General features: G+C 56.7%; 210 protein-coding genes, 11 tRNA genes and 1 pseudogene (1 of these 222 running past the window's edge). 111 read left to right on the forward strand and 111 right to left on the reverse strand.

Features of this window, described 5'->3' with window-relative positions; translation table 11 throughout:
* Positions 1-10: 10 nt before the first annotated feature.
* From ACOTYH_RS03805 to mngA, 15 genes are all read right to left on the reverse strand, one after another.
* Positions 11-86, reverse strand: a tRNA-Val gene (locus ACOTYH_RS03805).
* Positions 87-113: 27 nt separating this feature from the next.
* Positions 114-189: transfer RNA gene (locus ACOTYH_RS03810), tRNA-Lys, on the reverse strand.
* 161 nt (positions 190-350) lie between these two features.
* Positions 351-1,139 (reverse strand): cell division protein CpoB, encoded by a 789-nt coding sequence (gene cpoB / locus ACOTYH_RS03815; RefSeq protein WP_003858574.1) that lies wholly within the window; start codon positions 1,137-1,139, stop codon positions 351-353.
* 9 nt (positions 1,140-1,148) lie between these two features.
* On the reverse strand, positions 1,149-1,670 hold the full coding sequence (gene pal / locus ACOTYH_RS03820; RefSeq protein ID WP_003858578.1) for a peptidoglycan-associated lipoprotein Pal: 522 nt from the start codon (positions 1,668-1,670) through the stop codon (positions 1,149-1,151).
* Positions 1,671-1,704: 34 nt separating this feature from the next.
* Positions 1,705-2,997 (reverse strand): Tol-Pal system beta propeller repeat protein TolB, encoded by a 1,293-nt coding sequence (tolB, locus tag ACOTYH_RS03825; protein WP_017384962.1) that lies wholly within the window; start codon positions 2,995-2,997, stop codon positions 1,705-1,707.
* A 100-nt stretch (positions 2,998-3,097) separates the two neighbouring features.
* A complete protein-coding gene (gene tolA / locus ACOTYH_RS03830) occupies positions 3,098-4,381 on the reverse strand; it encodes a cell envelope integrity protein TolA (protein ID WP_126765402.1) in 1,284 nt (427 codons plus the stop codon).
* 28 nt (positions 4,382-4,409) lie between these two features.
* Positions 4,410-4,838 (reverse strand): colicin uptake protein TolR, encoded by a 429-nt coding sequence (tolR, locus tag ACOTYH_RS03835; RefSeq protein ID WP_003858589.1) that lies wholly within the window; start codon positions 4,836-4,838, stop codon positions 4,410-4,412.
* A gap of 3 nt (positions 4,839-4,841) precedes the next feature.
* The gene (gene tolQ / locus ACOTYH_RS03840) at positions 4,842-5,534 is read right to left on the reverse strand and encodes a Tol-Pal system protein TolQ (RefSeq protein WP_003858590.1); all 693 of its coding nucleotides are present in this window, start codon (positions 5,532-5,534) and stop codon (positions 4,842-4,844) included.
* On the reverse strand, positions 5,531-5,935 hold the full coding sequence (gene ybgC / locus ACOTYH_RS03845) for a tol-pal system-associated acyl-CoA thioesterase (protein WP_003858593.1): 405 nt from the start codon (positions 5,933-5,935) through the stop codon (positions 5,531-5,533). The genes tolQ and ybgC overlap by 4 nt, the downstream gene beginning before the upstream one ends.
* 148 nt (positions 5,936-6,083) lie before the next feature.
* Positions 6,084-6,374 carry a cyd operon protein YbgE gene (ybgE, locus tag ACOTYH_RS03850; RefSeq protein ID WP_003858596.1) on the reverse strand — a complete coding sequence of 97 codons (291 nt, stop codon included), beginning with the start codon at positions 6,372-6,374 and terminating at the stop codon, positions 6,084-6,086.
* Complete coding sequence (gene cydX / locus ACOTYH_RS03855) at positions 6,374-6,487, reverse strand: cytochrome bd-I oxidase subunit CydX (RefSeq protein ID WP_003858598.1); 114 nt, start codon at positions 6,485-6,487, stop codon at positions 6,374-6,376. The genes ybgE and cydX overlap by 1 nt, the downstream gene beginning before the upstream one ends.
* Before the next feature lie 14 nt (positions 6,488-6,501).
* The gene (gene cydB / locus ACOTYH_RS03860; protein WP_023303309.1) at positions 6,502-7,641 is read right to left on the reverse strand and encodes a cytochrome d ubiquinol oxidase subunit II; all 1,140 of its coding nucleotides are present in this window, start codon (positions 7,639-7,641) and stop codon (positions 6,502-6,504) included.
* A 15-nt stretch (positions 7,642-7,656) separates the two neighbouring features.
* Complete coding sequence (cydA, locus tag ACOTYH_RS03865) at positions 7,657-9,225, reverse strand: cytochrome ubiquinol oxidase subunit I (protein ID WP_003858601.1); 1,569 nt, start codon at positions 9,223-9,225, stop codon at positions 7,657-7,659.
* Positions 9,226-9,904: 679 nt separating this feature from the next.
* Positions 9,905-12,541 carry a mannosylglycerate hydrolase gene (mngB, locus tag ACOTYH_RS03870; protein ID WP_421637561.1) on the reverse strand — a complete coding sequence of 879 codons (2,637 nt, stop codon included), beginning with the start codon at positions 12,539-12,541 and terminating at the stop codon, positions 9,905-9,907.
* 23 nt (positions 12,542-12,564) lie between these two features.
* Entirely contained in the window at positions 12,565-14,481 is a 1,917-nt protein-coding gene (mngA, locus tag ACOTYH_RS03875; protein WP_032670328.1) for a PTS 2-O-a-mannosyl-D-glycerate transporter subunit IIABC, read from the reverse strand.
* 170 nt (positions 14,482-14,651) lie between these two features.
* On the opposite strand from mngA, the gene ACOTYH_RS03880 reads away from it, so the two are divergent.
* The gene (locus ACOTYH_RS03880) at positions 14,652-15,368 is read left to right on the forward strand and encodes a GntR family transcriptional regulator (protein WP_032670329.1); all 717 of its coding nucleotides are present in this window, start codon (positions 14,652-14,654) and stop codon (positions 15,366-15,368) included.
* Between the two features lie 86 nt (positions 15,369-15,454).
* Here ACOTYH_RS03880 and sucD read toward each other — a convergent pair whose 3' ends face one another.
* The 8 genes from sucD to sdhC all read right to left on the reverse strand — a co-directional run bounded on the left by sucD (position 15,455) and on the right by sdhC (position 25,106).
* Positions 15,455-16,324, reverse strand: a complete 870-nt coding sequence (gene sucD / locus ACOTYH_RS03885; RefSeq protein ID WP_003858609.1) for a succinate--CoA ligase subunit alpha — start codon at positions 16,322-16,324, stop codon at positions 15,455-15,457.
* Positions 16,324-17,490 carry an ADP-forming succinate--CoA ligase subunit beta gene (sucC, locus tag ACOTYH_RS03890; protein ID WP_017384968.1) on the reverse strand — a complete coding sequence of 389 codons (1,167 nt, stop codon included), beginning with the start codon at positions 17,488-17,490 and terminating at the stop codon, positions 16,324-16,326. The genes sucD and sucC overlap by 1 nt, the downstream gene beginning before the upstream one ends.
* 85 nt (positions 17,491-17,575) lie before the next feature.
* Positions 17,576-18,802, reverse strand: a complete 1,227-nt coding sequence (gene odhB, locus ACOTYH_RS03895; protein WP_003858613.1) for a 2-oxoglutarate dehydrogenase complex dihydrolipoyllysine-residue succinyltransferase — start codon at positions 18,800-18,802, stop codon at positions 17,576-17,578.
* A gap of 14 nt (positions 18,803-18,816) precedes the next feature.
* The gene (gene sucA / locus ACOTYH_RS03900) at positions 18,817-21,624 is read right to left on the reverse strand and encodes a 2-oxoglutarate dehydrogenase E1 component (RefSeq protein ID WP_006809581.1); all 2,808 of its coding nucleotides are present in this window, start codon (positions 21,622-21,624) and stop codon (positions 18,817-18,819) included.
* Positions 21,625-21,862: 238 nt separating this feature from the next.
* A complete protein-coding gene (locus ACOTYH_RS03905; protein WP_023303307.1) occupies positions 21,863-22,579 on the reverse strand; it encodes a succinate dehydrogenase iron-sulfur subunit in 717 nt (238 codons plus the stop codon).
* A 15-nt stretch (positions 22,580-22,594) separates the two neighbouring features.
* Positions 22,595-24,361 carry a succinate dehydrogenase flavoprotein subunit gene (gene sdhA / locus ACOTYH_RS03910; protein ID WP_003858619.1) on the reverse strand — a complete coding sequence of 589 codons (1,767 nt, stop codon included), beginning with the start codon at positions 24,359-24,361 and terminating at the stop codon, positions 22,595-22,597.
* Positions 24,361-24,708, reverse strand: coding sequence for a succinate dehydrogenase membrane anchor subunit (gene sdhD, locus ACOTYH_RS03915; protein ID WP_003858621.1), 348 nt, complete (start codon positions 24,706-24,708; stop codon positions 24,361-24,363). Before sdhD ends, sdhA begins: the two co-directional genes overlap by 1 nt.
* Positions 24,702-25,106, reverse strand: coding sequence for a succinate dehydrogenase cytochrome b556 subunit (sdhC, locus tag ACOTYH_RS03920; protein WP_026080740.1), 405 nt, complete (start codon positions 25,104-25,106; stop codon positions 24,702-24,704). Before sdhC ends, sdhD begins: the two co-directional genes overlap by 7 nt.
* Before the next feature lie 639 nt (positions 25,107-25,745).
* On the opposite strand from sdhC, the gene ACOTYH_RS03925 reads away from it, so the two are divergent.
* Complete coding sequence (locus tag ACOTYH_RS03925) at positions 25,746-27,029, forward strand: citrate synthase (RefSeq protein WP_421637562.1); 1,284 nt, start codon at positions 25,746-25,748, stop codon at positions 27,027-27,029.
* 84 nt (positions 27,030-27,113) lie between these two features.
* Here the strand turns inward: ACOTYH_RS03925 and nei are convergent, their stop codons facing one another.
* From nei to ACOTYH_RS03960, 7 genes are all read right to left on the reverse strand, one after another.
* A complete protein-coding gene (nei, locus tag ACOTYH_RS03930) occupies positions 27,114-27,905 on the reverse strand; it encodes an endonuclease VIII (RefSeq protein ID WP_045328916.1) in 792 nt (263 codons plus the stop codon).
* 18 nt (positions 27,906-27,923) lie between these two features.
* Positions 27,924-28,664, reverse strand: a complete 741-nt coding sequence (pxpA, locus tag ACOTYH_RS03935; RefSeq protein ID WP_421637563.1) for a 5-oxoprolinase subunit PxpA — start codon at positions 28,662-28,664, stop codon at positions 27,924-27,926.
* Positions 28,651-29,583, reverse strand: coding sequence for a 5-oxoprolinase subunit PxpC (gene pxpC / locus ACOTYH_RS03940; RefSeq protein WP_368766525.1), 933 nt, complete (start codon positions 29,581-29,583; stop codon positions 28,651-28,653). The genes pxpA and pxpC overlap by 14 nt, the downstream gene beginning before the upstream one ends.
* Positions 29,577-30,233: a 5-oxoprolinase subunit PxpB gene (pxpB, locus tag ACOTYH_RS03945; protein WP_421637564.1), complete on the reverse strand. Its 657-nt coding sequence runs from the start codon at positions 30,231-30,233 to the stop codon at positions 29,577-29,579. Before pxpB ends, pxpC begins: the two co-directional genes overlap by 7 nt.
* Positions 30,234-30,247: 14 nt before the next feature.
* Positions 30,248-30,991, reverse strand: coding sequence for a type 2 GTP cyclohydrolase I (locus ACOTYH_RS03950; RefSeq protein WP_026094364.1), 744 nt, complete (start codon positions 30,989-30,991; stop codon positions 30,248-30,250).
* Positions 30,992-31,001: 10 nt separating this feature from the next.
* Positions 31,002-32,414, reverse strand: coding sequence for a deoxyribodipyrimidine photo-lyase (gene phrB / locus ACOTYH_RS03955; RefSeq protein ID WP_058688878.1), 1,413 nt, complete (start codon positions 32,412-32,414; stop codon positions 31,002-31,004).
* 601 nt (positions 32,415-33,015) lie between these two features.
* Entirely contained in the window at positions 33,016-33,222 is a 207-nt protein-coding gene (locus ACOTYH_RS03960) for a YbfA family protein (RefSeq protein WP_058688877.1), read from the reverse strand.
* Positions 33,223-33,531: 309 nt separating this feature from the next.
* Here ACOTYH_RS03960 and kdpF point away from each other — a divergent pair, with 309 nt between their 5' ends.
* The 9 genes from kdpF (at position 33,532) to potE (ending at position 45,464) form a co-directional block, all read left to right on the forward strand.
* Positions 33,532-33,621 (forward strand): K(+)-transporting ATPase subunit F, encoded by a 90-nt coding sequence (gene kdpF / locus ACOTYH_RS03965; RefSeq protein WP_003858638.1) that lies wholly within the window; start codon positions 33,532-33,534, stop codon positions 33,619-33,621.
* Positions 33,621-35,300, forward strand: a complete 1,680-nt coding sequence (gene kdpA, locus ACOTYH_RS03970) for a potassium-transporting ATPase subunit KdpA (RefSeq protein WP_032652985.1) — start codon at positions 33,621-33,623, stop codon at positions 35,298-35,300. Before kdpF ends, kdpA begins: the two co-directional genes overlap by 1 nt.
* Before the next feature lie 18 nt (positions 35,301-35,318).
* On the forward strand, positions 35,319-37,367 hold the full coding sequence (gene kdpB, locus ACOTYH_RS03975; RefSeq protein WP_032652983.1) for a potassium-transporting ATPase subunit KdpB: 2,049 nt from the start codon (positions 35,319-35,321) through the stop codon (positions 37,365-37,367).
* Positions 37,368-37,379: 12 nt separating this feature from the next.
* Entirely contained in the window at positions 37,380-37,955 is a 576-nt protein-coding gene (gene kdpC, locus ACOTYH_RS03980; protein WP_048973818.1) for a potassium-transporting ATPase subunit KdpC, read from the forward strand.
* The gene (kdpD, locus tag ACOTYH_RS03985; RefSeq protein WP_015571120.1) at positions 37,956-40,643 is read left to right on the forward strand and encodes a two-component system sensor histidine kinase KdpD; all 2,688 of its coding nucleotides are present in this window, start codon (positions 37,956-37,958) and stop codon (positions 40,641-40,643) included. It abuts the gene before it with no gap.
* Positions 40,640-41,317 (forward strand): two-component system response regulator KdpE, encoded by a 678-nt coding sequence (gene kdpE, locus ACOTYH_RS03990; protein WP_003858643.1) that lies wholly within the window; start codon positions 40,640-40,642, stop codon positions 41,315-41,317. The genes kdpD and kdpE overlap by 4 nt, the downstream gene beginning before the upstream one ends.
* Positions 41,318-41,595: 278 nt before the next feature.
* Positions 41,596-41,700 (forward strand): leader peptide SpeFL, encoded by a 105-nt coding sequence (gene speFL / locus ACOTYH_RS03995; RefSeq protein ID WP_421637565.1) that lies wholly within the window; start codon positions 41,596-41,598, stop codon positions 41,698-41,700.
* Between the two features lie 255 nt (positions 41,701-41,955).
* Positions 41,956-44,154: an ornithine decarboxylase SpeF gene (gene speF / locus ACOTYH_RS04000; RefSeq protein WP_058688875.1), complete on the forward strand. Its 2,199-nt coding sequence runs from the start codon at positions 41,956-41,958 to the stop codon at positions 44,152-44,154.
* A complete protein-coding gene (potE, locus tag ACOTYH_RS04005) occupies positions 44,151-45,464 on the forward strand; it encodes a putrescine-ornithine antiporter (RefSeq protein WP_003858648.1) in 1,314 nt (437 codons plus the stop codon). Before speF ends, potE begins: the two co-directional genes overlap by 4 nt.
* A 145-nt stretch (positions 45,465-45,609) precedes the next feature.
* Here potE and pgm read toward each other — a convergent pair whose 3' ends face one another.
* Both pgm and seqA read right to left on the reverse strand, forming a co-directional pair.
* Complete coding sequence (gene pgm / locus ACOTYH_RS04010; RefSeq protein ID WP_015571122.1) at positions 45,610-47,250, reverse strand: phosphoglucomutase (alpha-D-glucose-1,6-bisphosphate-dependent); 1,641 nt, start codon at positions 47,248-47,250, stop codon at positions 45,610-45,612.
* A 24-nt stretch (positions 47,251-47,274) separates the two neighbouring features.
* The gene (gene seqA / locus ACOTYH_RS04015; protein WP_003858650.1) at positions 47,275-47,820 is read right to left on the reverse strand and encodes a replication initiation negative regulator SeqA; all 546 of its coding nucleotides are present in this window, start codon (positions 47,818-47,820) and stop codon (positions 47,275-47,277) included.
* A gap of 183 nt (positions 47,821-48,003) precedes the next feature.
* Here seqA and ybfF point away from each other — a divergent pair, with 183 nt between their 5' ends.
* The 4 genes from ybfF to fur all read left to right on the forward strand — a co-directional run bounded on the left by ybfF (position 48,004) and on the right by fur (position 50,617).
* On the forward strand, positions 48,004-48,777 hold the full coding sequence (gene ybfF, locus ACOTYH_RS04020) for an esterase (protein ID WP_047727387.1): 774 nt from the start codon (positions 48,004-48,006) through the stop codon (positions 48,775-48,777).
* A gap of 128 nt (positions 48,778-48,905) precedes the next feature.
* Entirely contained in the window at positions 48,906-49,193 is a 288-nt protein-coding gene (ybfE, locus tag ACOTYH_RS04025) for a LexA regulated protein (RefSeq protein ID WP_003858652.1), read from the forward strand.
* 155 nt (positions 49,194-49,348) lie between these two features.
* A complete protein-coding gene (fldA, locus tag ACOTYH_RS04030; protein ID WP_003858653.1) occupies positions 49,349-49,879 on the forward strand; it encodes a flavodoxin FldA in 531 nt (176 codons plus the stop codon).
* 291 nt (positions 49,880-50,170) lie between these two features.
* On the forward strand, positions 50,171-50,617 hold the full coding sequence (gene fur / locus ACOTYH_RS04035) for a ferric iron uptake transcriptional regulator (protein ID WP_010428651.1): 447 nt from the start codon (positions 50,171-50,173) through the stop codon (positions 50,615-50,617).
* A 142-nt stretch (positions 50,618-50,759) separates the two neighbouring features.
* Here the strand turns inward: fur and chiQ are convergent, their stop codons facing one another.
* From chiQ to nagE, 4 genes are all read right to left on the reverse strand, one after another.
* On the reverse strand, positions 50,760-51,086 hold the full coding sequence (chiQ, locus tag ACOTYH_RS04040; RefSeq protein ID WP_032102682.1) for a ChiQ/YbfN family lipoprotein: 327 nt from the start codon (positions 51,084-51,086) through the stop codon (positions 50,760-50,762).
* A 47-nt stretch (positions 51,087-51,133) separates the two neighbouring features.
* Positions 51,134-52,531, reverse strand: coding sequence for a chitoporin ChiP (gene chiP / locus ACOTYH_RS04045; protein WP_017694280.1), 1,398 nt, complete (start codon positions 52,529-52,531; stop codon positions 51,134-51,136).
* Between the two features lie 446 nt (positions 52,532-52,977).
* A complete protein-coding gene (gene glnS, locus ACOTYH_RS04050) occupies positions 52,978-54,645 on the reverse strand; it encodes a glutamine--tRNA ligase (protein WP_047734239.1) in 1,668 nt (555 codons plus the stop codon).
* A 169-nt stretch (positions 54,646-54,814) separates the two neighbouring features.
* Positions 54,815-56,764 (reverse strand): PTS N-acetyl glucosamine transporter subunit IIABC, encoded by a 1,950-nt coding sequence (gene nagE / locus ACOTYH_RS04055; protein ID WP_017382457.1) that lies wholly within the window; start codon positions 56,762-56,764, stop codon positions 54,815-54,817.
* 325 nt (positions 56,765-57,089) lie between these two features.
* Here nagE and nagB point away from each other — a divergent pair, with 325 nt between their 5' ends.
* From nagB to ACOTYH_RS04120, 13 genes are all read left to right on the forward strand, one after another.
* Positions 57,090-57,890 carry a glucosamine-6-phosphate deaminase gene (gene nagB / locus ACOTYH_RS04060; RefSeq protein WP_003858663.1) on the forward strand — a complete coding sequence of 267 codons (801 nt, stop codon included), beginning with the start codon at positions 57,090-57,092 and terminating at the stop codon, positions 57,888-57,890.
* Positions 57,891-57,946: 56 nt separating this feature from the next.
* Complete coding sequence (nagA, locus tag ACOTYH_RS04065; RefSeq protein WP_310865263.1) at positions 57,947-59,095, forward strand: N-acetylglucosamine-6-phosphate deacetylase; 1,149 nt, start codon at positions 57,947-57,949, stop codon at positions 59,093-59,095.
* A gap of 8 nt (positions 59,096-59,103) precedes the next feature.
* Positions 59,104-60,324 (forward strand): DNA-binding transcriptional regulator NagC, encoded by a 1,221-nt coding sequence (gene nagC / locus ACOTYH_RS04070; RefSeq protein ID WP_006809613.1) that lies wholly within the window; start codon positions 59,104-59,106, stop codon positions 60,322-60,324.
* A 45-nt stretch (positions 60,325-60,369) separates the two neighbouring features.
* On the forward strand, positions 60,370-61,122 hold the full coding sequence (nagD, locus tag ACOTYH_RS04075; RefSeq protein ID WP_003858667.1) for a ribonucleotide monophosphatase NagD: 753 nt from the start codon (positions 60,370-60,372) through the stop codon (positions 61,120-61,122).
* Between the two features lie 250 nt (positions 61,123-61,372).
* Positions 61,373-63,037, forward strand: coding sequence for an asparagine synthase B (gene asnB, locus ACOTYH_RS04080; protein ID WP_015571128.1), 1,665 nt, complete (start codon positions 61,373-61,375; stop codon positions 63,035-63,037).
* Between the two features lie 225 nt (positions 63,038-63,262).
* A tRNA-Met gene (locus ACOTYH_RS04085) sits at positions 63,263-63,339 on the forward strand.
* Between the two features lie 8 nt (positions 63,340-63,347).
* Positions 63,348-63,432, forward strand: a tRNA-Leu gene (locus ACOTYH_RS04090).
* A gap of 23 nt (positions 63,433-63,455) precedes the next feature.
* Positions 63,456-63,530: transfer RNA gene (locus ACOTYH_RS04095), tRNA-Gln, on the forward strand.
* Positions 63,531-63,562: 32 nt separating this feature from the next.
* Positions 63,563-63,637, forward strand: a tRNA-Gln gene (locus tag ACOTYH_RS04100).
* A gap of 32 nt (positions 63,638-63,669) precedes the next feature.
* A tRNA-Gln gene (locus ACOTYH_RS04105) sits at positions 63,670-63,744 on the forward strand.
* Between the two features lie 17 nt (positions 63,745-63,761).
* Positions 63,762-63,838 (forward strand) — tRNA-Met (locus tag ACOTYH_RS04110).
* A gap of 41 nt (positions 63,839-63,879) precedes the next feature.
* Positions 63,880-63,954 (forward strand) — tRNA-Gln (locus ACOTYH_RS04115).
* A 34-nt stretch (positions 63,955-63,988) separates the two neighbouring features.
* Positions 63,989-64,063 (forward strand) — tRNA-Gln (locus ACOTYH_RS04120).
* A 96-nt stretch (positions 64,064-64,159) separates the two neighbouring features.
* Here ACOTYH_RS04120 and ubiF read toward each other — a convergent pair.
* Positions 64,160-65,335, reverse strand: coding sequence for a 3-demethoxyubiquinol 3-hydroxylase (gene ubiF, locus ACOTYH_RS04125; protein WP_003858670.1), 1,176 nt, complete (start codon positions 65,333-65,335; stop codon positions 64,160-64,162).
* Between the two features lie 135 nt (positions 65,336-65,470).
* Here ubiF and miaB point away from each other — a divergent pair, with 135 nt between their 5' ends.
* The 10 genes from miaB to rihA all read left to right on the forward strand — a co-directional run bounded on the left by miaB (position 65,471) and on the right by rihA (position 75,719).
* Positions 65,471-66,895, forward strand: a complete 1,425-nt coding sequence (gene miaB / locus ACOTYH_RS04130; protein ID WP_015571130.1) for a tRNA (N6-isopentenyl adenosine(37)-C2)-methylthiotransferase MiaB — start codon at positions 65,471-65,473, stop codon at positions 66,893-66,895.
* A gap of 163 nt (positions 66,896-67,058) precedes the next feature.
* Entirely contained in the window at positions 67,059-68,105 is a 1,047-nt protein-coding gene (locus ACOTYH_RS04135) for a PhoH family protein (RefSeq protein WP_003858674.1), read from the forward strand.
* On the forward strand, positions 68,102-68,569 hold the full coding sequence (gene ybeY, locus ACOTYH_RS04140) for an rRNA maturation RNase YbeY (protein WP_017694310.1): 468 nt from the start codon (positions 68,102-68,104) through the stop codon (positions 68,567-68,569). Before ACOTYH_RS04135 ends, ybeY begins: the two co-directional genes overlap by 4 nt.
* A gap of 84 nt (positions 68,570-68,653) precedes the next feature.
* Entirely contained in the window at positions 68,654-69,532 is an 879-nt protein-coding gene (corC, locus tag ACOTYH_RS04145) for a CNNM family magnesium/cobalt transport protein CorC (protein WP_003858679.1), read from the forward strand.
* Positions 69,533-69,537: 5 nt separating this feature from the next.
* Positions 69,538-71,076: an apolipoprotein N-acyltransferase gene (gene lnt, locus ACOTYH_RS04150; protein WP_421637566.1), complete on the forward strand. Its 1,539-nt coding sequence runs from the start codon at positions 69,538-69,540 to the stop codon at positions 71,074-71,076.
* Positions 71,077-71,456: 380 nt separating this feature from the next.
* The gene (locus tag ACOTYH_RS04155) at positions 71,457-72,362 is read left to right on the forward strand and encodes an amino acid ABC transporter substrate-binding protein (protein ID WP_003858681.1); all 906 of its coding nucleotides are present in this window, start codon (positions 71,457-71,459) and stop codon (positions 72,360-72,362) included.
* A gap of 155 nt (positions 72,363-72,517) precedes the next feature.
* Positions 72,518-73,258 (forward strand): glutamate/aspartate ABC transporter permease GltJ, encoded by a 741-nt coding sequence (gene gltJ, locus ACOTYH_RS04160; RefSeq protein ID WP_015571133.1) that lies wholly within the window; start codon positions 72,518-72,520, stop codon positions 73,256-73,258.
* Positions 73,259-73,933, forward strand: a complete 675-nt coding sequence (gltK, locus tag ACOTYH_RS04165; RefSeq protein ID WP_003858686.1) for a glutamate/aspartate ABC transporter permease GltK — start codon at positions 73,259-73,261, stop codon at positions 73,931-73,933.
* Complete coding sequence (locus ACOTYH_RS04170) at positions 73,933-74,658, forward strand: amino acid ABC transporter ATP-binding protein (RefSeq protein ID WP_017382465.1); 726 nt, start codon at positions 73,933-73,935, stop codon at positions 74,656-74,658. The genes gltK and ACOTYH_RS04170 overlap by 1 nt, the downstream gene beginning before the upstream one ends.
* A gap of 119 nt (positions 74,659-74,777) precedes the next feature.
* Positions 74,778-75,719, forward strand: a complete 942-nt coding sequence (gene rihA / locus ACOTYH_RS04175; RefSeq protein ID WP_045349826.1) for a pyrimidine-specific ribonucleoside hydrolase RihA — start codon at positions 74,778-74,780, stop codon at positions 75,717-75,719.
* Positions 75,720-75,775: 56 nt separating this feature from the next.
* Here rihA and ACOTYH_RS04180 read toward each other — a convergent pair whose 3' ends face one another.
* Complete coding sequence (locus ACOTYH_RS04180) at positions 75,776-76,258, reverse strand: zinc ribbon-containing protein (protein WP_003858689.1); 483 nt, start codon at positions 76,256-76,258, stop codon at positions 75,776-75,778.
* A gap of 214 nt (positions 76,259-76,472) precedes the next feature.
* Here ACOTYH_RS04180 and leuS point away from each other — a divergent pair, with 214 nt between their 5' ends.
* From leuS to lipA, 14 genes are all read left to right on the forward strand, one after another.
* Complete coding sequence (leuS, locus tag ACOTYH_RS04185; RefSeq protein WP_421637567.1) at positions 76,473-79,055, forward strand: leucine--tRNA ligase; 2,583 nt, start codon at positions 76,473-76,475, stop codon at positions 79,053-79,055.
* Positions 79,056-79,069: 14 nt separating this feature from the next.
* A complete protein-coding gene (gene lptE / locus ACOTYH_RS04190) occupies positions 79,070-79,639 on the forward strand; it encodes an LPS assembly lipoprotein LptE (protein WP_006809628.1) in 570 nt (189 codons plus the stop codon).
* The gene (gene holA / locus ACOTYH_RS04195; RefSeq protein WP_349402237.1) at positions 79,639-80,670 is read left to right on the forward strand and encodes a DNA polymerase III subunit delta; all 1,032 of its coding nucleotides are present in this window, start codon (positions 79,639-79,641) and stop codon (positions 80,668-80,670) included. Before lptE ends, holA begins: the two co-directional genes overlap by 1 nt.
* Positions 80,663-81,328 carry a nicotinate-nucleotide adenylyltransferase gene (nadD, locus tag ACOTYH_RS04200; RefSeq protein ID WP_033486409.1) on the forward strand — a complete coding sequence of 222 codons (666 nt, stop codon included), beginning with the start codon at positions 80,663-80,665 and terminating at the stop codon, positions 81,326-81,328. Before holA ends, nadD begins: the two co-directional genes overlap by 8 nt.
* 268 nt (positions 81,329-81,596) lie before the next feature.
* A complete protein-coding gene (rsfS, locus tag ACOTYH_RS04205; RefSeq protein ID WP_003858696.1) occupies positions 81,597-81,914 on the forward strand; it encodes a ribosome silencing factor in 318 nt (105 codons plus the stop codon).
* Between the two features lie 3 nt (positions 81,915-81,917).
* On the forward strand, positions 81,918-82,385 hold the full coding sequence (gene rlmH / locus ACOTYH_RS04210) for a 23S rRNA (pseudouridine(1915)-N(3))-methyltransferase RlmH (RefSeq protein WP_003858701.1): 468 nt from the start codon (positions 81,918-81,920) through the stop codon (positions 82,383-82,385).
* A gap of 28 nt (positions 82,386-82,413) precedes the next feature.
* Positions 82,414-84,315: a peptidoglycan DD-transpeptidase MrdA gene (mrdA, locus tag ACOTYH_RS04215; RefSeq protein ID WP_015571138.1), complete on the forward strand. Its 1,902-nt coding sequence runs from the start codon at positions 82,414-82,416 to the stop codon at positions 84,313-84,315.
* A 2-nt stretch (positions 84,316-84,317) separates the two neighbouring features.
* A complete protein-coding gene (mrdB, locus tag ACOTYH_RS04220; RefSeq protein WP_015571139.1) occupies positions 84,318-85,430 on the forward strand; it encodes a peptidoglycan glycosyltransferase MrdB in 1,113 nt (370 codons plus the stop codon).
* Between the two features lie 16 nt (positions 85,431-85,446).
* Positions 85,447-86,553, forward strand: coding sequence for an endolytic peptidoglycan transglycosylase RlpA (rlpA, locus tag ACOTYH_RS04225; protein ID WP_032652961.1), 1,107 nt, complete (start codon positions 85,447-85,449; stop codon positions 86,551-86,553).
* 139 nt (positions 86,554-86,692) lie between these two features.
* Positions 86,693-87,904: a D-alanyl-D-alanine carboxypeptidase DacA gene (gene dacA, locus ACOTYH_RS04230; RefSeq protein ID WP_003858714.1), complete on the forward strand. Its 1,212-nt coding sequence runs from the start codon at positions 86,693-86,695 to the stop codon at positions 87,902-87,904.
* 107 nt (positions 87,905-88,011) lie between these two features.
* Complete coding sequence (gene ybeD / locus ACOTYH_RS04235; protein ID WP_003858718.1) at positions 88,012-88,275, forward strand: DUF493 family protein YbeD; 264 nt, start codon at positions 88,012-88,014, stop codon at positions 88,273-88,275.
* A 94-nt stretch (positions 88,276-88,369) separates the two neighbouring features.
* A complete protein-coding gene (gene lipB, locus ACOTYH_RS04240) occupies positions 88,370-89,011 on the forward strand; it encodes a lipoyl(octanoyl) transferase LipB (RefSeq protein WP_017382471.1) in 642 nt (213 codons plus the stop codon).
* Between the two features lie 291 nt (positions 89,012-89,302).
* On the forward strand, positions 89,303-90,256 hold the full coding sequence (locus tag ACOTYH_RS04245; RefSeq protein ID WP_032647690.1) for a YbeF family transcriptional regulator: 954 nt from the start codon (positions 89,303-89,305) through the stop codon (positions 90,254-90,256).
* Positions 90,257-90,463: 207 nt separating this feature from the next.
* Entirely contained in the window at positions 90,464-91,429 is a 966-nt protein-coding gene (gene lipA, locus ACOTYH_RS04250; protein WP_006809637.1) for a lipoyl synthase, read from the forward strand.
* 80 nt (positions 91,430-91,509) lie between these two features.
* On the opposite strand, the gene tatE is transcribed toward lipA, so the two are convergent.
* Entirely contained in the window at positions 91,510-91,713 is a 204-nt protein-coding gene (tatE, locus tag ACOTYH_RS04255) for a twin-arginine translocase subunit TatE (RefSeq protein ID WP_421637568.1), read from the reverse strand.
* 125 nt (positions 91,714-91,838) lie between these two features.
* On the reverse strand, positions 91,839-92,627 hold the full coding sequence (locus ACOTYH_RS04260) for a deaminated glutathione amidase (protein ID WP_421637569.1): 789 nt from the start codon (positions 92,625-92,627) through the stop codon (positions 91,839-91,841).
* Between the two features lie 67 nt (positions 92,628-92,694).
* On the opposite strand from ACOTYH_RS04260, the gene crcB reads away from it, so the two are divergent.
* Positions 92,695-93,078, forward strand: coding sequence for a fluoride efflux transporter CrcB (gene crcB, locus ACOTYH_RS04265; RefSeq protein ID WP_017382474.1), 384 nt, complete (start codon positions 92,695-92,697; stop codon positions 93,076-93,078).
* A gap of 219 nt (positions 93,079-93,297) precedes the next feature.
* Here crcB and cspE read toward each other — a convergent pair whose 3' ends face one another.
* From cspE to ACOTYH_RS04300, 7 genes are all read right to left on the reverse strand, one after another.
* Positions 93,298-93,507, reverse strand: coding sequence for a transcription antiterminator/RNA stability regulator CspE (cspE, locus tag ACOTYH_RS04270; RefSeq protein ID WP_002439184.1), 210 nt, complete (start codon positions 93,505-93,507; stop codon positions 93,298-93,300).
* 190 nt (positions 93,508-93,697) lie between these two features.
* Positions 93,698-94,273 (reverse strand): lipid IV(A) palmitoyltransferase PagP, encoded by a 576-nt coding sequence (gene pagP, locus ACOTYH_RS04275; RefSeq protein ID WP_017382475.1) that lies wholly within the window; start codon positions 94,271-94,273, stop codon positions 93,698-93,700.
* Positions 94,274-94,434: 161 nt separating this feature from the next.
* Positions 94,435-97,551: an efflux RND transporter permease subunit gene (locus tag ACOTYH_RS04280; protein ID WP_421637570.1), complete on the reverse strand. Its 3,117-nt coding sequence runs from the start codon at positions 97,549-97,551 to the stop codon at positions 94,435-94,437.
* Positions 97,548-98,747, reverse strand: a complete 1,200-nt coding sequence (locus ACOTYH_RS04285) for an efflux RND transporter periplasmic adaptor subunit (protein WP_032668737.1) — start codon at positions 98,745-98,747, stop codon at positions 97,548-97,550. The genes ACOTYH_RS04280 and ACOTYH_RS04285 overlap by 4 nt, the downstream gene beginning before the upstream one ends.
* Complete coding sequence (locus ACOTYH_RS04290) at positions 98,744-100,000, reverse strand: TolC family protein (RefSeq protein ID WP_023303289.1); 1,257 nt, start codon at positions 99,998-100,000, stop codon at positions 98,744-98,746. Before ACOTYH_RS04290 ends, ACOTYH_RS04285 begins: the two co-directional genes overlap by 4 nt.
* A gap of 11 nt (positions 100,001-100,011) precedes the next feature.
* Positions 100,012-100,305 carry a copper-binding protein gene (locus ACOTYH_RS04295; RefSeq protein ID WP_017694319.1) on the reverse strand — a complete coding sequence of 98 codons (294 nt, stop codon included), beginning with the start codon at positions 100,303-100,305 and terminating at the stop codon, positions 100,012-100,014.
* 54 nt (positions 100,306-100,359) lie between these two features.
* Positions 100,360-100,761: a hypothetical protein gene (locus ACOTYH_RS04300; protein WP_032620077.1), complete on the reverse strand. Its 402-nt coding sequence runs from the start codon at positions 100,759-100,761 to the stop codon at positions 100,360-100,362.
* Between the two features lie 340 nt (positions 100,762-101,101).
* On the opposite strand from ACOTYH_RS04300, the gene dcuC reads away from it, so the two are divergent.
* The 7 genes from dcuC (at position 101,102) to ptsP (ending at position 109,803) form a co-directional block, all read left to right on the forward strand.
* Positions 101,102-102,469: an anaerobic C4-dicarboxylate transporter DcuC gene (dcuC, locus tag ACOTYH_RS04305; RefSeq protein WP_017382481.1), complete on the forward strand. Its 1,368-nt coding sequence runs from the start codon at positions 101,102-101,104 to the stop codon at positions 102,467-102,469.
* A 94-nt stretch (positions 102,470-102,563) separates the two neighbouring features.
* On the forward strand, positions 102,564-103,373 hold the full coding sequence (gene rna, locus ACOTYH_RS04310; protein WP_421637571.1) for a ribonuclease I: 810 nt from the start codon (positions 102,564-102,566) through the stop codon (positions 103,371-103,373).
* Between the two features lie 173 nt (positions 103,374-103,546).
* A complete protein-coding gene (locus ACOTYH_RS04315) occupies positions 103,547-103,870 on the forward strand; it encodes a PTS fructose transporter subunit IIB (RefSeq protein ID WP_421637572.1) in 324 nt (107 codons plus the stop codon).
* A 27-nt stretch (positions 103,871-103,897) separates the two neighbouring features.
* On the forward strand, positions 103,898-105,148 hold the full coding sequence (locus ACOTYH_RS04320) for a PTS fructose transporter subunit IIC (protein ID WP_017694322.1): 1,251 nt from the start codon (positions 103,898-103,900) through the stop codon (positions 105,146-105,148).
* Positions 105,149-105,159: 11 nt separating this feature from the next.
* Entirely contained in the window at positions 105,160-106,272 is a 1,113-nt protein-coding gene (gene ypdF, locus ACOTYH_RS04325; protein WP_180262996.1) for an aminopeptidase, read from the forward strand.
* Positions 106,245-107,285: an aminopeptidase gene (ypdE, locus tag ACOTYH_RS04330; protein WP_421637573.1), complete on the forward strand. Its 1,041-nt coding sequence runs from the start codon at positions 106,245-106,247 to the stop codon at positions 107,283-107,285. The genes ypdF and ypdE overlap by 28 nt, the downstream gene beginning before the upstream one ends.
* A gap of 22 nt (positions 107,286-107,307) precedes the next feature.
* Positions 107,308-109,803, forward strand: coding sequence for a phosphoenolpyruvate--protein phosphotransferase (gene ptsP / locus ACOTYH_RS04335; RefSeq protein ID WP_421637574.1), 2,496 nt, complete (start codon positions 107,308-107,310; stop codon positions 109,801-109,803).
* Positions 109,804-109,806: 3 nt separating this feature from the next.
* On the opposite strand, the gene ACOTYH_RS04340 is transcribed toward ptsP, so the two are convergent.
* Both ACOTYH_RS04340 and ACOTYH_RS04345 read right to left on the reverse strand, forming a co-directional pair.
* On the reverse strand, positions 109,807-110,661 hold the full coding sequence (locus ACOTYH_RS04340; RefSeq protein WP_032670372.1) for a helix-turn-helix domain-containing protein: 855 nt from the start codon (positions 110,659-110,661) through the stop codon (positions 109,807-109,809).
* Between the two features lies 1 nt (position 110,662).
* The gene (locus tag ACOTYH_RS04345) at positions 110,663-111,283 is read right to left on the reverse strand and encodes a flavin reductase family protein (protein ID WP_003858756.1); all 621 of its coding nucleotides are present in this window, start codon (positions 111,281-111,283) and stop codon (positions 110,663-110,665) included.
* Positions 111,284-111,545: 262 nt separating this feature from the next.
* Between ACOTYH_RS04345 and rnk the strand changes: the two genes are divergently transcribed.
* Positions 111,546-111,956: a nucleoside diphosphate kinase regulator gene (gene rnk / locus ACOTYH_RS04350; RefSeq protein WP_006809650.1), complete on the forward strand. Its 411-nt coding sequence runs from the start codon at positions 111,546-111,548 to the stop codon at positions 111,954-111,956.
* A gap of 137 nt (positions 111,957-112,093) precedes the next feature.
* On the forward strand, positions 112,094-112,183 hold the full coding sequence (yldA, locus tag ACOTYH_RS04355) for a small membrane protein YldA (RefSeq protein ID WP_015571155.1): 90 nt from the start codon (positions 112,094-112,096) through the stop codon (positions 112,181-112,183).
* 10 nt (positions 112,184-112,193) lie between these two features.
* Here the strand turns inward: yldA and ACOTYH_RS04360 are convergent, their stop codons facing one another.
* On the reverse strand, positions 112,194-113,432 hold the full coding sequence (locus ACOTYH_RS04360) for a zinc-dependent alcohol dehydrogenase (protein ID WP_015571156.1): 1,239 nt from the start codon (positions 113,430-113,432) through the stop codon (positions 112,194-112,196).
* Between the two features lie 181 nt (positions 113,433-113,613).
* On the opposite strand from ACOTYH_RS04360, the gene uspG reads away from it, so the two are divergent.
* On the forward strand, positions 113,614-114,042 hold the full coding sequence (uspG, locus tag ACOTYH_RS04365; RefSeq protein WP_006809652.1) for a universal stress protein UspG: 429 nt from the start codon (positions 113,614-113,616) through the stop codon (positions 114,040-114,042).
* Between the two features lie 59 nt (positions 114,043-114,101).
* On the opposite strand, the gene ahpF is transcribed toward uspG, so the two are convergent.
* Together ahpF and ahpC are read right to left on the reverse strand one after the other, a co-directional pair.
* Positions 114,102-115,667, reverse strand: a complete 1,566-nt coding sequence (gene ahpF / locus ACOTYH_RS04370; protein ID WP_045142408.1) for an alkyl hydroperoxide reductase subunit F — start codon at positions 115,665-115,667, stop codon at positions 114,102-114,104.
* Positions 115,668-115,855: 188 nt separating this feature from the next.
* Positions 115,856-116,419 (reverse strand): alkyl hydroperoxide reductase subunit C, encoded by a 564-nt coding sequence (gene ahpC, locus ACOTYH_RS04375; RefSeq protein WP_014882974.1) that lies wholly within the window; start codon positions 116,417-116,419, stop codon positions 115,856-115,858.
* 621 nt (positions 116,420-117,040) lie between these two features.
* Here ahpC and citR point away from each other — a divergent pair.
* The 3 genes from citR (at position 117,041) to ACOTYH_RS04390 (ending at position 119,923) form a co-directional block, all read left to right on the forward strand.
* Positions 117,041-117,961 (forward strand): DNA-binding transcriptional repressor CitR, encoded by a 921-nt coding sequence (gene citR / locus ACOTYH_RS04380; RefSeq protein WP_032671321.1) that lies wholly within the window; start codon positions 117,041-117,043, stop codon positions 117,959-117,961.
* A 127-nt stretch (positions 117,962-118,088) separates the two neighbouring features.
* Positions 118,089-119,312: a phosphoadenosine phosphosulfate reductase gene (locus ACOTYH_RS04385; protein WP_086524328.1), complete on the forward strand. Its 1,224-nt coding sequence runs from the start codon at positions 118,089-118,091 to the stop codon at positions 119,310-119,312.
* A complete protein-coding gene (locus ACOTYH_RS04390; protein WP_420291030.1) occupies positions 119,297-119,923 on the forward strand; it encodes an IbrB-like domain-containing protein in 627 nt (208 codons plus the stop codon). The genes ACOTYH_RS04385 and ACOTYH_RS04390 overlap by 16 nt, the downstream gene beginning before the upstream one ends.
* On the opposite strand, the gene ACOTYH_RS04395 is transcribed toward ACOTYH_RS04390, so the two are convergent.
* Positions 119,924-121,084, reverse strand: coding sequence for a pyridoxal phosphate-dependent aminotransferase (locus ACOTYH_RS04395; protein WP_421637575.1), 1,161 nt, complete (start codon positions 121,082-121,084; stop codon positions 119,924-119,926).
* 122 nt (positions 121,085-121,206) lie between these two features.
* Here ACOTYH_RS04395 and ACOTYH_RS04400 point away from each other — a divergent pair, with 122 nt between their 5' ends.
* From ACOTYH_RS04400 to ACOTYH_RS04410, 3 genes are read left to right on the forward strand one after another with little or no spacing between them, the layout of a single operon-like run.
* Complete coding sequence (locus tag ACOTYH_RS04400; RefSeq protein ID WP_033486419.1) at positions 121,207-121,821, forward strand: methylthioribulose 1-phosphate dehydratase; 615 nt, start codon at positions 121,207-121,209, stop codon at positions 121,819-121,821.
* On the forward strand, positions 121,818-122,507 hold the full coding sequence (mtnC, locus tag ACOTYH_RS04405; RefSeq protein ID WP_032647663.1) for an acireductone synthase: 690 nt from the start codon (positions 121,818-121,820) through the stop codon (positions 122,505-122,507). The genes ACOTYH_RS04400 and mtnC overlap by 4 nt, the downstream gene beginning before the upstream one ends.
* On the forward strand, positions 122,504-123,046 hold the full coding sequence (locus ACOTYH_RS04410) for a 1,2-dihydroxy-3-keto-5-methylthiopentene dioxygenase (RefSeq protein ID WP_421637576.1): 543 nt from the start codon (positions 122,504-122,506) through the stop codon (positions 123,044-123,046). Before mtnC ends, ACOTYH_RS04410 begins: the two co-directional genes overlap by 4 nt.
* Before the next feature lie 66 nt (positions 123,047-123,112).
* On the opposite strand, the gene ACOTYH_RS04415 is transcribed toward ACOTYH_RS04410, so the two are convergent.
* Together ACOTYH_RS04415 and mtnA are read right to left on the reverse strand one after the other, a co-directional pair.
* The gene (locus ACOTYH_RS04415) at positions 123,113-123,250 is read right to left on the reverse strand and encodes a hypothetical protein (protein WP_017694329.1); all 138 of its coding nucleotides are present in this window, start codon (positions 123,248-123,250) and stop codon (positions 123,113-123,115) included.
* Between the two features lie 88 nt (positions 123,251-123,338).
* Entirely contained in the window at positions 123,339-124,355 is a 1,017-nt protein-coding gene (mtnA, locus tag ACOTYH_RS04420) for an S-methyl-5-thioribose-1-phosphate isomerase (RefSeq protein WP_333072677.1), read from the reverse strand.
* 102 nt (positions 124,356-124,457) lie between these two features.
* Between mtnA and mtnK the strand changes: the two genes are divergently transcribed.
* On the forward strand, positions 124,458-125,657 hold the full coding sequence (mtnK, locus tag ACOTYH_RS04425) for an S-methyl-5-thioribose kinase (RefSeq protein ID WP_047637520.1): 1,200 nt from the start codon (positions 124,458-124,460) through the stop codon (positions 125,655-125,657).
* Between the two features lie 52 nt (positions 125,658-125,709).
* Here the strand turns inward: mtnK and ACOTYH_RS04430 are convergent, their stop codons facing one another.
* From ACOTYH_RS04430 to ACOTYH_RS04445, 4 genes are all read right to left on the reverse strand, one after another.
* Positions 125,710-126,951, reverse strand: a complete 1,242-nt coding sequence (locus ACOTYH_RS04430) for an LVIVD repeat-containing protein (RefSeq protein ID WP_074162657.1) — start codon at positions 126,949-126,951, stop codon at positions 125,710-125,712.
* Positions 126,952-127,043: 92 nt separating this feature from the next.
* Positions 127,044-128,108: a sugar ABC transporter substrate-binding protein gene (locus ACOTYH_RS04435; RefSeq protein ID WP_015571167.1), complete on the reverse strand. Its 1,065-nt coding sequence runs from the start codon at positions 128,106-128,108 to the stop codon at positions 127,044-127,046.
* Positions 128,109-128,127: 19 nt separating this feature from the next.
* Complete coding sequence (locus ACOTYH_RS04440) at positions 128,128-129,123, reverse strand: ABC transporter permease (protein WP_252010900.1); 996 nt, start codon at positions 129,121-129,123, stop codon at positions 128,128-128,130.
* Positions 129,120-130,622: a sugar ABC transporter ATP-binding protein gene (locus tag ACOTYH_RS04445; RefSeq protein ID WP_421637577.1), complete on the reverse strand. Its 1,503-nt coding sequence runs from the start codon at positions 130,620-130,622 to the stop codon at positions 129,120-129,122. Before ACOTYH_RS04445 ends, ACOTYH_RS04440 begins: the two co-directional genes overlap by 4 nt.
* Positions 130,623-130,781: 159 nt before the next feature.
* Between ACOTYH_RS04445 and ACOTYH_RS04450 the strand changes: the two genes are divergently transcribed.
* The 3 genes from ACOTYH_RS04450 to ACOTYH_RS04460 all read left to right on the forward strand — a co-directional run bounded on the left by ACOTYH_RS04450 (position 130,782) and on the right by ACOTYH_RS04460 (position 132,909).
* Complete coding sequence (locus ACOTYH_RS04450) at positions 130,782-131,870, forward strand: oxidoreductase (RefSeq protein ID WP_310865264.1); 1,089 nt, start codon at positions 130,782-130,784, stop codon at positions 131,868-131,870.
* A gap of 357 nt (positions 131,871-132,227) precedes the next feature.
* The gene (locus ACOTYH_RS04455) at positions 132,228-132,530 is read left to right on the forward strand and encodes a type II toxin-antitoxin system RelE family toxin (protein ID WP_015571170.1); all 303 of its coding nucleotides are present in this window, start codon (positions 132,228-132,230) and stop codon (positions 132,528-132,530) included.
* A complete protein-coding gene (locus tag ACOTYH_RS04460; protein ID WP_214601259.1) occupies positions 132,505-132,909 on the forward strand; it encodes a helix-turn-helix domain-containing protein in 405 nt (134 codons plus the stop codon). The genes ACOTYH_RS04455 and ACOTYH_RS04460 overlap by 26 nt, the downstream gene beginning before the upstream one ends.
* Here ACOTYH_RS04460 and ACOTYH_RS04465 read toward each other — a convergent pair.
* From ACOTYH_RS04465 to entC, 7 genes are all read right to left on the reverse strand, one after another.
* Positions 132,906-133,103, reverse strand: a complete 198-nt coding sequence (locus tag ACOTYH_RS04465) for a YbdD/YjiX family protein (RefSeq protein WP_006809671.1) — start codon at positions 133,101-133,103, stop codon at positions 132,906-132,908. The genes ACOTYH_RS04460 and ACOTYH_RS04465 overlap by 4 nt on opposite strands.
* Before the next feature lie 60 nt (positions 133,104-133,163).
* Positions 133,164-135,269, reverse strand: coding sequence for a pyruvate/proton symporter CstA (cstA, locus tag ACOTYH_RS04470; protein WP_047737918.1), 2,106 nt, complete (start codon positions 135,267-135,269; stop codon positions 133,164-133,166).
* 149 nt (positions 135,270-135,418) lie between these two features.
* The gene (gene entH / locus ACOTYH_RS04475; RefSeq protein WP_015571173.1) at positions 135,419-135,832 is read right to left on the reverse strand and encodes a proofreading thioesterase EntH; all 414 of its coding nucleotides are present in this window, start codon (positions 135,830-135,832) and stop codon (positions 135,419-135,421) included.
* The gene (gene entA / locus ACOTYH_RS04480; protein ID WP_015571174.1) at positions 135,832-136,584 is read right to left on the reverse strand and encodes a 2,3-dihydro-2,3-dihydroxybenzoate dehydrogenase EntA; all 753 of its coding nucleotides are present in this window, start codon (positions 136,582-136,584) and stop codon (positions 135,832-135,834) included. The genes entH and entA overlap by 1 nt, the downstream gene beginning before the upstream one ends.
* The gene (locus tag ACOTYH_RS04485) at positions 136,584-137,438 is read right to left on the reverse strand and encodes an isochorismatase (RefSeq protein ID WP_017382510.1); all 855 of its coding nucleotides are present in this window, start codon (positions 137,436-137,438) and stop codon (positions 136,584-136,586) included. Before ACOTYH_RS04485 ends, entA begins: the two co-directional genes overlap by 1 nt.
* Before the next feature lie 10 nt (positions 137,439-137,448).
* The gene (gene entE / locus ACOTYH_RS04490) at positions 137,449-139,059 is read right to left on the reverse strand and encodes a (2,3-dihydroxybenzoyl)adenylate synthase EntE (protein ID WP_017382511.1); all 1,611 of its coding nucleotides are present in this window, start codon (positions 139,057-139,059) and stop codon (positions 137,449-137,451) included.
* Positions 139,060-139,068: 9 nt separating this feature from the next.
* On the reverse strand, positions 139,069-140,244 hold the full coding sequence (gene entC, locus ACOTYH_RS04495; RefSeq protein WP_421637578.1) for an isochorismate synthase EntC: 1,176 nt from the start codon (positions 140,242-140,244) through the stop codon (positions 139,069-139,071).
* Positions 140,245-140,431: 187 nt separating this feature from the next.
* Here entC and fepB point away from each other — a divergent pair, with 187 nt between their 5' ends.
* Entirely contained in the window at positions 140,432-141,391 is a 960-nt protein-coding gene (gene fepB / locus ACOTYH_RS04500) for a Fe2+-enterobactin ABC transporter substrate-binding protein (RefSeq protein ID WP_421637579.1), read from the forward strand.
* A 77-nt stretch (positions 141,392-141,468) separates the two neighbouring features.
* On the opposite strand, the gene entS is transcribed toward fepB, so the two are convergent.
* Positions 141,469-142,695 carry an enterobactin transporter EntS gene (gene entS / locus ACOTYH_RS04505; RefSeq protein WP_023296096.1) on the reverse strand — a complete coding sequence of 409 codons (1,227 nt, stop codon included), beginning with the start codon at positions 142,693-142,695 and terminating at the stop codon, positions 141,469-141,471.
* A gap of 109 nt (positions 142,696-142,804) precedes the next feature.
* Between entS and fepD the strand changes: the two genes are divergently transcribed.
* The 3 genes from fepD to fepC are packed head-to-tail and all read left to right on the forward strand — an operon-like array spanning position 142,805 to position 145,595.
* Positions 142,805-143,809, forward strand: a complete 1,005-nt coding sequence (gene fepD / locus ACOTYH_RS04510; protein ID WP_017382515.1) for a Fe(3+)-siderophore ABC transporter permease — start codon at positions 142,805-142,807, stop codon at positions 143,807-143,809.
* Positions 143,809-144,798 (forward strand): iron-enterobactin ABC transporter permease, encoded by a 990-nt coding sequence (fepG, locus tag ACOTYH_RS04515; RefSeq protein WP_072203935.1) that lies wholly within the window; start codon positions 143,809-143,811, stop codon positions 144,796-144,798. Before fepD ends, fepG begins: the two co-directional genes overlap by 1 nt.
* Positions 144,795-145,595: an iron-enterobactin ABC transporter ATP-binding protein gene (gene fepC / locus ACOTYH_RS04520; RefSeq protein ID WP_333072686.1), complete on the forward strand. Its 801-nt coding sequence runs from the start codon at positions 144,795-144,797 to the stop codon at positions 145,593-145,595. Before fepG ends, fepC begins: the two co-directional genes overlap by 4 nt.
* Before the next feature lie 89 nt (positions 145,596-145,684).
* On the opposite strand, the gene entF is transcribed toward fepC, so the two are convergent.
* From entF to fes, 3 genes are read right to left on the reverse strand one after another with little or no spacing between them, the layout of a single operon-like run.
* Positions 145,685-149,542: an enterobactin non-ribosomal peptide synthetase EntF gene (entF, locus tag ACOTYH_RS04525; protein ID WP_421637580.1), complete on the reverse strand. Its 3,858-nt coding sequence runs from the start codon at positions 149,540-149,542 to the stop codon at positions 145,685-145,687.
* A complete protein-coding gene (locus ACOTYH_RS04530) occupies positions 149,539-149,751 on the reverse strand; it encodes an MbtH family protein (protein ID WP_015571182.1) in 213 nt (70 codons plus the stop codon). The genes entF and ACOTYH_RS04530 overlap by 4 nt, the downstream gene beginning before the upstream one ends.
* A 10-nt stretch (positions 149,752-149,761) precedes the next feature.
* Positions 149,762-150,961: an enterochelin esterase gene (fes, locus tag ACOTYH_RS04535; protein WP_058689222.1), complete on the reverse strand. Its 1,200-nt coding sequence runs from the start codon at positions 150,959-150,961 to the stop codon at positions 149,762-149,764.
* Positions 150,962-151,107: 146 nt separating this feature from the next.
* Here fes and ACOTYH_RS04540 point away from each other — a divergent pair, with 146 nt between their 5' ends.
* A complete protein-coding gene (locus ACOTYH_RS04540; protein ID WP_017382520.1) occupies positions 151,108-153,357 on the forward strand; it encodes a TonB-dependent siderophore receptor in 2,250 nt (749 codons plus the stop codon).
* An 81-nt stretch (positions 153,358-153,438) separates the two neighbouring features.
* Positions 153,439-154,128 carry an enterobactin synthase subunit EntD gene (gene entD, locus ACOTYH_RS04545; RefSeq protein WP_039271382.1) on the forward strand — a complete coding sequence of 230 codons (690 nt, stop codon included), beginning with the start codon at positions 153,439-153,441 and terminating at the stop codon, positions 154,126-154,128.
* On the opposite strand, the gene ACOTYH_RS04550 is transcribed toward entD, so the two are convergent.
* The 7 genes and pseudogenes from ACOTYH_RS04550 to betT all read right to left on the reverse strand — a co-directional run bounded on the left by ACOTYH_RS04550 (position 154,064) and on the right by betT (position 160,515).
* On the reverse strand, positions 154,064-154,903 hold the full coding sequence (locus ACOTYH_RS04550) for a metal ABC transporter permease (RefSeq protein WP_023303259.1): 840 nt from the start codon (positions 154,901-154,903) through the stop codon (positions 154,064-154,066). The two genes, entD and ACOTYH_RS04550, sit on opposite strands and share 65 nt — an antisense overlap.
* A complete protein-coding gene (gene sitC / locus ACOTYH_RS04555; RefSeq protein ID WP_023296090.1) occupies positions 154,897-155,748 on the reverse strand; it encodes an iron/manganese ABC transporter permease subunit SitC in 852 nt (283 codons plus the stop codon). The genes ACOTYH_RS04550 and sitC overlap by 7 nt, the downstream gene beginning before the upstream one ends.
* Complete coding sequence (gene sitB, locus ACOTYH_RS04560) at positions 155,745-156,551, reverse strand: iron/manganese ABC transporter ATP-binding protein SitB (protein ID WP_421637581.1); 807 nt, start codon at positions 156,549-156,551, stop codon at positions 155,745-155,747. The genes sitC and sitB overlap by 4 nt, the downstream gene beginning before the upstream one ends.
* A gap of 2 nt (positions 156,552-156,553) precedes the next feature.
* On the reverse strand, positions 156,554-157,465 hold the full coding sequence (locus ACOTYH_RS04565; RefSeq protein WP_062938168.1) for a metal ABC transporter substrate-binding protein: 912 nt from the start codon (positions 157,463-157,465) through the stop codon (positions 156,554-156,556).
* Positions 157,466-157,668: 203 nt separating this feature from the next.
* Positions 157,669-157,953, reverse strand: coding sequence for a NadS family protein (nadS, locus tag ACOTYH_RS04570; RefSeq protein ID WP_421637582.1), 285 nt, complete (start codon positions 157,951-157,953; stop codon positions 157,669-157,671).
* A 65-nt stretch (positions 157,954-158,018) separates the two neighbouring features.
* A pseudogene (locus ACOTYH_RS04575) lies at positions 158,019-158,342 on the reverse strand (type II toxin-antitoxin system RelE/ParE family toxin); the annotation flags it as partial.
* Positions 158,343-158,481: 139 nt separating this feature from the next.
* Positions 158,482-160,515, reverse strand: coding sequence for a choline BCCT transporter BetT (gene betT, locus ACOTYH_RS04580; protein WP_023303253.1), 2,034 nt, complete (start codon positions 160,513-160,515; stop codon positions 158,482-158,484).
* 128 nt (positions 160,516-160,643) lie between these two features.
* Here betT and betI point away from each other — a divergent pair, with 128 nt between their 5' ends.
* The 3 genes from betI to betA are packed head-to-tail and all read left to right on the forward strand — an operon-like array spanning position 160,644 to position 164,395.
* On the forward strand, positions 160,644-161,231 hold the full coding sequence (gene betI / locus ACOTYH_RS04585) for a transcriptional regulator BetI (RefSeq protein ID WP_017382531.1): 588 nt from the start codon (positions 160,644-160,646) through the stop codon (positions 161,229-161,231).
* A gap of 13 nt (positions 161,232-161,244) precedes the next feature.
* Positions 161,245-162,717, forward strand: a complete 1,473-nt coding sequence (gene betB, locus ACOTYH_RS04590; protein ID WP_017694352.1) for a betaine-aldehyde dehydrogenase — start codon at positions 161,245-161,247, stop codon at positions 162,715-162,717.
* Positions 162,718-162,730: 13 nt separating this feature from the next.
* Positions 162,731-164,395 carry a choline dehydrogenase gene (betA, locus tag ACOTYH_RS04595; RefSeq protein WP_023296081.1) on the forward strand — a complete coding sequence of 555 codons (1,665 nt, stop codon included), beginning with the start codon at positions 162,731-162,733 and terminating at the stop codon, positions 164,393-164,395.
* Positions 164,396-164,457: 62 nt separating this feature from the next.
* Here betA and ACOTYH_RS04600 read toward each other — a convergent pair whose 3' ends face one another.
* Complete coding sequence (locus tag ACOTYH_RS04600; protein ID WP_045142671.1) at positions 164,458-165,156, reverse strand: GNAT family N-acetyltransferase; 699 nt, start codon at positions 165,154-165,156, stop codon at positions 164,458-164,460.
* Between the two features lie 200 nt (positions 165,157-165,356).
* On the opposite strand from ACOTYH_RS04600, the gene ACOTYH_RS04605 reads away from it, so the two are divergent.
* The 5 genes from ACOTYH_RS04605 to ACOTYH_RS04625 all read left to right on the forward strand — a co-directional run bounded on the left by ACOTYH_RS04605 (position 165,357) and on the right by ACOTYH_RS04625 (position 170,436).
* On the forward strand, positions 165,357-166,925 hold the full coding sequence (locus tag ACOTYH_RS04605) for an ABC transporter substrate-binding protein (RefSeq protein ID WP_058689227.1): 1,569 nt from the start codon (positions 165,357-165,359) through the stop codon (positions 166,923-166,925).
* A gap of 144 nt (positions 166,926-167,069) precedes the next feature.
* Positions 167,070-168,083 (forward strand): ABC transporter permease, encoded by a 1,014-nt coding sequence (locus tag ACOTYH_RS04610; protein WP_045349878.1) that lies wholly within the window; start codon positions 167,070-167,072, stop codon positions 168,081-168,083.
* Positions 168,083-168,916 (forward strand): ABC transporter permease, encoded by an 834-nt coding sequence (locus tag ACOTYH_RS04615; protein WP_023296077.1) that lies wholly within the window; start codon positions 168,083-168,085, stop codon positions 168,914-168,916. Before ACOTYH_RS04610 ends, ACOTYH_RS04615 begins: the two co-directional genes overlap by 1 nt.
* Entirely contained in the window at positions 168,909-169,745 is an 837-nt protein-coding gene (locus ACOTYH_RS04620) for an ABC transporter ATP-binding protein (protein WP_086626428.1), read from the forward strand. Before ACOTYH_RS04615 ends, ACOTYH_RS04620 begins: the two co-directional genes overlap by 8 nt.
* Positions 169,732-170,436, forward strand: a complete 705-nt coding sequence (locus tag ACOTYH_RS04625; protein WP_058689229.1) for an ABC transporter ATP-binding protein — start codon at positions 169,732-169,734, stop codon at positions 170,434-170,436. Before ACOTYH_RS04620 ends, ACOTYH_RS04625 begins: the two co-directional genes overlap by 14 nt.
* 69 nt (positions 170,437-170,505) lie before the next feature.
* Here ACOTYH_RS04625 and ACOTYH_RS04630 read toward each other — a convergent pair whose 3' ends face one another.
* From ACOTYH_RS04630 to budA, 4 genes are all read right to left on the reverse strand, one after another.
* Entirely contained in the window at positions 170,506-170,979 is a 474-nt protein-coding gene (locus ACOTYH_RS04630; protein ID WP_017382537.1) for a cold-shock protein, read from the reverse strand.
* 137 nt (positions 170,980-171,116) lie between these two features.
* On the reverse strand, positions 171,117-171,887 hold the full coding sequence (locus ACOTYH_RS04635) for a (S)-acetoin forming diacetyl reductase (RefSeq protein WP_003858846.1): 771 nt from the start codon (positions 171,885-171,887) through the stop codon (positions 171,117-171,119).
* Positions 171,888-171,907: 20 nt separating this feature from the next.
* Positions 171,908-173,587: an acetolactate synthase AlsS gene (gene alsS, locus ACOTYH_RS04640; protein ID WP_421637583.1), complete on the reverse strand. Its 1,680-nt coding sequence runs from the start codon at positions 173,585-173,587 to the stop codon at positions 171,908-171,910.
* A gap of 13 nt (positions 173,588-173,600) precedes the next feature.
* Positions 173,601-174,380 carry an acetolactate decarboxylase gene (budA, locus tag ACOTYH_RS04645; RefSeq protein ID WP_026080550.1) on the reverse strand — a complete coding sequence of 260 codons (780 nt, stop codon included), beginning with the start codon at positions 174,378-174,380 and terminating at the stop codon, positions 173,601-173,603.
* A 105-nt stretch (positions 174,381-174,485) separates the two neighbouring features.
* Here budA and ACOTYH_RS04650 point away from each other — a divergent pair, with 105 nt between their 5' ends.
* Both ACOTYH_RS04650 and ACOTYH_RS04655 read left to right on the forward strand, forming a co-directional pair.
* Entirely contained in the window at positions 174,486-175,367 is an 882-nt protein-coding gene (locus ACOTYH_RS04650; RefSeq protein ID WP_003858850.1) for a LysR family transcriptional regulator, read from the forward strand.
* A gap of 289 nt (positions 175,368-175,656) precedes the next feature.
* The gene (locus ACOTYH_RS04655; RefSeq protein WP_023315576.1) at positions 175,657-175,851 is read left to right on the forward strand and encodes a hypothetical protein; all 195 of its coding nucleotides are present in this window, start codon (positions 175,657-175,659) and stop codon (positions 175,849-175,851) included.
* 135 nt (positions 175,852-175,986) lie between these two features.
* Here ACOTYH_RS04655 and ACOTYH_RS04660 read toward each other — a convergent pair whose 3' ends face one another.
* From ACOTYH_RS04660 to ACOTYH_RS04670, 3 genes are all read right to left on the reverse strand, one after another.
* Positions 175,987-176,655: an epoxyqueuosine reductase QueH gene (locus ACOTYH_RS04660; protein ID WP_023296073.1), complete on the reverse strand. Its 669-nt coding sequence runs from the start codon at positions 176,653-176,655 to the stop codon at positions 175,987-175,989.
* Positions 176,656-176,791: 136 nt separating this feature from the next.
* On the reverse strand, positions 176,792-177,394 hold the full coding sequence (locus ACOTYH_RS04665; protein ID WP_058689231.1) for a tyrosine-type recombinase/integrase: 603 nt from the start codon (positions 177,392-177,394) through the stop codon (positions 176,792-176,794).
* A 252-nt stretch (positions 177,395-177,646) separates the two neighbouring features.
* The gene (locus ACOTYH_RS04670; RefSeq protein WP_127348468.1) at positions 177,647-178,600 is read right to left on the reverse strand and encodes a PIN domain-containing protein; all 954 of its coding nucleotides are present in this window, start codon (positions 178,598-178,600) and stop codon (positions 177,647-177,649) included.
* A 405-nt stretch (positions 178,601-179,005) separates the two neighbouring features.
* On the opposite strand from ACOTYH_RS04670, the gene ACOTYH_RS04675 reads away from it, so the two are divergent.
* Positions 179,006-179,317: a type II toxin-antitoxin system HigB family toxin gene (locus ACOTYH_RS04675; protein ID WP_033486526.1), complete on the forward strand. Its 312-nt coding sequence runs from the start codon at positions 179,006-179,008 to the stop codon at positions 179,315-179,317.
* A complete protein-coding gene (locus tag ACOTYH_RS04680) occupies positions 179,314-179,733 on the forward strand; it encodes a helix-turn-helix domain-containing protein (protein WP_421637584.1) in 420 nt (139 codons plus the stop codon). The genes ACOTYH_RS04675 and ACOTYH_RS04680 overlap by 4 nt, the downstream gene beginning before the upstream one ends.
* Positions 179,734-179,785: 52 nt before the next feature.
* Here ACOTYH_RS04680 and ACOTYH_RS04685 read toward each other — a convergent pair whose 3' ends face one another.
* Positions 179,786-180,676, reverse strand: a complete 891-nt coding sequence (locus tag ACOTYH_RS04685; protein WP_045349895.1) for an oxidoreductase — start codon at positions 180,674-180,676, stop codon at positions 179,786-179,788.
* A 105-nt stretch (positions 180,677-180,781) separates the two neighbouring features.
* On the opposite strand from ACOTYH_RS04685, the gene ACOTYH_RS04690 reads away from it, so the two are divergent.
* Positions 180,782-181,903: a YbdK family carboxylate-amine ligase gene (locus ACOTYH_RS04690; RefSeq protein WP_015571201.1), complete on the forward strand. Its 1,122-nt coding sequence runs from the start codon at positions 180,782-180,784 to the stop codon at positions 181,901-181,903.
* On the opposite strand, the gene ACOTYH_RS04695 is transcribed toward ACOTYH_RS04690, so the two are convergent.
* The 3 genes from ACOTYH_RS04695 to ACOTYH_RS04705 all read right to left on the reverse strand — a co-directional run bounded on the left by ACOTYH_RS04695 (position 181,833) and on the right by ACOTYH_RS04705 (position 188,877).
* A complete protein-coding gene (locus ACOTYH_RS04695) occupies positions 181,833-184,988 on the reverse strand; it encodes an efflux RND transporter permease subunit (RefSeq protein WP_421637585.1) in 3,156 nt (1,051 codons plus the stop codon). The two genes, ACOTYH_RS04690 and ACOTYH_RS04695, sit on opposite strands and share 71 nt — an antisense overlap.
* A 9-nt stretch (positions 184,989-184,997) precedes the next feature.
* Positions 184,998-186,062: an efflux RND transporter periplasmic adaptor subunit gene (locus ACOTYH_RS04700; protein WP_421002161.1), complete on the reverse strand. Its 1,065-nt coding sequence runs from the start codon at positions 186,060-186,062 to the stop codon at positions 184,998-185,000.
* 106 nt (positions 186,063-186,168) lie between these two features.
* Positions 186,169-188,877, reverse strand: coding sequence for a cation-transporting P-type ATPase (locus ACOTYH_RS04705; RefSeq protein ID WP_015571204.1), 2,709 nt, complete (start codon positions 188,875-188,877; stop codon positions 186,169-186,171).
* A gap of 488 nt (positions 188,878-189,365) precedes the next feature.
* Between ACOTYH_RS04705 and ACOTYH_RS04710 the strand changes: the two genes are divergently transcribed.
* Positions 189,366-189,614: a DUF1158 domain-containing protein gene (locus ACOTYH_RS04710; protein WP_003858875.1), complete on the forward strand. Its 249-nt coding sequence runs from the start codon at positions 189,366-189,368 to the stop codon at positions 189,612-189,614.
* Here ACOTYH_RS04710 and ACOTYH_RS04715 read toward each other — a convergent pair.
* A complete protein-coding gene (locus ACOTYH_RS04715) occupies positions 189,600-191,168 on the reverse strand; it encodes an alpha/beta hydrolase-fold protein (RefSeq protein WP_421637586.1) in 1,569 nt (522 codons plus the stop codon). The two genes, ACOTYH_RS04710 and ACOTYH_RS04715, sit on opposite strands and share 15 nt — an antisense overlap.
* A 123-nt stretch (positions 191,169-191,291) precedes the next feature.
* Here ACOTYH_RS04715 and ACOTYH_RS04720 point away from each other — a divergent pair, with 123 nt between their 5' ends.
* Positions 191,292-193,436, forward strand: coding sequence for a TonB-dependent siderophore receptor (locus ACOTYH_RS04720; RefSeq protein WP_141414131.1), 2,145 nt, complete (start codon positions 191,292-191,294; stop codon positions 193,434-193,436).
* Between the two features lie 162 nt (positions 193,437-193,598).
* Here ACOTYH_RS04720 and ACOTYH_RS04725 read toward each other — a convergent pair whose 3' ends face one another.
* Both ACOTYH_RS04725 and ACOTYH_RS04730 read right to left on the reverse strand, forming a co-directional pair.
* Complete coding sequence (locus ACOTYH_RS04725) at positions 193,599-193,940, reverse strand: RamA family antibiotic efflux transcriptional regulator (protein WP_032670430.1); 342 nt, start codon at positions 193,938-193,940, stop codon at positions 193,599-193,601.
* Positions 193,941-193,972: 32 nt separating this feature from the next.
* Positions 193,973-195,076, reverse strand: coding sequence for a RomA family MBL fold metallo-hydrolase (locus ACOTYH_RS04730; protein WP_017382551.1), 1,104 nt, complete (start codon positions 195,074-195,076; stop codon positions 193,973-193,975).
* Positions 195,077-195,267: 191 nt separating this feature from the next.
* Between ACOTYH_RS04730 and ACOTYH_RS04735 the strand changes: the two genes are divergently transcribed.
* From ACOTYH_RS04735 to nfsB, 3 genes are all read left to right on the forward strand, one after another.
* Entirely contained in the window at positions 195,268-195,858 is a 591-nt protein-coding gene (locus ACOTYH_RS04735; RefSeq protein WP_421637587.1) for a TetR/AcrR family transcriptional regulator, read from the forward strand.
* A complete protein-coding gene (locus ACOTYH_RS04740) occupies positions 195,848-196,216 on the forward strand; it encodes an MmcQ/YjbR family DNA-binding protein (RefSeq protein WP_003858883.1) in 369 nt (122 codons plus the stop codon). Before ACOTYH_RS04735 ends, ACOTYH_RS04740 begins: the two co-directional genes overlap by 11 nt.
* A 120-nt stretch (positions 196,217-196,336) precedes the next feature.
* Positions 196,337-196,990: an oxygen-insensitive NAD(P)H nitroreductase gene (nfsB, locus tag ACOTYH_RS04745; RefSeq protein ID WP_003858884.1), complete on the forward strand. Its 654-nt coding sequence runs from the start codon at positions 196,337-196,339 to the stop codon at positions 196,988-196,990.
* Between the two features lie 36 nt (positions 196,991-197,026).
* On the opposite strand, the gene ACOTYH_RS04750 is transcribed toward nfsB, so the two are convergent.
* From ACOTYH_RS04750 to ACOTYH_RS04760, 3 genes are all read right to left on the reverse strand, one after another.
* Positions 197,027-197,314 carry a helix-turn-helix domain-containing protein gene (locus ACOTYH_RS04750; protein WP_015571209.1) on the reverse strand — a complete coding sequence of 96 codons (288 nt, stop codon included), beginning with the start codon at positions 197,312-197,314 and terminating at the stop codon, positions 197,027-197,029.
* Positions 197,295-197,624, reverse strand: coding sequence for a type II toxin-antitoxin system RelE/ParE family toxin (locus ACOTYH_RS04755; RefSeq protein WP_421637588.1), 330 nt, complete (start codon positions 197,622-197,624; stop codon positions 197,295-197,297). The genes ACOTYH_RS04750 and ACOTYH_RS04755 overlap by 20 nt, the downstream gene beginning before the upstream one ends.
* A 139-nt stretch (positions 197,625-197,763) precedes the next feature.
* Positions 197,764-198,633 (reverse strand): helix-turn-helix transcriptional regulator, encoded by an 870-nt coding sequence (locus tag ACOTYH_RS04760; RefSeq protein ID WP_017382554.1) that lies wholly within the window; start codon positions 198,631-198,633, stop codon positions 197,764-197,766.
* Positions 198,634-198,740: 107 nt separating this feature from the next.
* Here ACOTYH_RS04760 and ACOTYH_RS04765 point away from each other — a divergent pair, with 107 nt between their 5' ends.
* Together ACOTYH_RS04765 and ACOTYH_RS04770 are read left to right on the forward strand one after the other, a co-directional pair.
* Positions 198,741-200,177 carry an MFS transporter gene (locus ACOTYH_RS04765; protein ID WP_047365372.1) on the forward strand — a complete coding sequence of 479 codons (1,437 nt, stop codon included), beginning with the start codon at positions 198,741-198,743 and terminating at the stop codon, positions 200,175-200,177.
* A 67-nt stretch (positions 200,178-200,244) separates the two neighbouring features.
* Positions 200,245-201,489, forward strand: coding sequence for a mechanosensitive ion channel family protein (locus tag ACOTYH_RS04770; RefSeq protein ID WP_421637589.1), 1,245 nt, complete (start codon positions 200,245-200,247; stop codon positions 201,487-201,489).
* On the opposite strand, the gene ACOTYH_RS04775 is transcribed toward ACOTYH_RS04770, so the two are convergent.
* From ACOTYH_RS04775 to ACOTYH_RS04815, 9 genes are all read right to left on the reverse strand, one after another.
* A complete protein-coding gene (locus ACOTYH_RS04775; protein ID WP_015571213.1) occupies positions 201,490-202,461 on the reverse strand; it encodes a LacI family DNA-binding transcriptional regulator in 972 nt (323 codons plus the stop codon).
* Positions 202,462-202,536: 75 nt separating this feature from the next.
* Positions 202,537-203,679, reverse strand: coding sequence for a Gfo/Idh/MocA family protein (locus ACOTYH_RS04780; protein WP_032620131.1), 1,143 nt, complete (start codon positions 203,677-203,679; stop codon positions 202,537-202,539).
* Entirely contained in the window at positions 203,672-204,697 is a 1,026-nt protein-coding gene (locus ACOTYH_RS04785; protein ID WP_040117337.1) for a sugar phosphate isomerase/epimerase family protein, read from the reverse strand. Before ACOTYH_RS04785 ends, ACOTYH_RS04780 begins: the two co-directional genes overlap by 8 nt.
* A 15-nt stretch (positions 204,698-204,712) precedes the next feature.
* Positions 204,713-205,948, reverse strand: coding sequence for an MFS transporter (locus ACOTYH_RS04790; protein ID WP_421637590.1), 1,236 nt, complete (start codon positions 205,946-205,948; stop codon positions 204,713-204,715).
* A gap of 316 nt (positions 205,949-206,264) precedes the next feature.
* A complete protein-coding gene (gene pheP, locus ACOTYH_RS04795) occupies positions 206,265-207,650 on the reverse strand; it encodes a phenylalanine transporter (RefSeq protein ID WP_047734324.1) in 1,386 nt (461 codons plus the stop codon).
* Between the two features lie 102 nt (positions 207,651-207,752).
* Positions 207,753-209,726: a PhoX family protein gene (locus ACOTYH_RS04800; protein ID WP_048973946.1), complete on the reverse strand. Its 1,974-nt coding sequence runs from the start codon at positions 209,724-209,726 to the stop codon at positions 207,753-207,755.
* 127 nt (positions 209,727-209,853) lie between these two features.
* On the reverse strand, positions 209,854-212,037 hold the full coding sequence (locus ACOTYH_RS04805) for a TonB-dependent receptor (protein ID WP_017382561.1): 2,184 nt from the start codon (positions 212,035-212,037) through the stop codon (positions 209,854-209,856).
* A 200-nt stretch (positions 212,038-212,237) separates the two neighbouring features.
* Positions 212,238-212,513, reverse strand: a complete 276-nt coding sequence (gene yahO, locus ACOTYH_RS04810) for a DUF1471 family periplasmic protein YahO (RefSeq protein ID WP_015571217.1) — start codon at positions 212,511-212,513, stop codon at positions 212,238-212,240.
* 225 nt (positions 212,514-212,738) lie between these two features.
* Positions 212,739-212,815: transfer RNA gene (locus ACOTYH_RS04815), tRNA-Arg, on the reverse strand.
* 303 nt (positions 212,816-213,118) lie between these two features.
* On the opposite strand from ACOTYH_RS04815, the gene ACOTYH_RS04820 reads away from it, so the two are divergent.
* The 3 genes from ACOTYH_RS04820 to fimZ all read left to right on the forward strand — a co-directional run bounded on the left by ACOTYH_RS04820 (position 213,119) and on the right by fimZ (position 215,964).
* On the forward strand, positions 213,119-213,781 hold the full coding sequence (locus ACOTYH_RS04820; RefSeq protein ID WP_032671349.1) for an EAL domain-containing protein: 663 nt from the start codon (positions 213,119-213,121) through the stop codon (positions 213,779-213,781).
* A gap of 24 nt (positions 213,782-213,805) precedes the next feature.
* Positions 213,806-214,522 carry a response regulator transcription factor gene (locus tag ACOTYH_RS04825; protein WP_032671350.1) on the forward strand — a complete coding sequence of 239 codons (717 nt, stop codon included), beginning with the start codon at positions 213,806-213,808 and terminating at the stop codon, positions 214,520-214,522.
* An 809-nt stretch (positions 214,523-215,331) separates the two neighbouring features.
* Positions 215,332-215,964: a fimbria biosynthesis transcriptional regulator FimZ gene (gene fimZ, locus ACOTYH_RS04830; RefSeq protein ID WP_003858901.1), complete on the forward strand. Its 633-nt coding sequence runs from the start codon at positions 215,332-215,334 to the stop codon at positions 215,962-215,964.
* 50 nt (positions 215,965-216,014) lie between these two features.
* Here the strand turns inward: fimZ and sfmF are convergent, their stop codons facing one another.
* The 6 genes from sfmF to fimA form a co-directional block, all read right to left on the reverse strand.
* Complete coding sequence (gene sfmF / locus ACOTYH_RS04835; protein WP_017383239.1) at positions 216,015-216,536, reverse strand: fimbria assembly protein; 522 nt, start codon at positions 216,534-216,536, stop codon at positions 216,015-216,017.
* A 9-nt stretch (positions 216,537-216,545) separates the two neighbouring features.
* A complete protein-coding gene (fimH, locus tag ACOTYH_RS04840) occupies positions 216,546-217,553 on the reverse strand; it encodes a type 1 fimbria D-mannose specific adhesin FimH (RefSeq protein WP_032670441.1) in 1,008 nt (335 codons plus the stop codon).
* On the reverse strand, positions 217,546-220,104 hold the full coding sequence (locus ACOTYH_RS04845) for a fimbrial biogenesis usher protein (protein WP_015571221.1): 2,559 nt from the start codon (positions 220,102-220,104) through the stop codon (positions 217,546-217,548). The genes fimH and ACOTYH_RS04845 overlap by 8 nt, the downstream gene beginning before the upstream one ends.
* Before the next feature lie 14 nt (positions 220,105-220,118).
* A complete protein-coding gene (gene fimC / locus ACOTYH_RS04850; RefSeq protein ID WP_015571222.1) occupies positions 220,119-220,811 on the reverse strand; it encodes a type 1 fimbria chaperone FimC in 693 nt (230 codons plus the stop codon).
* A gap of 34 nt (positions 220,812-220,845) precedes the next feature.
* Positions 220,846-221,388 (reverse strand): type 1 fimbrial protein subunit FimI, encoded by a 543-nt coding sequence (gene fimI / locus ACOTYH_RS04855; protein ID WP_017383235.1) that lies wholly within the window; start codon positions 221,386-221,388, stop codon positions 220,846-220,848.
* Positions 221,389-221,457: 69 nt separating this feature from the next.
* Complete coding sequence (gene fimA / locus ACOTYH_RS04860; protein ID WP_015571223.1) at positions 221,458-222,021, reverse strand: type 1 fimbrial major subunit FimA; 564 nt, start codon at positions 222,019-222,021, stop codon at positions 221,458-221,460.
* A 310-nt stretch (positions 222,022-222,331) separates the two neighbouring features.
* Here fimA and folD point away from each other — a divergent pair, with 310 nt between their 5' ends.
* The 5 genes from folD (at position 222,332) to ACOTYH_RS04885 (ending at position 226,890) form a co-directional block, all read left to right on the forward strand.
* Positions 222,332-223,198, forward strand: a complete 867-nt coding sequence (gene folD / locus ACOTYH_RS04865; protein WP_006809817.1) for a bifunctional methylenetetrahydrofolate dehydrogenase/methenyltetrahydrofolate cyclohydrolase FolD — start codon at positions 222,332-222,334, stop codon at positions 223,196-223,198.
* A 2-nt stretch (positions 223,199-223,200) separates the two neighbouring features.
* Positions 223,201-223,413 (forward strand): ribosome-associated protein YbcJ, encoded by a 213-nt coding sequence (gene ybcJ, locus ACOTYH_RS04870; protein WP_017694378.1) that lies wholly within the window; start codon positions 223,201-223,203, stop codon positions 223,411-223,413.
* 282 nt (positions 223,414-223,695) lie between these two features.
* Positions 223,696-225,195, forward strand: coding sequence for a PTS transporter subunit EIIC (locus tag ACOTYH_RS04875; protein WP_015571225.1), 1,500 nt, complete (start codon positions 223,696-223,698; stop codon positions 225,193-225,195).
* Between the two features lie 83 nt (positions 225,196-225,278).
* Positions 225,279-226,295 carry a Mal regulon transcriptional regulator MalI gene (gene malI / locus ACOTYH_RS04880; protein ID WP_023296051.1) on the forward strand — a complete coding sequence of 339 codons (1,017 nt, stop codon included), beginning with the start codon at positions 225,279-225,281 and terminating at the stop codon, positions 226,293-226,295.
* 73 nt (positions 226,296-226,368) lie between these two features.
* Entirely contained in the window at positions 226,369-226,890 is a 522-nt protein-coding gene (locus tag ACOTYH_RS04885; protein ID WP_032647481.1) for a metal-dependent hydrolase, read from the forward strand.
* Positions 226,891-226,981: 91 nt separating this feature from the next.
* Here ACOTYH_RS04885 and cysS read toward each other — a convergent pair whose 3' ends face one another.
* A complete protein-coding gene (gene cysS, locus ACOTYH_RS04890) occupies positions 226,982-228,367 on the reverse strand; it encodes a cysteine--tRNA ligase (protein ID WP_017383232.1) in 1,386 nt (461 codons plus the stop codon).
* Between the two features lie 175 nt (positions 228,368-228,542).
* Between cysS and ppiB the strand changes: the two genes are divergently transcribed.
* From ppiB to purK, 4 genes are all read left to right on the forward strand, one after another.
* Complete coding sequence (gene ppiB / locus ACOTYH_RS04895) at positions 228,543-229,037, forward strand: peptidylprolyl isomerase B (protein WP_000256009.1); 495 nt, start codon at positions 228,543-228,545, stop codon at positions 229,035-229,037.
* Between the two features lie 3 nt (positions 229,038-229,040).
* A complete protein-coding gene (gene lpxH, locus ACOTYH_RS04900) occupies positions 229,041-229,763 on the forward strand; it encodes a UDP-2,3-diacylglucosamine diphosphatase (protein ID WP_045907177.1) in 723 nt (240 codons plus the stop codon).
* 119 nt (positions 229,764-229,882) lie between these two features.
* Positions 229,883-230,392: a 5-(carboxyamino)imidazole ribonucleotide mutase gene (gene purE / locus ACOTYH_RS04905; RefSeq protein WP_006809824.1), complete on the forward strand. Its 510-nt coding sequence runs from the start codon at positions 229,883-229,885 to the stop codon at positions 230,390-230,392.
* Positions 230,389-230,686: the beginning of a 5-(carboxyamino)imidazole ribonucleotide synthase gene (gene purK, locus ACOTYH_RS04910; RefSeq protein WP_003858922.1), read on the forward strand. Its footprint extends 770 nt past the window's final position; only the first 298 of its 1,068 coding nucleotides appear in the window; the start codon lies at positions 230,389-230,391; the stop codon falls past the right edge of the window. The genes purE and purK overlap by 4 nt, the downstream gene beginning before the upstream one ends.

Below are 230,686 nucleotides of genomic sequence, written 5' to 3' on the forward strand. Positions count from 1 at the left end.
ACGACCCGAGTGGTGGGTGATGACGGGCTCGAACCGCCGACCCCCTCCGTGTAAAGGAGATGCTCTACCAACTGAGCTAATCACCCACTCTGTACTGCCAGAACTGCTTTAAGTGGTGGGTCGTGCAGGATTCGAACCTGCGACCAATTGATTAAAAGTCAACTGCTCTACCAACTGAGCTAACGACCCACTTTTGCGCTGCTTTCACGTTGTTTGATATCCCGTGGCAACGGCGGCATATATTACTGATTTAAGAATTCTGCGCAACAAAAATTTCGATGAAGATCATTTAACTGCTTAGGAATCATGCTGCACGACCAGAAATGACGCGATTTCTGGTCATGCGATAATCAACCCATCGAACTCAAACGTTTTTGCGCTTGTTTGGCGCCGTCTGTACCCGGGAATTTTGCAACCACCTGCTGATAAACCGCTTTGGCTTTTGCAGTGTCGCCTTTGTCCTGCATGATCACGCCGACTTTATACATCGCATCAGGCGCTTTCGGTGATTTCGGGTAATTTTTCACCACAGAGGCAAAATAAAACGCCGCATCATCCTTTTTACCCTTGTTGTAATTCAACTGACCCAGCCAGTAGTTCGCATTTGGCTGGTAAGTGGAATCAGGGTACTTCTTAACAAAGTTCTGAAACGCAACGATAGCATCGTCCTGGCGCGATTTGTCCTGCACCAGGGCAATGGCCGCGTTGTAGTCCGTATTCGCGTCACCGCTCTGTACAGGCGCACCAGACGACGCGGAGGCATCTGCCGCAGGTGCAGGCGTTGCCGCACCGCTTTGATCGCCTGCTGCTGGCTGTGCTGCTGCTCCGCCGCTGTTCAGGCTATCCATCTGCAACAAAATTTGCTTCTGGCGCTCCACAACCTGATTAAGCTGATACTGACTCTCCTGGATCTGACCACGAAGGGAATCAATATCATTCTGGTTATCGGAAAGCTGCTGCTGGAGTTGAGTTAAAAGCTGGCTGTGAGCGTTAGAAATACGCTCGAGTTGAGTGACCCGGTCTTCTACCGAGCCTGAGCCGACACTACTGATTGGTGCCTGAGCAAAAGCGGCCCAGGGGGCCGCTATTCCAACCAGTAACGACAGACTCATCAGATGATGTCTGAAGTTACTGCTCATGCAATTCTCTTAGTAAACGAGTACGGCACGACGGTTTTTGGAGTAAGCCGCTTCGTCGTGACCCAGTACTGCTGGTTTTTCTTTACCGTAAGAAACGATGGAGATCTGGTCAGCAGAAACGCCTTTACCCTGGAGGTACATTTTAACAGCGTTTGCACGACGTTCACCCAGGGAGATGTTGTACTCCGGAGTACCACGTTCGTCCGCATGACCTTCTACGGTGACTTTGTAAGACGGGTTGCTACGCAGGAAGTTTGCGTGCGCATCCAGCATTGCAGCGAAGTCAGAACGGATGTCGTATTTATCCAGATCGAAGTAAACGATGTTGTTCTGCTGTAACTGCTGCATCTGAAGACGCGCTTGCTCTTCAGAAGACATATTGCCATTGCCGTTAGCGTCCATACCGGTGCCGGCACCCATCATGCCTTCGCCGCTCTGGTCATTGCTTGCATTCTTGTTAGAAGAACACGCTGCGATTGCCATAACAGGCAGAGCGATCATCAGCCCCTTCAGCACTTTGTTCAGTTGCATTTCTAAGATTCCTTTAGTAATCAATTAATTATTATTACAGATACGGCGACCAGGCAGGTGATTTTACCTGTCCATCAGTTGCCGGAAGACGCGCTTTGAAACGCCCATCTGTAGAAACCAGATTCAGCACGGATCCCATCCCCTGAGAAGAGCTGTAGATTACCATGGTGCCGTTAGGTGCCAGACTTGGCGTTTCATCCAGGAACGTTGACGACAGTACTTGTACGCCCCCCGTTACCAGATCTTGTTTGGCAATGTGCTGCTGACCACCCGCAGTACTGACCATTACCATCGTTTTACCATCGGCACTGACGTCAGCATCCTGGTTCTGAGAACCTTCCCAGGTAATACGCTGCGCTGCTCCGCCGTTGATATTCACTTTATAAACTTGTGGTCGACCTGCCTGGTCAGACGTAAAGGCCAGATTCTGGCTGTCCGGGAACCAGGTTGGCTCAGTGTTGTTGCTACGACCATCCGTGACCTGACGGATCTGACCAGAACCAATATCCATCACGTACAGGTTCAGGCTACCGGTTTTAGACAGGGCAAACGCCAGTTTGGTACCGTCCGGAGAGAACGCAGGCGCACCGTTGTGACGCGGGAATGACGCAACCTGACGCACAGCACCGTTAGAGAGCGTCTGGATAACCAGCGCGGAACGGCCGCTTTCGAAGGTCACGTACGCCAGCTTAGAGCCGTCCGGAGACCATGCCGGAGACATCAGCGGCTGTGGTGAACGGTGTACGGTGAACTGGTTGTAGCCATCGTAGTCAGAGACGCGCAGCTCATAAGGGAACTGGCCGCCGTTGGTCTGTACTACGTACGCGATACGGGTACGGAACGCACCTTTAATACCGGTCAGCTTCTCAAACACTTCGTCACTCGCCGTATGGCCTGCGTAACGCAGCCACTGCTTGTTCACCTTATACGTGTTTTGAGCCAGAACGGTACCCGGCGCACCGCCGGTATCCACCAGCTGATAAGCGACGTTATAGCCGCCGTCTGGCGCAGGAGTAACCTGTCCGACAACCACGGCATCAATACCCAGTGCAGACCATGCAGCAGGTTGAACTTCCTGAGCGGTACCCGGCTGCTGCGGCAGACGAGAACGATCTAAGGGGTTAAATTTACCGCTGTTACGCAGGTCAGCTGCAACAATGCCGCCAATATCTTCAGGCGCAGCGCCCGGGCCTGCCCACTGGAACGGAACGACACCGATTGGACGCGCTGAGTCGTTCCAGTCGGTAATGTCGATGCTTACTGTGGCATGCACTGCTGACGTCAACAGTACTAAAAAACCAAAAGCTAATCGTAATGCCTGCTTCATCATATCTCCCTTATCCGAACAATAAGTCCTGGATAATTTAGCAGAAGGTTAACAAACTCAAATACACAAAACTATCAGAACCCGATAACCGCAGCTCTGCTTATGGCTTAAAGTTCAGCGAAGCGTCTTTGAACACTTCATAGACAGCCTGTGACGGAGGTTTTGGCAGTTTTGCCTGATTCACTGCCACAAGTGCAGCCTGGCATAATGCGTCATCGCCTCCTTCAGACTCAACGCTCAGCACGGTACCATCAGTATGCAGTTTAATATGCAGTCTGCATGTTTTCCCTGTATACAATGATTTATCGTTAAGCCTGCTGGATATAGCCGCAGCAATCTGATTCTTATAGTCGTTGATCTCAGCGCCAGAAGCACCGTTGTTCTTAGTGTTACCACTTCCTGCCGGTGCTGCGTTACTTCCTTTCGCCCCACCGCCCGTTTTCGGTGCATTCTTACCAGAACTCAGGTCGCCAATGATATCGTCAGCGGTGGCTGCTTCAGCGGCAGCTTTTTCAGCAGCGGCCTTCCTGGCAGCGGCTTTTTCAGCGGCAGCTTTCTTGTCGGCTGCGGCTTTTTCGGCAGCAGCTTTTTTAGCTGCGGCAGCTTTCTCGGCAGCCGCTTTTTTATCAGCCGCAGCTTTTTCAGCGGCAGCCGCTTTTTCAGCCGCAGCCTTCTCGGCAGCAGCCGCTTTCTTCGCAGCATCGGCAGCAGCTTTCTTCTCTGCTTCCTGAGCGGCTTTCTTCGCGGCTTCTGCTTCCGCTTTCTTCTGGGCATCAGCAGCGGCTTTCTTCGCAGCTTCTGCTTCCGCTTTTTTCTGAGCATCAGCAGCGGCTTTCTTCGCAGCTTCTGCTTCCGCTTTTTTCTGAGCATCAGCAGCGGCTTTCTTCGCCGCGTCAGCCGCTAATTTCGCCTGTGCGTCAGCCTGCGCTTTTGCATCAGCCGCGGCTTTGGCTGCCGCCTCTTCCGCCTGCTTCTGCTGTTCCTGCGCCTTCTTCGCAGCGGCTTCAGCCTGCTTCTGCTGCTCTGCCTGCTCTTTCGCCGCTTCCTGCGCCTGCAAACGCTCTTTCTCAAGCTGCTTCAGACGTTCCTGCTCGGCGGCCTGCTTTTCACGCAGCTCTTCCGCCTGCTGTTGCGCCTGTTTTTCTCGCTGCTCTTCAGCACGTTTAGAGCTCGCCTGCTGCTGTTGCTGACGATTATAGTTCTGAACGATCGCACCGGGATCCACCATGACGGCGTCGATAGACGAGCCCCCACCGCCGCCTGATGCATCAAGGTGCTCATCGAACGAACTCCAGATCAGCGCTGCAAAAAGAATTACGTGCAGCACTGCGGAGACGATTATCGCTCGCTTAAGCTTGTCGTTCTGTTCGGTTGCCTTTGACACTATCGGTTCCCAAAAACTACGCAGATGATCAAATAGGCTGAGTCATTAAGCCAACTGACTTAACGCCCGCGCTATGTAGCAAGTTCAGCGCTTTGATAATTTCATCATATGGTACGTCTTTCGCACCACCGATTAAGAAGACCGTCTTCGGATTTGACTCCAGGCGTCGTTGCGCTTCAGCAATAACCTGCTCTGGCGGAAGCTGATCCATACGATCTTTCTCTACCACCACGCTGTACTGCCCTACGCCGGAAACCTCAATGATGACCGGAGGATCGTCATTGGTGCTTACCGCCTGTGATTCTGTCGCATCCGGCAGATCAACTTCCACGCTCTGGGTGATGATGGGCGCCGTCGCCATAAAGATCAGCAGCAGCACCAGCAGCACGTCCAGTAACGGAACGATATTGATTTCGGACTTGAGCTCGCGACGACCTCGTCCACGCGATCTGGCCATGGTTTACCCCTTGTTGCTCTCGGTGCTGGTAAACGCCTGACGATGCAGAATCGCGGTGAACTCTTCCATAAAGTTGTCGTAGTTCAGTTCCAGTTTGTTCACGCGCTGGTTCAGACGGTTGTACGCCATTACCGCCGGAATTGCGGCGAACAGACCGATTGCGGTCGCGATCAGTGCTTCTGCGATACCCGGCGCAACCATCTGCAACGTTGCCTGCTTCACCGCCCCAAGGGCGATAAAGGCGTGCATGATCCCCCACACCGTACCAAACAGGCCGATATACGGGCTGATGGAGCCAACGGTTCCGAGGAAAGGAATATGCGTTTCAAGATTTTCCAGTTCGCGGTTCATGGAGATGCGCATCGCACGCGACGCCCCTTCTACCACGGCTTCCGGCGCATGGCTGTTAGCGCGATGTAAGCGAGCGAACTCTTTGAAACCGCTGTAGAAAATTTGTTCGGAGCCTGAAAGGTTATCACGGCGTCCCTGGCTTTCCTGGTACAGACGAGAAAGCTCAATACCCGACCAGAACTTATCTTCAAACGCTTCGGCTTCGCGGCCAGCGGCATTGAGGATACGCGTTCTCTGGATGATGATGGCCCAGGATGCGATTGAAAAACCAATCAAAATCAACATGATAAGTTTAACCAGAAGGCTTGCCTTCAGGAACAAATCAAGGATATTCATGTCAGTCACTGCTTAAACTCCGCGACAATAGACTTAGGAAGCGCACGAGGCTTCATTATGGTTGGATCAACACAGACAATCAGGACTTCAGCTGAGTTCAGTACCGTGTTCTCTGCATTGACTATCCGCTGCGTGAAAACCAGTGAAGTTCCGCGCATTGATGTAATTTCTGTTTGGACTTCGAGCATATCGTCGAGTCTGGCAGGCGCAAAATACTCAAGCGTCATCTTGCGTACCACGAAGGCAACTCGCTCAGCCAACAGCACCTGTTGACTAAAGTGATGATGGCGCAGCATCTCTGTGCGTGCCCGTTCATAAAAAGCAACGTAGCTGGCGTGGTAGACCACACCACCGGCATCGGTATCTTCGTAATAGACACGTACCGGCCATCGAAACAGCGTTGTATTCACTTTACATCCCGGTAATACAAGAAAAGTTGGAGCTTTCAAACTTCGCTACTATACGCGCGGGAATGATGGTTTGGAATGGGAGAAAGTAAACGGAGAGTAAATTTTTATGGGCCAGGGTAAGCCCATAACGTTAACGGACATTTCTTATTCAGAAGAAGAAGAAAATCAAACCGGCGAGAAGAACCAGATCGGCAATCAGTGGGCAGAAGATGCCCTGCCAGTGTAGCGCTTTCGGACGAAAGCCGACACCGTGAATCACGCCTGCGCACACCGCCCACATAATCAGGAAGCCATGCCAGATTTCAAGCTCGCTGGTTTTCGCCGCGAAGCGCGACGGGTCCCAGAAGATACAGCCTGCCAGCAGTAATGCCATAATGAGGGAAAGCGCCCTCAAGGGGCGCTTATCCATTACCGCATATAACGTTGCGATAATATTCATTAGTGCTTTTCTTCACCTGCTTTGGTCGCTTCTACATGCTCAAGCGCCAGGGCAGTGATGACACCAAACGCACAGGCAAGAAGCGTCCCTAAAATCCATGCGAAATACCACATATTCAGCTCCTTACTTAGTACATAGAGTGGGTGTTGCTTTCGATATGTTCTTTAGTGATACGACCGAACATTTTCCAGTAACACCAGATGGTGTAAGCCAGAACAATCGGAACGAACACGCAAGCCACATAGGTCATTAAGTTCAGCGTCATATGGCTGGACGTTGCATCCCACATGGTCAGGCTGGCATTCATCATGGTGCTGGATGGCATCACGAACGGGAACATCGCAATACCGGCCGTCAGGATGATGCACGCCAGCGTCAGGGAAGAGAATACGAACGCCAGAGCGCCTTTCTCCAGACGAGACGTCAGCACGGTCAGCAGTGGCAGCAGCACACCCAGAGCCGGGATAGCCCACAGCACAGGGGTATTGTTGAAGTTCACCAGCCATGCACCGGCCTGACGCGCCACCTCTTTGGTCAGCGGGTTAGACGGTGCAGCATGGTTGATAGCGGACGTCACCACGTATCCATCAATACCATACACGACCCACACACCGGCCAGAGCGAAGCAGACCAGCGTCACCAGCGCTGCCACCTGAGCGGTAGCGCGGGAACGCAGATGCAGTTCACCTACGGTACGCATCTGGAGATAGGTTGCCCCCTGGGTGATGATCATCGCCACGCTCACCACGCCTGCCAGCAGACCAAACGGATTCAGCAGCTGGAAGAAGTTACCGGTGTAGAACAGACGCATATATTCGTCGACGTGGAACGGTACGCCCTGCAACAGGTTACCGAACGCCACACCAATGACCAGCGGTGGAACGAAGCTACCGATGAAGATGCCCCAGTCCCACATGTTACGCCAGCGGGTGTCTTCAATCTTGGAACGGTAGTCGAAACCCACCGGACGGAAGAATAAAGAAGCCAGCACCAGAATCATCGCCACATAGAAGCCGGAGAACGCAGCCGCGTAGACCATCGGCCAGGCAGCGAACAGCGCGCCGCCTGCGGTGATCAGCCACACCTGGTTACCGTCCCAGTGCGGGGCGATGGAGTTGATCATGATTCGACGCTCGGTGTCATTACGACCGAGGAAACGGGTGAGCATGCCCACGCCCATGTCGAAACCATCGGTGACCGCGAAACCAATCAGCAGAACACCGATCAGCAGCCACCAGATAAAACGCAATACTTCATAATCGATCATTTGATGACTCCTGTCTTAGCGTGCCGGCTGAGTAGTCGCAACAGACTGCTCGTAGTGGTAGCGACCGGTTTTCAGGCTGCTTGGGCCAAGGCGCGCGAACTTGAACATCAGGAACAGTTCAGCCACCAGGAACAGGGTGTACAGACCGCAAATGAGCAGCATGGAGAAGATCAGGTCGCCTGCGGTCAGGGAGGAGTTCGCTACCGCTGTTGGCAGCACCTCACCGATCGCCCACGGCTGACGGCCATATTCCGCAACAAACCAGCCGGACTCGATAGCAATCCATGGCAGTGGGATACCGTACAGCGCGGTGCGCAGCAGCCATTTTTTCTCACCGATACGGTTACGAATGACTGACCAGAACGAGGCCGCGATGATCAGCAGCATGATAATGCCGCAACCCACCATGATGCGGAACGCGAAGTACAGCGGCGCAACGCGTGGAATAGAGTCTTTGGTTGCCATCTGAATCTGCGCTTCCGTCGCGTCGGAGACGTTCGGGGTATAGCGTTTCAGCAGCAGACCGTAACCGAGGTCTTTCTTCACGTCGTTAAATTGATCGCGAACGGCCTGGTCGGTAGAGCCGGCGCGCAGCTGTTCCAGCAGCGAGTAGGCTTTCATCCCGTTACGGATACGCTCTTCATGCTGCACCATCAGATCTTTCAGGCCAGTCACCTGTTTGTCGACGGAGCGCGTGGCGATAATACCCAGAGCGTAAGGAATTTGAATGGCGAAGCGGTTTTCCTGCGCTTCCTGGTCAGGCACACCGAACAGGGTAAACGCTGCCGGTGCCGGCTGGGTTTCCCATTCAGCTTCAATTGCGGCGAGTTTGGTTTTCTGCACGTCGCCCATTTCGTAACCGGATTCATCACCCAGAACAATCACGGACAGAATCGCGGCCATACCGAAGCTTGCTGCGATAGCAAAAGAACGCTTGGCGAACGCGAAGTCACGGCCGCGCAGCATATAGTAGGAGCTGATGCCCAGCACGAACATCGCGCCGCACACATACCCAGACGCCACGGTGTGAACGAATTTAACCTGAGCAACCGGGTTCAGGACCAGCTCAGCGAAGCTGACCATCTCCATACGCATGGTTTCGAAGTTGAAATCAGATGCGATTGGGTTTTGCATCCAGCCGTTCGCCACCAGGATCCACAGTGCGGACAAGTTGGAGCCTAATGCCACCAGCCAGGTTACCGCCATATGCTGGACTTTACCCAGACGGTCCCAACCGAAGAAGAACAGACCTACAAAGGTGGATTCGAGGAAGAAGGCCATCAGACCTTCAATGGCCAGCGGCGCACCGAAAATATCCCCCACATAGTGGGAATAGTAAGACCAGTTTGTCCCGAACTGGAACTCCATGGTCAGACCGGTTGCCACGCCCAGCGCAAAGTTGATACCAAACAACTTGCCCCAGAACTTGGTCATATCTTTATAAATCTGTTTGCCGGAGAGGACGTAAACCGTTTCCATGATGGCCAGCAGGAACGCCATACCGAGCGTCAGCGGCACAAACAGGAAGTGGTACATCGCGGTCAAGGCAAACTGTAAGCGCGACAGTTCGACTACGTCTAACATTATGACTCCTTGCTCATCGCATGAAGACTCCGAGAGTGAACCCCGTTAGATAAGGATCCACACGCATGCCCCAATACAAAGTTATCTGCTTCCCTTCTTCGTTGCTTATTCTCTTCAGGAGGAAAAAGCAATGATGAAAGGTTACAAATACGTTAAGAAAAAACCAAATTGATCCCGTAAATATAATACGCTGCAAAACCCTTACAATAAACAGGTTTTTATTCGAACAGATTTACGTTTTTCGACGGCGATCAATTTATAGCAAAATTACCACTTTTCGGCCATTTTGATCGGGGACAATTTAACGCCTTTCGGAGCCTTTTTCCAAGGATTAAACATTGATTTAAATCAAAAACAGTCAGAGCTGTTAATGATGTTTCTTTGTGGTGCGGATAGTAAAAACCTTGTTAACAATATGTATATTTAAAGGCGTTATTGGTTATAAAAGCCAGAAGATAATATAAACAGTTGTGATTTTTATTAACGCGCGAGAAAAAACGCATTTTGCCGAAAGATAACCATATAATGTTATCTGCTTCACAGTATTTTTCTTTCACTTTGCTACCCGCCGAAACGATTACATTTCATTCACCTTTAATAATCTTAAAATTAACACCCTTTCGTGACTATTTGATGAAATAAAGGCCGCAGGAATGCGGCCTTTATTTTGTTCGGAGGATTACCTTTCAATTTTTATGCTAAAGGTGCGTGACTGGCCTGGCCGGAAAGGTCCCGTAATGGCTGAGCCCTCCTCCCCTTGCGCCTTGCGGACCTCATTCATGTCCGTTTCGCAACAGGCCTGGACCTCACGGTTCACAGACAAAGTCACATCACCGGAGCGGGTCTCCGAAGGGTTGTACAGACGAAGAATCATCTCGTCACGATCCTCCGCTTTTTTCAGCGCACTGAGTACGCATCCGTTAGGCGCCAGCGTTAACAGGCTATAGCTACAGGGTGTGGTGAAAGAGGCGCGGTTAAGCTTCATCGCATCCCACGGGATTTTGTTATAACAGTGCACTGGCGTTAACCACGACTTCGCCTGCTGCGCAACGCCAGCACTGACGGGCGTACCATTAAAACTGAACAGGCTAAAGCGACAGGTTAACTGGCCCCGCATCTGCGAATCAGGCACCGGCATTTTGATCCCGGACGGTCTGCCGGGGCGCAGCAGTAAATCTTCCTTCCCAAGCACCCCCACGCCGCGAAGCAACGTCAGGGCAAACGTTTTTTGACGCTCGCCAGTCACTTCAAATTCGCGCAACCCTTCGGTAAACAGGGCCATTCCGTTACGCCGTTCCTGGAGCACCGCGTAGTTGAGCAGATTCCACACCGGCAGCGGCGCTTCCTTCCAGCCCTCCTCCTGCCAGTTCGCCATCGCTTCATCCTGTACAGGTCGCGTCAGCGAACCGAACTGGGTATCGGCTAACACCGTGTCTGCGGTAAATGGCGTCGGGATCAGCACCCGCACACGGTGGTCATCCGCGTGATTTCCGAGACGCGCCTCAACGTCGATACGTCGGCTGTTATGGCTGAGCGTGACCGTGAGTTCTGCCTCAAGCGTTCCCGTCTGCTGACGCGCAGAACGTTCGGTGAGATCCGCCGGCACCGCCATGCGATGGCGGATCACCGCCCTGCTCTGCCAGGCCTCGTGGATCACCTCAACCTCATGCTCGCCCTGAGCGGAAGTGAGTCTCCACTCTTCCCGTGAAGGCGAGTAGTCGTACTCATCGCCATCATCCGAGCTCTCTTCTATTTCCAGCGCGCGGTCATAGATAAGCCCGGACGCTTTATCGAGCAGACGCAGGGTGCCGTCGTCGTTTAACGTTATTTCCCAGAAAGCATTTTCCAGCAACGCCTCCGACGATTTTTCTGCCGCCAGCAGCTTGCCGGCCACGTGCGGCTCGATACAGAGCGTGCGGTAACCCATTGATGGCAGGATCTGATTGAGCTGGATATCAAACTCCATAAAGGGATCGTAGTTGCCGTAATGCACAATCTGCCGGTCAATCAAGCCGGGGTCGATTTCACGCGCGCTGCGCAGGCAGTAAGGGATTTCATTCCCCCTATCGTCCAGCAGGCGGAACTGGCTGGCGCGCAGACGTATCGTGGTGTTAATCACTTCCTCACGCGGCCAGGGCGTGAGGTTAAACATCACCAGTTTGTCTTCCTCGCTCTGCGGCATGTTGTCGACAATCTTGCGCATATAGAAGCACGTCAGGTTATCGGCCATGTCTTCCGCCAGCTCGAAGCGGCACATCACCTCACGATGCACTTTGTCACTACAGCAGCAGCCGATACTGTCATGGGCGTGATTCTTGAGGATCTCTTTCCACATTTTTTCCAGCAAGCCGTGGTGATACTCAAAGCCCAGCGTCCAGGCAAGCGTGGCCAGCGGCTCAAGGACGTTGACGATTTTATTCTCTATCCGGGCGTGGGCGATTTTGATGTCCATCCGCGTGGAGCCTATCGTCCGGTGCACCCGCATATATTTACCGTCAATAAACTCCCCTTTCAGCGTCGCCAGTTCATCGCGGTGCGCGTCAATGTGGTCAAACACCTCCTCGAAGCGGCTCATCACAAACTGACGCTGCGGATAGATTTCGCGCAGCTTATCCATCACCGCAAAGATGTTCTGCTGGAGCGGCATCTGATCATGGCCGTTAGGCAGCAAAATTTCTTTCGTCACGGAGGCTTTTTCCAGCACCTCGAAGTACGTGTCGAGCCGTTTGCGCAGCCCGGCCTCATCCTCCGGTAAGTACTTACCAATCGCGTAGCCCAGCGGCAGCACCTGTGCCGTCACTTCGCTGCCGTCCTGACTTTGCCAGAGAAATTCGGTTTTATCGGTACCGTGCCGCTCGGAACACCCGCGCCAGAACATGGTGCGCGTGATGCCAAAACCATTGTAAATGTGCGGCAGCTGGGAAGACATGCCGAAGGAGTCCGGCAGATAGCCAATTTTCATCGGCTCGCCAAAGGCCAGACAGTCGCGTATACCGTACATCAGATTTCGGACAATCGACTCGCCGGAAACAAGGGTGGTATCCGTCTGGGTATACCACGGCCCGATAATCAGCTTCCCGGCCGCCACCAGTGCCTTCACGCGTGGCCTGTTTTCCGGTTTCACGGCAAAATAATCTTCCAGCACCGCCGTCTGGCCGTCGAGTACGTAGTATTTATACTCTGCGTCCTGCTCAAGACGAGTGAGGATCTCTTCCATATTATTGACCAGAAGAATACGTGACGCTTCGGTGGTGAAGTACCACTCCCGGTCCCAGTGCATATGTGGCGTGATATGAACGCGAGATACAGCTTTCATCTTCGTTTCCTGTCAGTGCGTGTTTACGATGGTATGTCTTCAGTCACGTAGGTGCCGCTCTTCACGGCCTGGCGTCGCCAGAGCAGTAAAATGAGCGTAGAGATTGTGGCGCCAGCCAGCGCGGCGCCAAACCAGCCGACAGCGGCCATCACGCCGCCCAGCCCGGCATCATGCAGTAAGAAGAGCGAGAAAATGCCCGCGCCGGGGGTGGATAGCCCAATCCCCATCGCCCCGACAATCGCTCCGGTCACCATTGACCCCAGAACAAATGAGCCGATGACCCGCAACGGATCCTCGATAGCCATCGGAATTGCCCCTTCGGTGATGCCCGCCAGCCCCAGCAGCCAGGTGGACTTGCCGGTTTCAATTTCGAACTGTTTGAACAGGTTCGGAGCCAGCATCGTTGATGCCGTCACGGTAAAGGCCGATACCATTTTGACGGAGGCAAAAATCGCATAAGGCCCGTATACGCCATTGGCCATCGCTCCCAGACAGAACGCGTAAGAGGCTTTGTTGACCGGACCGCCCAGATCGAACGAGCACATAAAGCCCAGGATCGCCCCCAGCAGCAGCGCGTTCGCGCCGGACAGACCGTTAAGCCAGGCGGTCAGGGCATTATTGATCCAGGCCACCGGTTCGCCGATCACAAACAGCATCAGGCTGCCTGCGCCCAGCACGCCAATCACCGGATAGAGATAAAAGGTCAGAAAGCCGTTGTAGCGGCTACTCAGTCGGATGTGGTTTTTTACCCAGCGCATCAGGTAGCCCGCAATCAGCCCGCCGACGATGGCCCCGAGAAAACCAGAGCCGATCATATTGGCGGCAAGACCCGCCGCAAAGCCCGGCGTTAGCGCAGGTTTATCCGCCAGCGAGTAAGCGGTATAGGCTGCCAGAACAGGCACCATCAGAATACCGAGCATCCCGCCGCCCAGTTTGCGGTACATCCACAGCCACGAATTTTCCTGATCGAACAGATGCTGCAAGCCCAGGATTTGCGCCAGCAGTACCGACACCGCCAGCACCGTGCCGCCAGCAACAATCAGCGGCACCGCAAAGGAGATACCGCTGAGCAGCGCCTGCTTGAGTTCGGTTTTAACGCACTTTTTCGCGTCCGAGTCGACATGCGCAGGACGCGCATCGGATACAGGCTGTAGCGCCAGCGCACGCTCAATGAGCGCTTCCGCATGGCGTAAGGGTTCCGCGACGGGCACGGAAATGGCGGGCATCCCCTGAAAACGCTCACGCTCTTTGATCGCCACTTCCGCCGCGAAGATACACGCTTTTGCCTCCTGCAACTGCTGCGCGGTGATGCGCCCCTCAATACCATTTGCCCCCTGCTTTTCGACCACCACATTGACGCCGAGCTTACGTCCCGCTTTTTCGAGATACTCCGCTGCCATGTAGGTATGGGCGATCCCGGCCGGACAGGCGGTAACGCAGACGATCGTCGGGGCATTCTCCGCAACGGCGGTTTCTTGTGCGTCAGGCGCCGTTTCCAGCGCCGCAAGCACCGCTTCCGCGCTGGTCGCCGTCATCACGCGCGCCCTGAGCTCGTCATCCGCCAGGCGAGACGTCAGTTCCGTCAGGACCTGAATATGCGTTGATCCCGCTTGTGCGGGAGGAATGGCGAGCAGAAAAATTAGCTCGACCTCCTCCGGTCCGTCCACACCTTCCCAGGCCAGCGGCTCACGCAGTGTGGCCACGGCAAAAGCCGCTTCGTTTACCGCCACTGATTTACCATGAGGTACGGCCAGCCCCTCGCCCAGCGCCGTCGGGCCAAGCGATTCCCGATGGAAAACGTCTGCCAGAAACGTATCGGCGTCGGCTATTTTGCTCAACGCCACCAGCCGCGTCGCAAGCTGACGGATTGCCTCATCACGGCTGGTAAACTGCGCCTGCACGCAGACAGCACGGGGGTCGGTCAGAGTCGTCAGGTTCATAAGATCCTCACCTATCCAAAGTTATTGTCTGGGCAGGATTGTGGCAGACCGGATAATACATTTATGTGATCATTTTCACTAACACCGATATTTGTATCTTATTTGTATTATTTACAAATTTACCACTGAAGGCATAATTCCCTGAAAACGTATTAAAAAGGCGCGACACAATGGGCAATAAACCGATGTACCGGCAGATCGCCGATGCGTTCCGCGAGAAAATTAATGCCGGTGAGTTAAAACCTGGCGACGCGCTGCCGACGGAATCCAGCCTTCAGGAGGCGTTTAGCGTCAGCCGGGTCACCGTGCGGCAGGCTTTGAAGCTGCTCGCCGACGAGCAGATCATCGAAAGTATTCAGGGCAGCGGCTCGTATGTAAAAGAGGAGCGGGTGAATTACGATATTTATCAGCTCACCGGTTTTTACGAAAAGTTAGCGGATCGCAACGTCGATACGCACAGCGACGTCAGCGTCTTCGAAGTGGTGAAAGCCGATGAGCGGCTCGCGGCAAAACTTGCGCTCAATCCGGATGATAAGGTCTGGCACGTCAAGCGCGTACGCTTCATCAGGGAAAAGCCGGTGAATCAGGAAGAGACATGGATGCCGCTGGCGATGTTCCCCGACCTCACCTGGGAAGTGATGGAACAGTCGAAATACCATTACATTGAGCAGATCAAAAAGATGGTGATCGATCGCAGCGAGCAGGAGCTGGTGCCAGTCATGCCATCGGACGAGGCGATTGCCGCCCTGGCGCTCGATCCGGCAAAACCGATTCTGGAAAAAGTCTCTCGTGGCTTTCTGAAAGACGGCCGGGTATTTGAATACAGTCGCAACGTGTTTAACACCGACGACTATAAATTCACCCTGGTGGCTAAACGCAGGCAATAAAAAAAGGCCGCTTTACAGCGGCCAACCATGTCGAAACGGACATTTTTTTATACTTCAACGCGCCCCAATCGGGGAGCAGAGAGGACTTACTTAATGATGGATTTCAGTGCTTCACCGATATCCGCCAGGCTGCGAACGGTTTTCACGCCTGCGGCTTCCAGTGCTGCGAATTTCTCATCAGCCGTACCTTTACCGCCTGCGATAATCGCGCCCGCGTGACCCATACGTTTGCCTTTCGGCGCGGTCACACCCGCGATGTAACCCACCACCGGCTTGGTCACATGATCTTTGATGTAAGCAGCCGCTTCTTCTTCCGCGCTACCACCGATCTCACCGATCATCACGATCGCTTCGGTCTGTGGATCTTCCTGGAACAGCTTCAGGATGTCGATGAAGTTAGAGCCCGGGATCGGGTCACCGCCGATGCCCACGCAGGTGGACTGGCCGAAACCGTAGTCGGTGGTCTGCTTAACCGCTTCATAGGTCAGGGTACCGGAACGGGACACGATACCCACTTTGCCTGGGCGATGAATGTGGCCCGGCATGATGCCGATTTTGCATTCGCCTGGAGTGATAACGCCTGGGCAGTTCGGGCCGATCATGCGCACGCCTGCTTCGTCCAGCTTCACCTTCACGGTCAGCATATCCAGCGTCGGGATGCCTTCGGTGATGGTGATGATCAGCTTAATGCCTGCGTCGATCGCTTCCAGAATAGAGTCTTTGCAGAACGGCGCCGGTACGTAGATCACGGTCGCGGTTGCGCCCGTCGCTTCTACCGCTTCACGCACGGTGTTGAACACCGGCAGGCCCAGGTGGGTGGTGCCGCCTTTACCTGGCGTTACGCCGCCAACCATCTGCGTACCGTAGGCAATCGCCTGTTCGGAGTGGAAAGTCCCCTGGCTACCGGTGAAGCCCTGGCAGATAACCTTGGTATCTTTATTAATTAAAACGGACATTATTTCCCCTCCACTGCGGCAACAACCTGCTGAGCTGCATCCGTCAGACTTTTCGCTGCAATAATATTCAGGCCGCTGTCAGCCAGTTTTTTCGCGCCGAGTTCAGCGTTGTTCCCTTCCAGACGTACAACAACCGGAACGTTAACGCCCACTTCTTCTACCGCGCCGATGATACCGTCGGCGATCAGGTCGCAACGTACGATACCGCCGAAGATGTTCACCAGAACCGCTTTCACGTTGCTGTCAGAGAGGATGATTTTGAACGCTTCGGTTACGCGCTCTTTGGTTGCGCCACCGCCCACGTCGAGGAAGTTCGCTGGCTCACCGCCGTGCAGCTTAACGATGTCCATGGTGCCCATTGCCAGGCCCGCACCGTTAACCATGCAGCCGATGTTGCCATCCAGCGCCACGTAGTTCAGTTCCCATTGTGCAGCCTGCGCTTCACGCGGATCTTCCTGAGACTGGTCGCGCATTTCGCGCAGATCGGACTGGCGGAACAGCGCGTTGCCGTCAGCGCCCAGCTTGCCGTCGAGGCAGATCAGGTCGCCCTGGGTGGTGATCACCAGCGGGTTGATCTCGATCAGCGCCAAATCGCGCTCCAGGAAAATGGTCGCCAGACCCATGAAGATCTTGGTGAACTGCTGAACCAGCTTGCCTTCCAGACCCAGTTTGAATGCCAGCTCACGACCCTGGTAAGGCATTGGGCCCGCCAGCGGATCGATAGCCACTTTGTGGATCAGGTGCGGGGTTTCTTCCGCCACTTTTTCGATTTCCACGCCGCCTTCGGTAGACGCCATGAACACCACGCGACGGGAGCTACGGTCTACGACTGCGCCGAGGTACAGTTCTTTCGCGATGTCGGTTGCCGCTTCCACCAGGATCTGGTTAACCGGCTGGCCGTTCGCATCTGTCTGGTAGGTTACCAGACGCTTGCCGAGCCAATGTTCAGCAAACGCACGGATCTCTTCTTTGCTCTTAACAACCTTCACACCGCCCGCTTTACCACGGCCACCAGCGTGAACCTGACATTTAACTACCCACGGGCCGGAACCGATTTTAGACGCGGCTTCTTCTGCTTCACGCGGGGTAGTACAGGCATAACCCACCGGAGCCGGTAAGCCATACCGGGCAAACAGCTGTTTGGCCTGATATTCATGTAAGTTCATGTGTTCTATCCATCCTTCAGGTAATCGTTAGGTAGTGCTTTTGTAGGCCCGGCAAGCAACGCGCCGCCGGGCAAGACTGCAAAAACTAGACGTCCAGCAGCAGACGCGTTGGATCTTCCAGCAGCTCTTTAATGGCAACCAGGAAGCCTACGGACTCGCGGCCGTCGATCAGGCGGTGATCGTAAGAGAGCGCCAGGTACATCATCGGCAGGATCTCCACTTTACCGTCTACCGCCATTGGACGATCTTTAATGGCGTGCATACCCAGGATCGCGCTCTGCGGCGGGTTGATGATCGGGGTAGACATCAGCGAGCCGAACACACCACCGTTGGTAATGGTGAAGTTACCGCCAGTCAGGTCCTCAACGGTCAGCTTGCCGTCGCGGCCTTTCACGGCCAGCTCTTTGATTTTCTTCTCGATGTCAGCCATACCCAGGGTATCCACGTCACGCAGAACCGGGGTAACCAGGCCGCGCGGGGTAGAAACCGCCATGCTGACGTCGAAGTAGTTGTGGTAAACCACGTCATCGCCATCGATAGACGCGTTCACTTCCGGGTAGCGTTTCAGCGCTTCAACTACCGCTTTCACGTAGAAGGACATGAAGCCCAGACGGATACCGTGACGTTTTTCAAACGCGTCACCGTACTGCTTGCGCAGATCCATGATTGGCTTCATGTTGACTTCGTTAAAGGTGGTCAGCATCGCGGTGGAGTTTTTCGCTTCCAGCAGACGCTCGGCCACGCGCTTACGCAGGCGGGTCATCGGCACGCGTTTTTCGCTACGTGCGCCCAGAGCTGGCTGTGCCGCTGGTGCTGCCGCAGGGGCTTTCGCTTCCGCTTTCGCCTCAGAAGGCGCTTTTGCCAGATGCTTGTCGATGTCTTCGCGCGTCAGACGGCCACCCACGCCGGTGCCTTTGATGGCTGCCGGATCGAGGCTGTGCTCAGCCAGCAGGCGACGGATCGCCGGGCTGAGCGCGTCATTGGTCTGATCGGACAGAGACGCCTGCTGGCGCTGGGCCGGAGTAGACGCTTTCTCTTCAGATTTGGCGCTGGACTCTTTGCCCGCGCTATTGCCTTCACGCAGGCGACCCAGGATCTGGCGAGAAGTGACGGTCGTACCTTCATCTTCCAGGACTGCATCCAGAATGCCATCCGCTGAAGCCGGTACTTCCAGTACCACTTTGTCAGTTTCGATTTCTACCAGCACTTCGTCACGGGTTACCGCGTCGCCTGGTTTTTTGTGCCAGGTGGCGACGGTTGCATCTGCTACGGACTCAGGCAGGTCGGGAACAAGAATATCTACGCTACTCATTATGTATCCTTTAATTAATCGACGTTCAGCGCGTCATTGACCAGATCTTGTTGCTGCTTCTGGTGAACGGACATATACCCTACCGCCGGAGAGGCGGAGGCCGGGCGACCTGCATAACGCAGGGCAGACCCAAATGGAATCACTTCACGGAAATGATGCTGGCTGCAATACCATGCGCCCTGGTTGAGCGGCTCTTCCTGGCACCAGACAAAATCATGAACGTGAGCGTACTGTTTCAGCACTTCCTGCATCGCCTGATGCGGGAACGGATAAAGCTGTTCGATACGCACGATGGCGACATCTTTCTGATCGTTCTTACGGCGCTGTTCCAGCAGGTCGTAATAAACCTTACCAGAACACATTACGACACGCTTAACGGCCTGCGGATCCAGCTCGTCAATTTCACCGATGGCCGGCAGGAAGGTGCCGTTTGCCAGCTCTTCCAGGCTGGAGACCGCCAGTGGATGGCGCAGCAGGGATTTTGGTGACATGACTACCAGCGGACGGCGCATACCGCGCAGCGCCTGACGACGCAGCATGTGGTAAACCTGAGCCGGAGTGGACGGCACACAAACCTGCATATTCTGCTCGGCGCAGAGTTGCAGATAACGCTCCAGACGCGCGGAGGAGTGCTCCGGCCCCTGTCCTTCGTAGCCGTGCGGCAGCAGCATCACCAGACCACACATACGGCCCCACTTCTGCTCACCGGAGGAGATGAACTGGTCGATGACGACCTGCGCACCGTTGGCGAAGTCACCGAACTGCGCTTCCCAGATGGTCAGAGTGCGGGGTTCTGCGGTGGCGTAGCCGTATTCGAAGGCCAGAACCGCTTCTTCTGACAGCACGGAGTCCCAGACCTTGAACTGGCCCTGACCGTTATGCACGTGCTGAAGCGGAGTGTACGTTGAACCGTTAGACTGGTTGTGCACAACCGCATGACGGTGGAAGAAGGTGCCACGACCCGCATCTTCACCGGACAGACGAACCGGAATACCTTCGTCAACCAGCGTCGCATAGGCCAGCGTTTCCGCGCCGCCCCAGTCGAACAGCTTCTCACCCGCCGCCATTGCCTGGCGGTCGCCATAGATCTTGGCCACGCGGGACTGCATCTCGATCGCTTCCGGCACGGTGCTGATGCGTTTAGCCAGCTCCTGCAAACGTTTCATTTCAACCTTGTTCGGGTAGCTCTCGTCCCACTCGTGGTTGAGGTACGGCGACCAGGTGAAGGAGTGCATGTTCATTGGGCGCAGTTCTTTCACCACGCATTCACCCGCATCCAGCGCGTCGCGATAAAGATTGACCATCTCGGTCGCATCTTCCAGCGTCGCCACTTTTTCGCTTTCCAGCTTGTCAGCGTAGATTTTACGCGGCGTCGGGTGTTTTTTGATTTTCTGGTACATCAGCGGCTGGGTTGCACTTGGCTCATCCGCTTCGTTGTGGCCGTGACGGCGGTAGCAGAAGAGGTCAATGAACACATCGCGCTTGAAGGTGTTACGGAAGTCCAGCGCCAGACGGGTAACGAAAGCAACGGCTTCAGGGTCATCCGCGTTAACGTGGAAAATTGGCGCCTGAACCATTTTACCGATGTCGGTGCAGTACGGGGTGGAACGCGCATCCAGCGGGTTAGAGGTGGTGAAGCCCACCTGGTTGTTGATTACGATGCGAACGGTACCGCCCACTTCATAACCACGCGCTTTCGACATGTTCAGGGTTTCCTGAACCACGCCCTGCCCTGTGACCGCCGCATCACCGTGAATAGTGATTGGCAGTACTTTATTGCTGCTCGGCTCGTCCAGACGATCCAGACGCGCACGCACGGAACCGATAACCACCGGGCTGACGATTTCCAGGTGCGACGGGTTAAACGCCAGCGCCAGGTGAACCTGACCGCCCTCGGTTTCGATATCCGACGAGAAGCCCATGTGGTACTTCACGTCACCGGTGCCGAGGTGCTCTTTATGTTTACCCGCAAATTCGTCGAACAGATCCTGCGGCTTTTTACCCAGCACGTTAACCAGCACGTTCAGGCGACCACGGTGCGCCATGCCCAGCACCACTTCGCGCGTGCCGCTCTTACCGGCATGACGAATCAGCTCTTTCAGCATCGGGACTAACGCATCGCCGCCCTCCAGTGAGAAGCGTTTTGCGCCAGGGAATTTCGCGCCCAGATAGCGCTCAAGGCCTTCCGCTGCGGTCAGTTCGCTGAGAAAACGTTTTTTCTCATCTGCTGAGAAATTCGCGTGGCCTGCCACGGATTCGATACGCTGCTGGATCCAGCGTTTCTCTTCGGTGGAGGTAATGTGCATATATTCCGCGCCGATGGAGCCGCAGTAGGTTTGCTTGAGCGCGTCAATCAGATCGCCCAGCTTCATCGTGTCTTTGCCGATGGCAAAGGAACCTACGTTAAAGCTTTCCTGGAAATCGGCCTCGGTCAGATCGTGATAAGCCGGATCGAGATCCGCTACACGTTCCTGCTGCCACAGTCCCAGCGGATCGAGATTCGCATGCTGGTGACCACGGAAGCGATAAGCGTTGATAAGTTGCAGGACTTTAACCTGCTTCGCATTGGTGTCAGGGTCGGAAATCGCAGAAGAGTAACGTGAGGCATCCTTCGCCAGACGACGGAAATAATCACGTGTTTTTGAATGGAATTGATCCGGTTTGACCCCTGTACCAGGCAACTGCTGGAACATTGAACGCCAGTTTGCGTCCACTGAGTCAGGATCGGTTAAGAAGTCTTCATAGAGCTGTTCTATCCAGCTCTGGTTTGAACCAGAGAGGTAAGAAGAGTCCAGCCAGGCTTTCATTGCGCCGTTCTGCATCGTGATCCCTTAAGCATTTTTATGCTTACTTTCGCCGTAGAAACTACCACGCACACCACGTGTACGTGCCGGGGTTCACCTGCGAGCTCTTTTCATTTGGCCCGCGAAGGAACCTTTAGAAACTGTCTAAACTTCAGGGCAGTTTTTAAAGGTTTCTGCAATTTGCCCGGTGACGCTACGCTTACCGGGCCTACTGTTACGTAGGCCGGATAAGCGCAGCGCCATCCGGCGTTGTTACTTACGCACTGCGCTGCAACAACATCGACTTAATATGGCCGATGGCGCGCGTCGGGTTCAGCCCCTTAGGACACACACTGACGCAGTTCATGATGCTATGGCAGCGGAATACGCTGAAAGCGTCACTTAGCCCTTCCAGACGATTCTCGGTTTCGGTATCGCGGCTGTCGATCAGGAAGCGATAGGCAGCCAGCAGACCCGCAGGGCCGATAAATTTATCCGGGTTCCACCAGAATGACGGGCATGACGTTGAACAGCATGCACAGAGAATACACTCGTACAACCCATCGAGTTTTTCACGCTGCTCAGGAGACTGTAAGTGCTCGCGAGCGGGTGGATTTTGCCCATTATTCAATAAGTAAGGCTTAATCTTCTCATATTGTGCATAGAATTGCCCCATGTCCACCACCAAATCACGCACGACCGGCAGGCCAGGCAGAGGACGGATCACAATTTTCTGGCCAGAACGCTGTAGCGCTGAAATTGGCGTAATACAGGCCAGACCGTTTTTGCCGTTCATGTTTACACCGTCAGAGCCACACACCCCTTCACGGCAGGAGCGGCGGAACGACAGCGTAGGATCTTTCTCTTTCAGCTGGATTAAGGCATCCAGCAGCATCATGTCACGACCTTCTTCCGCTTCGAGGGTGTAATCCTGCATACGCGGAGCATCGTCTACATCCGGGTTATAACGATAAACTGAGAATTCGAGTTTCATTATCCTGTCTCCGCATTAGTAAGTACGAATCTTCGGCGGGAACGCCGGACGCAGTTTCGGTTCCATGTTAACGCTACGACGCGTCATGGTTTCCGACTCTGGCAGATACAGGGAATGGCACAGCCAGTTTTCGTCATCACGATCCGGGAAGTCGAAGCGGCTATGGGCGCCACGGCTTTCGGTACGGAAGTTTGCCGACATCGCAGTGGCGAACGCGGTTTCCATCAGGTTATCCAGCTCCAGGCACTCAACGCGCTGGGTGTTGAACTCGCTGGAGGTATCATCCAGACGGGCATTCTTCAGACGCTCGCGGATCGCTTTCAGCTGCTCAAGCCCTTTGGCCATCGCGTCACCTTCACGGAATACCGAGAAGTTGTGCTGCATACACTCCTGCAACGCCTTACGGATCTCCACCGGATCTTCGCCGTTACGATTACCGTTCCAGCGATTGAGGCGCTCAAGAGAGGCATCGATTTCGTCATCGGTCGCATCACGCAGCGCGCCCTGCTCGGCAATAGATTCCTGGAGATGCAGCCCCACCGCACGACCAAATACCACCAGGTCCAGCAGGGAGTTGCCGCCCAGACGGTTTGCGCCGTGCACGGATACGCAGGCAATTTCGCCTACCGCGAACAGGCCAGGGATGACCACGTCTTCGCCCTGCTCGTTCACGGTCAGCGCCTGACCGGTCACTTTGGTCGGAATACCGCCCATCATGTAGTGACAGGTTGGGATAACCGGAATTGGCTCTTTCACCGGGTCGACGTGCGCGAAGGTGCGGGACAGCTCCAGAATGCCCGGCAGACGGGATTCCAGCACTTCTTTACCCAGATGGTCGAGTTTCAGCTTCGCGTGTGGACCCCAAGGGCCGTCACAGCCGCGGCCTTCACGGATTTCGATCATGATGGAACGCGCCACCACGTCACGGCCCGCAAGGTCTTTTGCGTTTGGCGCATAACGCTCCATGAAGCGCTCGCCATGTTTGTTCAGCAGGTAACCACCTTCACCACGGCAGCCTTCTGTCACCAGTACGCCCGCACCGGCGATACCGGTTGGGTGGAACTGCCACATCTCCATGTCCTGCACCGGCACGCCAGCGCGGATCGCCATCCCAACGCCGTCACCGGTGTTGATATGGGCATTGGTAGTGGACTGATAGATACGGCCTGCGCCGCCGGTCGCCAGAACGGTTGCGCGGGCTTTGAAGTAGACCACCTCACCGGTTTCGATGCACAGGGCGGTACAACCCACCACGGCGCCATCGGCGTTTTTCACCAGATCCAGCGCATACCACTCGGAGAAAATTGTGGTGTGGTTTTTCAGGTTCTGCTGATACAGCGTGTGCAGCAGCGCGTGGCCGGTACGGTCAGCCGCCGCTGCGGTTCGTGCCGCCTGCTCGCCGCCGAAGTTTTTCGACTGGCCGCCAAACGGACGCTGATAGATGGTGCCATTTTCCAGACGAGAGAACGGCAGCCCCATGTGGTCCAGCTCCAGAATCGCTTCCGGGCCGGTTTTACACATATATTCGATGGCATCCTGGTCACCGATGTAATCGGAACCTTTTACCGTATCGTACATATGCCATTCCCAGTTATCTTCATGGGAATTACCCAGCGCAACGGTGATACCGCCCTGCGCAGACACAGTGTGGGAACGGGTCGGGAATACTTTAGAGAGCAGCGCACAGGTCTGGCCGCTCTGGGAAATTTGTAGTGCGGCGCGCATACCTGCGCCACCCGCACCAATCACAACAGCATCAAATTCTCTGACTGGCAGTTTCATTACACACCCCACACCACAACAAATCCATAAATGACGTAAACCAGCAGAGCAACAACAATAATCAGTTGCAGCGGAAGGCGAATCGCCAGCGGTTTAACGTAATCGGTCAACACCTGCCACATGCCAATCCAGGCATGAATAAGGATGGAGAACAGGGCCAGCAGGGTGAACACTTTGGTGAAGGCCGATCCGAAGAAACCACTCCAGATTTCCCACGTCAGCGTGCCGCTGGTCGCGAAGAAACCGATCATATAGATGATGTAAAGGGTGAGAACGATGGCGGTAGCACGGACCAGGATGAAGTCATGTACGCCGTTGCGTCCTAATGCGGAGGCGTTGCTTACCATACGAGAACTCCTGCGAGAAGTGAAAGCACGACAGTGATCACAAATGAAATGTTAGCGGTACGTTTACCGGCCTCGAACGTCTCTTCCAGGTAGCCAAAGTCCATCAGCATATGGCGAACGCCGCCAACCACGTGATAGGCCAGCGCGGTCAGAATGCCCCACATGATAAATTTCACGAAGAAGCTGTTCATAATGGCTGAGGCCTGGAGGAATCCTTCAGGGGATGAGAGGCTGGTTCCCAGTAACCACAGCAAGATACCGACCGCCACAAACGTAATCACACCAGAAACACGGTGCAGAATGGACGCTATTGCTGTTACAGGGAATCGGATCGTTTTCAGATCCAGATTGACAGGTCTTTGTTTTTTCACATTTCTTATCATGAATAACGCCCACATGCTGTTCTTATTGTTTCCTTCCTCCGGACTGCGATGCGGGTCAGACAGCGTTCCTTTTCTATAACTGCGCGTCATGCAAAACATTGCTTCCAAATGCTAAAACGACACGTTACAACGCTGGGTGGCTCGGGATTGCAGGGTGTTCCGGAGACCTGGCGGCAGTATAGGCCGTTCACAAAATCATTACAATTAACCTACATACAGTTTGTTGGGTTTTCTCTGGAACAGTGATCGGGGTCACGATAACAACATCTTTTTAATTTTTAATCATCTGATTTGACAAATGTTAAACAATATTGTTACAAACGTCATCAGAAAAAGCATATAATGCGCAAAAGTTATGAGGTCTCTCTTTCACCTGACAAATAGTTATGTAACAGTGTGATGGTATTGACCGAAGTTATCAGGACAGTTATTAGTGATATACAGGTTTGAATAATTCGGACTGCAAAAACGCTGATTTGCTGTTGTTTCACTGATATTTCATTCGTTTACCTGCAAGGCGCCATAGCTCTGTACCCTGGTTTCTCCTCGTGAGCTGAGCGGTAAGCCAAATAACAATCTGGTAACGATGATTAACAGCTGAAAGCAAATCCGGTAAAGCGCAGTCTTAAGCATAAGGCGCTAAGGAGACCGTAAATGGCTGATACAAAGGCAAAACTCACCCTAAATGGTGATGATGCTATTGATCTGGATGTGCTAAAAGGCACGCTCGGTCAGGATGTTATTGATATCCGTACGCTGGGTTCCAAAGGGGTATTCACCTTTGACCCTGGATTCACCTCCACCGCATCTTGCGAATCCAAAATCACCTACATTGACGGTGACGAAGGTATCCTGCTCCATCGCGGCTTCCCCATCGATCAGTTAGCCACCGAATCCAACTATCTGGAAGTGTGCTACATCCTGCTGAACGGCGAAAAACCGACGCAGGCCCAGTACGATGAATTTAAAACCACCGTGACCCGTCACACCATGATCCATGAGCAGATTACCCGTCTGTTCCATGCGTTCCGTCGTGACTCTCATCCGATGGCGGTCATGTGCGGTATTACCGGTGCGCTGGCGGCGTTCTACCACGATTCTCTGGACGTGAATAACCCACGTCACCGTGATATCGCGGCGTTCCGTCTGCTGTCTAAAATGCCTACCATGGCGGCGATGTGTTACAAATACTCTATCGGTCAGCCGTTTGTGTACCCACGCAACGACCTCTCCTACGCGGGTAACTTCCTGCGTATGATGTTCTCCACGCCGTGCGAAGAGTACGAAGTGAACCCGGTGCTGGAACGCGCGATGGACCGTATTCTGATCCTGCACGCTGACCACGAACAAAACGCCTCGACCTCTACCGTCCGTACCGCGGGCTCTTCCGGCGCGAACCCGTTCGCCTGTATCGCTGCGGGTATCGCCTCCCTGTGGGGTCCGGCGCACGGCGGCGCGAACGAAGCGGCACTGAAGATGCTGGAAGAAATCAGCTCCGTTGAGCACATTCCTGAGTTCGTGCGCCGCGCGAAAGACAAGAATGACTCCTTCCGTCTGATGGGCTTCGGTCACCGTGTTTACAAAAACTACGACCCGCGCGCGACCGTCATGCGTGAGACCTGCCACGAAGTGCTGAAAGAGCTGGGCACCAAAGATGATCTGCTGGAAGTGGCGATGGAGCTGGAACACATCGCGCTGAACGACCCGTACTTCATCGAGAAGAAACTCTACCCGAACGTCGATTTCTACTCTGGCATTATTCTGAAAGCGATGGGCATTCCGTCTTCCATGTTCACCGTAATCTTCGCCATGGCGCGTACCGTGGGCTGGATTGCGCACTGGAACGAAATGCACAGCGAAGGCATGAAAATCGCGCGTCCTCGTCAGCTGTATACCGGCTACGAGCAGCGTGATTTTAAGTCTGACATTAAGCGCTAAAAAACACGCCCGGCGGCGCTTCGCTTGCCGGGCCTACAAGTGCGAGATGTAGGCCGGGTAAGGCGTAGCCACCACCCGGCTTTTTTACATCTGGCACCCAGGACACCAGTAAAACGGCCTGGAAGAGATCGTCGCCTTCTCAATCACCCCGCCGCACCGCTCACACTTTTTACCTGCCCGATGAAACACCTTGAAGCGGAACAGCGCCCCGTGATGCTTGTTCTCATCCACCACGCCGCGCGTGTTGTACGACAGCCGTGGGATATCCAGTAACGCGTACGACAGCGCCTCCAGCTGTTCATCGCTCAGCTGCGACGCTTTGCGCTGCGGCGCCAGCCCCACTTCCCAGAGGATCTCCACCCGCAGGTAGTTTCCCAACCCCGCCAGAAATGCCTGATCGAGCAACAGCCCGGAGAACTGCCGGTTGCGGAATGTGGGGGATAACAACCGGGCTTTCACATCGCTTGCCGTCAGACGCATGTCGAGCACGTCCGGCCCGACCCGCTGTAAGAACGGATGCGTCAGCAGCTGCTCCGGCGTTAACATTTCGATATCAGAGGCGCTGTAAAGCAGGATCGCCTTATCCGCCGTTTGTAGCCGCACGCGCAGCACGCGGGTCGTTTGCGGCTGCTCGTCCGCCTCCACCACCCGCCAAACGCCGTAAAGCTGATTATGGCTGTATAACGTCAGGTTATGGGAAAAGTGGGTGAGTAACGCCTTGCCGCGCGTTTCAATGTGGGTCACCGTCTGCCCCACCAGCTGCGATTCAAACGGCTTGAGTTGAGGAAAGGCAAACCAGACGTGTGTCAGAGGTTTGCCCTTTATCGCCGCCTCCAGGCTATCCGCCGCGCGGCGGATCTCCGGACCTTCTGGCATGTTATTGTCCTTTCATGATTATTCTGCGCTGACAACAATGCCCTCTTCCGAGAACGCCGCCCGCAGGCGTCGCGCAAACTGGAGCGCATGCTCGCCGTCACCGTGTAAGCACACCGTATCAGCCTGAACGTTTGCCGTTGTCCCCTCCGTTGAGGTTACTCGCCCGAAGCGCACCATCTCCAGCGTCTGCGCCAGTGCTTTACCTTCGTCGGTGATCAGCGCACCGGCCTGCGTACGCGGAACCAGGCTACCGTCCGGCAGGTATCCCCGATCGGCAAACACTTCCTGCCGCGTCGTCAGCCCCAGCCGTTCTCCGGCACGAATAAGCTCGCTGCCCGCCAGGCCTACCAGAATCAGTTGCGGATTACAGTCCCGCACCGCACGGGCAATGGCATCCGCCAGCGCCGGATCTTTCGCCGCCTGGTTATAGAGCATGCCGTGCGGCTTGACGTGGCGCAACACGCCATTCTCAGCGCGCACTATCGCCTCCAGCGCGCCGATCTGGTAGAGCATTTGCGCGTAAACCGTCTCAGGCGGCAGATCCATCGCTGTGCGACCAAAGTTTTCCCGGTCGGGAAAGCTGGGGTGAGCGCCAATCGCCACACAGTTTTTCAAGGCATTGCGCACGCTCGCCAGCATGGTCTGCGCATCGCCGGCATGAAACCCGCAGGCGATATTCACCGAGGAGACCAGCGTCATCAGCGCCGCATCGGCGTTGCTGCCCTCCCCCAGATCGGCGTTTAAATCAATCTTTACCATCGAGCCTCCACGCCAGCTGTTCGAGATAACGCTGCTGAACCTGCCGGGCTTTCAGCGCCTCCTCCAGCGAACATTGCACAAAATGAATGGGCTGACCTAGAGGAATTTGCGCCAGATGGTAGCGATCCGCTTCGATAATGCAGGCAATACGCGGATATCCCCCCGTGGTTTGCGCATCGTTCATCAGTACGATGGGCTGCCCGTTGCCCGGCACCTGAATCACCCCGGGCAACAGACCATGGGAAAGCAGCTCCCGGTCAGTCGTGCGGGTCAGCGGCTGCCCCTGAAGCCGGTAACCCATGCGGTTACTCTGCGGGCTGATCTTCCACGGCGAGCGCCAGAAAGACTCCTTCGCGGCTTCATCAAACTCATGGTATTCCGGTCCTGGTAAGGCGCGGATCACGTTCCCCCACAGCAGCTGTTTCACGCCCTGCGTGGTGGTGAAATGGCGCGTTGAGGTCTTTATTCGCAGACGATCGCCGTCACGCAGCAGCCGTCCTTCATGGCCGCCCATTCCCGCTTTCTGGTCGGTGCTGGATGAGCCCAACACCTCAGGCACGTCGATCCCCCCCGCCACCGCAAGATAGCTGCGCACGCCGTGCAGAGGACGCTTGAGCGTCAGACGCTGTCCGGCCTTCGCCCGCAGGCGCCAGCCGGTCCACACCGCTTTGCCGTCCAGCGTCGCGTCACAGCCCGCGCCGGTTAAGGCAAACCAGGTTTCCTGACCAAACTCAATCACGCACTGACCCAGCGTAATTTCTAACGCCGCCGTGCTGCCTGCGTTACCTACCAGCAGGTTGGCAATCTCCAGCGAAGGGCGATCGAGCGCACCGCAGTAGCTCACGCCCGACTGACGCAGCCCAAAACGCCCGGCATCCTGTACCGAGGTGTAAAGCCCTGCGCGAATAAGCGTTAACATACCCCCTCCTTATGCGGGATAAAGCGCAGGGTATCCCCCGGACGCAGGAGTATGGGCGCGTCCTGGCCTGGTTCAAATAACGGCGTGGACGTGTGCCCAATCAGCTGCCAGCCTCCCGGTGAGGCGAGCGGATAAATTCCCGTTTGCTCGCCACCAATCGCCACGCTGCCCGCCGGTACGCTCAGGCGCGGCTCAGCCCGGCGCGGCGTATGCAGCTGGGGCGATAACCCGCCCAGATAGGGGAAACCCGGCTGAAATCCCAAAAACCAGACAACATAGTCGACTGAGCTATGCAGCTCCACAACCTGCCTCTCCGTTAATCCACAGTGTTCGGCCACCACGCCAAGGTCGGGACCTCCCTTGCCGCCATAGACAACCGGGATCTCAATCGTCCGCGATTCCGGCTCCAGCGCCTCGCTCTCCTCCCACCAGCGTTGCAGACGCTCAATGGCATCCAGCGCTCCCGTGTGCGGATCACGCAGCACCACGGTGATATTATTCATACCCGGAATAGCTTCAACCACGCCGGGTAGCTCGGGCAGTCGCTGAGCCAGACGCCAGATACGCTTTTGCGTAGCAAGCGTCACCGGAGGCTCAAGCTCCAGAACTACCGCGGTTTCACCCAGAAGATAACAACGCGCTCGCTGCACTTAACTACCTCTCATCAGGCCGGATTAGGGATATCAATAAACGTCACATCCAGATCGGTATTTTCCGTCAGCCACTCGCTGAGGGCGCGGATGCCGCCACGCTCGGTGGCGTGATGGCCCGCCGCGTAAAAATGCAGGCCTTGTTCACGGGCTGAGTGAATGGTCTGCTCGGAGACTTCGCCGGTAATGAAGGCGTCGACACCAAAACGCGCCGCGCTGTCAATAAAGCCCTGGCCGCCGCCGGTGCACCATGCCACGCGCTTCACGGTATCCGGCCCGGTGTCGCCGCACCACAGCGGACGACGCCCCAGGCGCGCTTCGATCCACGAAGCCAGCTCCAGACCCGGAACCGGCATCGACAGTTCGCCCCACGGCACCAGAGGTTCAATTTCACCCATCACGGTAATCCCCAGCAGCTGCGCAAGCTGAACGTTATTTCCCAGTTCAGGATGCGCATCGAGCGGCAGGTGATAGCCGTACAGGTTGATGTCATTCGCCAGCAGCGTTTTGAGTCGGTTGCGCTTCATGCCGCGAATAATCGGTGATTCGTTTTTCCAGAAATAACCGTGGTGGACAATCACCGCATCGGCTTCCTGACGCACCGCCTCATCCAGCAGCGCCTGGCTTGCCGTTACGCCGGTGATGATTTTTTGCACCGCCTCGCGCCCCTCCACCTGCAAGCCATTCGGCCCGTAGTCGCTAAACGAAGCCGTGTTGAGTTTTTCGTTAATCAGGCGTTCCAGTTCACTGTTTTTCATCATCATTCTCTCAAACTTTTCGGGCGGCTTCGTACGCCGCCAGCGTGGCGACGCGCGCCTGTTTATGGTCGACAATGGGACGGGGATAGTTCAGGGTAACACGCTGTTTATCCGCCCATACCCAGGGTTCATGAATGGCTTTGGCCGGGACATCCTTTAGCTCAGGCAGCCAGCGACGGATAAACTCGCCGTCGGCGTCAAATCGTTGTCCCTGCGTGGTCGGATTGAAGATCCGAAAATAGGGAGCCGCATCCGTTCCGGTGGAGGCCGCCCACTGCCAGCCGCCGTTATTCGCCGCCAGATCGCCATCGATCAGCTGAGAGATAAAATAACGCTCTCCGGTTCGCCAGTCGATAAGCAGATCCTTCACCAGGAAGCTGGCGGTAATCATACGCAGACGGTTATGCATCCACCCGGTTTCATTGAGCTGCCGCATAGCCGCATCAACAATCGGGAAGCCGGTGAGCCCACGCTGCCATGCTTTAAGCAGCTTCTCATTCGACTGCCACTGTACCTGTTCGGTCCAACGAATAAAGGGCCGATGTTTACACAAATCAGGATGATACGTCATCAGATGGCGATAAAACTCACGCCAGATCAGTTCGTTCAGCCACACTGCGCCCGCCCCCCCTTCTAAGGCCTGAGGCTGTTCCGCCAGCAGGCGATGTAAACACTGGCGCGGAGAGAGCGCGCCCAGCGCTAAACAGGCCGACAAGCGGCTGGTGCCTTCAGTCGCTGGAAAATCCCGACGCGCCTCGTACTCCGCCGCCCCCTGCGTGCAGAACTGACGCAACCGGTCAATAGCTGCTTTCTCACTGGCGGGGAATACCGTTTCATCGAACGACTGCTGGGGATAATTCAGCCTGATCGCCGGCAGATCCGTTATCGTTTCCCCTCTCACGGTCGGGGCGGTAACGCACTCAGGTAGTCCCTCTTTCAGGCGTTTGATAAAGGCATTTTTAAACGGCGTGAAAACTTTATACATCTCGTGACTGCCGGTCATTACGCTGCCCGGCGCGAGCATCACGCTGTCATCAAAGCCTTCACAGACCACGCCCGCAAGGGTTTTCTCCAGCTGACGATCCCGCTGTTGCTCGTTGAATTCATACTGATAGTTGTAATAAAGATGCGTTACTGCGTGCTGCTGGCAGATTGCCTGCACCGTCTGGCGCTGCGCGGCGAAATCATGGGCCTCTTTATAGATCAGCGGAATGCCTTTTTCAGCCAGTGAATGTTGCAGGTCATTCAGATACGCGCTGAGTAGTGCCGCTTGCCGGGGCGCCATGTCGTGCTGCCGCCACTGTTCAGGCGTGGCGATAAACAGGGCCAGCACATTCGCGTCTTTAGCGCGGCAGGCCGCCGCGAGAGCGAAGTTGTCGTGAATGCGTAAATCCGCGCGAAACCAAACCAGATGGGTGGGCATAAAACTCCAGGCAATTGTCCATTATGTCCGTAAGGGCATGCCGTAAAAGGAAAAAGGCATGCATTGAACTACTTTGCCATGAAGTGTAGACGGGATGAAATAAAAAAGGCCGCCCGAGGCGGCCTTAACGCTACTTGTCCTGCGCTATCAGGGTAAAGGCAATAAACACATCCGGTTTATCACTCTTTACAACGAGTGCGCTGGCGACAATGAACGCGATGCATAAATAGCGTTTCACTATGCGGTCCCTGCTGCTAACCGCTCCACCTATCACCACCGGTGATAAATCGGTGGACACAAGCTCTGTGTGGAGCCTGACTCACGGTTGTGGTAACACCTTTCCCGGGACCGGTGCCCATTTGCGAGATGGCGGAAAGGGACGCTGCATAGTAGGCATCACGTGAGCAAAGCGTCATCCATTGAACCTGTTTTTAAGAATTTATTTAGGAGTGAAGCGTTTGCTTATTAAACCAGCAGAAGTATGCTTGTAAGCCTCTGTGTGAGAGCTTGAAAACCACCCAACGGACCGCGAATCCCTAGGGACAAAAAAACCGCCACATTGCTGTAGGCGGTTTTTTTATGGCTACGATGTCACACCGTATCAGTAGAAATCGCAGGTCGCTTTCTCGGCCTGATCCATCCACACCGGCTTCTCGCTGGTTTTCGCCCAGACGCGGTGCAGGTAACTGTAGAAACGTGCGCGATCTTTCCAGAACAGCATCACCGGCAGGGCCAACACGCCAGCCGCTACGGCGAAAGTGCGACGCATGAAAATGAAATGAGCCGGAAACTCTTTATAAAGATCCATAATTTTCTCCCCTGTAGTTGGCCGGAAACCGTCTCCGGAAAATGTGAAATCTGTGACCTGGTTAAAATAATACCGCTTTGTTTGTAATTTTACTACTCATCCGACCACTTATTTTCATTCATTTCGTGAATATTTACATTCCCGCCTGTAAATAAGTTACAAAAAAGTTAACGATTTACTTACCAATAGTTAAAATGTGGTCTTTCCCTTTTTATACTTTTTTTACACCTGCCCTTCTGATTTTTGCGAAATCTTTGCGCCATAAATCCTACCGTTTGTACAACAACAAAAGTCACCCGGAGGTGGATTGTGAGTGCAGGTCTGATTGCCGGCATCGTGCTGGTGTTCCTGTTATTGGGTTATCTGATTTATGCCCTGATTAATGCGGAGGCATTCTGATGGCTGCTCAGGCGTTTTTGCTTATTGCCAGCTTTTTACTGGTGCTGTTTGTGCTCGCCAGGCCGCTGGGAACAGCGCTGGCGCGTCTGATAAACAACGTGCCATTGCCGGGCACGCGAAATATTGAAAACGTGCTCTGGCGCATTTCAGGTATCAGCGACCGGGAAATGAACTGGCGCCAGTACCTGATGGCGATACTGCTTCTGAATATCCTGGGGCTTATTGCCCTCTTTACGCTGCTGATGCTCCAGGGCAGTCTGCCGTTGAACCCGCAGCAGTTACCGGGTTTATCCTGGCATCTGGCGCTGAACACGGCGGTCAGCTTTGTCACCAACACCAACTGGCAGTCTTACGCTGGTGAAACCACGCTCAGCTACTTCAGCCAGATGGCCGGGTTAACCGTGCAAAACTTTCTTTCTGCGGCCAGCGGTATCGCGGTGATCTTCGCCCTGACGCGCGCGTTTGCCCGTCAGAATGTCAGCACCCTCGGCAACGCCTGGGTTGATGTCACGCGCATCACCCTTTGGATCCTGGTGCCTGTTGCGCTGATTATTGCCCTGTTCTTTATTCAGCAAGGCACTCTGCAAAACCTGCTGCCTTATACCCCTTACACCTCGCTTGAAGGGGCCAGGGAACTCCTTCCTATGGGGCCGGTGGCGTCGCAGGAAGCGATCAAGATGCTGGGCACCAACGGCGGCGGCTTCTTCAACGCCAACTCATCGCATCCGTTTGAAAACCCAACGGCATTAACCAATTTTGTACAGATGCTGGCGATCTTCCTGATCCCCGCCGCGCTCTGCTTCGCCTTTGGCGATGTGGTTAACGATCGCCGCCAGGGACGTACGCTGCTGTGGGCGATGTCGTTGATCTTCGTGGTCTGCGTAGCACTGGTGATGTGGGCCGAATGGAACGGCAACAGCCACTTCATGCTGCTGGGGGCTAACAGCAATATCAACCTGGAAGGCAAAGAGAGCCGCTTCGGCATTCTTGCCAGCAGCCTCTATGCGGTGGTCACCACGGCAGCCTCCTGCGGGGCAGTGAACGCCATGCACGACTCTTTTACCGCGCTCGGCGGCATGATCCCGATGTGGCTGATGCAGATTGGCGAGGTAGTTTTCGGTGGGGTCGGTTCGGGGCTGTACGGCATGCTGTTGTTCGTTCTGCTCGCCGTGTTTATCGCCGGGCTAATGATCGGTCGCACGCCGGAGTATCTCGGCAAAAAAATCGACGTCCGCGAAATGAAATTAACCGCGCTGGCAATTCTGGTCACCCCCACCCTTGTGCTGCTCGGTACCGCGCTGGCGCTGATGACCGACGCCGGGCGCAACGGCATCTTTAACCCGGGCATTCACGGCTTTAGCGAAGTGCTTTACGCCGTTTCGTCTGCCGCCAACAACAACGGCAGCGCCTTTGCAGGATTAAGCGCCAACTCGCCGTTCTGGAACTGTTTGCTGGCGTTCTGCATGTTCATCGGACGTTTCGGCGTGATTATTCCCGTCATGGCGATCGCTGGAACACTGGTGAATAAGAAGATCCAGCCGACCACCACCGGTACGTTACCGACTCACGGCGCGCTGTTCGTCGGCCTGCTGATTGGCACCGTTCTGCTGGTGGGTGCCCTGACCTTTATCCCCGCCCTCGCGTTAGGCCCGGTTGCGGAATATCTCTCTTTACGCTGATTTTGCGGAGAATTTGTCATGAGTCGTAAACAACTGGCCCTGCTCGAACCGACGTTAGTTCGTCAGGCCCTCATGGATGCGGTAAAAAAACTGAGCCCGCGCGTGCAGTGGCACAACCCGGTGATGTTTATTGTCTGGACTGGAAGTTTACTCACCACCGCACTGGCGATTGCCATGGGAACGGGACACCTTTCAGGGAATGCAACCTTTACCGCCGCCATCAGCCTGTGGCTGTGGTTTACCGTGCTGTTCGCCAACTTCGCCGAAGCGTTAGCGGAAGGCCGCAGTAAGGCACAGGCCAACAGCCTGAAAGGGGTAAAAAAGACCGCCTTTGCGCGCAAATTACGCGAACCTAAATACGGCGCGCAGATGGACCACGTTCCGGCGGATGAACTGCGCAAAGGTGACGTGGTGCTGGTGGAAGCTGGCGACATCATCCCCTGCGACGGTGAGGTGATTGAGGGCGGCGCGTCGGTAGACGAAAGCGCCATTACCGGGGAATCCGCACCGGTGATCCGTGAGTCGGGCGGAGATTTCGCCTCAGTTACCGGCGGAACGCGCATTCTTTCCGACTGGCTGGTGATCCAGTGCAGCGTTAACCCGGGCGAAACCTTTCTCGACCGGATGATCGCCATGGTGGAAGGCGCACAGCGTCGTAAAACGCCGAACGAGATCGCCCTGACCATTCTGCTGGTGGCGCTCACCATTGTTTTCCTGCTGGCAACGGCGACCCTGTGGCCCTTCTCCGCCTACGGCGGTACAGCGGTTAGCATCACCGTACTGATCGCCCTGCTGGTCTGTCTGATCCCCACCACTATCGGCGGCCTGCTTTCCGCGATTGGCGTGGCGGGGATGAGCCGGATGCTGGGCGCGAACGTCATCGCCACCAGCGGACGCGCCGTTGAAGCGGCGGGTGACGTAGACGTGCTGCTGCTGGATAAAACCGGGACCATCACCCTGGGCAATCGTCAGGCCTCTGACTTTCTACCTGCTCCCGGCGTGGATGAAAAAACGCTGGCTGACGCGGCGCAGCTTTCCTCGCTGGCCGATGAAACGCCGGAAGGCCGCAGTATCGTGATCCTCGCCAAGCAGCGCTTTAACCTGCGCCAGCGCGACGTTCAGAGCCTGCACGCCACGTTCGTGCCCTTCACAGCGCAAACCCGAATGAGCGGAATTAACATTCAGGACCGGATGATCCGTAAAGGGTCCGTTGATGCCATTCGCCGTCATATTGAAGCCAATAATGGACACTTCCCCCCGGAAGTCGACAACCTGGTGGAAAGCGTGGCGCGTCAGGGAGCAACCCCGCTGGTGGTGGCGGAAGGTGCAAGCGTTCTGGGGGTTATCGCCCTGAAGGATATCGTTAAAGGCGGTATTAAAGAGCGTTTCGCCCAGATGCGTAAGATGGGCATTAAAACAGTGATGATCACCGGGGATAACCGTCTGACTGCGGCGGCCATTGCCGCCGAAGCGGGCGTGGATGATTTCCTTTCCGAAGCGACGCCGGAAGCGAAGCTGGCACTCATTCGCCAGTATCAGGCGGAAGGCCGTCTGGTGGCGATGACCGGCGACGGCACCAACGACGCCCCGGCGCTGGCGCAGGCCGACGTGGCGGTGGCGATGAACTCCGGTACCCAGGCGGCAAAAGAGGCGGGCAACATGGTGGATCTCGACTCGAACCCGACCAAGCTGATCGAAGTGGTACATATCGGGAAGCAGATGCTGATGACGCGCGGCTCGCTGACCACGTTCAGTATCGCCAACGACGTGGCGAAGTATTTCGCCATCATTCCGGCGGCTTTTGCGGCAACCTACCCGCAGTTGAATGCCCTGAACGTGATGCACCTGCACTCTCCGGCCTCGGCCATTTTGAGCGCGGTGATCTTCAACGCGCTGATTATTGTCTTTCTTATTCCGTTGGCGCTGAAAGGGGTGAGCTATAAGCCGCTGACGGCCGCCGCCATGCTGCGCCGTAACCTGTGGATTTACGGTCTGGGTGGGCTGGTGGTGCCCTTTATTGGGATCAAGGTTATCGACATGCTGTTAACGCTGTTCGGGCTGGTTTAAAAGGTGGATCCAATGACGATGTTACGTCCCGCTATACTGTTGTTTATTCTGCTGTCTCTGATTACCGGCGGGCTTTACCCGCTGATGACTACCGCGCTGGGCCAGTGGTGGTTTAAAGATCAGGCCAACGGCTCGCTGATTATCCAGAACGGTGAAAACCGCGGCTCGCGTCTGATTGGGCAGAACTTTACGGACCCGCGCTACTTCCAGGGACGCCCTTCCGCCACTGCGGAAAGCCCGTATAATCCAATGGCCTCCGGCGGCAGCAATCTGGCTGGCAGTAATCCTGACCTGGACAAAGCCGTTGCTGAACACGTTGCCGCCCTGCGCGCCGCGAATCCGCAGGCCAGCCGTGAGGTGCCGGTTGAGCTGATCACCGCTTCCGCGAGCGGGCTGGATTACAGCCTGACGCCGGATGCGGTGGTGTGGCAGATCCCACGCGTGGCAGCCGCCCGTCAGCTGACCGTCGAGCAGGTGAGCCAGCTGGTCGCAGAACATACGCAAAAGCCGCTGGTCAGCTTCATCGGCATGCCGATAGTGAACATTGTTGAGCTGAATCTGGCGCTGGACGCGCTAAGGAAGAACTAAATGACCGACGAGCCCATGCGCCCGGATCCGGACAGGCTGCTTGAACAGACGGCTGAAGCCCACCGCGGCAAGCTGAAAATTTTCTTCGGCGCCTGCGCGGGCGTCGGGAAAACCTTCGCCATGCTGACGGAAGCCCAGCGGCTTCGGGCGCAGGGGCTTGATATTCTCATCGGCGTGGTGGAAACCCACGGTCGCAAAGAGACGGCTGCGCTGCTGACGGGGCTGGCGACGCAGCCGCCCCAGCGTATCAGCCATCGCGGGCGGCTGGTCACGGAGTTTGATCTTGATGCCGCCCTCGCCCGCCGCCCTGCCCTGATCCTGATGGACGAACTGGCGCACAGCAATGCGCCAGGCTCCCGCCATCCGAAGCGCTGGCAGGATGTTGAGGAGCTGCTTGAGGCAGGCATTGACGTCTTCACCACGGTAAATGTTCAGCATCTGGAAAGCCTGAACGACGTAGTGAGCGGCGTAACCGGTATCCAGGTGCGGGAAACCGTCCCCGATCCGTTTTTTGATTCTGCCGATGAAGTCGTACTGGTTGACCTGCCGCCGGACGATCTACGCCAGCGCCTGCACGAAGGCAAAGTGTATATTGCCGGCCAGGCCGAACGCGCCATCGAACATTTTTTCCGCAAAGGAAACCTGATTGCCCTGCGCGAGCTGGCCCTGCGCCGCACCGCCGATCGCGTTGATGACCAGATGCGCGCCTGGCGAGACCTACAGGGACAAGAGCGCGTCTGGCACACGCGGGACGCCATTCTGTTATGCATTGGTCACGGCAGCGGCAACGAAAAACTGGTTCGCACCGCCGCCCGGCTGGCAGCGAAATTTGGCAGCGTCTGGCACGCGGTCTACGTCGAAACGCCGCAGCTGCATGGCCTGCCAGAAAATCAGCGTCGCGCCATTTTGAGCGCGCTGCGGCTGGCGCAGGAGCTGGGTGCCGAAACCGCCACCCTTTCCGAACCGCAGGAAGATAAAGCCATTCTGCGCTACGCGCGCGAGCACAACCTGGGCAAGATTGTCATTGGACGTCGACAGCATCGCCGCTGGTTTAGCCGCGAATCTTTTGCCGACAGGCTGGCCCGCCGCGCGCCGGATCTTGATTTAGTCATCGTCGCGCTGGATGACAAGCCCGCCCCTCTGCCCAACCGTACGCCGGATGCTCGCACCTTTGGCGATAAATGGCGCATTCAGATCCGCGGTTGCCTGGTGGCCGTGGTCCTTTGCGCCCTGATTACGGTGATTGCCAGCCAGTGGCTCATCGCCTTCGACGCCGCCAATCTGGTCATGATTTATCTGCTCGGCGTCGTTGTGGTCGCGCTCTTTTATGGCCGCTGGCCGTCGGTGCTGGCAACGGTGATCAACGTCATCAGCTTCGACCTTTTTTTTATCGCTCCGCGCGGGACGCTTGCTGTCTCGGACGTGCAGTACATTCTGACCTTTGCCGTGATGCTTACCGTCGGGCTGGTGATCGGGAATCTGACGGCAGGCGTACGCTACCAGGCACGCATTGCCCGCTATCGCGAGCAGCGCACGCGCCATCTGTATGAAATGTCAAAATCGCTGGCGGTTGGCCGCACGCAGCGGGATATCGTACAGACCAGCGAGCAGTTTATCCGTTCGACCTTTCATGCCAGTAACCTGATTTTGCTCCCCGACGAACAGGGGCGCCTTCGCCCGCTGACCTCCCCTTCGGGGATGACGCCCTGGGATGAAGCGATTGCCCGCTGGAGTTTCGATAAGGGGTTACCTGCCGGCGCCGGCACCGACACGCTGCCCGGCGTGCCTTACCAGATCCTGCCGCTGCGCAGCGCGGATAAGAATCACGGGCTGGTCATCGTCGAGCCGTCTAACCTGCGTCAGCTGATGATCCCAGAGCAGCAGCGCCTGCTGGAAACCTTCACCCTGCTGGTCGCCAGCGCCCTTGAACGGCTGGCGCTCACCGCCAGCGAAGAGCAGGCGCGGCTGGCAAGCGAGCGCGAAAGTATTCGCAATTCGCTGCTGGCAGCGCTGTCTCACGATTTGCGCACCCCGCTTACCGTGCTGTTTGGCCAGTCCGAAATTCTGACGCTGGATCTGGCGGCGGAAGGATCAAAGCACGCGATGCAGGCCAGCGAAATTCGCCAGCACGTGCTGAATACCACGCGCCTGGTGAACAACCTGCTGGACATGGCGCGCATTCAGTCCGGCGGGTTTAACCTCAAAAAAGAGTGGCTCACCCTTGAGGAGGTTGTCGGCAGTGCGCTGAAGATGCTGGAGCCGGGTCTCGGCGGGCGCCATATTGAGCTGGACATGCCGGAACCCCTGACGTTAATCCATGTGGATGGCCCGCTGTTTGAGCGCGTGCTGATTAATCTGCTGGAAAACGCGGCTAAATACGCCGGGACAAAGGCCCGGCTGGGGATTGCTGCCAGGGTGGATAAACGTGTGCTGCGGCTCGACGTCTGGGATAACGGGCCGGGTATTCCGGCCGGTCAGGAGCGCGCCATATTCGAAAAATTTGCGCGCGGTAATAAGGAATCCGCCATTCCGGGCGTTGGGCTGGGTCTGGCGATCTGCCAGGCGATTGTCGACGTGCATGGTGGCACCATTTCCGCAGAGAACCGCCCGGAAGGTGGGGCACGCTTTTGTGTTACACTTCCTCTTGAAACCCCACCAGAACTTGATGAATTACCAGAGGATTTGTGATTAACGTTCTGATTGTTGAAGATGAGCTCGCTATCAGCCGATTTCTGCGTACCGCGCTGGAAGGCGACGGCTTGCGCGTGCATGAAGCCGGTACGCTTCAACGGGGGTTAATTGAAGCCGCCACCCGCAAGCCAGATCTGGTGATCCTGGATCTGGGACTTCCGGATGGCGACGGCATCGATTTTATTCGTGAGGTGCGTCAGTGGAGCCAGATGCCCATTCTGGTGCTCTCTGCCCGCACCGAAGAGACGGATAAAATCGCCGCGCTGGATGCCGGAGCGGATGATTATCTGATCAAACCGTTTGGCATTGGCGAGTTACAGGCCCGGCTTCGTGTGGCGCTGCGTCGACACAGTGCCACGTCCCCTTCCGATCCGGTGTACGCCTTTGGCGATATCCGCGTCGATCTTGCTGCCCGCCGCATCGTGCGAGGGGAAGAAGAGATCCACCTTACGCCTATCGAATTTCGTCTGCTGGCCGTGCTGCTCAATAACCACGGAAAAGTGTTAACGCAGCGACAGCTGTTAAGCCAGGTCTGGGGACCGAATGCTGTCGAGCATAGTCACTATTTACGCATTTATATGGGACACCTTCGCCAGAAACTTGAAGCCGATCCCGCGCGTCCTCGTCATTTATTAACAGAAACCGGTATCGGATATCGGTTTATGATCTGAATAAGTATTCACTTTAATTTTAAATAAAAAACATACCGGCCTGAATATAGCCATGAAAATAACGATGAGTTTATTTTCATAGCTATATCCGCCCTCTTTAAACACAATTAAAACATCAAATTAACACCGAACCAACAAAACAGCATTTTGATCTGCGTTATTCACTCAAAACGACTAATTATTTCTAAAATGATCGGTTATTGGTGATCTGTTTCACAGTTAATCCCTTTTTCCTGGATAAAATGACCATGCTTTCAATTACTGAAAGGAAACTGAACATGGAAAACAATAATCATTTAATGCCCCATATAAGGCGGACAACACATATCATGATGTTTGCCCACCGTAACTGTTTTGACTTTCATCTCTTTAACGCCCGGTAGTCCTTCGACTTCTGGCGCATCTGCTTACAGGTTATCCTGAAAAACGCTATTTTACAGGCTGTTGCCTGTGAACACCTGCGCTCATTCCTTGTGATTCAGATTCTCCGCAACCGGGCGGACTGAATTCTACTCAGCAAAAAAGCAATTAACTGATTTCGTATCAGCGGACACGCTTTGCTTTTTTTTCCGGAAATAATCGATTTCTTTACCGCAAGAAGTCGAGGGCCCCATATTGCATGAAATAAAGAGATAAAGATGAAAACGTTAAAAATTGCCGTCAGCCGTGCCTGCCCTGAATGCTTTACCACTTCGCGCGACATCGTGGATATCACCGCATCAGATTATATTGATGTGGCAGCCGTGGTTCTGGCCGTCAGCGATATTTTCAATGGCGCCATAGAAGAAATTGAAGCCACGGGATTCGGTATCCCGGTGTTTATTGCCACGCATAAAGAAGAAAGGGTTCCGGCTGAATTTCTGTCGCGTATTCACGGCGTTTTTGAGTACTCCGACACCAGCAATGTGTACTACGGACGCCAGCTTGAAGCGGCTGCACAGAAGTACGAAACCCAGCTCCGCCCGCCGTTCTTCCGCGCGCTGGTCGATTACGTCCAGCAGGGGAACAGCGCGTTTGACTGCCCCGGACATCAGGGAGGCCAGTTCTTCCGCCGCCATCCGGCCGGAAACCAGTTTGTCGATTTCTTTGGCGAAACGCTTTTCCGCGCCGATCTGTGCAATGCCGACGTGGCAATGGGCGATCTGCTGATCCACGAAGGCGCGCCATGCATCGCCCAGCAGCATGCGGCAAAAGTCTTTAATGCGGATAAAACCTACTTCGTGCTGAACGGCACCTCCTCTTCCAACAAGGTGGTGCTCAATGCCCTGCTCACGCCAGGCGATCTGGTGCTGTTCGATCGCAATAACCATAAATCTAATCACCACGGGGCGCTGTTACAGGCGGGCGCGACGCCGGTGTATCTGGAAACGGCGCGCAACCCGTACGGGTTTATCGGCGGTATCGACGCACACTGTTTCGACGAGAGCTACCTGCGGGAGCTGGTGTCAGAGGTCACGCCTGGCCGTGCGCGGGATGAACGTCCGTTCCGTCTGGCGGTGATCCAGCTGGGCACCTACGACGGTACCATTTATAACGCCCGTCAGGTGGTGGATAAGATTGGTCACCTGTGCGATTACATTCTGTTTGACTCCGCCTGGGTGGGTTACGAGCAGTTTATCCCGATGATGGCCGACTGCTCGCCGCTGCTGCTGGAGCTGAACGAAAACGATCCGGGCATTCTGGTGACCCAGTCGGTGCATAAGCAGCAGGCGGGCTTCTCGCAAACCTCGCAAATCCATAAGAAGGACAGCCACATAAAAGGCCAGCCGCGCTATGTCCCGCATAAACGCCTCAACAACGCCTTTATGATGCACGCCTCCACCAGCCCGTTTTATCCGCTGTTTGCCGCCCTGGATATCAACGCCCGCATGCACGAGGGGCAAAGTGGGCGCAACATGTGGATGGACTGCGTGGTGACGGGTATCGAAGCGCGGAAACTGATCCTTCAGAACTGTCAGTTTATTCGTCCGTTCGTGCCGGAGACGGTGGATGGCCGTCCATGGGAAAGCTGGGATACGGCAGAGATTGCGACCGATCTGCGCTTCTTCCATTTCGTTCCGGGCGAACGCTGGCACGCCTTTGAGGGATACGCCGAGCATCAGTATTTTATCGATCCCTGCAAACTGCTGCTAACTACGCCGGGCATCAACGCCCGCACCGGTGAGTACGATGATTTCGGCGTGCCCGCGACCATCCTCGCCAACTTCCTGCGTGAAAACGGCATCGTGCCGGAAAAATGCGACCTCAATTCCATTCTGTTCCTGCTCACCCCGGCGGAGGACATGGGCAAATTGCAGCAGCTCGTCGCCCAGTTGGTGCGCTTCGAAAAACTGCTCCAGAGCGATGTGCCGCTGAAAGAGGTTCTGCCCTCTCTTTATAAGCAACATCCGGAACGTTATGCGGATTATACCCTGCGTCAGATTTGTCAGGAGATGCATGACCTCTACGCCCGCCATAACGTGAAGCAACTGCAAAAAGAGATGTTCCGCAAGTCTCACTTCCCACGCGTCATGATGAACCCGCAGGAGGCGAACTATGCCTATCTGCGCGGTGAGGTCGAGCTGGTGTCCCTGCGCGACGCGGAAGGCCGTATCGCCGCGGAAGGCGCGCTGCCTTACCCACCGGGGGTGTTGTGCGTGGTGCCGGGAGAAGTCTGGGGCGGTTCCGTGCTGCGCTATTTCGCCGCGCTGGAAGAAGGGATCAATCTGCTGCCGGGTTTTGCGCCGGAGTTACAGGGGGTTTACGTCGAGGAGTGTGACGGTCGCAAACAGGTGCGCTGCTACGTCATCAAACAACCTGCCGCTCAGCCATCGCTGCTGAAAGGAGAAAAATTATGAGTAAGGCCAACAAGATGGGCGTGGTGCAACTCACTATTCTCACCATGGTGAATATGATGGGTTCGGGGATCATCATGCTCCCCACCAAGCTCGCTGAAGTGGGGACGATTTCGATTATCTCCTGGCTTGTTACCGCCGTGGGTTCGATGGCGCTGGCGTGGGCGTTTGCCAAGTGCGGTATGTTCAGCCGCAAGTCCGGCGGGATGGGCGGCTATGCCGAATATGCGTTTGGTAAGTCCGGTAACTTTATGGCGAACTATACCTATGGCGTGTCGCTGCTGATCGCCAATGTGGCGATTGCCATTTCCGCTGTCGGTTACGGCACAGAGCTGTTTGGCGCGACGCTGACCCCGGTGCAAATTGGGCTGGCGACCATCGGCGTGCTCTGGATCTGCACCGTCGCTAACTTTGGCGGCGCGCGCATCACCGGACAGCTCAGCAGCATCACCGTCTGGGGCGTCATCATCCCGGTTGTCGGCCTGTGCATCATCGGTTGGTTCTGGTTCAGCCCGACGCTGTACGCCAATTCCTGGAATCCGCATCACGTACCGTTCTTCACCGCCGTGGGATCGTCCATCGCCATGACGCTGTGGGCCTTCCTCGGGCTGGAGTCGGCCTGTGCGAATGCGGAAGTGGTGGAAAACCCGGAGAAAAATGTGCCGATCGCGGTACTCGGCGGGACGCTGGGGGCGGCGGTGATCTATATCGTCTCAACCAACGTGATTGCGGGAATTGTGCCCAACATGGATCTGGCTAACTCCACGGCGCCGTTCGGACTGGCGTTTGCGCAGATGTTTACGCCGGAGGTAGGGAAAGTGATCATGGGACTGATGGTGATGTCCTGCTGCGGCTCGCTGCTGGGCTGGCAGTTCACCATCGCCCAGGTATTCAAATCTTCCGCTGACGAAGGTTATTTCCCGAAAATCTTCTCCCGCGTCACCAAAGCGGATGCACCGGTGCAGGGCATGCTGGCGATTGTCATCTTCCAGAGCGGATTGTCGCTGATGACCATCAGCCCGTCACTGAACAGCCAGTTTAACGTGCTGGTCAACCTGGCGGTGGTGACGAACATCATTCCGTACATTCTGTCGATGGCGGCGCTGGTGATTATTCAGAAGGTGGCGAAGGTGGATCCGCGCAAAGCCCGGGCGGCCAATATCGTGGCGCTGATTGGGGCGATTTACAGCTTCTATGCGCTCTACTCGTCCGGTCAGGAGGCGATGCTGTATGGGGCGATGGTGACATTCATGGGCTGGACGCTGTACGGTCTGGTCTCACCACGGTTTGAACTGAAGAATAAACATAGTTAAAAAAGAAGCCCGGTGGCGCTGGCGCTTACCGGGCCTACGAGGTCAATGCAAAACGGCAACCCTGAGGTTGCCGTTTTTTATGTTTTCTCCCTCTCCCAGTGGGAGAGGGCCGGGGTGAGGGCATCAGCCCGCACCAGATCACGACTTACGCGTTTTTCAGCACTTCGCTGACAATCTCTACCGCTTCTTTCTCAATCTGCTGACGATGCTCAGCGCCGAGGAAGCTTTCACAATAGATTTTGTACGCATCTTCCGTACCGGATGGACGCGCGGCGAACCAGCCGTTTTCGGTCATCACTTTCAGGCCGCCGATCGATGCGCCGTTACCCGGCGCCGCCGTCAGACGCGCGGTGATCGGGTCACCAGCCAGGGTACTGGCACTGACCATCTCCGGAGAGAGTTTTGACAGAGCTGCTTTTTGCGCAGACGTGGCGCCAGCCTGAATACGGTTATAGCTTGGCGCACCAAAACGTTCCGCCAGCTCGTTGTAATGTTCCTGCGGGTTCTTACCGGTGACCGCGGTGATTTCCGCCGCCAGCAGGCACATGATGATGCCGTCTTTATCGGTTGACCATGGGGTGCCGTCGAAGCGCAGGAAGGATGCCCCCGCGCTCTCTTCACCGCCAAAGCCGAAGCTGCCGTCGTGCAGACCGTCAACAAACCACTTGAAGCCCACCGGCACTTCCACCAGCTTGCGACCCAGCGCATCGACCACACGGTCAATCATAGCGGAAGAGACCAGCGTTTTACCCACCGCGACCTCTTTGCCCCACTGCGGACGGTGCTGGAAGAGATAATTGATTGCAACAGCCAGGTAGTGGTTCGGGTTCATCAGCCCTGCCGGGGTGACGATACCGTGGCGGTCGTAGTCCGGGTCGTTGGCAAACGCCAGATCGAACTTGTCGCGCAGCGCCAGCAGGCCAGCCATTGCGCATTCGGAGGAGCAGTCCATACGGATCGCGCCGTCTTTGTCCAGATGCATAAAGCGGAAGGTCTGATCGACGTGATCGTTCACGATGGTCAGATCCAGCTTGTAGTGCTCGGCAATGCGTTTCCAGTATTCAATACCGGAGCCGCCCAGTGGATCCACGCCCAGCTTCAGACCGGCTTTCTGGATAGCGGCCATATCGACGATATCCGCCAGCCCTTCCACGAACGGCTGCACCAGATCCTGCTCTTTCACGTGGCCGGAGGCCATGGCTTCATCCAGCGAGATGCGTTTCACACCGTTCAGACCGTTAGCCAGTAACGCGTTGGCACGATCTTCCACCACTTTCGTGACGTTGGTATCCGCCGGGCCACCGTTAGGTGGGTTGTACTTGATGCCGCCATCTTCCGGTGGGTTGTGGGAAGGGGTGATCACAATGCCGTCAGCCTGCGCGCCACCTTTTTTGTTGTGTACCAGAATAGCGTTAGAAACCGCTGGCGTTGGCGTAAAACCGTTGTTCTCCTGAACAATCACGTCTACGCCGTTCGCCGCCAGCACTTCCAGCACGGAGATAAAAGCAGGTTCAGACAGGGCGTGGGTATCTTTCCCTACATAGCACGGACCGGTGACGCCATTTTTGGCGCGCTCTTCCGCGATGGCCTGAGCAATGGCCAGAATGTGCGGTTCGTTAAAGCTGTGGCGCGCCGCACTACCGCGGTGGCCAGATGTACCAAACTTCACTGCGTGTTCTGCGTTGCCCACCACCGGCTTCAGCACGTAGTACTGCGCGGTCAGTTGAGCGACGTTAATCAAATCGCTTTGTTGTGCAGGTTGTCCTGCACGGCTGTGATTTGCCATTGCCTGGTCCTTCTGATGCAAGGGTTAAATTGTACCGCAAACCTTTTCGATCAATTCCGCCGGGAACTGCATGGACTGCATGATATGTTCGATCATGCTGCACTTACGGCCCGTATTGGTGTTGGTGATCACCCAGTATGGTGTACCGGGAACGTGTTTGGGCTTGGTTTGGTTGCCATTTTGCAGCAGGGTCTGCTCGTCGCCTGCGAAGTAAACGCGCGTGCGACCGTGCAGCGACTCTGTCGCTTCTGCAAATGCGTTGTTATCCAGTGAGTAAAGTGTAGACAGCACCAGCATAAAGCGGTTAACCGCCTTTTTCTGCTCGGCATATTCATCGGACAGCAGCAGCTCGCGCATCGCGCGCACTTTGTCTTTTGCCGGCATGACGGCAGGTTTTACTTGTGCAACAACGCTCGGCTGAGACACGACATCTTTAGTGACAGGAGTGGGCTGTGAGGCGGCGGAAATTTTAAGCATGCGCCGTAAAATGTCGGACGCGCTCTCCCCAATATGCCGCGTCTGGCTGGCAATATACTGATAGAGTTCGTCATCAACTTCGATTGTTTTCATCTTAATCCAGTGCGATATCTTATCTGAATACAAGTCGTTGAGATTATAAGGTCAAATCCCAACAGCGGATAGCGTCAAACCAGGTTGGCGGCAAAAGTCAGATTAAACTGGATCCTTGCCCCCGGGCGGCAGAATGGTCAACATGATACCCTAACCTGACAAACCTAAAAAAAGAACTTTGCCATGAAATTGAATTCCCGAGCGCAAACTGCACAATCGCCGAACAATAATTCTCCCATCGTACTGGTTCACGGCCTGTTTGGTAGCCTGGATAATCTGGGTGTGCTGGCGCGCGATTTAGTGACCGATCACGCGATCCTCCAGGTTGATATGCGCAATCACGGTCTTTCTGGGCGCTCGGAGGAGATGACCTACGCAGCCATGGCGCAGGATCTGCGGGACACCCTCGATGCGAATAATATCCAGAAAGCGACGCTTATCGGGCATTCAATGGGCGGCAAAGCGGTGATGGCGCTCACTGCGCTGGCCCCTGAGCGTATTTCCGGGCTGGTGGTCATCGACGTTGCGCCCGTCAATTACGACGTTCGCCGTCACGATGAGATTTTTGCCGCCATCAATGCGGTCACCGAAGCGGGTGTCGCAACCCGCCAGCAGGCGGCTGCCGTTATGCGTGAGCATCTCGATGAAGAAGGCGTGGTCCAGTTCCTGCTGAAATCGTTTGTTGACGGACAATGGCGCTTTAACGTCCCGGTATTGTGGGATCAGTATTCGCATATTGTGGGCTGGGAAACCGTCCCCGCCTGGCCGCACCCTACCCTTTTTATTCGCGGCGGCAACTCCCCTTACGTCACTGATGCGTATCGTGACACGCTGCTGGCGCAATTCCCGCAGGCTCGCGCTCACGTTATTGCGGGTGCCGGGCACTGGGTACACGCGGAAAAACCGGATGCCGTCCTGCGCGCCATTCGCCGCTATCTTACTGATACAGCGAATTGATTAAAAAGCCAGCGACCGGAAGACGACGGGCTTCCAGTCGTTGGCGTGTGGATTTGGGTGATGTATGATGGCGCGCTTATCGCCCGGGCATTAGCAGGGCGGCGTGTTTCCCCCGAAGTCTCAGAATCATGGCCAAAGAACAAACGGACCGTACGACACTAGATCTGTTCGCGAATGAGCGTCGACCGGGACGACCGAAAACGAATCCGCTTTCGCGCGATGAACAGCTGCGTATCAATAAACGCAACCAGCTTAAACGCGATAAAAATCGTGGGCTTAAGCGTGTCGAACTGAAGCTGAATGCCGATGCCGTCGATGCGCTTAACGAGTTAGCTGACGCGCGCAACATCAGCCGCAGCGAACTGATCGAAGAGATGCTGATCGCCCAGCTTGAGACGTTACGCGGCAAGGCGTGAGTCAGAAAATCCCCAATATTACCTTTTTCATGTAGCACAGAGTGCAGTCCTGCGTGATAGCTGTTTCCGCAGGGTTGCCTGTTCTGCTATTATTGCCCTTATCCGTGGACAATTTGCGCCACCATACCATTAAGTTTCAAGAGGTTATTTTACTCATGGCAATCATCGGCATTTTCTTTGGCAGTGATACCGGCAATACTGAAAATATCGCAAAAAACATTCAAAAACAGCTCGGTAAAGACGTTGCTGATGTGCATGACATCGCCAAGAGCAGCAAAGAAGATCTCGAGGGCTATGATATCCTGCTGCTGGGCATCCCGACCTGGTACTACGGTGAAGCACAGTGTGACTGGGACGATTTCTTCCCGACGCTGGAAGAAGTAGACTTCAACGGCAAGCTGGTTGCCCTGTTTGGCTGTGGCGATCAGGAAGACTATGCTGAGTATTTCTGTGATGCGCTGGGCACTATTCGCGACATCATTGAGCCACGCGGTGCGGCGATCGTCGGTCACTGGCCAACGGCGGGTTACCATTTCGAAGCGTCCAAAGGTCTGGCAGATGACGATCACTTCGTTGGCCTGGCCATTGATGAAGACCGTCAGCCAGAGCTGACCGCTGAGCGTGTAGAAAAATGGGTTAAGCAGGTTCGTGAAGAGCTGAACCTGGACGATATCCTTAACGCCTGATATCTCTGCGGCGCAACTCCGGTTGCGCCCGTTTTCCAGGTAAAACCGATTAAATTAATTGCTACAAACTTTTAACTTTTTCGCCCAGACCTGTACAATATCCCCCTGGTAAAAAGTGGGTGCCATCGAACAAGTTTGTTGGTAATACCACGTTTTTATAAGCATACTTTGCTTGAGACTTGCAGTTTTCATTTAGCCATGGCAGTTCTATAATGAGACGCATTATCCCAAGTGCATTTTCTGTCACTTCTTCTTTTGAAGTGAATCGTTTAGCAACAGGACAGATTCCGCATGACTGACAACAATACCGCATTAAAGAAAGCTGGCCTGAAAGTAACGCTTCCTCGGTTAAAAATCCTTGAAGTGCTTCAGGGGCCAGACAATCACCATGTCAGTGCGGAAGACCTTTATAAGCGTCTTATCGATATGGGTGAAGAGATTGGGCTGGCAACCGTCTATCGTGTGCTGAACCAGTTTGATGACGCGGGCATTGTTACTCGTCATAATTTCGAAGGCGGTAAATCCGTGTTCGAGCTGACTCAGCAGCATCACCACGATCACCTGATCTGCCTCGACTGTGGCAAGGTCATTGAATTTAGCGATGATTCCATTGAATCACGCCAGCGTGAAATCGCCGCCCGTCATGGCATCCGCCTGACCAACCACAGCCTGTACCTGTACGGTCACTGCGCTGAAGGCGATTGCCGCGAAGACGACCACGCGCACGACGCGAAATAATATCGTGTTCATACTCTGAGCCAGCCGTAAGGTTGGCTTTTTTTTGCCTGAAAAAAGCCCGGTGGCGCTGCGCTTACCGGGCCTACGGGCTGTGACACCGTTGTAGGCCCGGTAAGCGCAGCGCCACCGGGCGTAAAGCAACTTATTTATTGTTATTGCGAATCTCGTCCCAGATCTTATCGCAACGCTTCGCCACTTCCTGATCGTTACCGCTTTTCCGCGCCTGGATACAGGCCTGGTAATCCATCACGCGAACATTTTCCTGCGTCGCAAACTGCTCATGCGCTTTCTCTTTTTTCAGCACATTCAGCACGCTCTGGCAGGCTTCAATCTTCTCTGGCGATCCTTGTGCTGTATTGATGCAGGCGCTATACGCCTCCTTCAGACGGGAGTCTTCTTTCTGCGCCTGATCCTGCGCACATGCCACCAGCCCCGATGCCAGCAGCGCAACGATTACCATTTTTTTCATCATATGCAGTCTCCATGCAGGCGGGATTTCGCCCGCCTGCGTGTTCATCAGAAGATTGTGAATGGCGCAATGACCATGAATTTCACGTCACGTTCATCCTGGAAGATGTTGCCGTAACCGCCCGCGTAGCTCGGGATATCGGAGTGGTTGTCATACTGGGTGAAGTGCAGTTTGAACATCGTGCCTTTCGCACGGCCCTCCTGAAGGGTGTAAATCGCATCCAGACTGTATGAAGACTCTTTCAGACGGTAGTTCGGATCGTAGTAGGCGTCTGGCGTAGCCATATCTGCTGGCTTCGCGTCCCAGGCGTACGCGTAGGACGCACCCACTGCCCAGCCAGGCAGGTTCCAGTTCTTCAGGTCATACATTGCGCCGAAGAAGACCGCCTTTTCGCCGTCGGCGTTAAAGTCAGAGCGGTTATCCCACCAGATATCCAGACGACCATTGGAAGAGGCGTAGGTTGGCGTCATACGTTGCAGGAAGTAGCCCTGCTGCCCTTCTGCCTTGACCCATGTTCCCTCCAGACGTAAATCAACCTGACCTACCTTGTAGCCGAAGGTCAACGCCTGTAACCACGCGGTGCCGTCATAGATATCATTTACGCTGCCATCACTGACTTTGTCGCGCGTACCGTAGAACTGATAGCTGGTGCTCAGCGGGCTACCCGCGATATCAAATTTGTAGCTGGCTTTAGCAAAGTACTGATCGATATAGCCTTCAGCCTGACCAAAAGCAGCTTCCAGCACCAGATCGTTTTTGAAGTCGTACTTCGCCCCCAGCGAGTGGAGATAATCAACTTTGGTTTTTTTATCGTTCTGATAGAACTTGTCCATCTCAATGTGCCACGGCGCTTTGTACTCGTTGGTCCACATATAGGAGAAGCTCAACGCCCCCGCATCGCCGTAGTCAAAATTAGCACCGGCTTCCGCACCCTGATAGGTACCTGGCATAAAGCTCCAGTGCGGTGCTAACAGCGTCTGACCGGTTGGCTGGATATAACCTCCACGCGCCCAGACCGGACCATATTTGAATTTTGCAGCCGCTTTATACAGGCTGATTCCGCTTTTATCGCCGGACCAGTCTTCGTCGTAGGCTTTATTGCTGGAGGAGAACGCAATTTCGTTCGGATGGCCGCTGTCGCCATTTTCGGCCATTTCAATTGCGGTGAACGCTGCAATATCGATTCCGAACATATCGGCGGCATATCCCGACTGGAAATCAAGGTTGGCGTTCCAGGTCGAGTGAGAAAGGTTGGTTTTGTATTTATCTTCAGTGACGTCTTTACGGTCACGCTCACGCTGCCAGTAATAAATACCGCCCGTGAGGGTGGAATCTTCGATGAAACCTGCTGCTTTTGCCTCTGGCGCAACCACCAGGCCCGACATTGCTGTCACACCGGCGATAGCCAGCGCCAGCGCACTACGTTTGCCACTGAACGTACGCATAGATTATTCCTCTTTGACGAATTAAAACGCCTTAAACGGCGAAAAACAGAAAAGACCAAGTGGTCAGGGGTAGTCAGAAATACCCTCGAATTAACTACCGTCTTTAGGTTATTTTTCGCGACGCGAATTATCAATGCTTTTAATCAGGCAAAAGTCAGGATTATGACGAAGAGCACATATTTCGTAGTGCTTTGTAACATTTACCGGGAAGCAAGTACTGGCGGGGGAATGCGCTAATTTTCAGTAAGTAACATTGATATTGTGAATATATTTTTCAGCGTTTCTGTTTTTGGAAAACAACAAACTTTTTTAAATAAAATAAGTAGCACCACATTGACCTGGAATGTTGGCTTTAATTCATCATCCCGATGCTTAACGACATGATCGTTAAATAAAAAAACGCCGCATTACGCGGCGTTTGTTTCTCATTGACCATGCCAGCGTGATTATTCGCCGATCTTAGTCCAGGTATCACGCAGACCGACGGTACGGTTAAATACCGGTTTTTCCGCCGTGCTGTAACGGCTGTCCAGGCAGAAGTAACCCTCACGTTCAAACTGGAACGCTTTACCGGCTTCAGCGGCTTTCAGAGACGGCTCGGCATACCCCTGCTTGATAATCAGCGACTCAGGGTTGATAACCGCCAGGAAGTCCTCCGCAGCGCCTGGGTTAGGTACGCTGAACAGACGATCGTAGAGACGGATCTCAACCGGCAGCGCATGCTGCGCACTCACCCAGTGGATTACACCTTTTACTTTACGGCCATCCGCCGGATCTTTACTCAGCGTCTCTGCGTCGTACGTACAGAAGATGGTCGTGATGTTACCTTCCGCATCTTTCTCTACGCGCTCGGCTTTGATCACATAGGCGTTACGCAGACGCACTTCTTTGCCCAGCACCAGACGCTTGTACTGCTTGTTCGCTTCTTCACGGAAGTCGGCGCGATCGATCCAGATTTCACCGCTGAACGGCACGTCGCGGGTGCCCATTTCCGGTTTGTTAGGATGGTTAGGCATCGAGACCAGTTCGCTTCCACCCTGCGGATAGTTTTCGATGACCAGTTTCACTGGATCGATCACTGCCATCGCGCGCGGCGCGTTTTCGTTCAGGTCTTCGCGAATGCAGGATTCCAGAGACGCCATTTCGATGGTGTTGTCCTGCTTGGTAACGCCAATACGTTTGCAGAACTCACGAATAGACGCCGAGGTATAGCCACGACGACGCAGGCCAGAGATGGTGGGCATACGCGGGTCGTCCCAGCCTTCAACGTGCTTGTCGGTGACCAGCAGGTTCAGCTTACGCTTGGACATCACGGTGTATTCCAGGTTCAGACGAGAGAACTCGTACTGACGCGGATGCACAGGAATGGTGATGTTATCCAGCACCCAGTCGTACAGACGACGGTTGTCCTGGAATTCCAGCGTGCACAGAGAGTGCGTAATGCCTTCCAGCGCATCGCTGATGCAGTGGGTGAAGTCGTACATCGGGTAGATGCACCACTTGTTACCGGTCTGGTGGTGTTCAGCGAACTTAATGCGGTACAGCACCGGATCGCGCATCACGATGAACGGAGACGCCATATCGATTTTGGCACGCAGACACGCTTTACCTTCTTCGAAGCCACCGGCACGCATTTTTTCAAACAGCGCCAGGTTCTCTTCCACGCTACGATCGCGGAACGGGCTGTTTTTACCAGGCTGAGTCAGCGTACCGCGGTATTCACGGATTTCGTCAGCAGACAATTCGTCGACGTATGCCAGACCTTTGTTAATCAGTTCAACCGCATAGGCATACAGCTGATCGAAGTAGTCTGAGGAGTAGCAGATATCGCCAGACCAGTTGAAGCCCAGCCATTGCACGTCGTTTTTAATCGACTCAACGTATTCGATGTCTTCTTTTACTGGGTTGGTGTCATCGAAACGCAGGTTGCACTGCCCCTGGTAATCTTGCGCAATACCAAAGTTCAGGCAGATCGATTTGGCGTGACCAATGTGCAGGTAGCCATTTGGCTCCGGCGGGAAACGCGTGTGGATTGTGGTGTGCTTACCACTGGCCAGATCTTCATCGATGATCTGACGAATAAAGTTACTCGGGCGGGCTTCTGCCTCACTCATCGTGGATTCCTCAAAGCGTAAACAACGTATAACGGCATATGATCTTATAAGCCGGACGTAGTGACAACCCTTAAAACGTCCCGGAAGAAAATAATGGGGGCAATTGCTGCAAAAAAAAGCGGCGGAGGATATCCCCCGCCGCTAAAGGCATAACTCTACTCAGGAGCGATTACTTGCCTTTAATCTCATACAGTGGCGTCTGGCCTGCAACCACCTGACCCTGCGCCTGGATCACCAGACCGCTGAAGTCGTCGATGTTGCTGCACACGACCGGGCTTATCATGGAGCGCGCGTTGGCATTCAGGAAGTCCAGATCCATTTCCAGAATCGGCTGACCTGCCGCCACTTCAGCACCCTCTTCCACCAGACGAGTAAAGCCCTGACCGTTCAGCGCAACGGTATCGATACCCATATGAACAACGATCTCCGCGCCTTTTTCCGTTTCCAGGCAGAACGCGTGGTTGGTGTTGAAGATTTTCACGATAGTACCGGCAGCCGGAGAGACCACGGTTTTGTCCGTTGGTTTCACCGCCACGCCGTCACCGACCGCTTTGCTGGCGAACGCTTCGTCAGGCACCTGCTCAAGCGCAACAACGTCACCTGTCACCGGAGAAACCAGCGCAGCGATGGTCACCGCGTTTGGCACAGCCTGCGGTTTTGCAACCGGCGCGTCAGCCACTGGCGCGTTATCCGTTGAGGCGGCAGCGACCGGCCCACGGGCAACCACTTTTTTCATTTCATCGCCGATAGATTCGGCTTTCGCACCCACGATAACCTGGATGGTTTGTTTGTTCAGTTTCACCACACCAGACGCACCCAGGCGTTTGCACATTGCATCGCTCACGCGTGCGGAGTCACCTACGGTCAGACGCAGACGGGTAATACAGGCATCGATCGCTTTCAGGTTGTCGGTGCCACCCACAGCGGCAATGTAGTTGGTTGCCAGCTGGGTTAAACCCTCTTCGGTATTGCTGTTGGCTTCACTGGTCACAACATCATCTTTCGTATCTTCGCGGCCCGGCGTCTTCAGGTTAAACATACGAATAACCGCGCTGAACAGAACGAAGTAGATAACGAAGAAGATCAGGCCCATCACCATCAGGATCCAGACGTTGCTGCTTGCCGCCGGCAGGTTGTACATCAACACATAGTCGATGGCGCCTGCGGAGAAGGAGAAGCCAGCATGGATACCCAGAAGGGTGGCGACGAACAGGCTGATACCGGTCAGGATCGCGTGCATCAGATACAGCAGCGGAGCCAGGAACATGAACAGGAATTCCAGTGGCTCGGTCACGCCGGTCAGGAAGGCGGTGATCGCAACGGACAGCAGCATCCCGCCAACCATTGGGCGACGCGCTTTCGGCGCAGCCAGGTACATTGCCAGCGCCGCGCCAGGCAGACCAAACATCATGATTGGGAAGAAGCCAGACATGAACATGCCCGCGGTGCCGTCGCCTGCGTAGAAGCGGTTGATATCACCGTGGAATACCGCGCCGGCCGCGTTGGTGAACTCACCAATCTGGAACCAGGCGATGGTGTTCAGTACCTGATGCAGACCGGTTGGGATCAGCAGACGGTTAATGAAACCGAAGATGCCCGCGCCCATTGCGCCCGCAGACACGATCCACTCGCCACCCGCATGGATAGCATGCTGCACCGGTGGCCAAACGTAGCCAAAGATGGCGGCGAGGATCAGACAGAAAAAGCCCGTCGCAATCGGCACAAAACGTTTACCGCCGAAGAAGCTCAGGAAGTCAGGAAGTTTGATACCTGCCCAACGGTTGTACACGGCGCCACCCACCAGGCCGGTAATGATACCTGCCAGCACACCCATATTGATTTCAGGGTTGATGGTTACCATCGCTTTCGTGAGGATGAAGTAACCGACAGCCCCTGCCAGTGCCGCGGCACCAGCGCTGTCTTTTGACCAGCTTGACGCCACACCGATGGCGAAAATCAGCGCCAGGTTGTCAAAAATTGCGCCGCCTGCCTGGGCGATAAACGGCACGTTAAGAAGATCGGGTTGCCCGAATCGCAGCAGCAACGCTGCAACCGGTAGCACGGCGATAGGGAGCTGCAAAGCCCTACCGAGGCGCTGGAAAAAACCTAAAATATTCATCCTATTCCCCCTACGAGACCCTTTGTTAAGACTCGCGCATAAACTATGTTTTTATTGTGTCACGAACGATAGATACAGTTGATGATTCACTGGCAGTGTGAGTGTGTGAAAAATTAATTCGTATCGCAAATTAAACACCTATTTTTTGTGATTATTGTCACCAAATATCGTATTAAACCCTCCCTTTCACTGGCTAACGACGAAAACTTATTTTATCATTCAAAAAATCAAGACGGATTGATCCGGCCTGAAAGGTTCCAGGTTACGCTTAGTTCAGGTTGCACTAATCATCCGCCCACTTTTACTTAAACTTTAGAGGTGAATAATGAGACTGATTCCCCTGGCAACAGCTGAACAAGTCGGAAAATGGGCTGCTCGTCATATCGTTAATCGCATCAACGCGTTCAAACCAACAGCCGATCGTCCTTTCGTTCTCGGTCTTCCAACCGGTGGCACGCCCCTGACCGCGTATAAAGCTCTGGTTGAAATGCACAAAGCGGGCCAGGTTAGCTTTAAACACGTTGTGACCTTCAACATGGACGAATATGTCGGCCTGCCGAAGGAACATCCGGAAAGTTACCACAGCTTTATGCACCGTAATTTCTTCGATCACGTTGATATTCCGGCTGAAAACATTAACCTGCTGAATGGAAACGCGCCTGATATTGACGCAGAATGCCGTCAGTATGAAGAAAAAATCCGTTCCTACGGTAAAATCCACCTGTTTATGGGCGGCGTAGGCAACGATGGTCATATCGCGTTCAACGAACCGGCATCTTCACTAGCTTCCCGTACCCGTATTAAAACGCTGACCCATGATACGCGCGTGGCTAACTCCCGCTTCTTTGACGGCGACGTCAATCAGGTGCCTAAATACGCGCTGACCGTGGGCGTGGGCACGCTGCTGGATGCCGAAGAAGTGATGATTCTGGTGCTGGGCGCGGTGAAAGCGCAAGCGCTTCAGGCTGCCGTTGAAGGTAACGTGAACCATATGTGGACGATCAGCTGCTTACAGCTGCATCCAAAAGCGGTTGTCGTGTGTGACGAACCGTCCACCATGGAGCTGAAAGTGAAAACGCTGAAATACTTCAACGAGCTGGAAGCTGAGAACATCAAAGGTCTGTAATTGAATAACCGCCTCTTTATATCCGGGGCGGTCGCTTTTTTTAACCGGGGGTCGATATGTACGCTTTAACCCACGGTCGGATTTATACCGGCCATGAAATTCTGGATGACCATGCGATTGTAATCGCCAATGGCCTGATTGAACGTGTTTGCCCGCTGGCGGAACTGCCGCCGGAGATCGAACAGCGTTCCCTCAATGGAGCAGTAATCTCCCCCGGTTTCATCGACGTACAGCTCAACGGCTGCGGCGGTGTCCAGTTTAACGATACCGCAGAGGCGGTATCGGTTGAAACGCTGGAAATCATGCAAAAAGCCAACGAGAAATCGGGCTGCACCAGCTATCTGCCAACGCTGATCACCAGCAGCGATGACCTGATGAAACAGGGTATCCGCGTCATGCGCGAATACCTGGCAAAACATCCGAATCAGGCGCTGGGCCTGCACCTGGAAGGACCATGGCTGAATATGGTCAAGAAAGGCACCCATAACCCAAACTACGTGCGCAAACCGGATGCCGAGCTGGTGGATTACATGTGCGCCAATGCCGATGTGATCACCAAAGTAACGCTGGCCCCGGAAATGACCGGCACGGATGTTATCAGCAAACTGGCCGCCGCCGGGATTGTGGTGTCTGCGGGCCATTCGAACGCGACGCTGAAAGAGGCGAAGGCCGGTTTCCGCGCAGGCATTACGTTTGCCACACACCTTTATAACGCGATGCCCTATATTACTGGCCGCGAACCGGGACTGGTTGGCGCCATTCTGGATGAACCAGACGTCTACTGCGGCATTATCGCCGACGGCTTGCATGTCGATTACACCAACATCCGCAACGCCAAGCGTCTGAAAGGCGACAAGCTCTGCCTGGTGACGGATGCTACCGCTCCGGCAGGAGCGAATATTGAGCAGTTCATTTTTGCTGGTAAAACAATATACTACCGGAATGGACTGTGTGTGGATGAGAACGGCACGCTGAGCGGTTCTTCTCTGACGATGATCGAAGGGGTACGTAACCTCGTTGAACATTGCGGCATCGCGCTTGAGGAAGTGCTGCGCATGGCCACGCTTTATCCGGCGCGCGCCATTGGCGTCAATAAACAGCTCGGCGGTATTGCGCCAGGTATGGTTGCAAACCTGACGGCGTTCACACACGATTATAAAATTATTAAGACCATCGTTAATGGTAACGAGGTCGTCACTGAGTAAGTAAAAGTATGACACCAGGCGGACAAGCTCAAATCGGTAATGTCGATCTCGTTAAACAACTTAACAGCGCGGCGGTTTATCGCCTGATTGACCAGCACGGGCCAATCTCACGCATTCAGATAGCCGAACAAAGCCAGCTTGCTCCCGCCAGCGTGACAAAAATTACACGTCAGCTCATTGAGCGCGGCCTGATCAAAGAAGTCGATCAGCAGGCCTCCACCGGGGGCCGCCGCGCGATTTCCATCGTCACGGAAACCCGCAATTTTCAGGCCATTGGCGTTCGCTTAGGACGTCATGACACCACGCTTACGCTCTACGATCTGAGCAGCAAGGCCATTGCCGAAGAGCACTACCCCCTTCCTGAGCGCACGCAGGAGACGCTTGAACACGCGTTGCTGAATACCATTGCGCATTTCATCGAAAGCTGTCAGCGCAAGATCCGTGAACTCATCGCCATCTCGGTGATTTTGCCCGGCCTGGTTGACCCGGAAAGCGGCGTTATTCGCTACATGCCGCATATTAAGGTAGAGAACTGGGGGCTGGTTGAGGCGCTGGAAAAGCGCTTCAAGCTGACCTGCTTTGTTGGTCACGATATTCGCTCGCTCGCGCTGGCGGAGCACTACTTTGGTGCGAGCCAGGACTGCGAAGACTCTATTCTGGTGCGCGTTCACCGTGGTACAGGTGCGGGCATCATCTCGAATGGCCGCATTTTTATTGGCCGTAACGGTAACGTAGGCGAGATTGGTCATATCCAGGTGGAACCGCTTGGCGAGCGCTGCCACTGCGGTAACTTTGGCTGTCTTGAAACCGTTGCCGCCAATGCCGCCATTGAACATCGCGTTCGCCATCTGCTGGAGCAGGGTTACCAGAGCCGCGTCACGCTGGACGATTGTAAGATCGGCGCCATCTGCAAAGCGGCAAACAAAGGCGATGCGCTGGCCTGCGAAGTGATCGAACAGGTAGGACGCCACCTGGGTAAGACTATCGCCATTGCCATCAACCTGTTTAATCCGCAGAAAGTGGTGATTGCCGGCGAGATCGTTGAAGCCGAAAAAGTGTTACTGCCCGCCATTGAAGGCTGCATCAATACCCAGGCGCTGAAGGCATTTCGCCAGAATTTGCCGGTGGTGCGATCTACGCTCGATCACCGCTCGGCAATTGGCGCATTCGCCCTGGTAAAACGTGCCATGCTCAACGGGATCCTGCTGCAACATTTGCTGGAATCCTGATCGGACCTTATAGTAACGCCTTCTTTTTTTGATGTCGGATTGTCCATGACCATTAAGAATGTAATTTGTGATATCGACGGCGTGCTGATGCACGACAACGTTGCCGTGCCGGGTGCTGCGGAGTTTCTTCACCGCATCATCGACAAAGGAATGCCACTGGTTCTTCTCACGAACTACCCTTCACAGACTGGTCAGGATCTGGCAAACCGCTTTGCTACCGCAGGCGTCAACGTCCCGGACAGCGTGTTCTATACCTCTGCGATGGCGACCGCGGATTTCCTGAAGCGTCAGGAAGGCAAAAAAGCCTATGTCGTTGGTGAAGGTGCGCTGATCCACGAGCTGTATAAAGCGGGCTTCACCATCACCGACGTGAACCCGGACTTTGTCATCGTGGGCGAAACGCGCTCCTTTAACTGGGAGATGATGCATAAGGCAGCCTACTTTGTCGCCAACGGTGCGCGTTTTATCGCCACCAACCCGGACACGCACGGTCGTGGTTTTTATCCCGCCTGCGGTGCGCTTTGCGCCGGTATCGAAAAAATCTCGGGTCGTAAGCCGTTTGTTGTCGGTAAACCGAGCCCGTGGATCATCCGCGCCGCACTGAATACGATGCAGGCACACTCAGAAGAAACCGTCATCGTGGGCGACAACCTGCGTACCGATATTCTGGCTGGCTTCCAGGCGGGGCTTGAAACCATCCTGGTGCTTTCTGGCGTTTCACAGCTTGATGACATTGATACGATGCCGTTCCGGCCAAGCTGGATTTACCCTTCTGTCGACGAAATCGACGTTATTTGATTCAGAACCACGCCTCAGGGCGTGGTTTTTCATTTCTGCTGTCTGAAAACATCACTTCATCTAAAGAAATCAGCCCTTCATTGAGAAATCATCAATAGAATTGCTTAAGACATACTCTTTTTTTAAGATTCGGCAATCGTCATTGCACTTTTTACGTTTTCATCGGTAAAACGCTTGCGCCCCCTCCCCCTTTTGCGGCATTTTCATAAGCAAGCAACATCACAACGCAACAGGGTTAACGGAGAAGGTTATGTGTTCTATTTTTGGCGTACTGGATATTAAAACTGACGCGGGCGAACTGCGTAAAAAAGCACTCGAATTGTCCCGCCTGATGCGCCATCGCGGTCCGGACTGGTCAGGCGTATACGCCAGCGATAAAGCGATTCTGGCTCACGAACGTCTCTCCATTGTTGATGTAAACGCTGGCGCACAGCCGCTGTATAACGAGAAAAAAACGCACGCGCTGGCTGTTAACGGTGAAATTTACAACCATCAGGCGCTGCGCGCCGAGTACGGCGATCGCTACGCGTTTCAGACCGGCTCAGACTGCGAAGTGATCCTGGCGCTGTATCAGGAGAAAGGCCCGGAGTTCCTCGACGACCTGCAAGGTATGTTCGCCTTCGCGCTGTACGACAGCGAAAAAGACGCTTACCTGATTGGCCGCGACCATATCGGTATTATCCCGCTGTACATGGGACACGATGAGCACGGCAACTTCTACGTTGCCTCAGAGATGAAAGCCCTGGTACCGGTGTGCCGCACCATCAAAGAGTTCCCGGCAGGTAGCTACCTGTGGAGTAAAGACGGCGAGATCCGCCCGTACTACCAGCGCGACTGGTTTGATTATGAGGCGGTGAAAGACAACGTGACGGACAAAGCCGAACTGCGTCAGGCCCTGGAAGAGTCAGTGAAAAGCCACCTGATGTCAGACGTACCTTACGGCGTACTGCTCTCCGGCGGTCTGGACTCCTCCGTGATCTCCGCGATCACCAAGAAATTCGCCGCACGTCGCGTGGAAGATCAGGAGCGCTCTGAAGCCTGGTGGCCGCAGCTGCACTCCTTTGCCGTGGGTCTGGAAGGGGCACCTGACCTGAAAGCCGCCCAGGAAGTGGCAAATCATCTCGGCACGGTGCACCATGAAATTCACTTCACCGTACAGGAAGGTCTGGATGCGATCCGCGATGTGATCTATCACATTGAAACCTATGATGTGACCACCATTCGCGCCTCCACACCGATGTATTTGATGTCGCGGAAGATCAAAGCGATGGGCATAAAGATGGTGCTCTCCGGCGAGGGTTCTGACGAAGTGTTTGGCGGTTACCTCTATTTCCACAAAGCGCCAAACGCCAAAGAGCTGCATGAAGAAACGGTGCGTAAGCTACAGGCGCTGCACATGTTTGACTGCGCGCGCGCCAACAAAGCGATGTCCGCCTGGGGTGTGGAAGCCCGCGTGCCGTTCCTCGATAAGAAATTCCTTGATGTGGCGATGCGCATCAACCCGCAGGACAAAATGTGCGGCAACGGCAAAATGGAGAAACATATCCTGCGTGAATGTTTTGAATCCTACCTGCCGGCGAGCGTGGCGTGGCGTCAGAAAGAGCAGTTCTCGGATGGCGTGGGTTACAGCTGGATCGACACCCTGAAAGAGGTGGCGGCGAAACAGGTTTCTGATCAACAACTGGAAACTGCGAGCTTCCGTTTCCCGTACAACACGCCAGCCTCGAAAGAAGCGTATTTGTACCGTGAGATCTTTGAGGAGCTGTTCCCGGTTCCAAGCGCAGCAGAGTGCGTACCGGGTGGCCCATCGGTCGCCTGCTCTTCTGCTAAAGCCATTGAATGGGATGAATCATTCAAAGCGATGAACGATCCGTCAGGACGCGCGGTGGGCGTTCACCAGTCTGCCTATAAATAATGTTCAGAGTATCATCAGGCCCTCCGGGGCCTGATTTTTTTGCCTCTCTTTTCTCCGCATAAAATCGATTAATAACCAATAATTGTCGAATATTCGGCCTCGCTGTTCGCAACCTAACCAAACAGTCACATTCCGGCTATTTTCATTGAAAAAGGTGTTGACGCTGCAAGGGTCTATACGCATAATGCGCCCCGCAACGCCGATAAGGTAACGCGAAAAAAAGATGGCTACGTAGCTCAGTTGGTTAGAGCACATCACTCATAATGATGGGGTCACAGGTTCGAATCCCGTCGTAGCCACCATCTTTTTTGCGGGAGTGGCGAAATTGGTAGACGCACCAGATTTAGGTTCTGGCGCCGCAAGGTGTGCGAGTTCAAGTCTCGCCTCCCGCACCATTCCCAGGTAAGCGTTGCACGGATGGGGTATCGCCAAGCGGTAAGGCACCGGTTTTTGATACCGGCATTCCCTGGTTCGAATCCAGGTACCCCAGCCATATTTCTTCGATTATGCGGTTCTCCGCAGTATTGGGGTATCGCCAAGCGGTAAGGCACCGGTTTTTGATACCGGCATTCCCTGGTTCGAATCCAGGTACCCCAGCCATATTTCTTCGATTATGCGGTTCTCCGCAGTATTGGGGTATCGCCAAGCGGTAAGGCACCGGTTTTTGATACCGGCATTCCCTGGTTCGAATCCAGGTACCCCAGCCATCGAAGATTGCAGTACTGGCTACGTAGCTCAGTTGGTTAGAGCACATCACTCATAATGATGGGGTCACAGGTTCGAATCCCGTCGTAGCCACCATATTTATGTTATCGAATACGATTCGGTAAACTGAACATTGTTGGGGTATCGCCAAGCGGTAAGGCACCGGATTCTGATTCCGGCATTCCGAGGTTCGAATCCTCGTACCCCAGCCACTTTAAAGTCGTTAAGCAGTTTGTTTAACGCAATTGGGGTGTCGCCAAGCGGTAAGGCTCTGGTTTCTGATACCAGCATTCCGGGGTTCGAATCCCTGCACCCCAGCCACTTAAAACAAACAAGCCCGCTCTGCGGGCTTTTTTGTTTTTGTTGTTCAGAATAGTGCGGCCTGATGCCCTCTCCCACGGGGAGAGGGAATAAAGATCAGAGTCCGAGGGCATATTTCAGGGCCTGACGCTTCAGACCACCGGCGCGTTCCGCTGCCATCAATCCAATATTGCGCACTATACGCACCGGACCAACATCGTTGCTGAACCCGGCATAGAACAGATCCATCCCCGACTGCATAATGAAGTTATCCGCCATACGGCGCGTCTGGTAGCGCTTCAGTACCTGATGGCTGGCCCAGGCTTCCGCGTGGGCGCGAGCGTTACCCAGCACATCCAGTAACGCATCGACGTCACGGTATCCCAGATTCACCCCCTGCCCCGCCAGCGGATGAATGGTGTGCGCCGCGTCCCCCACCAGCACCAGTCCTTCACGGGCATACTGCAACGCATGGCGTCGCATCAGCGGGAATGCGCCGGCGGCAACCGGGGTCACGTTGCCCAGACGGCTCGGGAAGTGCTGGCGGATTTCGCGCTGCAACTGATCCATGGACAGCCCCTGCAACTGTCGAATGCGCGCCGGTTTGTCGTACCACACCAGCGAAGCCCAGTTATCAAACAGCGGTAAGAATGCATGCGGGCCGTTCGGCGTAAAATGCTGCCAGGTGCTTTCGCCCGGCGCGTTTTCTGACTGCACGGTGATCAGCATGCAGGACTGCTGGTACTGCCAGGCATGGATCCCAATGCCTGCCATCTGCCTGACCTGCGAGTTCGCGCCATCCGCCCCCACCACCAGCTTCACGGCCAGCTCATCGTCGTTGTCCAGCGTCAGGAGATACCCGCCCTCATGACGATGCAGGCCTTTCAGCGAGTCCGGAACGCGCAGCGTCACCTTCGGGTGCGCCTCCAGCGCCTGCCAGAGTGCCTGCTGGAGCACGTTGTTTTCCACCATATAGCCCAGGCGCGGCAGTTTCAGCTCGGCGGCATCAAACGACACGTGAGCATTTTCCCACTCCCAGGTTTCAAGACGGCTGTATGGGTGCGCGCGCATCGCCAGCACCGCCTCCCAGACGCCCAGCCCGCGAAGCAGATCAACAGAGGCCGCGCTGATGGCGGAAATACGCACGTCCGGTTGGCTGGCAGGATCGAATGCCGGCGGAGCCGCCTGTTCAATAACGGTTACGTCAAATCCCTGCTGCGCCAGCCCCAGCGCCAGTGCGCCGCCGACCATACCGCCGCCAACAACGGCAACTTCGGTGTTCAGGAGTGTCATGGTCACTATTCCTTATTGGAGAATACCTTAAGTTTACCGGATTTTTGCGGCCCTGAGGTTGACAACCTTCATACTGGTCACAACCGCACCAAAGCATTACAATACGCGGCTTGCAATCCTGAGCTGAGCAAGTCGATGACTAAAAAACTCCATATAAAAACGTGGGGCTGTCAGATGAACGAATACGATTCATCGAAGATGGCCGATCTGCTGGATACCACCCACGGATACCAGCTGACTGAAAATGCGAAAGAAGCCGATGTGCTGCTGCTGAACACCTGTTCAATTCGTGAAAAAGCACAGGAAAAAGTTTTTCATGTGTTAGGCCGCTGGAAGCTTCTCAAACGGAAAAATCCGGACCTGATTATTGGCGTGGGTGGCTGCGTCGCATCGCAGGAAGGTAAGCTGATCCGCCAGAGAGCCCCCTATGTGGATATCGTTTTTGGCCCTCAGACCCTGCACCGCCTGCCAGAGATGATTAATCAGGTTCGCGGCAGCCGTAGCCCGGTGGTTGACGTGAGCTTCCCGGAGATCGAGAAATTTGACCGTCTGCCTGAGCCGCGCGCTGATGGCCCGACCGCCTTCGTCTCCATCATGGAAGGCTGCAACAAATACTGTACTTACTGCGTGGTGCCTTACACCCGCGGTGAAGAAGTGAGCCGCCCGGCAGACGATATCCTGTTTGAAATCGCGCAGCTTGCCGCGCAGGGCGTTCGTGAAGTGAACCTGCTGGGTCAGAACGTGAACGCCTGGCGCGGGGAAAACTACGACGGTACCACCGGCAGCTTTGCTGAACTGCTGCGTCTGGTGGCGGCGATTGACGGCATCGACCGCATTCGCTTTACCACCAGCCATCCGATGGAATTTACCGACGACATTATTGACGTCTATCGCGATACGCCAGAGCTGGTGAGCTTCCTGCACCTGCCGATCCAGTGCGGTTCTGATCGCGTGCTGAACCTGATGGGTCGTCCACATACGGTGCTCGAGTATAAGTCCACCATCCGCAAGCTGCGTGAAGCGCGCCCGGATATCCAGATTAGCTCCGACTTTATCGTCGGCTTCCCTGGCGAAACCGCTGATGACTTTGAGCGCACCATGAAGCTCATCGGCGAGGTGAATTTCGACGTCAGCTACAGCTTTATCTTCTCTGCGCGCCCGGGCACCCCTGCGGCCGATATGGTTGACGATGTGCCGGAAGAAGAGAAAAAGCAGCGTCTGTATATTCTACAGGAGCGTATCAACCAGCAGGCCAACGCCTGGAGTCGTCGTATGCTCGGCACTGTCCAGCGTATTCTGGTGGAAGGCACCTCCCGTAAAAGCGTCATGGAACTGTCTGGTCGAACGGAAAATAACCGCGTGGTGAATTTTGAAGGCACCCCGGACATGATCGGTAAGTTTGTGGACGTCGAGATTGTCGAAGTACTCACGAACTCGCTGCGCGGGAAGGTGGTACGCACTGAGGACGAAATGGGTCTGCGAATTGCACAGACTCCGGAATCCGTTATCTCTCGCACCCGCAAAGTCAACGATTCTGGCGTGGGTATTTACCAGCCTTGATCCTTCTGGCCTGCCTGTCCGGCAGGCCTTGTATTTCCTCTCATCGCCCCCAATATCTACCGCAACGCTTGCGCCTTTATTCTGTGGCGTGAATAATTTCGGTAATGACCGTTTTATTACGCCGTGTGGCCACAGGTCAGTTAACCAATTAAAGAGGAACAGTTTGAACATAGATACGCGTGAAATTAGCCTTGAGCCCGCAGACAACGCTCGCCTGCTGAGCCTGTGCGGGCCGTTTGATGACAATATCAAACAACTGGAGCGACGTCTGGGTATCGAAATCAATCGTCGCGATAACCATTTCAAACTCACCGGACGCCCAATCTGCGTCAACGCCGCGGCGGATATTCTCCGCAGCCTGTATGTTGATACCGCCCCGATGCGCGGTGAGATCCAGGATATTGAACCTGAACAGATCCACCTGGCCATTAAAGAGGCACGCGTGCTTGAGCAGAGCGCGGAGAGCGTGCCGGACTATGGCAAAGCCATCAACATCAAAACTAAACGCGGCGTGATTAAGCCTCGTACCCCGAACCAGGCGCAGTACATCGCCAACATTCTCGACCACGACATCACCTTCGGCGTGGGTCCGGCGGGTACGGGTAAAACCTATCTGGCGGTTGCCGCTGCGGTTGATGCGCTCGAGCGTCAGGAGATCCGCCGTATCCTGCTGACCCGGCCTGCTGTTGAAGCCGGTGAAAAACTGGGCTTCCTGCCGGGCGATTTGAGTCAGAAAGTAGATCCCTACCTGCGCCCGCTGTATGACGCGCTGTTCGAAATGCTCGGCTTCGAGAAAGTTGAAAAGCTCATCGAGCGTAACGTGATTGAAGTTGCTCCGCTGGCCTACATGCGTGGCCGTACGCTTAATGACGCGTTCATCATTCTGGATGAGAGCCAGAACACCACCATCGAACAGATGAAGATGTTCCTGACGCGTATTGGCTTTAACTCGAAAGCGGTTATCACCGGTGACGTCACCCAGATTGACCTGCCGCGTAACACCAAATCGGGTCTGCGTCACGCCATCGAAGTCCTGGCCGAGGTAGAGGAAATCAGCTTTAACTTCTTCCACAGTGAAGACGTGGTACGCCATCCGGTCGTCGCGCGTATCGTTAACGCTTATGAGGCCTGGGAAGAGGCAGATCAGAAGCGCAGGGCCGAGCTGGCCGCAGAACGTAAGCGCGAAGCGCAGGAGCATGAACAGAAATGAGTCAGGTGATCCTCGATTTACAGCTGGCCTGTGATGATAATTCCGGCATGCCAGAAGAGGCACAGTTTCAGAAATGGCTGGATGCCGTTATCCCCCAGTTTCAGGAAGAATCAGAGGTCACGATTCGCCTGGTGGATGAAGCAGAAAGCCATGAGCTCAACCTGACCTACCGCGGGAAAGATAAGCCGACCAACGTGCTCTCTTTCCCGTTCGAAGCCCCTCCGGGCATTGAGATGCCGCTGCTGGGCGATCTGATCATCTGCCGTCAGGTGGTTGAGCAGGAAGCCAAAGAGCAGCAAAAGCCGCTGGAAGCGCACTGGGCACACATGGTGGTGCACGGTAGCCTGCATCTTCTGGGTTACGACCATATTGAAGATGACGAAGCGGAAGAGATGGAATCCCTCGAGACAGAGATAATGCTTGCTCTGGGCTATGAGGATCCGTACATTGCCGAGAAAGAATAGTCAGTCACTGACTACCATGCCGCCGCGCAGGGACATAGCGCGGCGGTTAACATTGAACTAACAAGAGAACCCTTAACAAACGCCATGAGCGACGACAATTCACACAGTAGCGACACGACAACCACTAAAAAGGGATTTTTCTCCCTCATTCTGAACCAGCTTTTCCACGGCGAACCGAAAAACCGTGATGAACTGCTGGAGCTGATTCGTGATTCCGGGCAGAACGACCTTATCGACGAAGATACGCGCGAAATGCTCGAAGGGGTGATGGACATCGCCGACCAGCGCGTCCGCGACATCATGATCCCCCGCTCGCAGATGATTACCCTGAAACGCAACCAGACGCTGGACGAGTGCCTCGATGTGATTATCGAATCGGCTCACTCACGTTTCCCGGTCATCAGCGAAGACAAAGATCACATTGAAGGGATTTTGATGGCGAAAGATCTGCTGCCGTTTATGCGCAGCGATGCCGAAGCCTTCAGTATGGAAAAGGTGTTACGCCCGGCCGTGGTTGTGCCGGAAAGTAAACGTGTGGATCGGATGCTGAAGGAGTTTCGCTCCCAGCGCTATCACATGGCGATTGTTATTGATGAATTTGGTGGCGTTTCCGGTCTGGTCACAATCGAAGACATCCTTGAGCTGATCGTGGGCGAAATCGAAGATGAGTATGACGAAGAAGAGGATATCGACTTCCGTCAGCTGAGCCGCCACACCTGGACCGTGCGCGCGCTGGCCTCCATTGAAGACTTCAACGATACCTTTGGCACCAGCTTCAGCGATGAAGAAGTGGACACCATTGGTGGTCTGGTGATGCAGGCCTTCGGCCATCTTCCGGCCCGCGGTGAAACCGTTGACATCGATGGTTACCAGTTCAAGGTCGCAATGGCTGACAGCCGACGTATTATTCAGGTTCACGTCAGAATGCCGGACGACTCACCGGTGCCAAAACTGGAAGATTAATGTAAATGGCATTTGCCCCAATCTTTGAACGCCAGCGCGTCCGTTTGCTGCTGGCGCTGTTACTCGGAGCCAGCGGTACGCTGGCTTTTTCTCCTTACGATATCTGGCCGGCCGCTATTCTCTCCCTGATGGGGCTACAGGGTCTTACCCTGAACCGTCGTCCGGTACAGGCCGCGGCCATTGGCTACTTCTGGGGGCTGGGGCTGTTCGGCTCTGGTATCAACTGGGTCTACGTCAGTATCGCGCAATTTGGCGGAATGCCGGGGCCGGTTAACGTCTTCCTGGTTGTGCTGCTCGCTGCCTATCTCTCGCTCTACACCGGCCTGTTCGCGGGCATCCTGTCTCGCCTGTGGCCAAAAACGACCTGGCTGCGCGTGGCGATAGCGGCACCCGTTGTCTGGCAAATCACCGAATTTCTGCGCGGCTGGGTACTGACCGGCTTCCCGTGGTTGCAGTTCGGTTATAGCCAGGTAGACGGCCCGCTGAAAGGCCTGGCCCCGGTCATGGGCGTGGAAGCCATCAATTTCCTGTTGATGATCGTCAGCGGCCTGCTGGTGCTGGCACTGGTGACACGTAACTGGAAGCCGCTGGTTGCCGCGTTGATCCTGTTTGCCCTGCCCTTCCCGCTGCGTTATATCCAGTGGTTTACGCTGGATCCCGCGCGCGCCACGCAGGTTTCACTGGTACAGGGCGATATCCCGCAGTCCCTGAAATGGGATGAGAATCAGCTGCTGAACACGCTGAAAATCTACGCCAACGCCACTGAAAAGGTGATGGGCAAATCGCAGCTCATCATCTGGCCTGAGTCTGCGATCCCGGACCTGGAGATCAATCAGCAGCCCTTCCTGAAGATGATGGATGATCTGCTGCGCGCGCGCGGCAGTACGCTGATCACCGGAATTGTGGATGCGCGTCTCAATCAGCAGAACCGCTATGACACGTACAACACGATCATTACGCTCGGTAAGGACAGCGAATACAGCTATACCTCCACCAATCGCTACAACAAAAACCACCTTGTACCGTTTGGCGAATTTGTTCCGCTGGAGTCTATTCTGCGCCCACTGGCACCGTTCTTTGATTTGCCGATGTCCTCATTCAGCCGGGGCCCTTACGTTCAGCCGCAGCTGCATGCGCACGGTTTTGCCCTGACGGCCGCCATTTGCTACGAGATTATCCTCGGCGAGCAGGTGCGCGATAATTTCCGCCCGGACACCGACTATCTGCTGACCATCTCAAACGATGCGTGGTTCGGTAAATCGATTGGCCCGTGGCAGCACTTCCAGATGGCGCGAATGCGTTCTCTGGAGCTGGCACGTCCGTTGCTGCGCAGCACCAATAACGGCATTACCGCCGTGATTGGTCCGCAGGGTGAAATCCAGGCCATGATCCCGCAATTTACCCGTGAGGTGCTGACTACTAACGTCACGCCAACTACCGGGCTTACGCCTTACGCGCGCACCGGGAACTGGCCGCTGTGGATTTTGACCTTGCTCTTCGGCTTTGGCGCAGTACTGATGAGCCTGCGTCAGCGTCGTAAATAACCTTACCTTCTGTTGCCGGGTGGCGGCTACGCCTTACCCGGCCTACTCTCCGCCGCCCCCACCCGACAATTTCCTCCCAAACTTCAATTCTGGCACGCCTGTTGCTTTGTTTATTCATATCAACGCTGTCTGGCTTAACGTGCAACTTTGTCGCACCAGCGTAGATCATCGGTAGCACCGAAACGGTGCAACGAGGGATTATTGCCTCTGAATGGTGCGGCGCGCTTCGCAAAAATAAACAATAACGCAGCAAAATCTTTACATTAAGCCAGACTAAATGTTAACAAGCTTGCATAACACTGCACTCGCATTGCGCGAGATATAACAACATCACAATGGGTATCTATGCGTCACTGGCGCTGATAAGAAAGGAGTTGGGTATGCAATTACGTAAACTGGCCACAGCAATGCTGGTTATGGGAATGTCTGCGGGGGTTGTCCACGCTGAAGACGCTCCGGCAGCAGGAAGCACTCTCGACAAGATTGCCAAAAACGGCGTGATCGTGGTCGGCCACCGTGAATCTTCTGTCCCGTTCTCTTACTACGACAACACGCAAAAAGTCGTGGGCTATTCACAGGATTACTCCAACGCCATCGTTGAAGCCGTGAAGAAAAAGCTGAACAAACCTGACCTGCAAGTGAAGCTGATCCCCATCACTTCACAGAACCGTATTCCTCTGCTGCAAAACGGCACATTTGATTTTGAATGTGGCTCAACCACCAACAACCTTGAACGTCAGAAACAGGCCGCTTTCTCGGACACCATCTTCGTTGTGGGCACCCGCCTGCTGACGAAGAAAGGCGGCGACATCAAAGATTTTGCTGACCTGAAAGGCAAAGCGGTTGTCGTGACCTCCGGTACCACGTCCGAAGTGCTGCTGCACAAGCTGAACGACGAGAAGAAAATGGACATGCGCATCATCAGCGCGAAAGACCATGGCGACTCCTTCCGTACCCTGGAAAGCGGCCGTGCTGTCGCGTTTATGATGGATGACGCCCTGCTGGCGGGCGAACGCGCGAAAGCGAAGAAACCAGACAACTGGGAAATCGTCGGTACCGCCCAGTCGAAAGAAGCCTACGGCTGTATGCTGCGTAAAGGTGACGAGGACTTCAAGAAACTGATCGATGACACCATCGCTCAGGCGCAAACCTCCGGCGAAGCGGCAAAATGGTTCGACAAATGGTTCAAGAACCCAATTCCACCAAAAAACCTGAACATGAACTTTGAACTGTCTGACGACATGAAAGCGCTGTTCAAATCACCAAACGACAAAGCTCTTAACTAATTAGAACGACAGGGGCGGGATCTCCTGCCCTCTCGATTGTCGGGAAGCATGGACAGACTATACGTTGAGTGGTCGTTCCCCACTCAGCGCAAAAATTGAGCTTCTCACCAATCTTCGAGGGTAGCGCTGCTACCCTTTTTTTTCTGGAGTTTACTATGTCAATTGACTGGAACTGGGGCATCTTTCTGCAACAAGCCCCGTTCGGCAACACCACCTATCTCGGCTGGCTGTGGAGCGGCTTTCAGGTTACCGTTGCGTTATCGATAACGGCGTGGATTATCGCGTTTCTTGTCGGTTCGCTGTTCGGTATTCTGCGTACCGTCCCTAACCGTTTTCTCTCTTCGATTGGCACGCTCTATGTGGAACTGTTCCGTAACGTTCCGCTGATCGTGCAGTTCTTTACCTGGTATCTGGTGATCCCGGAACTGCTGCCGGAAGATCTCGGCATGTGGTTTAAGGCCGAGCTGGATCCTAACGTACAATTTTTTGTCTCCTCTATGCTGTGTCTGGGGCTGTTCACCGCTGCGCGCGTCTGCGAGCAGGTACGTGCCGCCATACAGTCACTGCCGCGCGGGCAAAAGAATGCGGCACTGGCAATGGGCCTGACTCTGCCCCAGGCCTACCGTTATGTACTGCTGCCTAACGCTTACCGCGTCATCGTTCCGCCGATGACGTCCGAGATGATGAACCTGGTAAAAAACTCGGCCATCGCCTCAACCATCGGTCTGGTGGATATGGCGGCGCAGGCGGGCAAACTGCTGGATTACTCCGCTCACGCCTGGGAATCCTTCACGGCGATCACGCTCGCCTATGTTCTGATTAACGCTTTCATCATGCTGGTGATGAACCTGGTTGAACGCAAAGTACGCCTGCCGGGCAATCTGGGGGGCAAATAAATGTACGATTTTGACTGGAGTTCCATTGTTCCCTCCATGCCCTATCTGCTGGATGGACTGGCAATCACCTTAAAGATCACCGTTATCGCCATTATCGTCGGTATCGTCTGGGGCACCCTGCTGGCAGTGATGCGCCTGTCGAGCTTTAAGCCGCTCGCCTGGTTTGCCACGGCTTACGTTAACGTATTCCGCTCCATTCCACTGGTCATGGTGCTGCTGTGGTTTTATCTGATTGTTCCCGGCTTTTTACAGAACGTACTGGGACTGTCGCCAAAGACCGATATCCGCCTGATCTCTGCCATGGTGGCGTTTTCCATGTTTGAAGCCGCCTACTACTCAGAGATCATCCGCGCAGGTATTCAGAGTATCTCTCGCGGGCAGTCCAGCGCTGCGCTGGCGCTCGGTATGACGCACTGGCAGTCCATGAAGCTCATTATTTTGCCGCAGGCGTTTCGCGCCATGGTTCCGCTGCTGCTGACGCAGGGCATCGTCCTGTTCCAGGATACCTCCCTGGTCTACGTGCTGAGTCTGGCAGACTTCTTCCGTACCGCCTCCACCATTGGCGAACGTGACGGAACGCAGGTTGAGATGATCCTCTTCGCGGGCGGGGTCTATTTTGTGATTAGTTTAAGCGCATCGCTGTTGGTCAGCTGGCTGAAGAAAAGGACGGTATAATGATTTCCCTGAAAAATGTTTCTAAATGGTATGGGCACTTTCAGGTGCTGACCGACTGCTCAACAGAAGTAAAAAAAGGCGATGTGGTAGTGGTATGCGGCCCGTCCGGTTCCGGTAAGTCCACGCTTATCAAAACCGTTAATGGGCTGGAACCTGTCCAGCAGGGCGAGATTGTCGTTAACGGCACCAAAGTAAATGACAGGAAAACCAACCTTGCCCAGCTTCGCTCCCACGTAGGGATGGTGTTCCAGCATTTTGAGCTGTTCCCTCACCTGTCCATCATTGAGAACCTGACGCTGGCGCAGGTCAAAGTGCTGAAGCGCGACAAAAAAGCGGCGCGCGAAAAGGGGCTGAAGCTGCTGGAACGCGTCGGGCTGTCTGCGCATGCGAATAAGTTCCCGGCCCAGCTTTCGGGCGGCCAACAGCAGCGTGTGGCAATCGCGCGTGCGCTGTGCATGGATCCGGTGGCAATGCTGTTTGATGAGCCGACGTCCGCGCTCGACCCTGAGATGATCAACGAAGTGCTGGACGTCATGGTGGAGCTGGCGCACGAAGGGATGACCATGATGGTGGTGACGCACGAAATGGGCTTCGCCCGTAAAGTGGCCAACCGCGTGATCTTCATGGATGAAGGGAAAATTGTTGAAGACTCACCAAAAGAAGAGTTCTTCGCAAATCCTAAATCTGAACGTGCAAAAGACTTCCTCGCCAAAATCCTGCATTAATCTTTTTAGTGCGCAATCTGCGGATTGCGCACTGCTTCACGCTTTAGATCTCTTTTTCTATTCGGCGTCACATCGCAGCGTTAACCTTGTCACAAATAATGCTGAGAGTGGAGAACGCTATGGCACAGCCAATTATTCTCGACTGCGATCCGGGTCATGATGACGCGATCGCACTCGTCCTTGCTCTTGCTTCCCCTGAACTGGACGTAAAAGCTGTCACCTCCTCCGCCGGGAACCAGACGCCGGATAAAACCTTACGAAACGTGTTGCGCATGTTGACGCTGCTGAAACGCACCGATATTCCGGTCGCAGGTGGCGCCGTTAAGCCACTGATGCGCGAGCTGATCATTGCGGATAATGTTCACGGTGAAAGTGGGCTGGATGGCCCGGCGCTACCGGAGCCGAATTTCGCACCGCAAAACTGCACTGCCGTCGAGCTCATGGCGAAGGTGCTGCGTGAGAGCGCAGAGCCCGTGACGCTGGTGGCGACCGGCCCGCAGACCAACGTTGCGCTGCTGCTGAACAGCCATCCTGAACTGCACAGCAACATCGCCTGTATCGTCATCATGGGCGGGGCAATGGGGCTGGGGAACTGGACGCCAGCAGCAGAGTTCAACATCTTCGTTGACCCGGAAGCCGCGGAAATCGTCTTCCAGTCGGGCCTGCCGATTGTGATGGCGGGGCTGGACGTGACGCATCGGGCACAGATTATGACAGACGATATTGAACGCTTCCGCGCCGTGGGCAACCCGGTTGCAACGACCGTGGCCGAGCTGCTCGACTTCTTTATGGAGTATCACAAAGCCGAGAAATGGGGCTTCCACGGCGCCCCGCTGCATGACCCATGCACCATCGCCTGGCTGCTGAAGCCGGAAATGTTTACCACGGTCGAGCGTTGGGTTGGTGTGGAAACACAGGGGAAATATACCCAGGGAATGACGGTGGTGGACTATTACTCGCTGACGGGAAACAAGCCGAATACCACGGTGATGGTGGATATCGATCGGGAAGCGTTTGTGGATTTGCTGGCGGAGCGGCTGGCTTATTATTCTGCGGCCTGATGCCCTCACCCCGCCCCTCTCCCACAGGGAGAGGGTGCAAACAGTTTTGCTTTTACCTACGGCTCAAATGGCCGACGCTGGAACTGGTCGTGCCCGCACTTCGGACACAGCGACAGCACCTCCGGCGTATAAACGGCGATATGATGGTGGCACTTCTCACACACCAGGTTCCCCAACCCCACTACTTCGCCGCTGTGATAGACACCGTGGTGGTTTAAATCCTGAAACACCTCACGCCATTCCAGCTGAGTTTTATCGGTAATATCCGCCAGCTCCTGCCACAGGCTCTCTTTGATGACCCGCATAAAAACGCTGTCGGCGATCTCGTCCTGGCTCTCTTCATAGCTTCGCGCGAACTCCTCCAGGTCACGGCGCACGGCGCGCGTCACCTCTTCCACTTCGGTTCGCGTTAACTCACCCGTTTGCGTCACGCGTGCGCGTGCCTGTTCGACCAGCGCGTCGATATCACGCTCGCCGTTACGCAGCCGTTCCGTCAGAGTCGCTACCAGTTCACGGTAAAATTGAGCAACCTTGTTCATCATTTTGCCTCCCGGGTAAGTAACTGTCTCTAATAATAGACCTTATTTCGCCGCCGCTTTGTCAGGTGAAGCACAGACCCGGTAAATTCCTGCAAAGTGCATTTGCGTGAAAGGCTGTTTTGACGCGGGCGTTTGGGCTATGCTATGCGGATCTGAATTACCACATCCATTGGCTACATTTGTAGCTGTATTGAACACAGGACCACTGGCTGCCATGCAAGAGCAATACCGCCCGGAAGAGATAGAATCAAAAGTCCAGCAACACTGGGACGAGAAGCGCACCTTTGAAGTAACCGAAGACGAGAGCAAAGAGAAGTATTACTGCCTGTCGATGCTTCCCTATCCTTCTGGTCGACTACACATGGGCCACGTGCGTAACTACACCATCGGTGACGTGATTGCGCGCTACCAGCGTATGCTGGGCAAAAACGTTCTTCAGCCTATCGGCTGGGATGCGTTCGGCCTGCCTGCTGAAGGCGCGGCGGTGAAAAACAACACGGCACCGGCTCCGTGGACGTACGACAACATTGCGTACATGAAAAACCAGCTGAAAATGCTGGGCTTTGGCTATGACTGGAGTCGCGAGCTGGCAACCTGTACCCCGGAATACTACCGCTGGGAGCAGAAATTCTTTACCGAGCTGTATAAAAAAGGCCTGGTGTACAAGAAGACCTCTGCCGTTAACTGGTGCCCGAATGACCAGACCGTTCTCGCGAACGAGCAGGTTATCGACGGCTGCTGCTGGCGCTGCGACACCAAAGTAGAGCGTAAAGAGATCCCGCAGTGGTTTATCAAAATCACCGCCTACGCTGACGAACTGCTGAACGATCTGGATAATCTGGACCACTGGCCAGATACCGTTAAGACCATGCAGCGCAACTGGATCGGCCGTTCCGAAGGTGTGGAAATTACCTTCAACGTTGAGAACTACGACCAGACCCTGACCGTCTATACCACCCGTCCGGACACCTTCATGGGCGCGACCTACCTGGCCGTGGCCGCAGGTCACCCGCTGGCGCAGAAAGCGGCAGAAAACAATCCGGAACTGGCGACCTTCATCGACGAATGCCGCAATACTAAAGTGGCCGAAGCCGACATGGCGACGATGGAGAAAAAAGGCGTTGATACCGGCTTTAAAGCCATTCACCCGCTGACGGGCGAAGCGATCCCTGTCTGGGCAGCCAACTTCGTACTGATGGAATACGGCACAGGCGCAGTGATGGCCGTGCCGGGTCACGACCAGCGCGACTACGAATTTGCCACCAAATACGGCCTGACCATCAAGCCTGTTATTCTTGCCGCTGACGGCTCTGAGCCCGATCTCTCTGAGCAAGCGCTGACTGAAAAAGGCACCCTGTTTAACTCCGGTGAGTTCAGCGGCCTGAGCTTCGAAGAAGGCTTCAACGCCATCGCCGACAAGCTGGCCTCCCTGGGCGTGGGCGAGCGTAAAGTGAACTACCGTCTGCGCGACTGGGGCGTTTCCCGTCAGCGTTACTGGGGTGCGCCAATCCCAATGGTGACTCTGGAAGATGGCACCGTGATGCCAACGCCGGAAGATCAGCTGCCGGTGATCCTGCCGGAAGACGTGGTCATGGACGGCATCACCAGCCCGATCAAAGCCGATCCTGAGTGGGCGAAAACCACCGTCAACGGTCAGCCAGCGCTGCGTGAAACCGACACCTTCGACACCTTTATGGAATCCTCCTGGTACTATGCGCGCTACACCTGCCCGCAGTACAAAGAAGGCATGCTGGATTCCGATGCAGCAAACTACTGGCTGCCGGTAGACATCTACATCGGTGGCATTGAACACGCCATCATGCACCTGCTCTACTTCCGCTTCTTCCACAAACTGATGCGTGACGCAGGCCTCGTCAACTCCGACGAGCCGGCAAAACAGCTGCTGTGTCAGGGTATGGTGCTGGCAGATGCATTCTACTACGTTGGCGCGAACGGCGAGCGTAACTGGGTTTCTCCGGTTGATGCGATTGTGGAGCGCGACGAGAAAGGCCGTATCGTGAAGGCGAAAGACGCCGAAGGTCATGAACTGGTGTATACCGGCATGAGCAAGATGTCCAAGTCGAAAAATAACGGTATCGACCCGCAGGTAATGGTTGAGCGTTACGGCGCTGACACCGTGCGTCTGTTCATGATGTTCGCCTCCCCGGCAGATATGACGCTGGAATGGCAGGAATCTGGCGTTGAAGGGGCAAACCGCTTCCTGAAACGCGTCTGGAAAATGGTGTACGAGCACACCTCTCAGGGTGATGCGCCAGCGCTGAACGTGGCTGCACTGAGCGAAGATCAGCAGGCGCTGCGTCGTGATGTTCATAAAACCATTGCGAAAGTCACCGATGATATTGGTCGTCGTCAGACCTTCAATACCGCAATTGCGGCTATTATGGAACTGATGAACAAGCTGGCGAAAGCCCCGCAGGACGGCGAGCAGGATCGCGCCTTAATGCGTGAAGCGCTGCTGGCGGTCGTTCGCATGCTTAACCCGTTCACGCCGCACGTTAGCTTCACCCTGTGGCAGGAGCTGAAAGGCGAAGGCGATATCGACAACGCGCCGTGGCCAGTGGCGGATGAATCCGCTATGGTGGAAAACACCACGCTGGTGGTGGTGCAGGTTAACGGTAAAGTGCGCGGTAAAATTACCGTCGCGGTCGACGCAACCGAAGAACAGGTTCGCGAGCGCGCAGGCCAGGAGCATCTGGTCGCGAAATACCTTGAGGGCGTTACCGTACGTAAAGTGATCTACGTACCGGGTAAACTGCTGAATCTGGTCGTTGGCTAAGCGCGGGAGGAAACGTGCGACAACTGGCAACAATACTCTTATCTCTGGCGGTGCTGGTCACCGCTGGCTGTGGCTGGCACCTGCGCAACACCACGGCAGTGCCTGCTCAGATGAAAACGATGATCTTCGACTCATCCGATCCGAACGGACCGCTAAGCCGGGCCATTCGTAACCAGCTGCGTTTGAACGATGTTGAGCTGATCGAGAAGGGAACCCTGCGTCAGGATGTTCCTTCGCTTCGCGTCCTGAAATCAACGCTGTCACAAGATACGGCCTCGATCTTCCAGGATGGGCGAACGGCGGAATATCAGATGGTGCTTACCGTTGATGCGGCCGTCTTGATGCCAGGTAAAGATATTTACCCTATCAATACCAAAGTCTACCGCTCGTTCTTCGATAACCCGCAGACGGCGCTGGCAAAAGACGCCGAACAGCAGATTATCATCAAAGAGATGTACGATAAGGCCGCGGAACAGCTGATCCGCAGACTGCCTGCCATTGCCGCGTCGACGAAAAAAGGCGCTGACGTCATCGAAACACCGGATGCCAGCACGCCGGATATGCCAACGTCTCTGGGTAACTGATGATCAGGTTGTATCCTGAACAACTCCGCGCGCAGCTCAACGAAGGGCTGCGCGCGGCCTATCTGCTACTCGGCAATGACCCCCTGTTACTTCAGGAAAGCCTTGATGCGGTTCGCCATGCGGCAGCCGCGCAGGGTTTCGATGAACATCATACGTTCCAGATCGATAACAGTACCGACTGGAACGCTATCTTCTCGCTTTGTCAGGCCATGAGCCTGTTTGCCTCTCGTCAGACAATCCAGATCCTGCTGCCGGAGAATGGTCCTAACGCTGCCATCAATGAACAGCTGGCTATGCTGGTGAGTTTGTTACACGGCGATCTGCTGCTTATCGTACGCGGCAACAAACTCACAAAAGCGCAGGAAAACGCGGTCTGGTTTACCCGGCTAGCCCCCAGTGCGGTGCTGGTCACCTGCCAGACGCCAGAGCAGGCGCATCTGCCAAAATGGGTTGCCGCGCGAGCAAAGCAGCACAATTTGCAGCTGGATGAGGCCGCCAGTCAGCTCCTGTGCTACTGCTACGAAGGCAACCTTCTGGCACTGGCGCAGGCGCTGGACAGGCTCGCCCTGCTGTGGCCCGATGGTAAGCTGACGCTGCCGCGCGTGGAACAGGCGGTGAATGATGCCGCGCACTTTACCCCCTTCCACTGGGTTGATGCGCTGCTGTCGGCGAAAAGTAAGCGTGCTCTGCACATCCTGCAACAGCTGCGCCTGGAAGGGAGTGAGCCGGTCATCCTGCTCCGTACGCTCCAGCGCGAATTACTGCTGCTGAACAACCTTAAACGCCAGTCAGCACACACGCCCCTGCGCGCCTTATTCGACAAACATCGCGTCTGGCAAAACCGTCGGGCGATGACCACGGAGGCGATAAACCGCCTGAGCCAGGAGCAGTTGCGTCAGGCAGTACAACTTCTGATGCGCGCCGAACTGACGTTAAAACAGGATTACGGCCAGTCTGTCTGGGCGGAGCTGGAGAGCCTCTCTTTGCTGCTCTGCCATAAGGCGCTGGCAGACGTATTTATCGATGGGTGATATGCATTCTTTACAGGCAATGTATGGCGGGACCTTCGACCCGGTACACTATGGGCATCTTAAGCCGGTAGAAATCCTCGCGAATTTGATTGGGTTGCAGCGGGTAATCATCATGCCCAACAATGTTCCGCCGCACCGTCCTCAGCCAGAAGCAACCAGCGAGCAGCGTAAAGCGATGCTCGCACTGGCTATCGCCGATAAGCCTCTCTTCACGCTGGATGAGCGTGAACTGCGCAGGGATACCCCTTCCTGGACATCGCAAACGCTGCGGGAGTGGCGCGCTGAGCAAGGGCCCATGAAACCGCTGGCGTTTATCATCGGCCAGGATTCCTTGCTCAACTTTCCCAGCTGGTACCAGTACGAAACCATTCTGGAAAACAGTCATCTGCTGGTCTGCCGCCGTCCGGGCTACCCGCTGAACATGCGCGACGCACAGCATCAGCAGTGGCTTGACGCGCATCTGACGGACAATATAGAAGACCTGCACAGTCTCCCCGCCGGGAAAATTTATCTCGCTGAAACGCCGTGGTTTGATATTTCCGCAACCCTCATCCGCGAGCGTCTCCAGCAGGGTTTAGACTGTGACGATCTCCTCCCCTCGCCCGTGCTGGCCTATATCCACGCACACGGTCTGTATCAGAAAAGTACAGATGTCTGAGCATCGCCGGCGAAATTGTCCGTTAATGATTATCCTGCCTTGACAGGCTAAGCCATACTGATATCCTCCGCTGCCAGACTTTCCCGCCGATCGCTGCTTTACAGAAATTGTTTTACAAAAATGGCGATGCAATATCAGGCGGAGGGTGGGATGATACCCGCCTTCAAAAGCCGGGCGGTGACATTTGTCCCGCGACTGGCGTCAGTTCAGGTATACTGACTGACCACGAATTCATAGTTGTACAATCTCATACACCCAGGGGGAAAACTTGCAGGGTAAAGCACTCCAGGATTTTGTTATCGACAAAATTGATGACCTGAAAGGTCAGGACATCATCGCTATCGACGTTAAGGGTAAATCCAGCATCACCGACTGCATGATCATCTGCACCGGGACCTCAACTCGTCACGTTGTTTCGATTGCTGACCATGTTGTTCAGGAATCGCGCGCGGCAGGGCTGCTTCCGCTGGGCGTTGAAGGTGAAGCGACCGCTGACTGGGTGGTTGTCGATCTCGGCGATGTGATTGTCCACGTCATGCAGGAAGAGAGCCGTCGCCTGTATGAGCTGGAAAAACTCTGGGGTTAATGCGTGAAGTTGCAACTGGTCGCCGTCGGCACCAAAATGCCGGACTGGGTACAAACCGGTTTTACTGAGTATCTGCGTCGTTTCCCAAAAGATATGCCGTTCGAACTGGTGGAGATCCCAGCAGGAAAGCGCGGCAAGAACGCAGATATCAAACGTATTCTCGATAAAGAGGGAGAGCTGATGCTGGCTGCCGCAGGCAAAAACCGCATCGTGACCCTCGATATCCCGGGCAAACCCTGGGATACGCCGCAGCTGGCGCACGAACTGGAGCGCTGGAAGCAGGATGGTCGGGACGTCAGTCTGTTGATTGGCGGACCAGAGGGGTTATCTCCCGCCTGCAAAGCGGCAGCAGAACAAAGTTGGTCACTCTCGGCGCTGACGCTGCCCCACCCGCTTGTACGGGTTCTCGTGGCAGAAAGTTTGTATCGCGCATGGAGCATCACTACCAACCACCCTTATCACCGCGAGTAATGACTGACCAGGGTAATTTAAGCAGCGGATGAAACTACAGAATTCTTTTCGCGACTATACGGCTGAGTCCGCGCTGTTTGTGCGCCGGGCGCTGGTCGCCTTTACGGGGATTTTGCTGCTTACCGGCGTGCTGATCGCCAACCTCTATAATCTGCAAATTGTCCGCTATACCGATTACCAGACCCGCTCAAACGAAAACCGTATCAAGCTGGTGCCCATCGCGCCCAGCCGCGGCATTATCTACGATCGTAACGGCACGCCGCTGGCGCTTAATCGCACCATCTACCAGATAGAGATGATGCCCGAGAAAGTGGATAACGTGCAGGATACGCTGAACGCGCTGAGAAGCGTTGTCGACCTGACTGATGACGATATCGCTGCGTTCAAAAAAGAGCGCGCACGTTCTCACCGCTTCACCTCCATTCCGGTAAAAACCAACCTGACGGAAGTGCAGGTCGCCCGTTTTGCCGTTAACCAGTACCGTTTCCCCGGTGTGGAAGTCAAAGGCTATAAACGCCGCTACTATCCTTACGGCTCCGCGCTGACGCACGTCATTGGTTACGTCTCCAAAATCAACGATAAAGACGTCGAACGCCTTGATAAAGACGGCAAGCTGGCTAACTACGCCGCAACCCATGATATTGGCAAGCTGGGGATCGAACGTTATTACGAAGACGTGCTGCACGGTCAGACCGGGTATGAAGAGGTTGAAGTTAACAACCGTGGCCGCGTGATCCGTCAGCTGAAAGAGGTTCCCCCGCAGGCGGGGCATGACGTCTATCTGACGCTCGACCTGAAGCTACAGCAGTATATCGAGACGCTGCTGGCGGGTAGCCGTGCTGCGGTTATTGTGACCGACCCGCGTACCGGCGGTATTCTGGCGATGGTTTCGATGCCAAGCTACGATCCGAACCTCTTCGTGGATGGCATCTCCAGCAAGGATTACTCCGGCCTGCTCAACGATCCAAACACGCCGCTGGTGAATCGCGCGACACAGGGGGTTTATCCTCCAGCTTCAACGGTTAAACCGTATGTCGCCGTGTCTGCGCTGAGCGCGGGCGTCATCACCCGCAATACCAGTCTGTTTGACCCCGGCTGGTGGCAGTTGCCTGGCTCTGAGAAACGCTACCGCGACTGGAAAAAATGGGGCCACGGCCATCTGAACGTGACCAAATCACTGGAGGAGTCGGCGGATACCTTCTTCTATCAGGTTGCCTACGACATGGGTATTGACCGTCTGTCTGAATGGATGAGCAAATTCGGCTACGGGCATTACACCGGCATAGATTTGGCGGAAGAGCGTTCCGGCAACATGCCAACCCGCGAATGGAAGCTGAAGCGCTTTAAAAAACCCTGGTATCAGGGTGACACCATTCCGGTGGGGATCGGCCAGGGCTACTGGACGGCAACGCCGCTGCAAATGAACAAGGCGATGATGATCCTCATTAACGATGGCGTTGTGAAAGTGCCGCACCTGCTGCAAAGCACCGTTGAAGACGGCAAAAAAGTGCCATGGATACAGCCGCACGAGCCGCCGGTGGGTGACATTCATTCCGGATACTGGGAAATCGCGAAAGACGGCATGTACGGTGTAGCCAACCGTCCTAACGGGACGGCGCACAAATATTTCGCTGGCGCGCCGTATAAGGTTGCCGCGAAATCAGGTACGGCTCAGGTTTTCGGTCTGAAAGCGAATGAAACTTATAACGCACATAAAATTGCCGAACGTCTGCGTGACCACAAGCTCATGACGGCGTTTGCCCCTTATGATAACCCGCAGGTTGCGGTGGCGATGATTCTTGAGAACGGCGGCGCAGGCCCGGCGGTGGGTACCATCATGCGTCAAATCCTCGACCACATCATGCTGGGTGACAACAACACCGAACTGCCAGCTGAAAACCCGGCAGCCGCTGCGGCGGAGGACCAATAATCATGACGGATAATCCGAATAAAAAATCGCTGTGGGACAAGATCCACATCGACCCTGCCATGCTGCTGATCCTGCTGGCTCTGCTGGTCTATAGCGCCCTCGTTATCTGGAGCGCCAGCGGCCAGGATATCGGCATGATGGAGCGTAAAATCGGCCAGATCGCCATGGGTCTGGTCATTATGGTGGTGATGGCGCAAATACCGCCGCGCGTGTACGAGGGCTGGGCGCCCTATCTCTATATTTTCTGTATCATTTTGTTGGTGGCAGTAGATGCTTTCGGTGCCATCTCGAAGGGCGCACAGCGCTGGCTGGATCTGGGGATTGTTCGCTTCCAGCCGTCGGAAATCGCCAAAATCGCCGTCCCGCTGATGGTGGCGCGCTTTATTAACCGCGACGTCTGCCCGCCGTCGTTGAAAAATACCGCCATTGCGCTGGTGCTGATTTTCCTGCCGACGCTGCTCGTGGCCGCACAGCCGGACCTCGGGACTTCAATTCTTATCGCCCTATCCGGCCTGTTCGTCCTGTTCCTGTCCGGCCTGAGCTGGCGTCTGATCGGTATCGCCGTGGTGCTGGTTGCCGCCTTTATCCCCATCCTCTGGTTCTTCCTGATGCATGATTACCAGCGTCAGCGCGTTATGATGCTGCTCGATCCCGAGACCGATCCGCTGGGCGCAGGCTATCATATTATTCAGTCGAAGATTGCGATTGGCTCCGGAGGCCTGCGTGGTAAAGGCTGGCTGCACGGTACGCAGTCGCAGCTCGAATTTTTACCGGAACGCCACACCGACTTTATCTTTGCCGTTCTGGCTGAGGAGTTAGGGCTGGTTGGCATCCTGGTGCTGCTTGCACTCTACGTGCTGCTGATCATGCGAGGTTTGTGGATTGCCGCGCGCGCGCAAACCACCTTTGGTCGCGTGATGGCAGGCGGATTAATGTTGATTTTGTTCGTTTATGTCTTCGTAAATATTGGTATGGTGAGTGGTATTCTGCCGGTTGTTGGCGTACCGCTGCCGCTGGTGAGTTACGGGGGCTCGGCACTGATCGTGTTGATGGCCGGGTTTGGTATCGTCATGTCGATCCATACCCACAGGAAAATGTTGTCCAAAAGCGTATAAAAATAAGGGGATCGCAATGCGTAAGCAGTGGCTGGGGATCTGCATCGCAGCAAGTTTACTTGCCGCCTGTACAAGTGATGATGGTCAGCAACAGGCAACCGTCGCGCCGCCGCAGCCTGCGGTCTGTAATGGCCCGATTGTTGAGATTAGCGGTGCCGATCCCGTTTATGAACCGCTGAACGCCAGCGTGAATCAGGATTATCAGCGCGACGGTAAAAGCTATAAAATCGTTCAGGATCCTTCCCGTTTCAGCCAGGCTGGCTTTGCTGCCATCTATGACGCTGAGCCCGGCAGCAATCTGACCGCGTCGGGTGAAACCTTCGATCCGATGCAGATCACGGCGGCACACCCGACGTTGCCTGTCCCGAGCTATGCACGCATCACTAACCTGGCGAATGGCCGAATGATCGTGGTGCGTATCAACGATCGCGGTCCTTACGGCACCGATCGCGTGATCTCCCTGTCCCGCGCGGCTGCCGACCGTCTGAACACCTCAAACAATACTAAAGTGCGTATCGACCCGATTATCGTGGCGCAGGATGGTTCACTGTCTGGCCCGGGCACGGCCTGTACCACGGTCGCGAAACAGACCTATGCCCTGCCCGCTCGCCCGGATCTGAGCGGTGGTATGGGGGGGGCTTCAACGCCGGCAGAGCCCGCACAGCCGCAGGGTGAAGTGCGTGCTATCAGCAACGATACGCTGCAAAGTGAAGACGCGACCGGCGCCCCGGTGAAAAGCAGTGGTTTCCTTGGCGCACCCACCACGTTAGCGCCGGGCGTGATTGAATCAAATGAACCTGCCCCAGCGCCTGCGCCCGTCGCTGCTGCACCCGCTACACAAGCCGCCCCGGTGACCGCGCCTGCTGCTACGCAGACTGCGGCGCCTGCGACGGCGAGCGGCAGCTACGTGGTTCAGGTTGGCGCCGTCAGCGATCGGACCCGTGCAGAGCAATATCAGCAGCGTTTAAGCAAGCAGTTTGGCGTGCCAGGCCGCGTTGAGCAAAACGGTGCGGTATGGCGTATCCAGATGGGTCCGTTTGCCAGCAAATCGCAGGCAGCGTCCCTGCAACAGCGTTTGCAGAGCGAGGCGCAGCTCCAGTCGTTTATCGCTGTTGCAAAATAATTATTCGGTGGTATCCGAAATGTCAGTTTGTGTAAAGCACGTTAACACTCTCATGATGAAAGTCGGATGCCTGCCCGTATAGCATTTGCTATAGTAAGGCACTTTTTTTAATTCCATCACGGATGTCGTAGTTCTGACCATGAAGACCACTTTTTCTGCTCGTTTTGTGCAGCGCATGGCGCTGACCACGGCCCTTTGCGCTGCTGCGTTCTCCGCAGCTCACGCGGACGACCTGAACATCAAGACCATGATCCCTGGCGTTCCGCAGATCGACGCGGAATCCTACATCCTGATTGATTACAACTCCGGCAAAGTTCTGGCAGAACAGAACGCCGATGCCCGCCGCGATCCGGCCAGCCTGACCAAAATGATGACCAGCTATGTTATCGGCCAGGCCATGAAAGCAGGCAAATTCAAAGAAACCGACCTGGTGACCATCGGAAACGATGCGTGGGCAACCGGCAACCCGGTGTTCAAAGGTTCATCGCTGATGTTCCTGAAGCCAGGCATGCAGGTTCCGGTCTCTCAGCTTATCCGTGGCATCAACTTGCAGTCCGGTAACGACGCCTGCGTGGCCATGGCCGATTTTGCAGCGGGCAGCCAGGACGCATTTGTGGGCCTGATGAACAGCTACGTCTCCGCCCTGGGCCTGAAAAACAGCCACTTCCAGACCGTTCACGGCCTGGACGCCGAGGGTCAGTACAGTTCCGCGCGTGACATGGCGCTGATCGGTCAGGCGCTGATCCGCGATGTGCCAAACGAGTACTCTATCTACAAAGAGAAAGAGTTCACCTTCAACGGCATTCGTCAGACCAACCGTAACGGCCTGCTGTGGGACAACAGCCTGAACGTCGACGGCATCAAAACTGGCCACACCGATAAAGCTGGCTATAACCTGGTGGCCTCCGCCACTGAAGGCCAGATGCGTCTGATCTCTGCCGTGATGGGGGGACGTACGTTTAAAGGCCGCGAAACGGAAAGCAAAAAGCTGCTGACCTGGGGCTTCCGCTTCTTCGAAACCGTGAACCCGCTGAAAGCCGGTAAAGAATTTGCCTCTGAACCTGTCTGGTTTGGCGATAACGATCGCGCTTCCCTGGGCGTGGACAAAGATCTCTATCTGACGATCCCACGCGGTCGTATGAAAGATCTGAAAGCCAGCTACGTGCTGAATACCACCGAGCTGCACGCCCCGCTGCAAAAGAATCAGGTCGTGGGTACGATTAACTTCCAGCTGGATGGCAAAACCATCGATCAGCGCCCGCTGGTGGTGCTGGAGGAAATTCCTGAAGGCAATTTCTTCGGCAAAATCATTGATTACATTAAGCTGATGTTCCATCACTGGTTTGGTTAAAAATCGAACACTTGAAAGTGTGATTTTGATCCCCATATACTACGTATCAGTAAAACTCCCGCCCCGTGGCGGGAGTTATTATTTTTTATACACACGCCGGAGCTGACATGAAAACCAAACTTAACGAACTGCTTGAATTCCCTACCCCTTTTACTTACAAAGTAATGGGTCTGGCGAAACCTGAGCTGGTTGATCAGGTGGTTGAAGTGGTACAGCGCCATGCGCCGGGTGACTACTCTCCATCAGTCAAACCGAGCAGCAAAGGTAACTACCACTCGGTCTCAATCACCATCACTGCAACACATATTGAGCAGGTTGAGACGCTGTACGAAGAGCTCGGCAATATCGAAATTGTTCGTATGGTGCTGTAGTCCCTCAGCGGTTACCCGGTTTGCCGGGTAACCCACTTCCCCGCTGTGATATACTCCCCGTTACCTATTCTCCCTTGTCTTCGGAGACGTCCTTTTGTACCAGGATAAAATTCTTGTCCGCCATCTTGGGCTACAGCCTTACGAGCCAGTCTCTCAGGCTATGCATGACTTTACCGATATGCGCGATGACACCACCCCTGATGAAATCTGGCTGGTAGAACACTTGCCGGTGTTTACTCAAGGCCAGGCAGGAAAAGCCGAACATTTATTGATGACGGGTGATATCCCGGTGATCCAGAGCGATCGCGGTGGACAGGTAACCTACCACGGCCCGGGCCAGCAGGTAATGTATGTCCTGCTTAACCTGAAACGCAGAAAGCTGGGCGTGCGTGAGCTCGTGACCTTACTGGAACAAACCGTGGTGAACACGCTCGCTGAGTACGGTATCGATGCTCACCCTCGCGCCGATGCCCCGGGCGTCTACGTGGGAGAGATGAAGATCTGTTCGCTGGGGCTGCGTATCCGTAAAGGCTGCTCGTTCCACGGGCTGGCACTGAATATCAATATGGATCTGACCCCTTTCCAGCGCATCAACCCATGCGGGTATGCCGGTATGGAAATGACGCAAATGCGCCAGTGGGTCGATACCGCCACCCCTGAGAATATCCGCCCCGTGCTTCTGAAGAAGTTTTTAGCGCTGCTTAACAATCCTGACTACGAATATATTGCTGCTTAACACACTTCCGGCAGTGGTTCGGTTATTTGACCAGCCACTGCTTAATTACCGCATTTACGCTTTACAATAAACCGCATATTCTATATTTTCGAGTCGCCCATATATTAGCGTCCCATATTAATTAGAACCTTAATAGTACCATCACCGGGTATCGTGTAACGTGCGTGATAATCACCCAACTGCTTGTTTTCGATAAACAAGGGAAACTTACGAAACACTTTACGAATCTCTGCAAGCATAATAAATAAATTCAACTATCATTCATATTGTGAATGGATACGGAGTAAGAGCGTGGAGCCTACTAATTTACCAGCCAAACGCCTGAATGAAACCAGCGGCGAAGATAAGCCGCAAATTTTCCGGACTTTACGTAATATTGATCTCAATTTATTGACTATTTTTGAGGCGGTATATGTCCACAAAGGTATCGTTAATGCTGCGAAAATTCTTAATCTCACGCCCTCCGCTATTAGCCAGTCAATTCAAAAATTGCGCGCGATATTTCCCGATCCCTTATTTATTCGTAAAGGCCAGGGCGTAACCCCCACCGCGTACGCCACCCATCTGCATGAGTACATCAGCCAGGGTCTGGAATCGATTCTGGGCGCGCTGGATCTCACCGGCAGTTACGATAAGCAACGAACCATCACCATAGGCACCTCTCCCTCTGTGGGCGTTCTGGTCATGCCCGCTATTTACCAGGCTGTTAAACAGCATGCGCCACAGCTGCTGATCCGCAACGTGCCCGTTAACGATCCGGAAACTCAGCTGGCACAATTCCAGACGGACCTTATCATCGACAGCAACAGCTTCGCGGCCAGGGCATTAGGGCATAACGTTCTCTATACCGACTCTCTGGCGCTCGTATGTCGTCAGAGTCATCCTGCTTTGGGCGCAGCTTTGACGCCTGAAAATTTGCGTCATTACGAACATGCAACCTTTATGTCCGAGGGGCAGGGTCCGGATCCGCTGCGCCAGCGTATTGACGAACTGTTCCCGGACCGTCTGATCAGCTTCAGCAGTTACAATATGTTTACCCTCGCGGCCCTGATTGGCAGCAGCGATTTGCTCTGTATTATGCCTGTGCGTCTCTTCACTCTGCTTCAAAAGTGCTGGCCGCTGGAGAGCATTCCATTGAGTCAACTTACGACGGAATCTGTTGAAATCTCACTGCATTATAACAAGCTAAGCCTGCGCGATCCGGTGCTGGAAAACGTCATTAACGTGATCCGCCAGGCGTTCTGATCCCGCCTTTCAGCACAAGCCCCTGCCGCAAGCGGGGCAAAAGGCACAAAACAACAACTATTTTACAAATTGGCGACCTGGCAGGCTGCTTTATCGCCCCTTTAAATGATATACTGCCTGTCGTTCGTTCAAAAATAGTTGATAATTACAACATTCCCTTGAATTGAAACGCTTTCCTTCGATATTCGCAACTGGAACACGCACGCTATGAGTAAACCCATTGTGATGGAACGCGGTGTTAAATACCGCGATGCCGATAAAATGGCCCTTATCCCGGTTAAAAACGTGGCTACAGAGCGCGAGGCGCTGTTAAGAAAACCGGAATGGATGAAAATCAAACTTCCGGCCGACTCTTCGCGTATCCAGGGGATCAAAGCGGCGATGCGCAAAAATGGCCTTCACTCTGTCTGTGAAGAGGCCTCCTGCCCTAACCTTGCTGAATGTTTCAATCACGGTACCGCGACATTTATGATTCTGGGTGCCATCTGCACCCGCCGCTGTCCGTTCTGTGACGTTGCCCATGGCCGTCCTGTTGCGCCTGACGCAAACGAACCGCAAAAACTGGCGCAGACGATTGCCGATATGGCGCTGCGTTATGTTGTTATCACCTCCGTTGACCGTGACGATCTGCGCGATGGCGGTGCTCAGCATTTTGCTGACTGTATTACCGCCATCCGCGAAAAAAGCCCGAACATTAAGATTGAGACGCTGGTGCCGGACTTCCGTGGCCGTATGGATCGCGCGCTTGATATCCTGACCGCGACGCCACCAGACGTGTTCAACCACAACCTGGAGAACGTACCGCGCATCTACCGTCAGGTACGTCCCGGTGCAGACTACAACTGGTCGCTGAAGCTGCTGGAACGCTTTAAAGAAGCCCATCCGCATATTCCAACCAAGTCTGGCCTGATGGTCGGCCTGGGTGAAACCAACGCTGAGATCATTGAAGTGATGCGCGATCTGCGCCGCCACGGCGTCACCATGCTGACGCTGGGCCAGTACCTCCAGCCAAGCCGTCACCACCTGCCTGTACAGCGTTACGTGAGCCCGGATGAGTTCGATGAAATGAAAGCCGAAGCGATGGCGATGGGCTTTACCCATGCCGCGTGCGGTCCGTTTGTTCGCTCCTCTTATCACGCCGATATGCAGGCGAAGGGCGAAGAAGTGAAATAAAGCTGTAAAATTTATTTACAGTAAAACAAAAAACCGGCCTCGTGAGCCGGTTTTTTTATGCAAGCCTTGCAGTATTGCCATTACTCTTTGTGTGAAAGGTTCTGTGCAGTGATGTCATCTTCGGCGCTTTTCTTTGCTGCCGCGTCGTCATCGTTCATTGCTTTCTTAAAGCCCTTAATGGCAGCACCCAGGTCTCCACCCAGCGTGCGTAACTTCTTGGTACCGAACAGCAGGACGACCAGTGCGGCAACCACCAGCAGTTTGGTAATACTAATCTCACCCATAAATACCTTCTTTACATGAAACAGGCTGCATTCCGCCAAAAAACCTGAACGTATTAACGGTCATTTGGCGCGTGCACACAATAGCAATCTGTAACAAGGTGAATCAAGCATTGTTGAAAAAAACATCACATTAATTGCGGTGGCGCAAACCTGCGGTTGCGCAGAACAGGTAATTGCTGACGCGCAAGCGCTATTCGGGCGGAAATTATCTCCGTCAGAAATAACGCAGGCGTCTCCGCTGCTGCCGCAACCGTCACCCCCAGCGGATCGACAACCCTGCTCTGCCCGATATTTTTGTTACCACATTCACCCGCGGCTACCACGTAACAGGTGGTATCCAGCGCACGTGCTGCCAGCAGCGTCGCCCAGTGATGCTCCTTAAGCGGTCCTTTGACCCACGCGGCAGGCAGAACCAGCACCTCGGCCCCCTGCAATGCCAGGTTCAGCGCCAGCTCGGGAAAACGGATATCGTAGCAGGTCATCAGGCCAATCTTAAAACCCTCGACCTCAATCAGCGGCGGAATTACACTCCCCGGATCGACCAGGCGCGACTCCTGAACGCTGAACGCATCATACAGATGAAGTTTGGCGTAGCTCGCGACGATGGCACCCTCACGTATCGCCACCAGCGTGTTTACCGCGCGCCCCGGCGAGGACGGAACATGGACCGTCAAGATGGTGGTGAGCGTGTTGCCAACGCTTTCGGCCAGCAGTCGTTTCAGAAACGCCCCTTCCAGCGTTTGCGCAGACTTTACCGACAGGTCTGGATCGCCATCATCACGGGCCAGTAACGCCTCGGGAAGTACCAGCAACGACGCACCCTTTTGCTTCGCCTGAACCATCAGGGAGACGCATTTTTCCGCGTTTTCATTCCAGTCCGGCGTCACCGCGAACTGCCCTACTGCAACATACATAATTGTCTCCCGGTTAAAAACAGCGTTACACTCGACGCACTTACACAGCAAATAGCAGGTATTGACAGTGTTACAACTACTTATAGCCGTTTTTATTGGTGGAGGCACGGGTAGCGTTGCGCGGTGGCTCTTAAGCATGCGGTTTAACCCTTTGCATCAGGCCATTCCGATGGGGACACTGGCGGCAAATCTGATCGGGGCGTTTATTATTGGGATGGGGCTGGCCTGGTTTAATCGCATGACCAACATCGACCCTATGTGGAAGGTTCTGATTACAACTGGTTTCTGCGGCGGCTTAACAACGTTTTCTACCTTCTCTGCGGAGGTGGTCTTTCTGTTTCAGGAAGGCCGGATGGGCTGGGCGCTGACCAACATTGCCGTTAACATGCTTGGCTCGTTTGCGATGACTGCGATCGCATTCTGGTTATTTTCCTCCGCCAGCGGACATTAAGCGCGGCAACCTTAATGTTGGCTTAATTTTTCTCTGTCACTCTTGGCTCAATATTGAACGAGGGTGATAGCATGAAAAAAACTCTGTCAGGCGTGGGTATGGTATTACTAAGCGTCGCGATCGTCGCCAGCTTCCTGAAGATCTATCTTATTGGTTGATTCAGAACGAAAAAAACCCGCTCATTGAGCGGGTTTTGAAATTCTTGCTGACGCGTCTGAATTACAGAGCGATTACGTTAGCAGCAGAAGGGCCTTTGGCACCGTTAGTGATTTCGAACTCTACGCGCTGACCTTCAGCCAGAGTTTTGAAACCATTAGACTGGATTGCAGAGAAGTGTACGAACACGTCTTTGCTGCCATCTTCAGGAGTAATGAAACCGAATCCTTTGGACTCATTAAACCACTTAACGTTACCTTTAATCTTAGACATCAAAATTACCTTTACATTAAAAAACGACACAAATGCTGTGTCGGGTATCAGTACAACAATTGTGAGGCGTTTTGTCCAGCGGATCTTTGATAAAAAGTGACAAAAGTCGCGTTAATTTTCGCTGTTCGATTTTTATCCTTTACATTTCAATGTCTGTGCGTTTTTTGGCCGATTTAGCAGAAAAATTCAGTTAAAACTGAAACCGCATCCAGGCAAAGTAAACGTTACCGTTGTTATAGGTACCCGGTATGTAGGTCATCTGAAACGTTGCCGGACCATAGCCGATGGAGGCAAGCGGCAGCAGTACCGGAACAGGAATGTATTTCCAGTTATCACGCGCCGTGAACCCTGCCGTATAGCCCAGCCCCAGACGGAAGTTGTCGTCTGATAACGGACGCCAGGTTTTTTCCCAGCCGTAGCCACCAATAGGCTCCCATTTATTGTAGGAGTCCTTAAACGCCATCAGGTACAGGCCATGCCAGTTACCTTTTTCATCCCAGCGAGACTGACCGAAGCCGGCCCCCCACGGACGCTCGTTATAACGGTCAGTTTTTTCTTTATCGTAGGCAAAACGTGCATGCCACGTAATGGCCGGAATATAGAGATCGTAATGCTCAGGTTCGTTCCATGTTTGCGCGACGTTATCCGTGAAGGTGGTGAACCAGCCTTTATCCGCTGTATTGCTGTCTGCATTAACCGCAGACGCAAACGATAGCTGCCCAATAATAAACAACAAAATCAGGGGGAATTTAATTCGTACAATCACAATGCCATTACCATATTTAGTATTCGGTGCAGAGCTTAACACAGAATACTTGAATGAACGCTTAACAGCATGGGTGTTATTCCTAATTACCATCCCATTCCTGGGAATAATCTGAGGATACATAAACTGCATGCCTGAATAAGCACATGCAGTTGACATATTTAACGTTGATGTAACAATTTGTAGAGTGCGGGAATAACTAACATCGATAATAACGGTGCCGTTACCATGCCACCAATCATCGGCGCGGCAATACGTTGCATCACCTCTGAGCCACTCCCACTGCCCCACATGATGGGCAGCAGTCCCGCCATAATAGTGGCGACCGTCATCACCTTCGGACGCACGCGCAGCACGGCACCTTCGTGGATCGCCCGCATCAGCACCGTATTTGCCCCTTCTGGCTCCAGCCTGTGATATTTATCGAGCGCATGATTCAAATAAAGAACCATAATTACGCCGAATTCTGCCGCCACCCCGGAAAGGGCGATAAAGCCAACGGCCCCCGCTACTGACAAATTATATTCAAGCAGCCACAATAACCACACGCCCCCAATAAGCGCAAACGGCAATGTCCCCATTATTATCAGGACATTTGATATCCGCCTGAAGGTTAACCATAAAAGGACGAATATAATCATCAGCGTGACAGGTAAGACTATTTTGAGCGTCGCGGTCGCCCGTTCCAGATATTCAAACTGCCCGGACCAGGAGAGAGACACGCCCTGCGGCAATACCACCTTCTCCTCCACCCGTTTTTGCATTTCATCCACGGCGGACTTCAGATCGCGCCCGCGCAAGTCCACGTAGATCCAGCTGGAAAGGCGCGCGTTTTCACTTTTTAGCATCGGTGGGCCTTCCGTCACGACGATATCGGCCAATTCCCCCAGCGCCACCTGGCTACCGCTGGCGGTCACTACCGGCAACACCCGCAACGTGTCGACGTTATCACGCAAATCGCGGGGATAACGCAGGTTGATGGGATACCGCTCGCGTCCCAGGATCACCTCGCCAATGTTATCACCCCCGACCAGCGTGGAGACCAGGCTTTGCAGTTCATCGACGGAAACGCCGTAGCGCGCCGCTTTTTGCCGGTCGATACGTATATCCACGTAGCGCCCGCCTTCCAGACGCTCCGCCAGCGCAGAGGAGACGCCAGGAACGTCCTTCACCACCTGCTCAATCTGCCGGGCCACGCGCTCAATGTCGGCAATATTATTGCCGTTCACCTTAATGCCGACAGGGCTTTTGATCCCGGTTGCCAGCATGTCCAGGCGGTTACGGACAGGCGGCACCCACACATTGGCAATACCCGGCAGCGACACGGTTTTATCGAGCTCCTCCACCAGCTTTTGCGGCGTCATTCCTGGCCGCCACTGCTCGCGGGGCTTAAAGTGAATGGTTGTTTCCAGCATGGTTAATGGCGCGGGATCGGTTGCCGACTCCGCGCGACCGGCTTTGCCAAACACACTCGCGACCTCCGGTACGCTTTTGATCAAGCGGTCCGTCTGCTGAAGCAGCCGCGATGCCTCGCGAGCAGAGATCCCCGGCAGCGTGGAGGGCATATAGAGTAAATCCCCTTCATCCAGCGGCGGCATAAATTCGCTGCCCAGGCGGCTCAGCGGCCAGAGCGTGGCGATCAGCAGCAGACATGCCAGTGCCAGCGTCATTTTCGGGAAGGTCAGTACCTTGTCCAGCAGCGGCTCATACAGGCGGATCAGGAGGCGGTTGATCGGGTTTGCCTTCTCATCCGGGATTTTCCCGCGAATGAAAAAGCCCATTAGCACCGGCACCAGGGTGATCCCAAGCCCGGCGGCCACGGCCATCGACCAGGTTTTGGTGAACGCCAGCGGCGAGAACATTCGCCCCTCCTGCGCTTCCAGCGAAAAAACCGGTATAAATGACAGCGTGATGATTAACAGGCTGCAAAACAGCGCTGGTCCCACTTCAACCGCCGCCTTTTCCGCCAGACGCCAGTATTCCCCCGGCGCGGGCTCCTTGCCCGGATTATCATGCCGCCACTGCTCCAGCACCTTGTGCATGTTTTCAATCATCACAATTGCCGCATCCACCATCGCCCCGATGGCAATGGCGATCCCGCCGAGCGACATCATATTCGCGTTAATGCCCTGATAGTGCATCACCACAAAAGCACCGAGGATCCCCAGCGGCAGAGAGACCATCGCCACCAGCGCGGAGCGCAGGTGGAACAGGAAAAGCGCGCACACCAGTACCACCACGGCAAACTCTTCGAGCAGCTTGTGCGTCAGCGTTTTGACCGATTCCTCAATCAGCGTGGAACGATCGTAGACCGGAACAATCTCGACGCCCTGCGGCAGCGTTTTTTGCAGCTCGCTCAGTTTCGCTTTTACCGCACGAAGCGTTTCCAGCGCATTCTGCCCGTAGCGCATCACGATCACGCCGCCAGCGACCTCCCCTTCACCGTTAAGCTCTGCCACGCCCCGGCGGATCTCCGGGCCAATGCCAATGGTGGCGACATCTTTCAGCAGGACAGGTACGCCATCGCGGGTGGCGATCACCACATTGCGAAAATCCTCCAGCGAGCGCAAATAGCCCGTTGTCCGCACCATATACTCCGCTTCGCTCATCTCCAGCAGGGCGCCGCCGCTCTCTTTATTGGCGGCCTGCACCGCGCCCGATAGCTGGCTGTGGGTAATATTCAGCGCGCGCATCTTCGCCGGGTCCGCCACGATCTGATACTGACGCACCATTCCGCCAATGCTTGCCACTTCAGATACATTCGGTACCGTCTTAAGCTCGCACTTAAGCGTCCAGTCCTGAAGGGCCCGCAGATCTGCCAGGCTGTGTTTTCCACTACGGTCGATCAGCGCATATTCGTAGATCCAGCCCACGCCCGTCGCATCTGGCCCCAGCGACACCTTCACGCCTGGCGGAAACTGCGCCTGTACCTGGCTTAAATATTCCAGCACCCGGGATCGCGCCCAGTAGAGATCGGTGCCATCCTCAAACAGCACATACACATAAGCGTCACCAAACATTGAAAAACCACGCACGGTTTTAGCTCCCGGCACAGACAACATGGAGGTTGTCAGGGGCCAGGTCACCTGATCTTCAATCACCTGCGGCGCTTTTCCGGGGTAACTCGCTTTGATAATGACCTGCACATCAGACAGATCGGGCAACGCGTCCAGCGGCGCGCGCTGCACCGCCCACCAGCCCCAGCCGGCCATCATCAGCGCGGCCAGGATCACCAGCAGGCGGTTACGCAACGAGGCGCGAATCACAGCGGCAATCATGGCGTCACCTCCGGCATCACGCTACGCAGGCTGGCTTCGGAATCAATGAGGAATTGCCCGGACGTCACCACCTTATCGCCCTCTTTGACCCCGGACAGGATCGCCGTCCAGCCCTGCGCCGTCAGGCCGGTTGTCACCGTCACAGGCTGGAAATAACCGTCCCCGGTGGCCAGCAGCAGACGCGCAGACTCTCCGCTGTTAATCACCGCCTCTTCCGGCACCGCCAGCACCGGCGGGCCTTTCATCTCTTCCGCACGCCTGACGGAGAGGTACATGCCTGGCTTAAGCTTATGTGCGGTATTTTCCAGCACGATACGGGCTTTCAGGGTTCGCGTGGTCGTCTCCATCTGCGGCAGCAATTCGCTGACCGTGCCGTGGAATTGCTCCCCCGGCCAGCTTTCTGACGTTGCTACCACGTTGCTGCCCACTGCCAGAGACTGCGCCTGCGTTTGCGGGTAGTCGACCACCAGCCAGACCGGATCGAGGCTGGCGATCTCAAACAGCGGCGCCGTTGCGGTGATTTGCGCCCCTTCCCGCACGTCCAGCTTCACCACATAGCCCGCCCGGTCAGCGCGCAGGGTGAGCGTGGTCTGCGGCTTACCGCTACGCTCCAGCAAACGAATGACCTCTTCCGGCATAAACTGCAACGCCAGCCGCTCGCGTGCGGCGCGGGTCAATGCGGCATCGCCAAGCTGACGAACCGCGAGATACTCCTGCTGGGCGGTGGTCCATTGCGGGATCCACAGTTGCGCCAGCGCCTCTCCGGCTTTCACCTGCTGCTGTGGCGCATTAACAAACAATTTTGACACCACGCCATTGGCCGGGGCTGACACCACCGAGACGTTACGTTCATCCGTTGCAACCGTGGCAAAGGCCGAGAACGGCGAAACCAGCTGGCGCATCTCAACGTTGGCGGTTTTCATCCCCAGGTTTTGCTGCTGTTGAGTGCTGATGACCACGCCTGACGCCGCCTGTGCTTCATCGGCGTAGCGCGGGACCAGATCCATATCCATAAAGGGGGATTTACCCGGCTTATCGAAGCGCTGACCGGGCACCATAGGGTCGTACCAGTAAAGCACCTTACGTTCAGAGGGTTGTGCAGCCGCAGCCGGCTGATGCGTCTGCTTCTTTCCGACAAAATAGCCGCCAGCGGCAGCTATCGCGATGGCAATCGCCATTAACGTTGTTTTTTTCATTGCGCCAGCTCCTGCGGGATCAGCCAGTTCACGGCAGCCCAGGTTCGCGCCATTTCGCGCTCCGCCTGGTTCACCGCCAGTTCCGTATCCAGTACGCCACGACGCGCCTCCAGCAGGGCCGGAAGCGCCGACTGTCCAGAGCGATATTGCGCCGTCAGTACCGCCAGCCGTTGACGCTGCAACGGTAGTACCTCGTCCCGCTGTCGCTGCCACACCGTTTGCGCAGCCTGATACTGCGCCACCAGCGTTTGCACCTGGGCAATGTGTTCGCGTTTGAGCAGCGTGAGTTGATCCACCGCCTGCATTGAGCGGGAAACATCGGCGGCGTAATCCTTGTCCTGACGTTTTGACTGGAACAAAGGCAGATCCACGCTGAACATCACGCCAGCCATATCGTCATAGCCTTCGGCGCGGTGGGCGTAATAGACCTCCACATCCACATCAGGTATCGCCGCCACGGCAGATTGCGCTGAACGCGCTTTCGCGGTCTCGGCTTCACGTCGTGCGGCCTCCACTTCCGGGTGCCTGACGATCCCCTCCTGCAACGTTTTTTCATCGGCAGGAAGACGCTGATAGCGCGGCAGCGGACCGCGAACCGCCGTAATCGCGTGCCCCGTAAGCTCCAGCAGACGGCTTTGCGCCAGCTGCACATCCCGCTGCGCCAGCGTCTCTTTGTCGCGCATGGCGCTGAGGATCATTTGCAGGGCCAGTACGCTGTCCGGCGTGGCGCTTCCCGCCCCGACGCTCGCCTTCTGCACGCCCCGCTGGCGTTCCGTTTCGCGGACCAGCGTTCTGGCCGTGTTCAGCGCCTGCTGGGCCAGCGCCAGATCCAGCCAGGCCTGGGCGGTATCACGCTGAAGCGCGGCGCGGACGGCCTCGGATTTTGCCAGCACGCTTCGCGCCTGCGCCTGAAAGGTCTGCGCTTTACGTTCCCGCTTCTCTGAGCTGACGTAGCTTTGCATGATGCCAACCTTCTGCATGGTCATCCCTTCGCGCGTCAGCCGCCGATCGTTGCTGCCCTGTACCGGCACGTTTTCGATACCGAATTTCAGTTTTGGGTCAGGTAATTGCGTGGCGGAATCCGCCATCGCATCCAGCGCCTGCGCTTCGTTACGGCTGGCGGAGAGTTCTGCCGAGTAGCGCTGGGCTTCGGTCAGGGTGTGTTCGAGCGTCCACGGCTCCGCCTGCGCGGCGGAGGTTAACAGGCCGAACAACACCCCACCGAGCCACAGGCTCAGTGTGTGTTGTTTCATGGTGACCTCGCTTAGCGTGCTGGCGTCAGCGAGATAATCTGGAAACCGTCACCCGCACGCTCAAGCGTGAAGGTCACTTCATCCCCTGGTTTGGCGTCATTCAGCGTGGCGCCGGCAGATAAAGTAAACGGCATGGTCATTGCTGGCCATTTTAGTTCCGGTATGGCCTCGTGCCGGAGCATGACGGCGCTGTCAGAGATCGACTGAACCACGCCGTGGCCCTGCCAGGTCTGGTTTGCCTGAACGGTATAAGAAGCGAAAGAGACGGACGCGCCAACCAGCGCGGAAAGGAATATAGTACGCATGATAAAACTCCTGTTAAACGTTAAGTAAATAAAAATCAACGAATTAACAGGTTTTTACTCCCGAAACCGGCAGTAGCGGATCGTTGCCGGCGGCCCCACAGCAGGAGGGGTAACGGACCACGCAGAATGGCTTGCAGACGAGCACTCTGGGGTCGTTAAGGTCAGGGTCATGGCGGCAGGCAGCGCCACCAGATGCGGCTGGGCAGGATCTTTTTGTACCTGATCCGGCACACAATGCTTTTCACACAGCGGTGAAGCACCGGCAGCATAATGCGGCCCCGGTTGCGCCATCATCTCCATGTGCTGGATAGTGGCCACCTCGCCGCGCAAATCCATTGAACATTGATGGGAGGCGACGGCCACCTGACTCTGGATCAACAGCCAGCCAAACGCCAGCAAAAACATCAGCAGATGTTTTTTGATAAAGCGCAGGCGATATGTCCAGCTGGCGTGCATATTCAGATCGTCGGATAGGGTAAAAGTGAACCGAGTATAAGCAGGCAAAAGAATGAAAGAGAAGTGGTTTTAAAGAGATTTACGTTTTAAATCGATTGTCGGCAAGTAATACTCAAAACCTTAACACTTCACCATCATTTTAATGACATATAATATCTATTCATCAGGTCAATAACGTCTTAATATAAATGACGCAGGGTTAGCAAAAATATCGTCATCAGTGCCTTTAGTAGTCTCTTTCTTGATTTTAATCAGCAAGGACTGGACATTTATTCGGCACATTTCAGCTTCTTTTTTATTGATTATTTGTCTCTCGGGCAGCAAGGATACAGGGGAAATCATGCTTACTTTTCTCGAACTCCTCATTGGAGTCGTGGTCATTGTTGGTGTAGCACGCTACATCATTAAAGGTTACTCAGCCACCGGCGTGCTATTTGTCGGCGGCCTGACGCTGCTGATCATTAGCGCGCTAATGGGTCATCAGGTTTTACCCGCCAGCGAAGCCAGCACCGGATATACCGCTACCGATATTGTGGAATATATAAAAATTCTGCTGATGAGCCGCGGCGGCGATCTGGGCATGATGATCATGATGCTCTGCGGATTTGCTGCCTATATGACCCATATCGGCGCGAATGATATGGTGGTAAAGCTGGCTTCTAAGCCACTGCAATATATTAATTCCCCCTATCTGCTGATGGTCGCGGCCTATTTCCTGGCCTGTCTGATGTCATTAGCCGTTTCCTCAGCAACGGGCCTTGGCGTGCTGTTAATGGCAACGTTGTTCCCGGTAATGGTTAACGTCGGGATCAGCCGTGGCGCAGCGGCGGCTATTTGCGCCTCTCCGGCGGCGATTATTCTCTCCCCTACTTCCGGTGACGTAGTGCTGGCCGCAAAAGCCGCGGAAATGTCGTTGATTGACTTCGCCTTCAAAACCACACTGCCGATCTCCATCACCGCTATTCTCGGCATGGGCGTGGCGCATTTCTTCTGGCAGCGCTATCTCGATAAGAAAGAGAACGTCAGCCACGAAATGATGGACGTCAGCGAAATCACCACTACCGCCCCGGCGTTTTATTCCATCCTGCCCTTCACGCCGATTATTGGCGTGCTTATTTTCGACGGCAAATGGGGCCCGCAGCTGCACATCATCACTATCCTGGTGATCTGTATGCTGCTGGCGGCCATCCTGGAGTTCGTTCGTGGTTTTAATACCCAGAAAGTGTTCACGGGTCTGGAAGTTGCCTTCCGCGGTATGGCGGATGCCTTCGCGGGCGTGGTGATGCTGCTGGTTGCCGCGGGGGTGTTTGCCCAGGGGCTGAGCACCATCGGCTTTATTCAGAGCCTGATCTCTATCGCCACCTCGTTCGGCTCGGCCAGTATTATCCTGATGCTGGTGCTGGTGGTGCTGACCATGCTGGCGGCGATGACGACCGGCTCCGGTAACGCGCCGTTCTACGCCTTTGTTGAGATGATCCCTAAGCTGGCGCACTCCTCCGGCATCAACCCGGCTTACCTGTCCATTCCGATGCTTCAGGCCTCCAACCTGGGCCGTACCATTTCTCCGGTATCGGGCGTGGTGGTTGCGGTTGCGGGGATGGCGAAAATCTCTCCGTTTGAAGTGGTAAAACGCACGTCAGTGCCGGTGCTGGTTGGCCTGATTATCGTTATTATCGCCACCGAAGTGCTGGTTCCCGGCGCTGCCTAAGCGAAATTCCTGATTTCCAAAAAGCGCCTGCGGGCGCTTTTTGTGCTTTAATAACCCCCAGAAATTAATCGCGCCCAACCAATCAGGAAAGCAAATGTTCAGGAAGGATATCGTTATCCCGTCTGGCGCAGTAGCGCTTGCACTCTGTGTCTTCTCAATTCAGGCAGATCCGCTTAAGCCAACCCAGTACGGCGATTTCGATCGCTACGTTCTGGCCCTTTCCTGGCAAACCGGATTTTGCCAGAGCATGGTCGAACGTAACCGTGACGAACCGGAAGAGTGTCGCCTGCAAAAAGAGAGCAGCAACAAAACCGATTTTCTGACCGTCCACGGCTTATGGCCCGCGCTGCCGAAATCTATTGCCGCTCGCGGAGTGGATGAACGCCGCTGGATGCGCTTCGGCTGTGCCACTCGTCCGGTTCCGAATATGCCGGAAGCAAAAGCCAGCCGCAAATGTGACGCCGCAGAGACCGGACTATCGCTAACCGGCGCGGCGAAACTGAACAGCGTGATGCCCGGCGCGGGCGGCAACTCCTGCCTTGAACGTTATGAATACGCGAAACACGGCGTCTGCTTTGGTTTTGATCCCGACGCTTACTTCGGCACCATGGTGCGCATGAACCAGGAAGTGAAGCACAGCGCGGCAGGAAAATTTCTGGCGGAAAATTATGGCAAAACCGTCCGCCGCAGCGACTTCGATGCAGCCGTGGCCAAAAGCTGGGGGAAACAGAGCGTAAAAGCGTTCAAGCTTACCTGCCACGGCAATCCGACTTATCTGACCGAGATGCAGATCTCGCTGAACGCCAGCACCATCAACAACCCGCTCTCTGCCGGCTCCTTTGCGCCACAGCCGCATCCGGGCAACTGCGGCAAACAGTTTGTCATTGATAAAGCCGGTTACTGATGCTGCGCCGGGCACCTTTTTGCCCGGTTTTTCATTGATTTCCGTGATATGACGATTAACCTCACACTTCCGCTCACACGCATCATTTTTCCAGCAAAAGCATTATTAATCCGGTAAACATCACTGAAACCTCCCCGCCATAATCATGGCGTTAACTACAGGAGGAATTTCACATGGCTAAAAAACTGATTGCACTGTGCGCCTGCCCGATGGGCCTGGCACATACCTTCATGGCAGCCCAGGCGCTGGAATACGCGGCGACGGAAGCCGGTTATGAGGTAAAAATTGAAACCCAGGGCGCGGACGGGATCCAGAATCGCCTGACCCCGCAGGATATTGCCGACGCTGACATTATTATCCACGCCATCGCGATCACCCCGGAAGACAATGAGCGCTTCGAAACGCGCGACGTGTATGAGATTACGCTTCAGGACGCTATTAAAAACGCGGCAGGCACCCTGAAAGAGATCGAAGAGATGATTGCAGCAGAACAATAATAATCCTCACACCCAGGGGTTTTCGTCATGGCTATTAAAAAACGCAGCGCGGTTCGCCCGGACAGTCACGAGGGTGACACACTTGCCATCAAATCCGCACCGGTTGCCGCCAGTGCGTCTTTCTGGAAAGAGCTTCCACAGCACATTATGTCGGGGATATCCCGCATGGTGCCAACGCTTATCATGGGCGGGGTTATCCTCGCCATTTCACAGCTCATCGCCTACGTCTGGCTGGAGATCCCGCCTGATACCGGTATTCTCGACGCGCTTAACTCAGGCAAATTCACCGGTTTCAATCTCTCGGTATTGAAATTTGGCTATCTGACCGAATCGTTCGGCGGGCTGCTGTTCAGCTTCGCCATCCCGATGTTTGCCGCCTTTGTTGCCAACTCTATCGGCGGAAAGCTGGCCTTCCCGGCCGGGTTTATCGGTGGCCTTGTCGCCACGCAGCCGACGCTGGTGCTGAACTTTGATGCGGAAAAACTGACCTGGCTTGCCACCAAACCCGTGCCCTCCACGTTTATTGGCGCGCTGATTATCGCCATAGCCGCAGGCTATCTGGTCAAATGGCTGAATAGCCGTATTAACGTACCGCAGTATCTGCTGGCCTTTAAAAGCACCTTTCTGATCCCAATCCTCTCGGCGCTGTTTGTGATGCTGGCGATGTATTACATCATCACGCCGATTGGCGGCTGGCTGAATGCAGGTATGCGGACCGTACTGCTGGCGGCGGGTCAGGCGGGCTCCATGATGTATGCCATCGGGATGGCGGCGGCCACGGCGATTGATCTTGGCGGCCCCATTAACAAAGCGGCGGGATTTGTTGGCCTTGGGCTGACAACCGATCATGTCCTGCCCATCACCTCCCGCGCCGTGGCGATTGTTATTCCGCCCATTGGTCTGGGGCTGGCCACGCTGATTGACCATCGTCTGACCGGCAAACGCCTGTTTAGTCCGCAGCTTTATCCGCAAGGCAAAACGGCCATGTTCCTCGCCTTTATGGGCATCAGTGAAGGGGCCATCCCGTTCCTGCTGGAAAATCCGCTTGCGACGCTGCCGGCGTATATGGCGGGTGCGATCGCGGGTGCGATGACCGCCACCGCGCTCGGTGCCGTGCAGTGGTTCCCTGAATCGGCGATCTGGGCGTGGCCGCTGGTCACCAATCTGGGGGCGTACATGCTCAGTATTGTGGTCGGGGCGGCGATCACCGCGCTGTTGGTCGTGATTATTCGTAACAGTCTGCACAAGCGCGGAAAACTCGCTATCGACACGCTGTAACGGGGTGAACCATGGAATTACTGAGAAGGCTTCGTGCCTGGCTGGCTGCGGAAAAACTGGACGGCGTGCTCATCTCTTCGCGCCAGAATAAACAGCCGCACCTGGGCATTTCAACCGGTTCGGGATATGTGCTGGTGTCACAAACCGCGGCACATATCCTGGTGGATTTCCGTTACTACAGCGATATCGCTTCACGAGCGGCGGGCTATGAAATGCACCTGCTTAACACGGAGAACCCGTTTGCGCAGGCGGTGAACCAGATTATTGCGAAGGACAATCTCGCCCGTCTTGGCTTTGAGGGTGAATACGTGAGCTGGCAAACAGGCGTGCTGTGGCGCGATACGCTGAATACCACCCTTTGCAGCACCTCGCTAGACGCGCTGCGGCAGATAAAAACCGCTGACGAAATCGACCGTATCCGTGCAGCATGCGGCATTGCCGACCGCGCCGCACAGCACATCCGGCGTTTCATTCAGCCCGGTATGCGCGAGCGTGAAGTCGCTGCCGAGCTGGAGTGGTTTATGAAGCAGGAGGGTGCGGACAAGCCCTCTTTCGACACCATTGTCGCCAGCGGGCCGCGCGGTGCGCTGCCCCACGGCAAAGCCTCTGACAAAGTGATTATGCCTGGCGAGATGATCACCCTTGATTTCGGCGCCCAACACCAGGGGTATTGCTCGGATATGACAAGGACCTTTCTTGTCGCCGGGCAAAACACGCCGCCGGAGGAGCACCCTCTCTATGCGGTGTACCAGATCGTTCTGGCGGCACAACAGGCGGCTATTGATGCCATCCGCCCCGGCGTTTCCTGTCATCAGATCGATAGCGCCGCACGTTCCGTGATTGAACGTGCAGGTTACGGTCCGCAGTTCGGGCATAACACCGGTCATGCCATTGGTATTGATGTCCATGAAAATCCACGTTTTTCCCCTACCGACCGCACCCCGTTGCAGCCCGGCATGGTGCTGACCGTTGAGCCGGGGATCTACCTTGAACACCAGGGCGGGGTACGAATTGAAGATGTGGTGCTGGTGACGGAAACGGGCGCCGAGGTGCTTTATACCCTCGACAAACGGCTATTGCTGACGGGAGAACAAGAGTGGACAGAGATTTACTGCACGCCCTGAGCGAAGCAGACGCCATTGCGGCCTCAGAGCAAGAGGTGCGCGACATCCTGCTCAGTGAGGCGCAAAAATACCATAAAGAGGTTCAGTTTGATGGGCTGGGTTCCGTGCTTATCCGCGTCAACCAGAGCCGGGGCCCGAAGGTGATGGTCTGCGCCCATATGGATGAAGTCGGTTTTATGGTGCGTAGCGTCTCGCGCGAAGGGGCCATTGATGTCCTGCCCATCGGCAACGTGCGCATGATGGCCCGTACCCTTCAGCCGGTGCGCATCACCACGCGTAACGGGGGAAAAATACCGGGACTGCTGGATGGGGATCTGAAAGGAGAAAACGTTGACAATTTGCGTGTCGACATTGGCGCGACGTCGGCGGAGGAGGTGTTCGCCGCCGGTATCGACGCAGGCGACCGCGTGACGTTCGATACACCCTTTCAGACCCTTCCCCACAATCGGGTGATGGGTAAAGCCTTCGACGATCGTCTCGGCTGTTACCTGCTGATCGCGCTGCTGCGCGAGCTGCACCAGACGCCGCTCGACTGCGAGCTTTGGCTGGTGGCCAGCTCAAGTGAAGAGGTCGGCCTGCGCGGCGGCCAGACCGCCACGCGCGCCATTCATCCTGATATCGCGCTGGTGCTGGATACCGCCTGCTGGTCAAAAAATTTCGATTATGGCAGCGCCAACCATCGCCAGATCGGTGCGGGCCCGATGCTGGTGCTGTACGACAAAACGCTCATCGCCCCAGCCAAACTGATTGCGCTGGCTGAGACGATCGCGCGCTCGCAAGGGATCCCGCTGCAAAAAGACATGTTCAGCAACGGCGGAACGGACGGCGGGGCGATCCATCTCTCCGGCACTGGCGTGCCGACTCTTGTGCTTGGTCCCCCGACCCGACACGGGCACTGCGCGGCATCCATTGCCGACGAAAAAGACATTCATCACACCCAACAACTGCTTGTCGCGCTTGTGGCATGCATGAACCGTGAGACCGTGGATCATCTGACGGACTTCAGATGCTGATCTCACGCGGCCAGGAGGAAGTATGCTTTCAATTGAATTTTTCTGCCCACTGCCCAACGGCCTGCATGCGCGTCCGGCCTGGGCGTTAAAAGAGCAGTGCAGCGCATGGCGCAGCGACATCCGTTTTATCAACAGACGGCTTAACACTCACGCGGATGCCAAAAGCTCGCTGGCGCTGATCAGTACCGGTACGCTGTTTAATGACAGCTGCGTGCTGGAAATTAACGGCAGCGACGAGGAGCAGGCCCGACGCGTGCTGGAGGCGTATCTCACCGGCGCGTTTATCGACAGCGACAGTATTCCCTCCGGCGACGCGCCGCACGTTGCGCATCCCCTGCCCCGTTCGCTTGTAAGGCTTGCTCCCCACCTTCAGCACGGCATTACGCTCGCCAGTGGCATCGGGGCTGGCACTCTGCGAGGCTGGCAGAGCGATAACCTCAAACGTTATTGTCAGATCCCCGCCTCGCCGGAAGATATTACCCGCCTGGAACACAGCCTGGCGACGCTGGCTGAACAGCTCAACCACCGTCTGCGCGGGCTGGACGGCGAGAGTAAAACCATTCTCAGCGCGCATCTTTCGCTGATCCAGGATGAGGAGTTTGGCGGCACCATACGCCGACTGATCGCCGAGGAACGGCTAAGCCTTGCGGAGGCGATCATTCGTAATATGGAGCTGATCTGCGACAAGCTGTCGCTCTCCGCCAGCGACTACCTGCGTGAACGCGTCAGCGATATTCGCGACATCAGCGAGCAGCTTCTTAACATTACCTGGCCGGAGTTGCAGCAAACCTCCGCATTCACCCTCAGCGCTCCCACTATTCTGGTGGCGGAAGATCTGACGCCCAGCCAGTTTCTCAGCCTCGACACGCAGTATCTGAAAGGCATGGTGCTTGAAAAAACAGGCCGGACGTCGCATACGCTGATCCTGGCACGCGCGGCCTCCGTGCCTGTGCTGAGTGGTTTAACGGTCGCCTCGCTGGCTCCGTTGATGGGAAAAGAGGTCATTCTGGACGGCATCTGTAGCGTGCTGGTCGTTGAACCCAACTACGCGGTGAATGATTACTATAGCGTGGCGCAGCGCCTTGCCGACCGACGCCACCAGCAGCAGATCAAAGATGCGGGTCTTCCAGCACTCACCCGCGACAACGTACCGGTAGAGATTGCCGCCAACATCGGCAGCGCGCTGGAAGCGCCCGGGGCGTTTGCCTGCGGCGCGCAGGGTATCGGGCTGTTTCGCACTGAAATGCTGTATATGGACAGAGACTCCGCGCCGGACGAGCAGGAGCAATTCGAAGCCTATCAGCAGGTGCTGCTCTCCGCGCAGGGCAAGCCGGTCATCTTTCGCACAATGGACATCGGCGGCGATAAGCAGATCCCTTACCTGAACATTCCCCAGGAAGAAAACCCGTTCCTCGGCTATCGCGCCGTTCGTATTTATCCCGAATTTGCCGATCTCTTCCGCACCCAACTGCGCGCGATCTTACGCGCAGGCGCCAGCGGCAATGCGCTGTTGATGATCCCGATGGTGCACAGTCTCGATCAGATTTTATGGATCAAACAGGAGCTGCAAAACGTTCGTGACGCCCTGGCCTCACAGGGGTTACGTCACACCGCGCACCTGCCGCTGGGGATCATGGTTGAAGTGCCTTCAGTCTGCTTTATCATCGATCACTTCTGCGAAGAGGTGGATTTCTTCAGTATCGGCTCGAACGATATGACTCAGTATCTCTACGCTGTCGATCGCAACAACCCGCGCGTTTCGGGGCTGTATAACCCCATCACACCGTCTTTTTTACGCATGGTTCGCCAGATCGTCACCGCAGCGCATCGTCACGGGAAATGGGTCGGCATTTGCGGGGAACTTGGCGGAGAGCAGCGCTACCTCCCTCTTCTGCTTGGTCTGGGCTTAGATGAGTTCAGCATGAGCGGGCCGCGCATCCCTGCGGTAAAAACCCAGCTGCGTCAGCTGGACATGGCAACCTGCCGGGCGCTGGCGGAAAAGGCCTGCGACAGCCGCAGCGCAGAGGAGATTGAAGCCCTGCTGGCGGATTTCACACCGGAAGCGCCGCCGCGTCCCTTGCTGGCCCTGGAGACTATCGTGGTCAATGAGCCGCTGACCTCAAAAGAGCAGGTACTTCAGTTCTTATGCGGAAATCTTGCGATTCATGGCAGGACCGAAAACCCGCTGGAGCTTGAAGAAGATCTCTGGCAGCGCGAAGAGATTGTCACCACCGCCGTCGGGTTTGGCGTGGCGATCCCTCACACCAAATCGCAATGGATACGCCACTCCAGCATCAGCATTGCACGCCTGGACAAGGCGATTGACTGGGAGTCGGATTTGGGCGACGTCGAGCTGGTGATCATGCTGACGCTCGGCGCTCAGGAAGGGATTAATCACGTGAAGGTCTTTTCCCAGCTGGCGCGAAAGCTGGTCAATAAAACGTTTCGCGAGTCGCTGTTTGCAGCAACGACGCCGCAAAGTATCCTGGATCTGTTGAACGCTGAAATCACGTTCTGACTGTCACTGAAAGCGTGCGCGATACTCCCCCGGCGTCAGGCCAAACTGGCGCCGGAACAGACGGCTAAAATAGTCGCTATCGGCATAGCCGCAGCGCTTCGCCACTTCCCCCACCGGCAGGTGGTATTTTTGCAGGATGGTTCTCGCCTTCGCCATACGCACCCAACGAACGTAATCCACAAAACTCATCGTCCCCTGTTGGGAGAACAGGCGTGACAGATGGTTAGCCGAAATATTAAAAAGCGCGGCGACGCTGTCCCGCGACAGGGATTCAGCATAGTTTTCCTGCACCCAGTTACAAATGCTCTGATAGAGGAAATCCCCGCGCGACAGTCCCGGTTCAGGCAGCGACGACACCACTTTCCGGCACCAGTGCAGCAGGCTCAGCACCAGCGGTTGAATAATGGCCTGATCCTGCGGGGAAGCGCTCAGGTGCGTCAGGGCCATCAGCATCGCAGCACATTCGCCTCGTTCAGGGTGAGGAAGCTCAACGTGTCGCTGCGCAGGCACGGAGCGCCCGTGACGGGTATCATGAAACACCAGCCCCAGCCACGACGGCGCAAAAAGAATGCTCAGCAGCATGACCGGTCGTTCAAACACCGGGACGCTGGCGGCCTGGGCGGGAAGAAACAGCATTTCCCCCTGGCAGAGGGTCTGCTGCCCGGTAACCAGTCTGTTGCCATATTCCCCGCGAAGAACGACATCAAGCCGTGGCCAGTCGCGGCTCACGCTTCCGACAGCGTCAGACGCGCCACGTTGAGCAAACCAGACTCGCCCCAGCTGCTGTGGGTTGAGCACCAGGCCGCTCAACAGATCGGCAAAAAACTGCTGATCGGCGGGCAACAGGGTTTCGTGCATATCACCCCCTGCGCGCATCCGGGCGTACCAGATCGAAGCGATGGCTGTCACTGATGGCGTAGTAGGCCGTCGGTCCACCCGCACGCAGAATGGGCTGCGCTTTCGCGGTCTGGTAAATCCCCTCTTCCAGCAAACTCTCGGCGATATGGACGCCCACGACTTCGCCGAGCACCAGCCAGGTATCAATCGGTGTCCCATCCGCGCCGGTAAGCTGAATGCACTGTGACAATCGACACTCGAAATTCACCGGGCTTTCCGCCACGCGCGGCGAGCTCACAAGCTGGCTGGCAACGGGCGTCAGGCCGGCAAAGGTAAATTCATCCTCGCCATGAGGGAGCGTGGCGGAGGTTTCATTCATCGCCTCGGCGAGATCGCGCGTTGCGAGGTTCCAGACAAACTCCCCCGTTTCGGTAATATTCCGCACGCTATCCTTCCAGCCGTTGCTGGAAAAACCAATGATCGGTGGGCGATAGTTAAAGCAGTTAAAGAAGCTGTACGGGGCAAGGTTCAGTTGACCGGCCTTATCACAGGATGAGATCCAGCCAATCGGACGTGGACCGATAATGGCGTTCAGCGGGTCGTGCGGCAGGCCGTGCCCCTGAGACGGTTGGTAAAAGTACATATCGCTCTCTCTACGCTGGGGCTGCAACGCGCATTGCCCGGGTTCAGTCTTTCCAGCGTAACGAAATTTCCGTTCAGGGTGAATCGGGACGCCGGGTTTATTGCCAAAAATTCATATGGCGCATGATTGTGACCTTCATCACTTCAAACTTACGGTTTCAGACAGTATCATCAGATAAGTTAAACCCTCGCTGCCAGACGGCGAGGGTTTTCTTTTGGATTGGTTTCTGCGTTACACGCAGCATTAACGACATGGAGTAAAAATGTCCAGACCTACGATTATCATCAATGAACTCGACGCAGAACGTATTGACCGACTGTTGGAGAAACCAGAATTCGCCTCGCTGCCGGTAGCCGATGCGCTGAACGAAGAGCTCGACCGGGCGCAGATGTGTACGCCTGAGACCATGCCGCATGATGTGGTCACCATGAACAGCCAGGTGAAGTTCCGCAACCTGACCACCGGAGAGGAGCTCACCCGTACGCTGGTCTATCCGGCGCAGATGACCGACAGCAGCACGCAACTGTCGGTGCTGGCACCCGTGGGCGCGGCGCTGCTTGGACTGCGCACGGGCGATACCATCCACTGGGAACTCCCGGGCGGCGCCTCAGCTCACCTGGAAGTGCTTGAGCTGCTCTACCAGCCCGAAGCCGCTGGCGATTACCTGCGTTAATCCCTTCTGAACAAGCGACCCCGCTTTGCACAGAGGATGCACCCGCATCCTCTTTCCGCAAATTCACCCTATTGTGCTATACCGGACAAAAACCGCTTAATCCACGCTTAGTCTGTTGTAGTGCCGTGGGGACGGTCATGGGTGAGATACTTGTTATCACACTGGTTTTTCTCATCATCCTGGCGATCCTCGTCGTGGCGGTGCTGTATCTTGAGCGCCACTGGTGAGTGAGGAACCTCACACAACGCCGCCGGGGAAGGCATTCACCAGTCCCTTCACTTTCTGCTGCGCTGCCTCCGGGGTGTCTGCGCCAGGCACCAGGATCACCTTGCGGCACTCCTCCTCCCGTTTTTCGAAGATCTTATAGGCGCGTTCCGCATCAGCCAGCGGAAGATAGTGGGTCACAATATCTTCTGGGGTAAGCAGCCCTTTTTCGATGAGCGGCAGCAGCTCTCCCAGCCAGGCATGGACGTGGGTCTGCCCCATCTTAAAGCTCAGCCCTTTATCGAAGGCATCGCCAAACAGGAAGCCGTGAATAAAACCGGCGTACACGCCCGGCACGCTGACCACGCCGCCGCGTCGCACCGCAGCAATGCACTGGCGCAGGGCTTTGCCGCTGCTGCCTTCAATTTTCAGGTTACTGAGGATCGTTTCCGTGGTGCTGCCTTTGGCCTCAAACCCGACGGCATCAATCACCGCATCCACTCCGCGCTGTCCGGCCGTTTGCTCAATGATTTTCTCCGCCGCATCGTTATCGTCATCAAAGTTAATCGGGATCGCGCCGTAGCGCTCCTGGGCAAACCGCAGTCGATAGGGATGATGGTCAACCACGAAAATCTGCTCTGCGCCGAGAAGCCGCGCGCAGGCAATGGTCAGTAACCCCACCGGCCCGGCCCCGAATACGGCGACGCTGGAGCCTTTCTGGATCTGCGCATTTTTTGCCGCCTGCCAGGCGGTAGGCAGAATATCTGACAGGAAAAGCGCTTTGTCGTCAGACAGCAGCTGGGGCACTTTAAACGGCCCCACGTTGCCTTTCGGGACGCGCACATACTCCGCCTGTCCGCCCGGCACGCCGCCGTAAAGATGGCTGTAGCCAAACAGCGCGGCAGGGGCGGGAATTTGCTTTTTGTTCAGCGCCGCGCCCTGCCCGCGGTTCGTGTTTTCGCAGGCCGCGTACTGTTGCATCTGGCAAAAGAAGCAGTCACCGCAGGCAATCACAAACGGGATCACCACCCGGTCACCTTTCTGCACGTTTTTCACTTCGCTCCCGCACTCCACCACCTCGCCCATAAATTCATGACCAAAGATATCGCCGTGCTGGACCTTGGGAATTTTTCCGCGATAAAGATGCAAATCAGAACCACAGATCGCCGTGGCCGTTACGCGCAGGATGATATCGTCAGGCTGTTCGATGCCCGGATCGGGGACATTATCGACCCGAACATGATGCGGACCGTGATAGGTGAGAGCTTTCATGCAACCTCCGAAAGGGTGTGGGTAAGCTTATAAAAGGGTAGCTACCTCTCGGGATCTGCCCCGGAATCCGGCTGTTTTGAGATTTATCCTGGCGAGATAAAAAAGTGCTGTCGGGATTACAGAAACCTTTTATATTTTGTGGTTGAATGATTTCAGCGTTTATAAACAAGGAGAAACGGTTATGTATCAAACAATCATTATGCCGGTTGATGTTTTCGAAATGGAACTGAGTGATAAGGCTGTACGTCACGCGGAATTTCTCGCGCAGCAGGACGGAGTTATTCATCTTCTGCATGTTTTACCGGGCTCTGCCAGCCTGAGCCTGCATCGTTTCGCTGCTGATGTGCGTCGTTTTGAAGAGCATTTACAGCATGAAGCCGAGACACGCCTGCAAACCATGGTCGGGCACTTCAGCATCGATCCTTCCCGCATCAAAACCCACGTCCGGTTCGGTAGCGTGCGCGACGCCGTTAATGAGCTGGCGGGGGAATTAAATGCCGACGTGGTAGTGATTGGTTCACGTAACCCTTCCATCACCACTCACCTGCTGGGGTCGAACGCCTCCAGCGTGATCCGCCACACCCACATTCCGGTAATGGTCGTGAGATAAAAAAAGAGGCCACCTTTTGGTGGCCTCTGGCATTGCAGGTGTCGTCTTGCTTTCTTTTATTATGCGGTTTTGGTGCGGATCAGATAATCAAACGAGCTCAGCGACGCTTTCGCACCTTCGCCAGTGGCGATGATGATCTGTTTGTACGGCACGGTGGTGCAGTCGCCCGCCGCAAATACGCCCTTCACGCTGGTTTCGCATTTCGCATCAATGATGATCTCGCCCATGCGGTTGCGCTCAATCGCGCCTTCCAGCCAGGTGGTGTTTGGCAGCAGGCCAATCTGAACAAAGATCCCTGCCAGCGCCACGCTGTGGATATCGCCACTCACGCGGTCACGGTATTCCAGACCGGTCACTTTGCTGCCGTCGCCTTTCACTTCTGTCGTCTGGGCATTGAGCACAATATCGACGTTATTCAGGCTACGCACCTTATCCTGCAACACCTGGTCCGCTTTCATCTCCGGGGCGAACTCCAGCAGGGTAACGTGTTCAACAATTCCCGCCAGATCGATAGCCGCTTCCACGCCGGAGTTACCGCCGCCGATCACCGCTACGCGTTTACCTTTGAACAGCGGGCCGTCACAGTGCGGGCAATAGGTCACGCCTTTGGTGCGATACTGATCTTCGCCCGGGACGTTCATGTTGCGCCATTTCGCGCCGGTGGCAATGATCACGCTGCGCGCCTTCAGCACCGCGCCGGACGCCGTTTCAATCTGGTGCAAACCACCCTCGACCGCGGCCGGAACCAGTTTGCTGGCGCTCTGGCTGTCAATGACATCCACGTCGTAGTCGCTGACGTGCGCTTTCAGCGCCCCGGCCAGCTTCTGGCCTTCGGTTTTCGGCACGGAAATGTAGTTTTCAATGTCAACGGTATCAAGAACCTGACCACCGAAACGCTCGCCCATCAGACCGGTACGGATCCCTTTACGTGCGGAGTACACCGCCGCCGCTGCGCCCGCCGGGCCGGAGCCAACAATCAGTACGTCGTACGCATCGCGTTGGTTCAACTCTTCCGCCGCACGTTTTTCTGCGCCGGTATCCACTTTGGCGACGATTTCGGTCAAGGTCATACGCCCCTGGCCGAACTCCTGACCATTCAGGTAAACTGCCGGAACGCCCATCACGTTGCGCTCGGTGATTTCGTTCTGGAACGTACCGCCGTCAATCGCCGTGTGCTTAATGCGTGGGTTGAGGACTGACATCAGGTTCAGCGCCTGCACCACGTCCGGACAGTTATGGCAGGAGAGTGAGTAATAGGTTTCAAACTCAAAATCACCGTCGATATCGCGGATCTGCTCCAGCAGCGCCTGCGCTTCTTTTGACGGATGACCACCGGTCCACAGCAGCGCCAGCACCAGGGACGTAAATTCGTGCCCCAGCGGAGAGCCCGCGAAACGCGGCCCCTGGTCAGACCCTGGGTTGGCGATCAGGAAAGAAGGCTTACGGACTGCCAGCGTGTTGTCTTCTTTGAAGGTCACTTTCGTCGACAGCTCAGCAATCTCTGTCAGCAGCGCTTTGATTTCTGCCGATTTCGCGCTGTCGTCCAGCGTGGCAATCAGCTCAACAGGTTTGGTCAGTTTCTCAAGGTAGGCCTTGAGCTGGGTTTTCATGTTAGCGTCGAGCATTATTCTTCCCTCTCTTAAAACGTCATCATGCAAGCCGCCTTATACGGGCTGCCTGAATGCAACTTGCATCATGGTGCTGGAATGAAATGGGCGCGGGGAGCGCCCATTGATTGCCGGGTGGCACTTCGTTTACCCGGCCTACGATACTGTAGGCCAGTGCAAGCGTAGCGCCGCCAGGCTTTACAGACTTAGATCTTGCCAACCAGGTCCAGAGATGGAGCCAGCGTCGCTTCGCCTTCTTTCCATTTCGCCGGGCACACTTCGCCTGGGTGAGAAGCAACGTACTGAGCCGCTTTCACTTTGCGCAGCAGGTCAGATGCATCACGGCCGATACCTTCAGCGGTAACTTCGATAGCCTGGATAATGCCCTGCGGGTCAACAACGAAGGTCGCGCGGTCTGCCAGGCCTTCATCTTCACGCATGTTGTCGAAGTTACGGGTCAGGGCGCCAGTCGGGTCGCCGATCATCGCGTATTTGATTTTCGCGATAGTTTCAGAGCTGCTGTGCCACGCTTTGTGGGTGAAGTGGGTATCGGTAGAAACAGAGTAAACGTCTACGCCCAGCTTTTGCAGTTCTTCGTAGTGGTCTGCCACGTCGCCCAGTTCGGTCGGGCAAACGAAGGTGAAGTCAGCCGGATAGAAGAAGAACACGCTCCAGCGGCCTTCGGTATCTTTCTCAGTTACTTCGATGAACTCACCGTTTTTGAACGCCTGGTTTTTGAAAGGTTTAATTTTGGTGTTAATCAAGGACATCTGTACTTCCTCCGTGTTTTCGTTGAGATGTAAGGTAACCAACTTTGTTCATCGGGGCTAATGCGTATGCTTTATCAAATCAATCAGCCAAACCTTACAACAGCAACAAGACAGCAAGGTGAACCTTTTAAAGGAAAACCTGAAAGTAAAAAGGCCGCCTCAACGGGCGGCCCTGATACCTGAATTCCCCGCAGGTACATTCAGTGCCAGCCGAAGCTGGCGTTGCGTTGCGCTCTACATACCTTGTATCAAGGCCGTAACAGCGGTTTGATTACAGCACCCGCGCGCGCATTGAGCAATGGATAAGAGGGATAGTCCTGCCTATGGTTGTGATAGGCTAAACCGAACAGGCTTCTGAAACGTTATAAATTTAATTTCATTATAAATTTCGCGCTATATATAAATGCCAGTTGTCATTCAAATAATTCAATCACACTTCAAAGATAAAATTATCTTAATAAACCTTGAAGTTGTGTTTCAATAATCCAAAGCCATGATATATTAAGATCACTTAAATTTTGAATTAAGCAAGTTACCCACACGGATTGAAAAAGGTAACTTTCCTCTGTCGTACTCCATGATGTGATAACGACAGCAAACACAGCACACTCAGGACGAAACATGGCCAACCTCTACGACCTAAAAAAATTCGATCTCAATCTGTTAGTCATCTTCGAATGCATTTACCAACATCTCAGTATCAGTAAGGCTGCCGAGACACTTTATATCACGCCATCCGCCGTGAGCCAGTCGCTGCAACGCCTGCGTGGCCAGCTCAATGACCCCCTGTTCATCCGCTCAGGTAAGGGAATTACGCCGACCACGGTGGGCACCAACCTCCATCATCATCTTGAACAGAATCTCAACCAAATTGAACAGACGATCAACATGATGCATCACTCGGACATCAAGAAAAAGTTCGTTATCTATTGCTCCCAAATGGTGTCGCCTGGCTATATGCTCGAACCGATGAAACTATTAATATCCGAGGAAAATTACGAGATAGAACAACGAGATATGCTTATCTCTCCGGAATCCGCAGAGGACCTGCTCGCCTACCGTAAAGCCGACCTGATTTTCACAATTGCCCCGGTAAAAAATCGCTCTGTGGTTTGTGTTCACTTTACCACGGTGCCAATAACGTTAATCTGCCGGGAAAACCATCCAAGACTCACCGATACGGTCAGTCTCGAGGCGTTATACCGGGAGAAATTCACCTTTTACCAGAGCGCTCACCCGGGCGTTAAAGAGTTCCAGAATCGCGCCAATGACGTTTTCCCGGAAAGAAATATTGCTTTTCGCACGGACTCCATCAGCTCGCTTATCTCCATGGTCAGTTCATCTGATCTGTTAGGCTTTATACCCATATCAATCTATGAAGCCTATAAAGAGACGTTAAAATTAAAACGAATCGCCGCCCCTTTTGAATTGCCCGAAATACATGTCTATATGCTTTACAGCCGTTCTTCTCTGAACAGCAGCGTTTTTTCAACGTTTATTGAGAAAATGCATAAACTCTGTCTTTCCGCTCCGTCTGCGTAAAATCATTTACATGGTGAATATAAAAGCCGCAAACTAAAAAAAATGATTCCGTGAAAATAATGAAAAATGATTTCATAATATCGTCTTAATTTCTTCCAGACATTTAACACGCAGGATGCGATTAACTATGTCGATCTATAAAATCCCTTTACAGGAAAATGTTTCAGACGCTTCAGCGGAACGCATAGACTGGACGCTAAACAATTTCTCCAGGGTATGCGTTTCCTTTTCCGGTGGAAAAGATTCTACCGTGATGCTGCATCTCGTTGCCCAGCAAGCACGGCAATTAAAGCGAAAAATAGATGTCATCTTTCTGGACTGGGAAGCGCAATTCTCCTCAACCATTCAGCATGTTGACACGATGAGAACGCTGTATCGTGATGTTATCCATCAGTTCTGGTGGGTAGCGCTTCCGCTCACGACCCAGAACGCACTGTCACAGTTTCAACCTGAATGGCAGTGCTGGGAACCCGGGACAAACTGGGTTCGCCAGCCACCGGAAGATGCCATTACCGATTATCACTATTTCGATTTTTATCAGCAGGGAATGACGTTTGAAGTCTTCGTGCGAGAGTTTGCCGAATGGTATGCGCAAAAACGTCCTGCCGCCGTCATAGTGGGGATCCGCGCCGATGAATCCTACAACCGTTTTCTGGCGATCGCGTCGGCACGTAAGCAGCGCTTTTCTGACGATAAACCCTGGACGACCGTCGCACCGGGTGGTCACTCCTGGTATATCTACCCTCTGTACGACTGGAAAACCGCCGACATCTGGACGTGGTTCGCGAAATCAAAATGTTGCTATAACCCCTTATACGACCTGATGTACAAGGCGGGGGTGCCGCCACGTTATATGCGCATCTGCGAACCGTTTGGCCCGGAACAGCGTCAGGGCTTGTGGCTCTATCATGTCATCGAACCCGAACGCTGGGCGGCGATGTGTGAGCGCGCCTGCGGGGTGCGCAGCGGCGGTATTTATGCCGGGCACGATAACCATTTTTATGGCCACCGGAAGATCCTGAAACCAGACCATCTTGGCTGGCGCGAATACGCCATGCTGCTACTCGACAGCATGCCGCAAACTACGGCGGAGCATTACCGCAATAAAATTGCGGTTTATCTCCACTGGTATCAAAAGCGAGGCATGAACGATATTCCCGATACGCAGGAGGGCGACATTGGCGCCAAGGACATCCCCTCCTGGCGACGTATCTGTAAGGTTTTACTTAATAACGATTACTGGTGCAGGGCCCTGTCATTTAGCCCAAATAAACCAAAATACTATCAGCGCTACAGCGACAGAGTGAAGGCAAAACGCAAGGAGTGGGGCATTTTATGCGACAGCGAATAATCACCGAAATTGACATCTACCTTCAATCACTTACCGAAGAGGATCGAATCAATGCCATTAACGCCTTCCGTCAGGCAATACATAAAAACAGCCCTTTTCGTGAGCAACCTATAGACTGTGTGCTCTGGGTTAAACAGGACGCGATTACCGCCAACGATTACAACCCCAATAACGTTGCCCCACCGGAAAAACGATTACTCATCAAGTCACTGGAACTTGATGGATTCACCCAGCCTATCGTTGTGACCGAAAGCGAACAGCAGCAGTATGAAATCGTGGACGGTTTTCACCGCCATGAAATTGGCACAACCCGGGCGGTTTTGAAGCGCCAGCTCAAAGGGTACTTACCCGTCACTTGCCTGCGCCAGGAGCGACAGGACAAACATAACCGAATGGCGGCCACCATTCGCCACAATCGGGCTCGTGGGCGGCATCAAATCAACGCCATGTCAGAGATTGTTCGTGAACTGGTTCAGCTCGGCTGGGACGACGAGAAGATAGGCAAGGAGCTTGGGATGGATAGCGACGAAGTGCTGCGCCTCAAACAAATCAACGGTCTGCTCGAACTCTTCGCAGACCGTCGTTTTTCTGAAGCCTGGACGGTGAAATAGTCAGAGCGCGTTTAACCGCGCTGCCGCTGCCAGCAGCGTCGATTCCTGCTTCGCAAAGCAAAGTCGGATCAGCTTATGCGGGAAGGGATCGGCGCAGAACACCGACAGCGGAATGGCCGCCACGCCCACCTCTTTCGTCAGCCACTGGCAGAAACTCACGTCGTCCAGATCGGAAATCGCGCTGTAGTCGGCCAGCAGGAAATAGGTCCCTTCACAGGGTAAAATCTCCAGACGGCTTTTGCTCAACGCAGCCACAAACCGATCCCGACGCGCACGGTAGAAATCCGGTAGCTCACGGTAGTGTCCGGGTTCGCTGCGCAGCATATCCGCCAGCGCCAGCTGAGCGGGTGTGTTCACCGCAAACGTCAGATACTGATGCACTTTACGCAGCTCAGCGCTGATGGCGGCGGGCGCCACGCAGTACCCGACCTTCCAGCCGGTCATATGGTAGGTTTTGCCAAATGACGATACCGCGATTGCACGCTCACGAAGCTGCGGATGCGCCAGCACGCTGGCATGCCCATCTTCGGCGAAGCAGATATGCTCATACACCTCGTCGCTCAGAACATAGATTTCACGTTCGGCGATGGCCTGCCACAGGGCGGCAAAATCGCTCTTCTGCCACACCGTCGCCGATGGGTTGTGCGGCGTATTCAGGATCACCAGCCGGGTTTTATCGCTCAGCAGCGCGGCAAACGCCTGCCAGTCCGGACGAAAATGCGGCGGCTGGAGCGCCACGCGTTTCACTACGCCGCCAGCCAGTTCAATCGCCGGGGCGTAGCTATCGTAGCTCGGGTCAAAACAAATCACCTCATCGCCCGTACGCACCAGGGCGGTTATCGCCGCATACAGCGCTTCGGTCGCCCCTGCGGTTACCGTGATATCGCTGTTCGCATCAGGTTTATAGCCATACAGCTCAGCCGTTTTATCCGCAATGGCTTCACGCAACGCCTGCACGCCGGTCATCGGCGCGTACTGGTTGGCTCCCTGCGCCACGTGGTACGCCAGACGCTCCTGCAAATATTTCGGCCCGTCAAAATCCGGAAAACCTTGTGAGAGGTTAATGGCGTTGTGCTGCTGCGCCAGGGCGCTCATCTGGGTAAAAATCGTCGTGCCGAGATTTGGAAGTTTACTCTGCGGGATCAACGGGTTATTGCTCATTGTAGTGTGCCTGCCTGTAATACTTATGTTGCTGACACTATAACACGATGTTAGTCTTTGGCAATCAAGACGCTTAGACGTCTAAACGATAAAAATATTCCTGACCGAGAGGGTAAAAGGAAATGACAGACAACCAGCAACTCACACACCTGGTCGAGGCCTGCCGCTGGATTGGCGCTAAAGGCTGGGCGCCCGCTACCGGCGGCAATATGTCCGTGCGTCAGGATGAACACCTGTGCTGGCTGAGCGAATCCGGAAAAGATAAAGGCAGCCTGACCACCGCCGATTTTCTACAGGTTGAAATCGCCACCAACCGTGCGCCGTCTGGCCGTAAACCGTCGGCAGAGACCGGGCTGCATACCCTCATCTATCGCCTGTTTCCCGAGGCTAACGCCGTCCTGCACGTTCACACTGTCAATGCCACGGTGCTGTCGCGTCTGGTCAACGAGGCCGAGCTGAAGATCACCGGTTTCGAGATGCAAAAATCCCTTACCGGGCAGACCACGCACCAGGATACGGTGGCCATCCCGGTGTTTGATAACGACCAGGACATCGACGCCCTCGCCTCGCGCATCGCCCATTACGCGCAGGAACGCCCGCTTAATTATGGTTTTCTTCTGCGCGGTCATGGCTTAACCTGCTGGGGACGCGACGTGGCCGAAGCCCGCCGTCATCTGGAAGGGTTAGAATTCTTATTTGAATGCGAAATGCGTTTACGACAATGGGAGAGAGTATGATTCGCGCGATTGTGACGGATATTGAAGGGACCACCAGCGATATCCGTTTTGTCCATGATGTTTTGTTCCCCTACGCGCGTGAGCGGCTGGCGGCCTTTGTGACCGCGCAGCAGTACGCCGAGCCGGTCAAATCGATTCTGGACAACCTGCGCGATGAAATCAGCGCTCCGCATGCCAGCGTCAGCGATCTCATCAACGTACTGTTTACCTTTATGGATGAAGACCGCAAATCGACGGCGCTCAAAGCCCTGCAAGGCATCATCTGGCAGGACGGTTACGTCAACGGTGACTTTACCGGACACCTCTATCCTGACGTACTGCCCGCGCTGGAAAAATGGAAGGCGCAAGGGATTGATCTCTATGTTTATTCCTCTGGCTCCGTCACCGCGCAGAAACTGTTATTTGGCTACAGCGACGAAGGTGATATTACTCATCTGTTCAGCGGCTATTTTGATACCCACATTGGCGCCAAGCGCGAGGTGCAGTCTTATCAAAATATTGCGGCGCAAACGGGCATTGCCCCGTCGCAGATCCTGTTTCTGTCGGATATTCATCAGGAGCTGGACGCGGCTGAGCAGGCGGGTTTTCGTACCCTGCAACTGATTCGCGGTGAAGATGACGGCGCAAGCCATCATCATCAGATCCACCAGTTTGACGAGATTAATCCGGAGCAGATCCCTTCATGAGCGCATTGACCATTTATTCCGATAAAGACGCCAGTCAGCACCAGTGGCACAGCACCGACGACGCCGAGATTGCCCAACAGCTCAACGCCAAAGGCGTGCGGTTTGAACGCTGGGCTGCGGATCGCGATTTAGGGCACGATCCCGCGCCTGAAGCCGTGATCGCGGCGTATCAGCATGCGATCGACAAGCTGGTGGCAGAGAAAGGTTACCAGAGCTGGGATGTGATCAGCCTGCGCGCCGACAATCCGCAGAAAGAGGCGCTGCGCGCGAAGTTCCTGAACGAACACACTCACGGCGAAGACGAAGTGCGCTTTTTCGTGGAAGGCGCGGGGCTGTTCTGCCTGCACATTGGCGATGAGGTGTATCAGGTGCTGTGCGAGAAAAACGACCTGATTTCCGTTCCCGCGGGCACGCCGCACTGGTTTGATATGGGCTCAGAGCCGAACTTTACGGCGATTCGTATTTTCGATAACCCGGAGGGTTGGGTCGCACAGTTTACCGGGGATGCGATTGCGGATGCGTATCCACGCCTGGCATAGTCTGAACAGGCACGGTTAGCCCCCTCTCCCTGTGGGAGAGGGTTGGGGTGAGGGCACCCGCGCGCACTACGCGTTAAGCCCCTTAACATACCCCACCAGATGATCCAGCACCACGCCCCATGCTTCGTGGAAGCCCATCTGCTCATGTTGCTCGCGGATCTCCTTCGTCGGATGACGCGCAATCGCCGAGGTCGCGCGGTGCATCCACCACGCGCTCCAGTTTTAAGTCTGTGTCAGGATCGAGCGTCACGATGTTGTCCTCTCAGGGAACGCCCTTAAAGGATAGCCGGACTCAGGCAAATTTCCCTTTCGCTACCTCGTCCGGTATGACCACGCCTGTATCCAGCACCCAGCCGCTAATCAGCGAGGCGGGGGTGACGTCAAACGCCGGGTTATAGACCTGCGCCTCTTGCGGCGCCCACTGCACCGCGCCAAAGCTCCCCGCCACGCCCGTCACTTCACTGGCCGCGCGCTGCTCAATCGGGATTGCGTCACCGTTCGGGCAGTCCGGGTCGAGGGTCGTTTGCGGGGCAGCGACGTAGAACGGAATGCCGTGAAACTTCGCCAGCACCGCCAGGGAATAGGTGCCGATTTTGTTCGCCACGTCGCCGTTGGCGGCAATGCGGTCTGCACCCACCCACACGGCGTCCACCTGCCCTTTTGCCATCAGGCTGGCGGCCATGGAGTCGGTAATCAGCTGATACGGTACGCCCAGCTCGCCGAGTTCCCACGCGGTCAGCCTGCCGCCCTGCAATAGCGGACGGGTTTCATCCACCCAGACGTTGCTTACCTTGCCTTCCTGATGCGCGCGAGCAATCACCCCCAGCGCGGTACCGACGCCCGCCGTCGCCAGCCCGCCGGTGTTGCAGTGGGTCAGCAGACGGCTGCCGCGCTTCACCAGCGCGCTGCCCGCACTGGCAATAGCGTCACAGAGCCGTTTGTCTTCGTCAATCAGCCGCAGCGCTTCAGCCACCAGCGCCGGAACATAATCTTCCTGCCACAGCGCCAGCTTCATGCGGTCGAGATTGTTCATCAGGTTCACCGCCGTCGGGCGGGAGGCGCGCAGGGTTTCCAGCGCCACCGCCAGCTCGTCGCGGCTTTTGCCGCTTTCCGCTAACAGCGCCAGCAACAGGCTTGCAGAGAGACCAATCAGCGGCGCGCCGCGCACCCGCAGGGCGTGGATGTGCCCGACCAGCGCCTCGACCGTCGAGGCATCCAGCCAGCGTTTCTCCTGTGGAAGCGCCTGCTGGTCGAGAATAAAGAGCTGATTATCCGCCACCCGCAGGCTGGTCGTCTGTAATGTCTGCATGTCGTTAATTCCCTGTTGCGTTGTTGTAGCACATTGTGTCAGGATGAAATCCAGATGTATAGACGTCTACATGTCTTAATTAGCAAAACTGAGGAGCAGGCCATGTCGCAATACCGTACCTTTACCGCTCAGGACGCCGTGGAGTATGCCAGGCAGTTTGGCGGACTTGACGATCCTTCATCGCTGGTAGAGGCGCAGGAAATCGGCGACGGCAACCTCAACCTGGTCTTTAAAATTTTCGACCGCGCGGGCGTGAGCCGCATCGTCGTTAAGCAGGCGCTGCCCTATGTACGCTGCGTCGGCGAATCCTGGCCGCTGACGCTGGATCGTGCCCGTCTTGAAGCGCAAACCCTGGTCGAGCATTACCAGCACAGCCCGCAGCACACGGTAAAAATCCACCACTTTGACCCGGAACTGGCGGTGATGGTGATGGAAGATCTCTCCAGTCATAGCATCTGGCGCGGCGAGCTGATTAACAACATTTACTACCCTCAGGCGGCGCGTCAGCTGGGGGAATATCTGGCTCACACCCTGTTCCACACCAGCGATTTTTATCTGCATCCGCACGATAAAAAAGCGCAGGTAGCGAAATTCATCAACCCGGAGATGTGCGAGATCACCGAAGATCTGTTCTTTAACGATCCGTACCAGATCCACGCGCGCAACAGCTACCCGGCCGAGCTGGAAAACGACGTTGCCGCCCTGCGCGACGACGCCCAGCTAAAAATCGCCGTGGCCTCCCTCAAGCACCGCTTTTTCTCGCACGCCGAAGCCCTGCTGCACGGAGACATTCACAGCGGTTCGATTTTTGTGGCCGACGGCAGCCTGAAGGCCATCGACGCTGAGTTCGGCTATTTTGGGCCGATTGGCTTTGACGTTGGCACCGCCATCGGCAACCTGCTGCTGAACTTCTGCGGCCTGCCTGGGCACCTCGGCATTCGCGATGCCGCCGCCGCGCGCGAGCAGCGCCTGAACGATATTCAGGAACTGTGGAACACCTTCGCGGAGCGCTTCCAGGCGCTGGCAAACGAGAAAGCCCGCGACGCCGCACTCAGCGCGCCGGGCTATGCCTCCGCGTTCCTGAAAAAGGTCTGGCATGACGCCATCGGGTTCTGCGGCACCGAGCTGATTCGCCGCAGCGTCGGGCTTTCACACGTGGCGGATATCGATACCATCCAGGATGAAGCCATGCGCCACGAATGCCTCCGCCATGCAATATCCCTCGGTAAAGCGCTGATTGTCATTGCCGACCGCATCGACAGCGCGGAAGAGCTGGTGGCGCGAGTGCGGCAGTACAGCTGATTTTCTCCCTCTCCCTGTGGGAGAGGGCCGGGGTGAGGGCATCAAACCGCACTCACCCCAAATACTCAATCACCGACATCCCGCCGTTATAGTCCGTGCTGTAAATAATCCCCTGCGCATCCACAAACACGTCGCACGACTGGATCACCTGCGGGCGGTTGGGCCGCGTATCCATCATCCTCTCCGGCGCCGCGGGCACCAGCGCTCCCGTTTCTACCGGGCGATACGGATTGGAAATATCGTACGCGCGCACGCCCGCGTTCTGGTACGTCGCGAAGATCAGCGTTGAGCTGACGAAGCTTCCCGGCCGGTTCTCGTGCAGGTTGTGCGGGCCAAAATGCGCCCCTTTCGCCACGTAGTAGGTTTCATCCGGCTGCGGGAAGGTCGAGATGCTGACCGGGTTCGACGGCTCGCGGATATCAAACAGCCAGATCAGCTTTTCGCCGTCTTCCTGATTGTCGAGCACCGCTTCGTCCAGCACCACCAGCAGGTCGCGGTCCGGCAGCGGCAGCGCGGTGTGCGTTCCGCCGCCAAACGGCGGGCTCCAGTTGCGATGGCTAATCAGCTTCGGCTGCGCGCGGTCCTTCACGTCCAGCAGCGTCAGGCCGCCGTCACGCCAGCTGCCATACGCGGTGTCGCCGGCAATAATCGCATGGTGCAGCGCGTAGCGTTTGCCTTCCGGCCAGCCCGGCTTCTCACCTTCGGCCTGGTTCATCCCGGGCAGCCACCAGCGCCCCGCGACTTCAGGCTTACGCGGGTCCGCCAGATCGATAGTCAGGAAAATGTAATCGGTAAAGCCGTCGATCAGCGCTGAAACGTAGGCCCAGCGGCCACCGACGTACCAGATGCGGTGAATGCCGATGCCACTCAGCGACAAAAAGCCGATTTCGCGCGGCGCGTCCGGCGTGGAGATATCAAAGACGCGAAGCCCGGCGCTCCAGCCTTTATCCTGCACGTCGCTGACGGTCTCCCCCACCTGGCGGGTGTAGTAGACCTTCTCATCGGCAAAACGCGCATCGGCAAACAGATCCCGGGCGTTAATCACCAGCAGCAAATCGTCGTGCGCCTGGAGGTGTACGTTCCAGGTACCCGGCGGCGCGGGCACGTAACCTGCGGCTTTTGGTTTTTTCGGATCGCGCACGTCGACAATGGAAAAGCCCTGCGACACCATATGACCGATATAGGCGAAACCACGGTGCACCATCAGCTGTACACCGTCCGGACGACCGCCCTGGTCGCTATGGCCAATCAGCCGCATATTGCGGCTGTATTCGGGAGGGGGTAATTGAGACACCTTATGCTCCTTACGCCCGGTGGCGCTACGCTTACCGGGCCTACGGGTGAGAAATGTAGGCCGGGTAAGGCGCAGCCGCCACCCGGCTTGGTTTACTTGTTTTTAGCGGCAAGCGTCGCAAACCACGGCGCGATAAAATCTTCCGTCTGGCCCCAGCCTGGAATGATTTTCCCCAGAGACGCCACGTTCACCGCGCCCGGCTGGGCGGTCAGCAGCGCCTGCGGAATAGCCGCCGCCTTGAAATCGTAGGTGGCAGGCGTCGCTTCTCCGGCAATCTTATTGGCGATCAGGCGTACGTTGGTCGCGCCAATCAGCTTCGGATCTACCGCCACGCTCACCTTCCACGGGCTACCCGGCTCGCGCATCAGCTGGAGATCCTGGTTGGAGATGTCGATGCTGTAGAGCTTGATCTCGGTGCGGCCGTTCTCTTTCAGCGCCTTATACGCGCCCTGACTGAAGGCATCCCAGGTCCCCCAGATGGCGTCGATTTTACCTTTCGGGTATTTCGCGAGGATCGCCCCCACCTTGTTGGCGGTGTCGCCCTGCACGTCAGAGGAGACCGCGCCGATGGACTCCAGCTCTTTAATCTCCGGATACTGCTTTTGCAGTTCTTTGTAGGCCGCCTGACGGCGCTCCATCGGCGGGAAGCCCGCGACCCACAGCTTGACGATATTGGCCTTGCCGTTGAAATCTTTCGCCAGTTGACCAAAAGAGAGGTTGGTCAGGGAGGCATCGTCCTGCTGGGTAACGGTTACGCCCGGGATCTCGCCGTTCACGGCGGTATCAAACACCGAAACTTTAATCCCGGCATCCACCGCCTTCTTTACCAGCGCGGTGGAGTACGGATCGCGCCCCTGAGAGAGAATAATCCCGTCGTATTTCTGGCTGATGGCCTGGTTCACGAAATCCTGGAATCTGGCGTCGTCCCCGTTACTTAAAAACGTGCTGACCTTAAAGCCGAGCTTTTTCCCTTCCTGAATCGCCCCAGCAACAAACTGCGTGGTGTTGTCGTCCGAGCCCAGGTTGCGGATCACCGCAATGCGAATGGGGCCGTCATGGCTGGCAATGGCGGCCGGAACCGGCGCGGGGGTAGCCGCCAGGCCCGGCAAAGAAGTGAGTAATCCAAGAGCTACCAAAGAGAGCGCAATCTTTTTCATTTATTATCCCGTTGTGTTGTCAGCGTTTTTGTATGTAAGTAATCGCCAGTGCCATCGCGAGCACCAGCCCTTTTATAATGTCCATGGCGTAATACGGCACGGAGAGCATCACCAGCCCGTTCGACAGCACGCCGAGGATCACCGCCCCCACCAGCGTGCCCAGCGCGTTCGGCTTGCCGGACCCGGCCAGCGAGAACCCGATCCACGCCGCCGCCACCGCATCCATCAGGTAGCCGCCCCCCGCATTCACCTGCGATGAACCGATACGCGAAGCCAGCAAAATTCCGCCCAGTCCCGCCAGCAGCGAGGCGATCACGTAGGCCGCCACCTTGTAGCGCGTGGTGCGAATGCCGGAGAGGCGCGCGGCTTCCGGGTTGCCGCCAATGGCGTACATCCGGCGTCCATGGGTGGTCAGCGACAGGCCAAGCTGCGCCAGAATCGTCACCACCAGCATGACGATCACAATGGTCGGCACCTGCCCCAGCAGGCTGAACGCCGCCGGAATGGTCCCTTCCGCCATGTCGCCGCTCGGCAGCACCATGTTCTCGGTAATCGACCCGCCGTAGCTGTAGGTCATCGCCACGCCCTGGATGACAAACAGGCTGGCAAGGGTCGCGAGCATGTCCGGAATGCGCAGGATGACGATCAGAAAGGCGTTAAACAGACCGACCAGCGTGCAGAGCGCAAGGGTCAGCAGAATCGACTCGGTGGTGCCGAAGCCGTGCCAGACGAAAAGCGAAATCACCAGCGCGTTCGCCAGCGACGCGGTTGACCCCACCGAGAGATCGAACCCGCCGACGGTCAGCGAAATCGAGACGCCGATGGCAATCACCGTCACGATGGCAATCGAGCGCAGAATGTTGATGATGTTGTTCGGATCGAGGAAGCTGTCCGACACCAGGCCAAACACCGCCACCAGCGCGACGACGGTCAGCAGCATGCCCCACCTGTAGAGAAAATCGAAAATCTGCTGACGGCCAGACGCCGCCGCGTTCACTGAAAGGGCCTTGCTCACGACGCCGTTCCTCCGGTTGAATAATAAAGTAGTGTCTCTTCCCGGGCCTCGGCCCCGGCGATTTCCGCCACGATGCGTCCGTCCCACAGCACGCAGATGCGGTCGCACAGCCCGACCAGCTCGGCGAACTCGCCCGAGGCGTAAATCACCCCTTTGCCCTCGCGCGCCAGGCCGTCGATCAGCTGAAACAGATCGGTTTTGGCCTTCACGTCCACGCCTTTGGTCGGCTCGTCGAATATCAGCACGCTGGCGTCATTGCGCAGCCATTTGCCGATGGCGACCTTCTGCTGGTTACCGCCGGAAAGCCGACGCAGCACCTGCCCCGGCCCGCGCGCGCGCACACCGACGCGGGCAATCACCACTTCTGCCCAGCGCCACGCCTGACGATGACCAAACAGGCTCCAGCGCGAGAAGCTGTTATCGGCGCACACGGCAAGGTTCATGCTCACCGGCTCGTCGATAAAAATGCCCTCTTTGCGCCGCTCCTCCGGCACCAGCGCCAGACCGCGCAGTACCGAGTCTGCCGGATCGCGCGGTTTCCAGGCCTGATGGTTCAGCTCGCCGCGCGCGACGCGGCTTTTGCTGGCGCCAAACAGCGCCTTGCAGAGTTCCGTTTTCCCCGCCCCCGCCAGCCCGGCAATGCCAAGGATTTCACCTTTGCGCAGGTGCAGGGAGATATCTTTCAGCAGCGCATCGTCGTGCAGCCCTTCCACCCGCAGCAGCGTCTCCTCACCGTGCGGCGGGCGCGGGGGCGGATAGATATCGCTCAGCTCGTGGCCGAGCATCTTCTCAACAATCGCTTCGCCGCTCAGATCCGCCATCGGGCCGGACTCAATCAGCCTGCCGTCGCGCAGCACCGTCAGGGTGTCGCAGATGGCCTTCAGCTCGTGAATGCGGTGAGAGATAAACACCACGCCGATACCCTGCTGTTGCAGACGTCTTACTACCGCAAACAGACGCTCACTCTCGTGCGCGTCCAGCGGCGCGGTGGGCTCATCAAGAATGAGAAAACGGCAGTGGTGCGAGAGCGCCCGCGCCAGCAAAATCTGCTGTTTTTCAGCCAGCGTGCAACTGTCGATGGAGCGGCGTACGTCGAGCGAAACATCCAGCTGCGCCAGCGCCTGCCGCGCCTGCTGGCGGATGTCGCGCCAGCTGTAGCGATGCCCCGGATGCGCCAGCTGGTCGAGCATGATGTTTTCGGCAATGCTTAACCCGGGGATGAGCGCCACATCCACCTCCTGCTGCACAAGGTGGATACCCAGCCGTTTGGCGTCCAGCGGCTCGCGGATACTTACCGGCTGGTTGTTAATGCAAATTTCGCCTTCATAACGATCGTGCGTCCCGCACAGCACCGCCATCAGCGTCGATTTCCCCGCGCCGTTGGCGCCGGTCAGCGCATGCACCGACCCGCCGTTCAGGGTGAAATCCACGCGCGACAGGGCCTGAAAGCCGGAAAAGGCCAGGCTGATACCGCGCATCTCAAGGCGACTGGAAACCATCCGCGTAAATCCTTCATTACTCTTCTGATTTAGCGAATTTTTCACAGCTCTTGTTGACTGACAACGACGTAAAAGGCATAAGTTAAAGCAAAATATTATTAGCCATCCGGATGTCCAGACATAACATCGGGTTAGCGCTTGCTAAAAAAGGACAACTTCATGAGCAACACCCATATCCGCGTCGTGCCCGGCCCGGCGAACTACTTCTCTCATCCGGGAAGCCTTGCCCACCTGGATGATTTCTTTACTCCGGAACAGCTTTCCCGCGCGGTGTGGATCTACGGCGAGCGGGCAATCGAGGGCGCACGCCCTTATCTGCCGCAGAGTTTTAACACGACGGGGGCAAAACATCTGCTGTTTAAGGGCCATTGCAGCGAGAGTGACGTCACCCATCTGGTGAACGAGTCGGGTAGTGAAACCAGCGTGGTGATTGGCGTGGGCGGCGGCGCGGTGATAGATACCGTCAAGGCCGTGGCGCGTCGTCTGGGCGTGCCGTTCGTAGGCATTCCCACTATCGCCGCCACCTGCGCGGCGTGGACCCCGCTCTCCGTCTGGTACAACGATGCCGGTCAGGCGCTACAGTTTGAGATTTTTGACGACGCCAACTTTCTGGTACTGGTGGAGCCGCAGATCATCCTTAACGCCCCGGCGGAATATCTGCTGGCGGGCATCGGCGATACGCTGGCGAAGTGGTACGAAGCGGCGGTGCTCGCCCCTCAACCTGAGAGTCTGCCGCTGACCGTGCGTCTTGGCCTGAACGGTGCGCTGGCGATCCGTGACGTGCTGCTGGCACGCAGCGAAGAAGCGCTTGCGGATCAGCAGCGCGGCGAACAGACGCAGGCATTCCGGGACGTGGTGGATGCGATTATTGCCGGAGGCGGAATGGTCGGCGGTCTGGGTGAGCGCTATACCCGCGTGGCGGCGGCGCACGCGGTGCACAACGGCTTAACCGTGCTGCCGCAGACGGAAAAATACCTGCACGGCACCAAGGTGGCCTACGGCATTCTGGTGCAGAGCGCCCTGCTCGGTCAGGACGACGTGCTGGCGCAGCTGGTGGCGGCGTACCAGCGCTTCAATCTGCCGACCACGCTTCGCGAGCTGGACGTCGATATTCACAACCGCGACGAGCTGGATAAGGTCATTGCCCACATCCTGCGCCCGGTGGAGTCGATTCACTATCTGCCGGTGACGTTAACGCCTGAGGTGCTGCGCGCCGCGTTTGAGAAGGTGGAATCCTTCAGCCGTTAATCGCGCCGACGGGCTATAACTAATGATGATTCTCTCCACTCTTGCAACGAGGTCATCATGCAGATCGATTTAACAGGTAAAAAGGCGCTGGTTACTGGCGCCAGTCGTGGGCTGGGGCCGCGGGGCAAATTTCCGGCACCGGTCTGGACGTGGACGGCGGTTTGAACGCCTGATCGCATCTTTTTCTGCAAGCCTCTGTCGCCCGGCAGAGGCCTGTTCGAGGCGCCTCGACGATTCGCGTTTTGCCGCTTTCTCGCGGTTTTTCTCCGCTCTACAGTAACCCATAAGAAATTCGGAATTTATCTAATAGTCTTATTATTTCCTTATATTTTGTGTGGGCGTACAGTGGAGGTACGGATGAAGATTGTCTGGTCAAAGACCGCTGAGAAGCAATTTTCTAAAATCGATACGCGATATCAGAACCGCATTAAATTCAGGCTGGAGAAGATGGATGATAAAACATCACCTGTCGCGGATATCAAGAAATTATCATCTCCCGAAAACCACTACAGGCTGCGATTAGGTGATTACAGGGTAATTTACACCTTCGGGGATCCGCCGGGTGATATCTGCTACGTAGTGGCGGTTAAACGCCGGACAACAACCACCTACCTTCATGAGGAGCATACGGAATATGACTGTTCAGTTCATAAAGGATAAAGAAGGGAAAAAACAGTATGTTGTCATTCCTTATAGTGAATATTTTCGCATGCGTTTAGCCACGCTTGAGTATGACGATGAGGATGAAAGCGACTGGGAAGACATCCCTTATGAATCAGATATCTACGATAACGTAGGTTTACCGGGGGAAGTGTGCGACATCATGCATAGCGAGAACGTCAGCCTACAGGCCGCCTGGCGCATTTTACGCGGCATGTCCCAGCAGGAGGTGGCGGAGAAGCTTGACATCAGCCAGTCCGCCGTATCACAGCTTGAGGCGCTGGACTCCCGACCGCAAAAGCGCACCCGCGAAAAGCTGGCGGCAATTTACGGCTGTAAACAGGAGCAGATCAGCCTCTATTTACCAAAAGAGGGTTAACAGCACTTCGCCCCGCCCTTGCCGCCGTAGCGGGCGTCCTGACGGTCGCGGAAAAATTCTTCGTAGGTCATGGGCGTCTGGTCCGGGTGGTTGACGCGCATATGCTCGACGTAGTTGTCGTAATCCGGCACGCCAATCATCATTTTAGCGGCCTGGCCCAGGTATTTACCTGCTTTGGAAAGGGTGTCGAACATAGTTCTGATCTCACAGGAAATGTAGGCCGGGTAAGGCGAAGCCGCCACCCGGCACACGGGTTAATGCGCCCCTTTCGCCTGGGTGACAATCTCGTCCAGGTTCTCAGGCATTGGCTCATACGGCGTCTCTTTCGCCGTCGGTTTGTCGACTTTCAACGCCGCCAGCGCGGTTTTCAGAGAATACAACGCCAGCACCACAACCACCACCATAAAGAAGATGGTCAGCCCGGCGTCCAGACGGTTGTTAAACACCAGCTGCGACAGTTGAGATTCGGTGTACTGTGCCGGGATCTTACCGCTGTCGATCATCGCCTGGAACTTGTTGGCGATCGCCAGGAAGCCCACCTTATTGTCCGGGCTGAAGGCTTTCTGCCAGCCCGCGGTCAGGGTACAGATCAGCAGCCACGCCGTTGGCACCAGCGCCACCCATGCGTAACGCTGGCGCTTCATCTTGAACAGAACTACGGCACAGAGCATCAGGGCCATGCCCGCCAGCATCTGGTTGGCGATACCGAACAGCGGCCACAGGGTGTTAATCCCGCCGAGCGGATCGACCACGCCCTGATGCAGGAAGTAGCCCCACGCCAGCACGCACAGCGCCGTCGCCAGCAGGTTAGCCGGGAGTGAATCGGTACGCTTCAGGTTCGGGGAGATCACCCCCAGCAGATCCTGCAACATAAAGCGCGCCGCACGCGTACCGGCATCCACCGCCGTCAGAATAAACAGCGCCTCGAACAGAATGGCGAAGTGATACCAGAACGAGACATCCATCAGCCCGCCCAGTGCGCCGTGCAGAATGTAGGCCATGCCCACCGCCAGCGTTGGTGCCCCGCCTGCACGAGAGATAATCGACTGCTCGCCGACCTCATTAGCGATATGCGTCAACGTTTCAGGGGTAATCGCAAAGCCCCAGCCGCTGACCACCTGCGCGGCAGAGGCAACCACGTCAACGGTGCCGGCAGGTGCCAGTACCGCCATTGGGCTGTTCATCGCAAAGTAAACGCCCGGGTCAATAATACAGGCCGAAACCAGCGCCATAATCGCCACGAAGGATTCCATCAGCATGCCGCCGTAGCCAATCAGGCAGGCCTGATTTTCATTCGCCAGCATCTTCGGCGTGGTTCCGGAGGCGATCAGCGCGTGGAAGCCCGACACCGCGCCGCAGGCGATGGTGATAAACAGGAACGGGAACAGGTTGCCGGTCCAGACCGGGCCGGTGCCGTCAATAAATTTGGTCAGCGCTGGCATGGTCAGGGTCGGGCGCATAATCAGAATGCCGATCGCCAGCCCGACGATGGTGCCGATTTTCAGGAAGGTGGAGAGGTAGTCACGCGGGGCCAACAGCAGCCACACCGGCAGCACCGCCGCCACGAAGCCGTAGCCCACCAGCATCCAGGTCAGCTGCACGCCGGTGAAGTCGAAGAACGGCGCCCAGGTCGGGCTTTCCGCTACCCAGCCGCCGGAGATAATGGCAAACACCAGGAACACCAGGCCAATAACTGAAACTTCACCAATGCGCCCCGGACGCAGATAGCGGATATAGATCCCCATAAACAGCGCCAGCGGAATGGTGAAGGCGACGGTATAGGTTCCCCACGGGCTGTGGGTCAAGGCTTTCACCACGATCATCGCCAGCACCGCGAGGATGATCACCATGATCATAAAGGTCGCCACCAGCGCAATCACCCCGGCGGTTGCGCCCATCTCCTCTTTCACCAGCTCACCCAGCGAACGACCGTCGCGGCGGGTGGAGACGAACAGCACCATGAAGTCCTGCACCGCGCCCGCCAGCACCACCCCCGCGAGGATCCAGATCATCCCCGGCAGGTAGCCCATCTGCGCGGCCAGTACCGGCCCCACCAGCGGGCCTGCCCCGGCAATCGCCGCGAAATGGTGACCGAACAGCACTTTTTTGTCGGTCGGCACGTAGTCCAGACCGTCATTGTGACGCACGGCAGGCGTCATGCGCGTGGCATCAACCCCTAACACGTTTTTCGCAATATAGCGGCCATAAAAACGGTACGCGATCAGATAAATGCAGACGGATGCGACGACGATCCACAGCGCGTTGATCTGCTCCCCCCGGTTGAGGGCGATATAGCCCAGGGCAAAGGCTCCCACCACGGAGAGCACCGCCCACGTAAGGTATTTCCCTGAGTTGTTCATAGTTGTTGTCCGTTGTTGTGAAACAGTGAGATGTTACATTTTGTTTCTAGAACAACGGATAAAATTTAACAACTTTGAAACGCAATAATGCGTGGTCAAACCAGAGATTTACACCACAGTGTTAAGCCGATCACTTTCAGCTGAATGACTTACCCCAACACCATCGTACTCAACCGACAGGTACAGCACCGCCGCCCCTGCTCGTCGAACACCACGATCTCCCAGCTCTGGCTGGAACGGCCCAGATGCAGCGGCTGACACACGCCGCGTACCTTACCGTGAGAGACCGCGCGGTGGTGCGTGGCATTCAGTTCCGTGCCCACCACGTTCTGCCCGTCACGGGTCATCAGAAAACCGGCCATTGAGCCCAGCGTTTCCGCCAGCGCCGCCGAGGCGCCGCCATGCAGCAGGCCAAACGGCTGGTGGGTGCGGGCATCCACCGGCATCTCCGCTTCCAGCGTATCGTCCCCGAGGCGGGTATAGACGATGCCAAGGTGCCCCACCATCGTATTCAGGCTGGTGGCGTTCAGCTCCTCGAGCGTTAAATGACGTTTCCAGATCATTACGCCCCCAGCGTGGAGCCGCCGTCCACCACGATATCCTGCAAGGTGATATGGCTGGCGGCATCGGATGCCAGGAACAGCACGGTCGCAGCAATCTCCTGTGGACGGGCAATTTTACCGAGCGGAATGCCGAGCTTGAACTGCTCGCCAAAGCCGCGAATGCGCCGCTGTTCCGCATCATCGCTGGTCCACAGGGTGCGCTGCATGTCGGTATCCGTTGAACCCGGCGACACCAGGTTACAGCGTACGCCGCTGCCCGCCAGTTCCAGCCCGACGGTCAGCGCCAGGCTTTTCAGCGCCGCTTTCGACGCGCCGTAGGCGCTCATGCCGATGCGCGGCGTGTGCGCCGCGTCAGAGGCCACCGTCACAATCGCCCCCCCCTGCTGATGACGGAACTGGCCCATCGTCTGCTGGAACAGGTTGAACGCGCCGCCGACGTTGACCGCAAAGGTCTGCTGCCAGTCCTCCTGCGAGAGCTGATCCGTCGCGCCCATACGTAGAATGCCCGCCGCGTTAACCAGCACATCGAGCCGCTCAAGGCTGCTGAGCAAACGCCCGCAGACGTCACTCGCCTGCGCCGCATCCGCCACGTCCAGCGTTTCGGTGGCAAACGGATATTCGCCGTGAGGGAAAGCCAGATCGAACCCGGTCACCTGCGCCCCGGCCTCCACAAATGCCAGCGCGGTCGCATAACCAATGCCCTTACCCGCGCCCGTCACCCAGACCGTTTTACCGGTGAAATCAAAAGCCATCACTTCACCTCGCGGGAGAGCAGCGCCCACCAGGCATCGAGGGTCGGATTTTTTGCCAGCATCACGAAATCAATGTCGCCGTGCACTTTGCGCCAGCGGGCGGCCAGCGCCATCATGCGCACTGAATCCAGACCGTAGTCGATCAGGTTTTCGTCATCCATCGGCTCGTCGGACTCGTCCAGCAGCGGCAGGATCAGCTCACGCAGCGCGGCTTTGGTTGCCGGAACGGACGGCAGCAGCTCGTCGGTCATCACCACGCGGCCCGAACGTCCGGCCACGTATTTCAGCGACATCAGGTGCTCGTCGCGGGTGAAATCCGCCAGCGCGTCGGCGATAAAGAACGGTTTGATGTCGCGCATAAAGGCGTCGGTGGCGGTGGTCATGCAGCCGATGTGGGCGTACACGCCGGTTATCAAAAGCTGGTTGCGCCCGGTCTCTTTCAGCATCTGCTCCAGCGGCGAGCGGTGGAACGCGCTGTAGCGCCACTTCACCAACACGGTGTCCGCTTCGTCCGGGGTCAGCTCAGCGACGATGCGCTGCTGCTCCGGTGAGCGAGTCAGACCCGGCCCCCACATATCGTTCAGCAGGGCGCGGTCTTCGTCGCTCTGATCTTTCGGCTGCGCGGTGTAGTAGACTGGAATATTGTGCTCTTTGCAGTACGCGCGCAGTTTAGCGATGTTCGCCACTACCTGCTGCATCATGTCGCTATTTTCGCCCCAGAAGTTCAGGAAGTACTCCTGCATATCGTGGATCAACAGTGCGGCGCGCTCCGGCTCAAACGCCCAGTTCACTTTACTGGTCGGCAGTTCGGCGGCGGTTGGCAGCGCGTATGCGGTTAATTTTGGAATGGCCATTCTCTGTTCCTCAGCCCCGGGCGCGTTCAGCAAGCCACAGGCGCAACTGTTTCTTATCAACTTTGCCGACCGGCGTGAGCGGAAGCGCATCCACGCTCTCCACGCGGTCCGGCAGCTTAAATTCGGCGACGCCCTGCTCGCGCAGGAAGCGGCGCACCTCCACCGCGCGCAGGGGCTGTTTCACCACCAGGTACGCGCAGCTTTTTTCGCCCAGCAGGCTGTCCTCCATGCTCACCAGCGCGGCGTGGATCACCGCGTCGTGGCGCAGCAGCAGGTTTTCGATCTCTTCGGCGGCGATCTTCTCGCCACCGCGGTTGATCTGATCTTTCTCGCGCCCCTGCACGGTGATGTAACCCTGCTCATCAATGGCGATCAGATCGCCCGAGCAGTAGAAACCGTTGGCATCAAAGGCGCTGGCGTTGTGTTCCGGGCTATTGAAATAGCCGCGGAAGGTGTAAGGGCCGCGCGTCATCAGACGCCCGACTTCCCCGCGCGGCAGCGGGTTGCCGTCCTCGTCCGCCACCCACACTTCATCGTCCGGGCACATCGGGCGGCCCTGGGTATTGATGATGCGCTCCGGCGCATCGTCGAGGGCGGTGTAGTTCACCAGCCCTTCCGCCATGCCAAACACCTGCTGAAGCTGGCAGCCAATTTCCGCCGGAATACGCGCCGCAAGCGTGGCGGAGAGACGTGCGCCGCCTACCTGGAGCAGTTCGAGGGATTTCAGCTGGGCGTTCCCCGCGCCGTCGGCAATCGCCTGCAACCACAGGCTGACCGCGGGCGGCACCAGTGAGGTGACGTTTATCTGATGCTGCTCAATCAGCGGGAAGCAGAGCGTGGCGCTCGGATCGTTAGCCAGCACCACGCAGCCGCCCGCCGTGAAAACGCCTAACGATCCCGGCGAGCTCATGGCGTAGTTATGCGCCGCGGGAAGCGCGTTCAGATAGCGGGTGTGCGCAGTGATACCGCAGATTTCGTTGCTGCGACGGATGCTGTAGTCGTAGTCGTTGTGCGTACGCGGGATCAGCTTCGGCGTGCCGGTGCTGCCGCCGGAGAGCTGGAAGAACGCCACTTCGTCGGCGGGCGTCGGGTTCGGGATGAAATTGTCCGCCGGGCGTGCAATCGCCGCCTCCAGCGCGTGTTCGCCCTTATCGCCGCGTAGCAGCACAACGCGTACCGAGCGATGCGCATCCACAAAGGTATTGAGAAAATCATCACCCGCGAACAGCGTGTGGTCGCGGTCGGCAATCAGCACGGCGGGTTTGATCTGCTCCGCGTAGGCGTTGAGTTCGCTGCGCTGATGGCTAAAGAGCGCGTTGACCGGTGCGACGCCGATTTGCAGCAGCGCGAAGAAGGTGATGTAGAACTCGGCCACGTTGCCGAGCTGCACCAGCGCTGTCTCACCGCGATGCAGCCCCTGCGCCTGAAGGACAGACGCCAGATTCGTCACCGCCTGATTAAACGCGCGGTAGGTGATGCGGCGATCGCCGTCAATTATCGCGACCGCATCGTTGTCCGCATGGTCCGTCAGGATGTGGGTCAGCGGCAGATCCTGCCAGTAGCCTTTTTCACGGTAGCGGCGGGCAAAATCCTCAGGCCAGCGGGTAAAAGGGATGGTCATGAGTATTCCTTAGTGCAAACCAAACACGTTGAGCATGGTGGAGAGCTTCACGCCCGTCTCGCGCCACTCGCCCACCGGGGAGGAAGCAGGCACAATGCCCGCGCCGGCAAACAGGCGAACGGTATTTTGATGCAGCCGCGCGCAGCGGATAGTTACCACCCACTCGCCGTTACCTTCGCTGTCGCACCAGCCGACGATGCCGCCGAACAGCTCACGATCGAACGGCTCCAGCTCGGCAATCAGCTCTTTTGCCGCCTGATGCGGAAAGCCGCTCAGCGCTGGCGTCGGGTGCAGCAGGCAGGCCAGCGTCAGGGCGTTCTCGTTTTCACGCGCGTCACCTTCTACCGGCGTCGCCAGATGCCACAGCGTCGGGGTGGTGATGAGCTGCGGGGAAGCCGGCATGTTCAGATGATGGCTGCGCGGTTCCAGAATGGTTTTCATCGCCTGCGTTACCAGGTCGTGCTCGTGACGGTCTTTTTCGGAGGCCAGCAGCTTAGTGCCCGCTTCGCGATCCAGCACATCGTCCGGCTGACGGCGCGCAGAGCCCGCCAGCGGCAGCGAGCTAAAGTGCGCGCCCTCTTTACGCAGCAGCAGTTCCGGGCTGGCGCCCAGCAGCACGCCGCCGTCTTCCAGCGGTACGTGGAAGTTAAAGCTCGCCGGGTTCTGGGCGATAAGACGCTCCATCAGCGCGCTGCTATCAATCTGTTTGTCGGTGGCGATATCAATCAGGCGCGACAGCACCACCTTATTCACCTGCGGCGTGGCGGTGAGCGACGCGGCGCGGGCGACCATCTCCTCGAAAACCGGCTGCGGCGGGATCTCGGTGCGTTGTTGCACGTTCAGCGTCTGCGCGCCGGAGGCGTAGCGTGCGGACTGCTGACGCGCCGGGCGAGAGAAGGTTTGCCAGCGTTGCGGAATAAACAGCGATGACGGTTTGCGGGTATCGAAGGGGATCGCCCCTACCATCACCGGATGGGCAATGCCGCTGTTTTTCGCATTCTGGAAAGCCTGAGCTAATTTCTGCTGAAAGGGGCCCGCCGGATCGTCACCGCCGACGGCGGGTTCAGAAAAACGGGCAAAACAGCCTGACGTGGTAAAACTGCGATAGGGCGACATAAAGAAAAAGCTGTCTGATTGCAGCGTGGTCGCGGTGTGCTGAAGGTCCTCAGCCAATGACGTATCCATATCATCCTCCTAAAATGATAAAAGCAGTAATAATGATTATCATTTATATTTTCGTCGGCTAACCTAATCCCACATCGCCCTGGTGTCAACCGCAGAGCAAACAACTTGTGCGACTAACGCTTGCATACCTTCCCCGCAATCATGAAAATGAGAAGCATTAACTTCAACAAAAACAGGATGCCGCTCTGTGAAACTCCCTGCCGTTTGCCGTAATGCCTTTCTTTTAACAGGACTTTTTGTTTTAGGACTAACCTCAGCGACGGCCGCCTACTGGCCGCGTCAGGTCACAGACAGCCGCGGCGTTCATACGCTTGAGAGCAAACCGACGCGCATTGTCTCCACCAGCGTGACCCTAACCGGCTCCCTGCTGGCCATTGACGCCCCGGTTATTGCCAGCGGAGCCACCACGCCAAACAACCGCGTGGCGGATGCACAGGGCTTTTTACGTCAGTGGGGCGATATCGCGAAACAGCGTAAGGTTGCCCGGCTGTACATCGGCGAGCCGAGCGCCGAAGCGGTCGCGGCCCAGATGCCGGACCTGATTTTGATCAGCGCCACCGGCGGGGATTCCGCTCTGGCACTCTACGATCAGCTTTCCGCCATAGCCCCGACGCTTATCATTAACTACGACGACAAAAGCTGGCAGGAACTGCTGACCCAGCTGGGGACGATCACCGGGCAGGAAACACAGGCCGCAGAGCGCATCGCTGCCTTCGATGAACAGCTCGCCCAGGTGAAGCAGCAGATGAAGCTGCCGCCGCAGCCGGTGAACGCCATCGTCTACACCGCCGCGGCGCACACGGCGAACCTGTGGACGACAGACTCGGCTCAGGGCAAGCTGCTGCACCAGCTGGGCTTCACGCTGGCAGCGTTACCTGATGGATTGCACACCTCGCAAAGCCAGGGCAAGCGTCACGACATTATTCAGCTGGGCGGGGAAAACCTGGCGACGGGGCTGAACGGCGAAGGGCTGTTCGTGTTTGCCGGCGACCAGAAAGACGTGGACGCGATTTACGCCAATCCGCTGCTGGCGCATCTGCCGTCGGTCAAGAACAAGCGTGTCTGGGCGCTGGGAACGGAGACGTTCCGCCTGGATTATTACAGCGCGTTGTTGGTGTTGCAGCGTTTGAATTCAATTTTTAAATAAGTGGCACGTTTCCCTTAGGCCCGGTAAGCGCAGCGCCACCGGGCGTTTTGTCGGGTGGCGGCTACGCCTTACCCGACCTACAGGTTCTGCCTGAACCGACGCAACTCCACCAAAACCGCCAATAAAATTACGCCAACCACGGCTAACACAAACCCGCTGCTGCTCGCCGACGCCACCGGGGTCATTATCGCCCCCAGCCCGCCGAGGATCGCTGCGCCAATCGCATCGCCCGTGACGTTCTGCGCCGTCCACAGGCCGTTAATGCGCCCGAGCATCCCTTCCGGCGTCTGGGTCTGGATCAGGGTGTACTGTAAAAGAGAGCTGACCGCGCTCAGCCAGCCAAAAATCACCAGACACATCACCCCCAGTGCCCACACCGGCATCAGGCTGAAGAAACCAATCGCGATAAACGAGGCCAGCGTCGCCACCAGCATGATTAACCCCGGTCTCGCGCTCTGCGCCAGGTTTCCGCTGGTCAGCGCCCCGCACGCGGCGCCGAGCGGAATGGCGGCGTACAGCACGCCAATCTCTGAGGCGCTCATCTGCCACTCGCCCGCCAGCGCCGGGTACAACACGCGCACGGCGCTCGCCATCGTCAGCAGGCCGCCGAGCAGCGCAATGCCGCCAATCAGCGGGTTGCTGAACAGAAAACGAATCGCGGCCATCAGGGACTTCAGCGGATGCTCGCGCGGCTGCGGCGGCGGTGGCAGGAGCGGCAGACGCAGCAGCGTCAGTGTGGTGATAAAGGTTCCCGCCGCGGCAAGGCCGTAGTTCCACGCCACGTTGCCGGTCGCCAGAAGCAGGCCGCCGAACATCGGCGAAATCACCGATCCCAGACGCACGGTGAGCATGGTGATCGCCCCCGCCTGCATCAGGTTCTCGCGCCCGACCAGCGCGGGCGTGGCCGCCAGCAGCGCCGTCACGCCTAACGAGGCAAAAAAGCCGTCCCACAGGCCCAGGGCATAAATCGCCATCAGCGACGGCTCCGGCAGCATTGCGTTCAGACACAGCCCGACAAAGCCCACCCCGCAGGTGCCGCGCGCCAGCAGGATCAGTTTTTTACGCTCGTAGCGGTCCGCCAGTACGCCGCCCACCATCAGGCCGATAAACATCGCCCCGCCGGTTAAGGTGACGGATAACCCCACCAGCCAGCTGGAGTGGGTCATGGTCTGGATCTGTACCGGCACGGCGACCCCGAGCAGGCCGAGGGATAAAATGGAGATAAAGCGGGCGATAAAAACCGCTCGAAACGCCGGGTGCGTTTTCAGCAGGCTGAGGTTGAGCAGCCAGGATTTTTGATTCATGACAAGGCCTTGAGGTATCGGTCTACCATTTCCATGGGCGCACATGCTAACATAGCCAAATAAGATAGATAACGATAATTACTATCATTATCACATCATGGACGTTGCTATGTCGTTTTCCTCTTCCGCGGTGCGCGCCGTAGCCGTGCCCGTTTTATTGCTGCTGTTGATCCTTGCGATTGCACTCAGTTTGCTGGTTGGCGCGAAGCCGCTGCCCGCGTCCGTTATTGTCGATGCGCTCTCCGGTACCTGCCAGAGCGCCGACTGCATTATCGTGCTCGACGCCCGCCTGCCCCGCACCCTTGCCGGCCTGCTGGCCGGTGGCGCACTCGGGCTTGCCGGTGCCCTGATGCAAACCCTCACCCGCAACCCGCTGGCGGACCCTGGCATTCTCGGCGTGAACTCTGGTGCCAGTTTCGCCATTGTGCTCGGCGCGGCGCTGTTTGGTTTCACCTCTCCGTCTGAACAGCTGGTGATGGCCTTCTGCGGCGCGCTGGCCGCCTCGCTGGTGGTGGCCTTTACCGGCAGCCAGGGCGGCGGACAGCTCAGCCCGGTACGTCTGACACTGGCGGGCGTGGCGCTCGCGGCGGTGCTGGAAGGCTTATCGAACGGCATCGCCCTGCTCAACCCGGACGTGTATGACCAGCTGCGCTTCTGGCAGGCCGGTTCGCTGGATATCCGTACCCTTGATACCCTGAAAGTGGTGGCATTCCCGGTGTTTATCTCTGCCGCCGTAGCGCTGTGTTTAAGCCGGGCGCTCAACAGCCTGAGCCTCGGCAGCGACACCGCGACCGCCCTCGGCAACCGCGTGGCGCGCACGCAGCTGACGGGCCTGCTTGTCATCACCGTGCTGTGCGGCAGCGCGACCGCCGTCGTCGGGCCGATTGCCTTCATCGGCCTGATGATGCCGCACATGGCGCGCTGGCTGGTGGGGGCGGATCACCGCTGGTCACTGCCGGTCACGCTGCTGGCGACCCCTGCCCTGCTGCTGTTTGCCGACGTACTGGGCCGCCTGCTGGTGCCGGGTGAATTGCGCGTCTCGGTGGTCAGCGCCTTTATCGGCGCGCCGGTGCTGATCTTCCTGGTACGACGCAGACGCGGGGGTGGCGCATGATGGCCCCGTCCCGTCGATTACTCACCAGCGTCGCCCTGCTGGTCGTCGCCAGTCTGCTGCTGGCGGTCTGGAGCCTGCAAAGCGGTGCCGTAACGCTTGATTTCGCGCAGGTCTTTCACGCTCTCACCGGCAGCGCGCCGCGTAACATCACCATGGTGGTCACCGAATGGCGACTGCCGCGCGTGGCGATGGCGATCCTGGTTGGCGCGGCGCTTGGCGTCAGCGGCGCGATATTCCAGTCGCTTATGCGTAACCCCCTCGGCAGCCCGGACGTGATGGGCCTGAATACCGGCGCGTGGAGCGGCGTGCTGGTGGCGATGGTGCTGTTCGGGCAGCATCTCATGGCCATTACCTTTACGGCGATGGCGGGCGGCATTCTCACCTCCCTGCTTATCTGGGCCCTGGCCTGGCGCAACGGCATCGACACCTTCCGCCTGATCATCATCGGGATCGGCATCCGCGCGATGCTGATGGCGTTTAACACCTGGCTTCTGCTACAGGCGTCGCTGGAAACCGCACTCTCCGCCGGGCTGTGGTACGCCGGTTCCCTCAACGGTCTGACGTGGGGAAAAACCTGGCCCGCCGCGCCGCTGATTATCCTGATGTTTATTGGCGCGTTGCTGCTGGTCAGGCGCATGCGGCTGCTGGAGATGGGCGACGACAGCGCCTGCGCGCTGGGCGTGAGCGTAGAGCGCTCGCGCCTGATGCTGATGCTGGTGGCGGTCTTGCTGACCGCAGCGTCTACCGCCATCGCCGGGCCGATCTCGTTTATTGCCCTTGTCGCGCCGCATATCGCGCGGCGACTTAGCGGCACCGCGCGCTGGGGATTAACCCAGGCAGCGCTGTGCGGCGCAGTATTACTGCTGGCCGCCGATCTCTGCGCTCAGCAGCTGTTTACGCCTTATCAACTGCCGGTGGGCGTGGTGACCGTCAGCCTCGGCGGGATTTACCTCATCGTCTTGCTCGTTCAGGAGTCACGCAAGAAATGACAGATTCAACACCCCGCTTGCGCGGCGAAAACTTGACCCTCGGCTACGGTAAAAAAATCATTGCCCGGGACTTATCCGTTGCCATTCCGGACGGCCACTTCACCGCCATCATCGGGCCAAACGGCTGCGGCAAATCGACATTGCTGCGCACGCTGAGCCGCCTGATGTCGCCGGTTGAGGGCAGCGTGTTCCTCGACGGGGAGCAGATCCATCGCTTCGCCAGCAAAGAGGTGGCGCGCCGAATTGGGCTGCTGGCGCAAAACGCCACCACGCCGGGGGATATTACCGTGCAGGAGCTGGTCTCCCGCGGGCGCTATCCGCACCAGCCGCTGTTTACCCGCTGGCGCAAGGAGGACGACGAGGCCGTGAAGCGCGCGATGCAGGCGACGGGCATCACCGATCTGGCCCAGCAAAGCGTCGATACCCTCTCCGGCGGACAGCGCCAGCGCGCGTGGATCGCGATGGTGCTGGCGCAGGAGACCTCCATCATGCTGCTGGACGAGCCGACGACCTGGCTGGATATCAGCCATCAGATTGACCTGCTGGAGCTGCTGAGCGAACTGAACCGCACGCAGGGCTACACCCTGGCAGCGGTGCTGCACGATTTAAACCAGGCGTGCCGCTACGCTACGCATTTGATTGCGCTGCGCGACGGCGAGATTGTGGCGCAGGGCGCGCCGAAAGAGATTGTGACGCCGGATCTGATCGCGCGGATCTACGGCATGCGCTGCATGATTATTGACGATCCGGTGGCGGGTACGCCGTTGGTGGTGCCGTTGGGCAAGCGTGCGGTCTGATGCCCTCACCCCGGCCCTCTCCCACAGGGAGAGGGAGCAAACCATCCCCTCTCCCCGTGGGAGAGGGTTAGGGTGAGGGGCTTTAAACGTTACCCCAAAATTTCCTTCAGTACCGGCCCAATCTTTTCAAACGCCTGCGGTGAAATAATATCCACGTGGGCGCAGTCCTGGCTGTACACCTCCAGCTCACCCACCCACGGCGCCCACGCGGCCTGCGGATCCAGGGTTCGCGTTCGCTCGGCGACAAACAGCGTCGCTTTACCGTCAAACCGCGCGCTATGTGCCGTGGTGAGCAGCCGCACCGCGTCCGCATAGTTGCCTTCAATGGCGTTAAACAACTCGCTGGAGCCCTGCCCCTGCTGGGCAGCGATAAACGCCTGGCGTTCGCGCTCAATTTCCGCCAGCACCTCCGGATCGAGGCCGTTGGCCTCTTTCTCCGCCCAGTTCTGGGTTTCCGGTGGCCAGGTATCCAGCAGGCCGAGGAACGCTACGTCTTCACCCTGCTCGCGCAGACGCGCCGCAATGCCCTGCGCCAGCGTGCCGCCGAGGGAATAGCCGAACAGATAATACGGCCCCTGCGGCTGTTGCTTACGCAACGTGTTCAGATGATGTTCGATCACCGCATCGAGATCCGCACACTGCTGCATCGGCCCCTCAGGCCGGGGAGACTGAATGCCGACGATTGACCAGCGCGGGCTGAGGTAGCGCGCCAGGACGCTAAACTGCCAGGCAAAGCCGGACGCCGGATGGAAGCAGAACAGCGTGGGGCCGTTGCTTTCACGCAGCGGGAGAACGGTTTCATACCCCAGACGCTGCGCCTGCTCGTCGCTCATCTGCGAGTCCAGCAGGGCGCTAAGCTTGCTCACCGTCGAGGCGACCATAATCTGCCCCGGTGTGACCTTGCGGCTGAACGCACGGCTGAGCTGAGCCGCAAGGCGCATCGCCAGCAGCGAGTGGCCGCCGAGGGCAAAGAAATCGGCCTCGATATCGTTCACCGCGCAGCCCAGCAGGGCAGAAAACGCCTGCGCCACGGTGACTTCAGTTTGCGTCTCGGGCGCGCGACCGGAAGTTTTGCTGGTCAGCTCCGGCAGCGGCAGCGCCTTGCGATCCAGCTTGCCGTTGGCGCTTAACGGCAGCGCGCTGATTTGCAGCAGCACCACCGGCACCATATGCGGCGGCAGCTGGGCTTTGAGTGAGGTAAGCAGCGCGTCGCGATCCAGCGGTAAGCCGGATTCAGAGACAACGTATCCCACCAGCTGGCGGGCATCGCCGCCCGTGGCAGCCGCCTGGTTGAACACGCAGGCGTGCGCCACCGCCTGGGCCACATCCGGCAGCGCGAGCATCGCCCGGTCGATTTCGCCCAGCTCGATGCGCTGGCCGCGGATTTTCAGCTGATCGTCGCTGCGGCCCAGATATTCCACCGCGCCGTTGTCCAGCCAGCGGGCAACGTCCCCGGTGCGGTACATTCGCTCGCTGGGGGCAAACGGATCGGCGATAAAGCGGCTGGCGGTAAGGTCGGGGCGTCCCAGATACCCCTGCGCCAGCTGAATGCCGGTGAGATACAGATCCCCCGCCACGCCGAACGGCACCGGGCGCATCATCGCGTCCAGAATGCGCAGCCCCGTATTCCACACCGGGAAGCCGATCGGCACGCTGTTGCCTTCCACCGCCGCCAGCTCGGGGCCGTACGCCGGATACCAGCTGACATCCACCGCCGCTTCGGTCGGGCCATAGAGGTTGTGCAGCGGCGCATGGGTGAGCTGTTCCCACTCGCGACACAGCGCAGTCGGCAACGCCTCGCCGCTACAGAACACCTGCTTCAGCGTCCTGCAACAGTCGACGTTTTCCGGCGTCAGCGAGGCGACGAACGCCGCCAGCATCGACGGCACGAAGTGGGTGGTGGTCACGCCGTACTGCGCGAAGAAACTCTGCATTGCCTGCGGATCGCGGTGCGCGTCCGGCTCGGCCATCACCAGCTTCGCCCCGGCGATAAACGGCCACCAGAACTCCCACACCGACACGTCAAAGCTGCACGGCGTTTTCTGCGCCACCACGTCATGCGCCGCCAGTGGATAATGATCCTGCATCCACTTCAGGCGGTTAACGATGGCGGTATGGCCGACCATCACCCCTTTTGGACGCCCCGTCGAACCGGAGGTAAAGATGATGTACGCGGTCTGCTCCGGCTTCGCCAGGCGCAGAGGTTCAGCATCGGTGACCGGTAATAGTGTGTTGTAACTAAAGGTGGCGATCGGCAGATCGTTAAAGCGCGGAAGCTGCTCGTCGGTGGTAATGAGCAGCGACGGCTTCGCGTCCTCCAGCATCATCCGCAGACGGTCATCCGGGTAACCGGTATCCAGCGGCAGCCAGGCGGCGCCTGCTTCAACAATCCCGTGCAGCGCCAGGGTCAGGAACACCGAGCGCGGGAGCGCCACCGCCACGCTGTCGCCCGGCTTCACGCCGCGCGCGCGCAGCAGGTTTGCCAGCGCGACCACCTGCTCGCGCATCTGGCGGTAGTTCAGTTCAGTATGGGCATCCGCCAGCGCGGGGGCGTCCGGCGTTTTGCTCGCCTGCTCCGCCACCAGATCCGCCAGCGTGGTGGACGGCAGCGCCAGCCCGGTATCGTTGATGCGCGCCAGCCGGGCGTATTCCTGCTCTGATACGGTTTCCACGTCGCCACAGCGCAGGTCCGGATTGGCGGCAAACTGTGTCAGCATTGCGTTCAGGCGCGCCGCGTGCCCCTTCAGCGTCGCCTCGTCGTAACGCTGCCCGTTGGCGAGGATCTCAATGCTCAGTCCGCCCTGCTCGTCCGGGAACAGCGCCAGCTCCAGATCGTTCACCGGGCCTGTTGCCAGCGTGTGGGTAATGGCCTCCACGCCGTCGATATTCAGCTGATAATCGAACACCTTGACGTTCAGCACCGGACCAAAAAGGGCTTCGTCGCCTGCGGCACGTCCGCTGTCGCGCACGATCTGCTCGGCGTCGTAACGCTGATGGCGGCGCATCTTTTTCAGCTGGTTCGCCAGGCGCAGCGCCAGTTCCGGCAGGCTCTCCTGCGGGCGAATATTCACCGCCAGCGGCAGGACGTTGAGCACCGGTCCGGTCGCAGTGAGCGCCGCGGAACCCATGCGGCGCATAAAAATAAACCCGGCGGCGTAGTCCAGCCGTCCGGTCAGGCGGCCCAGCCACAGCGCCACCAGCGCAAGGGCCAGATCGGTACGCTGCGCCTGGCCTGCCTTCTGTGCAAGCTGGCTGAACGCACGGCCGTCCATCGCAATTTTCAGGCGCAGGATATCGGTGGTGGCGGCGCGTCCCGGCAGCGGCGCGGAAGAGAGCGAGACCGGAGAAGGAAGCTGTTTGCGTTGTTCGGCCCAGAAAGCACCGTCGCGCTGATACGCCTCGCTGTCGCGATAGCGCTGATACTCCTCCACCACCTCGGCGAACGGGGTGAACGGCGAGGCCGGCGTGGATTCACCTTTCTGCCACGCAGCGTAAATGGCGGCGATCTGACGGGTAATAGCCGGGAAGCTGAAACCATCTACCACCAGATGATGATACCGCTGATACCAGTACCAGTGGCTTTCTCCCACCTGGATCAGCTGGTGAAACGCCAGCGGCTGACCGCTGTCGACGCGCAGGTTCTGGTTGAGATCGGCCTCCATCAGCGCCACGGCGGCGTCGTGGGAGTCAACGCGCACGATGGACGGCTCCGGCAGGAGCATGGCCTCATCGATCCACTGCCACACCTCACCGTTATCTTCGGCAAAACGCATCCGCAGGGTGTCGGCCTGCATCATGCCTTCAGCGATGGCTTTTGCCAGCAATGGCGCATCGATAGCGCCTTTCAGCTCGGTGTAGTGCGCGACGCTCCAGGCGTTTGGCAGGGAGGAAAGCTGCTCTGCCATCCAGATCCCCGGCTGGGCGGCGACAAGAGGGAGACGGTTCATGCGCGCTCCCCCGCAAAACATGACGGCTCAAGCGTCTGCCACTGTTCCGCCAGCCACTGCTGGCACGCCTCCTGAGATTGCGGTTCGCAGACCACGCGCCAGCCCGCGGGCAACTCGCACTGCTGCGGCCACAGGCTGTACTGCCCCTGGTCATTTTGCAAAATGGCGAACTGTCCCTGCGGATTATCGAAAGGATTGCTGAATTCCATACAGACTCCGTTATTGAATAAGCGGCTGCCAGAGGGTCATCAGCCCCTGCGTCAGCCCACCGCGCCAGCAAAGCGCATCGTGTCCGCCGTCAACCTGACGCCAGAAAACCGGTTGCTGAGTGTGTAGTTCGGCGAGGATCGCCTGGTTTGCGCGCAAAATAAGCGGCTCGTTGCGCCCGGCCTCAAGGACGATGCGCAGCCCGCGAGCGGTTTTGTCACCCGCTTTGAGTTGTTCGATGAGCAGCCCGTCCTGCTGCGCGCCGCGGTGCGGCCACCAGTAGGATCCGGACTGGCTGAGGATGCAGCCAAAACGCTGCGGCCAGTTGAGGCCCGCATAGAGGGAAGAGAGCCCGCCGAAGCTCTGACCCGCCACCACGGTATGGTCGGCGCGGTCGCTGAACGGGACCATGCTTTTCACCTGCGGGAGAAGTTCGTCCTGCACCGCCAGCCAGAAATCAGGGTTACACGGCAGCTCGCGGCTGCGGTGTGCGGTGTCAATCACGTCGATTAAGACATAGACCGCAGGCGGCAGTTTGCCTTCAAGGGTGAGCGACGCCAGCGCAGGCCAGACGGGCATGCTTTCGGCCCAGAACTGCCCGTCGAGCAGCACCGCCAGCGGGCGCTCGGGGCTTTCATCCCCGGTGGTAAAAATCCACACGCGGCGACGGTTCTTCAGACGCGCGCTGTGCCACTCAATGCAGACAGGCTTTTTGTAAGGGGTATCGGGATGGTTCCAGCCGGGCTGTACGGGCGCCTCCGGCATCTCCAGCGCCGAGACGGCGTGCCCGCGCCCGCCGCGCCAGCTCTGGGCATTCAGCGGGTCGGACACCGCGTGCGGCAACAGTTTGCGCCAGCCTTCGCGCAGCGCCATGCGGTCCGGCTGATCGCCTTCAAACACTGCGCTGGCAAAATCGTTTTCATTGTCGGAGGGGATAAAACAGTAGCTGCCGCGCCATTCGGGGCTGAACTCGCCCTGCCACTGCCAGACGTCGGTATCCGGGATACGTTCAAGGGACTGCGGACGGGCATTTTGATGGTGATCGGTCACACCGGTGACGTAGAGCCAGACGCGTTTAACCGTCGACGTTTTCTGCGTTCCCGCCGGGTCCCGCCACCAGAATGTCACGCGATAGTTTTCCTGATGACGTTCCCGTTCCGGCCCGTCTTTCGCCTGCCACCACGCTTCACTTCCGGTTGTTAACGCCGTCACCCTTATAACCCCATGTTTAACAGTCTTTTTTGTTTCAGAGCAAATTTTATTGATAATATTATTGATAACCATTTGCATTTGCAATAGCGTAATGCCCGCGCTGTGGGAAGCGCGCTCATTAAATAACCATAAAAGCGGGACGTACAATGAATAAGAAGATTCACTCTCTGGCCTTGCTGGTCAATTTAGGGATTTATGGTGTCGCGCTGCCCGTCATGGCAGACGACAACACCGCCTCCGCGCAGCATGAAGACACCATGGTGATCACCGCCGCCGAGCAGAATTTGCAGGCGCCGGGCGTGTCGACCATCACCGCCGACGAGATCCGCAAAAACCCGCCCGCGCGCGACGTGGCGGAAATCATCCGCACCATGCCGGGCGTTAACCTGACCGGCAACTCCACCAGCGGCCAGCGCGGGAATAACCGTCAGATTGACATTCGCGGCATGGGCCCGGAAAACACCCTGATCCTGATCGACGGCAAGCCGGTCACCAGCCGCAACTCCATCCGTCTGGGCTGGCGCGGCGAGCGTGATACCCGCGGCGATACCGGCTGGGTCCCGCCGGAGATGATCGAGCGCATCGAAGTGATCCGTGGCCCGGCTGCTGCCCGCTACGGTAACGGTGCGGCGGGCGGCGTGGTGAACATCATCACCAAAAAATTTGACGACCAGTGGCACGGCTCCTGGAACACCTACCTGAATGCGCCAGAGCATAAAGACGAAGGTTCCACCAAACGCACTAACTTCAGCCTGAGCGGCCCGCTGGGCGGGGATTTCAGCTTCCGCATGTACGGTAACCTGGATAAAACCCAGGCCGACGCCTGGGACATTAACCAGGGCCATCAGTCTGACCGTACCGGCGCATATGCCGACACGCTGCCGGCAGGCCGTGAAGGGGTCGAGAATAAAGACATCAACGGCGTGGTGCGCTGGGATTTTGCGCCTATGCAGTCCCTGGAGTTTGAGGCGGGATACAGCCGCCAGAACAACCTTTACGCGGGCGATACCCAGAATACCAACAACGACAACAGCTCAAGCGGGCTGGTGAAGAAGAACTACGGTAAAGAGACTAACCGTATCTATCGTCAGAACTTCGCGGTGACCTGGAACGGCGGCTGGGATAACGGCATTACCACCAGCAACTGGGCGCAGTACGAGCACACCCGCAACTCGCGTCTGGGCGAAGGCCTGGCGGGCGGTCTGGAAGGCCTGTTCAACAGCAATAAATTCACCGATACCGACCTGGCCGACGTGATGCTGCACAGCGAAATCAACCTGCCGATTGATTTCATTGTGAACCAGAACCTGACGCTCGGCACCGAGTGGAACCAGCAGCGCATGAAGGACTCGACCTCCTTCACGCAAACCCAGCAGGGCGGCACCATTCCGGGCATGAGCGAAGACCGTAGCCCGTACACTTCAGCGGAGATCTTCTCCCTGTTTGCCGAAAACAACATGGAGCTGACCGACAGCACCATGCTGACCCCTGCCCTGCGCTTCGACCACCACACCATTGTGGGTAATAACTGGAGCCCGTCCCTGAACCTGTCGCAGGGTCTGGGGGATGACTTCACCCTGAAGATGGGCATCGCGCGCGCCTATAAAGCGCCAAGCCTGTATCAGACCAACCCGAACTACCTGCTGTACAGTAAAGGCCAGGGCTGCTACGCCAGTTCCGACGGCGTGGGCTGCTACATGATGGGTAACGACGATCTGAAAGCGGAAACCAGCATCAACAAAGAGATTGGCCTGGAGTGGAAACGCGACGGCTGGCTGGCGGGCGTGACCTGGTTCCGCAACGACTACCGCAACAAGATTGAAGCGGGCTATGCGCCGATTGGCCAGACGTCCACCGGCAAAGTCACCACCGATATCTACCAGTGGGAAAACGTGCCGAAGGCGGTAGTAGAAGGTCTGGAAGGCTCCCTGAACGTGCCGGTCAGCGATACCATCAACTGGACCAATAACATCACCTACATGCTGCAAAGCAAGAACAAGGAGACCGGCGATCGTCTGTCGATCATCCCGGAGTATACGCTGAACTCTACCCTGAGCTGGCAGGTGCATCAGGACGTATCGCTCCAGTCGACCTTCACCTGGTACGGCAAGCAGCAGCCGAAGAAGTACAACTACAAAGGTCAGCCGGTGACCGGGTCTGAAAAAGACGAAGTCAGCCCGTACAGCATCGTGGGCCTGAGCGCGACCTGGGACGTGACCAAAAACGTCAGCCTGACCGGCGGCGTGGACAACGTCTTCGACAAGCGCCAGTGGCGTGCGGGTAACGCCCAGACCACGGGTAATACCACCACCGGCGCGTATATGTACGGTGCGGGCGCGTATACGTATAATGAACCGGGCCGTACCTGGTATATGAGCGTGAATACGAGGTTCTGATAAAGGCAGTGACTTCCCCCTCTCCCCATGGGAGAGGGCTGGGGTGAGGGCATCAGGCCGCACAATACTGAAGGGAAAACCATGCACACCACCCACAGCACATTTTCTCTCGCCGGCCACACCCTCCACCGCATCACTTTCGACCCCGCCACCTTTACCGACGCCGATCTCCTCTGGCTCCCCCACCACGCCCAGCTCGCTGACGCCGGACGCAAACGCAAGGCCGACCACCTGGCAGGCCGCATCGCCGCCGCGCACGCCTTACCTGACCACACCATGCCCGCCATCGGCCCCAGCGGGGAACCGCTCTGGCCGCAAGGTATTTCCGGCAGCATCACCCACAGCGGCACGCAGGCGATAGCCGTCGTCACGCAATACCCGGCGCTTATCGGCATCGATTGTGAAACGATCCTCTTCGAAAACGAAGCCAGGGAAATCAAAGACGGCATTATTGATACGCAGGAAGAACCTGTGCTTTCCCGCCAGGGGTACCCGTTCGCCCTCGCCCTGACGCTGGTCTTCAGCGCCAAAGAGAGCCTGTTTAAGGCCCTCTTTCCGCAGGTACAGGCCTGGATGGGTTTTGACTGCGCCCGCGTTACCAAGCTCGACGACAAGACGCTCACGCTGGCGTTGACCCGTCAACTGGCAGGCTTTGAAGAAGGCACCGCCTTCCGCCTGCACTGGCAGCAGCACGGCGAACAGGTCATCACCCTGCTGTCACACGCTCCTGGCGACGAGCCTTCACGCTGGTCACCACAAACGTCACGATAAACACCATCGCGAACAGGACCACAATGGTCGGCGCAGGCGCGCTGTCGAGATAAAACGAGGCATAAACGCCGCTTACCGACACCAGCGCTGAAACGGCGACCGCCACCAGCAGCGCCATGTGAAAGCGTCGGGTAATCAGCACCGCCACGGCGCCGGGCGCAATCAGCAGGGAAATCGACAGAATGATCCCCACCGCTTTCAGCGTCGCAACGATGGTCAGCGAAACCATGCACAGTAAGCCGTAGTGCAGCCAGCGGGTGCGCAAGCCACTCGCCTGCGCCTGCTGATAGTCAAAGCAGAACAGCAGAAAATCGCGCCACTTCAGGCCAATCACCAGCGCAATCAGCCCCGCGACGAGACCGCTTTGCAGAATGTCCATCCCGTTAATACCCAGCATATCGCCGAACAGAATGTGGTCGAGATGCACCTCAGGTTTGACGGCGATATAGAGGATCAGCCCGGCGCCGAACATGCCGGAAAAGACGATCCCCATGACCGTATCCTGTTTGATGCGACTGTTATCCTTCAGATATCCGGTGGCGACCGCGCAGAAAAGACCGGCCACGAACGCGCCCAGCGCCAGCGGCAGGCCCATCATCCAGGCCAGCACGACGCCGGGAAACACCGCGTGGCTCATGGCGTCGCCCATCAGCGCCCAGCCTTTCAGCACCAGAAAAACCGACAGCAGCGCGCAGGGCACGGCCACCATGAGTGAAATCAGCAGCGCGTTGTTCATAAACGCAAACTGGAACGGTTCGAGAAGCAGCGTCAACATGGGTGTGCCTCCCGCGCCCGACGGCGGCTGGCAAGCAGCCCGTGCTTCGGCGCAAAGACGAACGCCATCAGGAACAGCAGCGTCTGGGCGACCACGATAATGCCGCCGGTGGCGCCGTCCAGGTAATAGCTGGCCCACGCGCCGAGGAAGCTGGTGATGCTGCCAATGGCGACCGCAATCATCAGCAGGCGCGGGAAGCGGTCGGTCAGCAGCCACGCGGTCGCGCCGGGCGTGACCACCAGACAGATCACCAGAAATGCGCCGACGGTTTGCAGCGCCGCCACGGTAGAGACCGCCAGCAGCGTGAAGAAGAGAATTTTCAGGCGTTCAGGACGCAGGCCGATGGCGCGGGCGTGGTTCTCATCAAAAAAGGTCACCATCAGATCTTTCCATTTGAACAGCAGGATAACTATCGACACCACGCCGATAATCGCCAGCTGGACGATATCTTCCGGGGCGATAGCCAGAATATTGCCGAGGACGATGGTCTGAATGTTCACCGAGGTCGGGTTGAGCGAGACCATAAACAGCCCCAGCCCGAAAAACGAGGAGAAGATCAGCCCTATAATGGCGTCCTCCTTCAGGCGGCTGCGCTGGTTGAGAAACAGCATGCTGCCCGCCGCCAGTCCGCCCGATAAAAACGCCCCCAGCGAGAACGGCAGCCCGAGCATGTAGGCCCCCGCTACGCCCGGCACGATGGAGTGCGACAGCGCATCGCCGATCAGCGACCAGCCTTTGAGCATCAGATAGCAGGAGAGAAACGCGCATAGCCCGCCCACCATCGCCGAGACCCACATCGCGTTGAGCATGTACTCGTAGCCGAAGGGTTCGAGAAGCACGTTCATTTGGCCTCCTGACGGTGCGTGACGAAGGGGCGTTCGTCGTCGGTAATAATGCGATCTTCCGAGCCGCTGAGCACCACGTGGCGCAGCACGCCGCTAAAGGCGCGCTCGAGATTCTCGGCGGTAAAGGTGGTTTCCGTCGGGCCGCTCGCCAGCACGGTGCCTTTGACCATCACCGTGTAATCGCAGAATTCCGTGACCGAGCCCAGGTTATGGGTCGAGGCCAGCATCGTTTTACCCTCGTCGCGCAGCTCCCGCAGCAGGCTGATGATCCTGGCTTCGGTTTTGACGTCCACGCCGGTAAACGGCTCGTCGAGAAGGATCACCTCGCCCTGCTGGGCAATCGCACGGGCCAGAAACACGCGCTTCTTCTGCCCGCCGGACAGCTCGCCAATCTGCCGATGGCGCAGCTCGAGCATATCTACACGCTTCAGGGCGTCGGTGACGATCTGCTTATCGCATTCTTTGGGACGACGCAGAAACCCCATATGCCCGTAGCGGCCCATCATCACCACGTCCTCGACGAGCACCGGAAACGACCAGTCGACCTCTTCCGACTGCGGCACGTAGGCGACCAGGTTCTGACGCAGCGCCCGGTGAGGCGGCAGCCCCAGAATAGAGATAGTGCCGCTCGCCGCCCGCACAAACCCCATCACCGCCTTAAACAGCGTGGACTTGCCGGAACCGTTCACCCCCACCAGGGCGGCAATCGATCCGCCCGGCACGCTGAACGATGCGTCGCGCAGCGCCGTGTGGCCGTTGCGGTAGGTCACGGTCACGTCGGTTACAACAATCCCCTTCTGCATGGTTACTCCTTCATCCCGTCGTGGATGCCCTGCACCAGCGTGCGGGTGGTGACGTTCAGCAGATCGATATAGGTCGGCACCGGGCCGTTTTCCGCGCTCAGAGAGTCGACGTACAGCACGCCGCCGTAGTGGGTGTCGGTTTCCCGCGCCACCTGACGGGCGGGCTTATCAGAGACCGTACTTTCGCTAAACACCGCCGGAATGTGATGTTTTTTCACCATGTCGATAACCTTGCGCACCTGCTGCGGCGTGCCCTGCTGATCGGCGTTGATCGGCCACAGGTAAAGCTCCTTCAGGCCCAAATCCCGCGCCAGATAGGAGAACGCCCCTTCGCTGGTTACCATCCAGCGTTTGTCTTCAGGTATCTCCGCGACCTGCTTGCGCAGCGGTTCGAGAGTGGCGGTGATCTTCTGCTTGTAGGCTTCCGCATTGCGCTGATAGGTCTGTGCGTTGGCCGGATCGTACTTCACCAGCGCGTCGCGGATGTTATCGACGTAAATCAGGGCGTTATCCGGCGACATCCACGCGTGCGGATTGGGCTTGCCGTTATAGGGCCCTTCGCTGATGCCCATCGGGGTGATGCCTTTGGTGACAATCACCTCCGGCACGCCGTTCAGATGCTGATAAAAGCGCTGGAACCACAGCTCCAGATTCATGCCGTTCGCCAGGATCAGCTGTGCCTTCTGCGCGCGTTTGATATCGCCCGGGGTGGGCTGGTATTCGTGAATTTCCGCGCCCGGTTTGGTGATGGAGGTGACCTCAGCGGCATCCCCCGCCACGTTTTTCGCCATATCAGCGATAACGGTAAAAGTGGTGATGACCTGGAACTTTTCAGCCGCCAGCGCGCCGGTAGTGGTCGCGGTCATGAGCAGCGCGCCGAGCAACAGACGCTTCAATCCTTGCCGTGGATGCATCGCAGAAGTCTCCTGAGGTGATTAAATTCAAAGCAAAATTAGCCTGTGCTATAAGGTATAGCACAGGCTATGTTTAAATGAAAATAATTATCATTAAAGTTGTATCAATGAAGGGCGTGCCTGATGACGCTTCGCTTATCAGGCCTACGGTAAAGCAGATTTGTAGGCCGGGTAAGCGCAGCGCCACCCGGCAAGAGGGCTGCCTACTGCCCGGCAAGGGCCTTATAAAATGCAGGATTCTCCCGAATCACGTTAAGTACCTTCGCCGCCATCCCGGTTGGGTTGCGACGTTTGGACTCCCAGCTTTTTATCGTGTCAACGCTCGTGCCAAGCGCCTTCGCCATTTCGCATTGGGTAATATTGAGCTGTTCTCTGATTGCGCGAACATCTGCAACTTCATAGCGGGTTACTCTGGAAGCTGTTTTCTTTCCGCTGTGGATCTCAACGGCTTCTTCAAGCGAAGATTTTAATTCATCAAATATACTCATTGTCTGCCTCCTCCGGCCTGAATAGGGTACATAGTACACCTACCATTTACGGCACAGGAAGCACTATTTTTCAGAACAGAAGTTAGTTTTTTAAGTTCAGCTTTCTCTGTCTCAGTCAGGCTGTCCCTAGTGCTTTTTAGATAGGCCATGATGAAATAGATCACCTCCTCCGTGGCCAAAAAGTAAATCACTCTGGCACCGCCTCTCTTTCCCTTTGAACCTGCCGCCATCCTTATTTTACGTAACCCACCCGTCTGTTGTATCAGGTCGCCTTTATCAGGCCAGGCAATGAGTTCCTTTTGCAGATCCTTTAATTCATCATCCGTAGCAATGCTTTTAATCTGCCGGGTAAAGAGTGATGTTTCGATAAACTCTATCGCGTGACTCATCCATAATTCCTTCCCTAATCGCAGCAAAAAGCCTGAATACATCAGGATCAGGCTCTTGCTACATTGTTACTCTTCCTTGAGTAATATTGCGCCAAAATACTGTATTTATATACAGGTCGGCAAAATTTTAAGAATCCATTTATACATCCGGGAACATCACGCTATTCCCCGGCGCTTCCCTGTGCAGATGGATAAAGTTCAGGTGCCGTTCATACTGGTCCAGAATGTCCGTGATCACCTGCTCCTTGCTGTAATCCATCAGATCATTCCCCTGGCTGCCTTCCAGCAGGAAGGTTTCCAGCCGGTAGTAGGTCGACTTCCCGCTGCGCGCCCGGTAGGTAAAGCCGGGAACCGAATACTGCTGTGGCCAGATCTGATAGACAAAGTTCTGCTCGTCGCCCATGTGCACCAGCAGATCCAGGTGCCCCAGATTTTCGCCCTCTTCCGGGGGCAGGTTTTTCAGCTCCACGTAGGCGCCACGCAGCTTCAGCTCCTGGGCCACCTCTTCCATCGCCGGGAAACAGACCGTCTCCATCATCTGGCTGGTGTAGCGCGTGCCGGGGTAGTTCATCAGACGCGAGAGACGTTTTTTCCAGCTCAGCCTGTCCTGCGCGCCCAGCGGACGCGGGGCGGTGTCGCGGCTGGCGCTGACGCGGCGGTAGTCTTCCACCTTAAGCGATTTATACAGCCCGGCCATCACGAAGAAGATCACGAAGCTGAACGGCAGGCCCATGATCACCGTGGTGTTCTGCAACGCCGAGATACCGTTGGTCATCAGCATGCCGAGCGTCAGCAGGCCGATGGCGACGGACCAGAAGATGCGCAGCCAGTTCGGCGCGTCGCTGTTAATGTCCTTGAGCTTCGAGGTGAAGTTCCCCAGCACCAGCGCGCCGGAGTCCGCCGAGGTGACGTAGAACAGCAGGCCGGTAATGGTCGCTACGGACGCGCTAAAGGTAAACGCCGGATACTGCGCCAGCAGGCTGTAGAAGCCGCGCTCCGGGTGCGCCATCGCTTCCTGGGCAAAAGTCGCATTGCCGTGGATGATCTCGTGCAGCGCGCTGTTGCCGAAAATCGACAGCCACAGCAGGGTAAAGGTGAAAGGGATGATCAGCGTGCCCATCACGAACTGACGGATGGTGCGCCCACGCGAAATGCGCGCGAGGAACAGGCCGACAAACGGCGACCACGCCACCCACCACGCCCAGAAGAAGAGCGTCCAGTTGTTCATCCACTCTGTCGGACGGTCAAAGGCGAAGCTGTTCAGCGTCATGCCCATAAAGCGGTTCACGTAATCACCCACGTTCAGCACTAAGGCATTGAGCAGGAACGAGGTGTCGCCCATAAACAGCACGAACAGGATCAGCCCCAGCGCCAGCGCGACGTTCAGTTCGGAGAGCACGCGAATCCCTTTATCCACGCCGGAGGTCACCGAGATGGTGGCGATAATCACCGACAGCGCAATCAGCGCCGCCTTCGCCGCCATCGAATCCGGGATGTCAAACAGCACGCTCAGCCCGTAGTTAAGCTGCACCACGCCAATTCCGAGCGTTGTCGCGATACCAAAGATGGTGCCGATCACCGCCGCGATGTCTACCGTGTGCCCAATAGGGCCGTTGATCTTTTTGCCGAAAATCGGGTACAGCGCGGAGCGGATGGTGAGGGGCAAATTATAACGATAGCTAAAGTATCCGAGCGCCATGCCCATCAGGGCGTACATCGACCAGCCCGTCAGGCCGTAGTGGAACAGCGTCCAGACCATCGCCTGGCGCGCAGCCTCCATCGTCTGCCCTGCCCCTTCCGGCGGCTGCATATACTGCGTGACCGGTTCCGCCACGGAGAAGAACATCAGGTCGATGCCGATGCCCGCGGCAAACAGCATCGCGGCCCAGCTCAGCAGGCTGAATTCGGGCTTGGACTGCTCAGGCCCGAGCTTCACCGAACCGAAGCGCGAGCAGGCAATGCAGACCACGAAGACAATATAGAGCGTCGCCGCCAGCAGATAGTACCAGCCGAAGGTCTTCGACACCCAGTTCAGGGTGCGCCCAATCCACTCGGCAGAAAAATCACGAAAGAAAATGGTCGTCAGGGAAAACAACAAAATCAGCCCGGCGGACGTATAAAAAACGACCGGGTTGATTTTGTCTTTTTCTCTGTCCTGTGAAAGGTCTGTCATCCAGTATCCCCACTGTTTTTGTAACTATTGAAATCCAAATCCGCAACAATTAAGACACATTTTATATTGAACGTCCAATCAAAAACCGCTTTAATGGTTAACCAACGCTGATGAATGGAGTGGCAAAAATGCCCAAAGTGGGGATGCAGCCGATCCGGCGCAGGCAGCTAATCGATGCCACGCTGGAAGCAATTAATGAAGTGGGAATGCATGACGCAACCATCGCGCAAATCGCCCGTCGGGCGGGCGTATCCACGGGGATCATCAGCCACTATTTCAAAGATAAAAACGGTCTGCTGGAAGCGACCATGCGTGACATCACCGGTCAGCTGCGCGACGCGGTATTAAGCCGTTTACGCGCCCTGCCGGACGGCAGCGCAGAGCAGCGATTGCAGGCGATTGTCGGCGGCAATTTTGATGAAACCCAGATCAGCGGCGCGGCGATGAAGGCCTGGCTGGCCTTCTGGGCCAGCAGCATGCATCAGCCGATGCTCTACCGTTTGCAGCAGGTCAGCAGCCGCCGATTGCTCTCTAACCTGGTGTACGAGTTCCGCCGCGAGCTGCCGCGTGAACAAGCTGAAGAGGCGGGCTACGGGCTCGCCGCACTGATTGACGGGCTATGGCTGCGCGCTGCGCTCAGCGGCAAACCGCTGGATAAAACCCTGGCCCAGTCGCTCACCAGCCACTTTATCAGCCAGCATTTACCGACCGATTAACCGAGGAGAATTTATGTCCCGAATGGCAGAACAGCAGCTTTATATCAATGGTGGTTACACATCGGCCACCAGCGGTCGCACCTTCGAGACCATCAACCCGGCGAACGGTGAAGTTCTGGCAACCGTGCAGGCCGCCGGGCGCGAAGACGTGGACCGCGCCGTGGAAAGCGCACAGCGCGGGCAGAAGATCTGGGCGGCGATGACCGCTATGGAGCGCTCGCGCATTTTGCGCCGCGCCGTCGATATCCTGCGCGAGCGCAACGACGAGCTGGCAACGCTGGAAACCCTCGACACCGGTAAAGCGTATTCTGAAACCTCGACCGTCGACATCGTTACCGGCGCGGACGTGCTGGAGTACTACGCGGGGCTGATCCCGGCGCTGGAAGGCAGCCAGATCCCGCTGCGCGACACCTCGTTCGTCTACACCCGCCGCGAGCCGCTGGGCGTGGTGGCGGGCATCGGCGCGTGGAACTACCCGATCCAGATCGCCCTGTGGAAATCGGCCCCGGCGCTGGCGGCGGGCAACGCGATGATCTTCAAGCCGAGCGAAGTGACGCCGCTTACCGCCCTGAAACTGGCGGAGATCTACACCGAAGCAGGCGTGCCGGACGGCGTGTTTAACGTCCTGCCGGGCGTGGGCGCAGAGACCGGCCAGTTCCTGACCGAGCATCCGGGCATCGCCAAAGTCTCCTTCACCGGTGGCGTGGCCAGCGGCAAAAAGGTGATGGCGAACTCGGCGGCCTCGTCCCTGAAAGAGGTGACGATGGAGCTGGGCGGTAAATCTCCGCTGATAGTGTTTGACGACGCGGATCTGGATCTCGCGGCAGATATCGCCATGATGGCGAACTTCTTCAGCTCCGGTCAGGTGTGCACCAACGGCACCCGCGTGTTCGTGCCCGCGAAGGTCAAAGCCGCGTTTGAGCAAAAAATCGTTGAGCGCGTGGGCCGCATCCGCGCGGGCGACCTGTTCGATGAAAACACCAACTTTGGCCCGATGGTCAGCTTCCCGCACCGCGACAGCGTGCTGCGCTACATCGCCAAAGGCAAAGAGGAAGGCGCGCGCGTGCTGTGCGGCGGCGACGTGCTGAAGGGTGACGGCTTTGACAACGGCGCGTGGGTGGCCCCGACCGTGTTCACCGACTGCACCGACGAAATGACCATCGTGCGCGAAGAGATCTTCGGCCCGGTGATGTCCATTCTCACCTATGACACTGACGAAGAGGCCATTCGCCGCGCCAATGATACCGACTACGGTCTGGCGGCGGGCATCGTCACCGCCGATCTGAACCGCGCCCACGGCGCTATTCATCAGCTCGAAGCGGGCATCTGCTGGATCAACACCTGGGGTGAATCCGCCGCAGAGATGCCGGTTGGCGGCTACAAACACTCCGGCATTGGCCGTGAGAACGGCGTCATGACGCTTCAGAGTTACACCCAGGTGAAGTCCATCCAGGTTGAGATGGGTAAATTCCAGTCCATATTTTAACCGGGAGGTTTATTTGCAATTTGACTACATCATTATCGGAGCCGGCTCTGCCGGCAACGTACTGGCAACACGACTGACTGAAGATCCGAACACCACCGTCCTGCTGCTTGAGGCGGGCGGGCCGGACTACCGCTTTGACTTCCGCACCCAGATGCCTGCCGCGCTGGCCTTCCCGTTGCAGGGCAAGCGCTACAACTGGGCGTATGAAACCGAGCCTGAGCCTTTCATGAACAATCGCCGCATGGAATGCGGACGGGGTAAAGGGCTGGGCGGCTCGTCGCTGATCAACGGCATGTGCTACGTGCGCGGTAACGCGATGGATCTGGACAACTGGGCGAAACAATCGGGTCTGGAGCACTGGAGCTACCTCAACTGCCTGCCCTACTACCGCAAGGCAGAGACCCGCGACGTGGGGCCGAACGACTACCACGGCGGCGACGGTCCGGTGAGCGTCACCACCTCTAAGCCGGGCGTGAACCCGCTGTTTGAAGCGATGGTAGAGGCGGGCGTGCAGGCGGGCTACCCGCGCACCGACGACCTTAACGGCTATCAGCAGGAAGGCTTTGGCCCGATGGACCGTACGGTCACGCCGCAGGGCCGACGCGCCAGCACCGCGCGCGGCTATCTGGACCAGGCCAAACCGCGCCCGAATCTGACCATCCGCACCCACGCCATGACCGATCACATTATCTTTGACGGCAAGCGCGCGGTGGGCGTCGAGTGGCTGGAAGGCGAAAGCACCATTCCGTCAAAAGCGACGGCGAAGAAAGAGGTGCTGCTGTGCGCGGGCGCCATCGCGTCTCCGCAGATCCTCCAGCGCTCCGGCGTGGGCAACGCTGAACTGCTGAAGCAGTTTGATATCCCGCTGGTACATGATTTACCCGGGGTGGGTGAAAACTTGCAGGATCACCTGGAGATGTACCTTCAGTATGAATGTAAGGAGCCGGTCTCACTCTACCCTGCCCTGCAATGGTGGAACCAGCCGAAGATTGGCGCGGAGTGGCTGTTTGGCGGCACAGGCGTGGGCGCGAGCAACCACTTCGAAGCGGGCGGGTTTATCCGCAGCCGCGAGGAGTTCGAGTGGCCAAACATTCAGTATCACTTCCTGCCGGTGGCGATTAACTACAACGGCTCGAACGCGGTGAAAGAACATGGCTTCCAGTGCCACGTTGGCTCCATGCGCTCGCCGAGCCGCGGCCACGTGCGCATCAAGTCGCGCGATCCGCACCAGCATCCGGCGATCCTGTTCAACTACATGTCCCACGAGCAGGACTGGCAGGAGTTCCGCGACGCAATCCGCATCACCCGCGAGATCATGCACCAGCCTGCGCTGGACAAGTATCGCGGTCGTGAAATCAGCCCGGGCGTCGAATGCCAGACCGACGAACAGCTGGACGAGTTCGTGCGCAACCACGCTGAAACCGCCTTCCACCCGTGCGGCACCTGCAAAATGGGCTACGACGAAATGGCGGTGGTTGACGGCGAAGGCCGGGTTCACGGGCTGGAAGGGTTACGCGTAGTGGATGCGTCGATTATGCCGCAGATTATCACCGGCAACCTGAACGCCACCACCATCATGATTGGCGAAAAGATTGCCGACGCCATTCGCGGGCGCGAGCCGCTGGCGAAAAGCACGGCGGCGTATTATGTGGCGGATGGGGCGCCGGTTCGTCGCTGAGTGCGAACTTCTCCCCTCACCCCGGCCCTCTCCCTCTGGGAGAGGGTTAGGGTGAGGGGAAATTATTGCCGAAATGCTTCAAGCCGCTTAACCTGCCGTCCTTCCCCGTCAAAATTCTCCGCCGCCAGCCAGGCGCGCAGCTCTGCATCGCGCTGCGGCCATTCGCCGTCAATAATCGAAAGCATATCGCTGTCGCGGTTGCGTCCTTTACGCACCAGCTTCTGGCGCAGGCGCCCTTCCCAGACAAACCCCAGCCGCTCCGCCGCGTTGCGTGAGGCGATGTTCATCGAATCGCACTTCCACTCCAGCCGGCGATATTGATGCTCAAAGGCATTTTTCAGCAGCAGCCACACCGCTTCGGTACCCACGCGGGTGCCCTTCATTCTGCGCGACCAGGTGACGTGGCCGATCTCAACCGAGCCCTGAAAGCGTTCTATCGCCATATAGCTGACCAGCCCTACCGCCTTTTCGGTGCGCAGATCGATAACGGCAAAGGGCACCAGGTCGTCATCCAGCACCTTTCCCAGCACCCAGTGCGCAGTGGCCTCAACGCTCACAGGCTGGGTGCTGGCAAGCCACGTCCAGTCGCTGTCGTCACCCAGCGCATAGGCTTCAAACAAATCAGCCGAATGGCGGTCGGCATCCAGCGGCTCCAGGCGGCAATACCGCCCGGTGAGCAGGGTACGGGTTAACGCGCGGGCGCATTTCCAGTCCGGGACAATATCATTTACGGTTTGACCATGTTGATTGATTTCGGGCACGGCGGTGACTCCCTGAAAGGTAAGGAGTTTGTTATAGCAGGTTAAAAAGCGAACGAAAAGAGAGGTGACTCATAACCAGACCGAATGCGTTATTCCCGGAGGGCATAAGCAAAGCAGAATTTCGACTTTGAGGAAATCCTCAGCCAGCCTACCGTAACGGTGCATAAAACAATCACAATATATTTTCTTCAGGGATCGCTATGAATAAAAAACTGCTGCCGTTACTGGTGCTGGCTGCGCTCTCAAGCGCTGCTCACGCCGCTCCCCCCCCCAACACGCTGGTTGTCGCCCAGGGTCTGGATGATATCGTGAGCCTTGACCCGGCCGAAGCCAACGAACTTTCCAGCATCCAGACCGTACCGAGTTTGTATCAGCGTCTGGTACAGCCGGACCGCGATAACCCGGAAAAAATCACCCCGGTTCTGGCCGAAAGCTGGGAAGCGGACGCGGCAGCAAAAACCCTGACCATCAAACTTAAGCCCGATGCAAAATTTGCCTCCGGCAACCCGCTGCGCCCGGAAGATGTGATCTTCTCATATACCCGCGCCGTGACGCTGAACAAATCCCCGGCGTTTATCCTCAACGTACTGGGCTGGGACGCCAGCAACATCGCCAGCCAGCTGAAGAAAGTGGACGACCATACCCTCACGCTTCGCTGGACGGCGGACGTCAGCCCGTCGGTAGCGCTGAATATACTCTCCACGCCGATTGCCTCCATCGTCGATGAAAAGCAGGTTGCGGCGAACGTGAAGGATAACGACTTCGGCAACGCGTGGTTAAAAATGCACTCTGCGGGCAGCGGCGCGTTCAAAATGCGCGTTTACCAGCCGCATCAGGCCATCGTGCTGGAAGCCAACGAATCCGCACCCGGCGGCGCGCCGAAGCTTAAAAGCATCATCATTAAAAACGTCCCCGATCCCGCTTCCCGCCGCCTGCTGATCCAGCAGGGTGATGCGGACGTGGCGCGCGATCTGGGTGCAGACCAGATAATCGCCCTCAGCGGCAAGCCGGGCGTGAAGGTGCTTAGCATCCCTTCTGCCGAGCAAAACTATCTGGTGTTTAACACCGGCAACAGCGCTAACCCGCTGCTGAATAATCCAGCGTTCTGGGAAGCCTCGCGCTGGCTGGTGGATTATGAAGGCATCACCAAGGACCTGCTGAAAGGCCAGTATTTTGTTCATCAGAGCTTCCTGCCGGTCGGCCTGCCGGGCGCGCTGGAGGACAATCCGTTCACGTTTGACCCGGCAAAAGCAAAAGCGATCCTCGCCAGGGCGGGCATCAAAGACGCGCATTTCACGCTGGACGTAGAGAATAAACCGCCGTTCATCACCATCGCGCAATCCATGCAGGCGAGCTTCGCTCAGGGCGGCGTGAAGGTGGATCTGCTGCCCGCGGCGGGTAGCCAGGTGTACGCCCGCGTGCGTGCGAAACAGCATCAGGCGGCCATACGTCTGTGGATCCCGGACTACTTCGATGCACACTCCAACGCCAGCGCCTTCGCATGGAATGACGGGAAATCCAGCACCGTGGCCGGGCTTAACGGCTGGAAAATTCCGGAGCTGAACAACGCTACGCTGGCGGCGGTTGCCGAGCCGGATCCGGCAAAACGTCTGGATCTGTATAAGAAGATGCAGGAACAGTTACAGCATAACTCGCCGTATGTGTTCGTTGACCAGGGCAAAACCCAGATCGTGGTGCGCGATAACGTGAAGGGGTATCAGCAGGGGCTGAACGCGGATATGGTCTGGTACGATCGCGTTACGAAGTAGCTTTTCCCCCTCTCCCTCTCCCGTGGGAGAGGGTTGGGGTGAGGGCAACATCGCGCAACAGAGCCGCCTGTTTCCCCTCACCCCTGCCCTCTCCCACAGGGAGAGGGGGTCGTTCGTGCATATTTTCAGGATAACGATTTTCCCATGCCACATCTTTCCACCCGCGTGCTTCAGGGTCTGCTGACTCTCCTGCTCACGCTGTTCGGGCTACTGCTGGTCACGTTTGCGCTCTCTGCCTTTTCCCCGGTCGATCGCGTATTGCAGATCGTCGGCGATCACGCCAGCCAGTCCACTTACGATCAGGTTCGCCACCAGCTTGGGCTGGATCGGCCCCTGCCGGTGCAGTTCTGGCACTACCTGCAAAACCTCGCTCACGGGGATTTAGGCACCGCCAGCGCTACCGGTCAGCCGGTATTGCAGGACCTGCTGCACGCCTTTCCCGCCACGCTGGAACTGGCAACGCTGGCGCTAATTATCGGCACGGTACTCGGCGTGATTGCGGGTGTACTGTGCGCCCGCTACGTCGGTTCGCCACTGGACTTAGCGATCAGAACGCTCACCCTGCTCGGCAATTCGGTGCCAATATTCTGGCTCGGCCTGCTGATGCTGGCTCTGTTCTACGCGAAACTACAGTGGAGCGCTGGCCCCGGCAGGCTGGACGACATCTGGCAATTCACCGTCGAGCCACGAACCGGATTTGCGCTGGTTGATACCTGGCTTTCCGGCGACCGTGAGGCGTTCCGCAACGCCATCAGCCACCTGGTGCTGCCGGTGCTGCTGCTGGCCTACTACTCGCTGGCAAGTATCACCCGACTGACGCGCTCCGCCTGTCTGAGCGAGATGAACAAAGAGTACATATTGCTCGCCCGCGCCAAGGGCGCTGGAGAGATGACCATCCTGCTGCGTCACGTGCTGCCGAACATTCGCAGTACCCTATTGACGGTGATTGCGCTGGCCTACACCAGCATGCTGGAGGGCGCGGTATTAACCGAAACCGTCTTCTCGTGGCCGGGCATCGGGCGCTACCTCACCACGGCCCTGTTCGCCGGTGACACCACCGCCGTGATGGGCGGCACGCTGCTGATTGGCGTCTGCTTTGTTCTGATCAATAACCTTACCGACCTGCTTGTGCGGGCGACCGATCCCAGGGTGCGCTAATGCCGTTTTATCTCTTCTTACGCCGCCTGCGCCGCTCCCCTGCCGCGTTTTGCGGGCTGATCGCCATCGCGCTGCTGGTGCTTATTGCCCTGTTAGCACCGTGGCTTGCGCCGCATGACCCCAACTGGCAGGACGCCGCCGCGCGTCTGCAACCGCCCAACGCGCAGCACTGGCTGGGTACCGATAGCTATGGGCGGGATCTGCTCTCCCGATTAATCTACGGCACCCGTCCGGCACTGGGGCTGGTGGCCTTAGTCACCGTTATTACCCTCCCCGCCGGTCTGCTGGTGGGGATTTTGTCAGGCTACTACGGCGGCTGGATGGAGCGCATCCTGATGCGCTTTACCGACGTGGTGATGTCGATGCCGCGCCTGATCCTCGCCTTCGCGTTTGTCGCGATGCTCGGCCCCGGTCTGGTGAACGGCGCGCTGGCGCTGGCCTTAACGACCTGGCCTGCCTATGCGCGCCAGGCGCGCAGTGAAATCCAGCGTCTGCGCCACAGCGATTATCTGGCCGCCGCGGAGATGATGGGCATTCGCGGCCCGCGCCTGCTGGTCGGCCATATTCTGCCCCTGTGCCTGCCCTCCGCGATTGTACGGCTGGCGCTGGATCTGGCAGGGATTATTCTGGCGGCCGCCGGGCTGGGCTTCCTCGGCCTTGGCGCGCGTCCGCCGATGGCCGAATGGGGCGCGATGATCGCCGACGGCATGCAGGTCATTTTCGACCAGTGGTGGATTGCCGCCATTCCGGGCGGGGCGATTCTGTTTGCCAGCCTGGCCTTTAACCTGCTGGGCGATGGCCTGCGCGACGTACTGGAGCCACAGCATGACTGAACACCGCGTCATCGTCGATGCGCTGAATATCGACTACCCCGCCGCGCGCGTGGTCAACAACCTGAGCTTTACGTTAGGCAACGAGCGGCTGGCGCTGGTGGGAGAATCCGGCTCCGGCAAGTCCATGTCTGCCCGCGCCCTGCTGGGGCTTGTGCGCAAGCCCGGCATCGTGAGCGCTAAGCGCCTTAACGTGCTCGGCAACGACCTGCTGACCCTGAACAGCCGACGCTGGCAGGCGCTGCGCGGCAACGGCATTGCGATGGTCCTGCAGGACCCGCGCTACGCCCTGAACCCGGTGAAAAACGTCGCCGCCCAGCTTGATGAAGCGCTAACGCTTCATCAGCGCCTGCCCCGCGCCGAGCGCCTGGCGCGCATTCACGACGTCATCCGCGCAGTCGGGCTGAACGAGCACGTGCTGGCGCGCTACCCCGGCGAGCTTTCGGGCGGCATGGGCCAGCGGGTGATGATTGCGATTGCGCTCATCAACAACCCGCAGGTGCTGATCGCCGACGAACCCACCTCCGCGCTGGACGCCCGCCTGCGCAACCAGATCCTTGAGCTGCTGGTGGAGCAGTGCGAGGCTCGGCAGATGGCGATGCTGTTAATCAGCCACGACCTGCCGCTGGTGGCGGAACACTGCGACCGCGTGCTGGTAATGTATCAGGGTGAGAAAGTTGACGAGATGGCGGCGAACCGGCTGCCGCAGGCGACGCACCTGTATACGCGCACCCTGTGGACCTGCCGGCCCAATGCGGAAACCTTTGGCCAGGTGCTGCCGACGCTGGACCGCTCGCAGCCGTGGAAGGAGGTGAACAATGGCCCTCGTTGAGGTAAACCAGCTCCAGGTGAGCTTCGGTGAAAAAACGGCGGTGTCCGCCGCCAGCTTTGCCATTGAGCAAGGCGAAACTTTCAGCCTGATCGGTGAATCCGGCTGCGGAAAATCGACTATTCTGCGCGTGCTGGCGGGATTGCAGCGCGAGTGGAACGGCCGCATTTCGATCCTGGGAGACGCGCTACGGCCAGGACGGCGTTTTGAAGGCGCGCTTCGCCGTAACGTGCAGATGGTGTTCCAGGATCCGTGGGCGTCTTTGCACCCGAACCACACCATTGCCCGCACCCTGTCGGAGCCGTTAAACATCCACGGCGAAACCCAGGTTGCCGAAAAGGTGGCGGATGCGCTGCAACAGGTGGGTCTGGCTGCCGACGCGGCCAGGCGTTACCCGCATCAGCTTTCCGGCGGACAGCGTCAGCGCGTGGCCATCGCCCGCGCGCTGCTGCTGCGCCCGCAGCTTCTGCTGCTGGATGAACCGACCTCGGCGCTGGATATGTCGGTACAGGCGGAGATCCTGAACCTGCTCAACCGCCTGAAGGCGCAGCACGGCATGACCTACCTGCTGGTGAGCCACGATGCGGACGTGATTGCTCATATGTCCGACCGGGCGGCATTTATGGCGCATGGGGAGATCCAGCGGGTATTTGACCGTGAAGCCATGTTGCGGGGGGAGCACAGGATGGGGTAAACCGTGCGGCGGCGAGTGCCGCACGCATTTCGTAGGCCGGGTAAGGCGTAGCCGCCACCCGGCAAAACGTCACTTCAGCAGCTTCACCGTGGCATCAATGTCGATCTCATCTTCAGTGAAGATCATCGTCGTGTTCTGGAAGGTGGTGATCGCCAGCTTCTTCACCGTGCGCATTTCGCCCGGCTTTTTCTCGGTTTTTGGTTTGATGCTGTTCATCAGCAGCCCCACCGACAGCACCGCATTCTCTTTGTCGATTTTGGTCTCAACGGGCTCTTCCTCGCTGAACACCACGAAGGATTTAATTGAGGTGAGCTTCACTCGCTCGCCCGCAATATAGAGATGCTTACTCTCCGGGATCACCTTCACCGCATACGCGGAAAGGCCTTTGCTGTTGGTGGTTGGCTCGAAGGTCACCGCCGCATCTTTTTTAATCAGATCAGGGTTGGCGACCTTAATCACATGAAAATAGCGGTTGTCGCCGTTTTCATCTTTGATAAATCCAAAGCCTTTATCTTTAAACCACGTTGTGATTGTACCGTTCATCGCTGTTACCGCCTGTCAGATCCTAAGACTAAAGTTTTGCAGCGCGCAGTGTAATGCACAATGGCTGACGAGACAAAAAAAAGCCCCTGCACGGGAGCAGGGGAAAGTTCATGTCAGAGCTTTTTAGTATTGTGTATTTAGTTGAACACCATCCCACCATCAATCAGCAGCGACTGACCGGTCATGTAGTCGGAATCCGGCCCGGCGAGGTAAGAGACGCAGGCGGCCACGTCTTCCGGCTCGGACAAACGGCCAAGCGTGATGCGTTTGGCAAAGGTTTCCGTCCCGTAGCCAAGCGGTTTACCCGCCGCCTCGGAGACCTGACGGTCGATTTCCGCCCACATCGGCGTTTTGACGATCCCCGGGCAGTAGGCGTTAACGGTGATCCCCAGCGGCGCGAGATCCCGCGCGGCGGTCTGGGTTAAGCCGCGCACCGCGAACTTGCTGGAGCTGTAGACCGCCAGCTCCGGGTTACCGGTGTGGCCCGCCTGGGAGCAGGCGTTGATGATCTTGCCGCCGTGCCCCTCTTTACGAAACGCGTCAATTGCGGCCTGAATGCCCCAGATCACCCCTTTCACGTTGATGTTGTAGACCTTGTCGACAATTTCCGGCGTGATGGATTCGATGGGCGTGGACGGCGCCACCCCGGCGTTATTGACGATGACGTTAAAACCGCCCAGCGCGGTGCGGGCTTTTTCCACCGCCGCGAACACCTGCTCGCGGTCAGAGACGTCCACCTTCACGGCGACGGCCTTCCCGCCGTTACGGGTGATCTCATCCGCGACCGCTTTCGCCGTCTCTTCGTTGTAATCCGCAATAGCAACGGCAAAACCATCCTTCACCAGGCGAAGCGCGATCGCTTTGCCAATCCCCTGGCCGGAGCCGGTTACGAGAGCCACTTTTTGCATTTCTCTGTCCTTATATTGATTCACAAAATCTGGCTGAGATGGAGCTGGCCCATCAGCAGCGGGTTATCGCTGTAGTCGACGGGAATGGCCACCACGGCCGGGCCATCGACATCCATTGCCGCACGCAGCGTCGGTTCGAGCGCATCCGCGCTCTCGACGGCAAAGCCTTTCGCACCGAACGCGTCGGCATAGACTTTGAAATCGACCGGGCCGAACTCGACGCCGGAAAGCCTCTGGTATTTTTTCTCTTCCTGGATGGCCACCATGTTGTAGGCGTTATCCACCCAGATGATGTGCAGCACATTGGCGTTGAGGCGTACGGCGGTTTCCAGCTCCATGCTCGACTGCAAAAAGCCGCCGTCCCCGGAGACCGAGACCACCTTGCGCCCCGGGTTGACCAGCCACGCGCCAATCGCCCACGGCAGCGCCACGCCCATGGTCTGCTGACCGTTGGAGATCATCACCTGACGCGCCCGGAAGCTGTAAAGGTAGCGGGCGATCCAGATGTGGAAGCTGCCCATGTCGACGGTGAGCGTCACGTCGTTGTTCACGATGTCCTGCATGGCGCGCACGATGCGCAGCGGATGCAGAGCAAACTGGTTAAGCGATGCGCCGCGACGGTCGAGGAGGTCCCGCTGATGCTGGCGATCGACAAGAATTTCCGAGGCGCGCTGGCTGAGTTCAAGTTTGTGCTCGATTCGACTGGCAAGCAGATTCAGCGTGGCAGCAATATCCCCGACCAGTTCCAGATCGGGAACATACTTGCGCTCCTCATAGGCGGGCAGCACGTCAATGTGCACCAGCATGGCGTCGCCGCTGTTCCACATGGACGGCTCGTACTCCACCGGGCTGTAGCCGATGCAGATAATCAGGTCCGCCAGATGCAGCAGCCGGTCGCCCGCCTGGTTGTTAAAGAGGCCGACGCGTCCGGCGAAGCGGGTGAAGTGTTCCTGATTCACCGCCCCGGCGGCCTGATAGGTGCTGGTGACCGGAATACGGCTTCTCTCCAGCAGCTTATGCAGCGCGGCGCTGTTGGCGGGCTGGCTGGCCATCAGGCCGAGTAAGATGACCGGGTTTTTGGCCTTCGCGATAAGCTTCGCCACGTCGTTGATGGCTGACTCCGGCGCCGGGCCCATCAGCGCCGCGGTGCTGGCGGGTAAAATAGCTCCCGTGGTGGGCTGGTCGACAATATCCTGCGGCAGGCTGACAAACGCCCCGCCCGGCCTGCCCTGCTCGGCAGCGCGAAACGCGTTCGACACCACCTCGGCAATCGCGTCCGGTGAATTAACTTCGACGGCGTATTTGGTGACCGGGCTGAACATGGCGACGGTATCCATGCTCTGGTGCACCAGTTTCGCTTTATCTGCCCGCTTCACCGCCCCGCCCAGCGCCACCACCGGGTCACCTTCGCTGTTGGCGGTGGCGATGCCGGTGATCAGGTTGGAGCAGCCCGGCCCGGAGGTGACCAGCGCGACCCCGGCCTTACCGGTTAGCCGCCCTACCGCTGCCGCCATAAACGCCGCGTTCGCCTCGTGACGCACCGGGATAATCTCGATGGAGGAGTCCAGCAGGGAGTCAAAGACCTTGTCGATTTTTGCGCCCGGTATGCCGAACACCTGCTTCACACCCTGCGCTTCCAGCTGGCCGACAACCATATCGGCGCCGTGCGCCCACTGACGTGACTGTTTCTCACTGTTCACGGTAGTTCTCCTGTTAGTTTTCGACTGCGCGGATAGCCGCATCAAGGTTGCTGGGGTGCAGGTTGGCCTGTAAAAACGCGCTGTCGGCGGGCAGGTCAATCATCAGCTTGTGGATTTCGCCGAAGGTGAGCACGCCGTTCTCCAGCTGATAGTCGAGCAGGTGGCCCCCGCCCTGACGGTCGTCGGTGATAAAGTGTTCGTGATAGCCCGCCACGTTAATGCCCTGCATATGCTGTGGGGTGCGGAACCCGACCAGCACGCCCTCGCGCTGGTTAAAGCGGAACACCGGCTGGTCATCCAGCACGTCGGTCATCGCCCGGTACGGCGGTGTCTGGCGCGGTACGGTGCGGGTGTGGGCATGGCGGAAGTTGCCGTCGATGCGCAGCGCGCAGAACAGGTTGTCGGAGGGGATTTGCTGGTCGATCACGTCGTGGATCTGCTGACGGCTGACCGGCCCGTCGAAGGCTTTGCGGTACTGCGGCTGGAACCAGGTCATCACCGCGAACGGCGTTTTTTGCTCCGGCTTCGCGGCGCGGGCGCTGCCGTCGGCGCGCAGCTGGTACACTTGGCTGCTGAAGGCAATCATTTCACCGTCCAGCTCGTTAAAGGTACCAAGACCAAAATCACCGTGTGCCAGCAGGTCGGCGATGGTCGTCTCCCCTTCGTAGACGCCGCTTAGCAGGGCGCTCATTAGCGATGTCTGATAGATCACGCTGTCAGGATGCTGAGCCGAGAACCCACGCAGGGTCTCGCATAAACTCGCCTCACAGTCGCATGCAGATGAATGCATCATCATGCCCGTCCTCTTCAACTTTATTTATAAAGGTTAAATAAATGTTGACCCGATTCAGCAGAGAGTTCCAATATAGAATCCATGCTGGTTTGAGACGTTTTTGATATGGAACTTCGTTATCTGCGCTATTTTGTCGCGGTAGCACGCGAGCGACACTTCACCAGGGCGGCCAAAGCGCTGGGTATTTCACAGCCTCCTCTGAGTCAGCAGATCAAACGGCTCGAAGAGGAAGTGGGCACGCCGCTGTTCAGGCGCCTGACACGGGGCGTGGAGCTGACCGAAGCGGGAGAGGCCTTCTATGAGGACGCCTGTAAGATCCTGGCGCTGAGCGATGCCGCGCTGGAGAAAGCCCGGGGCATCGCGCGCGGGCTGAACGGCAGCCTGTCGATTGGCATCACCAGTTCAGATGCTTTTCATCCCAAAATCTTCGCCCTGATACGTCAGTTTCAGGTACAGAACATGGCGGTGCAGGTTCACCAGGTGGAAGCCAATATGTCGTCGCTGACGACGATGCTGGCGGAGGGTGAGCTGGATATCGCCTTTGTGCGCCTGCCGTGCGAAAGCAGTAAGGTGTTCGAATTAAAAATCCTCGATCGGGAGCCGATGGTGGTGGCGCTGCATCGCGATCATCCCCTGGCGGCATGTGGCGATCTGGCGCTGGATGAGCTGCGGGATACGCCGGTGGTGCTGTTCCCCCAGGAGGTAGCACCGGGGCTGTATGACCGCGTTTACGGCAGCTGCGAGCGGGCCGGGATCGATATGCAACACACGCTGCAATCCTCACAACTTTCCTCTTCCCTGAGCATGGTCTCCGCTGGCGGCGGGTTCGCGCTGGTGCCGAAATCCATGGCCGCTATTTCTCCGCCGAATGTCACCTACCATGCGCTGCGCTCACCGGAGCTTTATACCGATATCGCGCTCTGCTGGCGGCGTTTTGAGCGTTCGCGGACGGTGAAGCGGTTTCTGGCGATGATGAGCGAGGGGTAGCTACGGTGTGGCTGTGCCCGGCGGCGCTGCGCTTGCGCGGGCCTACGGTTCGTGTCGCGGATAGGTTGGCTGGTTAGCGGTTTTGTAGGCCGGGTAAGGCGCAGCCGCCACCCGGCAATGCCCTTTGGAAGCCGCCTCGCAAACTTTTAAGCAATCTTATGTAATTCAGGGGCATCCCTTTTCATCCCTTCTCCGCGGTCGTAAAGTGCCTGCGTTGCGGCACATCCGTAACCGGGCGTAGGAACCCGTTAGCATGACGTGACATTTTTTTGGACAACGAGGATGCTAAATGGCGACTACCCCTGGATTTTCATACGTACACGCTGAAGAAAGCGCTGTTCATCACCTTCTTCACCTGCAACTTCCCGATTCTGCGGATCTCTTTGAACTGGCTGGCACCTGTGCGGCGTACGTGAGCGTACTGGTGGAAATGGACGATGCGGTGACATTTTCTACGCTCTGTAAGCAACTGCTGGGTTGTTAGCGGAGTTTGTGAAGGAGCCTTATATAACGGCTCACTGAGTCGGCCTTACACAAAGGACAACGTTGTTTGATGAATGACGGTTTGTTAGAGGAATGCACAGGAAGGCGGTCACGCCACAGAGGGCGTGACATAAAATCAGGCCTGGTCGTCTTCTTTACCGTAGTAAAGCTTACCGATCTGAATGAGAGGACGGCCCTGGGATTTGCGGTGCAGGTTGCTGTCACGCAGTGAATAAACGCAGCCGCAGTATTCCTGCTGGTAGAACTGCTCGCGCTTGCTGATTTCAATCATGCGCGACGAACCGCCCTGTTTCCGCCAGTTATAGTCCCAATAGACCATACCCGGATAGTGGGCGGCGGCTCGCTGACCGCAGTCGTTGATTTGCTGCATATTTTTCCAGCGAGAGATGCCCAGTGAGCTGCTAATCACGTTGAAGCCATTTTCAGCGGCGTAAAGCGCAGTCCGCTCAAAGCGCATGTCAAAACACATGGTGCAGCGAATGCCGCGCTCGGGTTCCCATTCCATGCCTTTGGCGCGCTCAAACCAGTTATCTGTATCGTAATCCGCATCGATAAACGGTACGCCGTGCTGTTCGGCAAAGCGAATATTCTCATCCTTACGAATCAGATACTCTTTCTGCGGATGAATGTTCGGATTGTAGAAGAAGATGGTGTAGTCGATCCCTGAGGCCTGGATCGCCTCCATTACCTCACCAGAACACGGAGCGCAACAGGAGTGCAGCAGCAGTTTATCAGCCCCGTTTGGGAGTTCTAGTTTAGGGCGTTTGAAATCAGCGGTAGTCATAAATTTATTTGATGAGGTAATGAGGACTGAAAACAGTGTAGCATCAGAGCTGTGCTATCGGGAATGGCGGCCAGTCTCATACATATCCCGCAATGCCTGTTATTGACACAGGGCTGCTGTTGCAGCCCTGACAACCTTAGACTTCAATCGATTCAGAGATCTCTAACGCATCATCGACTTCGATGCCTAGATAACGGACAGTGCTTTCCAGTTTCTTATGGCCCAACAGAAGTTGGGTCACCCGGAGATTCTTGGTTTTCTTGTATATCAGGTAAGGTTTTGTTCTTCTCATGGAATGTGTGCTGTAAAGCGAAGCTTCGAGACCAAGCTTTTCTACCCACCCATGAAAAATTCGGCTGTATTGTCGGGTTGATATGTGCCGGTTAGTTCCGATCCGAGACCGAAACAAGAAGTCTTTACTGTGCAAATTGCCAAGCTTTTTCAATGCAGCAACAGCTTCTCTTGTCCCTTTGGTTATCTCAAATTGCACAGGGCTACCGGTTTTCTGTTGCAGCACCGTTGCTCTGCTTGAAACCGAGCTACCATATGCAACATCAGATACTTTCAGGTTCACCAGATCGCAGCCTCGTAGCTTACTGTCTAAGGCCATATTGAACAGAGCTAAATCACGCGTTTTACCTTCCAGTTCAAGCCGGATTCGGATCCCCCAGATATGAGATATCTGAAGTGGTCTTTTTTGGCCTATGATACGGTCTTTATTCCACGGTGACGTGTTCATACTCAAATCTCCTGCAATGTGGGAGATTTGAGTAGGGTTGTCTCTTATGAGCGAGGAGCGGAAGTTCTCGCATAGGTAACGAAGGCATGACTAACATTGACACGTGTTGATCTTCAGGGAACAGGTCAGGATCATCAAATCCGCTGTGAGTGAATTACAGACCTTAGTTGTATGCAATGGCAACAAAAATTTATGTGCTGGACTTTGTATGATTTGTCTAAATGGGAGATTTTATCTCCCATTTTTCTATTTTTAATCTATCATTACGCTGAAAGTTTCAAGAATGCCTTCTGGATCTTTTTCCTCGTCACATTGTTGAATGATCATGCGGGCTAAACTTTTCACATCGGGATCATCTTTGATGTATCGAACCTGATTGTTTTCGAAATAAATTTTTATAATCTTGAAAATTTGATCTTGTTTAAACTCTTTGAATTTTAGAAGTTTCGAAACAACACGATGAGTACTAGCAAAACTCGCCGACTCTTCTAATTCTTTAATGGTCAAGTTAACTTCCATATCTGCTAAATTATTAGCTTGCGGAAAGTGCTCTTTGATGAACTCCGATAATCTAGCATAGATATGCGGTTCAGATTTTTTCTTGGTTTGCCATTCATATTTCAGATATTCATTCATATCATCTTTAATGAAAGAACTTTTATAATCACCATCTTCTGTGATTAGGTATATGTCTTCACCTTCTGGTATAGCAGCTAGTAAGCACTCCCAGTTTACTGCGTCGCCGTAAGATTTATTCTTTCCAGGCGGATTGCCCAAGTCATAACGACGCTTACCTTTTTCGATAGTTGTTTCATCAACTTCTATTTTTACTGCTGCAGCAAAAATTTTTTTGATAACCAAATCTGCTGCCAAAGTTTCATCTTTAAATTGCTGCTGTATATCTTCAAAAATTTTATTCTTAAGTCTATTTGCTTCACTTACTGTTTTAAGGAATGTTTTTTGATCTACATGTTGCCTGAAAATATGTGGTAATGTTGGCTTATAGTCTTTCTCAATTTCTTTAATATTATCAGCAACTACTTTAGAACGATTTCTCCAAAATTCATTTTTTAAAAGTTCAGGCAACCAAATTTTTAGTTGCCCATAGTCGTGCAAAGCAAATACTTTATTTAGTTCATCTAACTTGTCTTGCCCCATACGATAAAAGTCTAGATAAAGATTTGTATCAATGAATACGTTCATCATTACTCCTTGCGTGCCAGATACTTCCTAACATTACCAAATGAGCCAGTAATTTGAAACATAATTAAATCAAAAGAGTTATATATCAGAGATTGCAAAACTTCCGCTCCTGGCACATAGCGGACGCATCTTTCACACGCTTCTAAATAACCTGGTTAGCAAAACTATCTCCACGGAACTCCTTCCCAGCAAGCAATTCCTGAATACGCTTCGCAAATCACATAAATACTTCAGGCCGAGATACTTCTGGCACTTTAATGGCATACCACTCCAACTTAAAGTGCTCGCACTCAATGCAAAGTTCAATTGTCACGATCATGTAGAAACTGCAATTTCATCGAAGTTTCCGCATTGTCAACCCACCAACCACCATCTATAATATTTCCAACCTGGAAACAAGGGGCAAGGATGCACATAGTCTCAAGAGCGCCTTTCGACACAGCGGCCAGACATTATCCCAATCAAGCACAAGCCCTGGACGATCTTTACCGGGTACTAAAAAAGGAACACTACCCCTCACCAGACGAGATGCGAAAGCGCTTTCCTAGCCTGGACCGGATGAAATACCGGGAAAAATGGTGGGTCATTGATGTGGGTGGCGGGCATCTAAGAGTGATGTTTTTTGCTGATTTTGAGCGTGGAAAGATCTTCATCAAACACATCAGCACTCACGCAGACTATGACAAGCTCACGGACTACTACCGGAGAACGAAAGAATGAATTATGCAGCAGCCATCAAAGCGGCAAACGCTCTGACAAACGAGCTCCCTTTCCTGGGTTCAAGCCCGTCGCGGCAAGACTACGAGGATGCGCTGGCGCTGGTGGAGTATCTTATCGAGCACGACCCCGATAACCCGCTGGTAGATATGCTCACTGCCAAAATCGATAAGTATGAAAACGCGTTCCCGGAGTTTGCAGAATTTAACGCGCGTATTGCCAGCATTCCGTCAGGCGTTGCGTTACTGCGAACGCTAATGGATCAGTACCAGCTCACTCAGAGTGATTTCGAGAACGAGATTGGTAAGAAGTCTCTGGTAAGTCGGATCCTTAACGGACAGCGCACGTTAACGCTAGATCATATGCGAGCGCTGGCGAAGCGTTTCGGTTTGCCGGTGAGCGCATTTGTGGGGAACTGATGCGAAGTTTTCACCCAGACCAATTCCCCAGACGTTAATACCACTATATCTCTCACCCCGGCCCCTCGCTCCCCGCCGCCAGCAGCGGCACCACCACGTCGCTGATGGGCACCGCAATCCCGTGCCTGCGGCCATAGCGCTGGATCACGCCGTTGCGTATGTCCCACTCCATCGGGCGATCCGCCTGACGGTCGGCAAGGATCGACGTGCCTAAATCCACTGGCGCACGCTGGAAATTCGCCAGGATCTCCTGGGCCACCGCATCGTCCAGCTTCGCCCCTTCGGCGCGGGCGACGGTAAGCCCCTCGCGCAGGTAGCCCAGCGCCAGCTCGCTGATATCCTCGCGCCTGAACATCCCGGCGCGGCGATTGGCCAGCACCATCAGCCCGGCGACCGCGTTTTGCAGCAGCTTGCGCCAGGCGACGGTAGTGAAATCTGTCGAGAGCTCAACGTCACAGCGCGTGCCGCGAAGCGCCTCCACCACCCGCTGCGCCTGCGGCACGTCCGGCAGCGTAAGGCGCGGTTTGGCGCGCAGCCAGACGGAGGCATCCGGCTCGCGCTGGGCAGGGAACCAGACCACCGAGGGCAGCACCGTTGCGCCATTGACCAAAGGCGCAAGCTGGGCTTTCTGCTCCACGCCGTTTTGCAGCGCGCAGACCACGGTGTTTTCATCGCACAGAGCGCGCAGCCACCCGGCGCTGTCGGCATTTTGCGTCGTTTTGACCGCCAAAAAAACGAGGTCAACGGGGCGCGTAATGACGCTGGGATCGGTGAGTACCGGACCGGGCACCACAATTTCACCCTCATCATGACGCAGGCGCAGTTCCGGATGCGCGGTGCGCCCACACAGCAGCGGCGTGCGGCCCGCTTCATGCAGCACCGCGGCGATGGTGGTCCCTATCGCACCGGGTCCTGTCAGCGCAATGGTTGGATAGTCAGACATGGATCACTCCCCCTTTTCTAAGCCTGCTATCAGTTATACCACCCTGAGACGAGCGCGCCACGCCCATTGTCTATACTCAACTCATAACAGACAACGGAGTGCGCCATGCCTTTACCCGACTTCAAATCCTCTGAACCTTATACCCTCGGCATTGAGCTCGAACTCCAGGTGGTTAACCCGCCGGGTTACGATCTGAGCCAGGACTCCTCTGCCCTCATCGCCGCCGTCAAAGACGACATCAAAGGGGGGGAAGTCAAACACGACATCACCGAAAGCATGCTCGAAATCGCCACCGGCGTGTGCCAGACCATCGACCAGGCAGCGGCGCAGTTTTCAGTGATGCAGCAGAGCATCCTGCGAGCGGCGGAAGATCAGCATATCCAGATCTGCGGCGGTGGGACGCATCCGTTCCAGAAATGGCAGCGGCAGGAAGTGTGCGACGACGAGCGCTATAACGTCACGCTGGAGCGCTTTGGCTATCTGATTTTGCAGGCGACGGTGTTCGGCCAGCACGTACACGTCGGCTGTCGGACCGGGGACGACGCCATTTACCTGCTGCACGGCCTGTCGCGCTTTGTGCCACACTTTATCGCCCTGGCCGCCGCATCACCGTATATGCAGGGCACGGACACGAAGTTCGCCTCATCGCGTCTCAACATCTTCTCGGGCTTCCCGGATAACGGTCAGATGCCGTGGGTCAACAGCTGGCAGGAGTTCGAGGGGCTGTTCCGCCGCCTGAGCTCCACCAGCATGATCGACAGCATTAAGGATCTGCACTGGGACATCCGCCCCAGCCCGCACTTCGGCACCGTCGAGGTGCGGGTGATGGATACGCCGCTGACGCTCAGCCACGCCATTAACATCGCCGGGCTTATTCAGGCGACGTCGCACTGGCTGCTGACCGCGCGGCCGTATAAGCATCAGGAACGGGATTTTCTGCTCTATCGCTTTAACCGTTTTCAGGCCTGTCGCTACGGGCTGGAAGGCATTCTGACGGACGTACATACCGGCGAGCACAAAACCGTGGCGGAAGATATCGCCTGGCTGCTCGAGCAGGTTGCGCCGTCGGCCGAGAAGCTCGGCGCGACAAGCGCAATCAATGAGATTGCCCTGCTGTTAAAGCAGGGCAAGAGCGAGGCGCAGCGCATGCGGGACTTTATCGCCGATGGCGGCTCGCTGATTTCTCTGGTGCAGAAGCACTGTGAGCTGTGGGCGACGAGTCCGTAAGGCCGTGGCCCCACTCGCGCAGGCGCTGGAACAGCACGAACAGCGCCGGGATGAACACTATCCCCACCACGGTCGCCACCAGCATGCCGCTGAACACCGTAGTGCCGATGATGCGGCGGCTCTGGGCACCCGCCCCGGTCGCCAGCATCATCGGCAGGACGCCGATAATGAACGACACGGCGGTCATCATTACCGCGCGGAAGCGGCGCGATGCCCCCTCCCGTGCGGCATCGACAATCGCCATTCCATCCATGCGCCGGGCGCGGGCAAACTCCACGATAAGAATTGCGTTCTTGGCGGCGAGGGCTATCAGTAGCACCAGACCTATCTGCACGTATACGTCGTTGGCATAGCCCGCCAGCCACAGCCAGACCAGCGCCCCGCCGATGGCGAACAGCACCGAGAGCATCACGCTCGCCGGCAGCGTCCAGCTCTCGTACTGGGCGACGAGGAACAGCCACGCCATCACCACCGCCGCCAGCACGATCCATATCGCCTGATTGCCGGTCTGCTGCTCCTGATACGACATGCCGCTCCAGGCGTAGTCGTACCCGGCTGGCAGGTTTTCCGCCAGAATCTCGCCCATCGCCGCCATTGCGGTGCTGCTGCTCACCCCTTCCGCTGCCGAGCCGCTCACCGATACCGACGGGAACTGGTTGTACTGCTGAATAAATGGCGCGCCGACGGTCGGCGTGATGGTGATGAGGTTGCTCAGACGCACCCGCTCGCCGCTGTTGCTGCGCACGAACAGCTCGCTGATTTGCTCCGCGCGCTCGCGCCACTGCATCTCGTTCTGCATCACTACGTGGTAGACGCGGTTGTTGACGCTGAAATCCCCGGCGCGCGTGCCGCCAAAGGCGGTTTGCAGGCTGCTGAAGATGCGTGACACCGGCACGTCGAGGCGGGCCGCGCGCTCGCGGTCAACGGTGAGCGTCATCTGTGGCACGTTGCTGCTCCAGGTGGTGAACACGCGGCTCAGCCGCGGGTTCTGGTTGGCTTTCGCCAGCACCTCACGCGTCACGCGCTCCAGCTCCGCCGGACTTTGCCCCGCCTGCGCCTGAATGCGCAGGTCGAAGCCGGAGGCGTTGCCCAGCCCCGGCAGCGTCGGCGGCGCAAAGGTCATGATGATGGCTTCCGGCAGGGCCAGCAGCTGGTGCTGAAGGGTGCCCATCACCTCATCCAGCGGCGGACGCTCGCTCCAGTCTTTGAGCATGATGGAGATAAACCCGCCGTTCGATGCGCTGGTGCCGTTGAGGATGTTAAACCCGGAGACCTGAATCACGTCTTCTACCGCCGGGTTGTTAGCGATCAGCTCGCGCGCGGTGGTCATCACCGCTTCGGTGCGCTCCAGCGAGGCTGCCTCCGGCAACTGGACGCTGGCGAAGAAGTAGCCCTGATCCTCCTGCGGCAGGAAGCCCTTTGGCATCGACATAAAGCTGAATACCACCACCGCCGCCGCGCCTGCGGTGGCCAGCAGCGCCAGCCACGGGCGCAGGTTTAAAACGTTCACGATGCGGGTGTAGAAACCGCGCGTGGCGTCCAGCCCGTGGTTAAAGGCGCGATAGAGTGCCGCAGGTTTCTCCGGTCGCGGGCGCAGCAACAGCGCGGACAGGGCGGGCGTAAGAGTCAACGCCACCAGGCTTGAGAGCGTGACGGCAGTCGAGAGCGTCACCGCGAACTGGCGGTACAGCTCGCCGACAATCCCCGGCAGGAGCGCCACCGGCACAAACACCGCCAGCAGCACCAGCGTGGTGGCAATCACTGGCCCGGCGATCTGGCGCAGCGCCAGCGCGGTCGCCGCCGTACGGCTCTGCCCTTCCGCCATCAGCGTTTCGACGCTCTCCACCACCACGATGGCGTCATCCACCACCATGGTCAGCGCCAGAATGATAGCGAACAGGCTCAGCGTATTGGCGGAGTAGCCGAGCGTATAGAGCACCGCGAAGGTGCCCACCAGCGACACCGGAATGGCAAGGGCAACAATCAGCGTCGCGCGCCAGCTTTGCAGGAACAGGGACACCACGACCACCACCGCCAGCATCGTCAGCGCCAGCGAGACGCCAATCTCTTTGATGGTGGCGGCCACAAACGAGGTGGTGTCGAATTTGACTTCATAGACCAGATCGTCCGGGAAGCGCGTGGATAACCGTTCCAGCTCCGCGCGCACCGCATCGGCCACGCGCAGGGCGTTAGCGGACGGCGTCGGGTAGATGCCGAGGTAGGCGGAGTCGTGCCCGTTCAGCTGCGCGCCAGAGCTGTAGCTGCGCGAGCCAAGCTCGATGGTGGCGACGTCCTTCAGGCGCACCAGCTGACCCATCTCCCCGGCGCGGATAATGATGTTGGCAAAGTCGTCGGCCTGATTTAAGCGCCCCAGCCCGTTAATGGTCAGGGTCTGCTGCTGGCCGTTAAACACCGGCGGCGTGCCGACCTGGCCTGCCGCCCCCTGCACGTTCTGCTCGCGCAGCGCCTGCGCCACGTCATCGCTGGTCACGTTCAGGGCGTTCATGCGGTCCGGGCGCAGCCAGATGCGCATGCTGTAGTCCCGTGCGCCAAACATCTGTACCTGCCCGACGCCCGGCAGACGCGACAGCGCCTCGCGCACCTGGGTGCTGGCGTAGTTGCTGACGAACAGCGGCGTGTGGGTGTTGTTCGGTGAGTAAAGGCTTACCCCCATCATCAGGTTGGTGGCGCGCTTGCGCACCTGCACGCCGTTTTGCTGCGCCTCGGTCGGCAGCTGCGCCACGGCCTGCGCCACGCGGTTTTGCACGTCGATGGCGGCGAGGTCCGGATCGGTGCCCGCCGCAAAGGTAATGTTCAGGCTATAGCTACCCTCGTCCGAACTGGTGGACTCCATATAGAGCATATGATCCACCCCGTTCAGCTGAGTTTCCAGCGGCGTGGCGATGGCCTCCGCCACGTCAGCCGAGCTGGCGCCCGGCCATGACGCTGACACATTCACGACCGGCGGGGTGATCTGCGGGTACTGCTCCACCGGAATAATCCTCAGCGCGATGGCCCCCAGCAGGGTGATGACCAGCGCAATCACCATCGCAAAGCGCGGGCGTTTGATGAAAAACGTCAGCATGATGGCTCCTTAATTCAGTATCTGGACGGCAACGCCTGGCTGCACGCGCTGCGCACCGTCAGTAATCGCTCGCTCACCGGGCTTCAGGCCGGAGGCAATCTGGAACTGCTGGCCGATCTGTCCGGCGACCTTCAGCGGACGCATTTCGGCTTTATCCTCGGCGTTAACCACCCATGCGAAGAACCCGTGGCCATTCTGCTGTACGGCAGCGGCGGGCAGAGTCAGCACTGGTTGCTCACTTGACGGACGCAGGTAGACGTTCACGTTGCCGCCGGGCAAGAGCTGATGGCGCGGGTTGGCAAACTCGGCGCGCAGCATCACGCTGGCGGTGCGCGGGTCGATGCGGTTGTCCACGGAGGTGAGTTCCCCGCTGATGCGCTGGCCGTTGCTGTCAATCAGCGCCTGCCAGGCCTGCTTCATGGCGCTGATATCCGCATGCTGTCCGGCTTTAGTGGCAAACGTGCCCTCTTCCAGCGCAAAGGCGATGCGGATGGGATCGAGCTGCACCACCTCCACCAGCACACCGCTGGCAGGATTCACCAGGCTGCCGACGTGAAAGTTGCTGTGCCCCACGCGCCCGTCAATCGGTGAAATAATACGCGTGTAGTTGAGGGTGACGCTGCGGGTATCGAGCCGGGCTTTCGCCTGCTCCAGCGCGGCGCTCGCTACGTCGCGCTGCATGCGGGCGTTGTCCACGTCGTGGCGGCTGATGGCGTTGCTGCTGCCCAGGCTTTCGAAGCGTGACAGCTGCTGCTGCGCCTGATGCAGCGTGGCTTTGGCGCTTCTCACTTCGGCCTGCGCCAGACGCAGGGCGGCGCGCGGCTCGGCGTCGTCCAGTTCGAACAACACGTCGCCTTTTTTCACGTACTGCCCGTCGCGGAAGTGGATTCTGGTGATGACGCCTTCCGTGCGGGCGCGCAGTTCAACGGTGTGGATAGCTTCAATGCGACCCGGGATCTGACGCTCGGCGGCGTGGGCGGTCTGCTCCACGGTGGCGACACGCACGGGAATGGCCGCGGCGAATGCGGGTGGCAGGGTGCAGGCGAGGAGCGCGAACAGGAGTGGGAATTTCATGGGAGTACCTCGGCGTTGTTTTCCCTCACCCCGGCCTTCTCCCACAGGGAGAGGGAGGTCAGAGTTCCCTCTCCCTGTGGGAGAGGTTTAGGGTGAGGGCAAAAGGTTATGCAGCCTTACGGAACCTGCGGGTCAGTCGCTTCTCGATTTCGACGACGAAGAACATCACGCCCGCCACCGCCAGCGTCACGAACCAGTAGCGCAGCGGCAGCGCTTCGGTGCCGAACAGCATCTGCATAAACGGCAGGTAGATGATCGCCGCCTGGAGCAGGAACAGTACGCCCGTTACCAGCCAGATCCCTTTGTTCGCCAGCAGGCCGCGGTTCAGGGAGAACCCGTCGGTATTGCGGCAGTTAATCATGTATACCCACTGGGCGCAGACCAGCATCTGCAACAGCACGGTGCGGATGAACTCCGCGCTGTGGCCGCGCGGGGCCAGCCAGGCTTCCAGCGCAAAGGCGGCGATGGCAATCATGGTGCCGACGAAGGCCACGCGCCAGACGGCGTAGGCGTCCATCACGTGCTGCCCGGTCTGACGCGGCGGGCGGCGCATAATGTTGCGTTCGGCGGCCTCGAAGGCCAGGCCGAAGGAGAGCGTGGCGGAGGTCGCCATGTTCATCCACAGGATCAGCACTGGCGTCAGCGGAATGATGTTCCCCGCCAGCAGCGCAATCACAATCAATAGCCCCTGCGCCAGGTTGGTCGGCATGATGAACAGAATGGTCTTCTTCAGGTTGTCGTAAACGCGACGCCCCTCTTTTACCGCGCTGGCGATGGTGGCGAAGTTATCGTCCGTCAGGACCATGTCCGCCGCCTCTTTGGTCACTTCCGTGCCTTTGATGCCCATCGCGATACCCACGTCCGCCTGGCGCAGCGCCGGGGCATCGTTCACGCCGTCACCGGTCATGCCGACGATTTCGCCTTTGTCCTGCAACGCTTTCACCAGGCGCAGCTTATGCTCCGGGCTGGTACGGGCGAAGATGTCATACTTCACCGCAGCTTCCGCCAGCTCGGCGTCGTCCATCTTCTCCAGCTGGTAGCCGGTAACCGCCTGCTCGCTGTTGGTGATCCCCAGCATCTGGCCGATGCTCATCGCCGTCTGCGGGTGATCCCCGGTGATCATCTTCACGCGGATCCCCGCCTGCTGGCAGGCGTTAATCGCCTCAATCGCTTCCGGACGCGGCGGATCCATCATCCCGGCAATGCCGAGGAAGATCAGACCGTGGCTCAGGTCGTCGTGAGTTAATGCCTGCTCGCCGTTCGCTGGCTTGAACGCCGCGGCGACCATGCGTAGCCCCTGACGCGCATAGCGCTCCATCTCCGTTTCCCAGTACGCGCGGTCAAAGGCTTGCGCACCGTTGCGGGTCTGCTGCTGCTCACACAGGGCGAAAATCACGTCCGGCGCGCCGGTAATCAAAATCTGCTCCTCACTGCCAATCTGGTAGTGGGTGCTCATGTACTTGTACTGAGAGTCGAACGGGATCTTGTTAACCAGCGTGGTCACGACCGGCTCGAGGTGGGCCTTGGCCGCCAGCACCTTCAGCGCGCCCTCGGTTGGCCCGCCGGTGATGCCCCACAGGCCACGCTCGTCCTGAATCAGCTGGCTGTCGTTACACAGGTCGATGGTGCGCAGGTACTGCTCCAGCACGGTGCCCGGCTGGATCTGCACCGGCTCGTCGCTGCCTTCGAGGTAGATGTTGCCCACCGGCTCGTAGCTGTTGCCGTCCACGCGATAGCAGGTGTCGGCGGTGATGATGGCTTTCACCGTCATTTCGTTCATGGTCAGGGTGCCGGTTTTATCCGAGCAGACCACGGTCATCGCGCCCAGGGTTTCAACCGTCGGCAGCTTGCGGATAATCGCCCGCTTGCGCGCCATCGCCTGCACGCCCAGGGAGAGGATAATGGAGATAATCGCTGGCAGACCTTCCGGTACGGAGGCTACCGCCAGGCTAATCAGGGAGAGCAGCAGCTCGCCCATCGGGATCTCGCGGAACACCAGGCTGAAGACAAACAGCGCGGCCATCATCGCCAGAATGATGGCGAAGATCGCTTTGCCCAGCTTGTCCATCTGCACCAGCAGCGGGGTGCGGTGTTTTTCAATGCCCGCCATCATCTGGTTGATGTGGCCGAGTTCGGTCTCCTGGCCCGTGGCAATAACCACACCCACGCCGCCGCCCGCGCTGACCGTCGTACCGGAAAAGACCAGGTTCGTGCGGTCGCCCAGCGGTAATTCGCCGTTCAGCGGGCTCGTGTGTTTATCCACCACGGTGGATTCACCGGTCAGAATTGCCTCTTCCACGCGTAAATTATGCGCTTCGATTAAGCGCATATCCGCCGGTATACGATCTCCTGCGCGCAACACAATAATATCGCCCGGGACGATTTCCGTCGTCGGGATAGTTTCATGGTTGCCGTTACGAATAACGCGCGCCTCGCTGGAGAGCATATTGCGAATACTCTTCAGGGATTTTTCCGCGTTACTTTCCTGAATGTGGCCAATTAAGGCATTGATTACCGCCACGCCCAGAATAACCAGCGTATCAACCCAGTGTCCCATTACTGCCGTTAATACGGCGGCTGCCAGCAGGACGTAAATCAGGACATCGTTAAAATGCGCGAGAAAACGCAGCCAGCCCGGCTTGCCTTTTTTCTCCGGCAGCGCGTTCGGGCCATGCTTCTGTAAACGCGCCTGCGCCTCGGCACGGTCCAGGCCATTAGCCTGGCTCTGCGCCTGAGCAAGCACCTGCTCTACGGTCTGCTGGTACGCCTGCCCGCCTGCGGGTGGCATATTCTGCGAGAAATTTTTTTTGGTCATGGTATTTTTCCTTCAATATCCGGTGGACGGAAGCCGGAATTCCTTTCTGGCTTTAAATAATTCATTTTTAAGTCTTGCGGGTTAAATTGATCTACCGCAATATATTGACTACCCGGTTATTCAAAACTGATTAAAATTATTTCGACGCGTTGATTTTTACAAAATATTTCTAAACCAACACTAAACGAGGAGGAAGCATGTTTGGTATTTATCGCGGACGGCGTCTGGCGTTATACATTGTCGCAGCCATTGTTATTGCGACGTTAATTGGATATAGCACCTATAGCTTTGTAAAATTATTTTCGTGAGAAAGACGTTTATTTACATAACGCGATATTAATTTAATCGCCCCGAAAATATTATCTATTTTCTGTTATTAATTCGCAGAATAACGGTGGCCTTTTACCCAATTTTGCCAGCGGGGATGATATTGCTTTACGTTTCAGGATGCCGGACAATGACATTTTTAACTGACGATTAACATTACGATGAAACACCCGTTAGAATCGCTGCTCACCGCAGGGGGCATTTTGCTGATGGCCCTGCTCTCCTGCCTGCTGTTACCCGCGCCGTCGCTGGGTCTGGTGCTGGCGCAGAAGCTGGTCCAGACCTTTCATATGGTCGATCTGAATCAGCTGTACACCATTCTGTTCTGTCTGTGGTTTTTGGTGCTCGGCGCCATCGAATTCTTTATCCTGCGTTTCATCTGGCGCCGCTGGTTTTCACTGGCGTCGTAAGCCAGTGAGATCGCGCATCCCGTGGATCAGCGCTTCACACCAGGCCGCGTAGTCGTGGCCGCTGGATGAGGGGTGGAAGCTGACGCGATAGCCTTTTTTCCTCAGCACCTGTTCAAAATCCTGCGTGGTGCGATAGATGCCGCCGCCCGGTCCCGTGGTTTCAAACTTCCCGGCCTGTAACCAGAAGCGCACCGGATACGGTGGAGACTGTTGGTACTGGCGCGTCAGCCAGCCGGGAGCGTCACCTTCCGGCGCCCACCAGTAAGAACCGGAAAGGCTCAGCACGTTGCCAAACAGGCGCGGATAGCGCAGCGCCACCCATGAAGAGGCAATTCCCCCGTAGCTTGATCCTGCCAGTACGGTTTTCTGCCGCTGCATGCCGATGCCCTTCCTCCGCAGCCACGGCAGCAGCTCGTGCGCCATAAAGTCAGCAAAATCCGGGTTCGGCGGCAGCTCGTTGCCGCGACGGGCGTGATCGAGGCTGTCGATAAACACCACGTTAATCGGAGGCAGGTGATGTCGGGCAATCAGACCGTCCAGCACGTTGGCAAAATGGTATTCGTCCTGATAAACCTGTCCGTCGAAAAGGATGAGCGTCCAGCGTGCAGGCTGTGCGCCGCGCGGTTGGTAGATCATCACGTCGCGGGCATTGCCGAGGATGTTGCTGCTCAGCCTATGGCGGCTCAACGTCCCGTGTAACAGCGGCTGTGCCGTAGCCCGAACGGAGCAGTAGCGCGCCGGGCTGAGATCGAGCAGAGAATAGCGATTCCAGCGATCGGTCTTCTGCTCCCCAAAGCTATTCGGGTTAAGCGGATCGGCCTGCGCGCTTACCAGGATGGCGCGGCGTTGATCGCGGGCAGAGCCTTCAACGATCGGCACATCGGGGGCGAGCTTGTACTGCATCACCGTATCAGCGGGGACCACGTAGCTGCGGAACCAGACGTCGCTGTTGCCCAGACGGAACAGCGGATCGTGATCCCCCGCCGGAGAGCCGAGAATGAAGACGTTATCCCGCGCGCCGCGCCACAGAAAGGTCACCCGCTTATGGCTCGCATCTACCGGCTCCACCATCGGCGTTCCCTGTCGACGCTGCGCCTGCCAGAACGCCTCGGTACTTCCACCGGCAGAAATGACGTTTGCCAGCGCCTTCAGCGTCGGGCTTTCTGGCGCCAGCATCTGCACGCGTGGTAACGGAGAGGTCTCTTTCATCCGCCACTGAAAACGCCACGGCTTGCCAGCTTCGCCGTGTAGCACCAGCGAGGTGTTCTGTTTCACCGGCAGGGCAAACAGCAGCGTGTGTTCCCCGTCCGCAGGACCGTTTTCGATCAGCGTGCGGATGCGACGGTTTTGCCCATCCAGCAGGCGCGCATCCGTCACGCCATGCAGCGTGGCGGAAACGTAATTTTCATCCAGCTCGGGCAGGGAGAAGCAGACTTCGCCGCTGGCATCAAACTTTCCCTGAACATCGCCCTGCCGGGACGACTGCTCGCACGTTGCCGCCACGGCGGGCAGCGCGCCGATCCCCAGCAGCAACCCACTCCATACCCTCTTCATTACCGCTTGTTCCCCAACGAAATTTGTTAACAACGCTAATGCAAATGGTAATAATTTGCAATATCATCAACGGCGTTTTACCGGTGTTTTTATGGCGATAGCAACCAAGGACGTTCAATAAAAATGTTTAAAAATAATAAGATAATGCAGCTCTGGCTGCTGAGTCTGGCGACGACCAGCGTCGCGGCTCAGGCAGAAACGAAAGAAGAAACGATTACGGTGACGCAGGGCGTGAGTGAAGAGCCCACTGCGCCCGTAAAAGGCATTGTGGCGACGAAAACGCTCTCCGCCACCAAGACCAGCGCGGAGATCGTGAAGACGCCGCAGTCGGTATCGGTGATCACCCGCGATCAGATGAACATGCAGGACGTCACCTCCGTTTCGCAGGCGCTGCGCTACTCGGCGGGCGTGTTTACCGAGTACCGGGGCTCGTCTAACCGTAACGACGAGGTGTTTGTGCGCGGCTTTAGCTACGTGCCGAAATTCCTCGACGGCTTAAGCTTTGGCGCAACGGCTTCCTCACAGACGGGCACAGTTGACCCGTGGCTGCTGGAGCGCGTGGAGCTGGTGCGCGGCCCGGCGTCGGTGCTGTTTGGACAGGTGAATCCGGGCGGGTTAATCAGTATGACCAGCAAGCGCCCGACGGCGGAGGCCATTCACAACGTGCAGTTCCGCACCGGCAATAACGATCTCGCCGAAGGTGCGTTTGATTTCGGCGGCAAGCTGAGCGACGACGGCCGCGTGCTGTATCGCGTGAACGGTATCGCCCGTACGCAGCATAATCAGGTGGACGATTATAAAGAGACGCGGATGGCGATCGCCCCGGCGATCACCTGGTACCCGAACGATCAGACCCGCTTTACGCTGCTGACCAGCTACCAGAAAGATCCGGATGCCGGATACCGCAACTTCCTGCCCGCGTATGGCACGGTGAAAAGTGCCGACGGGAAGTACATCCCGCGCGACTTTAACGTCAGCGATCCGAATTACAATCAATCCTGGCGCGAGCAGACGATGATTGGCTACGAGCTGGAACACCAGTTCGCCGACAACCTCACCTTCCGCCAGAACGCCCGTTACGCCACCATCAAGCAGAAATATCGTTATCTGGTTTACGCCAACAGCGCGGCCAACAGCACGGTGTTGACCCGTCGCGCCCAGCGTGAAGAGCGCACGACCAACGAATTTGGCCTTGATAACCAGCTGGAATATCTGCTGGAGACCGGAAGCGTCAACCACACCCTGCTCGGCGGGTTTGATTACAAGACCAGTAAGGATAAACAGCTGCTGGCGCGCGGGAGCGGCTCACAGTATGACCTCGACTGGACAAACCCGGTTTACGGCGTGAACGTGGATGAAAGTACCTTCAAAACGGCCACCGACGAGCAGCAAAATCTCGACCAGATGGGCCTGTATCTTCAGGATCAGATGAGCTGGAACAACTGGGAGTGGCTGGTTTCCGGGCGCTACGACTGGAGCGAAGTGCGTACCAACGACTTTACCGATAACAGCTTTACGCAGCAGAACGACAGCAAATTTACCTGGCGCACTGGCCTGCTGTACGCGTTTGATTCTGGCCTGTCGCCGTACATCAGCTACAGCACCTCGTTTGAACCGAACCTGCAAACCAACCGTGCGCCGGGCGTTGCGCCATTCAGGCCTACTACCGGGGAGCAGACCGAGATTGGCGTGAAATATCAGCCGGTCGACACCACGCTGATGACCCTGGCGCTGTACGATTTGACTCAGGACAACGTCGCGACCTATAACAGCGCTGAAGGCTGGTTCGAAAATGCGGGCAAGGTGCGTTCGAAAGGCGCTGAAGCGGAAATCCACGCCACGCTGATGGATAACATCAACCTGATTGGCTCCTACACTTACACCGATGCAAAAACCGAAAGCACCACGGTGACGGGAACTGAAGGCAAAACGCCTGCGCGCATTCCAGCGCATATGGCATCGGCGTTCGCCAGCTATACCGTTCCGGGCGGAGCGCTGAAGAGCCTGACCGCTGGCGTGGGGATGCGCTACATCGGCACCAGCTACGGCGATGCGAAGAACACCTTCAAGGTGCCATCGGTGGATCTGTATGACGCGATGCTGCGCTACGATCTGGGCGAGATGAACCGCAGCCTGAAAGGGGCAAGCGTGCAGTTCAACGTCAATAACGTGGCAGACACGAAGTATGTGGCGTCATGCGCAAGCGATACGGCGTGCTTCTACGGGATTGGCCGGACGGTGACGGCGACGGTGAATTACAGCTGGTAGTTAAAGCCGGGTGGCGGCTATGCCTTACCCGGCCTGGATGTCCGCGCTATACGATGTGTTGTAGGCCCGGTAAGCGCAGCGCCACCGGGCAACTTAAAGGCACCGTGCACACAAAAAAGCGGGGTGGCGGCTACGCCTTACCCGGCCTGGATGTCGTCAATTTCAATGTGTCTGGCGGTGATTCTCTTTGCGATACGCCCCGGGCGGCTGGTTGAAGGTGCGGGTAAAGATGCGGGTAAACGTCTGCTGCGAGTCAAACCCGTAGCGCAGGCAGATATCGTACACGCGCTCGTCTGACTCACGCAGATCGCGCGCCGCCATCAGCAGCTTGCGTTCGCGGATGTAGCGCCCCAGACTTTCGCCTTTGTACTGCATAAACAGCCGCTGTAAATGCCATTTTGAGTAACCCGCATGGCGGGCAATCTCTTCGATGCGTAACGGCTGGTGTAGATTGTCATCAATCCATTCGACAATCGTATCAATGACCTGAGCGGAAATCGTCATACTGCTCTCCCCCTCTGCTTCTCGCTTAAACATTATTCCCACCACTCGCGAAATTGTTGCGTGGTATCACTCACCCGCACGGGCTCGCCCAGCTCCGGCGTCAGCAGCCGGTAGTTTTTATCCTTACTGGCTTTCGCCAGCTGGATCAGTGGATCGTTCCAGGTATGTTTCGCCAGCACAAAACGCCCGTTATGTCCCGGTACGACCGCTTTGGCATTGAGATCTGCCGAGGCCTGCGCCGTTTCTGCCGGGTGCATATGGATGTACTTCCAGTCCTGGTCGTACTGGCCGTTTTCCATGATGGCTAAGTCAACTCCGCCAAACTGCTCGCCAATCGCTTTGAAGTGCGGGCCGTAACCGGAGTCTCCGCTGTAGTAGACCTTTCGCTCTGGGGTGACAAACATAAAGCTGCCCCACAGGGTCTGGTTACGCTTAATGCCGCGCCCGGAAAAATGGCGCGCCGGCAGAACGTGCACCGTCAGCGTATCGCTGATATGCACCGACTGGTTCCAGTCCCGCTCGTCGATAATCTCAGGGTTCATCCCCCAGTAGCGCAGATGCGACCCCACGCCCAGCGGGGTGACCACGCGCTTAACCTTCGGCAGCAGCGCCTTGATGGTGGCGTAATCCAGATGGTCATAGTGATCGTGGGAGATAATCAGCAGGTCGATCTCCGGCATGCTCTCCGCACGCCACGGGTACTCCCCCGCAAACGCTTTATTGAGGAAGGAGAACGGTGCGGCGTAGCTACTCAGAACCGGATCGATCAGGATGCGTTTCCCCGCCAGCTGCATATACCAGGAGGAGTGGCCGAGCCACACCAGCGTGTCCTGTTCAGGCGACAGGCTCGCCAGATCGGTTTTCACCAGCGGCAGCGGCTGCGCAGGACGGGCGTTTTCGGTTTTACGGGTAAGGAACTGCCACCACGCCACCAGCATATTTTGTTGCCCGGTAAAGCCCGGCGTAGGGAGCGTGTTATGGAATTGCCCGTCGCGATAGTGCGGAGAGGCTTCCACTTCAGAGAGCTGCGCACCCTGCGGTGGCTGGCCAAATCCGGCATTCAGTACAAACGGTAAACTGGCAGCTGAAGCAATAATCATGACTAACACCACGCAGATGAATAGAGGCTTTTTCATTTCCTGACCCGCCTACGCGCCCCATCCGATGGTTTGCGCGGGTGACACTTGATTATGAGTGAGTAAGCACTCATTATAGATAGGATGATTACGCCGTCAAGAAGGTTTTCGTTCTTTGACATTCCGCGTTGCAGCGTATCAAGGCTCGTGTTTCAATCAGGGCTTTTACAATTGACGGGAGGAAAAATTTAGTGGCACGTCCGAAGAGTGAAGATAAAAAACAGGCCTTACTGGAAGCAGCAACGGCTGCGTTTGCGCAGTCAGGTATTGCCGCCTCAACGGCGTTCATTGCCCGTAATGCGGGCGTCGCTGAAGGGACACTGTTTCGCTACTTTGCTACCAAAGACGATCTGCTGAATGCCCTCTACCTGCATCTGAAGCAGGATCTCTGCCAGACCATGCTGGCGAATCTCGATCGCACCATCACCGAGCCAAAAGAGCATACCCGCAATATCTGGAACAGCTATGTAGACTGGGGCATTCGTAACCCCCTGGCGCATGCGGCTATCCGCCAGATTGGCGTCAGTGAAAAGCTGAACGCCGAAACCGAGCAGGCGGTGAAAGACATGTTCCCGGAACTGCATGAACTGTGTCGTCGTTCGATCCGCCCGGTGTTTATGTCTGACGAGTTTAAGACCTTCGGTGATGCAATGTTCTTATCGCTGGCTGAAACCACCATGGAGTTTGCCGCGCGCGATCCGTCCCGTGCCGTCGATTTTAAAGCGCTGGGCTTTGAAGCCATGTGGCGCGGGCTTGCTGAGGAAGATAACCATGGACAGTAAATCCTTGCAGGAACATGCCAGACGCGTCGCGCTGGAGATGCCTTTTACCGAACATTGCTGGCCGTTTGGCCCGGAGTATGACGTGTTTAAGGTGGGCGGGAAAATTTTTATGCTGATGGCGACCGCACACGGTCGGGCCCACGTCAGCCTGAAATCCGATCCGGAAAAATCGCTGCTCAATCAGCAGATCTACCGTGGCGTGGAGCCCGGTTACCATCTGAATAAAAAACACTGGATCTCACTTTATGGCACGGACGACATCACGCCTGAACTGGTCACCGACCTGATTACGGATTCGTGGAATCTGGTCGTTGATAAACTGCCGAAAAAAGATCAGAAGTGGATTCGGCCAGCCTGATTGTTCGTCTGAGACGAACAGAATAAGCGCTCGAATCGCACTTATCTTTTCCCGCTTCGCGCGGTAATCTGCTTTCCTTTCACGCCCGCCCGCGGGCGAATTTCATCACCAGGAGTTGTTATGGATATTATTTCTGTCGCCCTGAAACGCCACTCTACCAAGGCGTTCGACCCAGCCAAAAAACTGACCGCAGAAGAAGCGGAAAAAATCAAAACGCTGCTGCAATACAGCCCGTCCAGCACCAACTCCCAGCCGTGGCACTTTATTGTTGCCAGCACTGAAGAGGGTAAAGCGCGCGTGGCAAAATCCGCGGCGGGCACCTATGTGTTTAACGAACGCAAAATGCTGGATGCCTCTCACGTGGTGGTGTTCTGCGCGAAAACCGCGATGGACGATGCCTGGCTTGAGCGCGTTGTCGATCAGGAAGAGGCTGACGGCCGTTTCGCCACGCCAGAAGCAAAAGCCGCGAACCACAAAGGCCGCTGCTATTTTGCCGACATGCACCGCGTGGATCTGAAAGATGACGACCAGTGGATGGCGAAGCAGGTTTACCTGAACGTCGGCAACTTCCTGCTGGGCGTGGCCGCTATGGGCCTGGATGCGGTACCCATCGAAGGGTTTGACGCCGCGATCCTCGACGAAGAGTTTGGCCTGAAAGAGAAAGGCTTCACCAGCCTGGTGGTGGTCCCGGTCGGGCATCACAGCGTGGAAGATTTCAACGCCACGCTGCCGAAATCTCGCCTGCCGCTGAGCACGATTGTGACTGAATGCTAAGCGCTTCTGGCACGCCGGCTATCGGCGTGCCCGTTTTCAGTAAAGCGTTATCTGCGGATGCTTTACCCCGCACACCAGCGCATAACGCGTTAATGTATCGAGACTCGCCCGGGTAATATTTGCTTCCATTCGTGATACCGTCGGGGCGCTGACGCCCATCCGCTCCGCCACCTGGGCGCGCGTCAGACCAGCATGATTGCGCCATTGCGCCAGCATCTCCCGCAGACGCTCCTTGCGCTCTTCTGCATCAAAGGAAGCCTGAACTTCTGAATCGCTTAACAGTTCAGCTCTGAGTTCGTCCCAGTCAATAATCTTTTTGCTCATCCAACATCTCCTGTTGTCGTTTCAGTGCCAGACGGAGTTCAGCAGAGGGCGTTTTTTGCGTCTTCTTGATAAACACCCGCAGCAGAAAAATGGTTCTTTCCCGCTGATAAACGTAGATCCCACGAGTATGGATCAGCCCGACGGTTCGGATTTCGAACAAACCATTGGGTAAGGGTTTGCTGTCAGGTTCACGCAATACTGTCGGGTTGTTGCGTAATTTATCAAGCTGGCGAATCAGCTTCGCCTGTACTCCCGCAAGCAATGAGAGGATCTCCTCCCTGACTGCCGCATGAACGATAAGTCTGAACACTGTATTTCATCCCTGATAATATTAGCATGTAAGGCAATTTGCATTAAAGGCTAATTTTGCCTTTCGTGATTCACCTTACCAGCTTATTCCAGGCAGGACCGGATCCGCGTTGATTCCCTGAAAGCCCCGCGCAAAAAACTTACTTCCCCTGCTCCGCCAGCCACGCCATCGCCCTCTCCCCTGCCTCATCCACGGGTAAATAGACCAGCAGCCGCGATCCGTTTCGCGGCGCAGAGTACCAGTACATCTGCTGGAGATGAAAATCCCCCAGCTCGGGATGGGTGAACAGCTTGAGCTGGTTCTCCACGCCGCGCACGTCGTTACGCTGGTGCCACAGGGTTTTGAACTCTTCGGACACCGCAAAAAAACGCGCCAGCTTCGCTTCCCAGAGCGGGTCGCCACGGTGCTCAGCCATGGCCGCGCGGAAGTAGGAGACGAAAATCGGCAGCACGTCGTCACGTTTGCCGAGCCGCGCGCGCCACGCCGGATGGGTGAGGAACAGGTAAATACAGTTGCGATCTTCCGGCGGGATGGCGTTGAAATCGACGCCCATCAGGTGGCCGAAGCTGTCGTTCCACGCCACGATATCGAAATTCGGTTTCTGAATACTGGCAGGTTTCGGCATCAGGGTATCCAGCAGGCGACGCGTGCCTTCGCTGATCCCCTCGCAGCACACCGCCTGCGGGGCTTCGCCCGGCGGCAAACCGGCGAGCACAAAAAGATGCCGGGCTTCGGTCGGGGTGCATTGCAGCGCTTTTGCGATGGCGGCCATCACCGCGCTGGACGGATTGACGTCCCGGCCCTGTTCCAGCCAGGTGTACCAGGTCACGCCGACATCCGCGAGCATCGCCACCTCCTCCCGGCGCAGGCCCGGCGTGCGGCGGCGGCCGCTGCGCGGTAAGCCGAGCCGCTGCGGATCGAGGCTTTCGCGCCGGGCACGCAAAAACGCGCCCAGCTGCTTGCGGGTGTCATCCTGAAGAGAGGTGACAGGTTCAGACATCAGCGCCATAACATCTCCTGCATGGTAGTGCCAGTACCAGTATAAACAAGAACTGGTACCCGTTTATAAGATGGTTGATGCTACGACTCTACGCTGTTTGACGCAATGGAGTCACCATGAATACGTCAGTTGTTTCACCGGGTCGTGCGGGCCTGATATTGCTGTTAACCGGCCAGATGCTGCCGCTGATTGATACCTCAATCACCAACGTGGCGCTGGATTCCATCACCCATTCGTTACACGCCACCGCCACCGAACTGGAGCTGATCGTCGCCCTCTACGGCGTGGCCTTTGCCGTCTGCCTGGCCCCCGGCAGCAAGCTGGGCGATAACCTTGGCCGCCGTCGCCTGTTTATGTGGGGCGTGGCGTGTTTTGGCCTGGCCTCACTGCTGTGCGGCATGGCGGGCAATATCGAACAGTTGCTTGGCGCGCGCATTCTTCAGGGCGCGGGCGCCGCGCTGATCATGCCGCAAATTCTCGCGACGTTGCATGTGACGTTAAAAGGATCGGCACACGCCAGAGCGATCAGCCTGTTTGGAGGTATCGGCGGAATTGCGTTTATCGTCGGCCAGATGGGTGGCGGCTGGCTGGTGTCGGCGGACATCGCCGGGCTGGGCTGGCGCAACGCCTTCTTTATCAACGTGCCGATTTGTCTGGTGGTGCTGGCGCTGAGCCGTCGCTACGTGCCGGAAACCCGCCGCGACACGCCGTCGCGCATTGACTGGACCGGGACTGTCCTGCTGACGGCAATACTGTGCTGTCTGCTGTTCCCGATGGCGCTCGGCCCGCAGTGGCACTGGTCGTGGCCGCTGAAGGCCGCACTGCTGGCGATTGTGCCGCTGGCCTGTTTGATGGTGCTGAACGCGCGCAAAAAAGAGCGTGAGAATGCCCACCCGCTCATCGCGCCGCGCCTGTTGCAGCTGCGCAGCATCCGCTTTGGCGTGCTGATCGGGATACTCTTTTTCAGCGTCTGGTCCGGGTTCATGTTCTGTATGGCGCTGACCATGCAAAGCGGTCTGGGGATGGCGCCGTGGCAGTCCGGGAACAGCTTTATCGCGCTTGGCGTCACCTATTTTATTTCTGCCTGGTTCGCCCCACGCCTGATTGCCCGCTACAGCACCAGCGCCATCCTGCTGACCGGGCTTGCGATTCAGCTTGTCGGCCTGGTGGCGCTGATCGCCACGTTCCGTCACTGGGGAATGCAGAATACCGCGCTGACGCTGGCCCCGGCCACCGGGCTGGTGGGTTACGGGCAGGCGCTGATTGTAAACAGCTTCTACCGTATCGGGATGCGCGATATTCAGCCTGACGACGCGGGGGCCGCGAGCGCGATTTTAAGCACGCTGCAACAGGCTGCGCTGGGGCTTGGCCCGGCCATTTTCGGCGCGATTTTGCTGCACGGGCTGCAAAATCATCACGGAGATTATACCCAGGCGGTCAACGTCTTCCTGATGGTGGAAACGGCCATGATGGTGGTGCTGGCGCTGGTCACGCTGCGTATGCGTCATCGTCTGTGTTTACCGGTCGTCAAGGCCTGTCCGGCGACAAAATAAAACTGCCTGAATTTGCATAATAGATCCGCAGCCGCCATTATGGGGCTGCATCAATACAGGAGACGTTATGCAGGAATTAATTGCTCAGGTTGAAGAGTTAGGGATTGAAATTAATCACACCACCTCTTTAGTGATTATCTTTGGTATTATTTTTCTTACGGCCATTATCGTTCATTTTATTCTGCACAAAGTGGTGCTGCGCGCATTCGAGAAACGCGCCCAGGCCAGCAGTCATTTATGGTTGCAGATCATTACGCAGAACAAATTATTTCACCGTCTGGCGTTTACCCTCCAGGGGATAATCGTCAACGTTCAGGCGGTTCTGTGGCTGCAAAAAGGCAGCGAAGCGGCGGAATTACTCACCACCTGCGCGAAATTGTGGGTGATGATTTATGCCCTGCTCTCCTTCTTCTCGTTGCTGGACGTGATTTTCAATCTGTCGCAGAAAATGGCCACCGCCTCGCAGCTGCCGCTGAAGGGGATATTCCAGGGCGTTAAGCTGGTGAGTGCCATTCTGGTGGGGATACTGATTATCTCCCTGCTGATCGGTCAGTCACCCGCCATTCTGATAAGCGGCCTGGGTGCGATGGCTGCCGTTCTGATGCTGGTCTTTAAAGACCCGATACTGGGCTTAGTGGCGGGCATTCAGCTCTCCGCCAACGACATGCTCAAGCTCGGCGACTGGCTGGAGATGCCGAAATACGGCGCCAACGGCACGGTGACCGACATCGGCCTGACCACCGTTAAAGTGCGCAACTTCGATAACACCATCACCACCATCCCGACCTGGGCGCTGGTGTCCGATGCGTTCATCAACTGGAGCGGCATGTCCGCCTCCGGTGGTCGCCGCATCAAGCGTAGCCTGAATATCGATACCACCAGCATTCATTTCCTCGACGAGCGGGAGCAGCAGAAACTGATTCAGGCGAAACTGCTGAAGCCGTATCTGGCGGCGCGTCATGAGGAAATTAACCTGTGGAATCAGCAGAACGGCGAAGGGGAATCGGTATTAAACCTGCGCAAGATGACCAATATCGGCACCTTCCGTGCCTACCTGAATGAATATCTGCGTAACCACCCGCGCATTCGCAAAGATATGACGCTGATGGTGCGCCAGCTCGCGCCGGATGCCAACGGGCTGCCGATTGAAATATATGCCTTTACCAACACGGTGATCTGGGCGGAATACGAAGATATTCAGGCCGACATCTTCGATCATATTTTCGCGGTGGTAGATGAATTTGGCCTGCGTATTCACCAGTCGCCAACCGGAAACGATATTCGCTCGCTGGCTGGCGTCATCGCCAGATAATCAGGAGCTGGCGCGGGAAATAAAGCGCCAGTCCATCATGACCCTTTCCGTGGGCGCATCCGGGTTGTCGATCTTATTTAACAGCAGATTGACCGCCTTGCGCCCGATATCCCGCGACGGCTGTTCAATAGTGGTGAGTGAAATCATCTCCGCCAGCTCGGTGCCGTCAAAGCCGACCACCGCGATATCTTCTGGCACCCGCAGCCCTGCCTGCTGAATGGCGCGCAGCGCCCCCGCCGCCAGCGTATCGGAAACGGCAAACACCGCATCCGGCGGGTTTGCTTTTAACAGGTTTTGCATCGCCGCCATGCCCGCACCAGAGCTGAGCTCACTGGCGTACTCCACCGCCTGATAGTCCAGATCCCGCAGGTGTATGACGCTCTTATAGCCGCGCTCGCGCAGACGGGCATATTTGTAGCTGAGGTCGTGGTTGATGAGCGCAATGCGTTTGCGTCCCCCGTCGGCAAGCTGGCTGACAACGTGCTGGGAGGCATCAACATCATTAATCCCCACGCAGGAGACCGCGCCCGCATCGGCGTATTCAGCGCACTGCACCCACGGCGCGTTGCCAATCAGCGCGGCCAGCTCCGGCAGTTTCGAGAATGCATCCATGGTGATAATGCCGTCGACGATTTTGCCGGAGAGCAGGCTTAAGCCCGAGCGGGAGCGCTCAATATCCGAGCCGGAGTTGCACAGCAGAATGCGATAGCCGTTCTTTTCTGCCTCGGCTTCAATGCCCTTCACCACTTCGGCGCAGAACGGGTTGGCGATGTTCGAGACCATCACCAGGATCATATAGCTGCGGGCAGTGCGCAGCTGACGCGCCAGCAGATTGGGCTGATAGTTACTCTCCTGGATCGCCTGCAAAACGCGCTCGCGGTTTTTCGCCTTCACGGTATCGCTGTTATTCAGTACGCGGGAGACCGTTGCCACGGATACCCCGGCCAGTTGAGCGATTTTCTGAATTGACATAGCGACGATACATCCTGCGGTTAGCGTTTTGTGCAGGCTACCATAAATTGATTGCCCGGCGAACCGGGCAATGCGTCAGTATTCCACGCGCACCCAGCGCTGCTGCTGATGACTTTTCATAATCGCATCAATGATATACATCACACAGGCGCCATCGTGGAAGGTGGCAAACTGCGGATTATCCGGCATCGCGCCCGCCTGCACGGCACGGTAAAACTGCGCCATCATATTTTTAAAGGCATCCGGCCAGCCTTCAATGTGCCCGCCGGGGAAGTGGGCGCTGTCGGCCACGTCACGGTTCATCAGGCCCGGATCGTCGCAGAGTATCTGGTTTGCCCTGGCGCGATGGCCGACCCACAGCTGCTGCGGGATTTCCTGATCCCACGCCACCGACTGCTCGCTGCCGTTAATTTCAAAGGTCAGGCGATTTTTTCGCCCCGCGCTCACCTGCGAGACGCTAAAGCTGCCCTTGCTGCCGTCGTCAAAGCGGAACAGCACCGAGCCAAAGTCTTCGGTGGTGACCGGTTTGTCTTCATACTCCGCCTGCTCGTCATGGGAGAAGGTCTGATGACCGCCCGCGCTGGCCTTGCGCGTCGGCCAGACGGTGGATAAATCAGCCATCACCCCGGTAATACGCCTGCCGGTCACATACTGTACCGTATCGCACCAGTGGGAGCCGATATCCGCCACCGCCCGCGACGCGCCGCCGAGCGCGGCATCCACCCGCCAGTTGTAGTCGGTTTCCAGCAGCATCCAGTCCTGTAAATAGCTGCCGTGCGAAGCAAACAGCCGCCCGAGGCTGCCCGCACGCATCATGCTCGCCGCCTGGCGCACCATCGCAAACTGGCGATAGACAAAACTCACGCCATGCACCACGCCTGCCTGCTCCGCCAGCGCCACCAGCTCGCGCGCCTCGTCCGGCGTCATGCACAGCGGCTTTTCGGAAAACACGTGCTTGCCCGCACGCAGGATCTGGCGGTTAATCTCCGCGTGCAGGTGGTTCGGCGTGCAGTTGTGCACCGCGTGCAGATTAGGGAGCGCGAGCAGTTCCTCCACGCTGGCACAGGCGTGCGGCACATTGAGCTGGTGCGCCTTTTCCTGCGCCTTAACGAGCGAGCCGTCACAGAGCGCGACCACCTGCACAAACCCGAGACGCCTGAGCGCCTCGATATGCGCCGGGCCAATAAACCCGCTGCCGATAATCCCGACGTTAATCATGGCTGCCCCCTGCGGCGAAATCATCAAACGCCCGTCCGGAAACCGGGATGATATGACGGCGGATAAATTCACTGCCCTCACTCGCGCCGGTATCGCCATCCTTCAGGCAGCACTCCCACTCCAGCACCGCCCAGCCGTCGTAGTCGTACTGGGTCAGCTTGCTGAAAATGCCCTTAAAGTCGATCTGTCCGTCGCCGGGCGAGCGGAAGCGTCCGGCGCGGTTGATCCACGGCTGGTAGCCGCCGTAGACGCCGCTGCGCCCGCTGGGGCGGAACTCGGCGTCCTTCACGTGGAACGCTTTAATGCGCGCATGGTAGATATCAATAAAGGTCAGATAGTCCATCTGCTGGAGCAGCATATGGCTTGGATCGTAGAGAATATTACAGCGCGGATGGTTATCGACCAGCGCCAGAAAACGCTCGAAGGTGACGCCGTCGTGCAGATCTTCCCCCGGATGCAGCTCAAAGCAGACGTCCACGCCCTGCTCGTCGAAGGTATCCAGAATCGGCCGCCAACGGGCTGCCAGCTCCCCGAATGCATCCCGAAAACGCTGCTCGTTGTGCGGCGGCCACGGGTAGAAAAACGGCCAGGCCAGCGATCCGGAGAAGGTGGCGTGTGCTTTCAGGCCTAATCGGGCCGAGGCGACCGCCGCCTGCTTCAGCTTTTCCGTCGCCCACGCCTGACGCGCCGCCTCGTTACCCCGCACGGAAGCAGGGGCGAAGTGGTCAAACGCCTCGCTGTAAACCGGGTTTACCGCAACAAGCTGCCCTTCCAGATGGGTCGACAGCTCGCTGATGACCAGCCCATGCGCGGCCAGCCTGGCGGTGATGTCGTCGCAGTAGGCCTGACTCTCTGCGGCTTTCTCCACATCAAAAATATGCGGATGGTTGCAGGGGATCTGCACCGCTTTGTAACCCTTCCCCGCCGCCCATCCTGCCAGCCCGTCGAGCGTGTTGAAGGGCGCTTCCCCGCCAATAAACTGCGACAGAAAAATGCCCGGTCCTTTCATTGTCCTCATACCACCTCCTGAACGTTACGCCTTGTCATCGTCATACTTAAACGTGAGAAGGAAAATCAGCACGATCGCCGCGGCAGCCACCGCCGGGATCCACCAGAATGTGACCCACGCCTGCGGCACGGTCTGCCCTGCCACCAGACGGTTGTAGAGCGCGCCGGAAATCTGCGAGCCGAGCAGCATGCCGATGCCGTAGGTGAACATCACGATCATGCTCTGGGCCTGGCCTTTGACTTTTTCGCCCGCCACGCGGTCGGTGTAGATAAAGCCGACGACAAAGAAGAAATCGTAGCAGACGCCGTGGAGCAGAATGCCGAGATACAGCAGAATGCGCCCCTCCTCGCTGACGCCCAGCGCGAACATGGCATAACGCACGAACCACGCCAGCATGCCGATCAGCAGCATATATTTCACGCCCAGGCGGCGGAACAGCAGAGGAATAACCAGCATGAAGACGATCTCAGACATCTGCCCGAAGGACATGGCGGTGCTGACGTCGGCAATGCCGGCATCCGCCAGATACGAGGCGGTGTAGGCGTAATAGGTGCCGAGCGGGACGGAGATCAGCATCGCGCAGACGGAGAAAACGAAGAAGTGGCGGGTTTTGAGCAGCGCGAAGGCGTCCGCGCAGAAGAGATCCCGCACCTTTACCGGCAGGCCTTTCGCCGGGGCGGGCGTGTGCGGCAGCGTCAGGCTGTAGATCGCCAGCAACACGGAGCTGACCGCCGCCACCTGGAAGATGGTGACGCTGGACGCCACGCCGGTGACGCCGATGAAAATGCCCGCCGCGATCCAGCCGATGGTGCCGAACACGCGCACTACCGGGAAGGTTTTATCCACGTTCGCCAGACTGTGAAACGCAATGTTGTTGGTCAGCGCCAGCGTCGGCATATAGCAGAGCGTGTAGCCAAACAGCAGGCCAATCAGCAGCGCGCCGTTCTCAGCAATCAGCGCCCCCGGCACGAACCAGAGGATCGCCGCGCCCGCGAGGTGCATCACCGCCATCACCTTCTGCGAGGCAAAGAAGCGGTCCACCAGCATCCCGAGCACGAACGGCGAAAGAATGGAAGCGATGGGTCCGGCAGAGAACGCGTCGCCAATCAGCAAAGACATGTTGTGCCTGGTCATCACCAGGCCAAGCGTGACCGACCAGCTACCCCAGATAAAAAATTGCAGAAACATCATCAGCGACAGACGCGGCACCAGCAGCCGGTGCTGTGTTATCGCCTTTTCACTACTCTCAGTTGACACCATGATAAGCCTCACCCGGAAAAAGTAATCGATTACAAATTCGCTCAAATGAAAAGTAATCGATTACAAAATAAAGATCCTGTGGATCAAAACAGAATTGGGAGGGGAGTCACGATAAAGGTGAAGGGGAGGTGCCGGGTGACGGCTGCGCCTTACCCGGCCTACTAAATAACGTCCCCGAACATGTAGGCCCGGTAAGCGCAGCGCCACTGGGCGTGAAGGCGGGCAGTGTGGTGCGGTCTGGTGCCCTCACCCCGGCCCTCTCCCACAGGGAGAGGGTGCAAACACTAAAAACGGCAACCAGGTTGCCGTTTTGCTTTTACCTTCGTGAAAGCTTAAACGCGATAAACAGGAACACCACCCACACCGGCAGCAGCATCGCTGACAGGCGCATCTCATCCATGGTGCACATCAGCACCAGAATCAGGCCGAGGAAGGCGATACAGAGGTAGTTCCCCGCCGGATAGAGCAGCGCTTTAAACTGCGTCTCGCGCCCCTTGCGGCGCATCGCCGCGCGGAAGCGCAGGTGCGCCAGGCAGATCATGATCCAGTTCAGCAGCAGCGTGGCGACAACCAGCGCCATCAGCAGGCCAAACGCCTCTTTCGGCAGCAGATAGTTAATCAGCACCACCAGCGAGGTGATAGCGCCAGAAAGGAACAGCGAATTGATCGGCACGCCGCGACGGCTGACGCGGGTGAGGAACTTCGGCGCGTTGCCCTGTACGGAGAGCCCAAACAGCATGCGGCTGTTGGAGTAAACCCCGCTGTTGTAAACCGACAATGACGCCACGAGAATGACGAAGTTGAGCGCCGAAGCCACCACGTTGCTGTTCAAATCGTGGAAGATCATCACGAACGGGCTACTGTCAGATTTCACTTCTACCCACGGATAGAGCGCCAGCAGCACCACCAGCGAGCCGATATAGAACAGCAGGATACGGTACACCACCTGGTTGACCGCTTTCGGAATGCTTTTGTGCGGATCGCGCGCTTCAGCCGCGGTGATGCCAATCAGCTCCAGCCCGCCGAAGGAGAACATAATGACCGCCAGCGACAGGATCAGCCCTTTCCAGCCGGTCGCCAGAAAGCCGCCGTGCTGCCACAGGTTGTCGATGCTTGCACGCTCGCCGCCGTGACCGGAGAACAGCAGCCACAGGCCAAAGCCGATCATGCCGATAATCGCCAGCACCTTAATCAGCGCAAACCAGAACTCGGTCTCGCCATACAGGCGCACGTTCACAAGGTTAACGGCGTTAATGATGATGAAGAAGGCCGCGGCCCAAATCCACGTCGGCACGTCCGGGAGCCAGTACTGCATATAGATGCCGGCGGCGGTCAGCTCTGCCATGCCCACCAGCACGAACATCACCCAGTAGTTCCAGCCGGAGAGGAAGCCTGCGAACGGCCCCCAGTATTTATAGGCAAAGTGTGCGAAGGAGCCGGACACCGGCTCTTCAACGACCATCTCGCCGAGCTGGCGCATGATCAGGAAGGCGATAATCCCGGCGATAGCGTAACCCAGCAGAACCGCCGGGCCAGCCATTTGAATGGCGGGGCCGATGCCGAGAAACAGCCCGGTACCGATCGCGCCGCCAAGGGCAATTAACTGAATATGTCGATTTTGCAAACCACGTTGCAGCGTCGGACTCTGATCCGACGAAGCTTCAGTGCTACCATGGCCTGAAGCGGATGACGCGTCTTTCACGCCCTACCCCTGTCTCTTTTTTAGAAGGGGCACGTTTTAACACTTCATGCTGGTGGTAGCAAGCTTAACGCCGGGCCAGCGCATGCGCCCGGCGGATAAACGTCACGACCCGATGATCCCGCCGTCAGCTTTGGTAATCACCACCGTTGACGATCGCGGACGCCCGTTCGGGCTGGCGTCTGGCCAGTTGGAAACAGCGCGCGGATTGGCCGGGTCGGTAATATCATCCCCGCCCTCCCCCGGATGCTGAATGTTGATAAACAGCGTGCGGTTGTCCGGCGTAAACGCAATGCCGGTGATTTCACATCCGCGCGGCCCGGTCAGAAAACGGCGATACTCGTTGGTGCCCGGAATGGTGGCGACCATCTGGTTATTGCCCATCCCCTCGTACGCTTTCTTATTGATGGTGCTGGAGGAGACGTCGGTCTGGATCCACAGGACGCCCTGGTGATCGAACGACAACCCATCCGGGCTGCCGAATGCCGCGCCCTGCATGGAGCCTTTGGCCTTCGGATCGTCGCCGTCGGTACGCCCGGCCATAATCAGAATATCCCACTTAAAGCGTGCGGCGGCAGGATCGGCACCCTCTTCGTGCCAGTGCATGATGTGACCAAACACGTTGTTGGCGCGCGGGTTAGCGGCATCGACCGGTGCCTTCCCCTCTTTACCGCGATCGCTGTTGTTGGTGAGCGTACAGTAGACGCTGCCGCTGGCGTGCGGATCGACGGCAATCCACTCGGGACGATCCATTTTCGTTGCCCCCACCGCGTCGGCCGCCAGGCGGGTTTTGATCAGCAGATCGCCCTGGCTTTCAAACCCGTTGCTTTTATCCAGGCCATTTTGCCCGAAGATCAGCGGCAGCCAGTCGCCGCTCCCGTCTTCGTTGAACCTGGCGACGTACAGCGTGCCGGACGTCAGCAGCTGCATATTGGCTTCACGGTTCGCGGGATCGTATTTTTTGTCGGAGACAAACTTATAGATGTACTCAAACTTCTGGTCGTCGCCCATGTAGACCACCACGCGATTATCGGCGGCGAGCGTGACGGCGGCCCCCTCATGCTTGAAGCGGCCCAGCGCGGTGTGCTTGCGCGGGGTGGAGGTCGGGTTGTAGGGATCGATCTCCACCACCCAGCCGAAACGGTTGGGTTCGTTAGGGGTTTTATCGACGCTGAACCGCTCATCCACCTCGTTCCAGCGGTAGGACTCATCGCTGTCGCTAATGCCGTAGCGTTTTTCCAGCGGATTGAGATCGGCTTTTTTCACAAAAATGTCCGACCAGTTCTCCTCGCAGGTGAGATAGGTGCCCCAAGGCGTGTGGCCGTTGGCGCAGTTCTGCATGGTGCCCAGAACGCGTTCCCCCTGCGGATCGGCGGCGGTTTTCATTAAATCCTGATGCCGTGCCGGGCCGGTAAGCTGCATCGGCGTATTGACGGTAATACGCCGGGCGAAGGAAGACGGACGCACCACCTCCCAGCCGCTGCCCGTTTTTTTCACTTCCACCACCGACACGCCCATCGCGTTCTGCCCCTTGCGGGCTTTATCGAGGCTCCAGTTCGCCGTACCGTCGGTAAACAGCATCCCGTTATCGATGTATTCATGGTTCAGCGCCAGCAGGCCATGTTCCGGGTTTTGCGCCCCCTGCGGCAGGCTAAACCACGCCATGCCGTCGTGGTGCATGCCCGCCTGCACAGCCTGTTCGTCTGTGGTATTACTGGCGTCCGGCTTAAATGCCGGCATGTTGTCTTTGATTCCCGTCGGATCACCCCAGCGATAGAACGGGCGGGCAATATAGCCTTCTGGCACCCTGACCGTGTCTTCCGTGGAGACGTCGATGCTGGTAAAGCCCAGGGAAACCGCTTTTGCCAGCGCGGAAGGCTTCGATACCGCGGCAATGGCATTTTCGGGTGTGATCAGATACGGGAATGATACGGCGGCCCCCGCTACGGCCCCCATCTGGAGAAAACGGCGGCGGGAGAGGAACACCTCTGCAACCTCGGAGAATACCGGGTTAGCGCTGCGGTTACTGATATCGTCGCGATGTTCTTTTTTAAATACGGATTTGAGGGGTCTGCCCATAGCGGCTTCCTGTCATTGGCCAAGAGGTAAGGATGTGGCGACCAGTGTAAGAAGCTTTTATTACAATTTTATAACACGACAACGAAGGGATTGGGGCGTCCCTGCCCCGGATAACGAGGTGGAACGCTTAGAACTCGTAGCCAACCGAGACCTTAAAGGTACGCGGCTCGCCCTGAGTGATGTAAGTACCGGAATCGTCCACGCTTGACCAGTAGTTCTCGTTGGTCACGTTGTCGATGCCTGCCCGCACGGTCATCTGGTTTTCATTGTGGTTCACCGCGAAGCGATAGCGCATGCCCAGATCCAGCGTGGTGTAGCTGTCCAGCTTTTTGGTGTTCGCAAGATCGGCATACTGCGTGCCGGAGTGGTTAACGCGTGCGGTCGCCGTCAGGCCTTCAATCGGCTTGATATCGTACTCTGCGCCCAGCACGGCGTAGAAGCTCGGAATACCGATCGCATCGTTGCCCTGATTGACGCCGTTTTTGGTTTTGGTCAGCTCGGCCTGCAACCAGGTGGCGCTGGCATTCAGACGCATCCCAAGCATTGGCTCGCCGAAGACGTTCAGCTCCACGCCGCGGTTACGCTGTTCTGCATCCAGGCCGTAGTGACCGCTGTCGTCAAGGATCGCCGACGGCATTTTGATCTCAAACAGCGCCAGGGAGCCGCCCACGCGGCCAAAGTCCGCCTTTACGCCCACTTCGTTCTGCTTAGAGTGCACGATACCGGTGCTCTGGCCGTAGTTAGTAGCAGTGTTCGGCGCAGTTTCACCGGGCTGTAACGCCTCGGTGTGGTTGGCGTAGAGGGAAATTTCCTCCCACGGTTTATAGACTACGCCGTAGGTTGGCATCCAGCGGCTGCCGTCGAAACCGTCCGCGTCGTTTTCCGCGCCGGTGATTTTGTTGTACCCGCGGATGACAACTTTCTGATGACGTGCGCCTGCGGTGAACAGCAGCTTGTCGTCCAGTACGCCCAGCGTATCGCTCAGCAGCCAGCCCTGGGTACGGGTGCGCCCGCTGGTCAGCGGATCGCTGTATTTCCCGCCTAAGCCGTTGAAGTTAGTGCTGTCCGGCATATCAACGCCGGTGTTGTGATAGATGTTGGTGGTCGGGTTATCTGCCGCCGCCGACATTTTCCACGCGATTTTTTCGTTTTTGGTCATCGCTGAATACCCGACGTTGACCTTGTGCGAGACAAAACCGGTGTCAAAGTTACCGCGAATGCCCGCCATGCCGCTGACGGAATCGCTGATGCGGTTGGTATCAAGGCGGCTGACCGTCGCATTACCGCTCTTATCGAGGAGCTTCGGCGCGCTGTAGATCCCTTCTTCGTGCGCGTGCTGCGCGCCGAGACCGGTATATGCCGTCCAGCTATCGGTGATGTCATACTCGCTGCGCCACATCCCGAACTCGTTTTCGATATCGCTGTAGGCCCACTTCTGCGAGAAGTTGCGATCGTTCTTCGGCGGCTCAGGCACAAAGTCCACCGCCGAGATGTTGACGCTGGTTGGGCTGCCGTGGAAGGTTTTTTTCTGGTAGCCCAGGTCCAGCGAGGTGCGGAAGCGGTCGCCTTTGTAATCCAGGCCGGTGGAGAGCAGCGTGGTGCGGCGGCGGTCGTTCGGCACGCCGGTTTCCCCTTCGCGATGCACGAGGTTCACGCGCGCGCCAAACTGGTCGTTATCGCCAAAGCGACGACCCGCATCCAGCGTGGTGCCAATCTGGGAATCCGAGGTGTAGTCAACGCCCACTTTCGCCTGCGGGGTGTCGCCCGCGTGTTTGGGCTCAAGGTTGATCATCCCGCCCACGCCGGAGCTTGCGGCGCCGTTCATCAGGGAGTTGGCCCCTTTGAAGATCTCGATACGGTCGACCATCTGGGCATCCACCACCTGACGCGGCAGCACCCCGGACAATCCGCCAAAGGTCATATCGTCGCCGTCAAACTTCAGGCCGCGAATGCGGAAGGTTTCCGCGCTGTTGCCGTAACCCTGAACAAATTGTACGCCCGCGTCGTTGGCAACCACGTCAGCAATGGTTTTTGCCTGCTGATCTTCCACCAGCTTCGAGGTGTAGCTGATGATGTTGAACGGCACGTCCATGGCGTTCTGCTGACCGAGCATACCCATGCGCCCGCCGTTCGCCACCTGGCCGTCGAGGAAGGCTGGAAGCAGCTGGTCACCACCGGGTTTGAAATCACTCCCCGCCGTGGACTGGACCACGATGGTGTCCTCTTTTTTCTCATCCGCCGCAAAAGCGGAGTGTGTAACCGCGCCGATGGCAATCGCCAGCAGCGTTTTGTGCATTGTGGTGTTGTTCATAATGAGCTCTTAACGTGCGCGCAAAAATGACCCGTTGTCGGGCCTTAAAAGTTATTAAAAGAAATGCAAATGAGAACTATACGCATTATGAATGCGTAATCAAGTGTCAACGGACATCTCTGAGCGAGAAGAGACAAGAAACAAGGCTGGCGGGAGGTATGGCGCGCAACCACCCCGAAACAGGGGTGGTTGCTAAGGCATTATTTTTTCTTGAAAATATCGGCGGTACCGTGAATTTTGTTGTTGGTGTTGCCGGAAGTCAGCACCAGAACATCAGCACCTTCTTTATCGGCTTTCTCGATCAGCTCTTTTTTCGCGTCGTCTACCGAGACTTCATTGGAAGTGCTAACCGTACCAATTTTTTCATACTGTGATTCCACTTTCTCAAACTCGTTTTTCGTCAGCAGTTCAGCCGCAAAGGTATTGGTGGTAAACAGAAATGCAGCGCCCATCAAAATAGCAGTCGTTTTTTTCATAACCTTTTTCCTTGAGATTAATCAGCAACTACGAAAAGCCCCACGAGTAAGAGTGAGGTGATATGAGCATGGTAGAGGAATAGCAAAATTGCCATAGGGTAAGAAAAATACTGTTATAACAGTCAATTGTGCTGTGAAAAATGTGCGTTAACGCTACTTTCGCGAGGGGTATTTCATGGAGAAAATCAGCAGGACGTCGCGCAGGCGGCAATATGTGAAATTTAATGGCACGCCCTGTAGGATTCGAACCTACGACCTACGGCTTAGAAGGCCGTTGCTCTATCCAACTGAGCTAAGGGCGCACGGAGAAGAGTGTACTTCGCGGTGGTGAAACGCCTGGAATTATACGGTCAATGCGTAGTGAGTCAATGCCTTTTCCGCCTTCTCTGGCGATAATGACTAGCTGATTGTAAATACGGCTGTTTTTTCAACATTTATCCCTCTTTTACGGGCTGCGAAAAGGCTTAGCCGCTTTTAAGTAACGCCTGCTGTTTTCCTGTTTACTTCACCTTCACACTGTCCAGCGGTAACCCGGCCGCCTGGAGGCTGGAAGTGAACAGGACGACGGAGTGACAGCGCCAGACCAGACAGGTTTTCCCTCGTGCGTGCAGCACATCTCACACGATATTACAGGCATTAAGCTTGAACCCATTGTCGCCCTCTCATCTTCGCGCACGGTGGGGGCCGAAGTGCTCAGCGTGCTGTCGCCGCATCAGCAAAACGAAAGCTTTTTCCAGGACTGGTCCGCCGCCCGGGCGCTTATGCTGCTGGAAGCACAGATCGCCGCGTTAAAAAACCCCTTCCCCTGTGACAACCTTTTCATAAATTTGCCGATAACCGTTCTGACCATACCGGAAATGTTCCAGCGTTTACTGCAACTTAACAGCCCACCGCTGAACATTGAACTCGTGGAGCCTGCCTCGTTCTTTACACTCTCAGACCCGGCGCGTCTGAGGGTGAGTTGTGCGCTTCAGCAGTTGACCGCGCGAGGACACCGGATCTGGCTGGATGATATTGATGAAGCGTCAGGACAAGCATTTTTATCCTGCCGCCTGCCATTAAGCGGAATAAAAATCGATAAGATCGCTTTCTGGCGTTTACGTGAAACGCAGGCGCTGCCACAGCTGGTCACCCTTTGTTCAAAAATCGCTGCGAATGTGCTTATTGAAGGCATTGAAACAGAACGGGACCGTACTTGCGCGCTTCATGCTGGCGCGCGCTTCGGTCAGGGATATTATTGGCCATCCTGGAGATGGCAGGAGGACTGAACGGTCATCGCCAAGAGGGAAGCTATGCGAATGACAGTGCGCCGTTACCGGCGTCGTCGGACAGGAAGTGATTCACTGGGTTCTACGCACTCGCCTTTTGCTCTCCCATTTTTTGATCGTCTCGAATATTTGAGCCAGTCAATCAACCAGACCCGCAAAACCGATGCTCCCTTTATCATTCTGGTCACACAGGATAATTTTTTCCGTTCCGGTTTACTGAGCGGGCAGTCGCCCCTGAGCAATTGCTGCGACTATTCCACGCTGGAAGCCGCCCTCAGTGATTTAAATCACTGGCCTTCATCGCGTCTGGTAATAGACATTGAGAGCCGCGCCTCGCCGCTCATCGACCTGCTGGACCGATTACGCCGCCACAGCCTGTTCGCCCCCTACCTGACACCCTACCTGCTCGTCCGCGCCGATGATTATGATGCTCGCCTGTTTTGTAAAGCGGCTGGCCCTTTTCATGTGCTTGAACGCCAGCTAACGGCGCTGGCTATGCAACAAACCTTGCTGGAAGCACCGTCACCCGCCGGCAACCGCAAAGAGTGGTTTTCACGGGATGAATGGCCGATCATACAGGCGCTGTCGCAGGGGAGCTCCTTGCGGCAGATCGCGCAGTTACAGAACCGCCCCTACAGCCGCATTATTTACCGTCTCAGCTGCATCCTGGCGAAACTTGGGCTGAATCATCGTCATGAGTTGCTACATCTTCTCAACAACCTCTCAGATTTCACGTATTAACGTATTCAGTAACTTCTTAATTCCTAAAGACCTTTAGGAAATTACTTAGGATGTATGTTAAATTTTTGTGTTTTTTAACAAAACTTTCGATTTTATAACTATTCCTAATTCCAGGTCTTAAACCATGCGAAATGCTGCCGGTACGCTCAACGAGAGTGATTTTATCCATGCGTTAAGGTGCTGGCGCTTCAGTTAACAGGATGATAATGGTGTAAAAACAAGCGATTCACCTGTAAAAGAATGCGATGAGAGGTGAAGAAAACAGCAGATAGTACTGTTCTGTTGTTGGGAACGGCAATTTGCCAGGAGGCGTTTGAAACGGAGAGATGACGCACGAAATGGCGGATTTCATGGATGGCAGGCAGGCGGGATGCTGGTTGTCACAGCCTGCTCGCTGTTAACATTCATTTAACATACAGTAAAATCGTTTATTTTTTGTTATTACATAAAGATGAAAGTGTGTGGTAAATGCAATATCAGGACATTTTTGCTAATTTTAAAAAGTTACTGATTCAGATCCAGAACATAATAATCAGCAATATATGGATATTAATTTACAGGCTTTTCGGACAATACTTAAACGGTATAATAAGACGTGTTTGACACGCGAATAAGAAAAATCATTTTGCCATAACCAGCCTTATGAGATAACTGCGCTGAGGCATTGATATCACCACTACGTAAACAAGGATGCTTTCGCTCTTCCCAGGGACATTTACCGTACAAGGATCTGCGCAATTATCCTTCCGGCTTTTCGAGAGTTTTAACAAAACTCAGCATAACGCTTTTAACAATCTGAGGCATAAAAAATGAAACCGGCATCCGTTATCATTATGGACGAACACCCTATCGTCAGAATGTCGATAGAAGTCCTGCTACAGAAAAATAAAAACATCCAGGTCAAACTGAAGTCAGGCGACAGCCACGAGGTGCTTGACTGTATACGCAACCACCCCATTGACCTGGTCATTCTCGATATTGAAATGACGGGCACGGATGGGTTCGTATTACTGAAAAGAATCAGGAACTTAAATAAAGACATTAAGGTTCTTTTCCTCTCTTCGAAATCTGAAGCCTTCTACGCAGGACGCGCCATCCGCGCCGGGGCAAATGGTTTTGTCAGTAAGCGAAAAGATCTGGGGGAAATTTATAACGCGGTGGAAATGATCCTGACGGGCTATTCCTTCTTCCCCTCAGAAACATTGAGTTTTATAAACCACCTGGGCTCGCGGACGGGCGCCGCCGTGGATATGCCATTATCGAATCGTGAAGTGACGGTTCTGCGATATCTGGCGAACGGATTATCTAATAAGGAGATTGCGGATCAATTATTACTTAGCAACAAAACAATTAGCGCCCATAAGTCTAATATCTTTTCCAAGCTGGGCGTGCAAAGTATCGTTGAATTAATTGATTACGCGAAAGCGCACGAATTACTATAATCCTACCCTCTCCCTGCAACATATAACCGTTACAGGGAGAGTGGATACGATTAATTATAATTAATCATGAAAGTTGCATCGGCGTCAGCCCGTCCCGGCTGCGGGTTATCCGCCGTGGCGATATAATTGGCATAAAACGACAGTTCGGCATTTCCCTGCGCATCTACCGCCACCGTCTGGCTGGTCTGCTGCAACGCGAGGCGCGTTTTATCCCGGTCGAGGATCTCCACGGCCACGTTGCTGGCCGCGCTGGCATCATTCAGCGCCAGCAGGCTATTATCATGCCCGTCCATCTTCCCCGTAAATGTGACCGAAGCCGCCCCCGGCGGACATCCGGTCAGCTTCAGGGTGAACGGTACAGGCTGCGTCCGGCTCCCCGTTGTGCGAAGCTGTTTCGTGGGCCAGGTGCCGAGCGTGACGGTTTTATTGCTGTCGTCCCCCTCCGCCACGCAGGTAAAATCCACGATATTGCCGTAGAGCTGAATGTTAATTTCCCCAAGCGCCGTCTCTGCGTGTGCAGGGGAGCAAAGCGCAAAGAGCGCGACGGCTAAATACCGCATTCCGTTTCGCATACCTGCTCCTTAGTCGTAGTCGACGCGTAAATAGCCGCGAGAGGTAAAACGCCCCTCGGCAGGTTTTTTACCGGTTACGCTGACGGGCCACGCGCGGATCCCCACCTGCGCCTGAGCGCTGTCGTCCAGACGGAACGGGATTTTGCTGGTCAGGTTGTTGGGCGTCAGCGGCACGCCATTACTGTTGGCAATCACAAAACCCACATCCGCGTTATCGGAAACCAGCGCACTGCCTGAAACCTTCTCCGCTTCAACACGCATCGTGAGCATGGCGTTCGCCTCGACGTTGGTGCATTTGATGGCGATGGTTTTGCTTTGCGCTGAGATCCCCTCCGGCTTATTCCCGATGCCTGCTTTACTGAACAGGGAGGCGCCGATGTCTCCGAAATCGAACTCCACCACATTCCCGGCATTGATTTCACAGCTCTGAGGCACCTGAATAGTCCCGCTGTAGCTGATGGTATAAACCGGCGTGGTGAGCGGATCCGAGGAGGTCGTGGTGACGTAAACCCGGAACATGGTCGCCCGGGGGATCACCACCATATTGATAAAGCGTCGGGTCACTTTAAGCCGGAAGACGAGGCTGGAATCCTGTACGCCAAACGGTTTGTTTTTAGACACATTCGGGTGGCTCCCCATCTGAATGTAGCTTTTGGGCGGATAAAACGTGCCAGCGTAGCTGTCGGTAATTTTCATCGCCCCGTCCAGATAGTCGTTTAGCTTCAGATATTGGTAGCCATCGCTGGTGCCCGTAACAGGGAAATCGGTAACATAGCTGCGCTTGGTGGTGTTCCCGGACGTTCCCTTAGGGCAGACGGCGTTGACGCCCACCCACTGGGACTTCTCGCTGAGCGTGACAATCTGCCCCACCTGGTTATTGGAGCTGTTAAATTTATCCGTCAGGTCGTAATACACCTCCGTCGGCACGCCATTTTCATTGACGCAGACCGTGGCGAAGGCCTCAGATAGCGGAAAAAACGCCAGCAGGGATAGCCCCAGATAATGGATTTTATTCACAGCGGATCCCCTTAAGTGTGATCGCCTGTTGCAGGCTTTGTTCTGGCAGGCTGTAGGGCGCACGACACTGGGACTGTTTCCCGTCTCCCCACTGAATCAGCAGTTCTCCGCTCAGCGGCAGCCCGCTCAGGTAAATCTGACCGTCATCTCCCACCATGCTGGTTACGCCGCTCTGAGTCTCACGCACCACCGCCCCAAACGGTACAGGCTGGTTATCACGCTTCACGGTGAGCAGCGCACGCACGCCGATGCGGGTGTCAAAACTGGCGCGCACCAGCGCACCGTTCGTCGGCACGACGCTGGAAACGTTATTTTCAATGTCGGTGTTGTTGCTCATGGTGTTGGTGTCGAGCGCCACGCGGTTGTAACGGTACACCGTGGCGTACGGCATCACCGCATAGCCACGCCAGTCTGTTTTGACGCCGGTCTGGTTTTCGACGCTCACGCCTGACGCGCCCGGCGCTTTGATCAAGACGTTGGTATCGCCCAGCGGCTGACTGAATGTGATGCCGTCTGAATGCCCTACCACGCCGCCGGAGAGCTGCCAGTTGAGGTCGTGCTGATCCCGGGCGTAGTTGTAGCCCACGCCCAGCGTGCCGTACGTCGCCTGCCAGTTAGCGCTGGCGCTGCCGCTGGCACCGTTATTGCTGGTGTGACCCTGCGTGACGCTGTAGTTCAGGTTACGATCCTGGAGCAGCGTTCCGCTGATCCCGGTCTGCCAGCTGGTATCACCGTCGCTGTTACGGCTGGCAGAGGCTGTGGCATAGGCCCGGTCGATCGCGTTATCGCGACGGTAGCCGTGACGGGTGAACAGGCTGAACGGGACGGAGACGTTGAACGAGGCGATCCGGTCGGTTCCGTCAATGCCGACGGCCTTGTTCCACGACCAGGATAAGGCGTAGCTGACCCCTTTCACCCCGCCCGCGTAGCCAAGCTGATACCAGACGTTGGATTCGCTGGTGCCCCAGTAACTCTGCTGGCTGCCCGACACGTACACCGAGCCGTAATCGCCGAGAGACTGGGAGATATTGAGCTGGAAACGCCCTTTTTTATTCAGCGTCAGGTTGTGATAGCTCTGCACGTCCGGCACGCCGTCATCGTCCTGATCGTCGCCATACTGGTAGCCTTCCATTGTGCGCCAGGCCACATCGTCGAGGGTGTAGAAGCCTTTGGTCGAGTAGCGATAGCCCAGCAGCTGGAAGTTGGTACCGAATCCGTTAAGGGATTTTGCGTACAGGAACCGCAGGGACTGCCCTTCATGGCGGCTGTCATCGGCAAGCTGGCTGCGGGCATGGGTGAGATCAAGTGAAACCGCCCCCCAGTCACCGAGGTTTTTACCCGCGCCAATGGCGATGGCGGTATAGCGCGAGGCCAGCTGCGTTCCGCCGTACAGCGTGTAGCCGTCGGCAAGACCCGCAATCATCGTACCCTGAGTAAAGAACGGCGTGTCCTGCTCGCTGTTGCCGCTGCGATAGTCCCCTGCCACCAGATCGTATTTCCAGCGTCCTTCACGCTGGAGCAGCGGAACGGTGGAATACGGGACGGTGTAGCGCTGCTGGCTGCCGTCCTTCTCTTCCACCGTCACCTCCAGGTCACCGCTTGAGGAGGTCGGGTTAAGATCAGTTATCGCAAAAGCCCCCGGCTGCACATAGCTCTGGTAAATCACGTATCCGTTCTGGCGGATCACCACTTTGGCAGGGGTGCGGGCGATTCCGCGCACGGTAGGCGCGTAACCTTGCAGGCTGTCCGGGTACATACTGTCGGACGAATAGAGGCGACCACCGCGAAAACCGACGCTGTCGAAGACATCGTTACCGGTGTTGCTGTCGCCAAGCACCAGCTCGCTTTTCAGCGGGATGATCGTACGCTGCGCCCAGGTACCAATATTTTGCCAGCTGCTGTGCCGCTGGCCGTTGCTTTCGGTATAACGCCACGCGCCGTTATTGCGTAATCGCCAGGCGCCATAGTTCAACCCGCTTTGCAGGTTCAGATAGTAGCTGTCGTCGTCGCTGCCCCGGTTGCCGGTAAAGCTGTAGTTCAGCAGCGCGGCGGGGATGCCTTCATCCCACTGTTCAGGTGGAATATACCCGCGGGCGCTGTTTTGCATCGCCACCTGAGGCAGGCTGACGTTCAGGCGCAACGAGGCGAAGTTGAACGCCGTTTCGCTGCCCGGAATAGCCGTGGTGAGCGGAACGCAGGTATCGCCCTGCACGTTGCTCAGTTCCGGGAAGGCGGCGATATTGACGCCAAAGCGATCGAGCATCGCGCGCGTAATGCACGGCGACAAACCGCCCGCGACCGGCGGCGTGTTGTCAGCTTGCTCAAACCGCACGTCCTGCGTGCCGATAAACTCATCGTTACGCCAGATATCGACGCGATAGACGCCCGGTGCCTGCTGGTGGCCTTTTTCGAAACGCGACAAATCCGCCACGTTCGCCGTGTCATCGGAGAGAAACGCCGGGTTAAAGTAGCTTTCGCCCCAGCCAGCGAGTGGCCAGAGCGTTGCCATCAGTGCCAGCGCAACCGGGCAGTAACGCCATTGAGTGTTCATCGCCCTGTCTCTGCTCACAGGCTGACGCTACGCGCCGGCGTAATGGCGCCATAGTCATTCACACTCTGCCAGGAGAGCGTGCCGCTCGCAGCGGCAGGCAGCACCTGCTGTGCCGAGCTTTTAGGGGCAACCATCAGGTTATCCAGCGTCTGACCGCCGAGCTTCAGATTGACCAGCGTGACGTAATACGGCGAGGCATTGCTCACCTTAAGATGGTTGCCGACGCGCTCAAAGCGCAGCTGTGAGAGCGCCTCTTCCGGCGGCATCGCCAGGTTAGCCGGGCGAACAAACAGCTTGATACGTGACAGAATAGCCAGTTGCAGGACGTTGTTGCCGTCCTGATGTTTTTTGCTGACGGAGGGAATCGCTTTGACGTTCATGTAAAAGAGCGATTCGCGATCGGCAGGCAGCGCCGGGCCTGCGTAGATAATGCGCAGGGTGTTTTCGCTGGCCGGCTCGCTGACAAACAGCGGCGGCGTGACGGCAAAGGTTTTTTCCTTTTGCCCGTTGGCATTTTCTATCCACGCGTTAATTAAATAGCGCTCTTGTTTATTGCTGTTGGTGATCGCCAGCGACGTTTGTTTGGCATCGGCCGGATAAATAACGCGCGTCGCGCCCAGCGCAATCCCGCCGGACGCATTCGCGCTGGCAGAAACCATCATCAAAATAAAAGCTAAAAACAGTCCAGGTTTAATCAGGGTGTTCATCACAACCGTACCTTTAATAATTAGTTCGCAGGCGTCAGGGATAAATCAACGTAAACCAGACATTCGACTGAATAGTGCCTGGTACAAGGTGTTCGGAAATTGCCCGGTAGCGGGCGCTGAAATGAAATACCAGCTCGCGGGTGTCAATGGGTAACCAGCTCACCGCCGTCGCGTTCGGGATGATCTGACGTTGCTGTTCGTCAAAAAGCGCCAGCCCGACACCGCTGCTGACCGCATTTTCCCCCGGCCGCGATGTCGCCAGGAAAACCTGCGGATCTTCTGCCGGTGTCACTCCCTGGAACTGGATCCCCACGGTGCGGGAGACGTCCACGCTGCAATCCAGCAGACGTACGGTGAAAGGCACATTAACCGTGGAAAAGCTGCCGACGCCGGAAAAGGCGTTTGTGCGGTATTGCCCCATATCCACGCGCATATTCTGGCTGTCCGGGGCCACGGCGCAGCCGCCGTTCACCAGCTCTCCCCTGAGGTGTACTTTGCCGCCGTCTATGACCACGGTATGTGCGTTTACCGCTGAGGCAATCGCAAGGGCACACAGCAGTATCCCAGTCCTTGTCATCCTTCGCTCCCGGTATAGGCGATCAAAAGACCTCTTCCCTGAGGCCAGCCACATCCCTGTACTCAGGCATTACTCGTATTTCATTACGAATGTTGCGTCCGCGTTTGCCTGGCCTGGCTCGGTGGTCGCCGCCGTGGCTTTATAGCGCGCGGTGAAGTTCAGGGTGTTAGTCCCTTCAATCAGGTTCTGCGCCGCAGAGAAGGTGGCGCCGTCCGGGGTCAGCGTGGAGGATTTGCTGTCGAGGATCTCAATACCCACGCCCTTCGCGGAGTTGTCGTTATTACCGGAGCTTACCGCCAGCAGCGTTTTGTCGGTGGCGTCGATCTGGCCGGTAAACGCGACAGCAGCGGTTTTCGCTACCGCAGGATCGCAGTCGTTCAGTTCGATGGTGAACGGAATATTGGAGGTGGTGTCACCTACTTTAGTGAATTTCGCGGTACGGTACTGGCCAAGATTAACCGTCTGCTCTGAAGAGTCAGTATTCACTGAACACGCGGCATTCACTAATTCACCTTTAAAATGCACCGTACCACCGTTTACAGATACAGGCGTGGTAGTATCTTCTGCGTGAGCGGCACCCGCGACCAGGGCCAGAGTTGCAATAACAGTAGAAGCAATGTTGCTGAGTTTCATGTCTATTCCTTTAAAATGTAAATAACCCTTCCCGCGCATATTCGGGAATAAGAAATACGATCAATTAAAAAATTGAAGGCTTATTTCGGAGAGGACAAAGTAGCTCAGGAATTTATTTTGTAATATGTCAAAACGCTGCCATTTTGCCAGGTCACATCCTAATCACCCCTAAGAAATTGACCATGCCGTGAGAAGGGATTTTGCGGGACATCGATGAAATCTCGTAAAGGGTGACTGACAGCGGCGCTCGCTTCTGACAAAATACAGGCAATCCCTCCTTTCTAACGTTACAGACGGAATCTTCTCTCTGATGGCAGCAAAGATTATTGACGGTAAAACGATTGCGCAGCAGGTGCGCTCTGAGGTTGCGGAAAAAGTGAAGGCGCGTAAAGCCGCCGGATTTCGCGCCCCCGGGCTGGCCGTTGTGCTGGTTGGCAGCAACCCGGCTTCGCAAATTTATGTCGGCAGCAAACGCAAAGCGTGTGAAGAGGTGGGGTTCGTCTCCCGCTCTTACGATCTGCCGGAAACCACCAGCGAAGCGGAACTGCTGGAACTGATCGACACTCTGAATGCGGATAAAGAGATCGACGGCATCCTGGTTCAGCTGCCGCTGCCTGCGGGCATTGACAACGTGAAGGTGCTGGAGCGCATCGCGCCGGACAAAGACGTTGACGGTTTCCATCCGTATAACGTAGGCCGACTGTGCCAGCGCGCGCCGCGCCTGCGTCCGTGCACCCCGCGCGGCATCGTGACGCTGCTGGAGCGTTATAACATCGATACCTACGGCCTCAACGCCGTGGTGATTGGCGCCTCCAACATCGTGGGCCGCCCGATGAGCATGGAGCTGCTGCTGGCGGGCTGTACCACCACCGTTACCCACCGCTTCACTAAAAACCTGCGTCACCACGTCGAAAACGCCGATCTGCTGATCGTTGCGGTCGGCAAGCCGGGCTTTATTCCGGGCGAGTGGATCAAAGAGGGCGCAATCGTCGTGGACGTGGGTATTAACCGTCTGGAAAACGGCAAAGTGGTCGGCGACGTGGTGTATGAAGATGCCGCAGCGCGCGCATCCTATATCACTCCGGTCCCGGGCGGCGTAGGCCCGATGACGGTAGCAACACTGATTCAGAATACCTTGCAGGCGTGCGAGGAGTATCACGACGTAGAGGACGCGTAATCATGGCAACTTTTTCTTTGGGTAAACACCCGCACGTTGAGCTGTGCGATCTGCTGAAGCTGGAAGGCTGGAGCGAAAGCGGCGCGCAGGCGAAGATCGTCATCGCCGACGGGCAGGTAAAAGTAGACGGCGCGGTGGAAACCCGCAAGCGCTGCAAAATTGTCGCGGGTCAGACCGTGAGCTTCGCAGGACAAAGCGTGACCGTGACGGCCTGAGCTGTCTGATGCCCGGTGGCGCTGCGCTTACCGGGCCTACGTACTGTCTCCGTTTGTAGGCCGGGTAAGGCGAAGCCGCCACCCGGCAATTTCTCTCACAATCCCCTCACACCCATCACGGTTAATTATCGATCAACTTCAAATAATCACTATTCCCTCTGGCGAAATGTGAAAATTAAGTTGCGCGGTTTTCAGACTTTCCCCACGATAAGTAGAACGTTCTACTAAAACGTTCTACTTACAATAACAGCGTGAAAAAAGCGCTACTCGGGGGAAATCAGCATGAGCCTGATAACAGGGTTTGTTAAATCGCTGTCTAAGTTATCGATGATTGGTCGCGCCTTAATGCTGCCAATTTCACTGCTTCCCGCTGCGGGCCTGCTGCTGGCCTTCGGCGATAAGTTCCATCTGCCGCTGATGATGAACGCCGGCGGGGTTATCTTTGATAACCTGCCGATGCTGTTCGCCATCGGCTCTGCCGTCGGACTGGCTTCGGAATCCGGCATTGCCGCACTCTCTGCCGCGGTCTCCGTGTTTGTCACCAACATCACCATCAGCACCGTGCTGAGCATCACGCCGGAAATGGCCTCTCAGGGCGGCAAATACGCCATGGTCGTTGGCATTCCGACGTTGCAGATGGGCGTCTTTGGCGGCCTGATCTGCGGTATTCTTGCGGCCTGGTGTTACAACCGCTTCCACACCATGCAGCTGCCGGAGTTCCTCGGCTTCTTCTCCGGCAAGCGCTTTGTGGCGATTGCGACGGCGTTTCTGTCGTTCCTGCTCGGCCTGCTGCTGCCGTACGTCTGGCAGCATATTCAGTCCGGGATCGACGCCCTGTCCGTGGTGGTAAACGGCGATAACCAGGCGGCCTCGACCTTTATCTTCGGGCTGGTGGAGCGCGCGTTGATCCCGCTCGGCCTGCACCATATCTGGTATCCCTCCTTCTGGTATTCGTTCGGGGATTACACTACCCAGGCGGGTCAGGTGATCCACGGTGACCAGACCATCTGGTTCAAGATGCTGGAAGAGGGAGTGAAATCCTTCAGCAGCGACACCTACCAGAACGCCGGGAAATTCATGCAGGGCGAGTTCCCGCTGATGCTGTTCGCACTGCCCGCGGCGTGTCTGGCGATGTACCACGAAGCGCACACGAAGAATAAGAAAATCGCGGCCGGTATTCTGTTCTCTGCGGCCCTCACCTGCTTCCTGACGGGCATCACCGAGCCGGTAGAGTTCACCTTTATCTTCGTGGCGCCGATCCTTTACGTCTTCAACGCCATCATGGCGGGCCTGGCGTACATGACCATGTACCTGCTGCATGCGCACATCGCCAAGTCGTTCTCGGCGGGCTTTATCGACTACCTGTCGTTCGGGATCCTGCCGTCGTTTAACGGCTATCAGACCAACTTCCTGAGCGCCATTATCATCGGCATTCCGATGGCATTGATCTACTACTTCACCTTCCGCTTCGTGATCCGTCGCTTCGACGTGAAAACGCCGGGCCGCACCGAAGTGACCGCCAGCGCGAATGACAAGTCCGATTCCGAACTTGCCACCGAAATCATCGGCCTGCTGGGCGGTGCGCAGAACATTGATTCCGTCGGCTCCTGCATCACACGTCTGCGTCTGGAAGTGGCGAAGAGCGAAGCGGTGGACCGGGACGGGCTGAACGGGCTTGGCGCGCGCGGCGTGGTGTTCGTTGGCGATAACGGAATACAGGTGATTTTCGGGGCCAGAGCACAGTTTATCGCCCAGACCATGTCCACGATGATTGGCAAATAATAAGATGCCTGAAGGAGGCGTCTCCTGTACGCTGGGGGACGCCTCTTATCTGGCTGATAATCGGGAAATTTCAGGGAGCGGTTTTGAAGAAAGTCAGCATTATTGATGTCGCAAAGCATGCGGGCGTGTCGGTTTCTACCGTTTCGCTGGTGCTGCGCCAGAAAGGGAAGATCTCAGAGGCGACGATCGGGAAGGTCAATGCCGCCATCACAACGCTGGGTTATGTTCATAACGTCGCCGCTGCCAATCTTCGCGCCAACACCTCCAACTTAATCGGCCTGATCCTGCGCGACTTCAGCGACAGCTTTTCCATCAAGGTGATGGCGAGCATCGTTCAGGAGCTGGAGAAACAGGGTTATATGGTATTTCTCGGTCAGCCGCTGAACGACGGCGAACATCTTGAGCGTACCCTGCTCTCGTTTAAGCAGCAGGGCGTGGCGGGCGTCATCTACCTGGCGTCGGACACCCGCGCCGCCTCTCTTCCGGAACACATTCGTCACTGCCCGCTGCCGCTTGTGGCGGTTTCGCAGTCGTTGCTGGAAGAGAAATGCAACCTGGTGATGCGCGATAACCGCCAGGCGGCGAACCTGGCCGCGCGTTATCTTATCGAGCGCGGGCACCGTAACATCGCCTACATTGGCGGGCGCGACGGGTGCCGTATCCGCGAGCAGCGCCTGCTTGGTTTTCGCAGCGCGATGACGCAGAACGGCCTGGTCTGGCGTGAGGAATATTCTCCCGCCTGCACCGATGACACGCAGGCGGCGGCCATGGCGACTCGTCAGCTGCTGGAGAAGAACAACACGATTACCGCCCTGCTCTGCCATTCACCGGATGCGATGATCGGTTCGATCTCCGGTATTCACCAGGTGGGGCGCACGGTGGGTAAAGACGTGTTTTTAACCCAGCAGGTGGCGCTGATTGGTTTTGAAGATATGCTCCACGTTAATCTCACGTCGCCGTCGCTGACTTACGTTTCGTCTGCCAGCGAAGAGACCGGCCGCCAGGCGGCAGGGCTGATGATCCGCAGGCTGAAAGAGCCGGATCTGCAAACGCAGCGCATTACCCTCTCCGGGCAGCTTATCGCGCGGGAATCGGCGTAAAATCAGAATTTAGCACAGGTTTGCTGCGGCGGATCTGCTGCTATATTCCCATGATTTGCCATGGATAAATGCAATGCCTACCATTATCACCCACGCTGCCGTACCTCTGTGTCTGGGCTTAGGGCTCGGAACCAAAGTCATCCCACCCCGCCTGCTGTTTGCCGGGATCGTCCTCGCCATGCTGCCCGATGCCGACGTACTGGCGTTTAAATTCGGTGTCGCCTACGGGAATATTTTCGGCCACCGCGGTTTCACTCATTCGCTTCTGTTTGCCCTGGTGGTGCCGATACTCTGCGTGCTGGCAGGCCGACGTTGGTTCAGGGCCAGCCTGACGCGGTGCTGGCTTTTTTTAACCGTGTCACTGCTGTCGCACAGCCTGCTGGATTCGATCACCACCGGCGGGAAAGGCGTCGGCTGGCTGTGGCCGTGGTCAGATGAACGCTTTTTCGCGCCGTGGCAGGTGATTAAGGTCGCGCCGTTTGCACTATCGCGCTACACCACGCCGTACGGGCATCAGGTGATTATCTCGGAACTGCTGTGGGTGTGGCTGCCGGGGATGGTGCTGATGGGGTTGCTGTGGTGGAGGCGGAGGTAAAAGAAAAGCCGGGTGGCGGCTACGCCTTACCCGGCCTACGGTCGTGATTTTGTAGGCCCGGTAAGCGTTAGCGCCACCGGGCGTTACGGACCTACTTACGTCGCCAGGTGGTTCCCTGCGGGCCGTCTTCCAGAATAATGCCCATCTCGGTCAGACGGTTACGCGCCGCATCCGCCGCCGCCCAGTCTTTCGCCTGACGCGCTTCGAGACGTGCTTTGATCAGTGCTTCAATTTCCGCCACTTCACCGTCGTCCGCCTGCGCGCCGCTTTGCAGGAACAGGTCCGGCTCCTGCTCCAGCAGGCCGAGCACGGAAGAGAGCTTACGCAGATGAGACGCCAGCGCATTGGCCGCCGCCATATCTTCTGACTTCAGGCGGTTCACCTCACGCGCCATGTCGAACAGCACGGAGTAGGCTTCCGGGGTGTTGAAGTCGTCGTTCATGACCTCAACGAAGCGGGCCTCGAACGCCTCACCGCCTGCGGCCGGAACAGATTTATCGGTGCCGCGCAAGGCGGTATACAGACGCTCCAGCGCAGCGCGCGCCTGCTTCAGGTTCTCTTCGCTGTAGTTCAGCTGGCTGCGATAGTGGCCAGACATCAGGAAGTAGCGCACGGTTTCCGCGTCGTAATACTTCAGCACGTCGCGCACGGTGAAGAAGTTACCCAGCGATTTCGACATCTTCTCGCGGTCAACCATCACCATCCCGGAGTGCATCCAGTAGTTCACGTACTCGCCGCCGTGTGCACAGGTGGACTGCGCGATTTCGTTTTCATGGTGCGGGAACATCAGATCCGAACCGCCGCCATGGATGTCGAAATGGTTGCCCAGCTGCTTGCAGTTCATCGCGGAACATTCAATGTGCCAGCCCGGACGCCCTTCGCCCCACGGGGATGGCCAGCTCGGTTCGCCCGCTTTGGACATCTTCCACAGCACGAAGTCCATCGGATTACGCTTCACGTCCACCACGTCCACGCGCGCGCCGGCCTGGAGCTGGTCCAGATCCTGGCGGGAAAGCGCACCGTAGGTTGGGTCCGTAGGCACCGAGAACATCACGTCACCGTTGTCCGCCACATAGGCGTGACCACGCTCGATCAGCTTTTGGGTGATATCAATGATTTCATGGATATGGTGGGTCGCACGCGGTTCGCTGTCCGGGCGCAGAATATTTAAGGCATCAAAATCCTTGTGCATTTCGGCGATCATGCGATCCACCAGCGCGACAAAGCTTTCGCCATTTTCATTAGCACGTTTAATGATTTTGTCGTCGATGTCGGTGATGTTGCGCACGTACTTCAGGTTGTAGCCCAGGAAGCGCAGGTAGCGTGACACCACGTCGAACGCGACAAAGGTACGGCCATGGCCGATATGACAGAGATCGTAAACCGTAATACCACACACGTACATGCCGACTTCCCCGGCATGGATAGGTTTAAATTCCTCTTTTTGGCGCGTCATTGTATTAAAGATTTTTAACATCGAAGATTCCATGTAAACACGTGTGTGGATTGTTTGTTCCTTATAATACCCATAATTCGGAGTACGGTCAGCACACAATGCAAGGTGATCGTGTCCTGTGGTTATGCTATAACAAGCCCCTATATGTGACCCGAGCACGGGTCGACGCACCACAATAACGGAACAGGATGCAAAAATGGTTACTTTCCACACTAATCATGGCGATATCGTAATCAAAACCTTTGATGACAAAGCGCCTGAAACAGTTAAAAACTTCCTGGACTACTGCCGCGAAGGTTTCTACAACAACACTATTTTCCACCGTGTGATCAACGGCTTTATGATCCAGGGCGGCGGTTTCGAGCCTGGCATGCGCCAGAAAGAGACGAAAGAAGCGATCAAAAACGAAGCGAACAACGGCCTGAAAAACACCCGTGGTACGCTGGCAATGGCCCGTACTCAGGCGCCACACTCTGCGACCGCACAGTTCTTCATCAACGTAGCGGACAACGACTTCCTGAACTTCTCTGGCGAAAGTCTGCAAGGCTGGGGCTACTGCGTATTCGCAGAAGTGGTTGAAGGGATGGACGTGGTCGACAAGATCAAAGCCGTTTCTACTGGCCGCAGCGGTATGCACCAGGACGTTCCTAAAGAAGACGTTGTGATCACAAGCGTGACCGTCAGCGAGTAATTCGTGGCGACACTCTTTATTGCGGATCTGCATCTGCAAACAGAAGAACCGGCGATAACCGCCGGTTTTCTGCGTTTTTTACGCGGTGAAGCGAAAAGCGCCGACGCGCTGTACATTCTGGGCGACCTGTTTGAGGCCTGGATAGGCGACGACGATCCGAACCCGCTGCACCGTGAGATAGCTGCGGCCATTAAAGTGCTGGTGGATTCCGGCGTCCCCTGCTATTTCATTCACGGCAACCGTGATTTCCTGATCGGCCAGCGCTACGCCCGCGAGAGCGGTATGACGCTGCTGCCGGAAGAGCAGGTGCTCAACCTCTATGGCCGCAATATTCTGATCATGCACGGCGACACGCTCTGCACTGACGATGCCGGCTACCTGGCGTTTCGCGCCAAAGTTCACACCCCGTGGATCCAGAAAGTGTTTCTCGCCCTGCCGCTGTTTATCCGCAACCGCATCGCCGCCAGAATGCGCGCGGGCAGCAAGGCCGCCAACAGCAGCAAATCGATGACCATCATGGACGTCAATCCGCAGGCGGTAGTGAAGGTGATGGAGAAGCATCGCGTTCAGTGGTTGATCCACGGCCATACCCATCGTCCCGATGTGCATTCCCTTATCGCCAACGGCGAGCCCGCCCATCGCGTGGTTTTAGGCGCCTGGCACAGCGAAGGATCGATGGTCAAAGTTACGCCGGAAGGTGTCGAACTGATCGCCTTCCCGTTTTAACGCCTCCCCGTCTTTTCGCTCATTTCCCGACCACGCAACCGTTTTCCTTGCCGGTATTACATGCTATTCTCTGTGCCCTCGAAAGCAGTGTGTTCCGCACCACAGGAGTTTTAAGACGCATGTCTTCCCGCAATAATCCGGCGCGTGTCGCCATCGTGATGGGGTCCAAAAGCGACTGGGCTACCATGCAGTTCGCCGCCGAAATCTTTGAAATCCTGAATGTTCCGCACCACGTCGAAGTGGTTTCCGCGCACCGTACGCCGGATAAACTGTTCAGCTTCGCCGAAAGCGCCGAAGAGAACGGTTACGAGGTGATCATTGCCGGTGCGGGCGGCGCAGCACATCTGCCGGGCATGATTGCCGCCAAAACGCTGGTGCCGGTACTCGGTGTTCCCGTGCAAAGCGCCGCGTTAAGCGGGGTGGATAGCCTTTACTCTATTGTCCAGATGCCGCGCGGTATTCCTGTCGGTACCCTGGCGATTGGTAAAGCAGGTGCGGCAAATGCCGCTCTGCTGGCCGCGCAGATCCTGGCGACGCATGATAAAGATTTGCACCAGCGTCTGGCGGAGTGGCGTAAAGCCCAGACCGATGAGGTGCTGGATAACCCGGATCCGCGGGGTGCAGCATGAAGCAGGTTTGCGTTCTTGGTAATGGTCAGCTTGGCCGGATGCTGCGTCAGGCCGGTGAGCCGCTGGGTATTGCCGTCTGGCCCGTCGGGCTGGATGCCGAGCCGGAAGCCGTGCCGTTCCATCAGAGCGTGATCACCGCCGAAATTGAACGCTGGCCGGAAACCGCCCTGACCCGCGAGCTGGCGCGCCATAACGCCTTTGTGAACCGCGACGTCTTCCCGATCATTGCCGACCGTCTCACGCAAAAACAGCTTTTCGACAAGCTCGGCCTCGCGACCGCGCCGTGGCAGCTGC

This window comes from Enterobacter cloacae complex sp. SHL001 (assembly GCF_049236825.1).
GTDB lineage: Bacteria > Pseudomonadota > Gammaproteobacteria > Enterobacterales > Enterobacteriaceae > Enterobacter > Enterobacter hormaechei_C.

Coding starts and splice junctions, on each gene's coding strand:
- cstA (WP_047737918.1), bottom strand. CDS start 135,269: ATGAACAACTCAGGGAAATACCTTACGTGGGCGGTGCTCTCCGTGGTG.
- chiP (WP_017694280.1), bottom strand. CDS start 52,531: ATGCGTACGTTCAGTGGCAAACGTAGTGCGCTGGCGCTGGCTATCGCC.
- ACOTYH_RS04650 (WP_003858850.1), top strand. CDS start 174,486: ATGGAACTTCGTTATCTGCGCTATTTTGTCGCGGTAGCACGCGAGCGA.
- ACOTYH_RS04345 (WP_003858756.1), bottom strand. CDS start 111,283: ATGTACTTTTACCAACCGTCTCAGGGGCACGGCCTGCCGCACGACCCG.
- entE (WP_017382511.1), bottom strand. CDS start 139,059: ATGACCATCCCTTTTACCCGCTGGCCTGAGGATTTTGCCCGCCGCTAC.
- ACOTYH_RS04805 (WP_017382561.1), bottom strand. CDS start 212,037: ATGAACAACACCACAATGCACAAAACGCTGCTGGCGATTGCCATCGGC.
- ACOTYH_RS04410 (WP_421637576.1), top strand. CDS start 122,504: ATGAGCGCATTGACCATTTATTCCGATAAAGACGCCAGTCAGCACCAG.
- fimZ (WP_003858901.1), top strand. CDS start 215,332: ATGAAACCGGCATCCGTTATCATTATGGACGAACACCCTATCGTCAGA.
- rihA (WP_045349826.1), top strand. CDS start 74,778: ATGGCACAGCCAATTATTCTCGACTGCGATCCGGGTCATGATGACGCG.
- ACOTYH_RS04450 (WP_310865264.1), top strand. CDS start 130,782: ATGAGCAACACCCATATCCGCGTCGTGCCCGGCCCGGCGAACTACTTC.
- ybeD (WP_003858718.1), top strand. CDS start 88,012: ATGAAAACCAAACTTAACGAACTGCTTGAATTCCCTACCCCTTTTACT.
- fldA (WP_003858653.1), top strand. CDS start 49,349: ATGGCAATCATCGGCATTTTCTTTGGCAGTGATACCGGCAATACTGAA.
- ybfE (WP_003858652.1), top strand. CDS start 48,906: ATGGCCAAAGAACAAACGGACCGTACGACACTAGATCTGTTCGCGAAT.
- glnS (WP_047734239.1), bottom strand. CDS start 54,645: ATGAGTGAGGCAGAAGCCCGCCCGAGTAACTTTATTCGTCAGATCATC.
- potE (WP_003858648.1), top strand. CDS start 44,151: ATGAGTAAGGCCAACAAGATGGGCGTGGTGCAACTCACTATTCTCACC.
- ACOTYH_RS04630 (WP_017382537.1), bottom strand. CDS start 170,979: ATGAACGGTACAATCACAACGTGGTTTAAAGATAAAGGCTTTGGATTT.
- speF (WP_058688875.1), top strand. CDS start 41,956: ATGAAAACGTTAAAAATTGCCGTCAGCCGTGCCTGCCCTGAATGCTTT.
- rna (WP_421637571.1), top strand. CDS start 102,564: ATGTTCAGGAAGGATATCGTTATCCCGTCTGGCGCAGTAGCGCTTGCA.
- nadD (WP_033486409.1), top strand. CDS start 80,663: ATGGGTGATATGCATTCTTTACAGGCAATGTATGGCGGGACCTTCGAC.
- ACOTYH_RS04290 (WP_023303289.1), bottom strand. CDS start 100,000: ATGAAACAACACACACTGAGCCTGTGGCTCGGTGGGGTGTTGTTCGGC.
- lnt (WP_421637566.1), top strand. CDS start 69,538: ATGGCATTTGCCCCAATCTTTGAACGCCAGCGCGTCCGTTTGCTGCTG.
- kdpB (WP_032652983.1), top strand. CDS start 35,319: ATGAGTCGTAAACAACTGGCCCTGCTCGAACCGACGTTAGTTCGTCAG.
- mtnC (WP_032647663.1), top strand. CDS start 121,818: ATGATTCGCGCGATTGTGACGGATATTGAAGGGACCACCAGCGATATC.
- holA (WP_349402237.1), top strand. CDS start 79,639: ATGATCAGGTTGTATCCTGAACAACTCCGCGCGCAGCTCAACGAAGGG.
- sucC (WP_017384968.1), bottom strand. CDS start 17,490: ATGAACTTACATGAATATCAGGCCAAACAGCTGTTTGCCCGGTATGGC.
- ACOTYH_RS04675 (WP_033486526.1), top strand. CDS start 179,006: ATGCACATAGTCTCAAGAGCGCCTTTCGACACAGCGGCCAGACATTAT.
- ACOTYH_RS04875 (WP_015571225.1), top strand. CDS start 223,696: ATGAGCCTGATAACAGGGTTTGTTAAATCGCTGTCTAAGTTATCGATG.
- ACOTYH_RS03925 (WP_421637562.1), top strand. CDS start 25,746: ATGGCTGATACAAAGGCAAAACTCACCCTAAATGGTGATGATGCTATT.
- sdhA (WP_003858619.1), bottom strand. CDS start 24,361: ATGAAACTGCCAGTCAGAGAATTTGATGCTGTTGTGATTGGTGCGGGT.
- pal (WP_003858578.1), bottom strand. CDS start 1,670: ATGCAACTGAACAAAGTGCTGAAGGGGCTGATGATCGCTCTGCCTGTT.
- nagE (WP_017382457.1), bottom strand. CDS start 56,764: ATGAATATTTTAGGTTTTTTCCAGCGCCTCGGTAGGGCTTTGCAGCTC.
- ACOTYH_RS04800 (WP_048973946.1), bottom strand. CDS start 209,726: ATGGGCAGACCCCTCAAATCCGTATTTAAAAAAGAACATCGCGACGAT.
- ACOTYH_RS04295 (WP_017694319.1), bottom strand. CDS start 100,305: ATGCGTACTATATTCCTTTCCGCGCTGGTTGGCGCGTCCGTCTCTTTC.
- fepC (WP_333072686.1), top strand. CDS start 144,795: ATGACAGATTCAACACCCCGCTTGCGCGGCGAAAACTTGACCCTCGGC.
- ACOTYH_RS04300 (WP_032620077.1), bottom strand. CDS start 100,761: ATGCACGCCAGCTGGACATATCGCCTGCGCTTTATCAAAAAACATCTG.
- betB (WP_017694352.1), top strand. CDS start 161,245: ATGTCCCGAATGGCAGAACAGCAGCTTTATATCAATGGTGGTTACACA.
- ACOTYH_RS04690 (WP_015571201.1), top strand. CDS start 180,782: ATGCCTTTACCCGACTTCAAATCCTCTGAACCTTATACCCTCGGCATT.
- ACOTYH_RS04825 (WP_032671350.1), top strand. CDS start 213,806: ATGCGAATGACAGTGCGCCGTTACCGGCGTCGTCGGACAGGAAGTGAT.
- tatE (WP_421637568.1), bottom strand. CDS start 91,713: ATGGGTGAGATTAGTATTACCAAACTGCTGGTGGTTGCCGCACTGGTC.
- ACOTYH_RS04530 (WP_015571182.1), bottom strand. CDS start 149,751: ATGGAATTCAGCAATCCTTTCGATAATCCGCAGGGACAGTTCGCCATT.
- cydA (WP_003858601.1), bottom strand. CDS start 9,225: ATGTTAGACGTAGTCGAACTGTCGCGCTTACAGTTTGCCTTGACCGCG.
- ACOTYH_RS04170 (WP_017382465.1), top strand. CDS start 73,933: ATGATTTCCCTGAAAAATGTTTCTAAATGGTATGGGCACTTTCAGGTG.
- sfmF (WP_017383239.1), bottom strand. CDS start 216,536: ATGCGAAACGGAATGCGGTATTTAGCCGTCGCGCTCTTTGCGCTTTGC.
- ACOTYH_RS04615 (WP_023296077.1), top strand. CDS start 168,083: ATGCCGTTTTATCTCTTCTTACGCCGCCTGCGCCGCTCCCCTGCCGCG.
- ACOTYH_RS04680 (WP_421637584.1), top strand. CDS start 179,314: ATGAATTATGCAGCAGCCATCAAAGCGGCAAACGCTCTGACAAACGAG.
- ACOTYH_RS04655 (WP_023315576.1), top strand. CDS start 175,657: ATGGCGACTACCCCTGGATTTTCATACGTACACGCTGAAGAAAGCGCT.
- ACOTYH_RS04485 (WP_017382510.1), bottom strand. CDS start 137,438: ATGGCCATTCCAAAATTAACCGCATACGCGCTGCCAACCGCCGCCGAA.
- leuS (WP_421637567.1), top strand. CDS start 76,473: ATGCAAGAGCAATACCGCCCGGAAGAGATAGAATCAAAAGTCCAGCAA.
- fimI (WP_017383235.1), bottom strand. CDS start 221,388: ATGACAAGGACTGGGATACTGCTGTGTGCCCTTGCGATTGCCTCAGCG.
- betT (WP_023303253.1), bottom strand. CDS start 160,515: ATGACAGACCTTTCACAGGACAGAGAAAAAGACAAAATCAACCCGGTC.
- dacA (WP_003858714.1), top strand. CDS start 86,693: ATGAAGACCACTTTTTCTGCTCGTTTTGTGCAGCGCATGGCGCTGACC.
- ACOTYH_RS04360 (WP_015571156.1), bottom strand. CDS start 113,432: ATGAAAGCTCTCACCTATCACGGTCCGCATCATGTTCGGGTCGATAAT.
- cysS (WP_017383232.1), bottom strand. CDS start 228,367: ATGTTAAAAATCTTTAATACAATGACGCGCCAAAAAGAGGAATTTAAA.
- fimC (WP_015571222.1), bottom strand. CDS start 220,811: ATGAACACCCTGATTAAACCTGGACTGTTTTTAGCTTTTATTTTGATG.
- nagA (WP_310865263.1), top strand. CDS start 57,947: ATGTACGCTTTAACCCACGGTCGGATTTATACCGGCCATGAAATTCTG.
- nfsB (WP_003858884.1), top strand. CDS start 196,337: ATGGATATTATTTCTGTCGCCCTGAAACGCCACTCTACCAAGGCGTTC.
- ahpC (WP_014882974.1), bottom strand. CDS start 116,419: ATGTCCTTGATTAACACCAAAATTAAACCTTTCAAAAACCAGGCGTTC.
- ybgE (WP_003858596.1), bottom strand. CDS start 6,374: ATGAATATTATCGCAACGTTATATGCGGTAATGGATAAGCGCCCCTTG.
- ACOTYH_RS04445 (WP_421637577.1), bottom strand. CDS start 130,622: ATGGTTTCCAGTCGCCTTGAGATGCGCGGTATCAGCCTGGCCTTTTCC.
- pgm (WP_015571122.1), bottom strand. CDS start 47,250: ATGGCAAATCACAGCCGTGCAGGACAACCTGCACAACAAAGCGATTTG.
- ACOTYH_RS04660 (WP_023296073.1), bottom strand. CDS start 176,655: ATGACTACCGCTGATTTCAAACGCCCTAAACTAGAACTCCCAAACGGG.
- ACOTYH_RS04280 (WP_421637570.1), bottom strand. CDS start 97,551: ATGATTGCCGCTGTGATTCGCGCCTCGTTGCGTAACCGCCTGCTGGTG.
- ACOTYH_RS04715 (WP_421637586.1), bottom strand. CDS start 191,168: ATGAAGAGGGTATGGAGTGGGTTGCTGCTGGGGATCGGCGCGCTGCCC.
- sucD (WP_003858609.1), bottom strand. CDS start 16,324: ATGTCCGTTTTAATTAATAAAGATACCAAGGTTATCTGCCAGGGCTTC.
- phrB (WP_058688878.1), bottom strand. CDS start 32,414: ATGCCCACCCATCTGGTTTGGTTTCGCGCGGATTTACGCATTCACGAC.
- sitC (WP_023296090.1), bottom strand. CDS start 155,748: ATGAACGTGCTTCTCGAACCCTTCGGCTACGAGTACATGCTCAACGCG.
- ACOTYH_RS03950 (WP_026094364.1), bottom strand. CDS start 30,991: ATGAAAAACAGTGAACTGGAACGCCTGATTAACGAAAAACTCAACACG.
- ACOTYH_RS04625 (WP_058689229.1), top strand. CDS start 169,732: ATGGCCCTCGTTGAGGTAAACCAGCTCCAGGTGAGCTTCGGTGAAAAA.
- gltK (WP_003858686.1), top strand. CDS start 73,259: ATGTACGATTTTGACTGGAGTTCCATTGTTCCCTCCATGCCCTATCTG.
- ACOTYH_RS04885 (WP_032647481.1), top strand. CDS start 226,369: ATGCCTACCATTATCACCCACGCTGCCGTACCTCTGTGTCTGGGCTTA.
- ACOTYH_RS04740 (WP_003858883.1), top strand. CDS start 195,848: ATGGACAGTAAATCCTTGCAGGAACATGCCAGACGCGTCGCGCTGGAG.
- mngA (WP_032670328.1), bottom strand. CDS start 14,481: ATGAACCTGACGACTCTGACCGACCCCCGTGCTGTCTGCGTGCAGGCG.
- mtnA (WP_333072677.1), bottom strand. CDS start 124,355: ATGCAGACATTACAGACGACCAGCCTGCGGGTGGCGGATAATCAGCTC.
- ACOTYH_RS04765 (WP_047365372.1), top strand. CDS start 198,741: ATGAATACGTCAGTTGTTTCACCGGGTCGTGCGGGCCTGATATTGCTG.
- seqA (WP_003858650.1), bottom strand. CDS start 47,820: ATGAAAACAATCGAAGTTGATGACGAACTCTATCAGTATATTGCCAGC.
- kdpD (WP_015571120.1), top strand. CDS start 37,956: ATGACCGACGAGCCCATGCGCCCGGATCCGGACAGGCTGCTTGAACAG.
- ACOTYH_RS04610 (WP_045349878.1), top strand. CDS start 167,070: ATGCCACATCTTTCCACCCGCGTGCTTCAGGGTCTGCTGACTCTCCTG.
- ACOTYH_RS04845 (WP_015571221.1), bottom strand. CDS start 220,104: ATGAACACTCAATGGCGTTACTGCCCGGTTGCGCTGGCACTGATGGCA.
- yldA (WP_015571155.1), top strand. CDS start 112,094: ATGGGTGAGATACTTGTTATCACACTGGTTTTTCTCATCATCCTGGCG.
- ybeY (WP_017694310.1), top strand. CDS start 68,102: ATGAGTCAGGTGATCCTCGATTTACAGCTGGCCTGTGATGATAATTCC.
- rlpA (WP_032652961.1), top strand. CDS start 85,447: ATGCGTAAGCAGTGGCTGGGGATCTGCATCGCAGCAAGTTTACTTGCC.
- nagB (WP_003858663.1), top strand. CDS start 57,090: ATGAGACTGATTCCCCTGGCAACAGCTGAACAAGTCGGAAAATGGGCT.
- mrdB (WP_015571139.1), top strand. CDS start 84,318: ATGACGGATAATCCGAATAAAAAATCGCTGTGGGACAAGATCCACATC.
- ACOTYH_RS04695 (WP_421637585.1), bottom strand. CDS start 184,988: ATGCTGACGTTTTTCATCAAACGCCCGCGCTTTGCGATGGTGATTGCG.
- nei (WP_045328916.1), bottom strand. CDS start 27,905: ATGCCAGAAGGTCCGGAGATCCGCCGCGCGGCGGATAGCCTGGAGGCG.
- fimA (WP_015571223.1), bottom strand. CDS start 222,021: ATGAAACTCAGCAACATTGCTTCTACTGTTATTGCAACTCTGGCCCTG.
- entH (WP_015571173.1), bottom strand. CDS start 135,832: ATGATCTGGAAACGTCATTTAACGCTCGAGGAGCTGAACGCCACCAGC.
- ACOTYH_RS04565 (WP_062938168.1), bottom strand. CDS start 157,465: ATGCATCCACGGCAAGGATTGAAGCGTCTGTTGCTCGGCGCGCTGCTC.
- ACOTYH_RS04725 (WP_032670430.1), bottom strand. CDS start 193,940: ATGACGATTTCCGCTCAGGTCATTGATACGATTGTCGAATGGATTGAT.
- ACOTYH_RS04390 (WP_420291030.1), top strand. CDS start 119,297: ATGCGACAGCGAATAATCACCGAAATTGACATCTACCTTCAATCACTT.
- mtnK (WP_047637520.1), top strand. CDS start 124,458: ATGTCGCAATACCGTACCTTTACCGCTCAGGACGCCGTGGAGTATGCC.
- ubiF (WP_003858670.1), bottom strand. CDS start 65,335: ATGACACTCCTGAACACCGAAGTTGCCGTTGTTGGCGGCGGTATGGTC.
- entS (WP_023296096.1), bottom strand. CDS start 142,695: ATGAATCAAAAATCCTGGCTGCTCAACCTCAGCCTGCTGAAAACGCAC.
- ACOTYH_RS04635 (WP_003858846.1), bottom strand. CDS start 171,887: ATGCAAAAAGTGGCTCTCGTAACCGGCTCCGGCCAGGGGATTGGCAAA.
- mrdA (WP_015571138.1), top strand. CDS start 82,414: ATGAAACTACAGAATTCTTTTCGCGACTATACGGCTGAGTCCGCGCTG.
- citR (WP_032671321.1), top strand. CDS start 117,041: ATGGCCAACCTCTACGACCTAAAAAAATTCGATCTCAATCTGTTAGTC.
- ACOTYH_RS04435 (WP_015571167.1), bottom strand. CDS start 128,108: ATGAAAAAGATTGCGCTCTCTTTGGTAGCTCTTGGATTACTCACTTCT.
- purE (WP_006809824.1), top strand. CDS start 229,883: ATGTCTTCCCGCAATAATCCGGCGCGTGTCGCCATCGTGATGGGGTCC.
- sucA (WP_006809581.1), bottom strand. CDS start 21,624: ATGCAGAACGGCGCAATGAAAGCCTGGCTGGACTCTTCTTACCTCTCT.
- fepG (WP_072203935.1), top strand. CDS start 143,809: ATGGCCCCGTCCCGTCGATTACTCACCAGCGTCGCCCTGCTGGTCGTC.
- ACOTYH_RS04605 (WP_058689227.1), top strand. CDS start 165,357: ATGAATAAAAAACTGCTGCCGTTACTGGTGCTGGCTGCGCTCTCAAGC.
- ACOTYH_RS04620 (WP_086626428.1), top strand. CDS start 168,909: ATGACTGAACACCGCGTCATCGTCGATGCGCTGAATATCGACTACCCC.
- ACOTYH_RS04775 (WP_015571213.1), bottom strand. CDS start 202,461: ATGTCAATTCAGAAAATCGCTCAACTGGCCGGGGTATCCGTGGCAACG.
- ACOTYH_RS03960 (WP_058688877.1), bottom strand. CDS start 33,222: ATGGATCTTTATAAAGAGTTTCCGGCTCATTTCATTTTCATGCGTCGC.
- kdpC (WP_048973818.1), top strand. CDS start 37,380: ATGACGATGTTACGTCCCGCTATACTGTTGTTTATTCTGCTGTCTCTG.
- betI (WP_017382531.1), top strand. CDS start 160,644: ATGCCCAAAGTGGGGATGCAGCCGATCCGGCGCAGGCAGCTAATCGAT.
- ACOTYH_RS04455 (WP_015571170.1), top strand. CDS start 132,228: ATGAAGATTGTCTGGTCAAAGACCGCTGAGAAGCAATTTTCTAAAATC.
- budA (WP_026080550.1), bottom strand. CDS start 174,380: ATGATGCATTCATCTGCATGCGACTGTGAGGCGAGTTTATGCGAGACC.
- ACOTYH_RS04285 (WP_032668737.1), bottom strand. CDS start 98,747: ATGAAAAAAACAACGTTAATGGCGATTGCCATCGCGATAGCTGCCGCT.
- fur (WP_010428651.1), top strand. CDS start 50,171: ATGACTGACAACAATACCGCATTAAAGAAAGCTGGCCTGAAAGTAACG.
- sdhD (WP_003858621.1), bottom strand. CDS start 24,708: ATGGTAAGCAACGCCTCCGCATTAGGACGCAACGGCGTACATGACTTC.
- ACOTYH_RS04665 (WP_058689231.1), bottom strand. CDS start 177,394: ATGAACACGTCACCGTGGAATAAAGACCGTATCATAGGCCAAAAAAGA.
- sitB (WP_421637581.1), bottom strand. CDS start 156,551: ATGCAGAAGGGGATTGTTGTAACCGACGTGACCGTGACCTACCGCAAC.
- ACOTYH_RS03905 (WP_023303307.1), bottom strand. CDS start 22,579: ATGAAACTCGAATTCTCAGTTTATCGTTATAACCCGGATGTAGACGAT.
- chiQ (WP_032102682.1), bottom strand. CDS start 51,086: ATGAAAAAAATGGTAATCGTTGCGCTGCTGGCATCGGGGCTGGTGGCA.
- ACOTYH_RS04710 (WP_003858875.1), top strand. CDS start 189,366: ATGAAACACCCGTTAGAATCGCTGCTCACCGCAGGGGGCATTTTGCTG.
- ACOTYH_RS04705 (WP_015571204.1), bottom strand. CDS start 188,877: ATGACCAAAAAAAATTTCTCGCAGAATATGCCACCCGCAGGCGGGCAG.
- ACOTYH_RS04685 (WP_045349895.1), bottom strand. CDS start 180,676: ATGTCTGACTATCCAACCATTGCGCTGACAGGACCCGGTGCGATAGGG.
- miaB (WP_015571130.1), top strand. CDS start 65,471: ATGACTAAAAAACTCCATATAAAAACGTGGGGCTGTCAGATGAACGAA.
- entA (WP_015571174.1), bottom strand. CDS start 136,584: ATGGCTTTTGATTTCACCGGTAAAACGGTCTGGGTGACGGGCGCGGGT.
- ACOTYH_RS04785 (WP_040117337.1), bottom strand. CDS start 204,697: ATGAGGACAATGAAAGGACCGGGCATTTTTCTGTCGCAGTTTATTGGC.
- rnk (WP_006809650.1), top strand. CDS start 111,546: ATGTCCAGACCTACGATTATCATCAATGAACTCGACGCAGAACGTATT.
- ACOTYH_RS04790 (WP_421637590.1), bottom strand. CDS start 205,948: ATGGTGTCAACTGAGAGTAGTGAAAAGGCGATAACACAGCACCGGCTG.
- ptsP (WP_421637574.1), top strand. CDS start 107,308: ATGCTTTCAATTGAATTTTTCTGCCCACTGCCCAACGGCCTGCATGCG.
- ACOTYH_RS04770 (WP_421637589.1), top strand. CDS start 200,245: ATGCAGGAATTAATTGCTCAGGTTGAAGAGTTAGGGATTGAAATTAAT.
- ACOTYH_RS04385 (WP_086524328.1), top strand. CDS start 118,089: ATGTCGATCTATAAAATCCCTTTACAGGAAAATGTTTCAGACGCTTCA.
- ACOTYH_RS04730 (WP_017382551.1), bottom strand. CDS start 195,076: ATGAAAAAGCCTCTATTCATCTGCGTGGTGTTAGTCATGATTATTGCT.
- kdpA (WP_032652985.1), top strand. CDS start 33,621: ATGGCTGCTCAGGCGTTTTTGCTTATTGCCAGCTTTTTACTGGTGCTG.
- ACOTYH_RS04540 (WP_017382520.1), top strand. CDS start 151,108: ATGAATAAGAAGATTCACTCTCTGGCCTTGCTGGTCAATTTAGGGATT.
- entF (WP_421637580.1), bottom strand. CDS start 149,542: ATGAACCGTCTCCCTCTTGTCGCCGCCCAGCCGGGGATCTGGATGGCA.
- ACOTYH_RS04670 (WP_127348468.1), bottom strand. CDS start 178,600: ATGATGAACGTATTCATTGATACAAATCTTTATCTAGACTTTTATCGT.
- tolB (WP_017384962.1), bottom strand. CDS start 2,997: ATGAAGCAGGCATTACGATTAGCTTTTGGTTTTTTAGTACTGTTGACG.
- ACOTYH_RS03880 (WP_032670329.1), top strand. CDS start 14,652: ATGGGCAATAAACCGATGTACCGGCAGATCGCCGATGCGTTCCGCGAG.
- uspG (WP_006809652.1), top strand. CDS start 113,614: ATGTATCAAACAATCATTATGCCGGTTGATGTTTTCGAAATGGAACTG.
- ACOTYH_RS04415 (WP_017694329.1), bottom strand. CDS start 123,250: ATGCACCGCGCGACCTCGGCGATTGCGCGTCATCCGACGAAGGAGATC.
- pxpA (WP_421637563.1), bottom strand. CDS start 28,664: ATGGTAAAGATTGATTTAAACGCCGATCTGGGGGAGGGCAGCAACGCC.
- ACOTYH_RS04320 (WP_017694322.1), top strand. CDS start 103,898: ATGGCTATTAAAAAACGCAGCGCGGTTCGCCCGGACAGTCACGAGGGT.
- ACOTYH_RS04465 (WP_006809671.1), bottom strand. CDS start 133,103: ATGTTCGACACCCTTTCCAAAGCAGGTAAATACCTGGGCCAGGCCGCT.
- ACOTYH_RS04760 (WP_017382554.1), bottom strand. CDS start 198,633: ATGGCGCTGATGTCTGAACCTGTCACCTCTCTTCAGGATGACACCCGC.
- mngB (WP_421637561.1), bottom strand. CDS start 12,541: ATGAAAGCTGTATCTCGCGTTCATATCACGCCACATATGCACTGGGAC.
- ACOTYH_RS04400 (WP_033486419.1), top strand. CDS start 121,207: ATGACAGACAACCAGCAACTCACACACCTGGTCGAGGCCTGCCGCTGG.
- speFL (WP_421637565.1), top strand. CDS start 41,596: ATGGAAAACAATAATCATTTAATGCCCCATATAAGGCGGACAACACAT.
- lipA (WP_006809637.1), top strand. CDS start 90,464: ATGAGTAAACCCATTGTGATGGAACGCGGTGTTAAATACCGCGATGCC.
- ACOTYH_RS04395 (WP_421637575.1), bottom strand. CDS start 121,084: ATGAGCAATAACCCGTTGATCCCGCAGAGTAAACTTCCAAATCTCGGC.
- cydX (WP_003858598.1), bottom strand. CDS start 6,487: ATGTGGTATTTCGCATGGATTTTAGGGACGCTTCTTGCCTGTGCGTTT.
- ACOTYH_RS04460 (WP_214601259.1), top strand. CDS start 132,505: ATGACTGTTCAGTTCATAAAGGATAAAGAAGGGAAAAAACAGTATGTT.
- cspE (WP_002439184.1), bottom strand. CDS start 93,507: ATGTCTAAGATTAAAGGTAACGTTAAGTGGTTTAATGAGTCCAAAGGA.
- cpoB (WP_003858574.1), bottom strand. CDS start 1,139: ATGAGCAGTAACTTCAGACATCATCTGATGAGTCTGTCGTTACTGGTT.
- cydB (WP_023303309.1), bottom strand. CDS start 7,641: ATGATCGATTATGAAGTATTGCGTTTTATCTGGTGGCTGCTGATCGGT.
- ACOTYH_RS04155 (WP_003858681.1), top strand. CDS start 71,457: ATGCAATTACGTAAACTGGCCACAGCAATGCTGGTTATGGGAATGTCT.
- ypdF (WP_180262996.1), top strand. CDS start 105,160: ATGGAATTACTGAGAAGGCTTCGTGCCTGGCTGGCTGCGGAAAAACTG.
- entC (WP_421637578.1), bottom strand. CDS start 140,244: ATGGATACGTCATTGGCTGAGGACCTTCAGCACACCGCGACCACGCTG.
- ACOTYH_RS04700 (WP_421002161.1), bottom strand. CDS start 186,062: ATGAAATTCCCACTCCTGTTCGCGCTCCTCGCCTGCACCCTGCCACCC.
- ACOTYH_RS04260 (WP_421637569.1), bottom strand. CDS start 92,627: ATGTATGTTGCAGTAGGGCAGTTCGCGGTGACGCCGGACTGGAATGAA.
- ybfF (WP_047727387.1), top strand. CDS start 48,004: ATGAAATTGAATTCCCGAGCGCAAACTGCACAATCGCCGAACAATAAT.
- odhB (WP_003858613.1), bottom strand. CDS start 18,802: ATGAGTAGCGTAGATATTCTTGTTCCCGACCTGCCTGAGTCCGTAGCA.
- nadS (WP_421637582.1), bottom strand. CDS start 157,953: ATGAGTATATTTGATGAATTAAAATCTTCGCTTGAAGAAGCCGTTGAG.
- tolR (WP_003858589.1), bottom strand. CDS start 4,838: ATGGCCAGATCGCGTGGACGAGGTCGTCGCGAGCTCAAGTCCGAAATC.
- ACOTYH_RS04315 (WP_421637572.1), top strand. CDS start 103,547: ATGGCTAAAAAACTGATTGCACTGTGCGCCTGCCCGATGGGCCTGGCA.
- ACOTYH_RS04180 (WP_003858689.1), bottom strand. CDS start 76,258: ATGAACAAGGTTGCTCAATTTTACCGTGAACTGGTAGCGACTCTGACG.
- asnB (WP_015571128.1), top strand. CDS start 61,373: ATGTGTTCTATTTTTGGCGTACTGGATATTAAAACTGACGCGGGCGAA.
- pxpC (WP_368766525.1), bottom strand. CDS start 29,583: ATGTTAACGCTTATTCGCGCAGGGCTTTACACCTCGGTACAGGATGCC.
- ACOTYH_RS04720 (WP_141414131.1), top strand. CDS start 191,292: ATGTTTAAAAATAATAAGATAATGCAGCTCTGGCTGCTGAGTCTGGCG.
- ACOTYH_RS04750 (WP_015571209.1), bottom strand. CDS start 197,314: ATGAGCAAAAAGATTATTGACTGGGACGAACTCAGAGCTGAACTGTTA.
- entD (WP_039271382.1), top strand. CDS start 153,439: ATGCACACCACCCACAGCACATTTTCTCTCGCCGGCCACACCCTCCAC.
- yahO (WP_015571217.1), bottom strand. CDS start 212,513: ATGAAAAAAACGACTGCTATTTTGATGGGCGCTGCATTTCTGTTTACC.
- dcuC (WP_017382481.1), top strand. CDS start 101,102: ATGCTTACTTTTCTCGAACTCCTCATTGGAGTCGTGGTCATTGTTGGT.
- ybcJ (WP_017694378.1), top strand. CDS start 223,201: ATGGCAACTTTTTCTTTGGGTAAACACCCGCACGTTGAGCTGTGCGAT.
- ahpF (WP_045142408.1), bottom strand. CDS start 115,667: ATGCTCGACGCTAACATGAAAACCCAGCTCAAGGCCTACCTTGAGAAA.
- fepD (WP_017382515.1), top strand. CDS start 142,805: ATGTCGTTTTCCTCTTCCGCGGTGCGCGCCGTAGCCGTGCCCGTTTTA.
- ACOTYH_RS04550 (WP_023303259.1), bottom strand. CDS start 154,903: ATGTTGACGCTGCTTCTCGAACCGTTCCAGTTTGCGTTTATGAACAAC.
- gltJ (WP_015571133.1), top strand. CDS start 72,518: ATGTCAATTGACTGGAACTGGGGCATCTTTCTGCAACAAGCCCCGTTC.
- nagD (WP_003858667.1), top strand. CDS start 60,370: ATGACCATTAAGAATGTAATTTGTGATATCGACGGCGTGCTGATGCAC.
- nagC (WP_006809613.1), top strand. CDS start 59,104: ATGACACCAGGCGGACAAGCTCAAATCGGTAATGTCGATCTCGTTAAA.
- ppiB (WP_000256009.1), top strand. CDS start 228,543: ATGGTTACTTTCCACACTAATCATGGCGATATCGTAATCAAAACCTTT.
- ACOTYH_RS04340 (WP_032670372.1), bottom strand. CDS start 110,661: ATGCACGAAACCCTGTTGCCCGCCGATCAGCAGTTTTTTGCCGATCTG.
- ACOTYH_RS04780 (WP_032620131.1), bottom strand. CDS start 203,679: ATGATTAACGTCGGGATTATCGGCAGCGGGTTTATTGGCCCGGCGCAT.
- folD (WP_006809817.1), top strand. CDS start 222,332: ATGGCAGCAAAGATTATTGACGGTAAAACGATTGCGCAGCAGGTGCGC.
- sdhC (WP_026080740.1), bottom strand. CDS start 25,106: ATGTGGGCGTTATTCATGATAAGAAATGTGAAAAAACAAAGACCTGTC.
- corC (WP_003858679.1), top strand. CDS start 68,654: ATGAGCGACGACAATTCACACAGTAGCGACACGACAACCACTAAAAAG.